Origin of the sequence: Acinetobacter sp. 1294243 (genome assembly GCF_000588015.1) — a bacterium.
Taxonomy (GTDB): domain Bacteria; phylum Pseudomonadota; class Gammaproteobacteria; order Pseudomonadales; family Moraxellaceae; genus Acinetobacter; species Acinetobacter pittii.
On record NZ_JFXG01000001.1, the window covers coordinates 57,672 to 288,357 of the forward strand.

A 230,686-nucleotide genomic window follows, 5' to 3' on the forward strand; every position below is an offset into this window, starting at 1 on the left:
TGACCATGCACGATTTACATCGACACGTACACTAATATCTGCACCGAGTGCTTTTTTAATTGCAATCACATGATCAACATCGTGTTGCAAAGGGCGTGAGCCGATTTTGAGTTTGAACGTGTTATGACGTTTTAACTCAATCATTTTTAGAGCTTCAGCAATATCTTTTTCTGTGTCACCAGACGCGAGCGTCCAAAGTACAGGTAAACTATTACGCAGACGGCCACCTAAAACTTCACTTAACGGCACGCCTAAACGTTTTGCCTGAATATCAAGTAGAGCGGTCTGAATGGCACATTTCGCAAAACGGTTACCATTAATATTCTTACGAATCAGTTTTAGTGTTTGAGCCACATTTAAATCTTTAACTGATGCGAGTAATGGTGCAAAGTAAGTATCAATATTGGCTTTGACACTTTCAGGACTTTCTTCACCATAGTTCAGTCCACCAATGGTGGTCGCTTCACCCCAACCGACAATACCATCCGTGGTGGTAATTTTAACGAGCACCAAAGTCTGAGTACGCATGGTAGTCACAGACAACTGGTGAGGACGGATAGTTGGAATATCCACAAGTATGGTTTCTATGGTTCTATACATGAAGTTTCAACTATTTCAAACTTGTTTACATACCATAGAAGAATGTAATAGCCTAAAATAGATATAGAACGGTATTTTAAGATACTAAAAAGGTATATTAATGGAATTAAGGCATCTACGTTATTTTGTTACCGTTGTTGAAGAACAAAGTCTGACTAAAGCGGCTGAGAAGCTTTTTATTGCTCAGCCACCACTCACGCGCCAAATCAAAAAACTAGAGGAAGAGTTAGGCATTGATCTATTTGTGAAAGGGTCACGTCCATTAAAAGTGACTGAAGCAGGGCTGTTTTTTTACCAACATGCGGTACAGATTTTGACCCATACAGCTCAAGCTGCTTCTATGGCAAAGAAACTGAAGCTAGTCGAGAATGTTGTTAAAGTTGGCTATGTGAGTTCGCTTCTGTATGGGCGATTACCGCAGGTCATTTATCTATTTAGACAAAAAAATCCTGACATTCATGTCGAGCTTATTGAATGTGGTACACGAGATCAGGTCGAAGCCTTAAAGTTAGGAAAAATTGATTTAGGTTTCGGACGGCTACCTATTAGCGATCCTGCCATTAAGCGACTTCTACTTCGAAAAGAAAAATTAAAACTCGCGATTCATAAAAAACATCCTTTAAGTGAGTTTCAAGAATCAGGAATTTATTTATCTCAAATTATCAATGAGACAATTTTTTCTTATCCCACAACACCTAAGCCGAATTTTTCGACCACTATTCAAGCTTTATTTACCAAATTAGGTCTTGTTCCTGCCAAACTGACTGAAGTCCGCGAAATTCATATGGCACTTGGCTTGGTGGCATCTGGAGAGGGTATTTGTATTATTCCAGAAAGCGCCTGTGACATTGGAATGAAGAATCTAACTTATTTAAATATCTTAGACTTAGAAGCCTATAGTCCCATTTCTCTATCAATGCGAAATATGGACCAAAGTTCGTATATTCCTAAAATCTTAGATTGTATTGAAGAGATCTATAGCGAAGAAGAAGTATCCAGAAATTTGAATTTATAACTTTTTAATACGTTTTAAATTGAATTATCATGTTATTTTAAAACTTTAAACCTATAGGTAATATTTAAAAGGATTATTAGATGAGAAAAATTTTAGGGATAGCTTCTCTTGTTATGTCTAGTGGTTTTGTACATGCTGAGCAAGTAAATGAACAAGAACAAATTTCTCCATACAGTGCTAATGTAACCTTCGCAAGTCAATATATCTCACGTGGTTTCCAACAAACTTGGGGCAAGCCTGCATTACAAATTGGTCTAGATTATGCAAATCCGAATGGATTATTTGTAGGGACTTGGGCTTCAAATGTAAGTTCTAACTATCTTCGTGATGCTTCAGTTGAGTGGGATTTTTATACAGGTTATATAAAAACTTTTGATAAGTTTTCGGCTGGAATGACGGTTTTTTATTACTATTATCCAGGAGCTAAAAGTACGCCTGAAACGGGAAGTACCAGTTATAACTATGGCGAAATTGTGCCTCAAATTGGTTATGGGCCTTTGACTCTTAAATATTTCATTACCTACACTCCAGATTATGCAGGCTATAACTCAGATACGATGGGTGGCCCAGCAGGTAAACGTTCACGAGGAACAACTTATCTAGATCTAACTTTTACTCAGCCTATCAATGAGTCTTGGACTTTTGGTGCTCACTATGGCTATGAAAGAATTAAAAATTTCTCGGAAGCTAACTTTCAAGATATGAAAGTCGAATTGATTAAAGATTTAGGGGATGGCTGGACTACTGGTTTAGCGTATGCCAAAGCTTGGGACAAAGATGGTTTCTATAAAAAGTATAGTAATGGTGAACCTGATGCGCCAATTTCAAATCCGATTGATTCGACATTTACTGTCTTAGTTAAAAAGGTATTCTAATTTATAAATAAAAAAGCCTGATTACTTTATTTTGAGTGATCAGGCTTTAAATAGTGAATATATCAAATTATTTTTTAATTAAATCGTAAGCCATTTTGGTGTCGTCTAGCTGAACAAGTGAAGCATGGCGAGCCGAGAGCGGATCTTTATTTTCAATTGCGGTTAAAATCGCTTTATGTCTAGGTAGTGAATGGCCTTGTAAATTTGGGCGTAGACTGGTGACTTGAATAGATTGCTGTAAAGGTAAAACCAGCATTTTTGACATATAAGCCAATAAGTCATTATGCGTTGCTTTGGCAATTGCTAAGTGAAATTGAATATCTGGCTCTATAAATTCTTCAACTGTTGTTGCTTTTTCCATCCCATCATAGGCATGTTTAATGCGTTCAATATCTTCTTCGTTTGCTGTACTTGCTGCAATATAAGCAAGCTCAGGTTCTAAAACGCGTCGTACGGTAGAAAGTGTTTTAAAAAATTCGTGTTCAGGCGTGGTTTGAATTAGCCAAAACAATACATCTGGATCGAGTAAATGCCATTCTTCTTTAGGCCTTACCACAGTTCCAATTTTGGGTCTTGAGTAAGTTAAGCCTTTAGCGTTTAAAACACGGATTGCTTCGCGAAAGACAGGGCGGCTGACTTTATATTCCTCACATAAATCAACTTCACTTGGGAGTTTCTCATTTTCTGAAATTTCTCCAGAAACAATTTTTAATCCCAATTGTTGAACAATTAATGCATGTTGGCTTTTGCTTGGAATAGGATTTTTATAGTCAGCTTTACTCATATTTCACTATTACGACATGTTGAATATCCTATGGTATAGATGACCTTGTGTTTTAACAAGATCATCTTTTTCAAGAATAAATATTAATGGGAATGACGTGGAACTTCTGAGCCACGGCAACCGACCAAGAAATCAAAATCACAGCCCTCATCGGCTTGTAAAACATGTTCTACATAGAGCTTACGGTAACCGCCAATAAAACTTGGTGGAGCTGGTGGTGCTAAATTTTCAAGACGTTGCTTAAGTTCTTCATCACTCACTTCTAGGTGAAGTTTTCCAGCATAGGCATCAAGTTCGATAAAGTCACCATTTTGAACTACGGCCAAAGGCCCCCCTGCCATAGCTTCAGGGGCAACATGTAAAACGACCGTGCCATACGCTGTTCCACTCATTCGTGCGTCGGAAATACGAACCATGTCGGTAATGCCTTTGGCTAAAACCTTTGGCGGTAGTCCCATATTTCCAACCTCTGCCATGCCGGGATAGCCTTTAGGGCCGGCATTTTTCATCACAAGAATACAAGTTTCATCAACATCAAGGTCTGGATCATTAATGCGGGTTTTATAATCATCAAAGTTTTCAAATACGACTGCACGACCACGGTGTTTCATCAGTTCAGGTGTGGCAGCAGATGGTTTAAGCACCGCACCTTTAGGGGCTAAATTACCGCGTAATATACACATGCCACCATCTTGGCGAATTGGGTTATCTATTTTCCGAATTACTTCATCGTTATAAATAGGTGATTGCTGGCAATTTTCCCAAATGGCTTGACCATTTACGGTTAAAGCGTGTGGATGTGGTAAGAGATTGGCTTCACCCATGCGACGAATCACGGCTGGCAAGCCGCCGCTATAATAAAATTCTTCCATTAAAAAACGGCCTGAAGGCTGTAAGTCAACAATGGTTGGCATGCCACGGCCAACACGGTTCCAGTCATCGAGTTGTAAATCAACCCCAATGCGTCCAGCAATTGCTTTTAAGTGAATTACGGCATTGGTTGAACCACCAATAGCTGCATTGACTTTAATCGCATTTTCAAAGGCTTCTTTGGTTAAGATTTTGGAAAGACGTAAATCTTCATGAACCATGTCAACAATGCGCATACCTGAAAGATGAGCCAACACATAACGGCGAGAATCTACCGCTGGAATGGCCGCATTGTGGGGTAAAGAAGTGCCTAGGGCTTCAGCCATACACGCCATTGTAGAAGCTGTACCCATGGTGTTACATGTACCAGCCGAGCGTGACATACCAGATTCAGCAGATAAAAATTCATTTAAATCAATTTTGCCTGCTTTGAGTTCTTCATGCATTTGCCAAACGATGGTACCTGCACCAATGTCTTTACCTTTGTGCTTACCATTTAGCATGGGACCGCCAGTCACTACAATAGCTGGAATATCACAGCTTGCAGCTCCCATTAATAATGCAGGGGTGGTTTTGTCACAACCTGTCAGTAACACCACACCGTCAATAGGGTTACCACGAATCGCTTCTTCGACATCCATACTGGCTAAGTTGCGTGTAAACATGGCGGTAGGACGTAAATTCGACTCACCATTTGAAAACACAGGAAACTCAACAGGGTAGCCGCCCGCTTCTAAAATCCCTTTTTTTACATGTTCGGCAATTTTTCGAAAATGCGCATTACATGGGGTGAGTTCAGACCACGTATTACAAATTCCAATAATCGGTTTACCTTGAAACTCATGATCTGGAATTCCTTGGTTCTTCATCCAGCTGCGATACATAAAGCCATTTTTATCCGTTGTACCAAACCAGGCAGCCGAACGAAGAACTTGTTTGTTATTCATACAAATTTCCTTATATAGTATTACTATTAGAATTAATTAAATTAAAAATACACCATAAATTTTATTTTTAAAAGGTTTGAAATTTAAATAGTATTACTATATTTTAAATTGAAAGGATAATTTACGAGCAAGATGCTCTATAAGTAAATAATAGGAAATGGAGTCGAACATGGATTTCGAAAAGGATGTAATACGGACGGTCACGTTTAAGCTGATACCTGCATTAGTCATACTATATCTGGTGGCATACATTGATCGGGCCGCTGTCGGATTTGCCCATTTGCATATGGGGGCCGATGTAGGAATTGGTGATGCTGCCTATGGCCTAGGAGCTGGCTTATTTTTTATTGGATATTTTCTTTTTGAAGTTCCAAGTAATTTGCTTTTAGACAAATTTGGTGCTCGTAAATGGTTTACCCGCATTTTATTAACATGGGGCCTCATCACCATGGCCATGGCGCTCATTCAAGGCCCTAAAAGTTTTTATCTATTACGGTTTTTACTTGGTGTAGCAGAAGCAGGCTTTTTCCCGGGTGTTTTATATTTAATTACACAGTGGTATCCGGTGCGGCATCGCGGAAAAATCATGGGAATGTTTGTGCTTTCACAACCGATTGCCATGATGATTGCAGGGCCTTTAGCTGGTCTATTACTTGGAATGGATGGCATTGCAAATTTGCACGGCTGGCAATGGTTGTTTGTTGCAGTTGGCTTGCCCGCGGTTTTATTGGCTTTACCGACATTCCTGTGGTTGCCAGATAATATTGATAAAGTGAAATGGTTGAGTATTGAACAAAAACAATGGCTTACAAATGAACTTGTTAAAGATGAAGCCGAATATGACCAAACCCGACATGCCAATCCACTGCATGCCTTAAAAGACAAACGCGTACTTTTATTAGCATTGTATTACTTACCAGTGACTTTAAGTATTTACGGTTTAAATCTGTGGTTGCCTTCTATTATCAAGCAATTTGGAGGCGGTACTGATCTTCAAATTGGCTTCCTATCTAGCATTCCCTACGTTTTTGGAATTATTGGTTTGTTAATTATTCCACGTAGTACCGATCGTCTAAATGACCGCTACGGACATTTAAGTTTTCTCTACGCACTAGGCGCTTGTGCAATGTTTTTAAGTGGTTGGCTAAATTCTCCAGTCATGCAATTGGCTGCTTTGGCTGTGGTTGCGTTCTGTCTATTTTCATCTACTGCCGTGTTTTGGACATTACCGGGCCGATTCTTAACAGGCGCAAGTGCAGCGGCTGGTATTGCCTTAATCAATTCTGTCGGAAATTTAGGTGGCTATGTCGGGCCATTTGGTATCGGACTTTTAAAAGAATACACGGGAAATATGGCTGCTGGTTTGTATTTCTTATCTATCGTCATGCTTTTTGGTCTGATTTTGACTTACATCGTCTATGCCAAGCTCGAACGTCAAAAAACACAAACAGTGAATATTCAAAAGCCTTTGTAAGGAATAAAACATGCAAATTATTCAATTTGAAAATCGTGCAAATCAACGTGCTGTCGCTAAAGTAGAAGGCAACATGGCATATCCGGTTAAAGATATTCAATCGGTTCGTGATTTAGCACTTTTAGCAATCCGCAATCAAGTTTCACTGGAACAGCAAGTTGAGGCGTTAGGCTTTGAAGTGGAAACCTATGATTATTCATCTTTATTAGCAGATTTAAAGGTATTGCCGCCTTTAGATCATCCAGACCCAACGCACTGTCTGGTGTCCGGTACAGGCTTAACCCATTTAGGTTCTGCATCTGCACGCGACAAAATGCATCAACAAAATTTAAGCGATGACAGCTCGGTGACCGACACCATGCGGATATTTCAATGGGGGCTACAAAAGGGCCGTCCAGCACAAGGTCAGATCGGAGCACAACCAGAGTGGTTTTATAAAGGCGACGGTTCAATTGTGGTAAGGCCGGGAGCAGAGCTGCCTTTACCTCCATTTGCCGAAGACGGCGGCGAAGAACCTGAAATTGCAGGCCTCTATGTTATTGGCGAAGACTTAAAGCCTTACCGAATCGGGTTTGCGCTGGGCAATGAATATTCTGACCATGTGATGGAGCGTCGTAATTATTTATATCTGGCGCATTCAAAATTACGTTTTTGTAGTTTTGGTCCAGCTTTACGGACAGGCGAATTACCAAAACATTTAGTCGGAACTAGCCGTTTACGCCGTAATGGACAAATCATTTGGGAAAAAGAGTTTTTGTCGGGTGAAGACAATATGTGCCATAGCTTGGCAAATCTGGAATATCACCACTTTAAGTATCAACAATTCTTAAAAGCAGGCGATGTACATATCCATTATTTCGGTACAGCGACTCTATCTTTCGCTGATGGTATTCAAGCGCAAGTCAACGATGAGTTTGAAATAGAGATGAAAGAGTTCGGACTTCCACTCAAAAATAAGCTTGCCCATACACAACCAGAGCTACCGATCGGTTCAGTTATTACTCTCTAAGGAATATAAAAATGGTCATTGGACACAACTTTATTGGCGGTTCACGCAGCGCACAAAGTTCCACTTTACTAAAAAGTGTCAATGCAACGACTGGCGAAACTTTGCCTTATGAGTTTCACCATGCAACCGAACAAGAGGTGAATCAAGCCTGTGAAGCAGCAAGTCAAGCGTTTAAAACTTACCGCCATACGTCTCCTGAACAGCGTGCTACTTTTTTAGAAAATATTGCCGATGAGCTCGATGCTTTGGGTACAGATTTCCTTGAAATCGTCTCACAGGAAACTGCTTTGCCACTTGCACGTTTGCAAGGCGAACGTGGTCGTACCAGTGGGCAAATGCGTTTGTTTGCCAAAGTGCTGCGCCGTGGTGACTTTTTAGGTGCCCGTATTGATACCGCTTTACCTGAGCGTCAGCCTTTACCTCGCCCAGACCTGCGTCAGATTAAAATCGGTGTCGGCCCTGTGGCAGTCTTTGGGGCAAGTAACTTTCCGCTCGCCTTTTCAACCGCAGGTGGTGACACTGCTTCGGCACTAGCGGCAGGCTGTTCTGTAGTGGTAAAAGCGCATAGTGGGCATATGGCCACAGCGGATTTTGTGGCTCAGGCAATCGAACGTGCCGTAGAAAAATCAAATATGCCTAAAGGTGTATTTAACATGATCTATGGTAATGGCGTGGGTGAACCTTTAGTGAAGCATCCTTTAATACAGGCTGTAGGTTTTACGGGGTCACTACGTGGTGGACGAGCTTTATGTGATATGGCCGCAGCCCGTCCACAACCGATTCCGGTCTTTGCTGAAATGAGCAGCATTAACCCAATGTTGATGTTACCAGAAGCCTTAAAAACCCGTGGTGAAAAGATTGCACAGGACTTAGCCGACTCAGTTGTTTTAGGCTGTGGTCAGTTCTGTACCAATCCGGGTTTAATTTTAGGTTTTAAATCAGCCGAGTTTACTCAGCTCATTAGCAACCTAACCGAAATTATAGGTGGCAAACCTGCACAGACTATGCTGAATGCCGGCACCTTAAAAAGTTATACCGCAGGTCTTGAGCATTTAACTGAGCATCAAGGTATTGAACATTTGGCAGGTCAAACCCAGCAAGGCAATCAGGCGCAACCGCAACTGTTTAAAGCTGATGTTGAATTATTGCTAGCAGGTGACCAGCTTTTACAAGAAGAAATCTTTGGGCCAACCACAGTCATCATTGAAGTTGAAGATAAAGCCCAACTCATTCAGGCCTTACAAAGCATGAATGGGCAACTGACCGCGACTTTAATTGCTGATGAAGCTGACTTAACCGAGTTTGCAGATGTAGTTCCAGTTTTAGAGGAAAAAGCCGGTCGATTACTTATAAATGGCTACCCAACAGGTGTTGAGGTGTGTGATGCAATGGTGCACGGCGGGCCATACCCAGCCACTTCAGATGCACGAGGCACCTCAGTTGGAACCTTGGCCATTGACCGTTACTTAAGACCTGTGTGTTACCAAAACTATCCGCAGAGTTTATTGCCAGAAGCTTTAAAAGATAGCAATCCATTGCAGATTTTAAGATTGGTGAATGGTGAGATGACCAGAGAGGCTATCTAAGCAATTTAAAAAAGAGACCACTCGCTGGTCTCTTTTTACTATTTCGAATAATAAATCTAAAGCAAAATGTATTGATTAATAGCCCTTCAATATCTAGTTTTTTTTGATAATCATTTTGTCCGATATGCGGACATTAAAATCATTAATCGGTTTTTACTGAAATTTATCTATATCAAAAGCGCTCTAAAAAAAATAATTTATGGATCAGGATATGGAGAAAATGTGATGGAAAACTTCACTTGATATTACCTATTTATTGAGTGCTTTAATTGAGTTCTATCAAAGAAATTCGACATAAGATGAGTATTCTGAAAAATGTTTGAAACGTGTTTGGAAAGTAGAGCGCTTTTCATGGCGGATGACAAATTTACTGCATCGTTTTGAAACGGAATTCGATCATAAAATTAAGCAGGCTGAACTGAACTATATTTTAGATTCTAATGCTGGGTTTACGACATTGGCCGAAAATTATGTAGGTTTACCTTATCAGGATAAAGTTATACCTAAATATGAAGAAATCATTGTAATACAATAGCATAGTCGATCTTATTTCTTCCTGAAAAATAAGATTAGACGATATTAAACAATGAAGCAGATGGATTGCTTCTTTAAAAAGGGATATACCATGAGTTTAGCGCAGAGTTTTAACCAACAATTTATCAATGGACAATGGATTAACGGTTCATCGAATAAAATTGTAACGAATACAAATCCTTATACTCGTCAGCATATTGATGATATTCAAGGAGCCAGCCAACAAGATGTTGATGCAGCATATCAAGCTGCGCAATCAGCGTTTAAATCATGGCAAAAAACCACTGTGAGTGAACGTCAATCTCTGATTGAACGTATTATTGCGGTGATTACACAACATCGTGAATCTCTTGTAGATTGGTTAATAAATGAAGCTGGAAGTTCAAGACTTAAAGCGAATATTGAAGTAGATGCGGCACTTAAAATTTCTCAAGCATCTTTAAAATATGCGAATGCTGTAAATGAGGTAATTGATTTAAAACCTGCCCATGAGGGACAAGTTAGTCAAGTATTCCATAAAGCTTTAGGTGTAATTACAGTCATAAGTCCTTGGAATTTCCCTTTCCATTTGAGCATGCGCTCGGTGATTCCTGCAATTGCTTTGGGTAATACTATTGTTCTTAAACCAGCAAGTGATACGCCTGTGACAGGTGGGTTGATTATTGCCAAAATTTTTGAATTGGCAAATGCCCCTGCGGGTGTGTTGAATGTAATTGTCGGGGCAGGCAGTGAAATTGGCGACTATGTGGTTGAGCATGATACAAGCAAGTTTATTTCATTTACTGGTTCAACACAGATCGGCAAGCGAGTAGCTGAAAAAGCTATGTCTGCCAGACGGATTAAACGTGTTGGCTTAGAACTTGGAGGCAATGCGCCATTAGTAATTTTGGACGATGCTGATTTAGACCTTGCAGTGAATTTAACGGTAATGGGACGCTTTTTGCATCAAGGGCAAATTTGTATGAGTACCAACCGCGTCATCATTGATGAAAAGATTTATGATCAATACCTAGAAAAATTACGTCCTGCTTTGGCAAACATTAAAGTTGGTGATCCAGCCAATGAAGAGACTCTAGTTGGGCCAATTATTAATAATCAGCAAACTGACAATATCCGCCGTATTATTCAGCAAGCACAAAATGAAGGTGCTTCGTTATTCTTTGACGGTGGAATTGAGGGCAATTTGGTTGGACCTCATGTGTTCATCAATGTTGAGCCAGATTTTGCTGTGGCGAAAGAAGAAAGTTTTGGTCCAGTTCTACCAATTTTAAAAGCACGTGATGAAGCTCATGCACTTGAACTTGCCAATGACACTGAATTTGGTTTATCGAGTGCGGTGTGTACTTCAAATCATGAACGTGGAGTGAAATTTGCGTTGGGGATTGAGGCAGGTATGTCTCATATTAATGAGATTTCGGTTGCCGATCATCCTAATGCCCCATTCGGCGGCGAAAAGAACTCAGGTTTAGGCCGTTTCAATGATCAATGGATCGTTGAGGAATATACGACCACCCATTGGGTTACGGCGCAAAAATAAAACTTGGTATCTGATTAAGCTTAGATACATTTTGTTTTAGATGTTATTTCACTTGGAATCTATAGCATTCTATTTTTAGGGGGCTGTTGGTCCAGACGAAAGGAACTGTGAATAAGACGCTTGTTTTTATAAAAATATAATCTGATACAGGATGTTGAGATATGAAAAATTTTACAGAGATTACTGCAGCTGTGACCCAAAGCAAAGGTGCAGATTTTGAACTCAGGCAACTTCAGATTCGTGAACCCCAAGATGATGAGGTTTTGGTAAAAATCGTAGCAACAGGTATGTGTCATACCGATTTAATTGTTAGAGATCAATATTATCCTGTTCCTTTACCAGCGGTATTAGGACATGAAGGGTCGGGAATTGTAGAAGCGATTGGTCCAAATGTGAAAGATTTAGCAATCGGTGATCATGTAGTTCTTAGTTATGGATATTGTGGGATTTGTGAGCAATGTGGCAGTGGGAATCCTGCATATTGTCAGGACTTTTTTGGTCGTAACTTTGGTGGCACTGATCCCGAAGGGAATTCTGCAATTTGTACACACGATCATCATAAAGTACATGACCATTTTTTTGGACAATCTTCATTTGCAACCTATGCGATCAGCCGTGAAAATAATGCAGTAAAAGTCACTCAAGATGTGCCTTTAGAATTATTGGGTCCATTGGGCTGTGGAATACAGACAGGCGCAGGTGCAGTCATAAATGCATTAGGTGTTAGACCTGCCAGCAGCTTTGTGACATGGGGCGCAGGTGCCGTTGGATTAAGTGCATTGCTTGCTGCAAAAGTATGTGGAGCAACTACGATCATTGCTGTCGATATTGTGGAGTCCCGTTTAACTCTTGCAAAAGAACTAGGGGCAACACATGTTATTAATAGTAAAGTCCAAGACCCCATTGAAGCAATTAAGGAAATTACGCAAGGTGGTGTTCAATTTGCACTAGAGTCTACAGGCCGTCCTGAAATTGTAAAACAGGGCATTGATGCACTTGGTATTCTCGGCAAAATTGCAATTGTTGGTGCACCACCATTAGGGGTAACTGCCGCTTTTGATGTAAATGATTTACTGATTGGAGGTAAATCAATCATAGGTGTGGTAGAAGGAAATAGTGTTGCTAAACGCTTTATTCCAGAACTGGTTGCATTATATCAACAGGGTAAATTTCCATTTGATAAACTGATCAGGTTCTATGATTTTAAAGATATTAATCAAGCAGCAATCGATAGCCAAGAAGGTATAACACTCAAACCAATTTTAAAGATTGGTTAAATTTAAAAGGTCATGGCATTTATTTGATATGACCTTTTAAAATTCTTATAAACCATAATTAATTTAAATTTCTTACAATTGAATACTTCAAACTAATACGTATATCTAGCTTAACTAAATTAAATCAACCAAGTAACTGATTGTTAAACTTTAACTGGCAAATTAAGCACCACCTGAGCATCCTCAATAATATCTAAGCGGAGAATAGTTGAAGCACTAAGCTCATTTAGCAATGTACTTAACGGTCCCTCATTTTTCTCAAGTTGAACATTCTTTGGAAAAAGTTTTTGTGCAAAAGAAAGAATGTTGGACTCAACTTCAGTTTGATGCCATTTACCATCAACAACATGTAGCATGGTGGCTCTGTTGATATGTGTTTCAGAATCAACATATTTTAAAGTCGGTACAGCGGTCTTTAAGCTTAAATCCAATTTGCCATTAACATCAAAAATATCGGCTTGCACTTCTTTTGAGTTAATGTTGACGTCAATTTTAGTTAACCATTTTGGTAGCTGGTAACCATATACACCACGCACTCTGGCGATTTCAGTATCAACAGGCAAAGCTAAAACATGAGCATAAAAATGACGTTGACGCATCGATTTCATTAACTCTGCAATATGTGAACCACGAGCATTAGGCTTACGGACAACAATCGCAATCGACACTTCGTTATAAGGGTCATTGTCACAAACAGAATAGGTAAAAAACGTAACAGCAACCAACCCGTAACCCGGAAATGGTTGTAATGGCGTTAAGTCAGCAGGAAGTTTTGCTTTAATTTGCTTAATAGGTGCAAGCATGAGCAGTTGTACATTTGCACTACGATAATAAAAATTGGGTGCCCAAACAGGACCTACTCGGGATTCCACAATTTTTTTAGGAATATGACGGAAAAAATCGATGTTGCCAACAGCAGGATCTTGCGCGACTTCATCTAAATCGGGGTTCATTCTGAAACGGTCATAATAACCACCTTTGGGTACTTTGACTTTTTGTTGCCCAAATTCAACTTCAGTAAACTGTTGTTTTGTATTCATGAAAGTTCACCTTTATATTAATTGACCGAGTAGCTAATGCTGTATATTTCAAGACGTGTTAATTTAGAATCAATACAGAAACTATAAGATTAAAGCTAACTTTAAGGTCAAGTCTTTAATTTTGAGGTGTAAAGTCTTTGACATTTAAGGGAAATAAAATAAAAACAATTAAAGATTAAAAAGATACAATGTCGCCTAGCGTCTTCATATAAATTTTATTTTTAAAAGACGATTAAGATAGTTGACCTTAAAGTTAACTTTAAACTTAGTATAAATATTCAATCCTTTATAACGAATCAACAAGCAGTTTTTCACCAGGAGAACAAAGATGGGATATGTAACCACAAAAGACGGCGTAGAAATTTTCTATAAAGATTGGGGACCACGGGATGCCCAAGTTTTATTTTTTCATCATGGATGGCCTTTAAGTTCAGATGATTGGGACACACAGTTGCTTTTTTTCCTTAAAGAAGGTTTTCGTGTAGTTGCCCATGATAGACGGGGACATGGACGTTCAAGTCAGGTGTGGGATGGTCACGATATGGACCACTACGCAGATGACGTTGCAGAAGTGGTTAAACATCTGAATATTAAAAATGCAATTCACATTGGCCACTCAACGGGCGGTGGTGAAGTAGCTCATTATATTGCACGTCATGGCCAAGACAATGTTAAAAAAGCTGTTCTTGTCAGTGCAGTTCCGCCACTGATGGTTAAAACTGAAAATAATCCTGAAGGTTTACCAAAAGAAGTTTTTGATGATCTGCAAAATCAGGTTCTCACCAACCGTGCGCAATTTTTCCGAGATCTTCCATCTGGTCCGTTCTATGGTTTTAACCGACCAGATGCGAAACCATCTGAAGGTATTATTGCTAACTGGTGGCGTCAGGGTATGACGGGTAGTGCAAAAGCGCATTACGATGGTATTGTGGCGTTCTCACAAACTGACTTTACCGAAGATTTAAAGAAAATCACCATTCCTGTTTTGGTGTTACATGGTGATGACGATCAGATCGTGCCTTATAAAACGTCTGGCGTAAAATCTGCTGAGTTACTTCAAAATAGCCAACTCAAGATCTATCCGGGTTTTTCTCACGGTATGTTAACTGTAAACCATGAAGTGATTAATGCTGACTTGTTGACGTTTATTCGCGAATAATTTAAAGCTTTAAACTTTAAAAAAGAGGCCTATTAAGTGCCTCTTTTTTATTTATAAGTAAATGAAATTGAAAGTAATAAATATAGAAATGCTAAAAGGTATTGACATTAAAGTTAGCTTTAATCTTAAAGTAAAGCCATACTGAATGAGGTCATTCCAATGAAAGTGTTCGAAAAATTAGTATTCCCAAATGGCTCATATGTTCCTAACCGTATTGCTAAAGCGGCAATGGAAGAAAACATGGCTGATTTAAACCATGCACCATCAGAAGAATCAATGCGTTTATATCAAGCTTGGGCAAATGGTGGCGTAGGTCTAATTATTACTGGAAATGTGATGGTAGACCGCCGAGCGATGACTGGACCGGGCGGTGTAGTATTAGAAGATGAAAAGCATCTAGATACTTTTAAAAAATGGGCACAAATTGGTCGCTCAAAAGGCGCTCAGGTGTGGCTTCAAATTAACCATCCGGGGCGTCAAATGCAAGCAAACCTTGGTCAGCAGACTTGGGCGCCATCGGCTATTTCACTTGATCTTGGCAAAATGTCAAATCGTTTTAATACACCAATTGAAATGACTGAATCTATGATTGCAGAGGTGATTCAGCGTTTTGCAAACACAGCGCGTCTAAGTGAAAAAGCTGGGTTTACTGGTGTAGAAATTCATGCAGCACATGGTTACTTATTAAGCCAGTTTCTTTCACCACTCAGCAATAAACGCCAAGATCAGTGGGGTGGTTCTTTAGAAAATCGCGCTCGTATTTTAATTGAGATTGTGGAAGCAGTTCGTAAAGTCGTTTCGCCTACGTTCACTGTTGCAGTAAAACTGAACTCAGCTGATTTCCAACGCGGTGGATTTAGCGTTGAAGATGCTCAACAAGTAGTTAAAATGCTAAATGAACACGCTGTAGATTTGGTTGAACTTTCAGGCGGTAGCTATGAAGCACCTGCCATGCAAGGTCAAGCACGTGATGGCCGTACTCTTGCTCGTGAAGCTTATTTTTTAGAATTTGCACAAGAAATTCGTAAAGTTGCCAAAATGCCTGTTATGGTGACAGGTGGCATACGCCGTAAACAAGTGGCAGAGAAAGTGATTGAAAGCGGTGTAGATATGGTCGGTATTGCCACAGCTCTAGCGATTGAACCTAATTTGCCAAATGCTTGGAAACAAGGCCAGAATCTTAGCCCTGAATTAAAACCGATTACTTGGAAGAACAAAACACTTGCTTCACTTGCCAATATGGCGGTGGTCAAATTCCAGTTACGTAATTTAAGCTCTGGTAAAAAAACAAAACCAAATGTTTCACCAGCTTGGGCTTTAATTTTGCAACAATCAGCGATTTCATGCCGTACCCGCCAATACAAAAAAGGCATGCGTGACTATTCATTTGCTTCTTAATAAGTGAGTTGTGTTATGACAAATCCTAACGATTCAAACTGGATAATTTATGGAGCAAATGGCTACACGGGCGAGTTAATCGCTCGTGAAGCTGTACGCCAAGGTCTAAAACCAACTCTGGCTGGTCGTAACAAAGCTAAGGTTGAAACATTAGCTCAAGAGTTGGGACTTGACTATAAAGCTTTTGGGCTGGATAACATAGATGCGGTAAGTGAACAACTCCAAGGCTTTAAATTGGTGATGCACTGTGCAGGGCCATTTTCAGCAACATCAAAACCCATGATGGAAGCTTGTATAAAGGCTGGTGCTCACTATCTAGATATTACTGGTGAAATCGCTGTATTTGAATTGGTACAGTCACTTAATAGTCAAGCTGAAGAAGCCGATGTTGTGCTTTGTCCGGGTGTCGGTTTTGATGTGATTCCAACAGATTGTGTTGCCGCTGCACTGAAAGAAGCACTACCAGATACGACCCATTTAGCGCTTGGTTTTGACTCTAGAACAGGGTTTTCACCAGGTACAGCTAAAACAAGTACAGAAGGCATGGCCGAAGGTGGAAAAATTCGTAAAAACGGCAAAATTACCACCGTTCCATTAGCCCATTATGTGCGTACCATTGATTTTGGTGATGGTAAAAAAAGTGCCATGAGTGTTCCGTGGGGAGACGTATCTACAGCTTTCTATACAACAGGTATTCCAAACATTGAAGTGTTTGTACCCGCATTTCCCAAAATGATTTTTGGTGCGAAAATGATGAACTATTTACGCCCAGTATTAAAACTAAATGCTGTACAGAAGTTTATTAAATCGCGTATAGAAAAAACGGTTGTTGGGCCAAATGAGGAACTCCGCGCAAAAGTACCCACCTATGTTTGGGGTGAAGCAAGAAATTCACGTGGGGAAATCAAAACCGCCCGCATCCAAACGGAAAACGCTTATAGCCTTACCGTAAATGGTTCACTGACTGTAGTGAATTATTTGCTCAAAAATACCGTTAAGGGTGGTACATACACACCTGCAAAATTGATGGGTTATAAGCTAGTGACCGAACTACCGGGTTCTGGTCCACTGGTCATTAATTAATAAAGCCTTTATTAAAACAGCACATTTATTGATGGTCCCGAATAAGGTTTTCGCTATCAAAAGATTGGCTGATTTTTTTCTATAGTATTTGCATGAAAAAACGAATTACAGCGTTGGTCCGTAATTCGTTTTTTTAGATTTATAGATTGATACTTAAACGCTTTGGTTACTTAGTTGATACCAGTACCCATCTATACAACGCGAGAGCGATTAACTCTAATTGAAATTATGGTGTTTTTGCGTTGTCAAAATAGAGATTCATCAGACGTTCTGCATTTTGCTCACATGTAATTTCATCTGGTTTGTTATTAATAGCTTCAATCATGGTATGTAAGTTTTGCTTACTGACTTTTAGCTTTTGTTCTAAAATTTCTATTTCCTGAATTTTGGTTTCAATCGTTTGAATGAGAGCATCATGGTCCCAAGCGACAACTTTCGATGGCAAAAATGCTTTAATTTCTGCTAAAGAAAACCCGACTTGTTGAGCTTGCTGGATTAAAGAAAGTTGTTTCAAATCGTTATCAGTATATTCACGATAGCCATTCGATTTTCTTTTTGCTTTAGGCAAGAGTTTAATTTGCTCGTAATAACGAATAGTAGGGGTACTTAAACCACTTAATTTCGATAACTCGCTAATATTCATAGCCACATACTCTCTTGACATTCAAGCTAACTTTAGACTTATAGTAACACAAAAGCAAGGTTCATAACTTTACCAAGCACACACTTTCAGTAACAACTTTCTATGCTTTGATAGACGAAAGAATAGAATTATAAATATGAAAATGAGGTGAGAAAATGTCTAAACGCATATTACACGTCGTGACCAATGTTTCACGCTATAAGGATGTAGATCAACAAACAGGACTGTGGTTAGGTGAACTTACCCATGCCTATGATGAGTTTGAAAAACAAGGTTATGTGCAAGATATTGTGAGTCCAAATGGTGGAAAAACTCCAATTGAACCAAAATCGCTTGTGCCTTTAGTGGCAGATAAATCTGTTAAAGACCGAGAAAAAGATCAGGCTTTTATTACGCTGCTGGCAAATACCTTTAAGCCTTCCGATATTAATTGGCAAGACTATGACGTGATCTATTACACAGGTGGCCATGGGGTGATGTGGGATTTTTTAGATAACCCTGAATTGCAAGAAATCACCAAAAACATTTATGAAAAAGGCGGCATTGTTTCGAGTGTTTGTCATGGCTATTGTGGCTTTCTCAATGTCAGACTTTCAAATGGTGAACGACTTATAAAAGGTAAAAAATTAACAGGCTTTGCATGGAGTGAAGAGGTTTTGGCAGGGGTGGCAAAAAAAGTGCCGTACAATGCCGAAGAGTTAGCGAAAGAATATGGCGCTCGTTATGAAAAAGCTTTTATTCCTTTTGCACCATACGTCGTTCAAGACGGCAAATTAATTACAGGTCAAAACCCTTTTTCAGCTAAAAAGACGGCTTTAGCGATAATAGAAGAGCTAGAAAAGTCATAATTTAATAATTCAAATATAAACCCTAAAAGTAGGACCAGCGATGGGCTTACTTTTAGGGTTTTTAAATAAATGGATTGATCCTACGAGGTTAAATTTAAGGAACAATCACAAAATCAGGGTTTGCTATTGCAAAAACTGCTTCACGGTCTGCAACTGGTGGATAAATCCAGACAGTATTAATTTCCTGTTTAATTTTTTTCGCTTCTTCACGCACAAATTGAACTTGTCGATCCCAACCTTCGGTATAAAGTGCACCCCAAGGACCTAAGTCAACACAAGTTACATATTTTGGTTGGCTGTATGGATGAAGGGGTAAATCAACCAATTCTGCCGCAGCGTTATAACCCGCCACACGGCCTAAGCTCATAGCATGCTGACACGACATCACGTTAAAATTACCCAAATCATCGGTTGGAACTTTTACAGTGTCGCCAGTCACAAAAATGTTTTTTGCTTCAGGTGCATGTAAATAAGCATCCCCAATCAAACGGCCCAAATTATCTTTTTCACCAGCAATTTGAGAGGCAAGTGGGTTGGCCCGCATACCGGCAGTCCAGATCACGGTTTCTGTTTCAATTTTTTCTCCGTTAGAAAGCGTTACACCTGATGCATCTAACGCCGTAACTCGTAGCCCAGCTTTACCTTCAACACCTAGCTCGTTAAGGGCTTCTCGAATGACAGCCGCAGCTTGGTCACCCATCGCCGCGCCAATTTCTGTTGAGGAATCCACTAAAACTACACGGGCATCAGTTTCACCTAAAATGCTACGCAGACGTTCAGGCATTTCGGTAACAGTTTCTAACCCGGTAAGACCACCACCTGCAACGACCACCGTATTACGCGCTGCATTTGCAGGTTTATTTGCTAAGTTTTTAAGGTGCTGATCTAGTTTTTCAGCATCTTCTAGAGTGCTTACGCTAAATCCATATTCTTTTAGACCCGGTATAGGGGGCATAAAAGTGGTACTTCCCGTTCCCAGAATAAAACGGTCATAGCTTAAAGTTTGTTTGCTGCCATCGGTGGTTGAAACTTCAATTGCCTGTTGGTCGACATCAATTTTATTTACCCAACCTGCCAGAAATTTAACCCCAACCACACTTAATAACTCTGAAATTTCAGGGTTCATGTTTTCAAGCACAGCTTCATAAAGACGAGGACGAATCCCAACATTCGGGCTAGGGGAAACCATCAGCACCTCAATGTTTTGTTCTTGCGACGCTAAGTGAATTGCTCTTTGGGCAGCGAGTGCAGCCCATAAGCCAGCAAAGCCAGAACCTGCAATAATAATACGCTTACTCATTTGATTATCCTTTTGATAGATTTCCGGACAACACGTTCCAGCTCATCACAAAATTTTGGGTGAGTGAATCCTTTCTCTGATTGTCCGAAAAATCTGAGAAGGCGTTTAAAAAGAATTAAGGGAATTTTATGTTAGGGTACGAACCCTATCAGTTCATTAGTCGGGGGTATCCCGCGATATTTTACTTTTACGCATTTTTGCTGTTCTTCCTTCGATGCGTTCATTGATCCAGCCATTTACATCACTAAAAAACACGTCAGGTGCATAACGGCCAAAACGGTCTGCAATATTGCCAAGTGTATGACCACCTAAAGCATCTCGCATGGCTTTTTCGGCTTGTAGCATGACTGCATGTACTGCGCACACACCACTGGTTGCCCAATCGGGTGGGGCATTGTTAAAAACTGCACATTTTCCACGAACTTCTTGGCACTCAAAAAGCGGTTTTTCACCCTCAATTGCATTCACGATATCTAAAAAACTGATTTCGTGAGCGGGTTTAGCCAGTAAATAACCACCTCGAACACCTTCTTGTGCAACTACAAGACCAGCCTTTTCAAGTTTAGGAAAAATCTTGGCCATAAAACTCGGAGAGACTCCTTGTAATTCAGCAAGGTCCTTACTACTCAAAGGTTTATCTTCATTGTTCACAAGAAAAAGAAGACAGTGAATCGCATATTCGACGCTACTAGTGATATAAGCCATTTAATTTCATAATTGATCAATTACAAACACAGACTAATGTAGTCTGTGTTTTAAGTCAATAATGAAACTAGGACAAAGTTAGTCCTAGTTTAAAGAAGGCTATTTAAAAGTGTTAACTATGAATGTATCTGATTGAATAATTTAAATTTTATTAAATAAACAGATTTTAATAATTTATAAAAAATATTTTATTAAGTTCTCTTAATCGTAAGAATGTCTAACAGGTGTTTAATCAAATAGTTCACCACTTATAAGTAAGATAGATGAAACGGGATAGGCATTTATCATTTATTTATAGAGCTATTTAAATTATATTTACATAGATTGTTTTACTTAAAATATTAAATAGCTTTATCTGAATAAAAATATTTTTTATATAGCATGATGAATGAATAAGAGAGTTGTTTTGAAAACTGAATTTATTATTAGATGTATTTATGCACTTTGCCTTATCGGTGCAGGGTTCAACCATTTACAAACAGTTTTGATGCATGGTTTGTTTTGGGACTATAACAATGCGCCTTTATTTACTTGTATTTATTGGACATCTTTAACGTTTATTGATCCACTTGCTGCAATTCTTCTATTTTATAGACCTCGTATCGGCTTAATTCTAACTTTTCTTATTATATTTAGTGATGTCATTCACAACACTTGGATTACATTAAAGGTAGGGCGAGACTTGCTCAACTATATGTATATTTCCCAATTTTTATTTCTGGTTTTTGTTGTGTGCACAATTAAGTTTCCTTGGAAGGCACATAAGAAAAGTTAAAATTTAAATATTGGAGAGAAAAAGCATTCTTTTACTCTCCAAATAATTTCTTCAAACTTACGAACGCCACCAATAATTCTCAACATTCGGCTCATTTAAGTTTAAGAGTTCACCCATTTGCGGTGTGCTAATGGCTAACTCATTTTGTTGAGCCAAAGCCACGATACGTTCAAAAGGGTCGTCCCAAGCATGAAGCGCCAAGTCGAAAGTACCGTTATGGATAGGCAACAAATGACGTCCTTTTAAGTCGATATGTGCTTGTAAAGTTTGCTCTGGTTGCATATGAACATCGGGCCATTCGGGGTCGTAAGCACCAGTTTCTAACATGGTCAGATCGAAAGGACCGTAACGATGTCCAATCTCTTTAAAACCGTCAAAATATCCCGTGTCACCGCTAAAAAATACACGTAAGTCATTATCAATAATCACCCACGACGCCCAAAGTGTTGCATTGCTATCGCCCATCCCACGGCCTGAAAAATGATGAGCAGGGGCAGCCACCAATTTTAGCCCATCCACATGGGTAGTATCCCACCAATCAAGTTGTTGAACCTTTTCTGCTGGAATTCCCCATTTAATGAGCGTATCACCCACACCGAGCGGTGTTAAGAAATGCTCAACTTTATCGTTAAGTTGCATGACTGCATGGTAGTCGAGGTGGTCGTAGTGATTATGCGACAAAATCACGCCTTTGATGGGTGGTAAGTCCGCAATGCTGATCGGTGGCTGGTGGAAACGTTTTGGTCCAAGCCATTGAAAAGGTGATGCACGCTCTGAAAAAACAGGGTCGGTTAACCAAAATTCATTTTGAAGTTTTAACAAGATAGTTGAGTGGCCCAAACGAAATAGAGAACGTTCAGGCGCACTTAATAACTGTTCTTTTGACAAACTTAAAACAGGAATTTCTCTGTTTGGAACAGTGTCTTTAGGTTTGTTAAATAGAAACTTCCACATGAGTTGAAGCGTTTTGCCAAAAGAAGGCTTGTGTTGGTTCGGACGTGTATTTCTAAATTTGCCATTGTGTTGCTGTGATGGCATTAAGGGAGTAGGCAAGTCTGTTGTGTTTGAAATAGTCATTTTGTTTTTCCTTATTGGAACAAACCTATATGTACAAATAAGAACTTGGGCTAAGTGCTTATTATGATTTATTTAAATGAGTATTTACTCACTCATTAATTCATTCAAAAATAAGGACGCCGAGCATCCTTACTTTTATCTATATTGAAACTGCATGCCAAAAGGCTTCAAAACCAGATTTGCGATAACGCTCGGCTTGAGAAGGGTCTTGGGCAATAAAATTGAGTGTAACTTCGGCAAGCGCACCTAAAATTGAAGCAATAAATAACGGCGGATAGTCTCTTAACTTGCCATCGTTAATACGTTCTTGAATGTTTTGGGTGAGGTCATAAAAGGTTTGCATACCAATTTGCTTACTTTGCTCAGTAATTTGTTCCGAGGTCGAAAGCTGCGCCATTACTTTACGTTTAAGGGGAGCTTCTAAACTCCAGTCCAAATAGCTTTGCCAGATATGCGACATTTGTGTTTGCAGGTCAGCGTTAGTCGGGTAACTAAGCATCATCACCTGACGCAGTTCGGCCTTTAGCGAAAGATATAACTGGTTCAGCAGTTCTTCTTTATTACTAAAATAGGTAAATAAAGTACCTTCTGCCACGCCAGCAACTTTGGCAATTTTTGAGGTAGACGCACGCTCGCCAAGTTCTGCCAATGTTTCGATAGCAGCACTTAAAATTGCATTACGTTTATCTTCACTACGAGGACGAGCCATATACAAAAATATTAATTGAGTGATTACTCAATCATACATAAAAATATGAGCAGCGCAAGCAAAATAGAATTTTATTGTCATAAATTTACTATTTTATAAACTATTCATAAGCTGTAATATTTGGCTCTTACACCATACGATTTGGTGTTCATGGGACTTTTGCTGATCCCAATATAAATTCATCTGATATCCAACAATATCTATCGGTAGCGGATGCACCTTAATTTGAGGGTAAGTATCTTTAAAATGAGCAATTTGACACTGAGGAATCGTGAGTAAATGGTCCATTTGTGTAATTAATCGGATTGCCGTTTCATATTGTTGGCAGCGGAAACTAATCGTTCTTTTGATACCTTGTTTAGATAAGAAAAAATCTTCAAAAACACGACCTGTAGGACGAGAGGACACTGTAATGTGCTTAGCTTCTAAATAAATTTCTTTGGTTAGGTTCGTTTTGGATAATAAGGGATGCTGCTTACGACTTATTACTACAAATTGATCTTTAGTAAGGCATTCATAACCAATGCTATCTTCAACCGAATGTTGCACATCAATCGCAAAATCGATTTTCCCTGTAGAAAGCTCATGTCTTAAGTTTTTACGATCAATGCGTACGCTATTTAACTGCAAATTAGGATTAAATTGAGTTAAGTGCTGAATAATAGAGGGTAAAAAAATTCCTTCATACTCATCATTCATAGCAATTGTAAGATGCTTTAAATCTCGTGCTGGCACAAAGTCATGCGTGCTTTGAATTGCTTGATGCATAAGTTGTAATGACTGTTCAATTTTAGGCCATAAACGTTTGGCTAAAGGTGATGGAACAACACCGTGTCCATCTCGAATAAATAATGGGTCATTAAAATGATCACGTAAACGAGCTAATGCATGGCTAACAGCAGGTTGACTTAGAAAAAGTTGTTCACTGGCCCGTGTTAGATTTTTTTCTCTATAAATTGCCACAAATACACGAAATAAATTCAGGTCAATACGAGCAAGAGAGGCAATATTATTATTCATTTCATTCATAGTTTGTTATTCAAACAATTCATTTTATTCATTGTAACAAGTTAGATATGGTCAGGAAATAGCATAAGAAATAGAGTGATTAATACTGTGAATTTTGAACGTAGCGCTTGTGGTAACAGCATTTAGAAAGCGTTGATTACAACAAATTTTTATAAAACCTATGAACATAAGGAAATGATATGGCAACACATTTATTTGATTTGACTGGAAAAATAGCCTTAGTTACAGGTGCAAGCCGTGGTATTGGTGAGGAAATTGCCAAACTTTTAGCAGAACAAGGCGCACATGTAATTGTATCTAGTCGCAAGATTGAAGATTGCCAACGCGTTGCTAATGAAATTATTGCAGCAAATGGTAAAGCGGAGGCAGCCGCCTGTCATGTGGGTAAACTCGAAGATATTGCAGCAATTTTTGAATATATTCGTAAAGAACACGGTCGTTTAGATATTTTAGTCAATAATGCAGCTGCCAACCCTTATTTTGGTCATATTCTCGATACAGATATTGCTGCATATAACAAAACGGTTGAAGTCAACATTCGTGGATATTTCTTCATGTCTGTCGAGGCAGGTAAATTAATGAAAGAACAGGGTGGCGGTGCAATTGTTAATACCGCATCTGTAAATGCCCTACAACCCGGAGACCGACAAGGTATTTATTCTATTACCAAAGCTGCGGTAGTGAATATGACCAAAGCCTTTGCAAAAGAATGTGGACCATTGGGCATTCGAGTGAATGCTTTATTGCCGGGTCTTACCAAGACCAAATTTGCTTCGGCACTATTTGAAAATGAAGATATTTATAAAAGCTGGATGGACACAATTCCATTACGCCGTCACGCAGAACCACGTGAAATGGCTGGAACTGTACTTTATTTAGTGTCAGATGCTGCGAGTTACACCAATGGTGAATGTATTGTAGTTGATGGCGGTTTAACTATTTAGGGAGGAATAGCAATGTACGAACATTATTCAGGTCAAGTGGTCTTAATCACAGGTGCGGCGAGTGGATTTGGTGCATTGCTGGCAGAGCAACTGGCAAAGTATGGTGCAAAATTAGTGTTGGGTGACTTGAATATTGAAGGGTTAAATACTGTAGTTGAACCGCTACGCCAAGCAGGAGTGGAGGTGGTTGCGCAAGTGTGTGATGTCAGCTCTGAAGCAGATGTACAGGCTTTGGTGCAAAGTGCAGTTACTCAGTTTGGTAGAATCGATGTCGGGATCAATAATGCAGGTATGAGTCCGCCTATGAAAAGTTTTATTGATACCGATGAAGCAGATCTGGATTTGAGTTTTGCCGTCAATGCCAAAGGCGTGTTCTTTGGAATGAAGCATCAAATTCGTCAGATGTTGCAACAAGGTGGTGGCATTATTCTGAATGTTGCTTCTGTTGCAGGTTTAGGTGCGGCTCCTAAATTGGCTGCCTATGCTGCGGCAAAGCATGCTGTGGTGGGATTAACCAAAACAGCAGCGATTGAATATGCAAATAAAGGCATTCGAGTTAATGCAATTTGTCCATTTTATACAACCACCCCGATGGTGGTCGACAGTGAACTCAAAGAGAAACAAGACTTTTTAGCGCAGGCCTCGCCAATGAAGCGTCTTGGCCATCCAAGTGAAGTGGTGGCAATGATGCTGATGATGTGTGCCAAAGAAAACTCATATCTCACAGGTCAAGCCATTGCAATTGATGGCGGCGTGACAGCTTATTAAAACATTTATTAAATAATATCTTATTCATTTATTTAGGAAAAAATCATGACAATTAATTTAAACAATCGAGTGGCTATTGTTACAGGTGCTGGCGCTGGTCTAGGGCGAGAACATGCGCTGTTACTGGCTCGTTTGGGGGCAAAAGGGGTTGTGAATGATCTGGGGAGTGATGTAAACGGAAAGGGCGGCTCAACCATGGCGGCCCAAAAAGTCGTGGATGAAATTATTGCAGCGGGTGGCGAGGCGATGGCAAATGGCGCTTCAGTCACTGATATTGAACAAGTTCAACAGATGGTAGATGAAACAATTGCCCGTTGGGGACGTGTAGATATTTTAATTAATAACGCTGGAATTCTCCGAGATAAAACCTTTAGTAAAATGTCATTAGAAGATTTCCGTACAGTAATTGATGTGCATCTCATGGGGGCCGTAAATTGCACTAAAGCTGTATGGGATATTATGCGTGAGCAAAAATATGGTCGTATTGTCATGACTACGTCATCCTCAGGTTTGTACGGCAATTTTGGGCAGTCCAATTACAGTGCTGCAAAAATGGCATTGGTTGGACTCATGCAGACACTGGCTTTAGAGGGTGAAAAATCTAATGTTCGGGTGAACTGTCTAGCACCAACAGCTGCAACTCGTATGCTTGAAGGATTATTACCCGAAGAAGCCCTTAAAGCTCTTGCTCCAAGTGCGGTCAGTCCGGCAATCGCGACTTTGGTTAGCGAAGATGCACCTACCCGTATGATTCTTTGTGCTGGCGCAGGTAGTTTTGAAGCTGCCCACATTACTCTTACGCAAGGAATTTATTTAGGTACGGATGAACAGGTTCCGCATGTTTTAGCACAACGTTTAGCTGATGTTTCAGACCGAACAGATGAGTTTGTGCCTGTCAGAGGAGGCGCTCAGGGTGAGCTTGAGCTGAAAAAAGCTTCATTAATGGCAGGAGAATAATTTTGACAAAAAATACATTAAGCATCGACCAGCTTGTTGAGTTGCAAGGCCAAGCATTAGGTAGCTCGCAATGGATGACCATTGATCAAAGCATGATTAATACCTTTGCGGATGTCACACAAGATCATCAATTTATTCATGTGGATGAAGAAGCTGCTCGTCAGTCACCTTTTGGTGGCACGATTGCCCATGGTTTTTTAACACTCTCTTTACTTTCAGCGATGGCAGCTCAGGTCTTACCAACTGTACAGGGGCAGAAATCTGGCGTGAATTATGGCATCAATAATTTGCGTTTTATTAGTCCTGTACATAGCGGTAAGCGGGTGCGTGGAAATTTTCACTTAAAAAATGTTTCCCAAAAAAATAAGGGAAGTTATCAGTTGATCATGGAAGTCACGATTGAAATCGAAGATCAGGCAAAACCAGCACTTGTGACAGAGTGGCTTACACTTGTAAATGTATAGGAATACCCCATGAGCAATGAATTAATTCTATCTCGCCGTGATGTCGATTTTTTGCTATTCGATTGGCTAAAAGTCGAAGAACTCAGCCAACGCAATTCTTTTGCAGGACAGGACCGTTTTGAATATACGTCTGTTTTAAACGTTTACGAGGCTTTGGCAACCGATTTATTTGCTCCACATAATAAAAAAAATGACAGTAACGAACCTGTTTTTGATGGTGAGCGTGTAAGTGTCAATCCTGAAGTCGGGGAAGCGCTAAAGGCTTTTGCGGATGCAGGTTTGATGAGTGCAGCGTTTCCGTCAGATTGGAATGGGATGAACTTACCCAATACCATTGAGCGTGCAGGTATGGCATATCTACTCGGTGCCAATTCAGGAACTGCGGGCTACGCCTTTTTAACTATTGGTAATGCAAATTTATTAATGGCTCATGGTGAACCTGAAAAAGTTAAACCCTATGTCAACTCCATGATAGAAGGCAAATGTTTCGGAACGATGTGTTTATCTGAACCTCAAGCAGGTTCAAGTCTGGCTGATATTCGTACACGTGCGATTAAAACAAAAGATGGTCGTTATCGTTTGTTTGGAAACAAAATGTGGATTTCAGGCGGCGAGCACGATATCTCTGACAATATTGTTCATTTGGTTTTGGCAAAAATTCCAGATGAAAATGGACAATTACCAGCAGGTGTGCAAGGCATTTCTCTGTTTACCGTACCGCGCAAATTACTCGATGAAAATGGACAGCCAAGTGAACGTAATGATGTGGTATTAGCTGGAATTAACCACAAAATGGGCTATCGGGGAACAGTGAATTGTGTGCTGAATTTTGGGGAAGGTCGTTTCACACCCGAAGGAGAAGCAGGCGCAATTGGTGAGCTAGTCGGCGAAGCTGGTAAAGGACTGGCCTATATGTTCCATATGATGAATGAAGCCCGAATTTCGGTTGGACTTGGGGCAGCAGCATTAGGATATACAGGTTATCTTCATGCTTTAGATTATGCAAAAACTCGCGTACAAGGTCGTTCTCGTATTGAACGCAATCCAAGTTCTCCACAAATCCCGCTCATTCAACATGCGGATGTTCGCCGTATGCTATTGGCGCAAAAAGCATATGTCTCAGGTGCGTTGGCACTGTGCCTATATGCAGCTCGATTAACCGATGATATTCACTCGCTTGAAGATGCCGAGCAACGCGATCAAGCCCATCAATTACTTGATCTATTAACACCAGTGGTGAAAAGCTGGTCTTCTGAATGGGGGCTGGTGGCAAATGATTTAGCCATTCAAGTTCATGGCGGCTACGGTTATACCCGTGAATATAATGTTGAACAGTTTTATCGGGACAATCGACTCAACCCGATTCATGAAGGAACATTTGGCATTCAGGCGCTCGATTTATTAGGAAGAAAAACTCGTCTTAATCAGGGACTGTCGATGAAGCTATTACATGAAAAAATCATGAATACGATCGCGCAAGCTAAAGCAGAGCCTTCTTTAAAAGAACATGCGGATCAATTAGACCAAAAGTGGCAACTCATCCGAAATGTAACAGAGAAATTGCATGCATTAACCGATGTAGAACTTCAACTGGCAAATGCCGCCAATTATCTGGAAGCTTTTGGACATCTTGTGGTGGGATGGTTATGGCTTGATCAAGCGGTAGTCATTCATAAACTCATGCCGAACTCAACAGATCCTGATTTTCTGCGTGGGAAGCTTGCCGCGTGTGATTATTTCTTTGGCTGGGAAATGCCGAAAATTATGAGTTGGTTAGCGGTACTTGATCCAGTAGAGACAACTCCACTCAATATGTCAGAAGAATGGTTCTAATAAGAACCATTCCTTAACCGCGCTGTTTGAAAGGAAAGGAGAACAACCCGAATTTTATAAAAAATGCCTAATAAGAATCACTATGTAAAACAAACATCAGGCGTTCAGTAAAGAGCGCCCTAATAAGTAAAAATAAAAATCTAGGACGGATTAAAAGATGAAAAAGAAAACATTAGTCATGGTCATGGCTTCATTTTGTACGAGCCCACTCTATGCAGCAGCATTTGATCGAACAGGACAATCAATTTCTGCATTTCTACAACCCGGTAATTATTTTGAGGCAAGTTTATCTGTTTCAGACACTTCGTTAGAAGGACAAGAAGCGGGTACAAACCCAACACGTAATAGTATTTCTGATATTGCAAACTCTGATTATCGTCCCAGTGCAGCTTTGAAATTACAGTTAGCACCTCAGTTCTCATTTGGTTTTCTTTACGATCAGCCATTTACTTCCGACTCTGAATATTATGGAAATAACAGTTTTGTTGCTAAGCCGAGTGATACGATTTTAGTACCAGGCATTGATTCAGCAACACTTGCCCAAAAGACCGGTAGAGAAGTCGTAACAGGGAACACCAAATCGAATTTTGTTATGCAAAATTTTAGTCTCATATTTGGTTATCAACCGGATAAAAACTGGAATTTTTATGCAGGTCCTGTTTATCAGACATTTAAAAGTAACGTCAATTTAAGAGGTCAAGTTTTCAGTTTATATAATGGCTATGACTTTAATGCCAAAGAAGTTGGAGATTGGGGATGGTTGGCAGGATTTGGTTATCAAATTCCCGAAAAAGCCATTAAAGCCTCATTGACTTATCGTTCAGAAATTATGCATGAAGTGACTGCTAATGAAAATGCACCACTGGTTGATATGTTAAGTACGCAGCAAGGCCGTGATTTTCTTGATCAGCATTTGGCGTATATGGTTTCTATAGGACAACTCACAGAATCGCGGAAGGAGGCACTCAATCATATTGTTGCGGGGTTACCCGAAGCAGGCACATCAGGCTCAACTAAGTTTAGAGCGCCAGAGTCAGTAAATTTGGAGTTTCAGACCGGATTACGCAAAGGTACTTTATTGTTCGGTAACGTGCGTTGGGTTCACTGGAACGATTTTGAGTTTAAACCCTATCGTTTTGGCGAAATCTCAGAAGTTGTTGGGGTTCTATCAACGCCAAGTCGTCCAAATGGTTTTAATCTGGTTCGTTATTATGATGATCAATGGTCTGCCAATCTTGGAATTGGACAACGCCTAAGCGATAAATGGTCGGGTTCAGTTTCTATAGGCTGGGACTCGGGAGCAGGTGAGCGCGTGTCCACAGGCGGACCAGCTAAAGGTTATTACAGTGTTGGTCTTGGTGCGCAATATAGTCCAACTTCAAAATACTTTATCTCAGGTGGAATGAAGTATCTATGGCTTGGTGACGCCAAAGGTCAGCTTGGTGCTCAGGCAGGCAGTGAATATTATGTGGGTGAATATAAAAATAACTATTCAATCGGTTACGGTTTGAAAATTGGTTATAAATTTTAATTCAACTATTTGATGGATCGCTTAGTTATATAAACAGTTTATTTCTGCACGAGAGTAAGCAGATTAAGAGATTAAAGAAAATATAAAAAGTGGAGTAGGAACAGTTCCATTTCTCCCTCTCATAAAAGGACAATAAGATGACAAATCAGATCTGGTTAGATGAATATAAGCAATGGAATATAGAAAGTACGATTACATTGCCGGATGAACAAACTTCACTTCTCGATTTTTGGGACAACAGTTTTAAAAAGTTCCAGCAAAGAAAGGCTTTTATATTTGCAGATCAATCTTTTTCTTATGCTGAAATCGATTTATATAGTCGACAAATAGCAACATTCTTGCAAAGTTTAGGGCTAGAAAAAGGTACACGTGTTGCCGTGATGATGCCCAATATTATTCAGTACCCAATTATTTCACTTGCCGTCATTCGTGCAGGTTACATTCTGGTCAATATTAACCCCCTCTATACAGCCCGCGAGTTAAAGCATCAATTAAATGATGCAGGCGCAAAAGTCTTATTTATATTAGAACAACTTTTACCTGTTTATGATGCTGTCAAAGAGCAAGTGGCGGTTGAACAAATTATTACCACCACCATGACTGAAATGTTGGTCGAGCAACCTACTGAATTAGACACCTTAGATTCTAAAAAATACGCTTTTAAGCAAATCTTATTGAAGGCAAATGCCCAAGACTATATACGTCCTAAGCTTATTCTTGAAGATACTGTGCTTTTACAATATACGGGCGGAACAACAGGTGTCTCCAAGGGCGCAGAATTAACCCATAAAAATATTGTCGCCAACTTATTACAAAATAATGTGGTTTTTAAAAGCTACTTTGGTGACCGAGATGCTTTCGAAGATGAAATAGCAATCTGTGCCTTACCGCTTTATCATATTTTTGGTTTTACTGTCTGTTTATTGCACAGTGCAATGAATAAAGGTTATGCCACTGTTTTAGTTCCAAATCCGCGTGATTTAGATGCTCTTGTACATTGTTTTGAAAAATATCGTCCTACGGTTTTTCCTGCTGTAAATACTTTATTTAATGCGCTGCTTCATCATGAAGGCTTTAATAAGCTGGACCATAGCCGTTTAGAAATTACCACTGGCGGCGGTATGGCAATTTTGAAATCCACGGCCGATGGATGGGAAAAACTGACAGGACGTATTATCCGTGAAGGGTATGGCTTATCAGAAACTTCTCCTGTGGCGACCTTTAACCCACCAATCTCTAATACTTTTAGTGGCACGATCGGTATTCCTGTACCGAGCACGGATATTACTATTTTGGATGATGAAGGTCATCAATTAGCACCCGGTGAAACTGGAGAAATTGCAATTCGTGGCCCGCAGGTCATGAAAGGTTATTGGAATTTACCTGAAGAAACGAAAGCGGTCATGACTGCTGATGGTTTCTTTAGAACGGGTGATATTGGCTTTATGAATGAAAAAGGCTATACCAAAATTATTGACCGTAAAAAAGACATGATTTTAGTTTCAGGCTTTAATGTTTTTCCGAACGAAATTGAAGAAGTTTTAGCCCAACATCCAAAAATTTTAGAAGTCGCCGTGGTTGGGATTGCAGATGAAAAATCGGGTGAGGTGCCGAAAGCCTTTATTGTCAAAAAGGATGACTCTTTATCGGTTGAAGAAATCCAAATCTATGCAAAAGAGAACCTGACTGGCTACAAACAACCACGCTATATTCAATTTATTAATGAATTACCCAAGTCAAATGTGGGTAAAATTTTAAGAAAAGAACTAAAGGTTTAATAAGAATTTTTAATTGTTTAATTAAAAACATAAGCGTATGGGACTAGAAGGTCCATCAATAAATGGAAAAAAAGGAATGAGATTATGGGTTCAGGATTAATTACCGTATTTTTACCAATTGCACTTGCAATTATTATGGCTGGGTTAGGTCTAGAGCTGACCATAAATGACTTCAAACGCGTACGACAACACCCAAAAGCGGTCTTTATCGCATTATTTTGCCAACTGGTTATTTTAGTCGGTATTGCATTTATTATTTGTAAGGTTCTTGCTTTACCACCCATGCTTGCTGTTGGATTAATGCTCCTTTCTGCGTCACCGGGCGGGCCAACAGCTAATTTATTTAGTTATCTCTATAAAGGGGATATCGCTTTAAATATTACTTTAACGGCTATAAATTCGGTCATTGCTGCTTTTACACTTCCGTTAATCGTGAATTTTGCAATACAGCACTTTATGGAAAATGGGCAAAATGTAGGTTTGCAATTCTCTAAAATCATACAGGTTTTTCTCATTATTTTAGTGCCCGTTGGGATCGGGATGTTAGTCCGTCATTTTGCGCCGCATACGGCTGAAAAGCTCAATAAACCTGTGCGTATCTTTGCTATCGTTTTTCTCGTATCGATCATCATATTAGCAGTTGCACGAGATTATCAAAATCTGATGACGTATATTGGACAAATTGGATTGGCAACTTTGCTGTTTTGCGTATGTAGTTTAATGGTTGGCTATTTTGTTCCAAGATTATTGGGTGTAAATAGCTTTCAGGCAAAAGCTTGCGCGTTTGAAATTGGAATTCATAACAGTACCTTAGCCATGACCATTGCTTTTACAGTAATGGCAAGCAGTATGGCCGCTATGCCAGCAGCAGTTTATTCATTATTTATGTACATTGTTGCTGCAATCTTTGGCACTTTGCTAAATCGTCTAGAAAAGAAAGAGATCACACAAATATCACCTAAAACATACTCAAAGAATCTTCAGTAATATCTGGCAGATAAAGGTATTTAATTACCACCAGATGTTTTAGTTTGAAATAAAAGAGGAGGCTAATACCTCCTTTTTTAGTCTCAAAATTTAAAATATTTATGGCCGAGTAAGCGCAGTCATAATAAAAAGAAAGCGTTAGAGTGCTGTTATAAAAGCAAATTGTTAAGCCAATATTTAAGGTTTTTCTTAATTATGTAATTAAATGAAAAACAATAATTTAATTAAATAATTTCTAGCCAATTTCACATTGACACCTTAATTTTTGAAGATTACCATTTGCGGGCTGGCCTACATTGCCAGTCGGTTTTGACGGACCGTTTATTCGACCACATCAGGATTATTTCTTCTGAGGAGTAGTCTTGTGTGCGCACCTCGTTCCCTCCCGTAGCGGTAGGACGGGAGTGGGACACTTTCGAGTGTGCTGGATGTCGAAACCAGTCCGTCAACCCGCTTCCGTTCTGCCACCATAATTTATAATGCTTTGGCAGAACTCCCAAAAGAAGGAGTTGGCTATGCACATTCATAAATTATTGGCAGTCACTGTCAAAATCTATCTCGACACAACTTAAATCAATTTAAAGCAGTTTGATGAGCCATAGGCTTTTCAGGCTTTAAATCATTACGACCAAAACTTAGCAACAATAAAACTTGAGATGTGCCAAGCACAGTCTTTACGGCTTTGCTGTGCCTTTTTTTCTCCCAGAAAAGGCACAGGCTTTTTAATCTCTTTTAGCAACAACAAGAATTTATAACGGTAAAACGATGCCAACTTTAGAAAGATCTTCCAAAAAATTACAGGTTCTTCATACAGCAATTGAGCTGTTTAATATCTATGGATTTCACAATACGGGCGTGGACTTAATCGTCAAAAAATCCAAAATTCCTAAAGCCACTTTTTATAATTACTTTCACTCAAAACAGCGGCTTATTGAAATGTGCGTATCCTTTCAAAAAAGCAAACTCAAAGAAGAAGTGCTGGCAATTATCTACTAAAGCCGTTACCGAACCTCAAGCGATAAACTTAAAGAGATTATTGTTTTACATGTCAGTTTTAATAGCCTGTACTATCTATTACTTAAAGCCATTTTTGAAACTAAACAGATTTACCCGCAGGCCTACCGTATAGCGCTTGAATATAGAAAATGGCTGCTTAAAGAACTTTTTGATTTGGTTTTTAGTTTGGACACCCATCATGCGTTAAAACCAAGTGCGGATATGGTTTTAAACTTAATTGATGGCTTGATGTTCCAGATTTTAAGCTCAAAAAGTTTGGAAGAGAGGGATGTGGTGGGGGAGAGGTTTTTTACAAATAAGCAAATACATTTATAAATAGATGGCTCTATTGAAAGAGCCATAATCTTATAAACTTAGTCAGAGATTATTTCATACATTTTTTTAAATAACAGACTATCTTTGTCGGCAAGGGTATTCACAATATCAAAATGATTATGTCCTTCATCTTTAATTAATGAAACGTTTAATCCTTTTTCTTTGCATATTGAGTAGAAAAAATTGGTTTGATTTTTGAAACCTTCTGTCTCTAGCTCTCCTACACTGAGTATGAGTGGTGCAGCATTTTCTGGCAATGGTAAATTTTCATAAGGGCTGAGGTTAGTTGCTTGTTCTGGACTGAGTTTAAGCCATTCATTAATGTTGGTATCACATAAGGGTAATAAATTATAAAGGCCACTTAACCCAAGAACACCTTTAATGACATTTTTTGGCAAATTAAATTCTTCTTGCCAACAATCATTCCACAGCATTGCAACCAAATGTCCTCCAGCTGAACTCCCGCCTATATATATTTGCTCAGGGTCTATGCCATAATTTTTAGCATTATGGTAAATCCAAGCAATCGATGTTCTTACTTCTCTCACAATTTCAAAAAGTGATGCTTGAGGACAGAGGCTATATTCAATTGTAGACACCGCTATTCCATGTGCTACAAAATTTTCAGCCATAGAGCAAGCATCATCTTTACTTTGTGCCCGCCAATAGCCTCCATGGATATAGATAAAAATTGGTGAAGGCTGTTTCTTTGCTGGAAAAATATCTAATGTTTCTCTTCTAGCTAAGCCGTAATGTAGATTATATAAGCCTGTAATCGCATCTTTGGATTTCTGCGCAAGTCGTGCATATTCCTTCATACAAGCATCAAAATCAGCCACTGAATTTCTTGCATTGTATTGAATTTCTCTTTCTTGAAGATTTGAGAAGAATAGGTCTGTCATATAAGCCTCGATAACAATTTATTTAATAAAAGGATAGTAATTAATTAGTTCAGACAACTTTAAATTTTTGTTTAGCTATATTTAGCTCCCGATACCACTTAAGTGCTAAACAAATAAAAGCAATAAAACTAGGTACGGCTAAACTTAAGAAAATTGAACTCATATCTAGCTTTAAAGTAAAAATGAAAGAACCTAAAAATGATCCTAAAATTGCCCCAATACGGCTTATTCCATGCATCCATGAAACGCCAGAGCCCCTACAGTTCGCTGGATAAAAAAGAGTAGCTAACGGAAATAATGCTGTTTGGGCACCTGCTAATAGGCCTCCAATCATAAAGATCAGTATTGAAAAGAGGCTAATGTTTGTATGCGTAAAGCTAAGAAGAATGAATAATAAGAATGCCGAGAAATATGAAGAAGTAATCACTTTGGTTGGATTTAATCTATCCATAAATCTACACATGATCATAGCTCCAATCACACCCCCGAATGGGAATAAAGTAGACATAAGACTTAATTGTTGTAGATCAAAACCAACAGTTTTTAAAATTGTAGGCATCCAGCTTGTAAAAAGATAAAACACTAATAAACTCATAAAAGAGCAAAGCCATAACATTAATGAACCAAATAAGTATTTGCTAAAGATATCTTTAAGTGGATTATTTTGTTCAACAACTTCCTTTTCCGCTAAAGATAAGACAAACTCTTTCTCAATTTTTTTTCCATGTATTTTTTCTAAAATTAAAAGTGCTTTATTCTGTTGGTTATTGATAATAAGGAATTGTGTGGATTCAGGCAGGGAGAAAATGAGTACAAGGGTAAGTAATGCAGGTATCAAGCCAATAATAATTAATAATTCAGACCAACTAAAAATTTTTAATAGATAAGCTGAAAGGAACCCTCCAGAAGATACTCCCATTAGAAATCCACAACCAGCTAAACCCGTGAGAAATGCTCGATGCTTTTTAGGCATATATTCTGAAACGATTGTACTAACATTAGGCATTGTTGCACCTAACCCAAGTCCAGTAATAAATCTATAGATAATGAGTTCTGCTGTATTGGTCGAGTAAGCAGAGATTATTGTAAATATAGATAAGATTAGCATGCTGATAATCATTATTTTCTTTCGGCCAAACTTATCTGCAAAAATACCTGATATTAAGGCGCCAATACTCATACCGATTAAAGCAGCACCAAATACAGGAGCTAATTCGGCCTTTGAAATTTGCCATTCATCTAACAAAGGTGGTGCTATAAAACCTATGATTCCAGTATCAAGTCCATCACAGAAAAATACTAAGAAACCTAAAACAAAGACTACCCACTGGAGGGGGGCTAGTTTTTCTCTATCTACAATATCGTTCACATCTATTTTAATCATATACATTCCTGAAATTTATTTAAATATTCATAAAAATGTAGAATAGGTTTTATGAATTTAGGTTAAAGATGAAGATGCTTTTAAGCTTTATTATTGTTTTTTATAGGATATAAGATATCCAATTTATCCAGATTTATATCCGATAATTCCAAATTTTAATTAAGTTATATTTTTCAATTAATTGTTTCATTTTAAAAATTAATATTTTTTTAAAGTTGTTGTATGAAGTAAATTTTCTTTTTTAACAAAATCAAACATATATTAAAATAAAATTATTTAGAATTATTTCATCATAATTTGGGAATTTGCTTATGAAATTGTTAGGAATATTATCTATCCCTTTTATTATCTCTGCCTGTGTTACTAATCAGAATGTGCAAAAGGAAGAGACCCCAGAATGTATGAATTATCATGCAATGATGACAGCACCTATGCCAGCAGAGGCAATGGAAAACTTAAAAAAAGCCTGTTACGAATCTAGAAAATAGCGTTGAGCATTTATATTTAAAAAAAATTTATTAATACGAGAATATTAAGTTAAAAAATAACTGCTGACTGTTCTTATTTTTGCAACTTAAGTTCTTATTTTAGTAGCTTGTTTTAATCTTTCGAAATCAGAAATATAAGAATGTTTTTATCAAGTATAGAACATTTAATTTAATTGTATATCTGAGGTTTCGAATGAAAAAGATCTTTTTAAATACCACACTACTAGGCTTAATGTATTTGAACATAAGTCATGGAGCCAATGCTCAAAGTACGATAGATATTCCAGAAGCTCCCTCTACTGTAAATGCGATTTATGTTTCCCAATCGAGTAAAAAAGCTTTAAATCCATCGGAAAAAATTGACCGGCTATATAACCGAAATCTTCAGCAAGAGTATGTACTGCAACGTATGACAGAACATACTTATTTTTTTCAATCTCAATTTTATGGAACGATGTTTTATGTAGGTGAAAAAGGAGTACTGTTATTTGACCCAGTTGAAAATGCTGGAGAAAAGATTTTAAAAGCGATCTCAGAAGTAACAAAACTACCTGTTACAACAATTGTCTATTCGCATGCGCACGCTGACCATATCAGCTCAGCTCCAGTAATTGTTGAAGCTTCTAAAAAGGCAGGGGTCAAAGTACGTATTATTTCATCTGATGCTACAGCAGAGCTTTTAAACCGAATTAAAAGTAAATTACCAAAACCTACGGAAACAATTCCTTTTAAAAATGGTAGTTTTAATTTTGAAGGGGTGAATGTTCAGGTACATGGTTTCAAATATGCAGCACATACTGCCGATACAGGTGTTTGGTTAATTCCAAGTGAGAAAGTTGCACATATTCCCGATCTAATAAATGCCGATCAATTACCTTATTGGGGTTTCGCTGGTGCTGAAGTTCCTCTTTATTTTGAAGAAAATTTAAAAGAATTAAAAAGTTTAAATTGGGTATTTCTGAGTGGTGGCCATGGAAATGTTGGATCTAAAGCTGATGTAGATTTCTATTTAGAGTTCCTAAAAGATATGAAACAAGCAGTGGGCCAATCATATGGCGTAGTGCAGTGGGGAGTAGGAGCTCCTGATCCTCAGAAAACAAATTCACATATGGCCCAGCTACCAGCATATCTTGATGCAATAGGTAATCAGGCAACTGAATATTTACGACCAAAATATGGACAATATTATGGGTTTGAAACTTCAGTTCCAAAGAATGGTGAAATCACAGCTTTATTAATGTATGCCTATCAATAGTAAAAAATGTCTATACCTAAAATCGGGTATAGACTTTTTATATATTGATTTTAATTAGATATCCTGCATTTCTTTAAGTAGAGGAGGAATTTTTTCGATTAAGAAATCAAGAAAAACCTTTGATGCTGGTAAAGCACCGCTCCGAGATGGAAAGATTAAATGAAAATTTCCAGTTGGAAGTTCCCATTCAGGTAAAACGACGATAAGTTTCTTTTCTAATATCAGGCTTTTGCATTTTAACAAAGGCAGCAAAGCGATACCTTTTCCATCGGTAGCTAAACAATTAAGCAAAGTTAAACTTGCAGCTTTGATAAATGGTTTTATAGGCAAACTTACGTTTTCATTAATAGTTTGATTGCTAAAGAACCAAGTTTGATTTTCATTTTCGATATTACTTAATAATTTATGCTTACTTAGATCGCTAGGATGCGTAGGTGTACCGTATTGGTTGAGATATTGTGGACTGGCGACTAATACTGATTGTGTATAACCAAGATGTCTCATCACTAAATTGTGATCGCTATCTAAGTTCTGTCGAATACGGATCCCGATATCGACAGATTCTTTAAGAATATCAACTCTCTTGTTGGTAACAATAAATTTGATTTCTACTTTGGGGTATCTATCCATAAATTCAGGAAGAATGAGAGGCATAATTCTTTCTGCAACATCTATAGGAATGCTTACAGTAATTGATCCAATCGGCTCCCCGCGCAACTGATCTATTAAGTCATAAACAGTTTGCGCTTCTAAAAGCATTGATTGTACATATTGATAAATCTGCTCGCCGATTGCCGTAAGCTTAATTTGTCTCGAGTCTCGTTGTAATAATTTAACGTTTAAATTTTTCTCTAAATTTGAGAGTCTTCGGCTTAATTTTGATTTAGATATACCTGTTTTTTGTTCTACTTTACTTAGACCACCATGTTCGACAATTAAAGCAAAAATATATAAATCATTTAAATCTTTCATCGGTGTTTTAACCTTAATGAACCAATAATTTATCTTACTTCGAACTTTATCTTTGTTGGTTGCATTTTTTGCAACATATGTTCCCGATTATAGGGCTTAAGTGGCAAATATAAAACGAATAAACTCATTTCACGACTTAAAACCCTTATAGGTATGAAATGAAACTTTTACATTTAGACTCAAGTGCTCTCGGTGAATTCTCGGCTACTCGGGAGATTGGGCAAGCAGTTGTTCAAGAGTTAAAAAAACATGGGCCTTTAGAGGTAACCTATCGTGACTTGCATGTAGAGCCACTTCCACATTTTTCAAAACACTTTGATAGTTTGAGTGAAGAAGCACAAGTTGATGAACGTATTCTTCAACAATTTGAAGAAACAGATATTTTTGTACTAGGGGCACCGATGTACAACTTGAGTATTCCCACTACATTGAAAGCATGGATAGACCGAATTTTAATTGCAGGTCGGACTTTCAGATATACAGAGAATGGGCCACAAGGCTTAGTTTCAGGTAAGAAAGTGATTATTGTGAGTGCTCGCGGTAGTGCTTATGGTGATCAATTTCCTATGGATCATCAAGAATCTTATTTAAAAGATATTTTTAATTTCTTAGGTATACAAGACGTATTTGTAGTACGTGCTGAAGGAATGGCTTTTCCAACTCGTTCTCAATCAATTAGCAAAGCAATTAATAGTATTCCACAAATGTTTGCTATTCCTGCTCCAAACTGAGAGAGAATAATCATGACTAGAATAAATAACGCAATCGAAAAAATTATCCAACATCCAAAAGTATTTGGATTTGCATCACTTCTAATGCGGGTAATGATAGCTGTAATTTTTGTCTTATCCGGATTAGGAAAGATATTTCAATATTCGAGTAATGCTGGATATATGGAGTCTATGGGAGTGTCGTCTGCATTATTGCCATTAGCAATTCTGGTTGAGTTTGGAGGTGGTTTCCTTGTATTGATTGGTCTTCAAACGCGACTTGCAGCATTTCTATTGTTTGGTTTCTCGTTAGTGGCAGCAGTGCTATTTCACAGTGGTTCTGATATGAACAGCCAAATTATGTTTATGAAAAACATTTCAATGGCTGGAGGTCTACTGGCTCTTGTTATCTTTGGCGCAGGCGGCCTGAGTGTAGATAAGAAACTTAAATAATTTCAAAAGGTAAAGGTACATATTTGTATTTTTACCTTTATTTTTCTATTTAAATAATGGTTGTTATCAATGAGATTATTTTTTTATCCTCATGCCTGTTCAATGGCGATTCATATTGCTTTAAAAGAAACAGGGCAAGTATTTGATACAGAGTTTGTAGACTTATCAACAAAAGTCACTGGATCCGGATTGGATTATTTAAAGATTAATCCTAAAGGGGCAGTTCCAGCACTTGGACTTGAAAATGGTAAAGTCATAACTGAAGTTACAACAATACTGACTTATTTAGCTGACTTGGTTCCAGAGAAAAATCTAATACCCAAATCTAGTTCTTTTGAACGTTATGAAATGATGAGTCTATTGTCATTTATTAGTATGGATATACATAAAAATTTCTCTGCTTTTTTCTACAAAGAAAAGATTGATCCTTGGATTGAAGTATCCAAACACAAGTTATCAAGAAATTTTGATTTTATTGAAAATAAACTTCAGTCAAATCAGTATTTAAACGGCAATGAAATCTCAATCGCAGATTTCTATTTCTTTGTAATGCTTCATTGGTGTGACTATTTTTCTATAGACTTAGAGAAATGGCCTAAGATTCTCAATTTGAAATATAACTTGGAAAAAAGAAGTTCTATACAAGAAGTTCTAAAGTTTGAATCAAGTTTTTCTCAATAAATTTTATGTAGAAAGAGGAACATACGAGTGTTCCTCTTTTATATTTTATAGTCATAAAATAGATTATAGAAATAACGTATTTTGTAGAATGAAATTTAAATAAATTAAAGATAAATTATGTTATAGCTTGCATTTTATTGATTAAATTTGGCATTTTTTCAATTAAAAAATCGAGAAAAACTTTAGATGCGGGAAGTGCTCCACTTCTAGGTGGAAATATTATATGAAAATTTCCTTTAGGAAGTTTCCATTCAGGTAAAATAACTATAAGTTTCTTTTCAATTATTAAATCTCGGCATCTGATAAGAGGGAGTAAAGCAATACCTTGGTTATCTTGTGCTAATGACATGAGTAATGTTAGGCTTGAAGCTTTAATAAATGGCTTTATACTTGTATTTAACTTTTGTTCTAAATTTTCAAAAAACCAAATCTGATTTTCATTATCCAGGTTGTTGCTTAATAATTTGTGATTATTTAATTCATTTGGATGTTTAGGTATTCCATACCGTTGAATATATTCAGGGCTAGCGACTAAAACGGATTCAAGATAGCCTAAATGTCTCATTACTAAATTGTTATCAACTTCTTTGCTAGAGCCGACCCTAATACAAATATCTATTGATTCTTTTAATATATCAATTTTTTTATTAGTCACTATAAAGTTTATTGCAACTTTAGGGTATTTCTCCATAAATTCTGGAACAATCAAAGGTAATTGTCTTTCTGCAACTCCAATTGGAACACTCACATTAATAGTACCTATTGGCTCCTCTTGACATTGATCAATTAAATCATAAACATTTTGAGCCTCTTTAAGCATAGATTGAACATATTGATAAATTTGTTCGCCAATAGCAGTCATTTTGACTTGTCGAGAGTCCCTTTGTAGTAGTTTAATATTTAGATTTTTTTCTAATGTAGATAATCTACGGCTTAATTTGGATTTGCTTATACCAGTTTTTTCTTCAACTTTGCTTAATCCACCATGCTCTACAATTAGGGAAAAAATGTATAAATCGTTCAGGTCTTTCATAGGGGCTGCATCAAAAATTAAGATTTTTATTTTTCTATAATATGCTTATTTTTTGTAATTTTACTGAAAATAAGTAATAGCTTGAAAAATAAATGTATATTTTAGTAGAGTATTTTTTAAGAAATTTTTGTGTATCTATTTGTTTTTTATATATGATTTTTACCATGTATTTTGAGAGAGTGAAAGATATTTTTTAAATACATTTTTATAAAAATATTAATATAAACTATTGTTATTTTTTATTTATTTTTTTATGTTGCAAAAAATGCAACATATAATTTCATTTTTAGCGATAGTTTAGCTTTTTAAAAAAATTATAATTAATAGTGTCTTTGTAAAAGTATTTGTCTGTAGAAAAATCTATCTTCTACTGTTTTTAAGCATTATTCACACTCTCTATTCCTTTAAAATTCACCTAACCTTTCGCAAAATTTTTAAATCTAGATACTGTGACTGTGAATAGAAATTATATACGGTGATTTTAAAGATATGGCTTGGAATTATGTTTAAAAATAATTTAAAAAGAGGGAATAATGGGCTCTAAATCTATAGGGAGTGCAAGCTTTTTTATAAAAGCTTATGCAGTGATACAGTTATTGTTTGCTCTGACTTTGTTTGGTGGTGGAGCATATTTAATAATATTAAATGGATCTTGGTATTACTGCATTACTGGATTATTACTCGTAATATCAAGTATATATCTGTATCTAAACAAGATTATAGGCGCTAAAATCTTTGGCATAGTTTTTGTGTACACACTCATTTGGACAATTTGGGAGTCTGGTACAAGATTTTGGGGCTGGATACCTCGTATAGCGACCATAGCTGTATTCGCATTTTTTTATCTTTACTCCTGCCATATATTGCGCATGGTATACGAAAAAGAGTTGCTTATAGTTTTACCGGCTTAATTGTTACATGTTTTGTTATAGCAGGTGCATTAGCATGGTATCCCTATTTCACTTCTCTCGATACAAGCCAAATTCCTCAAAATACTTCAAATGTATACCATGCGGATAGTACTCAACCAGATAGTGATTGGCGGTATTATGGAAGAGATGTGCAGGCAACCCGTTTTTCACCCACTAATCAAATTAACCCTGAAAATATTAATCAATTAAAACAAGTCTGGGTAACGCGTACAGGAGATATGCCTCCTGTAGATAAAAAAAATAAGTGGGCTGCCCAAACAACACCAATTAAAGTCAATGATGCTCTTTACTTGTGTACTGCTACTAATAACATGCTGAAATTAGATGCGCGTACTGGTAAGAAAATTTGGGAATATAAACACAATTTAGCTTACGAGAAATTACCGTCGACTGCAGTGTGTCGCGGTGTCACGTTCTATACTTCAAAAGTAATTCCTGAGAATGAAATATGTCATGAAAAGGTGATTGAAGGCACGCTAGATATGCAACTTATAGCGGTAGATGCAAAAACAGGAAAGGCATGTCCCCAATTTGGTACAAACGGACATGTGAACTTGCTAGAAGGAATTGGTCATACAGTTCCAGGATTCATGGCTGTTACATCGCCACCCCCTGTCGTAAATGGAGTAATTGTAGTCAACCATAAAGTTCAAGATAACCAACGCCGTACAGCACCATCCGGGGTAATACGTGCATATGATGTTGATACTGGTTCTCTTAAATGGGCTTGGGATGTAAGACAACCAAATCGACATGGATTACCTCCAAAAGGTGAAACCTATAGCCGTGGTACGCCTAACTCTTGGACAGTTATGACTGTTGATGAAAAATTAAATACAGTCTATGTTCCAACTGGAAGTTCGGCGCCCGACTACTATAGCGCTTTACGTACAGAAGAAGAAAATCAAGTTTCTACCGCAGTTGTTGCATTGGATGCTCAAACAGGGGTAAAAAAATGGAGCTTTCAAACTGTTCATAAGGACGCATGGGATTATGATTTAGGATCACAAGCAACTCTACTTGATTATAAAGATCAATCAGGAAAGATTGTTCCAGCGCTCATTATGCCAACAAAAAGAGGACAAACATTTGTATTAAACCGAATTACAGGCAAACCCATTTCAAAAGTTGTCGAGCGCCAAGCTCCTGAATCTGTTATTCCAGATGATGTGCGTTCGCCTACACAACCATGGTCTGTAGATATTCCTCGATTAGGGTTTTCAGATTTAACAGAATCAAAAATGTGGGGCATATCACCAATTGATCAAATGCTTTGTCGTATTAAATATAGACAAGCATATTATGTTGGTGAATTTACTCCTCCTACGGTTAATAAACCATGGATTCAATATCCTGGATTTAATGGTGGTAGTGATTGGGGAAGCATAGCCTATAACCCTAAAAATGGTATTTTGATCGCTAACTGGAGTAATACCCCAATGTACAATCAGTTGGTTGCAAGAGCTAAAGCAGATCAAGAAGGTATTTTACCGATGGATGATCCGAAATTTAGTGCTAAGAAAAATGGCTCAATTGCAGCAATGGCTGAATCTCCTTATGCAGTAAATGTTCAACCATTCTATGCTCCAATTACCAATGTGCTTTGTAATGAACCACCATATGGAATGGTTACTGCTATTAATATGAACACCAAGAAAGTGATTTGGCAAAAACCTTTGGGAACAGCAGAGCACAATGGTCCATTTGGATTGCCAACATATTTACCTATTAATATTGGTACACCTAATAATGGTGGGCCTATTATTACAGATGGTGGAGTTGTATTCGTTGCTGCTGCAACTGATAACCGTTTGCATGCCTTTGACAGTAAAACTGGTAAGTCGATCTGGAGTGCCAAATTACCTGCGGGTGGACAAGCAACACCTATGACTTATTCTATTGATGGAGAGCAGTATGTTGTTATTGTTGCAGGTGGCCATTACTTTATGCAAACACCGCCCGGTGACTATGTAGTTGCTTTTAAACTAATGAAAAAATAAATTTAAAATCTTTTACCAAGTTCTATTTTTTAGAAAAAGAGGCCATAAAAGGTCTCTTTTTTCTTAGTTTTACTGCTTGAGGTGTGGTGGCATAATTGGGCGGCACAGCATACTTAAAGCCATTTTTGAAACTAAACAGATTTACTCGCAGGCCTACCACATGGCAATTGAGTATAGAAAATAGCTGCTTAAAGAACTTTTTGATTTGGTTTTTAGTTTGGACACTCATTCATTAAAGCCCGATGCCAATTTTTTTTTAAACTTAATTGATGGCTTGATGTTCCAGATTTTAAGCTCAAAAAGTTTGGAAGAGAGGGATGTGGTGGTGAGGTTTTTTTGTTCGGGTACATTAATCAGTTATTTTTAGCTGAGAATAAGCTGTAAATTGATCATTGGCTTAATACACCGCTAGAGAATTTTATAAAAAATAATCAGAAAATTGTAAACAAAAAAAGCGCTAACTGGGAAAAGTTGGCGCTTTGGATTTAAAAAGAATTAGACCATAATTAATGTAAAAAATCAGTTGTAAAAAAGTATATAATTTGTTGAATAACAATTATTAAGTATCTTGCTGAAGATTAAAAATACAATTATCTTTACTCACATGTTTGCAAACATAATAACTTTAACTTTATGAAAATTAATATTTTTAGGAATTTTCTATGTATATTTTAAGTGAGAACGGGCAAGAAGCCTTTTCTAAATTTATGTCAAATCTAGTTACTCAATCAGTATTAGGTTCGATTTGCTTATTATTACTTTATCGAGCTGTTCATTTACCTATCTGGACTTATCAGTGGTTAGTTTTTTGGATATTTACTTTAGCAATTATCAGTTTTTTATTTTTCTGGTGTTTCTCTAGCTTTATGCAATTTATTAAACCATTAAATAATGAATTGGATGAGCGAATTAAAAGTTTGGGCATTCCAATGAATAAGAAAGATACTTTAAAACAGAATTTTATTAATTTTTTTAAGAGAATTTATCTATCATGAAAACATGATAAAGTAATTTTTTGGCAAGTAATGCGACTTTTTGTCGCTATAGAAGTGCCTGCAATCTTTTTGTTCCTAGCTTCTGCAATAGGAGCAGTTCAAATTGCCGCAGCTCTTGGATGGTAATAGTAAATAATTTCCATTAAAGAAAAGATGGCCTTCAAATGAACCAGATTCGAAACTACCTTCGATAATAGTATTGTTATGTGTCCCTTTAAAAGATTTAGCTGGTAAATAAATACTAAAGCTCATATTATTTAGGTTATTCAATGATTTATTTAATCCTAGCATTTATAAAAATATGAGTAAACGTAACTATAGGTAAAATATGATAAAAAGATATTTAGTAAAAGGACTATTTGTTTTAACTCTTGGCATGTCTGTCTATGGAAATGATAAAGTTCCAAGTACTCATATTTCTAAATCAGCGCCAAAAGATCTAACAGCAGAGGCACGTATAAAACTTTATAAAAATGGTTCATTTGAGGTAGTTCTTACTAAGAGTAGTGGTGATCTAGAGCAAGATGAAAAAATTTTAAAAATGATAAGAGCTGCAAACTTTATGAAATTTCAGGAAAAGCTGAATCTTAGATATAAGAATCTGGATTATCCAGTTTACTTCACTCAACCATTTATAATTACTCCAGCTACAGACGAAGTTAAAACCGAAGAATAAATCTTTTTTGCGTTATAATGGATGTGATGTAAGTAAATTGCACTACTGACCTTAAAGAAAGCTCACAAAGATATGGGCTTTATTTATTACATAGTGCTTAAAAAATATACAGAAACCACCCTAAAACGAGTTGGAACGCTACAAACACGAATGATACTTTAAGTTTCACTCTTCCCAATAAGTGAGGTGAGCAATGAAATTGTTAGCTTTGATTAGTATGGGAGTTGCAGCGAGTTATTGGTATAAAACTATAAAAGATAGCAAGCCAACTCTTCTGAAACCTAATTTTGATGAAATAGTAAAAAACTTTGTATTAGCAGAATTTAAAGCCTAATGCATTTAATAATCTTAATTAACTAAAAAGCTCATCGGAAGATGGGCTTTTTTATTGTGATGGATCTTAAAATTACTTTACTGAAGAAGTCATTTAATTAGATGATCGATTTTTTAGTCATGAAAAAAATAATACAGCTCAAAGAACGGCGTGTTATGGTATGTAAACACCTCCAAAATATGGATTAGATATGTCAGACAATACAACGAAATGGCTTTGTGTAGGTGGTGTACTAAGTGGAGAATGGAGAGAGCAGCAATTAGAAGCTTTTGATGTTGATCCTAATGATTTAAATACTCATAGTTATGAACCCATGAAACTTATTAATCCTGTTACCAAAGCAGAACAGCACTTTTATGTATATACGGAGTTACAGGAACAGGCATATGAAAGGGCAATAAATTTTGCCTTATACAAAAATCAATAAGGATGAGAGAGCACTGAGGTGCTCTTTTTAATGAGTGGGTAAGTACTGGTTAACTAGAAATACAATTAAAAAAGCCCCTCATATCTGAGAGACTAGTCATATCAATTTTCTGGAATGAATGGCTGCAATTTCTTAAAATAACTAAACAAATCAAATTGATAAAAGTAGTTAATAGTATAATAAATCAGTGCACTAATTTATTCTTAATAGTAGCAAGACCTCAAAATAACTTCCAAGGCACTGTTAATAAGAAATTATTTGTTATTTGGATCAGGTTGATCATTATTCTCAGGCAGATCTTTTACGGTGCCAGGAACTTCTGATGGTTGAGTTTCAGTAGATGGTTGTGTTGCAGAATGCTTATTCATTTGGGCTTTAACGACATTAGCGTTGTTAGTTGTATTTTGAGAAAAACTTTTAAAACCTGACATTTTTATCTTCTTATCTTCACTAAGGAAAGTTCATACTACGCTTTAAATCACTTTACATTACGGTTGTTTTAAGACTGATATGTGTTGATATGTCATAGAAATGGACTTTATTTCGACTGTATATTTCGTAAATAAAATCAATTATATGTAACCTGTTGAGTCTTATCCTTTAAAACTAGAAATTATCCTATCTCAATTTCAAGTAGGGGTACATAAAGCACACATATATAAATTTTCTCAATGTACAGATGATTAAATTTTAAAAATTAATTTAAATTAGTTGCCTACAAAATATTGATAGTATAAAAATTTTGTTAAGCATAATATGTCTAATTAAATTGGAGCATATAAATGCTAAAAGACATTACAATTATTGATTACCAAGGAAAAGAAACAAGGGCACAGGCAAACTATACAGAGGAAAATACTAATAGAATCAATCATTCATCTAGAGTTCAGAGAACTAAAGTTGAATATATTTTATTAAGAGGTGAATTTATTTACCCTACTTTAAATATGGTTTTCAACAGTTCTGATGGCAACAGCTATTATATAGAATATAAATGACCTACTTCGGTGGGTTTTTTATGAGTGATCTATATATAAAAAGACCAGTTAATTGGTCTCTATTAGTCGAACATGTTTAGCTATAGGAAGTCCTGCTAAAGATTTATTATTAGCAGAACTTTTATTTACATATAATTTTTAAATAACAAATGATCAAGAGTTAAAGGATCAGGCTTTTTGGAAAGAATAAAAGTTAGAATAAATATATAAAGCAGATCATGAATATAAAAAAACCAACTTGTCCAAGTTATTAAATCTAGTCCTGATGGAATTGTATAGATGCCTACTGTGATGAATGCAATAAAACAAATAAAGATTAAGATCAAACAAGAAAGTTGAGTAAACAGCCCGATGGTAAGCAATAGCCCTAGTACAAACTCACAAAGAGACACAAAGACAGCCATGAATTCAGGAAATGGTATTCCTGCATGAATTATAGTATCCAACATAATTTGCTGATTCTTTTCTACAAATAGCTTGTTATAACCAGTTGTTAAAAAGAATAGCCCAACTGATATTCTTATTAAGGCTACGGAAAAATTACTAAATTGTGGTGAGTAGAGGGGATTTTGGTAAAATATTTTCAACATAGAGCGGGAAAAAAGTGGAGAAATATTCTAGAAATATGGATGAAGTGTTCACGCTTAAGCAAGTTTTGTGATGTATGATATTTGTCTTTCAATTCTTTACGCTAAAAAGAAATTGACTGATTTTATTTTAAAAATTAATAGATTATAACAATACAGTAAGCCCTATGCTATATGGGCTGTGGGCGGGGGGTTACCTTTCTAATTTATGATATATTGATTCTAAATAGATAATTAGTATTTAGAAATATGAAAAAGTATATTCTTTGGGGGCTTGTGATAAGCCTACTTTCAGCTTGCTCAAATAATGTATTAAATGCTGAAGCTCCTAAACAAGCTCAAGAACAGCAACAAAAGATAGAATCTAAGCCTCTAGTACCTAGCAAAAGTAAAGAATGGGATGCGTCTTTTGATTGTGATCCAGTTAAAGCTAAGAATCTCATAGGTAAAACTGATTTAACAGAAAAGCAGATCCTATCGATGACTAATGCAAGAGTCTATCGAAGTGCTTACATTGGGGAGCCAGTTACAGAAGAATTTCGCCCCGACAGAGTCACTATAGTAATCAACCCAGAAACTAAAAGAATAGTTGCTAGTATGTGTGGTTAACTTAGAAAATAAACAAAAAATAACGGATTATAATTTTTTGTTTTAGAAACTGTAATTTCCAAGCTTTTCCTTAAAAATATTATATTTACTTATAAAATATTAAGGGAAATCTTTAGGGGATTTGGCTTTCGCCTCAATTTTGGTTGGTTTTTATATAAACAATATATCGCTATATTTAAGTCTTATTTTTGACCAGAAGGTAAAAATGAAAAAAATATTAGCGCTAACAATTTTAATTTCATCATCTTGTACATTTGCTGCATCAAATGAAGGAATTGAGCAGGACATCCATAGTTATTCTTTATTGCATGGCGTTAGCACAGCAGAAGCAAATAAAGCATTATTTTTAGAAGCTAACCGAAACTCTGCCTTAGATGCTATTGAAGAAGAATTTAAAGGACGTATCGCTGGCATTTATATTGAAAACTTGCCTACATATAAAATTGTGGTCAGAGTCAAAGGTTATGGCCAGAATGAAAAGAGAAATATAGTAGTAGGAAACGCAATTTCTAAAGGTGAGCTGCCTATTGATATTCAATACGGGGCTAAAGAAAGTAAAGAAGAGGCTAGAAGTCAGATAAATAAAGTACTAAAGCTTGTAAAAAATTATTTTTATACCATTCAAACAGTTAGCTACAATGAAAAAATGGGAATATTGTTGCAGAAGTTGAAGGAAAAATTACTATTGAAAATTTAAAGAAGGTTGAACAGATACAATCCCTTTGGAAAAATCCAAATCTACCAATTGAAATTAAATTTGTTAATTGGTCTATTAAGCCATTATAGTTTGTATAATTAATTCTTCTAAGTAACGTTAAAATAACATGTTTATAGAATTTAAAGATTTGAAGAAAAAACGAAACATAGCTTTATTAATTGTAATTTTTCTTATTTTTAGTGGTGGGTATTTAGTTGTTAACAATAAGGGAAATATTCAAAGAGTTGAATCAGCGATATATACCGATAAAACTATAAGTGAGAAATTTGGAGAAATTAAAAGTTATAGTATTCGTAGTTTTGGATCGGACCATTATTCTAGTCCTAAGCGACCAGCTTACTCTTATAAGGTTGATATAACTGGTGAGAAAGCTGATGGGATAGTTGAAATTGATATGAGAAAAGATCAAGAACAGCTTAAATATCTATATACGATTAAAATTACGGATGTAAGTCCTCATAGTTTTCGTATACGAATAGGAAAACATTGATACATCTTAGTCTTTAAGATTTGTTATAAATCAAAAATTAATTCTGCCAATACGGTGTGTCTCCATAGATTTCTGAAAAATAATCTATCACTGCTCTAATATTGAGTGGCGGATGGCGGACATTTGGATAAATGGCTGCAATATGCTGGGGCTGTGATTTAATCGCGACTTCATATTCAGGTAAAAGCTTGATTAAGTCGCCTTGTTTTAAAGCCTCGCCAATCAACCAGTCCGGAAATAAAACAATCCCCATACCATGAAGCGCAGCTGTCATTAAACTCTCGGCATTGTTTGAAGAAAGTAAGGGGGTAATTGGATAATGTATCCATTCTTCATTGGGCTTTCTCACTAACCAACGGTTAGGACCTTCAAAACCTTTATAGACTAAGCATTTGTGTTGATTAAGTTCTGTTGGCTGATCAAGAACACCATATTCGGCAACATACTGAGGAGAGGCGGCCAAATGATACTTTTGTGTACCAAAAATACGTGCATGAAATGATGAGTCGGTCAGCGTTCCAATGCGAAATATTAAATCGGTGCTTTCGCGTAACGGATCTATAAATTCATCGGTTTGTATTAGTTCTATTAAGAGTCTTGGATAACGTTCTGATAAACCTGCCAACCACGGCGCAATATGCCGTTGACCAAAAAACATAGGGGCATTAATTCGGACGAGTCCGGATGGCTCTATAGTTTTATCTTGTAATGCCTTTTGTGCTTCATCAAATTGTTCGGTAATTCTTTTTGCATATTCAAAAAATAATTTGCCCGATTCGGTCGGTGTGATTGCTCGCGTATTACGGTAGAAAAGTTGCTGTCCCAATGCATCTTCAAGCTGTTGGATGGTTCGAGAAATCATAGATGCAGACACATCTTCTTTACGCGCTACATTCGAGAAGTTTTGTGCGTTATAAACACTAATAAAGAAGCGAAGCGTGCGGATATCAATCGAATTTGTTAAATCCATTTGTGCAATTTCTGCAAAAGTGATTCATGAATTATGCTGTTTTTCTGATGAATTGGCTACTTTAGTATTCGTTGCCTAGATACAGAAGAGGCAATGTAGATGCAAATTCTATTACTACTCCTAACGATTTTAGGGGGAATGGGGCTATCGGTCGAAGCAGGGCTTTTAGGGCCGTTAGGAAAGGAGGTGGGTGAGTTGTGGGCCACGTTTAGTATTTTTGGCGTGGGTGCAGCACTTACCTTTTTACTCATGCTGTTTTTTAGTCCACGTAATAGTCCTTCATTTTTTACGCTTCCTTCTTGGCAATTACTCGGTGGTGTTCTTGGCCCTGCTTACGTCATTATTTTGACCATTACCACTCCAATTATCGGTATTGCCATGACGATGATAGGCATTTTAGCGGGGCAGGTGTCTAAAAGTCTGATCATCGACCACTATGGTTTGTTGGGGACTCCACACCGAAAGGTAGACCGTAAACGAATTTTGGCACTCATCTTTATTGTTGTTGCACTTGTACTTGTCGCAAAAGCATAGGAGACGCGCATGACAATTTTAATGATTCTTCTCGCCGTCATTGGTGGTGCTTTACTGAGTGTGCAAGCTGCAATTAATGGTCAACTTGGAGCTAAGGTTGGTGTATTTCGTAGTGCTTTTTTGACTTTCTCGGTCGGTGCTTTAATTACAGCACTCCTTATTTTTTACTTTGAACCTAAACAAACCTTAACCTTGTTAGATGTTCCCAAATGGCAGTTGTTGGGTGCTATGTGTGGAGTGCCGTATATTGTCATTATGGTAATGGCCATGCAAAGAATTGGAGCTGCCGTAGCTACGGTAGCTGTAATTTTTGGACAACTTTTGATGAGTATCTTGATTGATAACTTTGGCTGGTTTGGTAATGAAATGCTCTCTTTTTCACCGTATCGATTAGGAGCGCTAATCTGCCTAGGGATTGCTTTATATTTTATCTATTCAAGTCAAGTAGTAAAAACAAAAAGATAGAGGCGTAATACACGCTTAAAATTGAAATTAATATAGCTCTCATTGTTAGTCGTAAAGCATACTAATAATGAGGCTATACTTCATATTTTAAGTACTTTGATAAATGAAAGAAGTTGCTGTCTAGAGATAGAATTAAAATATAAGAAATATGGTAAAGTTAAAAACCTAATTCAATACATTAAAATTGATATCAAGCTATTGTAGGAAAAACATGGTTAAAATTAAACCTCACCCAGCAACAAGCGGAAATGCATCGGCTGATCGCCTTTTAACTTTGTTAACTGCTTTTAGAATAGGTGATAAATCTTTAACCCTAGCAGAACTCGCAGAACGAACAGAATTAAATAAAGCAACCATCATGCGCTTAATCGTTTCGCTAGAAGATTTTGGTTTTGTTAACCGTCTTTCGGATGGCAGATATACGCTTGCCAGCGAAGTTATGCGTTTAAATACAATTTATCAAGATGCTTTAGATCTAGAAAGACATGTGGTGCCGTGTTTACAGCAACTTGTTGATGAAACTGGTGAAACTGCTTCATTTTACGTTAAACATGGGGCATATCGTCTTTGCCAATATAGAGTGAACTCTACCCATCGACTGCGTGTTCATATTCAGCCGGGCGAAGTTCGACCAATGGATGGGGCGGCAGGCGCTCAAGCATTGCGATCAACACACGAACAAGTTTTAGCGAGAACTGAACCTTTTTATTCAACGGGTGTAACGGAACCACATGCTGCTTCAATGGCATTGCCAGTATTTGACGCTCAAAATGATGTGGTTGGAGCATTAGTCGTTTCGGGGCCATCAAGTCGTTTTACTGCGGAAATTGCAAAATCTGTGGGGGATTTTTTCTTCAAAATTGCAGATGATTTGACCAAAAGTTTAGGTGGTAAGAGTATTCGTAATTAATTCTAATATTGTAGATATAAAAAAGGGGCTAATGATTTAGCCCCTTTTTTATGTATGCTATTTACGAAGTACTTTGTGGTTGGCTAAACAAAACAGCTTTCTTTCTAGACATAACGAAAACCATGATAGCCGACACGAGATTTAAGGCTGCAAGTGGAAGTAAGGCAATAGCGTGGCTTCCTGTTGCATCATGAATTGCGCCATAGATATTCACCATCATGCCGCCACCAATTAAATTAGCACATGCACCAATGGCTGCTAGACCTGCCGCCGTTGTAGTCGGTGACATCCATGAGGATGCTAAAGCCCAGAAAGGACCTTTCATAGAATAAGCACCAATTAATACGATACTGAGTAAAAAGATTGTGCCAATAAGTGAAGACGTGAACAAAGCAATTAATAAACCAAATGAGATCATCAATAGTGTGATTGCTGTATGCCAACGGCGTTCATTTTTACGATCAGAACTACGACCCCAAAAAATCATTGCAATAGAAGCTAAGCCATAAGGAATCGCATTTACTAAACCGATTTCTAAATTACTCAAACCAAATGATTTAATTAATTGTGGTGCCCAAACACTCATTGTACTTCCAGCAGCAGAAGCACCAGAATAAATAATGATCATAGACCAAATATATTTATTCTTTAAAAGTTGCCATAGTGAAATATGGCCAATTGGGGTTTTTTGTTGGCGTTCAAACTGTAATCTTTCAACTAACCAAGCTTTTTGTTCGCTATTGAGCCATTTTGCTTGTTCTGGTCGATCTGTGAGTGCAAATAGGCAGGCAATACCTAATAAAATGGCAGGGATACCTTCTAAAATAAATAGCCAATGCCACCCACGCATGCCCATCCAGCCATCTAGCGATAATAAAAGTCCAGATAGTGGTGAACCGATAAAGTTTGCACCTGGAATTGCCACCATAAATATTGCAACCATTCTGGCTCTATAGTTTGCAGGCAACCAATAGGTTAAATATAAAATTACACCAGGGAAAAAGCCTGCTTCGGCAGCACCGAGTAAGAATCGCATAATATATAATGATGTAGAGCTTTCAACGAATGCTGTTGCGGCTGTAATCACTCCCCACGTCACCATAATTCGAGCAATCCATACTTTTGCTCCAAATTTTTGCATGGCGAGGTTGCTGGGTACTTCAAATAGAAAATATGCAAAGAAAAATAAGCTACTGGCAAAACCAAAAGCAGTAGCTGTTAATCCAAGGTCTTCATTCATTTGTAATGAAGCCATACCAATATTGCCACGATCAATAATAGCGATGACATAACAAAGTGTTAAAAAAGGCAGTAATCGCCACGCCACCTTGCGCATCGTTTCGCGTTCAATCGCACTTACTTGAGAATATTCTGTAGACATAAAAAAATCCTTTTTTATATTCAGTATTTTAATTGTTCTCGCATCTAAAAGCTTAGAAACAATTGAGTTCCATGATTAGCTATTGAGTAACTTCCAGTTAGCGATAGCTCGTGGGTTTAGTAATTGGCCATCCCAAATACTCACAATCTGTTCAAGTGCTAAAAGACCGACGCGATTACGTGAATCTGTTGTGTTTGCTCCTATGTGGGGAGTCACAACCAAGTTAGGTAATTCCCATAGTGGATTATCTTTTTCTGGTGGTTCTGAAGAAAAGGTATCTAAACCTGCACCAGCAATTTTATTATTTTTTAATGCATCAACTAATGCAGCTTGATCAATTAATTCACCACGTGCGGTATTGATTAAGATGCTTGAGCGTTTCATCTTTTCAAATTGGGCATGAGAAAATAAGTGTCTATTCTCTGCTGTAAGTGGGCAATGTAGGCTAATAATGTCACTGGTTTCTAAAAGTTTTTCAAAGTCGTGTTCCTGTTCTACATAATCGAGCTCTGGCAAATTTTGTAAAAACGGATCATATACTTTTACTTTCATGTTTAAGGGAGCCACTAACTTCATGAGTATGCTACCGATTGCCCCTAAACCAATTAAGCCCAGTGTTTTACCATATAACTCCACGCCATTTGCACTTGCTTTGTCCCAATGACCTTCTCGAATACGTTGGTCTAACCATGTGACTTGTCGCGCAACATTAAACATGAGTGCAAAAGCGTGTTCGGCAACAGATTGTGCATTTGCGCCTACTGCAATAGTGACAGGAATTTTTCGTTCAGCAGCAGCTTGAGTGTCAATTGTGTCAAACCCAACACCATGTTTTGCAATCACTTTTAAATTATCAGAAGCAAAAATCATATCTCTAGAAAGTTTGCCTGTTCGAACAATGATTGCATCAGGTTGTTCATCATGGATGAGTTTTTCCATTTCATCTTTTGCCATGTAGGGTTCAGTTGGAATCAACTGAATATCATGGGACTGAGCATACAGTAACGCATCTGAAGTTAATGTTGGCCCCGTGATAAGAACTTTACGTTTCATTTTGACTTGCACTCCATTTAAGTATTTTGAGCAAAATACGTCCTTAATAATCCACATTATTAAAACGTCATTTCAAAAAAATAGTCAATAGTAAAAACTAAATTTAAAAATTGAGTGAAATTCAGCTCAAATTTAGTTTAAATTTAATTAAAAATGAAATGACATTTCAAAAAAATACTGTCATATTAATTTGCACAAGAAAACTGATGTAAGGGAAAAGTTATGGCAATTGGTTTTAGAGTGCTAAAAAACGACAGAAAAGTTGAGCAAAAATGGATTGAGCAATATCGAGATCTACCAGTCGCTAATGTAAGTGATTCAATGAACCGGATGACTTCAGGTGGGGCTCAATTAAGACCAATGCATAAAAAGGGATATCTTTGTGGGCCTGCCATTACAGTTAAGGCTCGTCCGGGTGACAACTTGATGTTGCACTATGCTATTGATATCGCCCAACCGGGAGACGTCATTGTGGTTGATGCTGGTGGCGATCTAACCAATGCATTAATTGGAGAGATGATGGTTGCGTATGCTATTAAGAAAGGTATAGCTGGCATCGTTATTAATGGCGCTATTCGTGATTCAGTTGTCATTGGAGAGGGAGATTTTCCACTTTTTGCAGCAGGAGTATCACATCGAGGACCTTATAAAGACGGACCGGGGGAAATTAATGTCCCTATCGCAATCAATGGAATGGTAATTGAACCGGGAGACTTAATTTTAGGTGATGAAGATGGGCTTTTAAGCGTGCCTTATGCAGAAGTTGAAGAAGTTTATCTGAAAGCAAGCGCCAAACATGCCGCTGAACAAAAGCAATTAGAGCAAATCGCCGTAGGTGAAAATGATCGTAGTTGGGTGATTAACAGCTTAAAACAAAAAGGATGTGAATTACCGGAATAAGGTTATTCAAAACCATTCAAACACAAAGGGAACTAGCGAAGTCAATGATTGAGCTTCGTTAGCCTATCTAAAGTTAATTCAATAATCATTATTTTACTGATTGAAAAATAGGAAATTTCAATTCGGTCTATGTGATTTCGTCTAAAGGAAAAGGACATGAAATATAAAGGGATAATTTCTTTATCATTATTAATGAGTATTACTTTGCAGCAAGCCAAAGCTGAAAGCGAAGATAACTCAGCGCTAAATGAAAAAATAATTAAACTACAACAGCAAATAGATTATCTCATGGAGAGGCAGAATTTAAATCAAAATAGCGGATTGAATAAAGCACCTGAATTGAGTCAAAACAAAACATCAAACACTGACAAGCCTGTTTCGGCTGAACAGACTAAAATTAAATTTTATGGAAATATACGTGTTGATGCTGCATATGATTTTGAAGGTTCAACGCGTTCAATTGCGAATAAGACAGGATCAATACCATTAGATAATTCAAACTCAACAAGCAAATCATTAAATGTTTCTGCCGCGACTTCACGTGTAGGGGTGGATATTGTTAAGCCCACCTCGAAAGGAGATTTGGTTGGAAAGCTAGAAGCCGACTTCATGGGAAGTGGTGGAGATAACGGTAATGGTTCGGTTCGGGTTAGACACGCTTATATTTCACTAGGAAATTGGTTAATTGGTCAGACGACTTCACCTTTTGTGAATAGTGATACAGCTCCAAGTTTGGTTGATTTTACAGGTGCGATGGGCACAGGAACTCAGCGTAATATTCAAATCCGTTATCAGCACATCGTTGATGCCAAACAAAAATTATTATTCGCTTTGGAAGGCGGTGATGTTGAAAATAAAAATGTAGAAGGTGGAAGCCGTTTTCCTGCATTAACCATGCGATATGAATTTAAAAATCCAGATTTTTTGGTTCAATTGCATGGCATGCTTCATGAAAATCGAGCAGTTTCTGACACGAATGAAGAGCAAACTAAACTTGCTTGGGGTGCTGGATTAGGCACAAAGTATAAGCTTTCCGAAAATGACTCAGTTGTGTTTAATTACTATCACATCGCTGGCGATAACCGTTACATGCTTTATTCAAAAGATAATGATGCCTTCTACTTTGATCAAAATCGGATGTATTTAAGTGAATTTGATTCTATTGAGTTAGGGTATCTACGCAAATGGAATGAAAATTTACGCTCTTCTTTGTCTGCTGGTAGTCTTATCTATAAAGATTCAAATTTTTCAGAAAATAATCCTGATCAAAATAAAAGGCTAATCAATGCAAGCGTCAATTTATTTTGGACGCCTGTTGAGAAAGTCGATCTCGGTGTTGAATACACCTATGGGAAGAGAGAAACATTTTCAGATTTAGAAGGGAAACTATCTCGAATCAACTTATTAGGTCGATACAATTTTTAATGTAATCACAGCCACTTTAATATCAGAAGTGGCTTTCTTTTATTTGAGAAGGACTAATATTGTGGAACAAATTAATTATGCTAATGCAAGATCACAATTTTCAAAGGTCATGGAAAGAGTGCTGTTAGGTTACGCCGTAAAAATTACACGAAAAGAGAAAGATGCTGTGGTTCTAATTAGTGAAAAAGCATACCTTGAATATAAAAATGCAATGTTTGAGCTCAATAAATTAAAAAACAAAGATTTTTAACCCGCAACAATCCGCTTCTCAAGCATCTCCATAAAAGTTTTTAAAATAATATTATGGTTTTTGCCTTTGTGAGTAATTAAACAAATGGGGGTGCTGTAATGCATTTTTTCTTTTGAAACAGCTTGCATAAAACCATCTTCAACCCATTTTTTTGCATAGTGGTCGGGTAAAAAACCCAAGAATTTTCCAGTTAAAATCAGAAATGCAATTCCTTCACGGTCACTTGCCGTCGCTTTACAGTCTAAAAGTTGGTGCAACTTTGCTGCTTCTGGTGTGATGGCATAATTAGGAAGGACTGCTTGCCATGTTTTTAACTCATCTAGATTTATGTTGCTGCACTGGCTGAACAACGGATGATTTTTGCCGCAATATAAAAATGAACTCTCGCTATATAAATCGAAATAGTCTAGACCAGACAATGGCGTCACAAGGGGGATAACGCCTGCGTGCAAACGGTTATCGAGCACACGGCATTCAATATCTGAAAGGGTGCTCATACTAATGTTAATAATCACTTCGGCATGTTCCTCTGCAAGTTGGGTCAACGTATTGGTGATATAGCCTCTAGGCATAGTCACAAGATTGTTAATAATACCGATATTAAACTCACCCTTAAGGCGGTTATGCATTTGGTTGACTTTAGAGCGGAAGTCTTCAATGGCTGCCGTAAGCACTTCTATATATTCTAAAATTTTCCGTCCTTCATCGGTCAGGGCAAATCCGGCACGGCCTCGCTGACATAGCCGAATACCTAAACGATTTTCTAAATCACTCATATGCAAACTAATTGCAGAACGGCTAATGCCAAGAATGCTTTCTGCAGATGTAAAACTATGACAGTCGCAAACCGTTTTAAATATTTTAAGTAATTTAATATCAAAATCAGTAACTTGATTTAATTTTTTAGGTTTCATTTAGTTTTGTTTTTTTAAATCTAAACTCAAGATAATTTGAATTTATCAAACTTATCACGCTATGTACACTCAAAACCATAATTTGAAAATAAACAGGAATGGTTATGTTTGATACGGATAAATTCAGCGACTCAGAGCATACATTGGATGCGGTTCAAACTAATAATAATATGCACATAAATTATCAGGCACACTGGATGCCTTTCTCTGCAAATCGGAACTTTGCTAAAGATCCGCGCATGATTGTGGGCGCAAAAGGATCATACCTAATTGATGATTCTGGTCGTGAAATTTATGACTCACTCTCAGGTCTATGGACCTGTGGTGCAGGTCATACGCTTCCTGAAATTCAACAAGCGGTAAGTGCACAATTAGGTCAGCTCGATTACTCACCAGCTTTTCAGTTTGGTCATCCATTGTCTTTTAAGCTGGCAGATAAAATTGTTCAACACATGCCTGAAAAATTACAACATGTTTTCTTTACCAACTCGGGCTCAGAGTCGGCAGATACGGCGATCAAAATGGCACGTGCGTATTGGCGTATTAAAGGTAAACCAAGTAAAACCAAATTGATTGGTCGTGCACGTGGCTATCATGGTGTAAACGTTGCGGGAACAAGCTTAGGCGGTATTGGTGGCAACCGTAAAATGTTTGGTCAGCTTATGGATGTAGACCATTTACCGCATACCTTGCAGCCGAATTTAACTTTTACCAAAGGTTGTGCAGAAACAGGTGGGATAGAACTTGCCAATGAAATGCTTAAGTTAATTGAGCTACACGATGCTTCAAATATTGCAGCCGTAATTGTTGAACCTATTTCTGGTTCGGCGGGCTGTATTGTACCGCCAACGGGCTATTTACAACGTTTAAGAGAGATCTGTGATCAGCATGACATCTTGTTAATTTTTGATGAGGTGATTACTGGTTTTGGCCGTCTAGGAACATGGACTGCCGCAGAATATTTTGGGGTAACACCAGATATTTTGAACTTTGCGAAACAAGTAACCAATGGTGCCATTCCTTTAGGTGGTGTGGGGGGGAGCCATGAAATTTACTCAGCCTTTATGCAGCAAGACTTACCTGAACATGCCATTGAATTTACCCACGGCTATACCTATTCGGCGCATCCAGTCGCTTGTGCGGCTGCTTTAGCTACGCTTGAAGTTTTAGAGAAGAAAAACTTATTAGCTCAATCTGCGGCATTAGCGCCAACTTTTGAAAAAATGCTGCATGGTTTAAAAGGCGCGCCGCACATTTTAGATATTCGTAATTGTGGTTTGATAGGTGCTTTGCAGTTAGCACCACGTGATGGCGATGCCACAATCCGAGGCTTCGAGCTTGGTATGAAACTTTGGAAAGAAGGGTTCTATGTTCGCTTTGGAGGCGACACGCTTCAGTTCGGCCCAATGTTTAACAGTACAGAAGCAGATATTGACCGCTTATTGAATGCTGTTGGCGATGCACTTTATCAAGTGAATTAAGGTTTATTAGGCATTTTACCGAGGTCTGTAATGCCAACAGACCCATCTTCAAAATCTAAATGAAAAATACAGTTTGATCTGAAAATTAATTGTAGTAAGGAGTAACAACAATGACAAATGGCCTAGAAGATTTTAGCTATGAAGAAGTTTCAACTGAAAATAGTACGCATAGTGAACAAGCCAAAAAAGTGCTAGGGCATTTCATTCAAGGAAGAATTGTATCTAAAACGGCAAGAAAACAGCCAGTTTACAATCCTGCGACGGGTGAAATTAGTAAAGAAGTCGAAATTGCAGATGCTCAAACGGTAAATGAAGCAGTTCAGGTAGCCGAACAAGCATTTCCTGCATGGCGAGATACACCAGTCATTAAACGTGCGCGTGTCATGTTTAAGTTCAAACAATTATTAGAACAAAATGCTGAAAAGATTTGCGCTTTGATTGGACAAGAGCACGGTAAAATTTCTCATGATGCTCAAGGCGAATTACAACGTGGTATTGAAAATGTTGAATACGCTTGCGGTGCACCAGAGCTTTTAAAAGGGGAATATTCAAAAAATGTCGGTCCAGATATCGACTCATGGAGCGAGTTCCAACCTTTAGGTGTTGTGGCTGGGGTCACACCGTTTAACTTCCCGGCCATGGTGGCTTTGTGGATGTTCCCAATGGCACTGGTTTGCGGTAACTGCTTTATTTTAAAACCTTCTGAAAAAGCGCCTTCTGTGGTTTTATACCTTGCAGAATTATTAAAGCAGGCGGGTTTACCTGACGGCGTGTTTAACGTGGTGAATGGTGATAAAGAAGCGGTAGATGCCTTATTGCATCATCCTCGTATTCAGGCGGTTAGCTTTGTGGGTTCAACACCAATTGCTGAATATATTTACCGTACTGCAACATCCACGGGCAAACGTTGCCAAGCATTAGGTGGGGCAAAAAACCACGCGATTATTATGCCTGATGCCGATATTGATAACGTAGTCACTTCATTGTTAGGTGCAGCTTTTGGTTCTTCAGGTGAACGTTGTATGGCATTGTCAGTAGCAGTTGCGATTGGTGATGAAGTTGCCGATGTCGTGATTGATAAGCTGACTCAAGAAATGAAAAAATTGAAGTTCGGCAACTATGCAGATGCAAGCAACGACTTTGGGCCACTTATTACCCAAGCACATAAAGACAAGGTACAAGCCTATATTCAAAGTGCAGAACAGCAAGGCGCTAAAATTGTGGTAGATGGTCGTGATGCAAAACCGGCAGGCTATGAAAAAGGTTTCTTCGTTGGACCGACTTTAATTGACCAAGTCACGCCGAACATGACCAGCTACCAACAAGAAATTTTTGGTCCTGTACTGCAAGTTATGCGTGTGAATACTATGCAAGAAGCCATGCAACTCATTAATGACCACGAATATGGCAACGGTACTTGTATCTATACCCGTGATGGGGAAGCAGCACGCTATTTTAGTAGCCATATTCAAGTTGGTATGGTGGGTATTAATGTGCCTTTACCGGTACCTGTTGCTTATCATAGTTTTGGTGGTTGGAAGCGTTCATTGTTTGGTGATTTACATGCTTATGGTCCAGATGGTGTCCGTTTTTACACACGCCGTAAAACCATTACGCAACGTTGGCCGTCTGCTCAGGTCCGTGAAGCAAAACAATTTTCAATGCCAACTTTAAATTAATTATTGCAACAAGGGGGAAAACAATAAGTTTTCCCTTTTTCATTACCGTAGGATTTTAAACATGTAATAGATTGTTTTTATAGATATATTTTTAAGGATTGAAATATGAATAATGATACAACAAAAAAATTAGGCGAAGGACTTTCAAATCGCCATATCACAATGATTAGTATTGGCGGTGTTATTGGTGCAGGTTTATTTGTAGGCTCATCTTCTGCAATTGCCAAGGCCGGACCAGCAGTGATTCTTGCATACCTGATTACCAGCATTATGGTATTTCTGGTCATGCGAATGTTAGGTGAGATGGCCGTTTTAGAACCAGACACTGGTTCATTTTCTACATATGCTCGTAAAGCGATTGGCCCTTGGGCAGGCTTTACCATTGGTTGGTTATATTGGTGGTTTTGGGTGCTTGCGATTCCTGTAGAAGCCATTGCAGGTGCTGAAATTTTACATTCGTGGTTTCCGAACGTTTCAGTTTCTATCTATGCGTTCTGTTTTATTGTGTTCCTAAGCTTAGCCAACTTTTTTAGTACCAAAAGTTTTGGTGAGTTTGAGTTCTGGTTTTCCTTAGTTAAAGTGGTTGCCATTATCGGTTTCATTATTATTGGTATTTTGGCAATTTCAGGTATTTGGCCTTTAGCTAAAAATGTTAGCGGTGTTGCCAATTTATACAATAATGCTGGTTTTATGCCGCACGGTATGGGAGGCATTTTATCGGCAATTTTAATTACGGCATTTTCATTCTTTGGCGTAGAAATTGTCTCAATTGCCGCAGCAGAATCATCAAACCCTAAACAGAAAATTAGACGTGCAACGAACCTCGTGTTGTACCGCATTATTCTTTTCTTCGTGGTCTCAATGTTTATTGCCGTTTCACTTGTCGATTGGCGTTCACCGGACTTACAGAAATACGGGACATTCCAATACGTTTTAATGAGCTTGAACGTACCGGGCACTAAACTCATCATTGATACGGTCGTGTTTATCGCCGTTGCGAGTTGTATGAATGCTGCGATTTATACGTCCTCTCGTATGCTATTTCGTTTGGGCACTCGTAGTGAAGCGCCACAAGCCGTAACTAAAATCAATTATACGGGTGTACCTGCAATAGCTGTGTTTTCTTCAACTTTTATTGGTTTAGTATGTTGTGTTATTAACTATGTATTCCCTGGAAAAGTATTTGGCTTATTGCTTTCAAGCACAGGGTCAATTGCTTTACTGGTGTACTTAGTTATTGCGTTCTCACAACTACGTTTAAGACATAAGTTAGAAGCAGCTGGAGCCGAAATACCATTTAAAATGTGGTTATTCCCATGGCTTACTTGGTTTGTGATTATTATTATTTTAAGTGTGTTAGCTTATATGTTCTTATCGCCAGCATATAGTTATGAAACCACTTTATCTTTAGGTGTAACTTCGCTTGTGGTTGTTTGTGGGTTGTTCGTCACGCGAAAGCGTAAAGCAACCAGAGCGGTTGCCATGAATTTGGATTAATTAAAAAAGATTTTATAAAGACTTTGTGTGGAGCAATTTATCCCTCTACTCAAAGTCTTTTTATTTTTATTAGATTTTAATAGTGTCTGATTAAATATTCTATTCAGAAAAAAGTTCAAAACATACTCTCCTTAACCATTGGTTGCTTGGTGTTTGATGAACTCGTGCATGCCAATGCTGCTTTACGCTATAAGTCGGAAAATGATAAGGCGGTTCTAAAACTTTTAGACCACCTCTGACTAAAAGCACCTGACTTAAATAATGAGGAATAGTCGCAATCGCGTCTGTGTCTTGAACAACCAAGCCAACCCCTAAATAGCTTGGCAAGCGAACTAGAATATTTCGGTTTACTCCCAGTTTTTGTAACTCATGCTCCAGCACGTAGTGCCCACCCGTTGCGAAAATATCAACATGTAGTTCTTGGCGAAATTCTTGGTCTGAAAGCGTTGTGCTTATAAGCCTCGGGTGTTCTTTACTGGCAATGCAAATATAACGTTGCTGGAAAAGTGTTTGCTGATAAAAACCTGCTTCAAGCTGAGGCAAAAAACCAATGGCTAAATCAATATCACCATTTGACATCATGATTGGTGTATTGGCATCAATGGGAACAATTTCTAGGCGAATGTTAGGCGCATGGGCACGTAAATAATTGATCAGTTTAGGTAATAAAACCAGATGGCTAATATCTGTCATGCTGATTTTAAACTGATAATTTGAGGTCTGTGGATCAAATTCAATATTGTAGTTTTGAACCAGTTTTAGTCGGTTCAGAATTTCTACAACCAGCGGATATATTTGTTTAGATAACTCAGTAGGTTGCATCTTATTTTCAATACGGACAAAAAGTGGGTCTTGAAAGTGCTCACGTAATTTATTTAAAGCAATACTTAAAGTTGGTTGTCCAATTTCAAGCTGTTCGGCAGCTTTAGACACACTATTATGTTTATAAATTTCAAAGAAAATTTGTAAAAGCCGAGTATCAAGATCAAACACTTTTTAATATCCTTGTATTGATTTTATCAATACAGACTATTGTTTTTTGTGCATGGATTCAACAATTTTCGATTGTTACATTGATGATCAAGGAAGAATAGGCCGTAAAAGTACAAAGCATTCTTGTGCAAATTGGCCTTAAATAGAGGATCTGAAATGGAACAGTTAGCAACGCTAGATGACTTACCGAAACGTTATCTTGGTCAACTTGAAGGATCAAATTTAGTCCCTTTATGGCCAAGTTTACGCAATGTATTACCTCCGCATAAACCGATGCCGCAGACCGTAGCAACCGCTTGGTATTTTCAGAATATTAAACCTTTATTGCTCGAAGCAGGTGAGTTAACACCAATTGAAAAAGCTGAACGCCGTGTATTGGTTTTAGCTAATCCCGGACATGGTCTGGAAAATATGAAAGCCAGTTCGGTCATGTATCTTGGCATGCAACTTTTATTGCCAAAAGAGTGGGCACCATCACATCGACATACCCCAAATGCAGTACGTCTGATTGTTGAGGGTAAAGGTGCGTATACGACTGTTGAAGGTCAAAAATGCATGATGGAGCATGGGGATTTAATCCTTACACCATCAGGGCTTTGGCATGAACATGGACATGATGGCGATGAGCCTGTGATCTGGTTAGATGTACTGGATTTACCTTTGGTTTATTACATGGAAGCTTCTTATGTACAACCGGGTGAAATTCAAAAAGTGACCAGTGCTGGAAATGCTCATCATTATGGAACGGGCATTGTACCAACAGCACATTTTACCCGTGAAAATGCCTCGTATCCGATCATGCGCTACTCTTGGAAAGAAACCAAAAAAGTTTTGCATGCGCTTGCCGATGATAAAAACCATCAAGCCCCAATTCAGGTGACTTACATCAATCCTGAAACTGGTAATGACTGCCAAAATATTATTGGTTACTCCGCTTTAATGCTCAGATCAAATGAAACTTTACAGCTCCAACCACGCTCTACTGCCCAAATTTTTCATGTGATTGACGGTCAGCTCCAAGTCAAAATTGATCAGAAAGATTTCAATTTAAATAAAGCTGATACGGCATGTGCACCATGTTTTTCACATATTGATTTAATCAATACCTCAGATCAACCATGCTATTTGTTTATTGCAGATGAAGCGCCCTTACAACGGAAATTGGGTCTGTACTCTGTGCGTGAGCGCCAGTAAATAGAATATTTTATAAGGATATAAATCATGTCAAATACTCAACAACCGATATTAATTGCTGGTGGCGGCATTGGCGGGGTTGCAGCTGCACTCGCTTTAGCAAAACAAGGGTTTAAGGTACAGGTTTTTGAACAAGCCCCTGAAATTGGTGAAATTGGTGCTGGAATTCAATTAGGTCCGAACGCATTTCATGCCTTTGATGCGCTGGGAATTGGTGAAATTGCTCGCAGTAAAGCGGTCTATACCGACTATATGGTCATGCATGATGCGATTGATGAATATCAGGTCGGCAAAATTCCAACCGATGAAAAATTCCGTGAACGTTTTGGTAACCCATATGCGGTGATTCACCGTGCCGATATTCATGGTTCATTAGTGGAAGGTGCTAAAAAATACGGCAACTTGGAAATTATCACTAATTGTCATATTCAAAAAGTTGACCAAGGTGATGCTGGCGTAACGATTACTGATCAAAACGGTACGCAATATCATGGTCAGGCACTTATCGGTGCTGACGGTGTTAAATCCGTTGTGCGTGATACCTATGTGGGTGACCCAGCATTGGTTACAGGTCATGTGGTTTACCGTGCTGTAGTACCTGAAAGCGAGTTTCCTGAAGATTTGAAATGGAATGCAGCAAGTATTTGGGTCGGGCCAAATTGCCACCTTGTGCATTATCCACTGCGCGGTGGAAAGGAATATAACGTTGTAGTGACGTTCCATAGCCGTGAGCAAGAACAGTGGGGGGTAACCGATGGTTCTAAAGAAGAAGTGCTGTCTTATTTTCAAGGAATTTGCCCGAAAGCTCGCCAATTGATTGAGTTACCTAAAAGCTGGCGCCGCTGGGCAACTGCAGACCGTGAACCGATTGAAACATGGACTTTTGGCCGTGTGACATTACTTGGTGATGCAGCACATCCAACCACGCAATATATGGCGCAGGGTGCATGTATGGCGATGGAAGACGCCGTCACTTTAGGTGAAGCGTTACGTGTTACCGACCATGACATTTTAAAAGCTTTTGATATTTATCAAAAAGCACGTGTGGCACGTACAGCACGTATTGTTTTGTCTTCACGTGAAATGGGCAAAATTTACCATGCCAAAGGTGTGCAACGCTTGGTTCGCAATGATTTGTGGCGTGGGCGTCCTACTGAACGTTTTTATGATGCAATGGAATGGTTATATGGCTGGAATGTCAATAACTGCCTTGATGCAGTGAAAAACTATCAAGGGAATGTGGCATGAAACTTTATAGCTTTTTCCGTAGCGGTACATCGCATCGAACCCGCATTGTGTTGAACCTTAAAGGTTTGGTTTATGAAGCAGCTTATATCTCACTCGCTAAAAATGAACACCATCAAGCTGCTTTTAAAGCTTTAAATCCGCAAGGATTTGTACCGATACTTGAAACTGAATCTGGAAACTTATTGCAAAGTCCAGCCATTATCGAATGGCTAGAAGAACAATATCCCGAACCCGCTTTATTGCCTACAGATGCATTGGGTCGTGAAAAAGTTCGTGCCATTGCTGCTTTAGTTGGATGTGATGTTCACCCCTTAAACAACAAGCGTGTTCTTGAATATTTACGCCAGTATTTAGGGCTGGATGATGCACAAATCAATGCATGGTGTGCCAAGTGGATTCAAGATGGATTTGCTGCTTTAGAACATATTTTGGAACAAGACCAGAATCGCGAAAAGTTCTGCTATGGCAAGCAACCGACCATTGCAGATGCCTATTTAGTTCCACAAGTAGTTTCTGCCGAGCGTTTTAAAGTCGATTTGTCGGCTTATCCAAACATTAATGAAATTTACCAACATTGCATGACCTTAGAAGCATTTCAAAAAGCAGCACCTGAACAGCAGGCCGATGCATTTTGAGTCGTGATTAACTTAATAGAAGGAATTCATATATGTCATTTATTTTTGAACCAATGACCACTGCGGGTCTATTTATTCACGGCTCAGCGCATAAATTTCCAGTACGCCGTGTGTATTGTGTTGGCCGTAACTATGCTGCTCATGCCCGTGAAATGGGGTTTGATCCAGACCGTGAACCCCCATTTTTCTTTTGTAAACCAAATGACCTTGAATCGATTGTTCCGGTAAATACAGCTGCGGTTGATATTCCATATCCATCTGAAACTTCAAATTTTCATTATGAAATCGAGTTGGTTGTTGCAATTGGTAAAGATGCCAAAAATGTCTCGGTTGAGGAGGCAGTGAACTATATCTATGGCTATGCAGTTGGTTTAGATATGACACGCCGTGATTTACAGATGGCAATGCGTGAAAAAGGTCGACCATGGGAAATCGGTAAGGCTTTTGATTTTTCTGCACCAGTTGGCCCAATTCATCCGATTACTCAAACGGGTGAAATCAATAGTGCCGATATTCATTTAACGGTAAATGGTAAAACCGAACAGCACAGCGATGTCAGTCATCTGATTTGGTCTGTGGCCGAAACGATTGCCAATTTGTCTACGCTATTTGAACTAAAAGCAGGTGATTTGATTTTTACAGGAACTCCAGAAGGCGTGGGTGCGGTAGTGAAAGGTGACGTTATGCGTGCAGACATTACTGGACTGACTGGAATTACGGTGAATGTGAAATAAATCAAATTGATCTGATTTATTGAAATAGGTGCTCAACCTAAATAAAAAATACAGTTGGGCACCTTTGCTAAGGATTGCATATACGCCAATGTATTGGCGAAAGGAGCTCTCATGTCTCAAAACTCTATAGACGTACAAAGTTTCATTGATGAAATACCGCTATCGTCTTTGCAAAAATTAATCATGTAGTTGTGTTTTTTAATTGTTGCGATTGATGGTTTTGATACCGCAGCAGTTGGATTTATTGCACCTGCTTTAAAGGCAGAATGGGGGTTGCAAGCAACCGATTTGGCACCTTTATTTGGTGCTGGCTTGTTTGGACTGATGGCAGGCGCACTCATTTTCGGACCGTTATCCGATAAATTAGGCCGTAAACCGATTTTGATTGGGTCGGTCATTATGTTTGGAATTGCCAGTGTTTTTGCCTCTTTTTCAGCAGATTTACAAACCCTAATTATTTGGAGATTTCTCACTGGTTTGGGTCTAGGTGGGGCTTTACCCAATGCAATTACTTTGACCTCTGAATATGCGCCTACATCTCGCCGTTCTAATTTAGTGACTATGATGTTCTGTGGTTTTACCATTGGTTCTGCTCTTGGTGGCATTTTTTCAGCTCAGCTACTTCCTCATATTGGTTGGCACGGTATTTTGCTCATTGGGGGAGTGTTGCCTTTAGCGACCGTACCTTTCTTATATTTTTTATTACCTGAATCTATTCGATTTTTAGTGCTTAAAAAGAAGAGCACCGAGAAAATTGAAAAGATTATTCATCGTATCGCACCGCATTTAAATAGCACACCAACTTTGGTTCCAACAGTCAATGAAGTTGAAAAATCAAGTTTGAAAGATTTGTTTAATAAAGGCTTTGCTCTAGGCACTTTTTTGATTTGGTTTACCTTTTTTATGAGCCTTCTCATTATTTATATGATTTCAAGTTGGATGCCTACTTTATTAACCAATGAGGGCTTTAATTTATCCAACGCATCATGGCTGACTTCAATTTTCCAAATAGGTGGAACCATTGGTGCGATTGTCTTAGGCCTACTAATGGATAAGATGGATGCAACCAAAATTTTAAGTACGGCTTATGTTTTTGGCGGATTCTTCCTGATTTGTTTAGGGTTTGGAATTGAACAGGCAAACACGGCTTTATTGATGTTTGCCATGTTTGGGGTAGGTGCAGGAATTAGTGGTTCGCAAGTGGGAGCAAACGCTTTTGCATCTAGTTTTTATCCAACACATTGCCGTGCAACAGGGGTAAGTTGGGCCAACGCAGTAGGGCGCTCAGGGTCGATTGTGGGGTCAATTATGGGCGGCTGGTTAATGTCATTAAATCTCTCCAGTTTTGAAATTTTAAGTATTTTAGCGATACCTGCATTTTGTGCCGCGGTTTCGTTGTTACTCATTAAACGTTTAAAGAAAAATCGGTCTCAAGTTTTAGTCGCTTCGAATTGAGTCAACACGATTCCACTGAACAAATATATGTCTGTGCCAAAGGATGGCGCAGACAATAATTAAAGGATGATTTATTTCATGAAATATTTAAAAATCGAATATTTAAAGTTTTCTACTCTTTTATTTATCTGTAGTGGTCATTCCTTGTTGTGGGCAGCAGATACCTCTCAACAAAGCGAAGATGAATGGAAGTTCACGCTAAAGAATGCCTATATCAACCGTAATTTTGATAATGATGCACTTAAAGACACGGGTAGTTGGTCTCAGGCAGCATCACTATTTTATAAATCGAAAATGCATGACACCCCTCTGCAAATTGCAGATAAGCCCATTACGATTGGGGCCGATGCTTCTGTTCAATATGCCATTCGCTTGAGCTCAGATAAACACGTTGCGGACACAGTTTTGCCTTTTAATAAAGAAACTCAGTCACAAGCCTCTGACTTCTTAAAATACGGCGCAACTTTAAAACTAGGATATGACAAAACCCTCTTAAGTGTCGGTGAACTCTGGTTAGACCTGCCTGTAACGGCTGTGGATGCCAGCCGACAATTGCTTGCTTCTTATTGGGGAACCAATCTTAAGTCGCAACTTTCAGATCAACTCTATGCCGAAATTGGACGGGTTGAAAAAGTCTCTCCACGAAATGAAGACGATTTTAAAAAGTTTTCTTTTACAGCGAACGGCATTACCAAAGAATCTGATGGTTTAAATTACATAGATCTGCGCTATCAATTTACGCCGTCACTCAAGGGTGAATACTATTTTGGTAATTTGGAAGACCTCTACAACAAACACTATGTAGGGCTTGAGCATAATTGGAAACAACCTAATTTCGCTCTTACTTCTAAGTTTAAGTACTTCAATGCAAAAGATGATGGCAACACTTTTGATATTGATGCGCAAAACATCGGGGTGCTAGAGACTCTTAAAGTAAAAAACCATACCTTTGGTTTGGGTTATCAACAGATTATCGGTGAGTCGGCTTATCCATTACCGGATGGCTTCTTACCAGAGACATATTTCATTAACTGGAACGCTACTGGATTCTTTAAAGAAGATGAAAAGTCTTATCATGTGATGTATGGCTACGACTTTAAAGATTATGTACCAGGTTTAAATGCGATGGTGAAATATGTTTACGGCCATGACTTTAAAGCAGCCAATGGTGAAAAAAACCATGAAACCGAATCGAATGTGATTTTAAACTATGCATTTCAACAGCCGTTCTTAAAAGGCGTTGCTCTGCAATATATTCGTATTGATTACAACGTTAAACATGGCAATGACTTTGGTGAAGATCGTCTATTTGTCAACTACACCAAAAAGTTTTAAAGACTTTTTAACACTCATCATTAAAAAAGAGACCGTAAAAGGTCTCTTTTTTCTCTCATATTCCAAGGTTTAGACTAATTATTTAGTCGTATCAATAGAGACTAAAACAGATAAACCTGGGCGTAATAATTTAACGTCTTTTTGATTTTCAATAAGCTTGATTCGTAAAGGTAGACGCTGAACAATCTTGGTAAAGTTACCTGTTGCATTGGTCGCCGAGATCGGAGAGAAAAATGCGCCAGTAGATGGAGAGAAGCTGTCTACCACACCTTTTAGCTCAACGTTATAAGCATCTACATAGACATTAACTGGTTGTCCGATCTTGATCTTTTTTAACTCAATTTCACGGAAGTTAGCTTCTACATAAACCTGATCTAAAGGAACAACCACCATGAGTGGATTACCTGCGCCAACAAAGTTACCTACGTTAGCTGACTTTTGACCAATCATGCCATCAATAGGTGCACGTACTTCTGTATAGCTCAAATTCAGTTTTGCTTTATCAAGCGCCGCTTGTGCTTGTTTAAGAGCCGCTTGTTTGGCTTGTACCTGAATCTTGTATTGGTTGAGCTGATACTGTGCATCAATCACTTTTTCTTTACTGCTGTCTAAGTCAGCATATTGTTCAGTCAATGTAGTCTTAGATTGCTGTGTAATTAATCTAGACTCGGCCCCAAGTGCCTGTAGTTGCTCATAACGCGCCGTATTATCTTTTGTGAGTTTAATTCCGGCTTCTACTTTTCTCAGCTGTGCTTCAGTTTCTCGAATAACAGTGGGTTGTCTATCCACTGCGAGCATTGCTTCACTCAGGTCAGCTTGCGCTTTGGCATAATTAGATTCAGCCTCAGCCAAAGCAGCTTGATAATCACGTGCATCAATCCGCGCTAAAAGTTGGCCTTTTTTTACGGTCTGGTGATCTTTAATGTAAATTTCCTCAATATTGCCCGACACTTTAGGGGCAATGGTTGAGTACTCTACATCTACACGTGCATCGTCTGTTTCAACAACTGAAGACGGTAAAAATATAAGTTTTAAAACCCAAAAAATAGATGCTAAGACAATAATAAACGCAATAGCCATAACCCAATGCTTTTTGAGAAATTGCACCTTGGTTAACTTGGGCGGTTCGGTATGGGTGGTGTCTTGGGCTTCGAGAGTACTCATAAAGATTTTCCTGAGTTATGACTATTCATTAACTTAATGAGAGCAATACGTGGCGGATAAGTTCGAACTGGCAAAATCAACATCACAATAAACAAAATAGCGGTAAGGCCAGCTAAGATGAGATATTGATCGCTAATAACTAAAACAGATTGTTGTGCTTGAATCGCAGAATTTAGGGCAGACAAACCACCTGAAACACGATCTGCACCATTTGCGTTCAGAACAGGGGGAGTAAGTGGATTAATGACAGGGCCTTGAATATTTTGGAAAACATGTTGGGCGGTATTTTCAATCAGCCGTGTTGAATGGTATTCACCGCGCACTCGATTGATCCAATCCAAAATACAAACACCCAGTACACCGCTAATAGCACGCGGGGTATTAATCATAGGGGATGCATAAATTGCCATAGTTGGGTGAACACTGTTTGTCCCCATCATTAAGAGCGAGAGCACGACACAGGTTTGCCCCAGACATGAGATTGCATGCCAAAAATAAAATTGATCTTGATTCCATGTGGTATCAAGTTGACTTGCACCTAGGCAACCCGCAATGACCAGAAGTAAACCAAACCCGTGTACATATCGGCTATCCACCCAAGCTTGATTTAAAAGCTTCACAACAATAGGAATATAGATAAATTGCAATGCTGCGATTTGTAAGCCAATCCACATGGTCTGAGTGGGTTTATAGCCATGTACAGCACTAAGGTAATTTAGTGGTAATGTGCTGGTGGACATACCAATAATGACAAAGCAAAAGAGTGCGAAAACAGCATAAGCAAAATTTCGGATTTCGAGCATTTGCGGTTTAATTAATGGTGACGGATAACGCCATTCATGTATGAAAAACCAAGGTAAAGTTATTGCACTAATTAAGGCTAATACACAAATTAATTGAGAATGGAACCAGTCTAAATGGTTGCCATGCAATAACATGGTGCTCAGGCTCGCTAAGCTAATAATCGCTAAAATGGCACCCATCCAATCGTAAGTTTTTATTCTTGAGTAATTCAATGGATCTTGGGGAATACCAAAATACACCAGTGCAGCGCTTAGCGCACAAAAAGGAATGGTTTGGAAAAATATCATTTTCCATCCAATTACATCTAAGTAAAAAGCTGAGAGTGCAGCACTTAAGTTGGGAAAGAACGTCGCAGTTAATGCGTAGCAGGCGAGACCCCATAGTCGAATATCAGGTCCTAAAAATCTAAGCGCACAGGCCATGAGCAAAGGAATGGTTAAACCATTGGCGAGCCCTTGTAAGCCACGTAATAGATAAAAGATTTCGATATTTGGGCTAAAAGGGATTAAAACGCTAGAAAAAAGGCAAAGTCCTATGGCAAAAAGAAGAACTCTGCGCATAGAGAAAATGACTGCCCAACTCGTAGACAGGATCATTCCAATAATCATTGCACTTGCGTAAATACTGTTAACCCAATAACCCGAGTCGACACTAATGCCCATCGCACCTCGAATGTCGACTAAAGTAATGCTGGTAATTCGGTTATTAAATTCAACAGTCATTGCAGCAAATATTGCACCTGCTAAACCGATGAGTGGCTTTGTATTCATCTTTTACCTTAAATCTTAAACATCAATTCATTGCACGGAGTAGATATTTACTGTACTGTACCGATCGGTACTCTACTCTTTAATTAAATTTCCGTCAATTCTCGATTTTGAACTTTTCGATGAGTTACACTTAGAACGAAATCGCTAAAATTTTTATAAGGTCAATATGTCTGGTTTAACGAAAGCTCATGAAAAAGATCAAAAAATTCTGGATGCAGCAACAAAGTTTTTTTTGATCCACGGTTTTAGTGGCACAACGACAGACATGATTCAAAAGGAAGCAGGGGTTTCAAAAGCAACGATGTATGGTTGCTATAAGAATAAAGAAGCGATGTTTGCAGCGGTGATTGAACGTCAATGTACCAACATGCAAAAACAAATTATTTTAGTTGAGACAAAAGCCGATAATTTACGATCAGCACTAACTGAAATTGGGAAGACCTATCTGTGTTTTATATTATCGCATTCAGGCTTGGCTTTTTTTAGAGTTTGTATTGCAGAAGCGGTAAGGTTCCCAGAGTTATCTGAAAAATTCTTTGAATTGGGTCCACAGCGTCTAGCAAATATCATTGCAGGATATCTAGAAAAATCCGTTAAACAGGGCGAAATTGAATTAAGCTCTTCTTCAGAAGTTGCTGCGAATATATTTTTATCGTTATTAAGAAGTGATGCTCATCTAAAATGTTTGACGCATCCTGATTATTTAATATCAGAGAATGAAATTAGTACTTGGGTTGAGTATGCGGTTGATTTGTTTTTAAAAAATATCAATTACAAACCAAATTAATTTAGGAAATTTTATTCTATCTATAAGCTCTGGATGTAGAAATTAAAAAGAGACCAGTTTGTGGTCTCTTTTTAATTTATTAGATCGCTTCTCTGGTCATCTCACCATTCACGAGTCTTAAAATCTGCAACGGGTTGCTGTCTTTTAAAGCCTCTGGCAATAAGCTTTGCGGATAGTTTTGATAACACACAGGTCTTAAGTAACGGTCAATTGCTAAGGTTCCAACTGAGGTGCCTCGTGCATCTGAAGTGGCTGGATATGGCCCGCCGTGCACCATCGCATCACACACTTCCACACCCGTTGGGTAACCGTTTAAAAGTAATCGACCAGCTTTTTCTTCTAACACAGGAACCACATCTGCAAACTCGGTTAAGTCTGCTTCGTCGGCAATTAAAGTCGCAGTCAGCTGACCATTCATGCTTTGTAAGGCCTGAATGAGTTGGGCTTTACCTTCAACTTCAATGATGACAGTAGTTGGTCCAAAGATTTCTTCTTGGAGAAGTTGGTCACTCGCCAGTAACAACTCAACATCCGCTTTAAACAGTTGCGGCTGTGCCTGATTGCCTTGTTGAGTATTGCCAGCCAAGTGTTCAATACCTTGATGCTCGCTTAAATGCTCAAGACCAGCGGTATAACTTTTTAAGGTTCCGGCATTCAGCATAGTCTGTGCAGGTTTTCCACCCATAATTTCGGTTAGGTTACTAATGAGCTGACTAAACTCGGCTGATTTAATTCCCAAAATTAAACCCGGATTGGTACAGAACTGACCACAGCCTAAAACAACTGAATCTGCCAAGTCCTGTGCAATTTTTTCACCACGGTTTTTTAATGCTTCTGGCAACATCAGCATCGGGTTAATGCTGCTCATTTCAGCAAACACCGGAATCGGCTGTGGACGGGCTGCGGCCATGTCACATAAAGCGCGACCACCACGAAGTGAACCTGTAAAACCTACAGCCTGTATTAAAGGATGTTTCACTAGTGGTTCACCCACGCCATTACCGTAGATCATGTTAAATACGCCTTTAGGCATATTTGATTTTTCTACAGCACGTTCGATTGCCTGAGCCACGAAGTCTGCTGTCGCCATATGTCCGCTATGGGCTTTGACTACAACCGAACAACCAGCAGCGAGTGCAGAAGCAGTGTCGCCACCCGCAGTTGAGAAAGCTAAAGGAAAGTTACTTGCCCCAAAGACTGCAACAGGGCCAACACCGATTTTAATCTGGCGTAGATCTGGACGAGGTAAAGGCTGACGCTCCGGTAAAGCGGTATCAATACGGGCACCTAAAAAGTCGCCACGGCGCAACACTTTGGCAAACAAACGCATTTGCCCACTGGTACGGCCACGCTCGCCTTGTAAACGTGCAAGTGGCAAAGCGGTTTCCTGTGAGACAATTTCAAGAAAATCTGTACCTAATGCATCGAGTTCATCGGCAATATTTTCTAAAAAAACAGCACGCTGTTCAGGTGAAGTATGGCGATAAGTTTTAAAAGCTTGACTGGCTGCTTCACAGGCCTGATTAACTTCTTGCTCGGTTGCATGGTGAAACTCATAAGGCAGGGCTTCACCAGTCGTAGCATGAATACTTTTTAGTAAAGTGGAACTTTGTGCACTACGTGAACCGCCAATAAAGTTGTGTCCGATAATGGTCATAACAAATATCCTGAAATTAATGAGAGTGTCTTGGAAGGTTGTCTTGATTTACGACTCGCATATATAAAGTTGCAGGCTCTAAACAGCCACCTGTTGATAATTGCCCCACCATGTTGCGATACATTTCTTGCCAAGGTGTTTGAGAGGCAGAGACCGTCGGTTTCCATTCACGGCGGCGTTGTTCTAACTCTTCTTCAGAAATAAGCACGTTGACAGAACGTTTATTTAGATCAATGCGCAAACGGTCATTGGTTTTTAATAAAGCAATTCCACCTCCTACCGCCGCTTCGGGTGACATATTTAAAATTGAAGGGCTGGCAGACGTACCGCTTTGACGGCCATCTCCTAAGCAAGGCAGTGAATCGATGCCTTTTTTAATTAACTCTGCGGGTGGAGCCATATTGACGACTTCAGCACTGCCCGGATAACCTACCGTACCTGCGCCACGAATGACCAAAATACAATGTTCATCAATATCTAAGGCTGGATCATTAATTCGGGCGTGGTAATCCTCTGGTCCTTCAAAAACGATCGCCCTAGCTTCAAAGCTATTTTCACTACTTGGGTCAGATAAATAGGTTTTCTTAAATGCTTCACCCACTACAGACATTTTCATAATGGCGCTGTCAAAGAAATTACCACTCAGCACGATAAAACCTGCGCCATGTTTCAATGGTTGTTCATAAGGGAAGATGACATCTGCATTTGAGGTTTTTGCATTTTTAGCAATTTCCCCAATTGTTTTACCGCTGACTGATGCACAGTCTTCATGTAAAACGCCCGCTTTTTGTAATTCATGCAAAACAGCAGGAACACCACCGGCACGGTGGAAACCTTCACCCAAATATTTGCCCGCCGGCATGCAGTTCACAATAAGCGGAATGTTTTCACCCACACGTTGCCAGTCTTCTAAACTCAGCTCAATCCCCATATGTCGGGCAATCGCAATGAGGTGAGGAGGGCAGTTACTTGATGCACCTAATGCTGAGGCTACAGCAATGGCGTTTTCAAATGATTTTTTATTCATGATTTTAGATGGTCGTAAATCTTCTAGAACCATTTCACATATTCTTTTGCCGGTCATATAGGCCATTTGCCCGCGTTCGCGATAAGGCGCTGGAATACTTGCACATGTCGGTAAAGACATACCTAAAGCTTCTGATAATGCATTCATTGAAAGTGCAGTACCCATGGTGTTGCAATGCCCAACTGAAGGTGAGGCGGAAGTCGTCATTTCCATGAAGCCTTCATAGTCGATTTCACCTGTGGCAAGTAAATTTCTTGCATGCCAAAGTACTGTACCCGAGCCAATTAACTCACCTTTAAAGTGACCATCTAACATTGGACCGCCAGATAAAACAATAGCTGGTAAATCTGTTGTTGCTGCCGCCATTAAACAAGCAGGAGTAGTTTTATCGCAGCCAGTTGTTAGCACTACACCATCGAGTGGATAACCATGTAAGATTTCAACTAAACCTAAGTAGGCTAAATTTCTATCGAGTGCAGCTGTAGGGCGTCGAGACTGTTCAGCAATTGGATGAACGGGAAATTCCATAGGAATACCGCCAGCATCACGAATGCCTGCTTTCACACGTTCAGCAAGCTCTTTGTGGTGACGGTTACATGGGGTCAAATCACTACCAGTTTGTGCGATACCAATAATAGGCCGGCCTGATTGTAGCTCGGCACGGGTCAGGCCATAATTCATGTAACGCTCGACATAGAGTGCAGTCATGTCAGCATGTGTAGGATCATCAAACCATTCTTGGCTGCGTAAAAAAATCCGTTTATCTTGATCATTCATTTTTAGATCCTTCTACTGATCTCGCTCAGCAATTTAATTTTTCAAGTGATGAATATTACGATTGAACCGGTCGATAATACGTGAAATTTATAGTAATTCGCGTTGTTTTAAATTGTGCATCAAAGCATTTATGCCAAAATTCCACGGCATCGCTTTATCACTGGTCATGACTGTGTTGTATAAAGTGCCGAGCTTTGGTGAATGGATACGAACGACATCACCGACTTTATGGGTAAAGCCTGCACCAGCTTGTTCACGGTCTTGGGTAGGCGCAAATAAAGTACCCAAAAACAAAACAAAACCATCTGGATATTGGTGGTTTTCATTGAGGGTTTGTTGAATTAAATCTTCGGGATCACGACTAATTTGAGACATAGAACTAATGCCATTGAGCACAAAGTTATCTGTACCCTGAATTTGCAGTTCAACATCACAAGCGCGGATATCATTTAAACTAAAGGTAGAGTCAAAAAGACGAATAAATGGACCAATTGCACAAGATGCATTGTTATCTTTGGCTTTACTCAACAGTAGGGCGCTACGACCTTCAAAGTCCCGTAAATTAACGTCATTACCTAAAGTCGCGCCTAAAACTTTTCCGTGGCTATTTGCAACCAATACAACTTCTGGTTCTGGGTTATTCCACTCAGACTTTGGGTGAATACCAATATTTTGTCCAGTTCCCACAGCTGCTAAAACAGGTGCTTTGGTAAAAATTTCAGCGTCGGTACCAATACCCACCTCCAGATATTGAGACCACATTTTTTGTTCAATTAAATATTCTTTGAGTTGCAGCGCTTTTTCAGAACCGGGTTCAATTGTTTTTAAATTATCGCCGATTACCCCTTGTACCACTTCACGGATTGATTGAGCTTTTTGTGCATCGCCGCCCGCTTGTTCTTCAATCACGCGCTCTAACATACTTGCTGCAAAGGTAACACCAGCTGCTTTAATCACTTGTAGATCAATAGGGGCTAAAAAATATGCCTTGTTTGTATCTGGCTCGGCGACTGTATTGGCAAACAACTCATCAATTGAGCCAACTAATTTTCCTTCAATTTCAGCTAAAGCTTTTAAAGGATCTGAACTCTCAAGTAACTTGGAAATAGTGTGGAACTTTTCAGAAATATCAAAAACCTGATCACCTTTTAAAAGAATCGGAGATGGACCGGAAATTTGATTTGGAATCCACGCGCGACCAATTAAACATCCTTGGGTAGCGTCGTCTGGTAATGAGTTCTGGGAATTTAACGTAAAGTTCATTTAAAGCATCCTTCTTTTATTTGAAATCATGATATGTTTCTTATTTAATAAACACCAATCGTAATAATTTAATTATTAATAACGAAAAGTTATCGAAAGGGATTTTTGAAAATGGCTGATTTGACTTACACAAGCTTAAATAATTGGTTGAAATTTAAACATTTAGTGCTATTAGAAACTTTGGCTAGAACCAATAACATGCATTTGGCCGCCGAGCAGATGAACCTAAGTCAGCCTGCGGTGAGTAAAATGCTAAAGGAAATAGAAGGATTACTGGGCTTTCCTGTTTTTGAACGGTTACCCCGAAATATGCCAGTAACAGCCTTGGGTGAACATGTAATTCGATATGCGCAGCGTGTGTTAAATGATGCAAAGCATTTTGTCGAAGACATTGAAATTTTACGATTAGGTGGTCACGGTTTTTTAAAAGTTGGTGGTATCTTTGCCGCAACCGCAGTGGTGATTCCAAACTCAATTATTGAGATTAAAAAACAATGGCCCTTACTTTCTATCGATGTTGTTGAGCAAACCAGTGACCATTTAATGGAAATGCTAAGTGAGCATACTTTAGATTTAGCCATAGGTCGTTTTACCGATGTGACGCAAAGCCAGTTTTTTGATTTCCAACCTTTAGGCCCAGAGCCGTTTTGTATTGTTGTTAATAATGCTCATCCATGTGCTAAGAAGAGGTTTTGTACATTAGAAGAATTATTAAATTGGCCGTGGGTACTCTATCCTAAAGGCACGCCAATTCGACAACGGATGGAAGGCGCATTTGCCCGAGCAAAAGTCAAAATCCCCTTAAATACGGTAAATACCATGTCGATGCAGACCTTTTTGCAGATCTTAAAAGGTGCGCCTATGGTAGGAATGTTGCCCGAAGCTATGGTGATCGATCAGGTAAAAGAAGGGCAACTACAGATTTTAGAAACAGATCTAATTTTAGATGCACAGGATTATGGAATTTTGACGCGTAAAGATGAACCAGTGTCTGATATTGCATCAGCATTTATTAATATCTTACTTAAAAATGCAAAACGTAAATAAACAATTCAGCCTCAAACTATGACTACGTCTGAGGCTTTAAAATAAAAAGAAAAAACCTGTTTTGTTTTATAAATTTATAAATATAAAACTGATATTAAAAAGTTATCAATATTTAGAAATTATTCATTGGAAATTATTGAAAGGAGTCCTTATCGTTTAATTCACGACAATTACAAAAGTTTTTAAGTGAATAAAAACTAGGAAAGGACCTCTGTATGAATGTACTAATCACCGGTGGAACTGGTTTTATTGGAAAACAAATTGCTAAAGAGATCTTAAAGGCTGGCAGTTTGACTTTAGATGACAATAAACCGCAGTCCATCGATAAAATTATTCTGTTTGATGCATTTGCTGGCGATGATGTGCCACAAGATCCAAGAGTTGAAGTGATTGTCGGTGATATTACCGATAAAACTACAGTTGCTCATATTACAGAAAATATTGATGTCGTTTGGCACTTGGCTGCTGTGGTGAGCTCAGCAGCGGAGGCTGATTTTGATTTAGGTATGGATGTTAATCTGTATGGGCTCTTAAATTTATTAGAAGAATTAAGAAAGAAACAAACCACGCCTCGAGTCATTTTTGCCAGCGGCTGTGCTGTATTTGGTGGTCAATTACCAGAGGTTGTGACAGATGAGACAGTTGTTACACCAAAGTCTTCTTACGGTATGCAAAAAGCAGTAGGAGAATTGCTGGTCTCGGATTACTCAAGAAAAGGTTTTATTGATGGCCGTATTTTAAGACTACCGACTATTGTGGTTCGTCCCGGTAAACCTAATAAAGCGGCATCGACATTTTTTAGTTCAATCATTCGCGAACCGTTAAAAGGTGAAACGGCCGTTTGCCCAGTCCAGTCAGATACTCCAGTTTTTATTACTTCACCGCGACGTTGTGTTGAATCAATGATTAAAGCTGCGTCAATTTCTTCAGATGTACTTCAAGATAACCGAATTATTCCTCTACCGGGATTAACAGTCACCGTTAACGAAATGCTTGAGGCTCTTGAAAAAGTTGCGGGCAAACAAGCAACTGAATTGGTGCAATGGCAAGAAGATAAAACCATTCAACGTATTGTCCAAAGTTGGCCTGTTCAGGTGAAAGCTGAATATGCCGAATCTTTAGGTTTCCAAGCAGACGAAAATTTTGAAAGCGTGATTCAGGCACATATAGAAGATACCCAAAATTAATGGCAGTGATCGCCAGTTGATGTGAGATTTATTATGGAAGATATCAAGAATGTAACTGCTCTCGAAGAGCAGACAATTAAACGTATTTCAAACAGAATTATCCCGTTTCTCATTATTTTATTCATTATGGCATTCCTAGACAGGACCAATATTGGTTTTGCTGCGTTACATATGAATGATGCACTTGGAATTACTCAAACCATTTTTGGTTTAGGTGCAGGTGTATTTTTTCTAGGTTATTTTATTGCAGAAGTGCCGAGTAATATCTTGCTTCATCGGTTTGGAGCGCGAATCTGGATTGCCCGAATCATGATTACTTGGGGAATCATTGCAGCACTCATGGGTTTTATTCATAGCGGTACGCAGTTTATTGTTTTACGTTTTTTACTGGGTATTGCTGAAGCAGGTTTCTTTCCCGGTGTGATCTTTTATTTAACCTTATGGTTTCCTGCAAAATATCGTGCCCGTGTTTTTGCCACGTTTTATCTTGGATTGCCAATTGCTCAAATTATTGGAGCACCAATTTCAGTCGGACTCATGCAATGGGGCAATACCATTGGCTATGAAGGCTGGCGTTTGATGTATGTGCTGGAAGGGATCCCATCCATTATTTTAGGACTAATTTGCCTTAAATATTTAACCAATAACCCAAAAGAAGCAGAGTGGTTAACAGCTGAGCAGCGTCAATGGTTAATGACCACATTAGAGCGTGAAGAAAGAGAAAAAGAGCAATCTGCCGATGCTGCTTTAACTAAAGGTGAACTCATTAAACAAGTGTTTAAAAATCCTTTGGTTTGGATTATGGCGGTTGTTTATTTTGGAATTACCTCTGGTTCAAATGCGATGTTCTTCTTCTTACCAAGTGTTTTAGAGTCATTCCGTAACACATTTGGTATGCAAATTAGCCTTATTCAAAATGGCTTACTCCCCGCAATTCCATATGCATTTGCAGCTGTTGGGATGGTTTTATGGAGCCGCCGTTCTGACCGTAAACAAGAACGTTATAAACACGGTGCTTGTGCTGCACTTATGGCGGCGTTAGCTATTGCGATTGCACTGCTTGTGAATCAGCCTTGGGCAATTATTGTGGGCTTTATTCTTCTTGCGATTGGTGTATTTAGCGCAATTAACATTTTCTGGACCATTCCTGGGCAAACTCTAACGGGTGTGGGTGCCGCAGCTGGAATTGGGTTAATTAACTCGGTAGGTAATTTAAGTGGTTTTACTGGTCCATATTTAACAGGCTATTTATATACCACCACAGGCACCTATACAGTGGCATTCCTTGCTATTGCTGGCTTTGTAGCAATGGGTGGTTTGGGCTTGTTGTTATTAGCAAAGTTAAAATCGAATAGCTTAAAAGTAGAACAGCAGCAACTTAAAGTTCGGACTGCTACGGAGATGAAATAATGGCGACCATCGGATTTGTGGGGACAGGCATTATGGGACTGCCGATGGCTATGCATTTACTCAAAGAAGGCCATCAAATTAAGGTTTGGAATAGAACTTTATCTAAAGCAGATAGTTTAAAAGAAGCTGGTGCCCAAGTTTGCTCTGAACTTAAACAAGTCGGAAAAGATGTAGAATTTCTGATCTGTATGCTTAGCGATGGAAAAACCTGCGATGAAATCCTGTTTAAAGAACACGGCGCGATTTCACAGCTAAAACCTGAAAGTACGGTTATTGTCATGAGTTCGATACCCGTTGATGTTGCAAAAGCACAAAGTGAAAAATGCAGAGAAAGAGGATTTAAATATTTAGATGCTCCAGTCTCTGGAGGCGAAAAAGGTGCCCAAAATGCAAGTCTTGCTATTATGGTAGGTGGTGAAGCTAAAACATTTTCACAAGCTGAAACTATTTTAAGTGCAATGGGCCGACCAATTTTAGTAGGTGGGGTTGGCTGCGGAATGCTCGCAAAACTTGTGAATCAAATGATTGTAGCAACTACCATTGCAACTGTAAGCGAGGGCTTATTACTGGCCAGTAAAGCTGGAGCTGATCCTATTAAGCTCAAACAAGCGCTCACAGGCGGTTTTGCAGATTCTCCAATTTTACAGCAACATGGCGAGCGTATGCTAAGTCGAAATTTTAAACCGGGAGGTACAGCTCGAAACCAGCATAAAGACATTCATACAGCCGTTAGCTATGCTAAATCCTTAGAGTTAAATTTACCTGTTGCCCAACAAGTGAGTCAGTTATTTGAAAATATGCTTGCTGCTGGAGACGGTGAACTTGACCATTCTGGTTTAATTCGTGAACTTGAGCGAATGAATCCAGTGTAATATTGCTTTAAATTTAGCGGTACTTGATGAATAGACATAATCAAGTACCGCTTTTTTTATGGTTGATGCTTAGATATTGTAATAAGAAAAATAATTAGTGGTTATTGAAATTTTATTTACGATTTAGACGAAATATATTTACGCATAGCAAAGATAAACAGCGTAAATAAAATACTAAAACCAAAAACAGGTAAGCTGAGACCTAACACGAGTCCCCCCAATATTAACCATGTTTTTTGTGAGCCAGTTGCGCGGTTCCAAATTAATAGACTTTGACCAATGAAGTGAGTTGTCATGAGTTTTAAATTCGAGTTTTTAAACGCAGCCCTATATGCATAAATAATCATAATACACAGTAGAAAGGCATAAAGTGCCAGTACCAATTGATTTATCCAGCCAAATAAAACTCCAATATGGGCATCTACTCCCCAACGGGTGAGCTTTGCCACTAAAGAGTAGTCTTTAAACGCAAGTTGATCTATAACTTTGTGTTGTTCCATATCAATGGCGATACTGTCTGCTTGAGTTGGCCATTTGCGCTGAATTTCGGCCACTGTCCAGGCTTGATTTCCACTGGTTGGTGGTTTGATTTGTATTTGTGCTGCATCAATACCATGTGCTCTGGCGATTGAAAGAGCAGTATCGTACTCAGTCGAAACAATATTTAAATTAAGATTTTCACTATGAGGCATCTCGTGATGTTCATGATGCATCACTGTAGGTAAATTATCTGTTTGAAGGGAAGTTGCTAATGTTGGGGTTTGCCAGTTAAGCCACTGACGAGCAACTCGAATATTATCGCCAGCCCACTCGGACCACGTAAGACCCGTAATAGCAATTAATAATAAAAGTGGAAATAAACTTAAGCCCAGCGAGCTATGCCATCTTAATAATCTATTTTTTTGTGTTTGCCTGATTTTAAGATTTTGACGGCGCTTCCACCAATTATAAAGTCCAGTTAAAGTCAAAATGGCTAACCAGCTTGCCGCCAGTTCACTATAAAAGCGCCCCCATTTTCCTAGTAATAAATTGCTATGTAACTGGTCGAGCGTAGTTCGAAATGGCAGAACTCCACTGGTACCATAAACCGCTAGATGGCCTTTGGCTTTAAGTGTAAAAGGATCAATAAAAACGGCTTCACTTGTAAAATCGTGGATAGGGTCTGAAAAAATTACACGTGTTGTCTGATCAGTGCTTGGGGCTGGTCTAACTTCAATCACCTGTGCAGACTTAGGCATTACTTGCTTTGCAGCTTCAATTTGCTGGCTCAGCTTATGTGGTGTTTGATTCAGTTGCTCAACGTATAGAACATCTTTATAAATAGATTGTTCGAGTTGTGGCGTAATGGCATAGAGTAAACCAGTGATTGCTGCGAACAAGATAAATGGTGCAATAAAAATACCGGCATAAATATGAATTAAGCGGTAAAGACTACGCCAGAAAGATGATTGGGTCAGCATCGGAAGATAATATGTATCAGATTTTGGGCTGGATTATAACGAGTTATTTATTTTAATGTTGATCGAGTGGTAACCACTATTAAATTATTTGATTAGCCACCTTGTAAACTTTTTGGCCTAATAATTAAATAGTTTTTATTACTTGGTAAATTTGGCGTTTTTTTTGCTTACTCTTTAATATCTTAGCTATCTCATTTAATTTGACCGCTGTATTACCCATGATTCAAACCGTCTTGCTCACTTATGGTGTTTTTTCATATGAAAAATGCACCAAATAGGCACATCTTCTTATTATGCACTGTATTTGTGCAAGGCATGCCGTAATGAAGTTATTCACTTCATTACTCACTTTACTCATTCTATGTGGATGTTCTTCATCTGAACAAAGTGGTAAAGCGCAAGAAAAGTTAGCAGCCCATTCGATATGTGTCTTTGATAGTACAAATACAAAAGTCTGTGTAGCCAAACCCGCCCAAAGAATTGTTTCTTTGTTTGAGTCGGGTTTAGATGGCTTATATATGCTAGGGCAAGGTCATAAAGTGATTGGCATACCAGCCGAAGTATACATCCAGCCTTTATTATTTAATGCCTATTCAAAAATAGATAAGCGTATCGCCAATAAACAACTTGCAACACCTTCACAAGGGGCAAATGCAACCAATATTGAAAGTCTTGTGTTGTTAAAACCTGATCTGGTGATTGTAGGGAGCGGGCAGACTCAAACAATTGAACTGTTACGGCAGTTCGGCATTGCTGTATATGTGATGGAGTCCAGTACCTACCAGCAAGTAAAAGAAGAACTTTCTGAAATTGCTACTCTGAGCGGTGCCCAAAAGCGAGCTCAAGAAATTTTAAATTTCTCTGATGAAATTGTGGCGGAGGTCGCAGCCAAAACCGCACGTCAGCCAAATAAACAATCGATTTACTATGCTTGGTCTGGTGGACGAATTTTTTCTACCTCGGGACGTCAGTCGATTACCAATGACTTTATTGAGCTGGCGGGGGCTTACAACATTGTTCAGACCAATACGAATCAACCCAATGTAAATCCCGAGACTTTAATTGAATGGAACCCTGACAATATTGTGCTTTGGAATACCAACCCCCAACTGATTTATGAACGAAAAGAATTACAGGGTTTAAGCGCCGTACAAAACCGAAAGGTATTTAATTTGAGTCCTGCATTTATATATAACCCCCATACCATCAAAATCATTATTACGGCGATTTATTTGAATCACAGTATTTATCCTGAACAGTCCGATTTACCAGTAAGTGCTTTACAACAGCGTATTTTAACCAAGTTGTATGGTGAGCACCTTGCCAAAACGTTGGTGCAATAAATATGGAAAAACTGAAATATTATTGGTTTTACCCTTTACCTTTCCTCATGATTTTTATCTCGCTGCTTATTGGGCCAACTCAAACATTGAGTGCATGGGATTATTTGCGGTGGGGTGTGCAAGCGGTGTTTGGTACGCCATATTTTGATGCTGAGCAATTTAGACTGATGCAGAACATTCTCGTAAATGTGAGATTACCCAGAATTTTACTGACCTTTATGGTGGGAGCTGCGTTAGCAACTGCGGGAAATGGTTTACAGGCCTTGTTTCGTAATCCCTTGGTTGATTCTTATGTACTTGGTATTTCATCTGGCGCTGCGTTCGGTGCAGCCTTGGCACTTTCTTTAAGTTGGCTTTCACCAAACCTATCAGCCTTTATTTTTGGTGTTTGTGCTGTTGGCTTAACATATTTGTTTGCGCATCAAAAACATGAAAGCCAGACGTCTTTAGTCATGGTAATTTTATCGGGCATGATTGTTTCGGGGCTGTTTTTAGCAGGTCTCACGATTATTCAATATTTAAGTGATCCATTTAAATTACAAGCGATCGTGCAATGGACGATGGGCAACTTACATCAGGCGTCTTGGCAAAAGGTTCAATATGCCGTGCTGCCTATTTGTATTGGCCTTGCCGGATTATTTGCGATGCGTTGGCGCTTAAACTTAATGGCACTTGGTGCTGAAGAAGCGCAGGCAGTGGGTGTTAACCCAAGGTGGGAACAGCTTCTTTTAATTGTACTAGTGACTGTATGTACCTCAACTTCTGTGGCTGCTGCAGGCATTATTAGTCTATATGGACTCTTTATGCCGCATATTGTGCGAATGTTGGTTGGGCCAGATCATCGCTACAGCATTCCTGCCAATATGGTGTTGGGCGGTAGTTTTCTACTCATGATTGATAACTTTTCTCGGGTTTTACTGACGTTTGAAATACCGATTGGTATTTTTACCATGCTACTTGGCGCACCATTTTTCTTATTATTAATGAAAACACAGAGGACTCATTGGGCATGATTCAAATTGATCAGTTAAATTATGCCTATGGGCACAAACAGGTTCTCAAAAACATTCATCTGGAGTTTCCTGAAAATCAGTTTTCCGTCATTTTAGGGCGTAATGGTTGCGGAAAATCGACACTTTTTAAATTGATGGCTGGCCTAGAACCTGTAAAAGATGGATTGATTCGTTACTCTGGAAAACCATTATCGGACTTTAAAGGAAAAGATCGGGCTGCATTGCTCGGCTTTTTACCGCAGTTTCATAAAACCGTATTTCCATTTTTGGTTAAAGATGTGGTGATTACGGGACGTGCCGCTTTTAGTCGATATCGTCCTTCAAAATCAGACTGCGAACGTGTAGACCAAGCTTTGCTTGATTTAGATATTGAGCATTTACGCGATCGTCCTTATACCGAGTTATCGGGGGGCGAAAGACAATTGGTCATGATTGCGCGTATTTTAGTGCAAGCCCCAAAAGTCATTTTGCTCGATGAGCCAACCAATCATCTCGATGTTTATTATCAGTCTTATTTAATGAAAAAGTTGCGTCAGTTGTCGCGGCAAAATTTTACGGTGATTGCGATTATGCATGATCCCAATTTAGCTTTTTTATTTGCAGATCATTTGTTTTTTATGCGCCAACATGAGGTGGTTAAGCCTGAGTCAAAAACACGAATAACCGATCCGAAGTTTTTAAAAAGTGTCTATGATGTTGAGTTCCATGAAGCCATGATTCAAGACAAAACCATTGTTATCCCTGATCATTCTTGGCTATAAATATGACTTTTCACTATCATCTAGCAGACAAATCAGACTATGCATCTGCGGTAGAGTTTGCACTTTATACAAGACAGTTGTTATTCCCAGAGATCTATCATGGGCAAATTCCCAAAGATTTAAAAAATTTTGGGCAATATTATGTCCATGATCCATTGGGTTGTTTCATTACGGTAAGACACCAAAACCGCATTATTGGCACCATTGCATATCGAGCTTATGACCATCGTTTTGATTTAAATTTGCCGTCTAATACGGTAGAAGTCGTTAAGTTGTTTGTATTGCCTGAATACCGCCGTAAGGGCATCGCAACTCAACTATGCAACATGTTGTTTAGCCATGCCAAAAACCATGCTATTACTAGTTTATATTTGCATACTCATCCATTTTTGCCTGCGGCTGAAGAGTTTTGGACACTACAAGGCTTTAAGATTATTAAATGGGAATGGATCGATACCTATGACACCATTCACATGAGTAAATCTTTATAGTTTGTTAGAAAATTTATTTCAAAACTACCTGATTTATGGCGGGCAAAGTTGTATCCGCTACTTTTAATAATAGTTCTACTCATCATGCTTTTTGTAAATTAATTTTTTATTTCAATTAACTGAAGAATAATTTCTCTGAAATATCGAATCTCTAAATACTCTAAAACTGTAAATTTTATGTCTTAAATGGCTTTGAAAAAAGTTTGAAAAATAGACTTGAAATATATAGTGGCTTTATGCCACTATATATTCATCGAAGGTCATCAGACAAAAAGAGGATGATATGGCTATCCAGCTTTTAGATGCGGCAAGAAATGAAATTCCAGTGAAGTTCACGCAGTTTTCTGGTGGCGAGCGTCATGTTCAAATTGATGAGAAAACATTGAATTCACTATCTGGCAACGTATTGGTCCGCGCACAAATGACCTCAAGTCATGATGTGATGGACTATTTGTTACTTGAAAATATATTGCTGACTCAGGGCTTAATCGTTGACCTAGAAATTCCGTATTTTCCATATGCACGTCAGGACCGTATTTGTGCAGTAGGCCAAGCATTTTCACTCGATGTGATGACTAAATTACTTAACATCAATGCTGACAAAAAAGCGGGCAAACAAGGCAAGGTGACTGTTTGGGACTGCCATAGTGAAGTAACAACAGCCTTGCTCGCTGCAAATACTTCTTTTAGTGAAGTTGTAAACATCAGTTCAGTCGACATCATCGAAAAGAGTGCAGCGCTAAGCACATTGTTAAAAGATGAAAAAACAGTACTGATTTGCCCAGACAAAGGGGCGAAAGCACGTACACAAATGGTTGCAGACGCTTTTAATCTTGAGCGTAAACAACCAATCACTATTGTTCAGTGTGATAAAAAACGTGATCCAGTAACTGGCAAAATTTTAGGGACACATGTGCATGCGAATGACTTATCAGGTTTAACAGCGGTCATTACCGATGACATTTGCGACGGCGGTGCAACCTTTATTGGTATTGCCAAAGAACTGCGTCGTCTCAATTGCCATAAGGTCGTTCTATATGTGACCCACGGTATTTTTAGTAAAGGAATAGAGGTTTTTGATGGACTGCTTGACCAACTGTTTACCTCAGACAGCTTTCCACAACAACCATCAGACAAAATTTCAGTAATTGCTTTTGCAGCAAAATAAAGAGAACAAAGATGACGATTAAACTTAATCCATTAAATGCTATCGATTTTTATAAAGCTGATCACAGACGTCAGTATCCAGCAGGCACAGAGTACGTGTACGCAAACTTTACGCCGCGTTCATCTCGACTCGCAAAAATGTTGCCTGACTTCGACGATAAAGTTGTGTTCTTTGGGCTACAAGGTTTTATCAAACACTTTTTAATCGATACGTGGAATGAAGGCTTTTTCAAGCAACCTAAAGACAAAGTGGTGGCTGCTTATAAACGCCGTATGGATAGTTCATTAGGTGAAGGTGCTGTGCCGGTTGATCACATTGAAGCATTACACGACTTGGGCTATTTACCATTACGCATTAAAGCATTGCCAGAAGGTAGCCGTGTCAATATGCGTGTACCCGTGCTTACTGTAATTAATACCGATTCACGTTTCTTTTGGCTAACGAATTATATTGAAACTGTGTTAAGTGCTGAACTTTGGAAAAGCTGTACTACGGCCACAATTGCCTATGAGTACAAACGTTTATTAACGCAATATGCTGTAAAAACTGGCGCACCGCTTGATTTTGTACCTGTGCAAGGACACGATTTTAGTAGCCGTGGCATGAGCGGAATTTATGATGCTGCTCAGTCTGGTGTGGGTCACTTAACTAGTTTTATTGGAACAGACTCGGTTGCTTCAATTGACTATGCAGAAGAATATTACAATGCAACAGGTGTGATTGGTGTATCTGTACCAGCAACCGAACACAGTGTGATGTGTATGGGCACAGAAAACAGCGAGCTAGAAACATTTAAGCGTTTAATTTGTGAGCTTTATCCGTCGGGTGTTGTCAGCATCGTGTCTGATACTTGGGACTTTTGGCGAGTGATTACCGAGTTTACAGTGGCTTTAAAACCTGAAATTCTGGCAAGACAACTGAATGCTTTAGGCTTGGCTAAATTGGTTTTCCGTCCTGACTCTGGTGATCCTGTCAAAATTATTTGCGGCGACCCAGACGCCGAAGTCGGCAGCCCAGCATATAAAGGTGCAGTTGAATGTTTATGGGAAGTATTTGGCGGTACAACAACTGACCAAGGCTATAAAGTTCTGAATGAACGTGTTGGTTTAATTTACGGTGACTCGATTACCCTAGACCGTGCACAGCGTATTTTAGAGGGCCTTGAAGCTAAAAGCTTTGCTTCAAACAACTTGGTGTTTGGGATTGGCAGCTTTACCTATAACTACTTAACTCGCGATACCTTTGGGTTTGCTGTGAAAGCAACTTGGGGACAAGTGAATGGTGTAGGCCGTGAGTTGTTTAAAGACCCAATTACTGACTCAGGTGTAAAAAAATCGGCGAAAGGCCTATTACGCATTGAAGAAAGTGAAAATGGCTTTACCTTGTTTGATGAGCAAACAGCCGAACAAGAACAAGGCGGAGCACTTAAAACTGTCTTTGAAAATGGTAAACTTCAATATGAGTGTACTTTGGATCAAATTCGTGAGCGTTTATCCATCGCATAACTGAGTTTAGATGAGCCGTTGCATGAGTATCGGCTCATCATTTTCATTGAGAGACTGAACGTGACTATTCAAACTGAACAAGAATTCCTTGCCAGTTATGATCGCCGAGATTATGACGCACCTTTACTCACTGTAGATATGGCTATTTTCTCGGTTTTTAATGGTCAGTTGCAGGTATTACTCATTAAGCGACCCAACTTTCCAGCCAAAGACCAATGGGCTTTACCGGGTGGTTTTGCCGATTTAAAGCACGATCAAGATTTGATGGCAACGGCTTATCGTAAGCTGGTCGAAAAAACAGGAATTAGTTCACCTTATTTGGAACAAGTTGCCTCTGTAGGTAATGCTAAACGTGACCCGCGTGGCTGGGCAGTAACTATTTTGTATTTTGCTTTAATTGATTTTAATGCCTATCAACACCAAGCTTTGGCTGAATACAGCGAATGGGTGCCTGTAGCAAAAGCACAAGATTTAGCATTGGCGTTTGATCATAATGAATTGCTCAGCTTAGCTTTGGAGCGTTTAACCAGTAAAACTCGCTATACCGCATTGCCAGCCAGTCTCATGCCTGAGTTGTTTACTTTGACTGAGCTGCAAACCATTTATGAAATTATTCTTGGGCAATCTTTAGATAAAAAAGCGTTTAGACGCCGTATGATAGAAGCGGGTGCAGTTGAAGAAACCAACCACAGTAAAATCGTGGGCAAACGACCAGCTCAGCTTTACCGCTATGCACTCGATTCTTTTGATTTTATATTTCCTCGCTCACTGGAATTACCTAGAAATAAAGAGGGTGAAGACAAGCAAAACAATGAGCTTTCTGACTAGCGCATCTTGATGCACTTTGATTTATAATGCCGCGCTTATGATTGATGTCATGTTTTGATAAGCGCTTTGCCTATGTCACACGTTTCTCCCTGCTTCCAGCAAAACCAGTTTTTTGTGTTGATGGAGTACCTCACTTCACTACATGAAATTTATCCTGTAAGACATGAGTTTGCAGGGTATCCGGCTGCAATGACATTGGCAGATCGTGTACATTCAGATCATGATATTGCGCCGCTTGAGGCCAGCAAAAGTTATCCTGACACAATTGATAAAGTCTTACACTTTTCAGGTAAGGCCAGAGACATACAAGACTTTGAGCATTTTTTAGAGCAAGCTCAAACAGCCAATATTCAAAACTTGTTATTGCTTACAGGCGATAAACTCAAAGAACACCATAATGGTCGAGATGGGCAGCCTCGTAGCCGTTACCTAGAGTCAGTAAACGCCGTAATGGCTGCCAAGCAACACGGCGGGTTTCGTATTGGCGTTGCCTTTAATCCGTTTAAATATGTAGAAGCTGAGCGTGATGCACAGTATTTAAAACTGCATAAGAAGATTAAAGCAGGTGCAGACTTTATCATTACCCAATTGGGCTATGACATTGAAGCCTTAAAACAAGCCAAATCCTTTTTAACCAAGCATGATTATTCGCAGCAAATACTGGCTTGTGTGATGCCTCTGACTTTAGGCCGAGCCAATTTTATGGTGAAGCATAAAGTCGCAGGTATTGTGATTACCCCGCATATGCTAAAAGTTTTGGCAGATGAAAAACAGGCAGGGCATACAGACCGTGTTTATTTACGCTGTGCTTTACAAATTTTAATATGTAAACATTTAGGATTTGCTGGAATTCACTTATCTGCTTGTCATAAGCCAGAAGAGCAAATGTTGCTTGAGAGCTACATTGAGCAATACAGACATTTGGAGCTTAAAGCCTTAGAAGAGCTTTGGAATTCACTTTGGCACGTCACGTCAGGCAACGAGTTTACCCCTGAGATTGCTCGTTTTTCATGTCAGCCAACGTCTAAACAATTAATTAAATATCGTCAGCTACATGTTATGCATGAAGCAATGTTTGGATCAAAAATCGCTAAAGGCGTCGGACGTTTTATTTTCAAAGCATCTTTTTGGGAAAACGCTTTAGTCGCTAAGGTATTAATTAAAACAGAAGTATTAAGTAAACATAGCCTAGTGGGTTGTGAAAGCTGTGGTCAGTGTCGCTTAAGCGATACTTTATATATTTGCCCTGAAACGTGTCCAAAAGGTTTAGCCAATGGGCCCTGTGGCGGAACAACTTTAGACCGCTGTGAATTTGGTGACCGTGAATGTATTCACTCAGTAAAAGCAAGACTTGCAAAAGCAGTTGCACAAACTGAAATACTAAAAGAGAAATTGATTCCTACAGTAGCAATTGAAACCAGAGGAACCAGTTCTTGGAAAAACTGGTATTTAGCGACTGAGGCTTAAGTTTTGTATTAACCGCTGATTTGATCTTGCTAAAAAAATCAAATGATATGCTAAAGCACGGCGATAATTTAAAAATAACAATTGTTTGCCTTAATTATGTCCAATCAAAATGGCTATCAAGGAGTATACTTAAAGCAAATCTTTTGCGTTAAAGGAAAGGCTGTCTCAATGAAAAAGTTGGTTGCTGTACTTACTGTAATTGTTGTTTTAACTGGATGCGTTTACGACCCTGTTAATTACGACAAAATACACGACCAAGAGTTCCAAGACCACCTCAGGCAAAACGGCTAGTAATAAAAAACCCACTCAATGAGTGGGTTTTCATTTGGAATAACTTTAGAAGAAATTTTTAAGGGTTTATATAAGTAAAAGATCACTTAAATCACTATTTTTAAAGGTTTAAATAAAGAGTTTGAAATTATTTTATCTGGAAAATATAGGTCATTTTAGTCATCAGGATGGCTTATTTATCAAAAATATCGTTTATTTGTTTTATGGATATTGTTATTTTTGAAAAATATAATATTTATAACTTATATATATTTTATATTTATAAGTATAATAACTTTGATTGTTAACTCATTTTTAAATTAAATATTATTTTAATTAATAATACTTAATGATTACACAATAAAACTTATTCTTAATATTAGTGAAATAAATCACTCTATTCAAACATATATCTCTATTTATTGCTATTATTATAAATTATTTATTAACAAATACTTATCTTTGTTTTTTGTGATTTTTTTAACCAAAAATCTCCAAAAATTAGAATTACATAATTTTTTAATATAGTTTATATAATATGTTTTATTGACATAAATAGAAAAAATATCTGGTAAATAGGTCAATGATATTTAATTAACTTAAGAACCATAATTTGCACCAAATTTTACGCTGTCACGATTCATTGAATAAAACCAAGTGAAAAGTTACGTAAAAAAGAAACCAATAATTTTATTGGCTTAAATAAAAAATCGAATATTACAAATAAGCGGAATGAATATGGATAACGTAGCTCAGCTAGAAACTGATACTAATTTCCAAAGCCGAAAGAAAATAACTTGGGGTGTTTTTAGTGTCCTGATGTTATTTTTATTTGCTGGCATATTATATTATTTTTTTGTATATCGTTTCTATCAATCTACTGATAATGCTTATGTGCAAGCCGATGTTACTTGGGTGATGCCAAAGATTTCGGGCGAAGTGATGGAGTTATTAATTAACGATAATCAGGTAGTAAAAAAAGGGGAAACTTTAGCAGTATTAGATCACCGTGATTATCAAGCTCGTTATGACCAAGCCCGCTCAGTAGTCAGCTTAAAAGAGGCAGCGCTGGGTGTACAACAACAAAATGAAAAGTCTGCACGCTCTTCAATTACTGAAGCTCATAGTGGCGTAGTGGCAGCACAAGCTGATTTAACTCGTTTAAGAAAAGAGTTCGAGCGTTATCAAGATTTATTAAAAGATGGGGTGATTACCCGACAAAACTTTGAAGGCGTTCAGTCTCAATATTTAACGGCCCAAGCTCAACTCAGCAAAGCGCAAGCTGCCGTAAATGCGGCAGAAGCTCAGTTGGGGAGTTTACAAGCGAGTCGAGCGCAGCTTCTAGCAGATATTCAAAGTGCCAATGCAAACTTAAATCTGTATCAGGTCGATTTGGCTTCATCAAAAGTGGTCAGTCCTGTAAACGGTAAGATCGGTAGCCTTGCAATCCAGAAAGGTTCACGTGTTTCTCCGCAAACCCGCTTAATGGCGATCATTCCTGAAAATAGTTTGTATGTACAAGCCAACTTCAAAGAAACCCAAATTGAAAAAATGCATATTGGTCAGAAAGTTAAATTAAAACTTGATGCCTACCCAAGCCTGACCTATAGCGGAAAAATTGAGAGCTTTTCACCAGCTTCAGGCGCGACTTTCTCACTTATGCCACCAGACAATGCCACAGGCAACTTTAACAAGGTTGTTCAGCGTATTCCTGTGCGTATTGCCATAGATTCAAGCCCACATATTGATTTGATAAAACCTGGAATGTCGGTGAGTGCCACCGTTGACCTAAGAACTTAATAATAAAATTTTAGGTAATAACCAATGAATAAGCACCTTGAGGCCGAGTGGAGATTTCCAGCAAAAACTGCATGGGCAATTTTTGCTGCCATGATTTTTGGCAACTTCATGGCGATTCTTGATATTCAGATTGTGGCGAGTTCTCTAAACGAAGTTCAAGCTGGTATGAGTGCAAGTCGTTATGAAGTCACTTGGGTGCAAACGGTTTATTTAATTGCCGAGATTATTGCAATTCCCATGTCGAGTATTGTCTCGCGGGTGCTTTCAACACGGGTGTATTACACCATCTGTGCAATTGGGTTTACGATCAGTTCTTTACTTTGTGCCTTGGCATGGAACTTAGAAAGTTTATTAGTGTTCCGTGGCATTCAAGGTTTTATGGGCGGCGGTATGATTCCGACTTCCATGACTGCCTTGTACTTACTTTTTCCAGAACCAAAACGTTCATTGCCTTTGGTGATGTTTGGAATGATCAGTACTTTGGGTCCGGCCATTGGCCCCACCATTGGCGGCTGGCTCACCAATAACTTTTCGTGGCACTGGATGTTCCTGATCAATATTATTCCGGGCATTATCATTGCTACGGTCATTTACTCAGGTCCAAATATCGACCGCGCGAACTACTCACTCATCAAAAGTATGGACTGGTTCAGTCTAGTCGGTATGGCGATGTTTTTGGGTGGGCTTGAATATTTCCTTGATGAAGGTGCACGGCATGACTGGCTTGCAGACACAGGGGTTCGGATTGCGTTTATGATCTGCGTTGTGGGTGGCATGATTTTCTTCTCTAGAAGCTTTACCCAGCCTAAGCCTTTGCTCGATTTATCCGTATTTAAAAACAAAAATTTTACCTTAAGTGCTATCACAACTTTTGTGATTGGCATGGCGCTGTATGGCTTGGGTTATATGATTCCCGTGTTTCTTGGGCAAGTCCGTGAAATGAACAGTAGCCAAATTGGTCACGTCATGATGGTGACAGGTATTGTCATGTTCTGCTTTGCGCCGTTTCTTGCCTGGCTGATTCCCAATTTTGATACCCGAAAAACCGTATTTGTTGGAATGATTTTGGCTGGCTTTGGTGTTTGGCTCAATTCGCACCTCAGCATTCATAGCGATTACGACTTTATGTTTTGGCCGCAAATTTACCGTGGTATTGGTCTCATGATCTGCCTGATTGTGGTTTCGCATTTAGCCATGAGCACCTTGCCTCTCAGCAAAGTAGCCGATGCCAGCGGTATTTATAACCTGATGCGTAATATTGGCGGCGCGGTTGGACTAGCTCTCATTAACTCATCTTTAGATTGGCTGACTGCGCTTCATGTTACCCAGATTAATCAGGGGATGACACCGCAAAACTGGATTTTTACAGAAAGACTCGACCAACTCACGGCGCAATATCAGGAAGTCGGTGCAAATGCTCAGCAAATCGCGCTGAGTGTGTTTTATCGCGACATTCATTTTCAGGCACTGACCTCTAGCTTTAATGATCTATTACGCATGCTCGCAATCATTATGTTTGTGACCGCATTTTTAACCATCTTTATGGATCGGGGGAAGAAAATGAATATGTAGATATTTAAAAATAAAGGCAGCTTTCAAAGAATGAAAAACAACAGGGCATATCAAAACGTATCCCTTCATAGAAAAAGAACATTGATCTGAGTTTTCTAAAATCGGTTGATGAGATCGGGGAACTCACAAATTAGAGGTGGAAGGTTAAAGGATTATGATTAATACAACGTATAAACTAATTTCAAAATTGAACCTGAAAAACACGACTTATGGTCAATATTTTGAAAAAGAGCAAATCGATACTGAGCGATTAAAAGTGATGTATTCCATTTACGAACAGTATTATGAAAATACGAGATTTTCTATTTTCGTAGATGATTTCCAAAATAAAAGCGGTGCGATCTTAATTTTTGATTCGGAAACAAATGAGATTGTCGGTTTCTCGACTGTGGTGGTGCAGCATTTCTATTTAAACGGTAAAGACTACACCGTGTTATTTAGCGGAGACACGGTTATTTTGAAGAAGTTTTGGGGTACGCGTAGTCTGCAAAGTACCATGCTAAAACTGATGATTAAGCTTCGAATCAAATATCCTTTTAACGAACTCTATTGGCTCCTCATTTCTAAGGGCTATAAAACTTATCTGTTACTTGCCAATAACTACTATGTGTATTACCCAAATATTAAAGATGAAAACCAACACCTTTCGGAAGTGGTTGAGCACTACTGTGAAAAATTCTTTGGCGAATACTATGACCGTGAAGCGGGCCTTTTAAATTTTGGCGATGACTATCAGCCATTAAAAGGTGAAGTTGCACCAATTACTGCCGAAATGAGAGAGAAAAACCCAAATATTCATTTCTTTGAACAAAAAAATCCGACATGGAAAGCTGGCACAGAACTACCGTGTATTGGTCGTCTTGGCTGGAAAGACATAGCCCGTTTCCCTGTAAAGCTGATGACTAAACCGACCAGTAAAGGAAAGTTTGAAGCTTGCGTAACACATAAAACAAAACGTAGAGAGGCCATCCAATGAAATCTAATGAATGGCTAACTTTGGGTTCGCATCTTATTTTAAAAAAATGGTGTGATGCATCTGACCGTAATTTTCAAAAACAATTTAATGCCTTAGAGACCACGCAACGTCAAATTTTGCATTCGATATTACAGACCTCGACCTTTGCCAAAGATAAAAAGGTCCAAAATTATGAGCAGTTTGTAAAAGCATTTCCTGCGACACGTTACGGCGCATGGAGAGAGGACATTCAGCGTTACCGTGAACAAAAGCTTTCACTTTCGAGCAGTAAACTGGTTCGTTTTCAGCCGACTAGTGGTTCGAGCGAACAAATTAAGTTTATTCCATATACCAAGCTGTTTTTAGATGAACTTGACCATGCAATTGCGCCGTGGATGGCAAGTTTATACCGTAAATGTCAGCAGCTCAGCTCGGGCACACATTATTGGTCGGTGTCATGGTTGCCTGAAAGCCAACGTGAAGTTTTAAAAGATAAAAACCTAAATGACGATAGTGCGCTACTTGGTGTAGGTAAGCGAATTTTGTCTAAGTTTACTCAAGCGGTTCCAAGTAATGTTGCCTTTGCCGCCAATGCTGACGATGCACTGTTTGCAACCATTTGTTATTTGGTCGCAAACCGTAACTTAGCCATGATTTCGGTATGGAGTCCAACTTTTGCGCTGCAATTGCTGGAACGTTTGGAGTTGCTGCAACAAGATGTGATTGAGGTTTTACAAAGTGGTTCATGGGGCAACCGTCAGGCTTCATTAAAAGAAGTGACTGCACCGCATAGCCCTGAAAGTGCTCAAGCCTTAAGTGATGCTTCAAACGGCGCACAGATCGACTTTAAAAAACTTTGGCCAAAGTTAAGTCTAGTTTCGAGTTGGGACACCGCAGGTTCAAAAGCTTGGGCCGAAAAATTAAAAGAGAAGTTACCCAGTGTGCAGTTTGAAGGAAAAGGTCTATGGGCGACTGAAGGTGTAGTGACTATTCCCTACAACGACCAATACCCACTCGCATACCAAAGTCACTTCTATGAATTTGAGTATTTAGAAGGCGATAAACAAGGTCAAATTATTCCTTCATGGCAGCTTAAACAAGGTGATGTAGTAAGTCCGCTCATTACTTCGGGTAATGGCTTGCTGCGTTACTGTTTGGATGATTGCTTAAGAGGGACTGGCTTTTTAGAGCAAATTCCGTGTTTTGAGTTCCAAGGCCGCCGTTTTGGGGTCGATCTGGTTGGTGAGAAACTTGCACCTGAAACAGCTCAACAGTTGTTGTCTCAGTTGAATGAAACCGAGTCAAAAGCGATTTCTTTACTGGCGATTGATACCCAACAACAGGTTAAACCATTTTATTGCGTGCTTTTTGAAGGCGACATTCATCACAGCATTAGCAATGAATATATCGATAGTATTTTGCGTCAAAACTTCCATTATGAACTTGCACGAAACTTGGGGCAGCTCGACCAGCCTCAAATTCGTCAGGCCAATAATGGCTGGAATGCCTATAAAAAACTGGTCATGTTTGATGGCATTATCGAAGGCAATATCAAACCTGAGCCACTTAAAAAAGTCACCCTGAATAGTTTGGAACAACTATGAAAGGGATGAAGCCATTTAATACTCGGTTTTTAACACTTCGACACGCCTTGTACCTAGGCGTGTTGTTGGTGTCGCATACGCATGCCATGACTTTAGATGAGGCTTTGTCTGCAAGTTTAAGGCATGAAAGTCAGCTTGAAGTGAGCCGTTTAAGTGTGAATCAGTCCACCGCAGTGCTTGAACAGGCTAAACAGCGTGATGGACTTAAAGTCAATTTAGTCGGCCAACTGGACTATGAAAGAATAGATACGCCTTCACACGTCCTGTTTCCAACAGAAGGAAACCGTAAAGGGCGAAGTTTGCAGTTGCAGGCAGATTATCCGATCTATACCTCTGGACGACACCGTTTAGGAATAGATGTTGCCGAAAGTCAGCTTTCTGCCCAAAACCAAGGTTTGTCAGATCAACGGTCGGAAACCATTTTAAATACCGTGATGGTATATACCGATGTATTAAAGAAGAAAGCCATTTTAGAGCTTAGACAAAAGACTATGGCAAACCTGCAACGGTCTTTATATGAGTCAAAGCGCCGTTTCGACGTGGGTATGATTACCCGTGCAGACTTGGCTCAAGTTTTGGCGCAAGTCGCACAAGGTAAAGCCGATATTACACAGGCCCAATCTAACTTAACTGTAAGTGAAGCGCAGTTTTATCAAGTAACGGGTGTAACGCCTGAAAATCTTGTTGCCATTAAACAGCTACCCGCTATTCCCGCGAGCTTGGATGAAATTTTGGCGCAAACCAAAAACCATCCAGCTTTAATGCGTAGTAAATACGAAAAGCAAGCTGCCGAAAAACAATATGCTTTAACTAAGCGGGAACTGTGGCCAACAGTCATGCTGACGAGTCGTGCCGGAAAGCAAGATGAAGCGAGTTATATTGGTTCTGAAAGTAATAACTATATGGTTGGGGTACAACTTAATGTACCACTTTATGATGATGGCTTAAATCGCGCCAATGTCAAAAAAGCACAGGCCGATATCGATTTGGCTAACCAAAAAACGCGAAGTCTTGAACTAGACTTAAATAAGCGTACACGCACGACTTATGCACAGCTTCAAACCATTCGACAAAATAAAGAAGCACTGGCAAATGCCATTGAGGCTGCGTCTATTGCCTTTGTCTACACACGTAAAGAGTTCGATGTTGGCACCAAAACCACATTTGATTTGCTCAATACAGAGCAAAAGCTACTCGATGTACAAACCCAAAAAACCGTAAATGATCAAGACGAAGTGGTGTTTGTCTATCAGCTACTCGACCAAATGGGGCGTTTAAATAACTTGGTTCCTATGCAGACCGCACAACAGGTGAATAATGAATAAAATAAATCCACCACTTGCTGACAGCACTCTCATTACCCGAGAAGCAACTCTGGCAGATGACGAGGCTTTAAGAGACTTAATCGCCGTACCGATGACCACCAAAGGCATACAAATTAGCTTTCAGCGCGAACCGAGTTATTTTAGAGCGTCTGACATTGTCTATCGGCATAAATTACATGTGGTGATTGAAGACACCGAGAGTCAGAAAAATGTCGCTTGTTATAGCAACGGTTACCGCCCATGTTATGTCGATCGGAATGTTCAAAACTTACGCTACGCGGGTGATTTACGGGTAGATCACAACTATCGGGGTAAATCCCTGGTTAAGGTTTTGGCGAAGCATGTAAAACAAACCATGTATGAACCGAACTATAGCCAAATGATTATTTTTGATGATAACCATGCCGCGCGCGCTGCCATCCAAACGGGCAAAACGGGAATGCCCGATTATTATGATGAAGGGCTTATCGAGACACTCAGTCTGACGAGTACTGGCGCAAAACGAAAAATCACGGCTTTTTTAAAGCAGACTTCTCCGCAGAGTGACATTGAAGAAATCCGTACATGTGTTGCTGAAGCTCAGCATGTGGAAGCCATGAATCAGTTTATTAGCGACATGGCAGAGTTTTATAACTTTATTCCCGCCTATAACTTTGAAGAACTTGCCCAAGGTCATCAGTATTTTTCAGGAATAAAACTCGCAGACTTTTCACTTTACTTTAAGGGTGAAAAACTAGTGGGTATGTTTGGTTTGTGGGATCAGCACAGTATTAAGCAAACTAAGATTCTAAATTATAGCTCGGCCATAGCTGTGCTTAGACCTATTTATAACTTGTTGACTCCAATTACTAAAGGCATGCGTTTGCCTAAACTGGGTGACTCGATTCAGTATCATGTGCTACATACGCTTATGTGCCATCCCGAAGATTTGGCTTTGCATCATAAAATGCTTGAAGATGCCTATAACAAGTCAAAACAGCAGGGCGTTGGTGTGGTGAGCTTTACGCTTTCACATAAAGACCCGCGTTATCAGTTAAACCAGTTTTATAAAGGCGAACGCTTAACAGGAATGCATGGTTTTATTAGTTATGAAGGTGACCCACGACCACATTTTGATAAAAACTTGATTCCATACTTAGAGGTTGGACGTATTTAATTTAAAGCTTGAAGTGATACTTTGAATGAAGCCCACGGAAGTGGGTTTTGTCATTTTGAATATGAGCGAGGAAGTTGAAGATCAGTTTATAAAAGAAAATATAGCAATAATTGATAATATAATTATTTAATTTTTAATGGAAAATTATTTTAATTTTTATTAATGCATAGTCACTAAACGTACATATAGCACAACTACTATACAAAACGAAATTTAAGAACATGGTAGTTAAGTGATGAAAAAAAGTTTATTGGGCGGCCTTATTCTGTCGTTGTGTACAACTCCAGCTTTTGCGTTAAATATTCTATTGGTTAACGATGACGGTTTAACCAGCAATGTCAAAGCACTCTATGATGAATTAAAAGCAAATGGTCATAACGTGCTTGTGTCTGTGCCTTGTTCACCACAAAGTGGTCGCGGTGGCGCAATCGTGATGTATAGCTCAACGACGATTACCGCAGATAACGATAAGCAAATTGCGGCTGAAAACGGTTGTCACAACGGCGCTGCACCTAATGGCGCACCTGCGGCTGGAATCTTTACCAAAGCGGGTTATACCAATGGCGACTGGAACTACACGCATGGCACACCAGTCATGGCAACAGTTTATGGACTGGATGTGGTTGCACCAAAACGTTGGGGTAAGGCGCCAGACTTAGTTTTATCTGGCCCGAATGAAGGACAAAATGTCGGAAAAGTCGTTGTGCACTCTGGCACGATTGGTAATGTACAGTTTTCAGCAGGACGCGGCATTCCATCTATTGCCTTAAGCGCAGATACAAACACGGTAGATGACAAAACTTTAAACAACCCTAACTCTGCAATTGTGGCAAAACAAACCGTAGTGTTATTAAAAGAATTACAAGCTAAGGCAGGTAAGGGCCAATTGTTGCCAAAAGGCATCACGCTAAATGTTAATTTCCCTAAAAATTTAACAACCAGCACACCTTTTGCTTTTTCAAAAATTGGGACGTATGACTTATATAAATTGAAGTTCCAAGTAACCAAAGACAATAAAGGCAATAACCAATTTGGTTTAGGAATAGATGCGGCTCCTTCGGCGCCAACAGCCGCGCAAATGTCGGATGAAAGCGCCGTAATGCAAAGCAAAATTGCTGTGACTGCAATGCAAGTTGCTTACGATCAGCGACCAGCAGCTCAAGAATGGCTCAAAATTCGTTTAAAAAGCCTATTTAACAAGTAAGGGAGAAAGACCATGAAACGTTGTTTGTTGGTTTTACTTCTTGGGCTTGGCTTGGCGGCTTGTAATGACAATGATCATGATGACCAAGTCTCGACTGAAAAACCTGCCTTAGCTCCGAGCTTAGATGCCGGTACTTATATTATTAGTACCGAAACTGATCAAGAGTTGCCTATGGCGGGCAAATACTATTCTGGCGCAGATGGGTTTTAAATTATTGGTTTTAGATGATGACGAAAACCGTGCCAAAATTGTGATGAGTTATGACGCAAAAACCAAAGCTTGGCAGAGCAACCAGTCTAATCAATCAATGACTGTTGAATTTGCACATTATGAAAAAATTGATGATCAGAAAATTTCTCTGAATCAATTGGTGGGTAATTACGATTTATCTTTCCCAGATGGAACAACGGTAAATGCCGAGGTCAATGCACAAGGCAAAATTGTCTCGAAAGACCCAAGTTGTGTGTTTACAGGCGTTATTACTGAAAGTGCATTAGCCAATACTGCAAATTATCAACTGACCGATAACAAGTGTGATGCGCTAAAAAATAACTCGAAAGGTTATGTTGTGGTAGATGATGACTTAGAACCTATGAGTTTTAGACTCGTATCTGACACAGTTGCATCAAAAGACATTTGGGCATTTGCACAATCTTAAAAATAAAAAGACAACGGATTCATTTCGTTGTCTTTTCATTCCAACCTATCTTGCGCCGTTGAAACAATTAGCATGGTTTGAAGATAATAATCTACACGTGAGTGATTATTGTCCTTATGTGAGTTATGCGCATTAAAGGCTGCATCATGAAGTTTTACAACTCGAGCGATCGGATTCGAACTACAACGAATTAAATATTCTTCGCGTGTTTCACTTTCCCGTTTAGTTAATCCATCAACGGCATCACGGACTTCTTTTCCAAATAAACTTTCGATTTTGGCTAGGGTAAGAGGCGTGTCTTCAACGCTATCGTGTAGAAGGGCTGTAATAATGTAGATTTCTGAAAATTGGTGCTCAATTAATGAATTGACGACACCTTTAATATGGTAATCAAAGTAATCATGAGGACCATACTTTTGACCTTGATGAGATTCTTTTGACAATTTCTCGGCTAATTCAACTTTATTTTGAGTCATTTTTTGCTCTTATCACTTTAAGTATATGACACGGCCTAATGTGTGAGATTGGTCGCTTAAGTCATAATTTTATACTGGATAGCGACTCTTAAAAACATCCCTTAATAACAGTAGTGTCTCTTTTTATTTATTCATTCTTGTTTGATAAGAACAAGACCCAACCTTAAATTTTTTTCAACTTTAAAATTTAACTTAATGATATAAAAGCAGATTGTAAATATTACTTAAGAATATCCTTAATTATGTAATTGAATGAAAAATAATAATTATTTAAATATTTTCTAGCCAATTTCACATTGACACTTCAAATATTGGAGATTACCATTTGCGGGCTGGCCTACATTGCCAGTCGGTTGTCGCAGACCGTTCTTCAAGAGCATTAAAAGATTATTCTTTTAGTGTGTATACCCTCGTGCCCCCTCTATGGCGGAACGGAGGGGGACACCCTCGGGTGTGCTGGGTCTTGAAGCCAGTCTGCGAACCCCTTTCGTTCTGCCACCATAATTTAAAATGTCTGGCAGAACTCCATATATAAGGAGTTGGCTTTGCACATCCATTATTTCTTGGCAGCCATTGCCAAAAGCTATAACAACACAGCTTAAAACATTTAACGCAGCTTGATCGCCGTAAGGCTTTTCAGGCTTTAGCTCGTTATTACTTAAAACTTAGACAATTAAACCTTGAGATGTGCTGTGCACAGTCTTTACGGCTTTGCTATGCCTTTTTTCTCCCAAAAGGCAGCGGTTTTTTATATCTCATTTATATACAACAATAATTTTATAACGGTAAACATATGCCAAAAATAGTTCTCCCAACACGTGCAGTACAAGTCGTAAATAAGTCAATTGAGTTATTTCACTACAACGGGTTTCATCTGGTCGGCATCGATAGACTTGTGAAAGAGTGTGAAGTTACCAAAGCAACTTTTTATAACTACTTTCACTCTAAAGAGCGGCTGATAGAAATCTGCCTGATTGTGCAAAAAGAGCGCCTAAAAGAAAAAGTTGTTTCAGTGGTTGAATATGACCGCGGCACAAACGCAGCCGATAAACTCAAAAAGCTCTATTTTTTACATGCAGACCTAGACGGGCTGTACTACTTATTATTTAAAGCCATTTTTGAAACAAAACTGACCCATCCAAAAGCGTACATAACCGCCGTGCGATATAGAACATGGCTCACCAATGAAATATATAGCCTGCTTGGAGCACTTAACACCGATGTTTCTTTTACCGATGCCAAACTATTTTTATATCTAATCGAAGGCGCCATTATTCAGCGTTTAAGTTTGGGTGAAGTTGATGAGAGAGTGGTTGAGGTGTTTTTGAGGGGGATATTATAAAAACTCTATTCTGTGATTTTATAATATTAACTATTGATCAAATTTAATTTTTATCAATAGTTAATATAAGTTATAAATAATATTAGTATTATTTATTAAGTTTCTGAAATAATCTAATGAAATATCTAAAATTAAATAATTTAATTAAAAATATAAGCTTAGTGTTAATCTTGGATTTTTCAATTTTGGTATTTTTATCCCTAATATCAAAAATATCTTTCAATGATAAGGCTGTACTTGCTTTACCACCAAAGTATGATGCTCCTAAGACCAGAACGACATATATTACGCCTGAAAGAATTTTATAAAATGCATAGGTGTCCTTATTTATACTTTTACTTGAAATTAATTCTTTAAGGAAAAATACTTCAAATATTATTAACCCCAAATAAATAAATGCAGCACAAATAAGAATAGTTATTGAGATTGATCTGATTTTCTTGATCGTTTTTTCTTTAAAGATATACTCTAAATGTGCTTGATTATTTTCTACTACTTGTTTTAGAAAAAAATAGCCATGATTTAAATTTGAAAAAACCTTATTGAAGTTCCATAAATTATTAATTCGCTCATTGAACAAGCTATAGTGATACCTAGTAGTTCCTAAAAAATGATTAGTCGCATATTGGAACTGTATAGGTTGCAATAGCTTTTGGCTGAATTTTTTACATAAATCTAAATAATTATCTAACTCTATCTTATCTTTTTCGAAATTTTTCTTCCTCAAGTCAATACGAAATCTTGGTAAAAAAAACCATTTAATAACTGTGCCTAAAAAGCCAAGCCCTACTAAAGCTTCTACTATTATTTTAAACCACTCCATATGTAACCTCCAATTTATTAATGAGTCTTTATCTAAACAAAAAAATTAAAATTTATATAGATAGAAAGGTCAGTATTGCGTCATAAATTGACGTGTGTACTTTATAATTAAGAGTTAGGGGCCTACTATGTTATTTTTACTGATGCCAAACTATTTTTATATATGATCGAAGGCGCCGTCATTCAGGGCTTAAGTGTGGGTGAAGTTGATGGGAGAGTGGTTGAGGTGTTTTTGAGGGGGATGGGGTGAGGTGGCATTTTGATTGAAGTGCCGTACCAATAATTAAATTTAATATGTGGTACGGTATTTAAATATATTCTTTTTATAGAAAGAATTATATGATTTGAGAATTAATCATTATTGTTTTTGAGTTTAGGTGAAAAACCTATTCTTGATATAATATGAAATACTGCTTCTTGTGCTTTAATGATATCTTTAATATTAAAATCCTTTTCTTTCCCATACCTTAAATTTGGATTGTTTATAAGTCCATTAATAATATTTATTTCTAATTGCTCCACATGTCTATCATTAAATGCTTGAGCTAACTTATCTATTTTGTGACCATATTTTTCTTTTAAATCTTTTAATGTTAATTCAGACTTTAATAACCATGACTTAATAATTTTTTCACCGACTTGTAAATATGAAAATAAAGCTTGTCCATAATGAGGAAAAGTGTTATCTAATTGTATAGATATATTGTTCATGTCTGCATAAATTGCTTCTAACATAGCGACATCTTCCTCTCTCCAACCATTGAATATTTGAAAGATATTTATTGCTTTTTTATATTCATTAAATATATAAATTAGTTCATTGTCGTCAAGAGTATTGACATAAAACTGGGTCATATCTTTACACATTCTTAAAATATTTGTTTCATGATTTTCTCCTTTATCAGATAAATCTGTTTCTATAAAAAAGTTACAAGTTCCAAAGAAACGAGGTACGCGATATTTCCATAATTCTTGTTTAATTATTATATAAAAAGCTCCTAAATCCATATTTAATTTTCGCTTATCGCCATATTTAGCTGTATACCAATTATCTAAACATGAACTTAAATAATATTCTAAAGAACCGTCATCTATTTTACCCTTGGGATAAAGTAATATTGGTACATTGAATATATTACTAATTTCTGTAGTTGCTTCCAAAAATCTATGGGCAATAGGAACTCTTCTTTCAATTAATTCATTATCAATCTTTTGAAAAAGCTCATTTAAATTTAATTTTTTATTCATATTATCAACTCTAATTTTCAAATTTTCTAAACTATTTATGCTAGAAGTCCGAAATCAAGCTTATCTGTCATATTCCTTGTAAATGAATGATTACTAGCTAATAATTCGTCCAACATATCTAAGCAATAATCTAGTGTTTCATCATCTTTATCATTTTCTGCTTGATCATATAATCGTTGAATGACTCTCGTGATAGTATCTACATCCATGCGGCTTACTAATTCTTGAGTGTTTAACTTAAGAATATTTTGAATCATGATAATAATAAGGTCACTAAATTGAGCCATATTCATTGAACTTTCTTCTATTGAGTGTAAAACATTATAAATATTATGATTTAAGGCTTTTGAGTGAATATATATATAGAAAAACTCTCGAGCATATCTTTTCGACCAAAACTTTTGATTAAAAAAACGCCCTATATTTTTAAGAATTTCCTCATTTTCTGAATTAACTAAGATGTTAAAGATCCGTTTCATTTTTTGGTGATCATATCCTTTTGTATCATTACCAAGAAGTTGGCTAATTACTGAAGCATAACCCAAAAGACTTTCATGATTTTTGGACTCGAGTCCTTGCTTCAACTCTTCTTCAAATAAACCATTGAATAACCATCGAGCAATAACTTGTTTATGACCTTCTTTTCTAACATCTTGATATGGAGAACTCACCATCATTTGTACAAGAGCTATAAATGACTCTTTAAATTCAATATCAAAAGCTTTATTAAAATAATAGTAATAGCCATTGCTTAGAGTATTTCTTAAGTCCTTTTTACACAACTCTACAAACTTTTGAAAAGCATAATTACGATCATAATTATACATAGGTAGTAGTAGATCAGCAGTTGCCATTCTTACGGCTGCATGTTCATCGTTTAAAGCATTTTCAATAATATGTTTGTGTGAAAGAGCATATTCTTTATCATCCCAAAATTTTTTAGCCAATCCTTTATATGCGCTTCCTCTTGTACAGTTAAGGGTATTTCCATATAAATCATGGCTTGAAATTTCATCTATTTGATTAGGTTGACCTCCTTTGCGAATATTTAATTTATCTAGTAGTGGGTCATCCGCTGATAAAGCAATATCTTCTAATAGCTTTAGATATTTAGTAGATAATAATTTAACTCTTCCAGAAAGTAATTGTTGAAGTGCTCTAGAGTAGTTTTTGGCAGGAAAATGGTCGATAACTTGCTCAATCCACTCAATAGGGCATGGTGACCATTGTTCTTTAAGATGATCTGGGACTTGATCAAGATTATTTTCGCTTAAACCTGAATACAAAGCATCAATATAATCCTGATGTATATGTTTAGGTAATTTTAAAGCGAATTCTGCAAAACGTTTAGGTTCAGCATTCACAGCACTTCTAAAATTACTTGAAAACTGCTGAATACTACATTCAGTACTTTCCTGATCAAATTTAAAGCCTTTAAACTCTTTTGGATCTGTCAGTATTAGTTTTTTCCAAGCCTTACTGGATAATTTTCCAGCATCTTTAATTGGCGATTTAATAGTATTGACTAGACTATTACTTCGATGGCAAAAATCATCATCTGTATATTTTGCAAATTTACGATTGAGTACACTAATTAATTGTGTAGATTTATTGGAAATACGTGAGGTATCCAATTTAGGCAGTAAATAGAATTGAGTTTTTCCCCAATAAGGAGCGTAGTAATTTTTACGAGTAGCTTCTAAACGCCATTTAATCTGATCTAAATTATACTCAGAGTGAATATAGTAGATAGTGTTTTGAATAAGTTCAAAGTTCTCTAGTGTACAATGAGGTGAAAATTTTTCAATTAGTTTCCCAGCCAATTTCCAAACAGGTTCTTCGTTATCATTTCCTAATTTGAACTTATGATTTGGGTTGTCTAACAGCCATTCAATTACAAAATCAGTATGATCTATCTCAAGATCTAAAAGAGCATTAGCATATATACGATTAAATATTAGATTGGAATTATTTTTTAATGGAATTAATAATTGAAAAAGTTCAGTAGATTGTAAGGCCATATTCTGAGAAGCTTTAATAAGGAGAGTGAACAAGGCTTTGTATATAAAAGTTTCAAACGATGTTCTTACAGCATATTCTTCAGACCATTTAAAAGCATCAAAATCCTCAATTAGAGGTTCAGAAAAATACTGATCTAAAAAAGGTAAAAAAATCCTTAGCACATCTTGTGAATGGCTTTCAGCAAGTTTCTCAATAGACTCTGTGTCGTAATCAGACCATTCTTCTCTTGAGCTTAATCTTGTATATAATTCTTCATTACACATGAGCTTTAATAGATGCAAAGCTCTCAATGGATATTCTTTGGTTAAGTCATCCCAAAAAATATAGCGACTGCTGACTCCATTTTGAATTAGCTCAATGCGAAGATTAAATAATTCCTCTGAATCATCACTCATTTTCCAACATAAACAGTTGTATATCTTTTGATTCCACTCAGGTGATCGATTCACAAACTTAGAAAATTCATTAATTAACAAATTTGGAGCTTTATCAGAAACTGAGCTTAAAAGCTCTAGAGCTTTAGATTGCATCTCATCATCTTCATCTAACCAATCACTTAGATATTGATTTTCAGAAAGATATTGAACGAGTGTAGGGCAACCGCTACAACTTAATCTTATAAAATGAGGTGCTAGATCAGAATCTGAAATGATCTTATTTATAAGCTTTTTAAGGGGAGCTTTAAAGTTCTCTATATGCCGTAATGTACTAAATACCAATGATTTTAAGTGGAAACGAATCTCAGAATGAAAAAGAACTGCTTCAATACAATTACAGAAAGCTCTTTCATCTGCTTCATATAACATCGCGAGTGCATATCTGAGATGCTCTCGTTTTAAAAGGGTTTGTTGATTTTTTGAACCTAATTCATGTAAGAAATCTTCAGGTGAACTAAGACCTTGCGAATATAACTTTTTTCCTATTGCATAATCATGGATTGCTTGATGTCTAAAACTAATTTCTCTATTTTGCTCAGTGAGTAATCCGACAGAAATCATAGCTTTCTTAATTTCTGATGAACCAATTGATAATTGAGTTGATGAAACACTTAATTTGTTAGCTTGATTCATTAAATTTATAACTTCATTGAAGAAGTTTTCACTATTTGCTGTGGAAATACCATGACTATCAGTGAGTTGTTCAAATCTATCATCGATGAAAGATTTGATTAAATCTAATTTGGTTGTAAATTTAGGAGCGCACCCTAAATCATTGGCTAGATCCATATAAATACCTAGCCATAAAGGAATTTTTAAAATATTCTGTTGCTCATTACTCAACTGATCATAGTCTTCAAATTGGCTAACATATGGCTTAATCTGATCTGGCTCAAACAGTTTTAATTCCATCTGTTTGACATCACTATTGATTTCACTGATCCAATTTCTTAGACGCACATCATCTTCGAGCTCAAAATTTCGTGTTGCCATAATAATTTTTATATTGGTATGGGCATATTGACGTAGTAAAAGAATCTCTTTAACCATTTTAATGCATATATCTAATGCATTTGATGAGTGAAGAGCAGTCCAACGAAGAGCGTCTAATTGATCAAGCAAGATGATAATTTCTTGACCCTGTCCATATTTTTCTAAGCATGCAATGGGCGAATATGGAAATCCTAAATCTTTTCCAAATTGATCGAGATTTTTTTCAGGAACTCGTCTATCTAGTCGAATAGGAAGAACGATAGTCCCAGATTGAACAAAATGTTTTTTCAAATTTAATAAGAAAGCACTCTTGCCAACCCCTGCATCAGCTTTAATTATTATGATTGGGTTATTATTAACAGTATCTAATGTAGTACTGAACTCGGCACGTTGAATGTTTTGTTGTGATATTAAATAAGGCTCGATTGAGCGATCAAACTCATCATTTAGCGTTGCTATTACATCGGATATATGAGGATGACCCGGATAGGTTTTAAAGGAAAAGTGGTGGACTTCTAAATCTGCTTTAAGAGTATGAGATGTAATACGTGTTCTTAACTTACCACATTTAACAGGGTAAGTTTGAAGGAAATGAACAAGATGACTAGGAGGCTGATAAACTAATTTTTCAGCTAATAATATACATAGTTCATTATCTATATCATCTTCATTATATTTCTTTATTTCAAAACTCTTTAGAAACTGAATAGCTTTGTCCAAATCATCTAAATTTGATGAATCCAAATTTAAACGGCTACATAATTCATTAAATAATTTTAGCCTATCTGGGCTTATATTTTTAATTTGATATTCAAAAAATTCAGAGCTAGAGTTTGTACTGTTTCTAGCACTTTCACAAATATCTTCCAGTAGCCTAAATCCAATTCTAGATACAACTTTGTAAGATTTAGAGCCAGATAAGATGTGTTGTAAACCTTTTGTTAAAAGTTGTTTGGATTGGAGTGTGGCAAGTGTCCAAGCATTATCAGAAAGATTTCCAATTTTGCATTGATGATGTTCTTTAGATCCATCCAAATTACCAATAATAACATCTACAGCATCTTCATCTGGACCAATAGGCTCTACTTGTACATAAGAAATTTTTTCATCTAATAATCTTAAGAGTTGATATGCCACCCAAGAGGATTCATAACGATTTCCAATTTTTTCTGTAAAGCCACCTGGTTCTAAAGACACAAACATTCCTCAATTTTTTTAAAATATTTTTATCATTATAATTTATATATTTTTTTCTAATTTTCCAATAACTAACGTTGATAATATATTGGAAATTCAATATTTTTAAATTTAATAAGTAAAGATTCTAAATTAGTAAATTTTAGTTAAATAACTTCGAGAAAAAATATGAAAGACATCGAAATTTTAGAAATAAATGAAATTGGCGATTATGAAGAAGGCCTATCGTTATTGTTAGAAGACTCTGTAAATAACGGAGCTTCAATAGGTTTCTTAACTCCCATAGAAAAGAACGAAGTCTTAAATTATTGGTGTGAGGTCAACTATAAATTAGCACAAGGTAATAGCCGTCTATGGATTGCCATTCAAGAAAGAAAAATAGTAGGTAGTGTTCAATTGTCTTTGGTGAGTAAAAAGAACGGTGTTCATAGAGCTGAAGTTGAAAAACTCATGGTTCTGACATCTGCAAGAAAACAAGGAATAGCAACGTTATTACTTAATGAGTTAGAAACATTTTCAAGAGAAAAGGGTCTGCGCTTACTTGTCTTAGATACACGTGAAGGCGATGTGTCCGAACTTTTATATAGCAAAATTGGATTTGTTCGTGTGGGTGTCATTCCAAGTTTCGCATTAAGTTCAAATGGGGACTACGACGGCACAGCAATTTATTATAAAAGGCTTGGTTGAATTGATTTTTTTAGAAACAAGAGATTATTTAGTTTCTAATATGTTGTGCTGCAAGCAACTAAAATAAAAAAGGAATTTTAATGATTTTAAAGAAATTTATATTACTAGTCTTTTTATTAATGCTTGTAAAAAATGAAGTGTTGGCCGATTCATCTATTGATGTACTTCTAGATGAAGGTAAAGATTATTTTGAAGGCACTAATGGTAAAGAGCGAGATTATGCTAAAGCTTTAGAACTATTTTTAGTGGCTGCAAAACAAGGAAGTCCATTAGCAGATGCTCGAATTGCATATATGTATCAAACCGGAACTGGTGCAAATCAAGACTATACCGAAGCTTTTAAGTGGAATCTTAAAGCTGCAAATAATGGAGAGTTACAAGCACAATATAATTTGGCATTGATGTATAAAGATGGTTTAGGCACAGAAAAAAGTGATACAAATGCTTTTAAGTGGTTTAAACAAGCGGCACTTCAAGGTGATGTATCAGCTCAAGTAAACTTAGGATTAATGTATCAAAATGGAGAAGGTGTTGATAAGAATGTAGACAAGGCATTCTTTTGGTACAAGAGCGCTGCTGCACAAAATGATTTCATGGCTTTTTATTACATGGGAACTTTTTATGAAGAAGGAATTAGTGTTAAAAAAGATGAAAAACTTGCATTTGAATATTATCGGAAGGCTGCATTGTTAGAGTATGGAATTGGTCAATATGAATTAGCTAGATGCTATGAATATGGAATTGGAACACATAAGAACATGAGCAAGGCAATAAAGTGGTATGGTAAGGCAGCTAAGAGAGGCAGTGACGAAGCTATCGAAAAATTGAAAGAACTAGAAATTAAATAATTCTAAAATAGCTTATCTCATTTAACCTCTAGTTAGGAGCTTTTATATATAATCAGATATTTAAGAAGAAAATTATTTATCCTCTAAAGCAAGTTTAATACCGAGTATAAAAAGTACGGTCCCAGAGACTTTATACATATACGTTAAAAAGTAAGGATTTTTTTGGATTTTATTAGCTAACACTCCAGAAACTAAAGCGATGGGGCCTTTAACTAAAAAGGTTAGGCCAGCGAAGGTTGCACCTAATATAAATAGAGATAACATAGGATTGGTTGAGTTTGGATGAATGAATTGAGGAAGGAAGGCAAAGTAAAAAAGCATAATTTTAGGATTTGAAATATTAGAAAAAGCACCTTGTAAAAAGATTTTAAACGATGAGTCTGGGGCACGATGATTGTTAACTAATATTAGGTCATCTGTAGATCGGAAAAGTTTAAAACCCAAGTATATTAAGTAAATAGCCCCAATAAGTTTTAAAATGAAAAAAAGCCATTCAGAGGCTTGTAGGAGAGTACCAACTCCTAACATTGCTAATATGGTGTGCAGTAATAATCCTGAACTGATACCCGCAGCTGTTGTTATTCCAACACGAGTGCCACTAGATAAAGAGCGTGACATAACGAGAACCATATCTTGACCAGGGGTAAGAATGATCAAAAGAGATGTTGCAATAAAAGGTAAAAGAGAGAGCTCAAGCATGTAGTAACTCCTAAAAAGGATCTGGTGGAAGGCAGGTGAAACTATAATTTCAAATTATAGTAACTAGACTGTAGATGTTGGATGCTAATTTAACTTTAATTTCTTTTGATATTGGTTATATTATCTAATATTGTTTTATAAATTAGTTTTTTGGTTTAATTATGGTTGATTCAGTAGATAAAAAAATTCTGAGAGTGATTCAGAAGAATTCAAATCAAACAAATAGTGAGGTTGCGCAGCAAGTGGGGCTTTCTGCAACTCCTTGTTTACGTCGAGTTCATCTTTTAGAAGAACAATCTGTCATTACAGGTTATGTTGCATTAGTAAACCCATCAGCTGTAGATTTGAAATTTACAGCATTTGTGCGGATTACGCTTGAACGTCAAGATAAAGTGACTATTGAAAATTTTGCAAAAGAAATGGAGCAAGCACCAGAAGTGCTGGAGTGCCATTTAATGGCAGGGACATATGACTATCTTTTTAGAGTTATTGCTAAAGATTTAGAGGACTATCAAAGGTTCCAAATGGAAACACTTACAAAAATCAAAGGGATACAAAATGTTGTTACAGAGATTCCATTGAGGAGTATTAAGCAAACCACATGTCTTCCAATTTAGCATTATTGTGTGAATAAAATTGAAAATTTGTGAAACTACTTATATTGTTATTTGTAGTGTATAAAACTAAATTTTTTTAAATTATTAGTTTTTTAATCTAATGTTATTTTACATGTTGGTTAAATTAGCATCCATTATCTAATCTATTGCAATTATACTTTTAATTAGAAAAGTCAATGTGAATTTTTTTAAAATGCGTATATTTGCTTATATTAGGATAAACCCTGATGAAACAATAGATCTTCATAAATATATTTCTACGTTTGGTGGAAGTGGCTATCATATTCAAAAAAGCAGATTGATTGTTGAGGAAGTACTGGTTGAAAAATCTATTTCATATCGAGATAAGTTTTCAAATTTAGTTAATTATGCATTAGAGGAAGACGATAGTTTAATTGTTAAGGGCATAGATTGTTTAGGTAATTCTTTTGAAGAGATTCTGAACATAATTAATAAAATTGAACAGAAGAAAGTTCGGTTGGTTTGTATGGATTATTCAAAAAATGAAATTAACGGTGATTTGAAAACTGTTTTTATACACTTTTTGAAGCTTTGTACTGATTTTGAAAAAAAATTAGGTGTTCACCATAATGTATGTGAAATAAATAGAAGCACGAAGAGAGTGGGTCGTCCTGAAAAGCTTTCCGAGGCCCAAAAGAACCAAGTTCTTGAAAGTTATAAAAAGGGAAAAAGTATCTATTGTTTAGCTAAAGATTTCTCTGTTACTCGTACTGTAATCAGAAGAATTTTAGATAAAAATAAATGTAATATTTAATCCCTCTATTTATAATGGTAGCAAATTTTTGCTACTTTATATTATTAATGAGTTTTATAAGGGGGCTAATTTCTCCTCCTAAATACTTTGACACCTGAATACTACATTCAAGTAAAAGCGAAATATTTTCGGCAATTTTCTCTTGGGTTAAACGTTCAGAAGGACCTGAAATAGTAAGTGCCCCTTGTAACTGTCTACCATTGCTAAATACAGGTACAGACAAAGAAGACGTTTCTGGGTCACGTTCTCCAAATGAACTTGCCCAAAACTGATTTTGGATTTGTTGTAGATTTTCATCTACTTCAGTTTGAGAAAATGCACGAAGAATTTTACCCGAAGCCCCAACATTCACTGGAAAAGTATCTCCTTCAGAGATAGAAACCTTTACAGATCGAGCTGGTTCAATGCGAAACAGAACCACGCGCTTATCGTTATCTAAAATATAAAATGAAGAAGTTTCACCTGTTTCTTTGGTGATTCTTTCCAAAATAGGATAAAGCACATCTTTAAGCTTAAAAGAATTTTGATAAATTCTTGATAATTTTAACGGTGTAATGCCTAAAGAAAATTGACCATCTTCATTTCTAACAACATAACCATGACGTTCTAATGAACTTAGTAATCTAAGAATAGTACTTTTATATAGCTTTGTACGGCGTGAAATTTCTGCGAGAGATAAGACGGGGCTATCGATATCAAAAGCATCTAAAATAAGTAATGCTCTATCTACGGCAGCTACACCTGAATTTTGCTTATCCATTTGGCTATCAGGATCTTGGGTTGATTTCGTCATACAAAAATATAAAAACTCAATTAAATTTAAGTGTTTTAGGAATAAATAAGTATAGCTGTAATTTAAAAGATGAAATAGATTTTTTAGTGAATGTAAGCGTGTGGCAAGATAAAACATAGAAGGATATAAAAAGTGCCTTCAAATTTTGAAAGCACTTTTATTAATTTATATAAGATCGATAACTAGAGCCGCAACATACATCACTAGGCAAGTTCCCGTACACCAGAGTATGGATGCCTTTTGATTTTCACCATAATCTACATTGGTTAAAGAGCATAATAGATAGGTAGAGGCAACCATTGGGCTTAACAAATGAATAGGTTGACCAATTAAACTTGCGATAGCCATTTCATTTGCACTGATCCCATAATGTGAGGCAGTTTCAGCAAGAATAGGTAAAATTCCAAAATAAAAGGCGTCATTCGTCAAAATGTAAGTAAATGGCATGCTAATAAAAGCAGTAATCGATGACAGATAAGATCCAGACGATGCAGGAATAATTGAGATGAGATGCTGAGCAATAGCTTCAATCATGCCTGTACCTGTCATGATTCCTACAAAAATGCCAGCAGCAAAAATCAGAGAAGAAACTGCTAAAACGCTATCTGCATATTTCGCGACTAATTTTTTCTGTTCAGAAAGTTCTGGGAAGTTAACCACTAAACCGATACAGAATGCTAAAATGAACAGAGGCGCTAAAGGCAAATAACCTTTAATCATTGAAAAAACCAGAAGAATAGTAAGTATCAGGTTAAACCATGATTTCCAGCTTTTCGTATTTTGCTCATGATGGATAAGATCGTCATCAGGTTTAATTTCATGAATACCTAAGCGCTTTCTTTCTTTTAAACCCAAGTAACAAGCGACAAATATGACCCAAATAAGACCCGCACACATCACGGGCAACATTTGTAAGAAAAGTCCAGTTGGGTCGACTTTAAGTGCGCTCGCAGCTCTAGAAAATGGACCAGCCCAAGGTAAAATATTCATTACCCCAATTGACAGTAATAGAACAGTTGCCATGACTTGTGGTCGGATTCCAATTTTTTTGTACAAAGGCAACAAGGCTGTTGCGACAATAATATAAGTCGTTGCGCCATCACCATCTAGCCCGACACAAATTCCAAGAATAGCTGTACCTACAACAATTTTTAACGGGTCGCCTTTAACAATTTTAATGATGAATTGAATCAGCGGATTAAAGAGGCCAGCATCTGTCATCATGCAAAAATACAAAATTGCAAAGGTAATCATGATGCCAGTGGGAGCAAGTAGCTTAATTCCATCAATCATCATGCTACTCATGTCTGTGACATGACCAGTCAAAAGCGCAAAAATTACTGGAATAAGTACCAAAGCTGTAAGGGCGGATAAGCGTTTCGACATTACCGCATACATAAATACAGCGATCATGCTGTAACTTAAAAAAACTAACATAAATCAATCCTTGATTTACTTAAGAAATAAATTTTAAGTAGAAATTAATGATGAGAAAACATTGGCTTACCCGAATGTTCTAAATAGGTAGTTAAGATAGAACCGGTAGATGAATCGATCATAAATAATTGCTTATTTTCATGACCACCAAAGGCTAGATTGGTAATCGTTCTACCAGCACACGATTTAATGCGATAAAGGGGTTCTGCATATTGGTTAAATACCCATACACATGCTTGGCCAGCATCACAAACATATAGATTTTTATCAGCATCTAAAGCAAGTCCGTCAGCACCGCTTAAACCTCCAGCGAGTGTAGTAAAAATGCCCACTTTTGTAGTAGAGCCATCTTTTTGGATTGGTAAACGCCATACAGAATTTCCACGGGTCATTGCGACAAATAAAGCTTTTTCTTCATAGTCCATGACCAAACCATTTGGACTTGGAGCATTATTAATAAGACATTCAAGATGTTCTGTATTCATGTCATAGCTGAATACACGTCCTGTAGGGTCATGCATTCCTGTCTGGCCTTGATCTGTAAAATAAAGTTTTCCATCTTGAGAAAAAAATAAATCATTTACCCCTTTAAAACTTTCACTTTTGCGATGCGTTAAAAACGGGCTAACCACACCTGTATTGGGGTCTAATTGCATGATTCCATTTTTATAATCAGCAATAAAAATTCGACCATCATTATGTATTTTTAGACCATTTGGCCAGCCGTCATATTCCGCTAAAAGGTCCCATTGACCTTCTGGAGATATTTTAAAAATTCGTCCAAACGGAATGTCGGTAACAAATAAATTTCCATTTTTATCGAAAGAGGGTCCTTCTAAAAAGCTCGTTACTTTTTGACCCGGTTTATTAGCACGAACCCAGTCTGATTCATCATGCTTTAAAAAAACTTCAGGAATTTGACTAAAAACCTGAGTTTGTAACTCTTTCGGTGGTACGAAAAGACTCATACAAGCATCCTTACTGTTCTATTCTACAGAACAATGTTCTATTTATATTTATTTTTTAGCTTATTTTTAGTCCTGTCAAGTATTTTTAAATTTTTCGAATTTTGTGGTTGAGCTATAAAAATTTTAATTTGCATTAAAAATAGAACTGTGTTCTATTGGATAGAACGCTACTGGCGTTATACGTGAAAAATATTCTTGTGCAATAGGAAATGTCAGCTTATGAGCCATTCAAAGGACATCGATATATTGGTGAGTGAGGTTGGACCTCGCGATGGTTTGCAAAGTATTAAACAAACCATGCCAACCGATATGAAGAAAAAATGGATTTCAGCTTTAGCTCAAGCGGGATTAACTGAAATAGAAGTTGGATCTTTTGTATCTCCAAAATTGCTGCCACAAATGGCGGATTGTGGAGAGCTGGTTAAACATACTTTGACTTTAAAAGACGTATTCGTGACCGCTTTAGTCCCAAACCTAAAAGGTGCCGAAAATGCATTTCAAGCAGGAGTTCAAAAAATTACGATTCCTGTTTCAGTGAGTGAACCTCATTCACTATCAAATATTCGTAAAACTCATGCTGAAGTTTATGAAGAAGTGAATTCAATTGTTCAGCTGAGAAATGAAAAATATCCAGAAATATTAATAGAAGCAGGTCTATCAACAGTTTTTGGCTGCACGATTCAAGGTGTAGTTACGGAAAATGAAGTCCTAACGATGGCTCAACGAATGGCCCAATTAGGTGTAGATGAGATTGGCCTAGCAGATACGGTTGGATATGCAAATCCTGTCCAAGTCCGCAGTCTATTTAAAAAATTAAAACAGGAAGTCGGAAATTTAGCAGGTAGTGCACATTTCCATAATACGCGTGGGCAAGGTCTAGCGAATGTTTTAGCCGCAATTGAAGTGGGTGTGACTACATTTGATGCTTCGCAAGGCGGAATTGGTGGTTGTCCATATGCTCCCGGTGCATCAGGCAATATTGTCACTGAAGATTTAGTTTACCTGTTAGAAAGCATGGGATTACGTACTGGTATTGATATCGATCGACTTGTTGAAGCTCGCGAATGGTTAAAGCAAGGGATACCAGGAGAGCCACTCTACGGATTTATTCCAGATGCAGGCGTAGGTAAAAATTTTAAATATGCAAAGGACCAATAACATGAAAGATGAAAAAAAACTCCCACTGGCTGGAATCCGAGTTCTAGAATTCGTACATATGGTTATGGGACCTGCATGTGGTTTACTTCTCGCAGATTTAGGTGCTGAAGTTATCAAGATTGAACCATTGCCTCAAGGTGACAACACTCGCAGACTTATGGGGTCGGGTGCTGGTTATTGGATGACTTATAATCGCAATAAAAAAAGTTTGTCAGTTGATATTAAAAGTGAAAAAGGAATGTCACTTGTTAAGGACTTAATCAAAACTGCGGATGTTGTGATTGAAAACTTTAGACCCGGAGCGATGAAAAAACTAGGACTTGATTATGAAGGGGTTAAATCAATTAAGCCCGATATTATTTATGGTTCAATGAAAGGTTTTTTACCGGGTCCTTATGAACATCGGACAGCCTTAGATGAAGTCGTACAAATGATGACTGGGCTTGCGTATATGACTGGTCCTGTGGGACGTCCATTACGTGCTGGAGCATCTGTTAATGATGTGATGGGCGGAATGTTCTGCGCTTACTCAATTGTTGCAGCTTTATACCAACGTCAATTAACTGGCCAAGGTCAACTTGTCGAAACTGGTTTATTCGAAAACTCTGCATTTTTGGTTGCACAGCACATGATGCAAAGAGCAGTTACAGATAAGCCTGTAGCTCCAATGCCAAATCGTGTTTCAGCTTGGGCAGTATATGATGTTTTCAACACTAAAAATAATGAACAAGTCTTTATTGGTGTAGTTACGGACTCGCAGTGGCTCGCTTTCTGTGATGCTTTCGGCTTAGAAGCCCTAAAAAATAATCCAGATTTCGCTCAAAATAACCAACGTGTAAAAGCACGTGAGCAAATCCATCCCATTATTCGTGAGACGCTTAGCCAATTAGACAAAACAAAAGTAATGGAGCTATGTGAACAAGCTGGTTTACCTTTTTCTCCGATCCAACGACCAGAAGATTTATTTGAAGATATTCACTTAAATGAGTCAGGAGGTATGGGGAAAGTAGTTCTAGAAAATGGTAAGCAAGTAAAGGTTCCTTTATTACCATTTACGATGGATGGTCAACGCTTTGGTGTACGTGAAAACGTGCCGGAAGTTGGTGAAGATACTATAGAGGTTCTTACTTCTTTAGGTTATGACCAAGCAAAAATTAAAGAGCTTACTGATTCGCAAATTATTAAATCTAACTAATGCTTTTAAGCATTAGTTTTTTTATTCGTGTTTTATGCAAGGACTGCATATATGAACTCTTCAAATAATGCTTTCAATCTGCAACAAGCAGCATGTGATAGTGCAATCAAAAAGGCAACTTGGCGTTTCATTCCATTACTCGCTTTGGCATATTTTTTTAATTATTTAGATCGCACGAGTGTTGGATATGCTGCATTACAAATGACAGACTCGCTTGGTTTAACCGCAGCCCAATTTGGGTTAGGAGCGGGAATCATGTTTGTAGGTTACTGTTTATGTGAAGTTCCAAGTAACCTAGCAATGTATAAGTTTGGTGCCCGAGTCTGGATGGCCCGAATCATGATTACATGGGGAATTGCTGCCGCTGCCACAGCATTTGTGATCGGCCCATATAGTTTTTACTTTATTCGTTTCTTATTAGGTATAGCGGAAGCTGGTTTTTTCCCTGGTGTTATTTTCTTTTTAACTATCTGGTTTCCAACACAATATAGAACCCATATTCTGGCTTTATTTACTATTGCTACTCCCATTTCATTTTTAGTGGGTGGCCCTTTATCAATATGGCTCCTAGGTTTACATGGTCATATGGGTTTAGAGGGGTGGCAATGGATGTTCTTAATTGAAGGATTACCTGCGTGTATTTTGGGTATTATCACGTATAAAGTATTGAAAAATAATCCTAAAGATGCGCATTGGCTAACTAATGAAGAGCGTAATGCTTTAACTGATGCATTAGCAAATGAAAAGAAAAAAGCAGCAGGTAACCATCATTTCAAAGATGCATTGAAAGACGTTAGAGTTTGGATATTAGGATCAATTACTTTTAGCTTCACGTTAGGAACTTATGGAATTGGGATTTGGCTACCACAGATGTTAAAGGCCCAAGGCGTTGAATTAAGTTTAATTGGTTGGGTTGCCGCAATTCCTTATTTCTTCTCAACAGTTGGTTTATTAATTTGGGCTAAACATGTAGATCGAACAGGTAAACCTATTCGTAATCTTGTTATTGCACTAGTGTTAGCTGGGATCGCACTGATTATTGCCTTAAACTTATCTGGCTTAATTCCTGCGTTGATAGGAATCACTTTTGCTTTAGTTGGTACAATTTCAGCAAAAACAATTTTCTATTCACTACCGGGTAAATTTTTATCGGGAGAGGCAGCTGCAGGTGGTATTGCTTTAATCAATTCGATTGGCGCCTTTGGTGGATTTGTTGGTCCATATTTAATGGGTTATTTAAAAACAGCAACGGGTTCCTTCACAAGTGGATTTATGATTATGGGTTGTATCCTTTTCTTAGCGGCCTTTATGACAGCTCTTCTTCATATTGCTATGAAAAAAAGGGAATTACCTCAGTAAGTTCTTTATTTATTGTTTTACTAAACTAGAGTCAATTTAAAAAGCCTTATAAAGATATAAGGCTTTGCTGACTAAAAGTTATCGCTTTGTTTGCTTGATATAAATATAAGGAAGAATAAATACACGGAAAAAGGCAAAGAAGCCAATAACTAAAATCAAAGGAAGAATGTAGGAAAGGACTATATTCTTTTTCTTCTTAAGAAGTATATAGAACTCTATTGTAGTTATTTATAAGTATGCGTGATTCTCTAACTATTGAAATTTAAAATCAATATATAAGTTTATTAATTGTTTTTGCGAAATTGAATACTCATGACAAGGTTTGGAAAGTTCCCCGATTGAGAAACTTTCCAATATTTTGTTTAAAGATACTTTTGAAAGAACGGAATAATTCTTTCTAAAGCGTGAGCAACAGGTTCAGGTTGATCATATAAGTCATAATGGCTCGCACCTTTAACCACAAAAAGGTTCTTATCTTTAGAAGCCGCTTTGCTATATAGCTCATAACCATCGCGATAAGAACCGAATCCACCCGCTATATCACCAATCACAATTTGCAAGGGTTGAGTGAGTAAGTGTTCTGCCAAATGAAATGCATCAAACCCAACAGCAGCCGCTAAACTTGAAAAGCGAAGTTTATTTGGTGAACCTTCTGCCTGACCGCGCGGGGTTTTGTAGTAATCAATCGCTTCTTTGATATCAATATCATTGATTCCAGCTTGCTCACGCTCTTGTTGTGAGTTTGGAATGTACTGGGTAATAAATGGTTCCGCACCACGCGCTTCGGCTGTTCGCTGCGCAGCAATTGCTTCTAAAGTTTTAATAGCTGCTTCAGGCGTTTGGTCACCTTCACGCATTAAACGGCCATAGTTTGCTGCTACAACAGTTGCGACTGCTTTAAAACGGCGTTCAGTCATAGCTGCATTGACAGCATAACCACCGCCACCACATACACCTAATACACCAATACGGTTTTCATCAACATAACTAAGCGTTGTTAAATAGTCGGCTGCACAGCGGAAATCTTCTACACGTGTTGCAGGGTCTTCAATAAAGCGAGGTTCGCCACCGCTAGCACCTTGATACGATGCATCAAACGCTAAAGTAATAAAACCAGCTTCAGTCAGTTTTTCACCATAGATTGCGCCTGCAGTTTGCTCTTTACAACTACTAATTGGATGCGCACATACAATTGCTGCATATGTTTTGTTTTCATCGAAATCTTTTGGAAAACGAATAGTTGCAGAAACATCGATATTTTTATTTTTGAAAGTTACAGTTTTCATCATCTTCTCTCCGAAAGAAGAACTAGGTCGATGAAATTAATATAACCCTAGTGATTTATTATGATAATCCACTATAATCAGATAGCACTTATATTGAATACTTATAAATAATGAAAGAAAATTTAAATGATTTGCATACTTTTATGGTCGTTGCTCAAGAGCGAAGCTTTACCCGTGCAGCCGCAAAACTCAGAACGTCACAGTCAGCCATTAGCCAAACACTCCGTAATTTAGAAGACCGAATTGGCATAAAACTATTATCAAGAACTACCAGGAGTGTCGCACCGACAGAAGCAGGTGAATATCTACTGAATTTGCTTCAACCTGCAATAGAAGAAATAGAAAATGGCATAAATCAAATTAGTGCTTTAAAAAATGATCCAGCAGGAACATTACGTATTAGTGCAGATGAATATGGAATACAAAGTGTTTTATGGCCAGCAGTTGAAAAAGTCATACAACAATTTCCAAAAATTTCAGTAGAGATCATATCTGATTATGGTCTTGTTGATATTGTAGAAGGGCGTTTTGATGCAGGACTTAGAAGAGGTGGTTTGGTTTCTAAAGATATGATCGCTTTACAGGTGAGTGAGCCAATACAAATGCTTACTGTTGCAACCAAAGAGTTTTTAGCTCGTTATGGTCACCCAAAGCATCCAAAAGATTTAGTGGAATACCACTGTATTAATTTAAGATTACCAACACATGGTGAACTCTATCGTTGGCAATTTACCAAACAAGGTAAAACACAAATAATTACTGTTAATGCTAAAATCGTTTTTACAACCCTATCTCCAGTGCTTCAAGCAGTAAGGAGCGGTGTAGGAATCGCTTATTTACCTATTGACATGGTTCAGCCTTATATTGAAAGTGGTGAACTGGAAGAAACGCTAAAGGACTGGCGACATAGCTATGAACCTTATCATCTGTATTATCCCCACAGACGTGAGCAAGCACCTTTATTAAATATCTTAATCGATGCGTTAAAAGAAAATTTTAATAGAAAGTAGCTGCGCATAAGACTTATAGTTTGAGTCAATGATTAGAATTTTGCTGCTAATTAAATAAACACGGATATCCCAATAACATCCGTGTACGAAAAGACCTAAAATGAACTATGCTTTTTTCTCTGCCAAGAGCATGGTCTGTTTAAGTTGTTTACGGTTGAAACCTAAAAACTCAATCACATTTCTAAACAATGCTGGTGCTTTAGCAATCGGGGTATTTATTTTAGGTACAACCGTCATATCTTTACGCTGTTCTATGCTCTCAACTACGCCTGAAACAACTTCTTCAATAGACACATATTTCCAAATACCCGAGTTACCTTTCCACACAGCTTTACCTGCTGGGTCATTTTGAATACTGTCCATCATTGGGGTCTTAAAGAAGGTCGGATGAAGGCTACCAACATCTATATTTGAATATTTTAATTCTAGACGAAGGCTATCACATAAAGCCCAGACGCCTGCTTTACTCGAAGTATAGTGAGTATTTAACGGGGAGTGGACGAAAGCTGCCATTGAGGACACAGCCAGTAAATATCCCTGAGTTTGTTTTACATACGGTATAGCTGCGCGAAAAGTACGAAATACCCCTGTAAGGTTAATATCGATGGTTCGCTCAAAGGTTTCAGGGGCCATATGTTCTAGTGCTTCGGTTGTAGCTATGCCTGCATTTGCAATCACCACGTCAATTTTACCGAAGTGTTGAGCTGCATTTGCCATAGCTGTTTCTAGGCTTTCTAAAGAGCGCACATCGGCTACCCAACCTGCGGCAATGCTTTGCCCACCTAGCTGTTTTACCTGACTTTCGACTTTGCTAAGCTCTAAATCTAGTAGTGCTAGTTTTGCGCCTTTCGCTTGTAATGCCTGAGCAATCGCAAGTCCTAGACCACCTGTTGAACCTGTGATGACCACAACTTTATCTTTTAATTTGTACTTAGACATATCAGATTTCCAGACATTTTTATAAATGAGTTTTAAGGAAATGGATTATTTCTGGATAGGTTTAGATTCATTTTCAAGTTGTTGAAGTAATCCCTGTAATTTCTTATGGTGTACAACCATTGCATCACTACCTGCACTAAAGATTCCGCGTAATATCGAGAACGGAACCCAACGCACTGGAGCAAAAATGCGTGGCTGGCGACGCTGCACACCTTTTACAATTGCTTGCGCCATATATTCCGGAGAAATAGGCTTGCGTAACCATGCTGGAAATGCTGCTTCAATCATCTTCGTTACAGTTGGGTTCCCCCCAAAGGCAACATTAGCGATCGGTGTTGCTGTCCAGCCTGGATAGACAACACTAGCGGTTGCACCAGTATATGCAATCTCTGTACGGAGACAGCGTCCGAGCATTTCTACTGCCGCCTTTGAAGCCGCATATGGAGCGTTTGCCATTCCATTGACAAAGCAATAAACAGAAGAGGTTATGAGGATTTGTCCTTTGTTACGGGTCACTTCTGGTAAGGCAGCACGGACTATGCGCCAGACACCCAGTAAATCAACCTCAACAATTTTATCGAACTCAGCTTCATCACAGCTAGCAATTGTCGAAGCACCATCACGCCATGAGATACCTGCATTGGCAAAAGCTATATCAAGGTGTCCAAAGTGTTTTATTGTTTTCTGGACTACATCTTTTGTGGCTACTGCATCAGTAACGTCTAGCGCTAATGGTAAAACCCGAGACGCATCAAATTCAGATGCAAGTTTATCTACAGCTTCCTGTTGCATATCGGTGAGTACCAAGTTTGCACCTAATGCATAAAATTCACGGGCTGTTGCTGCACCAATTCCTCCAGCGGCTCCTGTAATTAAAACAACTTTTTTGTTAAGGTCATATTTCATGGTCTTTCTCCAAATATTTTAAATTTACTGTTACTTGACTGGAACGATGCGTTTAAGAAAGTCAATCTGATCACGAACAACACGCTCAAAAGCTTCTCCAACGTAAATTTCAAAATGACCATCGGCATAGTGCTTAATTTCATGATTGGGTGTATGGCTCGCATGACGCAATGTTGTTTTTGAGGGTGCAACAGAGTCGGTATCGCAGACACAAAAAAACACGGGGGCTTGAATACGTGATGTCTTACGGCCCGGGTAATAGCGTATGATGTCGAGTACAAAACGTGCAGCGACATAGTTTGGAATATTTGATCCTGAAGGCATGAGTGCGAGATAGCCTGAATAAGCATCAGGTGCATTCATTAATGCTGTATGTCCTGTTGGAGCTGCAAGAGGCACCATGACTGGCTTGGCGCCGAGCATTGATCCAATCTTGTCTTTTAATGCGAGTCCCGTGAGCTTAAGGGTCGTTATTGGGTTCATTGCCATGCTAGATGAGAACCCATCAGTGAAGGGGCATTGTGATATAACAGCAGCAAGCCGATTATCATCAGCAGCTGTTGCCAGCACATGGCCTCCACCGAAAGAAGTCCCCCATATAACCACGCGGTTTGGGTCAATTTTTTCTAGGCTACGTGCATAGGCAATAGCGGCTTTCCAGTCTTCAAGCTGACTTTTTATGTCTAGTAATTGTCGAGGTTGTCCTTCGCTATCACCAAAATAGCGATAATCAAACACTAAACAAGCATAACCTTCTGCCACAAAGCGCTCTGCAAAAGCGGTTAAACGCATTCGACGAGTACCACCCAGACCGTGCGCCATCACAATAATTGGTGTAGTGGCCTCGGTCGCTGGACGATATAAATAGGCACTGCATTTCATGCCATTTGAATCAAACTGAACATCAAGTGGTGCTTGGGGCACATTATTTAGACTTTTACCCATCGTATTTTTCTCAATATTGGCTATAACACTATCTTCTGAAAAATAATGAGATTGGGCTTGATGAAAGCTGCCATATTGCTTGACACTTTGCGCCAAAATTTGGATTGAGCAGGTGTGTTTAGTCATTTGCTTTTGCTTAAAAGCTTTAAGTACACTAGTTGATATTTAGCGCCAAATTAGAACTATACGGAATGAATGGATTGAATAAGCCGTTGTATAGAAGAAGGATTTCTGAAATCTATGTCCAGTTATTATTTGAATATCTGGAAAAACTAGGACATGACCCAGAAAAGGTACTGGGTGAACCATGGCCTAAAGCAGATTCAAATCATTTAGAAGGCGTAGATATCGATCATTGGGAAAGTCTTCTCATTATTGCCAAAGATTATTTAAATGACCCTTTCATTGGTTTACATGTAGGTCAAACCATTACAGCTCAGCATCTAGGTGTTTTAGGGTCAGTATTTCTTGCCTGCGAAAATCTGGGGGCAGTTTTAGAAAGGTTTGAACGATATCAGCGGCTTGTCTATGACGTTTATCCTGCCACTGTTCGTATTTATACTGAATATGTAGAACTTTCATGGGATACAAAAGGTGAGCAAGTCGGCCCTTTATCGGATGAAACTGGCCGTACCGTTATAGTTCAGTTTTGCCGTAGTCTCATTAGAGGAAAAGTAAAACTAAAAGAAATACATTTTATTCATGAACAGCCTGAAAATGTTAAGCCTTATGAAGAATATTTCGGCTGTCCTGTACTTTTTGAGCAACCCGTGGCACTTATGCGTTTTGATAAGGAAGTCTTAAGTCTGCCGCTTAAAAACTCCGACGCCGTCTTAGTTGCCATACTAGAAAAACATGCTGACAAGTTACTGGCAAGCCTGCCACATATTGATGAAATTACAGACCAAGTCCGTAAACAGATTGCTTACTTACTTCATCAAGGCGAACCCACTATTGAACAGCTTGCAGAGCGATTAAATTATTCACGTAGAACCTTGCAACGCCGTTTAACCGAGGCAGGTACGAATTTTCGTAAAGAATTAAATATTGTTCGTTACGAATTGGCAAAATCGTATTTAAAAGATCTAAGGCTACAAATTGTAGAAATAGCCTTACTGTTAGGTTATGCCGAGCACAGTCCATTTACACGGGCTTATAAAGAGTGGTCGGGTAAAACGCCACAACAAGCCCGTGAGGAAATGAATAACTGAGGGTAGAACCTCTTAAAATGAGATGTGCGTATGTTTTGAGTGTTTATTCATCATTTAACGCACATTCAAAATTACTTGGGTTTTCTTTACATCTTACTTTTTTCAAAAAATTCATCATTTTAGGGTCGTAAATACCTGCCTTGGTTAGCTGTATACGTGCCTCGCGCATCATTTTCATATAGTTTAATTGCTCATTTTTAGGAATATCCATCCAATATTTTGAAGGAATATCACTTTCATATTTAGCAATAATGCCAAAGGTTCTATTTAATTGGCTGGCTACCCAAGTTCGCGACTTTTGCCCAAAACCTGCTGGAAACTGATCTTTACGAATAATGAAGTTTGCTGAAATTTGAGTTAAAGGAAAACGAACAATTGCTCCTTTCTCACCTAAACCTTTGTGTAGTTCAAAAGGTTTAAATGCCACAATAGGAGCGGGCACAATATCAATTTCATGGTTATTAAACTTCGCACCAGCATTGGTGACGTCTACCGATACAGCCTGACCTCCAACATGTTGGACAAGCTTTGGTTGCGCCTCATCATATTTAAATACCCCAATTTTTTTACCGGCAGCTTTAGCGAGTGTATTGATACTTCTATCATTTACAAATAAGTATGCAGGGCCAATTGTGCCTAAACCTGCAATTTCATAAGAACCGACCACCATGTTTTTTGCGGCCATTGGTGAAGACAACAGTTTATAGGCATTAATTGCCGTTTTCATATTTGTTAATGCGCCAACTGCATCTAAAGATCCTGTATATTTATTAAACTGACGACCACGTAAACCGCTAATAATAGCGCCATCACACTTACCGACTTTTAAATCTTCAGCCGCAATGCGTTCATCTACATATGCTTTTAAAGATAGATCAGCTCCCCAGTTTTTAGCTTCAAGTGCATAGTCTTTGGCTAAAGCGAAAGCATCTCCCGATTTACCAATGGGGTCATACACACAAACGACTTGTTGTTTTGCATAAATAGTTGTTGTTAAACATGTGCTTGCAATGAGTAAAATAGTTTTAAAACGATCCATATTTAATTATCCATTATTTAAATTATAAAAATTATTTTATGAATCTTGCTTAGATTAGATATGACACTTCAATAAAAATTTTAAGTGAAAAAGTCAAAAGAGAGCTTGGGATTAGCATCTTATTTTTTTAATTGTATGGCTATGTTGTTATGAATTGAGATCTACCATTGAGCTAAATTTAAAGAACAGCTGTATACACGTACTATATCTTTTTTTTAAGCATGTAAAGAGGTTTTTAATATATTCATACATAATAATTTGAGTTTCAGTTTTTAATTTTAACAGGCTAAAAGTTTTGAGGCTTAAAAGGAGATTTAGAAAAAGAAATCTGTATAGCAGCCAGTAGTCGCAAATACATCTTGTAAGTAGCTCAGCTCACTAGGGTAAATATAAAAGTGTAATGACAACTTACAGGAAGTTGTCTAGAAAATTATTCTGGTTAAGATTAGAAATAGGGTTTAATACATAAGCATCCAATAGAACCAGCTTAGGCGTTTAGTAATTTGCTAGAACAACACATACAGTTAACCAAGCTAAGTATTCATCACAGTTAAGAATTAGTAGTGAAGCAACAACATAGAGAAGCGAAGCCTTATATATGGTAGGTTTCCAAATCTTTTATTTAACATAATATATATTATACGAACAGTTGTATAATTCAATATTGTCCCATAGCTTGGTAGCTATCCTTCATTTGTTTGTAGTGCTTATTTCTTTCTAGCTATTGCGGTACGTTTTAGCTATGTGGAATGAATTTTTATTCTAATTAAATTCAGCACTAGCATCTTCTGACGTTGCTATTGATGGATAATAAATAGGATTCATAAAATCTAATTAAATAGAAATTATGATTAGGTTTGGCTAATAATCGCTTGTTTGATTTTTATTGAGCTTTTTCTCTACCTAGAGTTCCTAGAAATTAAAACTATATTTCGCTAGACTATTTTCCTAAAATTTTTAAAGTCTATGCTAAATCTAATTCATTAGGTCTTATATGCTCAGATCCGCAATATAAAGCAAATCTAATTACAGATTGGTTGAATAATGTATATTTAGTCACATTTTTATTAAAATCTATATTTTATTTCTCGGTAATTATTTTGAAATATAAATCAAAAAATGAATTATATTTTTATTAAATATTTTAATGTATATCATTCTGTTTTAATTTGCAGTCTGTTTTTTTATTAATCATTATTTTCTAAATTTTTACAAATAACAATAACTTAATATTGTTTTGGTGGTTTTATTATTAATAAATTTTTAGAAATTATAACTATTACATTATTTAAAGTATTTAATGTGATTTATATCACGTATAAATTAATAATTTTTTATTATTTAAAGCTTAATGATTGTTTTTAAATTAAAAATAAGGTATCAAATATATATAAACTATTTTATAAATAGGTATATAAAATGAAAAATAATATATTTAAACTTCTTGTTTTGATGGTGCTTTCCTCTTCCCCACTATTTTGTTATGCAAGTAACACAATAATGATAAGAGGAAATATTGTTGAAGATACATGTTCAAGAGAACATAGCGAGATAGAATGTGTTGAGGTAAATAATTTAAATATTAAACTTGATAGTGAATATTTAAATAAAGATAGTCTTTTTAAATTAGCTCAACATACTGAGAAAATGGACACAAGCATTGAGAGCATAAGTTCTAACCACAAAGTCGTGCTTATTAATTACCATTAATATCCAAACTTATTTTTGCAGTAAGTTTGATGAAAGAGTGATTTGTCGAATTGATCGCATGTTTTGATGAATTGATTGATGAGTCACTCTTTTTTCATAAAAAATGACTATTTGTATATTTTTTCTGTATACATATGCATAATTTATTCTATATAATTGTATTCTATGAATTTAAGCTTATTTTTCACATAATTTGTTTAATTCTTTTTTATTTACATCGTGTTCTTATGTAATTTTCTTCTCTTCATAGCTTCTCTTTTTCATAAAATAAAAAAACTTTCATAAACAATGATATAGCTCATTGATGGTCGGCCTGAACTTCAAATACAAAAGGTGATTTAATTAAAATTATGAAAAAATAATGTGATCTAGTTTGCATTTTGTTTAAGAAGTGTTAAGATCGCCGCATTAATTTTCAAGATGTCAAACACTGGAAAAGTAAGGAAATAAACTTTTATCCAGACTTTTGAGAAAACACTATGAAAAAACTTGCTTTGATCGCTGCTCTTTCGGTTGTAGGGATTGCTAATGCTCAAGCTGCTGATGGTACAATTACAATTAATGGTTTAGTTACAGACAAAACTTGTGACATCGTTACCCCTGCTGGTAAAGACTTCACAGTTACTCTTCCAACTGTTTCTAAACAAACTTTAGCTGTTGCTGGGGATGTTGCTGGTCGTACTCCTTTCCAAATCAACTTAGCTAACTGTTCACAAGGTAAAGTAGCTACTTACTTCGAACCAGGCGCAACTGTTGACTTTAATACTGGTCGTTTACTTAACCAAGACGCTACTGGTGCTAAAAACGTTAACGTTCAACTTTTAGGTAGTAACAACAACTTCATCCCAGTACTTGCTGCGGGTGCAAACGGTGCTCAAGCTAACTCTCAATGGGTTGACGTAGCTGATGGCGCAGGTGCTGACCTTAACTACTACGCTGAATACTATGCAACTGGCGCTTCTACTGCTGGTAAAGTAACTACTTCTGTTCAATACACAATTATCTATCAATAATTAATTGATAGCGGGGTTTCTATGTCCGCATGGAAACCCTGTTTTGTGTAACGCTTTCCTGAATCTTTCTTGGTTGAGAACTCGAAAATGAAATTGAACAGTTATAATTTTTTGTTAGGTTTAGCTTTTGCTTCAGCAGTTATTGCACCTGCTACTCAAGCAGAAATTGTAATTCATGGCACTCGTGTAATTTACCCGTCAGATGCTAGAGAAGTTACGCTACAAGTTAGCAATAACGGTTCAAAGCCAGCACTTGTCCAAGCTTGGATTGACGAAGGTGACCCAAAAAGTACACCGGACCAATCAAAAGTTCCTTTTATGATTGCTCCTCCTATTTCTCGTGTTGAAGCAACGAAAAGTCAGACTCTTCGTATTACAGCTTTACCAAATGCTTCTCAGTTAAATCAGAAGCAAGAAACAGTTCTGTGGTTGAATATTTTAGATATTCCACCAAGACCTACTTCAAAAAGTGAAGATACGACGCCTGATAATTTCTTACAACTTGCAATTCGTTCACGTATTAAATTCTTCTATCGTCCTTCATCGATTAAAGAAGATGCGAATTTAGCATCAGATAAGCTTCAATGGATTAAATCTGGTCAAAGCTTAACGGTAAAGAATCCTACCCCTTTTCATATCACAATGACTTCTGTTTACCAAAAGGCAGGTGATAAAAAAGTTGATTTATTACCTCAGGGCCTAATGATTAAGCCTTTTTCTGAAGCGTCAGTTCAGCTTAAGAATGGCAACCTTCAAGATATGAGTTTTATTAACGTCAATGACTACGGTGGTCGCGTTGAACACCCGATAAAACTTCAGTAATCAGATTTATCTTTTTAATAAATTTAAGCACCTATATGTGTAGGCGGACTTAGCTATGCCAAAAAAAAGGCAAGAATCTTATAAATTATTAAAACGCCATATTTGTTACTACTTGGCTTCTGGTGTTGTCACAATGACAATGCCTGTATTCGTGCATGCTGAAGAAACAACTACGAGTGCTCCAGTAGAGGCTGAATTTGATTCTGCTTTTTTAATTGGGGATGCTCAAAAAGTTGATATTTCTCGTTTTAAATATGGAAACCCTGTTTTACCAGGCGAATATAACGTTGACGTATATGTAAATGGTCAATGGTTTGGTAAACGTCGTATGGTCTTTAAAGCATTAGACCCTAATAAAAATGCAGTAACCTGTTTTACAGGAACAAACCTGCTTGAGTACGGCGTTAAACAAGACGTTTTGTCTAAACACACTACCCTTCAAAAAGAAAATAATAGTTGTTATAAAATTGAAGAGTGGGTTGAAAATGCATTCTATGAGTTTGATACCTCTCGTTTACGTGTAGATATTTCTATTCCGCAAGTTGCTTTGCAAAAAAATGCGCAAGGTTATGTCGACCCAAGCGTATGGGATCGTGGTATCAATGCTGGTTTTCTATCTTATAGTGGTAGTGCTTATAAAACATTTAATCAGTCGAATGATCAAAGTGAAACAACAAACGCATTTATGGGCGTTACAGCCGGTTTAAATATTGCTGGTTGGCAATTACGTCATAATGGCCAGTGGCAGTGGCAAGATACCCCTGCTGAAAATCAATCTAAATCAGATTATCAAGAAACAAGTACATACTTACAAAGAGCTTTCCCTAAATACCGTGGTGTTTTAACGCTTGGTGATAGTTTTACCAACGGCGAAGTATTTGACTCTATTGGTTATCGTGGTATCGATTTCTCAAGTGATGACCGAATGCTACCAAATAGTATGTTAGGTTACGCCCCGCGTATTCGTGGTAACGCAAAAACCAATGCAAAAGTTGAAGTTCGTCAACAAGGCCAACTTATCTATCAAACAACTGTTGCACCAGGTAATTTTGAGATTAATGACCTTTACCCTACTGGTTTTGGTGGGGAAATTGAAGTTTCTATTATTGAAGCAAATGGTCAAGTACAAAAATTTTCGGTTCCATATGCTTCAGTTGTACAAATGTTGCGTCCAGGTGTAAACCGTTATTCTTTAACTGTAGGTCAGTTCCGAGATCAAGATATTGACCTTAATCCTTGGGTAGTTCAGGGTAAATACCAACAAGGTATTAACAACTACCTAACAGGTTATACAGGCATACAAGCTACAGAAAATTATGCTGCTGTATTGTTAGGTGCTGCTTTTGCTACACCAATTGGTGCTGTTGCGTTAGATGTGACCCACTCTGAAGCCGACTTTGAAAAACAGTCATCACAATCAGGGCAAAGTTTCCGTTTAAGCTATAGTAAGTTAATTTCTCCGACTAACACAAACTTAACCCTTGCTGCATATCGTTACTCGACAGAAAATTTCTATAAATTACGTGATGCTCTACTTATTCGCGATTTAGAAGAAAAAGGAGTAAACACTTATGCGGCTTCGGGCCACCAGCGTAGTGAATTCCAAATTACTTTAAACCAAGGACTTCCTGAAGGTTGGGGTAACTTCTATGTCGTGGGTTCGTGGGTTGACTATTGGAACCGTAGCGAAAGTACTAAACAGTACCAAATTGGTTATAGCAATAACTACCATGGTTTAACTTATGGTTTATCTGCGATTAACCGTAAGGTTGAGTACGGTTCAAATGATGCGACGCATGATACTGAATATTTAATGACGCTTTCATTCCCGATTAACTTTAAGAAGAATTCAGTCAACGTCAACGTTACTGCTTCTGAAGACAGCCGTACTGTTGGTGCAAGTGGGATGGTTGGCGATCGCTTTAGTTATGGTGCCTCTGTTTCACATCAAGACTATGCAAACCCAACGTTTAATGCTAATGGTCGTTATCGTACTAACTATGCAACTGTTGGTGGTTCTTATAGTATTGCTGACTCTTACCAACAAGCAATGGTTAGCTTAAGTGGTAGTGTGGTTGCACATTCAGATGGTATTTTATTTGGACCTGAGCAAGGCCAAACGATGGTACTTGTACATGCACCTGATGCAGCTGGAGCAAAAGTTAATAATACTGTTGGTTTAAGTGTGAATAAGGCTGGTTATGCAGTTATCCCGTATGTAACACCTTATCGCCTAAACGATATTACGCTTGACCCACAAGAGATGTCGAGCCAAGTAGAGCTTGAAGAAACAAGTCAACGTATCGCACCTTTTGCTGGTGCAATTGCGAAAGTAGATTTTACGACCAAGACGGGTTATGCAGTCTACATTAATAGTAAAACAGCTGATGGCAACAGTTTACCTTTTGGCGCTCAAGTCTTTAATCAAAAAGATGAAGCTGTAGGTATTGTTGCACAAGGTAGTATGATTTACTTACGTACCCCACTTGCTCAAGATCGTCTATATGTGAAATGGGGCGATGAAAGTAATGAGCGTTGTTCGGTTGAGTACAACATCAGTAATCAGTTGCAAAATAAGCAACAAAGCATGGTAATGACTGAGGCTGTCTGCAAATGAAAAGAATATTATTAACAGGTTTTTTATTTACGGCTGGCCTCGGCGTATATGGTGAAGCTAATGCTGCTTGTACTCCTGAAGCTGGATTTAAGACTCTAGACGTTCCTATGGCAGTGGGACGTGTTGTAGTTCGCCCAACTGATGAAGTTGGAAAGGTGTTAAGGAAAGCTACTTTCCCTATTTCTTCCAATGGCTCAACTTACTGGTGTGATTCATATGGAGGATATTTAGAAGCTAATCTTACACAAAATTATCCTATTAGCTCTATCGGAAATAATGTCTATTCAACAAATATTCCTGGGATTGGTATTCGTTTATACCGTGAAGCAGAAAATGCTACAAATTTCTCTGGTTATTATCCTTATAGAGCGGCCACTCAAAGAAGTAGAAGGTATACGCTAGCAACAGGGTATTTTGTAGTGGAGATTGTTAAAACTGCAACACAGACTGGCTCAGGTACCTTAGTACCTGGTCGTTATAGTGCTTATAATGCCTCTGGCTATTCAGCTGTTCCTTGGTTAACAAGTACTGTGTATGGTAATGCAATTACCATCGCCTCTTCTTCATGTGAAATCCAAGGTAACATCAATAAAGTTGTACAGCTCCCGACCGTTACAAAGGCTGGTTTCAAAGGCGTTGGCTCAACTCAAGGCGAACAAACCTTTGATATGAACATTTTATGTAATGGGGGTATCAACCCAACGGGTTACGAAGAGAAAAACCTCATTAGTTTAACTTACGACTTTACCCAAGATGGAACAAACAATCAGGTACTTGCAAATACTGCACCGACATCTGAAAAAGCAAACGGCGTAGGTGTGCAGTTACTCTGGAACTATCAAAATAAAAATCAGGTCATTAAAAAAGGTGACAAATTAGCATTAGGTACATTGTCTTCTAATCAGACAATTCAATATAACGTACCGATGACTGCCCGCTACTATCAAACAGCAGCAAATGTGACTGCTGGTAAGGTCCGTGCAATGGCTACTGTAACTATTGAATATGATTAATCATATTCAATAGTTTTTAAACCTAATAATTTCAAATATTTAAATATTAATAATAAATTTTACTTTAACACTACTTTCTAAGAATTTCATACTTAACTTAATAGGAATATTTATGAAAAAAATAGGTATAGTTGCTGTTAGTGCAATTACATTATGTTGGGCAATGTATGAGGTATCTTCTGATAATACCAATACAGTAACACCTAATCAGGCTAGCCAAAAAGTAGCATCTAAAAGCATTTCATCAACTACAAAGAATGAAAAATTAGCGCCTCAAATGCTCTTGTCCCAGACTAACTCACTTAATTCTGCCCCAGTCTGCCAATATAATTTTGATGCGACTCAAGAAGATTTTGATATATGGAATACTCAAGACCCAGATCGACCACCTATGAAAATATTTCCATTGATAAATGGTCAAAAATTTGGTTTTAAAGTAGAGCCTGTAACTGAAGATAATTACGGTTATCTTGATTATAATGCAAAAAGTAAGGCAAAAATGAATTCACCGAGTTATGAAGGTGATTTTTTATTACCGAATAAAGGTATTGTTGCTTTTGAGATGGAGCTTAAAGTACCCATCCTTTCTTCGAGCAGTTCCTCTTACTCAACCGACATTAGTTTTAATGGTGTAACTGATAATAATTATACAATTAGATCAAATTATCATTTTGATATTGGTGTTCATGATTTTGAATTTGGTGAGAACCCACCTCGTTTATATCATAGCGTATCATCGGAGGTGGGAGATTATGAACTTATCGGTAGTTACTTTAAAAACAAGAAAATGACAGATAATACAAATGAATATCAACGCTTAGGTATTTACATTAATCAGGATACGAACCAAGTCGGGTTTATTTCCAATGGCGTTGATGAAGGATATCAATTTAAATTACCTGGTGCACTACATAAAATAGCTTTCTCAATGAATGGAAATATAAATATTCTTTCAACCAATTTATTTGGACAAGAATTGTCTAATGAACTCATTACTGACCGTAATGCATTGCAGTTTAACTACCCTCAAGGTACAACAGACATGTGTGGTAATACCATTTAAGATATAAAACTATAAGTGGTAAAAAAGGGCTGAATCACAGCCCTTTTTTATTTCATTTAGAAATGAATGACTGTGCGAATTGATTTGCCTTCGTGCATTAAATCAAAAGCGGTATTAATGTCTTGTAAAGGCATGGTATGTGTTACAAAAGGTTCAAGTTGAATCTCACCTTTCATAGCATCTTCGACCATTTTAGGAAGTTGTGAGCGGCCTTTTACCCCACCAAAAGCAGTACCTAACCATTTACGGCCTGTCACTAGCTGGAATGGACGAGTCGAAATTTCTTGACCTGCACCAGCAACACCAATAATAACGGATTGTCCCCAACCACGATGTGCACACTCTAGAGCCGAACGCATAACATTGACGTTACCAATACATTCAAATGAATGATCTACGCCCCAACCTGTCATTTCTACAATCACTTGCTGAATAGGTTGGTCATAATCTTTTGGATTTAAGAAATCGGTAGCACCAAACTGTTTAGCAAGTTCAAATTTATCTGGGTTTGTATCTACGACAATAATGCGTCCTGCTTTTGCTTGACGTGCACCTTGTACAACCGCCAAACCAATACCGCCTAGACCAAATACAGCAACAGAATCACCTTCTTGTACTTTTGCTGTGTTATGCACGGCGCCAATACCAGTTGTCACACCACATCCAAGTAAACAAACTTGTTCGTGATTCGCTTCAGGATTGATTTTTGCTAATGATACCTCTGCAACTACCGTATATTCACTAAAGGTTGAACAACCCATATAGTGATAAATTGGTTCGCCGTTATATGAAAAACGTGTGGTTCCATCCGGCATTACACCTTTACCTTGAGTAGCACGTACCGCAACACATAAGTTAGTTTTTCCAGATTTACAGAATAAGCATTCTTTACATTCAGCTGTATAAAGTGGAATCACATGGTCACCAGGTTGAACGCTTGTTACGCCCTCACCCACTTCAACCACAACACCTGCGCCTTCATGACCTAAGATGGCAGGAAAAACACCTTCTGGGTCATCGCCAGATAATGTAAAAGCATCAGTATGACATACGCCTGTATGGGTAATTTTTATTAAAACTTCACCCGCTTGAGGTGGTGCAACATCAACTTCAACAATTTCTAAAGGTTTTCCTGGGGCAAAGGCGACAGCTGCACGAGATTTCATCTTTGGGTTTCCTTTAAATCATTCGGTATTTATAGTCGAGCAAAATAGATTATATATCTCTAATACAAGAGCTTAATTTTGCTTAAATTAAAATTGGCTTTCATGACAATCCATCACAGCATAGCCAGTCAGATACATCTAAGCAAGCCTACATTTAAAAAAGAAGAAAACCTCTTACTTGAAGAGGTTTCTTATCAAATCATTATCTTATAAGCAGCTTTTTTTACTTATAGGTAAATATCTGGTGGATATGGTGTGTTATCACTAATTGGAGAATAAAGCGTATTTTCAACAAAGAAGCCATTTGGAGCTTGAGTGGTATCAATCGTAATTGAATCATACATAACTTGTGGATATGCCCAGATAAATTGCTTCATTAACCCTAAAGAAACATTGTTTTTCATGTCACCAAAAATTCGTTGCCAAATGGGTGTTCGATATGGCTTGGTTTTTTCAAAACCATAGATATAAGCAATAGAGGCATCGGGAACAAAACCAGATAAATAAATGACTTTATTGGCAGGATAGCCTAACCCTTGTATAGGGATTTGGGAAACTGCCTGATGTGCCAAGTCTAAGCGAGCTTCTAGCAACCAGTCATAAGCTTCTGTCATCATGTAATCAAAATTAGGATATGAATAATGTTGGCTTGGATAGTTAATATAAGTGGCTAAAGTCTGAATTGGGGACTGAATGGAAGGAAAGAAAATGAGCGGACTAACTTTGGCACTGGAATATTTTGCTTTGATCACGCTACGAATATTTTGACAGGTTTGTCCTAATTTATTTCTAAGCCATGTTTTAAACTCATCATAAGGCGTTCCTGTTTTATTCATTGCTTCATAAATTGTACCCAAATCTGGTGCATATAATCCTGTATCTGCATTAAAAGCCAATTTTGTTGGGTAGTCATATACACAAGGTAGATTGGTGTCAGTGTTATACCACCACCAAGGTTCACCAATCTGCATATTTACATCGCATCCACCCACTACCATTGCATCTGCAAACTCAATAAAGACTTTATGTAGATATGCCAAAGCATTCTGATGACTTAAACTAAAAAAATAGCTCGGTGGTTGGTAGCCTGTTTTACCTAAATTACTGTTCCAGTCACGCTGTGCCCAATATTCATTGGCGCCCAAGGAATACATTTCAAAGCTGACCCCAAAAATGGGTTGCAAACTGGCGCTATGTAAAGCCTGGGCATATTTCTCATGCCATTTACGAGTGCATGAGTTAACGACCACCTCGCCTGTCACCAACGTATCAGGTATTTGCCATTTATTAATATCACTTTTCCATGTCATTTCTGGATAATGCGACATTCCACAATAGTGGTTAACGAAACCCTGGTATCCCAAAGCGACCATATTGTTGACTAGGCGTTGCGGGTTTAAGTCATAGTGATCATCATAGCTGGTGCAGATGCCATAATTGTGCTGTGGCACAACTACACGGCTCAAATTTAACTTTGCATTTGTTCCAGTTACAACGGAGTTAGTGAGGCGAATGTAGCCATCTTTTGGTTGACTTAAAGGTATAGCGGTTTGACCATTATAGTCACTGGTAAACCCAGAAAATGAGATTCGCTGAATATTGGTTACCGGAAAGCTATCTGTAGCAGAGAAGCCTGCTTTTACTGTATCCCAATTAATACGAATATGCGCCGTTCGCGATGAAGGATTATTTGCGTAATTAAATAGAACAATATATGCAATTTTATTTACGCCATTTTCATTGTAGTACACCGTTAAAGTGGGCGTTAAACTTGGATTGTTCAGCACTGGCATCGTGGCAGATAGTTCAATATCGAAGTCCCAAACCACCCCTGCATAGCTATATTTGGTTTGATACGCTAAAAATTTATGATCTTTAGTGTCATAAGAATCCCAAGTAATTCCTACCAAATCATTTGTCATACGTGATCTAAAAGATGCTTCAAAACCATTTCCATAGTTCGTAATTGCGAAAGACATCGTTTGCGGGCCGTCTATTCTCCAATAAATAGGGCTAAACCGATCAATAAGTGTATTCTGAGTGATTGGGCGAGGTGATGTATTAGTATTATTTTGTACATTTTGTGAGTTAGTTATCATGTCTACATTCTCTTAATGTATTAAGAAGTTTTATATTAAATAATAATTCCTATTTTATTGTTCAGATAAGTAACAATGACGTTTAAATTATTTACAGTTTATATTTATCATCAAGTTCAAAATAAAATTAAACCTGAAATCTTATTATTCTTCTAAAATATTTTTACACTGAGGAGTTAATAAATGGAAACTTTTATACAGCCTATAAATTTTAAGAGTTTGTTTTTATTTACTCCTCTTGTATTTGCATTATTAGGTTGTACTGAAACTTTATATTCCAACACAACGTCGACCACAAAGATCTCTTCGGAAAGTAACGCTTATCCAGAGATCGACACAGTATTAGGAGAAAAGTTACAGCCTAACGAAGAGTTGCTCGCTCAAAACATAGCTCAAGTCATTGAAAAGTCAATTCGGGAACAGTATACGGCTGGAAATGCTTTACGTGATGCACATCCTAAGGCGCATGGTTGTGTTCGTGCCGATTTTCATGTCTCAAAAAATATACCTAACCAGTTTGCTAAAGGAATGTTTATTCCAGATCGAAGTTATCAAGCATGGATTCGATTTTCTAATGCTTCAAATGATGCCTCTAATGCGGACATTAAAAAAGATGCACGTGGCATAGCAATAAAAATTTTAGGTGTGTCTGGACAGAAAATTTTAGAAAGTGAAAAACAAGCAACCACGCAAGATTTTATTATGATTAATCATCCGGTCTTTTTTGCGAATGATGCTAAACGATATCTTTCTTTTATGAATGATGTGAATAGCCATAATATGATCAGAAAACTTTATATTCCATTTGCATTAGGTGTTAAAGGAACTGTGAATGCACTCGGAGCACGTAACTCACAAATCACAAACCCACTCTATACGCGTTACTGGTCTATGGTTCCCTATCAATTAGGGCTAGGTAATGACCGAAAAGCGGTTAAATATTCAGTTCGTTCTTGTTCAATGCAGCCAAATAATCTACCTAAAAATCCTAGTCATGATTTCTTAAGAGAAGCTTTAAAGAATACTTTGCAAAGTACAGATGCTTGTATGGAATTTCTTATTCAACCACGAACTTCAAATCAAATGTTGGTAGAAGACTCAATGACAGAATGGGATGAAAAAGCAGCTCCTTTTTATCAAGTAGCAACTATTCATATTCCCAAGCAGAACTTTGATACACCAGAACAAAATAAGTTTTGTGAGAATCTGTCTTTTACACCGTGGCATGCCCTACCTGAGCATAAACCATTAGGTGCAGTAAACCGAATGCGTAAAGTCATTTATGAAAACATCAGCAGAGTTCGACATGATATGAATTCAGCTCCTAGACAAGAACCTTAAATACTTTATCCATTGTGGTTTGGTATAAAATTTTTTTACAGATGAGTGTTTGCAATTGTTTCTTTTTAAGGAAGATTTTTGCTTGTATCGATAGTAATTCGATCAATGAAATCTGCCAACCATAAAATAAAATCATCTTCGCTTTTATGCTTTGGAATCAAACTCATATCTAGCTTAATAGGAAGTTCATTTTTTACACTAATAACAACACCTTCGAAGTTCACAAAGTTATATAAAAACTTTAGTTCAGTGCCTGCAATAGCTTTTTTTATTTCTACAATAAGATTGTTTAAATTTCTAAAATGATTGTTTGAATAAGAACTTTTAATATTTTTATTAATTTTTTCTGCTAATAGTAAATATTTTGGCATTTCTATCTCCTTATTAATTATTTGTAAAATATAAGTATAAGTTGAAAGCTATAAAAATAAGTTTTTAATTTTTATTAAATTGTTTCTGTATTTTTAATTTTAATTGATAAGTTATGTGCAATATAACTGTTTTATTGATTTAAAATATGATTTATTTGGGATTTTATTCTGATTAAATTGGTGGGTATTCTTTAATCTCAGTTAAGGATAATTAATTAAGTTTTATATTAAATAGACTCAATATTTAAAATGTTGAGCCTATTTAATTTTTAATATTCACTTAAGACTAAAAGTAAAAATTTACATCTTAAGTCAATTTTGGGAAACTCTTGATTTTATGAATTTTCCCACATTTTCTGCATTCTTTAACTTCGTCATGAGTAATATCAAAGTCATATTCCCAGACATGAATACAGAAAAGCTGTCTAAGGTTGTGGAGCATAGACACCTCCTTATAAAAAACCAACTAATTAGTAAGTTCTTTATGAATGTAGTTCGCTTATTTTGATGAGTTCTCCTCTTTAGCTTTATCCTCCTTGTGTTTACAGCAGTAACCGAAAACAGCCCCAACACCAAAGAAAAACATAACTTTGAACATACTTATCTCCAAACGATAGTTAAGTAAATTTAAAATTAACATTGAAGGTTGTATCTGTTTTTAGGCCAATGAGACAGATTCTGTGCGTTATGCAAACTTTTGTGAAAAGTTATAACAATATATTTTTTATGAATAAGGTGGGTAAAATTAAAAAACCGCCCCAGTAGGCGGTTGCTGAATTTACAGCGAGATATAGAAGTGTAGTGGACGATCACTTCTATATTTTTTATGTACTTATTTTTCTTGGCTTATAATTTTATTAAAGGCATCAGATTTGAAATAATTAATGATCATCTCTCCATCATCTTGTGTAGAAGATGATACTTTGGGTGGTTCCTCATAATTAAACTTAAAGTCTGGAGGAATAAATTTTGAGATCGGAGGAAGCTTTGCCTCCCCTCCTGTCGTAATTCTTTCAATAAAACCCGCAAGCCAAAGTATATATTCGTCTTTATTTTTATATTTAGGCATAAGGCTCATGTCTAACTTAATGGCACACTCCTCTAAGGGCTTGGTTAGGCATTCCTCAAAATCTATAAAATTGTATTTAAGTTTAAATTTGGTGCCTTTAATTTCATTACGAATTACACCAACTAATTGATTTAAGTTTTCTGCCGAGCTTTCTGAAAATAAATTTTTGTCCTCAATCTTTTTATATACATTCTCAGCGATGATTAAATATTGTGGCATCTCTATTTTCTCCCTTTTATTATTAAGCTACTCACTCAGCCCTTTAAGGAAGTATGATAGATATCATGTTTTCTAATGTAATTGTTGTACTGCCAATTGTAATTAGTGTGTTTTTGTGAAACCTGCAAGCATAACCATCCGAAAAAATTAAATTTAATGCAAACTCAGTCTCATTTTCAAAAAATTCTTTAGTCAAACAATATGTTTAGTTCATTCAGAGTTGGAAGTTCATCGTAAGATTCATCTGCATCTACTGTGTTTACCCAATTCGTCTTTGAAACGATACAAAAATTAAGCTTTTTTAGCACAACAATATCTTTGTCTAATAAACCTAATGGAATCCATATAAAATCAGTAGTGCCTACTAAGTTAGGTACAGGTGATCCACATTGACTGCAAAATGAAGATGTGAAGCCTGTTTCTTTTTTATAGGTGCGGACAAGTTCTAAACCTGATAACCATTCAAATTTATCCTTATTTACTAATGTTGCTGCATTTGCCCCCGTTCCAGTTTGTTTGCGGCAGAGACTACAGTGGCAATGATAGACCGTGTTTATTTCGTTAGTAACTGAAAATTTGACTTCATTGCATAGACAAGAACCCATGTGACTCATCTCAAGCATCCTTAAAAAATAATATTGAATATAGCATTAGGCATAAAAGGGTTAAATTTTACTTTATATTTTTTAATGGATATGTTTTCTAAGAAGTGCCAATAAATATAAGGAATTGCTAGCGTTGAGGCTTGGCAGAATGTATTTATAACGTTTAATATGAATTTTGACATATAAATTGAATATAAAAATGCTGAGATGTGATTATCTTGGATGCGACTTTAAAAGCTTACATGATTAATCAAATCTATCAGCAGTATAGTAGTATGGCATTAAATGCTTGGGGCTTTACACATACACCTTCGTATAACGGTACATACGACCCTGATGAGAATGATATAGTGACGAATAGCTTTAATTGGTTGAATGATGAGCAAGCTACAAAAAAAACAGAACAAGGACTGACTGCTTTTGTGGCATTAGATGATGCCTTTATCAGTATCGCTTCTCGTATGTATCTGATTAGAAATGCAAAAGAAAAAATCGATTTACAATATTATATTTGGACAAATGATTTTGTTGGAAACTTAATGCTGCACGAGTTACTAACGGCGGCAGATCGTGGTGTAAAAATCCGCTTACTTATTGATGATCAAAATGGAGTAAAGCTGGATGGAGTTCTTAGAAGCCTTCTCCACCATCCCAATTTTGAAATTCGACTATTCAGTCCCTACAAGTTTAGATATTTGAGAATTTTAGACTATATTTTTCGGTTCAAGAAAGTAAACCATCGCATGCATAATAAGTTAATTATTGCGGATGGTGTGATTGCGGTAACAGGCGGTCGAAATATTAGTAGTGAATATTTTGACGCAAGTAGTAAGTTTCAGTTTACAGATCTAGATATTTTATTTTATGGACATACCGTACAACATGCACAGTCTGTCTTTAATGATTTTTGGCAAAGTGATTTAAGTCAAAATGCTACTGAGCTGGTGGGAACATGTGCTGTCCACCATTTGCAAACACTAAGGCAGCACTACCATGATTTAATTCATGAAAGTGAAAATCATACTCAAACTGAAGATAAGCTTTACGATGCTCAAAGCTATTTAAAAGAACTTTTAGAGCACTATCCAATCCAGTGGTCAAAAGCATATTTTGTTGCCGATTCACCTAAAAAAATCTTAGGACTAGCTTCTAAAGAAGAGATGCTTTATGGGCAAGTCCTAAAGATTATGGGTGAACCAAAGCAGCATATTGAATTAGCTTCTGCTTATTTTGTTCCTACCCAACAAGGCACTTACTATTTAAAACAACTCAAGGTACAAGGTGTTAAAGTCAGGGTTTTAACCAACTCTTTTGCTGCAAATGACGTAGCAATTGTGCATGCCTTTTATAGTCAATATCGAGTTGAAATGCTTAAAAGTGGTGTAGAACTATTTGAGTTTAAGCCCTTTTTAGAACGCAGACGCAGAACTTGGTATGAAGTGGTGACTGGAAGTGTGATCCCTGCTAAAGGTAAAAATAAATCGAGCTTACATGCCAAGTTTTTTGATGTAGACGGTAAAGTATTTATTGGTTCGTTTAACTTTGATCCTCGTTCGACTTACTTAAATACTGAGGTCGGTCTGGTTATTGAGTCGAGTCAATTACAAGCGCAAATTTCAGTCATGCTCGATCAGCACTTACCTCAAGTTGCTTACCAGCTTAAGTTAAATAGTGAAGGCAAAATTGTTTGGTTAGATTATCAGTCGGATGGAAAGATTGTTGAATATGAAAAAGACCCAGATACGAGCCTTTTCCAACGTACCATGATTAAAGCTGTTTCATATCTACCAGTTGAATGGATGATGTAACAGCATTTCAAGTTTATTTATAAAATGCCAATCTCTTTAAAGAATTTTTGATAAGCCTCTGCTTTCTTCTCTAGCGCTAATGGATATGCTCTAGAAGAAGATGGTAGACGATATAAATTAATATTTCGTCCAGCAAAGTAAGTCGAGGTAGACATTCCTATAAGCGGTTTTTCGGTGTGCTCTGGTAAAACTGAAATTAAAGTATCAGTCGCTTTATCGCCTGTGGTCATAATGGTCTGACATAGAGGAATCTGCTGAAGTAAAACTGCAAGATCTGTTGGTGTTACTATTTCAAGAAATTTATCTGCGGCATTCCCCTTCAACCGCTTAATTTGATAAGCGGTATCAAAGATTGCAATACCAGTTTCAATCAAGAAGTTTCGAATACGTTCTTCATTAAAATTTTTTTGGCTTTCACTTAAAAAGTAAGTTTTGTCTTGAAAAAAAATCAAACCGAAAATACGCCACATATCATTTTGGAAATTGGGATAGTAAAAATCCATCTTCCATTTATTACGTGGCGGTGGAAAACTGCCCAACATTAATAAACGGGCATTTTCAGGTAAAAATGGCTCAAGTGGATGAGTTTCTATCTCAATTATCATAAAAAATCAGTATTTACTTAAAAATTTTATAAACAAATTAACCTATTTTTTAGTTAATCACGAGTCATGAAATGCAATTTCTCTTAATTAAAGCGTTAAAGGTTGTACAAAAGCGATCATTATTGAGGAATGCTTATTCTAAAAATGCTATGTGAGTGTTGATTTAAATAATCGACTTGACCTTTATGGGCAATGACAAGGGCTTGTACAACCGAAAGACCTAACCCAGTGCCGCCTAACTCTTTATTTCTTGATTGTTCTAACCTGAAAAAAGGGTTAAATAAATCTTTACGATGCTCAGCTGAAATGCCTGGTCCTTCATCTTCTATTTCAAGAATCCAGTTAGTTTGTTCTTGTCTCGTTGAAACAATTAACTTTCCCGGATTTGCATAACGTGTAGCATTATCCAGTAAAGCAATTAAAATCTGTTCAATTCGCCGTTGATCACACTCAACTTTTGGCGCTTCAATATCGAAAATGACTTTAAGCTGAGCTTTTTCTAATTTTTCTTCAAACATGTGCACGACTTTGTGAGCAGTTTCATTAAAACAAATCGTTTCGAAGTTAAGTCTAAGCTGTTGGTTTTCAAAAAGACTCAATGTACGTAAATCTTCGACTAGGTTTGAAAGACCTTCTACTTGATTTAGTAAATTTTTAAATAAAATAGGGTCAGCTTCAAAAACACCATCAATAATCCCCTGCAACCTACCTTGCAAAATGGTGACTGGCGTTCTTAACTCATGTGCAATTGCGGCATTCCAGACATGAGCATTTTCAACTGAGGCTTCCAGTTTTTGAGCCATATCATTAAAATTATCCATGAGCTCACCAATTTCAGAAGAATGATGCGTCGGTTTTTCAACTCGTGCGCTTAAATCCCCATGACTAATTTTCTTAGCTGCATCGGCTAATAGATTAATAGGCACGATAAAGCGTTGAGCAAGCTTGATGCCTAAAATAATTGATAATGCTGTGCCAAATAGAAGCACGGCGAATAACCATATACCATCTAGATAGTGAAAAAACTCATCACTTTCTTTCAGCTTTTCGAGAGAAATAAGCCCTACTTCAATTGCAACATAGTAGGTGCCATAACCTAAAATTAGCGAACTCAGCGTAACACTTAGACTGGTAAAGCTCAGTGCAATAATCAGTTGTTTACTAATGCCCGTTTTATTTTTCATGTGGATGATCCAACCTGTAGCCTACACCGCGAACATTGATTAGCATATTTCGTAAACCTAGATCTTCTATTTTCTTTCGTAGCTTACTGACATGACTATCGACCGTACGTTCTAATGCATCTCGATCTGGTAGACACTGATTCATGAGTTCTGAACGGGTAAAGACTTTATGAGGATGAGGCAACATCAGTAATAAAATTTTGTACTCAGTTAGAGTTAAATTGAGTGTTTGTTTTTGATCGCCCGAATGGATATAAGCAGTATGAATTTCGGTATTCACCTCAATATTTTTATAAATCAGATTTCGGTTAGGAGCTTGCTGATTTTGTTGAGTACGTCTTAGTACTGCTTGTACACGTGCGACCACTTCATTTGGATTAAACGGTTTTACGACAAAGTCGTCTGCTCCAATTCTTAAAGCCATGACTTTATCAATTTCTTGATCTAAAGCCGTAAGCATAATGACTGGTGTTGCTGCTTTCTGCCGAATTTTATTCAGTACTTCCCACCCGCTCAGTTCCGGCATTTTTATATCGAGAATCACCAGATCAATAGGCTGCGCTGCGTGTATTTCAATTGCCTGCTTACCATTCATGGCCCGTACAACACGCATACCTTCACGCTTAAGATAATGTTCAATAATATCGCCAATATCATATTCATCTTCTACAACAAGAATAAGCTTATCCTGACAATTAAACGTAAAGGTTGACTCGAACATAGCAATAAGACGCGGGAAAAATTTGATTTATCATACGCGTATTTTTTGATAGATCTCCACACTTTTTCCACATATTCGTGATTTTGGTTACACACACATCAAAAATAATGCCAGCATCTAGAAGTCCATTAGGTGTTATAAAAGTGCAAAAGCATTTTTTAGTTCCATTCGTTTTATCTTTCGGTCTTGTATTACATGGCTGTGGCAATGAACAAGTAAGTGATCAAACACAAGTACCTACCGCTAAGGTTACAGTTATTTCAATTCAACCGCAGTCTATTAACTTTAGTGAAAATCTACCAGCGCGTGTTCAAGCTTTCAGAACTGCTGAAATTCGTCCTCAAGTTGGCGGTATTATCGAAAAAGTTTTATTCGCTCAAGGTAGTGAAGTTAAAGCTGGACAACCTCTATATAAAATAAACTCAGAAACATTTGAGGCTGATGTAAATAGTAATAGAGCGGGTTTAAATAAAGCTGAAGCAGAAGTAAACCGCTTAAAAATACAACTTGAGCGCTACCAGCAACTTTTACCAAGTAATGCGATTAGCAAGCAAGAAGTAAGTAATGCCGAAGCGCAATATCGACAAGCGATTGCAGATGTTGCTCAAATGAAAGCGTTATTGGCTCGTCAAAAACTTAATTTACAGTATGCGACAGTGCGAGCACCGATTTCCGGACGTATTGGTAAATCATTCGTAACGGAAGGCGCTTTGGTTAGTCAGGCTGATAGCAACACTATGGCGACTGTTCAACAAATTGACCGCGTTTATGTCGATGTAAAGCAGTCTATTGGAGAATATGAGCGCCTACAGGCGGCTCTACAAAGTGGTGAGTTATCAGCCAACAATCAAAAAGCTGTACAGATTTTGAATAGTTTGGGACAGCCCTATAACGTTACAGCAAAAATGCTGTTTGAAGATATAAATGTGGACCCTGAAACTGGGGATGTCACAATTCGTATTGAAGTCAATAATCCTGAAAGAAAATTACTGCCGGGTATGTATGTCCGCGTTAATATTGAGCGTGCTTCGGTTCCTCAGGCCTTACTCGTGCCAGAACAAGCTATTCAGCGCAATATGAATGGCGATCCTCAAGTATATGTAGTGAATGCCAAAGGTGGCGCAGATGTTCGCTCAATAGAGTTAGGGCAACAATATGAGCAGTTTTATCTCATCAATAAAGGGCTGAAAGCAGGCGAAAAAGTTGTCGTTGAAGGTATAGAGCGTATCCAGCCCAACCAAAAACTAGCAATTTCAGCATGGAAAGCGGCCTCAACAGAAAATACGGTGAAGCAAGGAGATGCTAAATGATGTCTCAATTCTTTATTCGCCGTCCTGTTTTTGCATGGGTAATTGCAATTTTTATCATTCTATTTGGTGTGCTGAGTATTCCAAAGTTACCCATTGCACGCTTTCCGAGTGTCGCTCCACCCGAAGTGAACATTACAGCAAGTTATCCTGGCGCTACTCCCAAAACGATTAATGATAGTGTGATTACCCTCATTGAACGGGAAATGTCAGGAGTAAAAAACTTACTCTACTATAGTGCTACAACGGATTCGTCAGGAACCGCTGAAATTACCGCGACATTTAAACCTGGTACTGATGTGGATATGGCGCAAGTCGACGTACAAAACAAAATTAAAGCGGTTGAAGCACGCTTGCCCCAAGTCGTCCGCCAACAAGGCTTAGCTGTAGAGGCATCGTCCTCAGGCTTTTTAATGCTTGTTGGTTTAAACTCACCTAACCATCGCTATTCAGAAGTCGATTTGAGTGATTATCTGGTACGTAATGTGGTCGAAGAGCTTAAACGTGTTGAAGGTGTCGGAAAAATTCAGTCATTTGGTGCTGAAAAAGCGATGCGAATTTGGGTAGATCCAAATAAATTAGTTTCTTATGGTCTATCGATTAGTGATGTAAATAATGCGATTCGTAACAATAATATCGATATTGCACCAGGACGACTTGGTGACCGTCCTCTAGTTAATGGTCAATTAATTACCATACCTTTATCCGCTCAAGGACAGCTTGAAAATGTAGAGCAGTTCAAAAATATTAGTCTAAAGAGCAATATTAGTGGTGCCACTATTAAGTTGTCGGATGTAGCCGATGTAGAAATGGGTGCTCAGTCATATAATTTTGCGATTTTGGAAAATGGTAAACCTGCAACAGCTGCAGCTATTCAGTTGAGCCCTGGCGCAAATGCAGTAAAAACAGCAGATGCGGTAAAACAGAAACTCGAAGAACTAAAAGTAAATTTACCTGAAGGCATGCAATTTAGCGTTCCTTACGATACTGCACCTTTTGTTAAAATTTCGATAGAAAAGGTAGTTCATACATTAATTGAAGCCATGGTTTTGGTCTTCATTGTGATGTATCTATTTCTTCATAATGTTCGCTATACCTTAATTCCTGCCATTGTCGCTCCAATTGCCCTGCTTGGCACCTTTACCATCATGCTTTTAACTGGTTACTCAATTAATGTGTTAACCATGTTCGGCATGGTGCTTGCGATCGGGATTATTGTCGATGACGCGATTGTAGTTGTTGAGAATGTAGAACGAATTATGGCAACCGAAGGTCTATCTCCTAAAGAAGCGACTTCCAAAGCCATGACAGAGATTACCAGCCCGATTATTGGTATTACTTTGGTACTGGCAGCCGTATTTTTACCAATGGCTTTAGCAAGTGGTTCAGTCGGTATTATTTACCGCCAATTTACCATTACGATGTCAGTCTCAATTTTATTCTCGGCATTTTTAGCTTTAACGCTCACCCCTGCACTTTGTGCAACCTTATTAAAATCAGTTGATGCAAATCATCAAAAGAAAGGTTTTTATGCATGGTTTGACCGTAGCTTTGATAAAGTCACAAAAAAATATGAAGCGATTTTAGTTAAAGTCGTTAAACATACTATTCCGACTTTAATTATTTTTGTGGTGATTACAGGTTTAACTTTTGCAGGCATGAAATATTGGCCAACTGCTTTTATGCCAGAGGAAGATCAAGGCTGGTTTTTAACTTCGTTCCAACTACCTTCAGATGCGACTGCTGAACGTACAACAAAAATTGTGAAAGATTTTGAAGGCCATTTAAATGAGCAGTCGGATGTTAAAAGCAATATTTCAATTATGGGTTGGGGATTTAGTGGCGCTGGCCAAAACGTTGCACTCGCTTTTACAACCTTAAAAGATTTTGGTGAGCGTGATAAATCTACTACTGACTATACCAACTTAATAAATACAGAAATGGCAAACAGTAAAGAAGGTACAACTATGTCTGTACTTCCTCCTGCTATTGATGAATTGGGTACATCTTCAGGCTTTAGTTTACGTTTACAAGATAAAGCAAATTTAGGAATGCCTGCTTTAATTTCAGCGCAAGAGAAGCTTGTGGAAATGGCGGCTCAAAACAAAAAGTTTTATATGGTTTACCCAGAAGGTTTACCTCAAGGTGACAATATTAGCTTGAAGATCGACCGCGAAAAACTAAACACTCTAGGAGTAAGCTTTGCTTCTGTTTCAGATATTATTTCTACCTCAATGGGATCGATGTATATCAATGATTTTCCAAATCAAGGCAGAATGCAGCAAGTTATTGTTAAAGCCAATGCAAAATCACGAATGCATTTAAAAGATATCTTGAGTTTAAAGGTTGCAGGCGCAAACGGACAACTGGTGTCTTTATCTGAGGTCGTGATTCCTCAGTGGAATAAGTTGCCGCAGCAATATAATCGCTACAATGGCCGACCATCATTAAGTATCGCTGGAGTGCCTAACATAGGGGTATCTTCAGGTGATGCGATGCGAGAAATGGAAAAGCTGATTGCCAAACTTCCTCAAGGTATTGGTTATGAGTGGACAGGTATTTCACTGCAAGAAAAGCAATCTGAATCTCAAATGGTATTCCTTATTGCTTTATCAATGTTAGTCGTGTTTTTAGTTTTAGCTGCACTTTATGAAAGTTGGTCAATTCCGTTATCTGTCATGCTTGTTGTTCCTTTAGGCATCTTTGGTGCAGTAATGGCCATTATGTTAAGAGGAATACCAAACGATATTTTCTTCAAAATTGGTCTTATCACTATTATTGGTTTATCCGCCAAAAATGCGATCTTAATTGTTGAGTTCGCAAAGATGCTCAAAGAAGAAGGCATGACTTTAATTGAAGCAGCCGTTGCAGCAGCAAAGTTACGCCTACGCCCAATTTTGATGACTTCCCTTGCCTTTACTTGTGGTGTTATCCCATTGGTCATTGCAACTGGAGCAAGTTCGGAAACTCAGCATGCATTAGGTACAGGGGTATTTGGAGGTATGATATCTGCCACCATCTTGGCCATCTTTTTTGTTCCCGTGTTCTTTATTTTTGTGTTAGGAGCCGCAGAGAAACTATTTTCCAAAAAGAAAATTAATTCTTAGTTAAATACATTGAGGCGAAACGTATCTATGTTTCGCCTCAATGACTTAGAAATATGAAAAATGTACTGACAGGAAAACGATTAAGAATTAAGGACTTTAAAGACTTTACCTGTTCTAGGATGAGCAAAGCTATTATCTGGATCTAAATTGATGACTTTATCCGAAATCACAATTTTAGAAAGTGGTAACCAGCTCTGTTCCAGTTCAATGTCTACAAAGTTTTTTTCATTGATATTTTCATAAATTTGTTCGACAACGATTTCCATACCACACATACTTTTAGCATTCACTTCTTTTAAGATATGGCGTTTTGACATACTAGTCTCCATTTTTTTATTATCCGCATCGACAATAATAAAGATTGCACTGATACAATATGTAAATTTTAATAATGAAAGTGTTTTCTTTGTTCTAATCATATTTTTGTAATAATTAAATGAATAGTTGAGTGATTATTTAATTTAAATATTATTTTTAAGTTAATCTATTCAATGTAAATATTACTTATTAAAAAATTTACTTTTAATCAAAATTAAAGGGTTCATTAACTGAACCCTTTTTATTTAATTCTAAACTTGTACTGCGTTATCCAGCGAACCATCATCTTTATTTTTAGCAGTGTCTTTACTAATCAATGAGTCTGTATCACTATCTGTGGTAAAGCTTTTGCTATTTTTTTGCTTTTTCTTGTACATACACATCCCAATCGCGATACCTGTTCCCAATACTATAATTGACTTTAACATTTTGCACCTCTTCGATTAACGGAGTAACTTTTGAGAAATTAGCTTAAATTAATAGCATAAAATTTGTTATTTAACGGCTTTGATTTGCTCCGCTTTTGTAAGGTGTTTATTTTTTATGTTAATTGAAGAGAAAAATAATCCCGAAAAATAAATTTTGATACAAAGCAAAAAGCCTATTCTTTTTTAGAATAGGCTTTTCACTGTATTTCAGGATTAAGCAGTATTATGAATCGCTTTAGGCAATCTTATTATCTTTAAAAATACATTACAAATGTATTTAATGCTGAACTTTTAGTCAAGATGGGATTGAGGGTTTTTACCAATAATTGGCGATTATTGTGATGACTGTCACGTTTATATAATTAGGATAAGAAAAAACCCATTTCTACTTCTCATAAAGAAATGGGTGATGTGAAAACCACAAAAGACCTGAAATACCAAATGTTCTTACATTCAGTAAGGTTGAGTGTAGTGAATATACCGAATGGTTGACAATTAAACTATTTGTATTTTTTTTAGTCATTTCGGCCAATAAAAAAATAGTTATGATTCTGTAGATTAACTCTGTTTAGTCATTCATTATTGACCAACAATTCTATAAAGCACCCTCACCCAATTATTAAGATATATATTTTCAATCAGTGTTTTTGAATAACCACGCTGTTGCATACGTTCAATTAAGCGATGTATGCCTGTCACATCTTCAAGTTCAGTACCTATAAGTGCACCGTCAAAGTCCGAACCAAAGCCCACATGTTCTTCGCCCAAATGATCCATTAAATATTCTAAATGTTCCAAAATTACATCAATCGATGTATCTGCATTGCGTTGTCCATCCGACCGTAAAAAAGCGACATCGAAATTTACGCCTACCATCCCTTTACTTTCCCTTATTGCTTTGAGTTGTGGGTCAGTTAAGTTGCGAGCTTGAGGACATAAAGCATGTGAATTAGAGTGTGTTGCTACAATTGGCTGCTGCAATATATCTACAGTATTCCAAAAAGCTTTCTCATTCATATGTGAAACATCAATCACCATCTTTTTATTGACACAGCGTTTTATAAAGTCTTTACCATCACTCGTAAGACCTGCTCCCGTGTCAGGTGAGTGCGGAAACTTAGCATTTAAACCATGTCCAAAACGACTAGGTCTATTCCAGAGGGGGCCAATACTACGTAAGCCTCTTTCATAAAATATATCGAGTAAATCAGGATTTTGTTGTAAAGCTTCTGCACCTTCCATATGCAATACAATCGCTAGCTTTTTCTCTGCTCTGCAATCTTGAATATCTTGAACCGAGGTGCAAATTTTAATATTTTTAGAATACTGAGCAAGTTGGTGAGCTAAATCGAGTTGTTCCAAGCAAATTTGTTCAATTTGCTGTTGCGTAAAATCAGAAGCATTTTGATCAAATAGCTTATTAGGATGGTTCTGTTGAACATAGCCATACGGAGGTAAAAAAATCGCAAACATTCCTCCTATAAAACCAGCTTCTTGACAGCGTTTTAGGTCAAGATGGCCTGCTAAGCGTTCATGAACAAAAGCATGTACAGGATCTGGATGGTCACTTAGCCATAAGCGTGTTAATGCGTCATTATGTCCATCAAAAACTGGAATATGGCGAGGCTTCATGAGTATTCCTACTTGCTATATATCTGTAATCGTGTGGACTGGAATATTTTGGGTGGCGCTTAAAGATTTAGAGTTTCTACTATTACGAAATACTAAATTTTGCAAAGGTGCAGCCAACTGACTTTCTGCCCGTGCTTGTTCAATCATTTGATGATACGGCGATTTCCCACATACAGGATCGGCATTAGCCGCATCTCCAGTCAACATATAGGCCTGACAACGACATCCGCCAAAGTCACGATCTTTATCGGGACAGCTACGGCACCCTTCTGGCATCCATGCATCGCCACGGAAATGATTGAATCCGGTTGATTTGTACCAAATATTTGACAATTTATGTTCGCGGACGTTTGGAAACAAAATGGGCAGTTGTCGTGCTGCATGGCAAGGTAGCGCCATACCATCTGGAGCAACCGTAAAGAAGATTTTCCCCCAGCCATTCATACAGGCTTTTGGTCGTTCTTCATAATAATCGGGCACTACAAAAATGAGTTTGCAAGGGTGATTTTGCGCTTTTAATTTTTCTCGATATTCATTGGTAATCCGTTCAGCTCGTGTCAGTTGCTCTTGTGTGGGTAATAAACCTTGGCGGTTTAAAAAAGCCCAACCATAAAACTGACAAATTGCTAGCTCGACTGTATCTGCATTCAGCTCAAGGCAAAGTTCAATGATTTGTTCAATCTGGTCAATGTTATGCCGATGAATAACAAAGTTAAGCACCATTGGGTAATCGTATTTCTTAACCAATCGGCACATTTCATACTTTTGTTCAAAAGCATGCTTTGAACCTGCCAAGGCATCGTTTACCACAGGGTCGCTCGCTTGGAAGCTCACTTGAATGTGGTCTAAACCCGCTTGTTTTAGATCAGCAATACGTTGTTCGGTAAGCCCCATACCAGAGGTAATTAAGTTGGTATAAAACCCTTGTTGATGAGCATGTGCAACGAGTTGTTCTAAATCTTGACGTACCAGAGGTTCACCGCCAGAGAATCCGAGTTGAACAGCACCCATCTGACGTGCTTGATCAAAAACATCAAACCACTCTTGAGTGGTCAGCTCATTTTTATGTTGAGCATAGTCCAAGGGGTTTGAGCAATATGGGCATTGTAGCGGACAACGATAAGTAAGTTCCGCTAATAACCATAAAGGTAGGCCAACACCTTCTGTCATACTAAATCAATCCAGTGCTGCTGCTTTGCGACTAGCATGTAATCCACTACATCTTGATCAATCTCAGCAATATCACCAAATTTTTGCTTTAACTGGGCAATAATAGCGGACACATTTTGCTGCCCATCAATATATTGTCCGATTGCTCCTGCACTTTCATTTAACTTGATCATGCCTTCAGGGTATAAAATCACAAAACCATTTTGAGCTGGCTCGAACTGAAAACGGTAACCTTGTCGCCATGTCGGAACAAGGTTTAAATCAAACTGCTCTTTATTCATTTAAATAGTCCTTTGTGCCAAACTCGTTTGCTCGTCACAGTGTGATATGGTGCTTCATTGTGAACATGTGCAAGTGTTAAAGCATCTAAAATGCTCCATAAAATATCTAGTTTAAACTGCAATATTTCAAGCATTCGTTCTTGTTGTTCATGAGTCGTAAATGAATCAAGCGTAATCGTTAAACCATGTTCAACGTCACGGCGTGCCTGACTTAAACGAGAACGAAAATACTCATAGCCTTTATCATCAATCCATGGATAGTGTTGTGGCCATGAATCAAGTCTTGATTGATGAATTTGTGGAGCAAAAAGTTCAGTTAAAGAGCTGCTTGCTGCTTCACGCCATGAAGCACGGCGTGCAAAGTTTACATAGGCATCTACCGCGAAGCGAACGCCTGGTAATACCAGCTCTTCAGAAATAACTTGTTCACGACTCAAGCCCACAGCTTCGGCTAACCGTAGCCATGCTTCTCGACCACCGCCATCTGGATATTCACCATCTTGATCGATCATGCGTTGAATCCATTCTTGACGAACTCGTTGATCAGGGCAATTTGCCATAATCGCCGCATCTTTAAGCGGAATATTAATTTGATAGTAATATCGGTTTGCAACCCAAGCCTGAATTTGTTGCTGGGTGGCTTTACCTTCATACATCATCACGTGAAAAGGGTGATAAATATGATAATACTGGCCTTTATCGATAATGGCTTGTTTGAATTGTTCAGTCGTTAAAGCTTCAGGGGTTTGAGTCATGTTTCACCTTAGAGTTCAATCTGCATGCCATCATAGGCAACTTCTACACCATTTACTTTAAGCTCAGCAAACTGGCTAGAGTTTTCATTTAAAATTGGATTGGTATTGTTAATATGAATCAGCACTTTTTTAGGTGTATTCAATTGGTTTAAATAAGACAGTGAACCACCTTCGCCACTAATATATAAATGCCCCATTTCTCGGCCAGTTTTAGTTCCAACCCCAGTTTGCTGCATTTCATCGTCTGTCCAAAGCGTACCATCAATCATGACACAGTCTGAACTCTGCATAATCTGCATGATTTGATCGTCAATTTTTCCAAGACCCGGTGCATAAAACAACTGCTTTTGTGTTTTATGATCTTTGATAATTAAAGCAATATTGTCGCCGTCATGTGGGTCATTTCGATGCGGTGAATATGGTGGAGCTGCACTTTTAATAATTAAGGGTAAAAATTCTAAATTTTCGAAACCATCAATTTTAAAAGCTTGTTTAGGGTTAATCTCATGATATTGAAGACCACCATTCCAGTGTTTGAGCATATTAAATACTGGAAAACCGCTCGTTAAATCTTGATGGACCATTTTTGTACACCATACCTTCATTGGACAACCTTCACGTAAGGTTAAAAGCCCAGTGGTATGGTCTAACTGACTGTCCATTAAAATAACGCTTGTTATTCCTGTATCACGCAATTTACGCGCTGGTTGAGCTGCTTTAAATTCGAAGAGTTGCTGACGGATGTCAGGTGACGCGTTTAATAAAACCCAGTCTGTCCCATTTTCAGAAATAGCAATTGATGATTGAGTACGGGCTTTGGCTTGGATTGTACCTGTGCGCACACCATGACAATTCGGGCAATTACAATTCCACTGCGGAAACCCGCCTCCGGCAGCTGAACCTAAAACATAAATATACATAAAATTAATATCTTATTAGAAAGAGATAAGCCCTAGAACAAGACTAGGGCTTATGACATATTTGATGAAACTGATTAACGTGCTTCAAAGTACATTGTAACTTCAAAACCAATGCGTAAATCAGTAAAAGCTGGTTTAGTCCATTGCATAAATTATCTCCGGTTCATATTAATCTTATGAAATGAATCACTTGATTAAGATTTATAAGGCAATTAAAAATTTATTCTAAATAAAAAAATTGGGTTTGTAGACCACCCCTAGCTAAGATATTGTTCGATAATTGTGTTTATTGTCCAAATTTTAATATTTCGAACATATTTACTTATTGGGTCTTTCATCAAACATTCATACTAAAAGCGTATTTTTTATCCGTCTTAATTGATCAAATGATAAAAAAATGAAAAATTTAACAATACTTTTTAAAGTAACAACACTTTCTCTGGCTGTAGCATTATTGGCGGGATGTAATGACGATGATGATAATGACACAGCACCACCTGCCCAAAGAAGCAATCAAACCGTAAATATTTTAGCTTTTAATGACTTTCACGGAAATCTTGAGCCACCTAAGCGTTATGTCGAGGCACCAAATCCAAATGATGCTGCTCAATCTGTTCGTATTCCTGTAGGAGGAGTGAGTTACTTCGCCGATGCGATTAAAAAACTTAAAGCAGAAAATCCAAATAATGCTGTGGTTTCGGCAGGTGATTTAATTAGCGCCTCCCCTCTCACCTCTTCTTTATTTTTAGATGAACCAACCATTGAAGTCATGAATGATATTCAAATTGACTTTAATGCTGTAGGTAACCATGAATTTGATCGGGGTACAGACGAATTACGCCGTTTAAAAAATGGTGGATGTCAGCAATATACCAGCACTGCACCTTGTCAAATTAATAAAAATTTTAGTGGTGCAAAGTTTGATTTCCTTGCTGCTAACGTAGCAATGAAAAATGACGCTAGTAAAACAATCTTCCCAGCCTATAAAGTCAAAAGTTATGGTGGAATTCCAGTTGCATTTATTGGTTTAACTCTTAAAGCGACGCCAAGTATTGTTTCTGCGGCAGGTATTAAAGACGTTGAGTTCCGTGATGAAGCAGATACGGTAAATGCTTTGATTCCTGAATTAAAAAAACAAGGAATTGAAGCGATTGTAGTCGTTGTCCATGAAGGTGCAGCGCCAAGTACGAAGCTCAATCAAAAAACATGTGATGGTTTAAGTGGTCCGATTTTAGGAATTTTGGATAAGCTTAATCCAGCAGTTGATATTGTTGTGTCAGGTCATACACATCAATCTTATATTTGTGACTATGCAACGAAAAATCCGGCTAAACCATTCTTACTTACTTCAGCTGGACAATATGGCACGCTCATTACTGACATCAAGATTGAATTAGATGGTAAAACTGGTGATGTCATTAAAAAAGATGCTAAACAAGTTCCTGTACAAAGTGAAGCATATACGTCTGGTACAACCACAGTGAGTCTTACAGATCTCTATCAAAAATTTAGTAAAACCCCAAGCATTGAAGCGATTTTAGATAAATACCGTCAAGCTGTGACCACCATTTCAAGTCGTGTGGTTGGAACTGCAACAGCAGTAATAAGTCGTACTCAAGTCGAAAGTGGTGAAAGTCCGCTAGGTATTATGATTGCCGATGCTCAGCAAGCGGCTGCTTTAAAAGCAAGTAATCAAGGCTCAGACTTTACGCTAATGAACCCAGGTGGTGTGCGCGCTGATCTACTCATTAATAGTAGTAACCAGATTACCTTTGGCGATGTTTTTGCAGTTCAACCATTTGGTAACTCTATTGTGACGTTGAGCTTAACCGGTAAACAGATTAGAGATGTGCTTGAACAGCAATGGTCTGGTGCAAATTCAAATTCACCTAGAATTTTACAGCCATCTAAAGAGTTGAGTTACCAATATGCGGCAAATACATCTGTTTCACCACGAGCAAGTAACATCATGGTTGCTGGTTCTCCGTTAGTTGACACTAAAGTGTATCGCGTGACAGTAAATAGCTTCTTGGCAGATGGTGGTGACAACTTTACGGTATTAAAAGAAGGCCAAAACCGTGTCGGTGGTGGTCAAGATATTGATGCTCTTGAAACTTATGTTGCTAACAATTCACCCTTAACTATTCCAGCTACGACTCGAATTAAAGTTATCAAGTAACTGATTTAATGAGAATAAAGGACAGTATGATGCTGTCCTTTATTTTTTATGGCACTTTAAAAGATTTTTATTCAGTATATAGATTGAGTTCAACACTACTGATATCGACTCCAGTATTTGCAAAAATAATATCAGTAACCTCATGAAGTAATTCTTTAACTTTATCATTTTCAAAGTTCAAGGCTTCAGAGGTTTTGAGCGAAATGAGGTTACAACTCATCTTGTCTTTTCTAAGCTTATAAATACTTTTGCTTTTTCCTAAAAACACCCTTTTGATGAGTTTACGGTTTTCAAATTCCGACAAGATTCGATAAATCGTTCCTAGCGTTATTTTATGTTCATTTTTAATTTGCGTATAAATACTCACAGCACTTAAGCCTTGTGGATTTTGATTTAAAATTTCAAAAACCTGTATTCTCGATTTTTTTATTGGTAGTCCATTTAATAATGATTTTGAAGTTGCTGTCATGATTAACTAACCTTAATGTTGAAAAAATATAGAAATTTTTAAAATTATTTTGTCTATACTTACTTGAAAATTATGGAAATGATTTGATGTATAAATCAGAGCTTATTACCCTATAAATAAGCTTTGAGTTGATTATAAGTTTCTGAATAATTTAATATTATTCCTACCTCACTATCTACATGTACGCGTTTGGAGAATAAAAGCATTCTTGAGCTGAACCATATTGCGACCCTCTTCATTAAGTCATTTTCCGACCTTATTCTATATAATGATTAACATATGATAAATATTATCATTTGTGTTTAGCGGTGTATCATATACATATAAGTTTTAATATTCAATATTAAGTAATTATCAAATACATAATGATAACCATTATATATTAATGATTAAATGATGATGAGTTGCCTTCATTCTCTATTATAAGTATTCATTTCCACCCATATAAAAAGCAGATAGATGATCTGCTTTTTATATTTTAAGTAGAATAAGTTAAATCACTATTATGCTAAGGATAGTGCATCTTGTTCTTGCATCCATGCATGAATCACTTGTTGTGTTGTCATGACTTGAGCGCATCGTGTACTAGCATATTTTAATGCCATATCGTGCTCTTCGCGGCTAAAGTCAGCTAGTGCATCACCACATAAGAATGGTTGGATGTTTAGCATAAAAGCTTCAGCAGCACTCATAAGACAACCAATATGTGCATATACCCCGCAGATAATCAGTTGATCGCGACCAGACTCCCGCATGAGCTGTTCGAGCGGAGAAAATTTAAAAACACTATATCTCCACTTGGTAAGAACCGTATCATTTTTTTGAGGTGAAATTTTTGGCAAAATCTGAGTAAAGCTCGGCTCGTTCTTTAAACCAGGTCCCCAAAAATCAGTTAATAACTGCCGATGTTCAGGTGATTGATTGCCCGGTTGTGCTGTATAAACAACGGGAATATTAGATTGATGAGCGGCGTCAATTAATGCTTTGGTGTTTTTAATGAGTTCTGGAATAGGTTCTTGAGTTAAGTCATAGAAATCTAAAAAATATTGCTGCATATCATGAACCAATAAAACAGCTCGATTGGTATGCAATGGCCAATTTGTTTTGTTGGGAGTAAATTCATGGGCTTGGGGCATACTGTAACTTGCAATCTTTGGAATACTCATTAGTATTTTCCTTTTCTATCTTTCAAAATATTTTTAATTTCAGATGGTTGTTGTGCTGAAGTAATCTTTAGACCCCAAGTGTCGCTCCCCCATCTACCACTATTTCTTGCATCGTAATTTGGGCCGCTCGGTCCGAAAGTAAAAAGCTCACGGTATTGGCAATATCATCTGGTTGCGCGAGTTTTCTTAAGGGAATACCTGTTCGGTACTGACTCAAATCACCATCAATTACTGCAGGTGGAGGTGCATTATCAGTCCAGAGTTGTTGCTGCATTTGAGTGAGAGTAGATCCTGGTGAAACGATATTCAGCCTGACTTGATAAGGTGCGATTTCAAGTGCCAGATTGCGACAAAAATGGCTCAGTGCAGCCTTAGTGGTGGCGTACATACCAAGTTGCATACGCGGCATGCGTGCACTATTTGAACTAATAGTGACAATGCTACCCCGCCTTTTTGCACAAAAATGTTTAGCAACTTGTTGGCTGATCGCGATAGGTGCCATGACATTGACCGCAAAAAGTGTTTCCCAATCTTCCGTTTTGGCTTCAAGCATGGAGCGCATAATTAATACTCCTGCTGCATTTACTAAACCCGTAATTTCGTATCTTTCTAAAAGCTCTGAAATTAAAGTTTGTGTTTCTTGTTGATGGGTAATGTCTTGTGAGATGCCTTGCCATTGTGAAGTTTGATCTGGCGTTATTGTTTTGCTGATATCCCATTGTTTAGGATTTTCTTGTCGGTCAATACCAATAACGTGATAGCCCTGATCTAGTAGTTGCTTGGCAATAGCCGCTCCTATTCCTCTTGCAGCACCTGTGACCACGATGGTAGAGCGCATGTGGATACTCCAATTTATATTATAAAGAAATCTATAAACATAATTGCAAATAATTATCATTCTTATCAATAGCAAATTAAGATAAAAGATTAATTTATGATCTTATACAAATGAGTTACAGCTTAGAATTATAAAATAAAATATTGTTTTATATGTATTTTATTAAATTAGAAGGTTGGAAATATTTTATTATTAATAATCATTTTCAATAAGGTGGCTTTTGATTTATTCGGCTAAAATCAGATTTATGGTTTATCAAACCTAGTAACTTTTTAGGGTTCAATCTCCCGCAGGCTCAGAATGAGTTCTCTATAACTCCGACTCTCGTAAGTTTGGAAATGCGTATAAAAAATGAAAAATTATAAAATCCACATAGTTTCGGTCAGTTGTTTAATCTCTTGAATATCATGACTTACATAAATCATCGGGATTTTTAGTTCCTCTTTTACCTTTTGAAAAAAAGGAATAATTTCAGCTTTATGGTTCGCATCTAATGCTGATAATGGCTCATCAAGCAGTAACAGCTTAGGCGAATATAATAATGCTCGACCTAGTGCCACGCGCTGCTTTTCCCCACCCGAGAGTTTGATAGGCATACGTTGTAATAAATGCCCTAACTTTAATAACTCAATAATGTAATCTGCTTCAAAGTGACGTTCTTGTTGGGAAAGATGCTTAAAACTAAACAATAAATTTTGCTTGACTGTTTTATGCGGAAAAAGCTGAGCATCTTGAAAAACCAATCCAACATGCCGCTTTTGCGTGCTGACATTAATTTTTTGATTTGAATCAAACCACGTTTGATCCTGTATTTTAATGAGCCCACTACGCGGAGTGTTCAGCCCTGCAATGGCATGTAAAATGGACGTTTTACCTGACCCAGAGGCACCAAATAAGCCAATAACAGAAGCATCTGACTGGAAACTAGGCTCAATATGAAATTGGCCCATGTGTAGCTCAAAACGGCAATCAATCAACATAATTTTACCGCCCTAAACGCTTCTTTTGATAACGATGAAACCACTGCGCAAACCATAATGCCAGAAAAGCTACACTTAACGATAAAACAATAAGCCTTTGAATAGCTGCTTCTGTATCGGGCTGTTGCATTAAGCTATACATGGCTAGAGGCAAAGTCCGTGTTTCATTTGAAATATTACCCACAAAGGTAATGGTGGCCCCAAACTCCCCTAAACTGCGGCAAAAACATAAAATAGCACCAATTAAAATGCCACTGCTGGCAAGAGGCAAAGTGACATGAAAAAATGCCCCTAAAGATGAAGCTCCTAATGTCTTTGCTGCCATTTCTAAACGCTGATCGACCAGTTCAATCGCTAATCGAATAGATTGCACCAACAGTGGAAAACCCATCACTGCCGAAGCAAGAACGGCGCCTTTCCAGTTAAATGCAAAATCAATTCCGAGTGGGGCCAAATATTGCCCAATAATGCCGCGGCTCCCAAAAACTTGTAAAAGCAAATAACCAGGAACTACTGGCGGTAGTACTAAAGGTAAAAACACCAATGTTTCAATGAATGACTTCCCCCAAAACTCTTTACGTGCCAAAAACCATCCCACACAAATTGCAGGAATAATACTGACCACAAGACAACTTGCTGCCACCTTACAAGAAAGTTGCAGCACACTGAGCTCTTCTGGGGTTAAAGAAAACATCATGGCTTGACTGGAGCCAACACGCTAAAGCCATATTTTTTAAAGACAGCTTTGGCTTGGTTGCTTTGTAAAAATTGATAGAACTTTGCTGAGTTTGAGTTCTTTTTAATCATCCCTACAGGATAAATAATTGGTGAATGGGTATTTTCCGGAAATATGCCAGCTACCTTCACGTCTTTACTAATCGTAGCATCGGTTGCATAGACAATACCGACCTGACATTCACCTCGCGCAACAAAGTTTAATGCAGCTCGAACATCTTCTGTTTCAACTAACTTTGGCTCAATACGACTCCACCAACCTAAGTTAGTAAAAGCTTGTTTAGCATATTTGCCTACAGGCACACTTTTGGTATCTCCTGTACAAATCTTGCCTGTAAACACTTTATTAGGATCTGTGGCTTTATCTAATTTTATGTTTAATGATTGCCCTTTTGGGGTAATTAGCACCAAACGGTTACCTAATAAATTTATACGGTCATTTGCTGCAACTCGTTTTTTGTTTTGCAGATATTCCATCCACTGGGTATCTGCTGAAATAAAAATATCAGTTGGTGCTCCAGCTTCAATTTGTTTAGCTAAGGTCGATGAACCTGCATACGAAGTTTTAACTTCTACTTTATTTTGTTTTTCATAAATTTTTTCTAAATCGTTAATCGCATTGGTTAAGCTCGCTGCTGCATAAACGGTAACCGATTCAGCCTTGGCTGGAACATTAAAGACCAATCCTATGCTGAAGACTGAATAGGCTAAAGCTAACTTTTTTATCTTCGTATCACTTACCATTATTTTTACCTTTTTGTCGTTTTTGCAGCGATATATACCCAAGAATATAGCGCTACATGAAGATTATGAAAAGCATAATTCATTAACTATAGATGTCTGGAATGCAGCAGTGCTTTTTCAGCACGTAATTTGAATTAAGCAAAAGCTATACCAAATTAAAAGATTTCATGCCTAAACAATCTTTTATCTTAACCTTTTAAATAGCTACTCATGATTTGATAATCATGTTCTAAGGCTTGTCGAGCATTGATTTCCATTTGGCGGTAATGCTGTAAGATTTTCTGGCCCAAAGCTGTAACGGCTGCCCCACCACCATGTGTTCCACCTGTTTGTGTTTCCACTAACGCTGTTTCAAAGCACTGATTCATGGTGTCGACTAACTGCCATGCACGGCGGTAGCTCATATTCATAGATTTTGCAGCTTGTGAGATCGATCCCGTTCTCTCAATTGCTTCAAGTAAGTCTGCCTTACCCGGACCAAATGCGATGTTTTGCTCTAAAAGAATTCTAATTTGTAATTTTAAGTTTTGTTCTTTCATAGACTTAGTTCACAAAGTTTCATTTTTATGCTGCTTAACATTATAGGAAACTTTAATAGCTTAAAACACATACAAATTTAAATCTCTACTCTTTCTTAAAAAGAGTTCATTTAAAAAATCAAAACTGCACAAAGTGGATAAAGATCTGGAAAAAACGGATAGAGGCTCAGGCTTAATCGCGGTTCAATCAGTTAAAAGCTGATTGATTGGAGGATTGAGCAATGACCTCATCTAATTTAAAACAATGGAATGATTTTGTAGATGGATGTATCGACTTCCGTCCTAACGATGGCGTGTTTCGTATTGCACGTAATATGTTTACCGAGCCTGAACTATTTGACTTGGAAATGGAACTTATTTTTGAAAAGGTTTGGATTTATGCATGTCACGAAAGTGAGATTCCAAATAATCATGATTTCTTAACAGTTCAAATTGGCCGCCAACCGATTATTGTGAGCCGTGATGGTAAAGGCGAACTACATGCCATGGTTAATGCTTGTGAACACCGCGGTGCGACCTTAACACGCGTTGCTAAAGGCAATCAGTCAACATTTACATGTCCGTTCCACGCATGGTGCTACAAGTCAGATGGCCGTTTGGTGAAAGTCAAAGCACCTGGTGAATATTGTGAAGATTTTGATAAATCAAGCCGAGGCTTAAAACAAGGCCGTATTGCCAGCTATCGTGGATTTGTATTTGTAAGCCTTGATACTCAAGCAACAGATTCTCTAGAAGACTTTTTGGGCGATGCAAAACTGTTCCTTGATTTAATGGTTAACCAGTCACCAACAGGTGAACTAGAAGTACTTCAAGGTAAGTCATCTTATACCTTTGCAGGTAACTGGAAGCTACAAAATGAAAATGGCCTAGATGGTTACCATGTAAGTACTGTCCACTATAACTATGTCTCTACAGTTCAACATCGTCAGCAAGTCAATGCATCAAAAGGTGAAGAACTCGACACGCTTGACTACAGCAAGTTAGGTGCCGGTGATTCAGAAACTGACGATGGCTGGTTTAGTTTTAAAAATGGTCATAGTGTTTTATTTAGTGATATGCCAAACCCAACAGTTCGTCCGGGTTACAGTACAGTTATGCCGTATATGGTCGAAAAATATGGCGACAAATATGCTGAGTGGGCAATGCATCGTTTAAGAAACTTAAACTTGTACCCTAGCCTATTCTTTATGGACCAAATTAGTTCACAGCTTCGTATTGTTCGTCCAGTGGCATGGAACAAAACCGAAGTCATTAGTCAATGTATTGGGGTTAAAGGTGAATCTGCTGAAGCACGCCGTAACCGTATTCGCCAGTTTGAAGATTTCTTTAACGTATCAGGCCTTGGTACACCAGACGATTTAGTTGAATTCCGTGAACAGCAAAAAGGTTTTCAGGCACGTCTTGAACGTTGGAGCGATATTTCTCGTGGCTGTCAGTCTTGGGAATATGGCGCGACCAAAAATTCACAAGATTTAGGCATTCAACCCGTCATTACTGGCCGTGAGTTTACCCATGAAGGACTTTATGTAAACCAGCATGGACATTGGCAACGTCTCATGCTCGATGGCTTAAATAAAAAAGCATTGAAAATGCAGGATATTACTTTTGAAAACAATGCCGTAATGGATGAGGTGTAACCATGTCACAAGAACTACATTTTGCTGTATCTCAGTTTTTGTACAAAAAAGCAGAACTTTGTGATGCTTATGACTGGGATGCCTATCTAGAGCTTTACGATGAAGATAGTGAATATCATATTCCACAGTGGATTGATGACCATAACTATGTTCAAGATCCAAATCAGGGCTTGTCTTATATTTATTATGCGGACCGTACAGGTCTTGAAGACCGTGTATTCCGTATTCGTACAGGTAAAGCAGCATCTGCAACGCCGTTACCCCGTACGTTACACAGCATAAACAACATCCGAGTTAAAACATTGGATGATGGATTAATTGAAGCAAAAGTTGCATGGCAAACGCTTTATAACCGTCAAGGTTTAGAAGGCTGTTTTTACGGACACGCTACTTATCTTTTACGCCAAACCGCAGATGGTTTCCGTATTCGTCGCCAGCACAGCATTTTGCTGAATGACAAAATTGATTCCGTTTTAGACTTCTATCACGTTTAAGGGGAATGAAAATGGGACATTCAGTTGCACTTAACTTTGCCGATGGCAAAACCTTTTTCATTTCGGTAAATAACGATGAATTGCTGCTTGATGCAGCAGTTCGTCAAGGAATTAACCTCCCGCTAGACTGCCGTGAAGGTGTTTGTGGTACCTGTCAGGGACAGTGTGAAACCGGCATTTATGAACAAGAATATGTTGATGAAGATGCATTAAGTGAACGTGATTTGGCTGAGCGTAAAATGTTAGCTTGCCAGACGCGTGTAAAATCCGATGCAGCTTTTTATTTCGATCATGATTCTGCTATCTGTAACGCTGGTGATACCTTAAAAATTGAAACCAAAGTGACTGCTGTTGAGCTGGTTTCTGAAACGACAGCAATTTTGCATCTTGATGCGAGCAGTCATGCTGAACAACTTCAGTTTTTACCGGGTCAATATGCTCGTTTGCAAATTCCAGATACTGAAGATTGGCGTTCTTATTCTTTTGCAAATAGACCAAATGCAACCAATCAATTGCAATTTCTAATTCGTCTTTTGCCAGACGGTGTGATGAGTAATTATTTGCGTGATCGTTGTCAGGTTGGACAAAGCCTACTTATTGAAGCGCCACTTGGTAGTTTCTACTTACGTGAAGTAGAGCGACCACTGGTTTTTGTGGCAGGGGGAACAGGATTATCAGCTTTTTTGGGGAAGCTAGATAACTTGGGGGATCAACCAAACTCACCTGCAGTTCAGTTGTATTACGGCGTAAATAATGAAACCGATTTATGTGAACAACAACGTTTACATGCTTATGCTGAACAGCTACCCAACTTTAGTTATCACCCGATTGTGACTAAGGCAACGGAAGCTTGGCAAGGTAAAGCAGGCTATATTCACGAGCACTTAAATAAAGATCAACTGGCTGAGCAGGCTTTTGATATGTATTTATGTGGCCCACCACCAATGATTGAAGCCGTTAAAAATTGGTTGGATGAGCAAGCTTTGCAAAACTATCGTATTTATAGCGAGAAGTTTTTACAAAGCAATACCTCACGTTAAAAGTATAAATAGCTTAAAAACTACTAGACCTGAAATGATTCAATATACTCTGCAAGGGGTATATTGAATTTTTGCATTTAAATTAAAAGTTTTTATATATCAATAATATAAAATAATTAATTCCGATAAAATAAATTGACCAGCTCACTCGGATTTGCTATAAATTTTGGTAGATCTTAAGGAATAAGATCATGATGAGATTAACTTATAGCACCTTTTATATCTTCTTATTCTATTTCTCGAATGTATTAAGAAGGATAAAATCCGACTTAAAAATTTGAGAAAATCACATTAATTAACGGATAAATTGGTCTGTATTTTGCTTATATCTCATTGTAATTTGCGAGTAACTTAATTTTTTAAGTGCCGTATTTACTTGCTGTGCATCGAATTTTTAAAGTTTTTATAACGCAAGTAAATACAGGAGTGAGCCGAAAGGGATAAATATGAACCAAGCCAACTCCCCAGGACTCAGTGGACGTCATTTTCAAAATGAGTCTATCTTTACTGATCATAATTTGGTGTTTGATCACCACGATTTAAGCGAAACCTGCCGAAATGTAGGTCAAATTTTTAAACCGCATGATCTTAAAATCTCTCATCAGAAGCGAGATTTCAGTGCAACCATGCACCATGTTAAAACAGGCGCATTGTCTATTAGTCGCTTGGAATATGGCGCAGATGTCATTATTGAACCAGATCATCTAGATAACTTTTACTTAATTCAAATTCCAACTCAAGGCTACGCAGAAATCGAGTTTGGTTCACAAAAGTTTATTTCTTATTCTCAAGTTGCATCTCTTATTTCACCTCAGCAATCTTTACGTATGCGCTGGCATGCGAACTCACCGCAGCTCGTTCTAAAAGTGTCAAAGAATGATCTTACTTACCATTGCCGTCAGCACATTGCCGATTCAGAGAACAACTTACTCGTTTTTGATCCAAAATTGGACTTTTCTACACAAAGTGGAGCCTACTTTTTACAGCTCGTTAGAACATTAATGGATGCTTTAGCATGTGAGCAACATCCACTCCATCATGCTTTAGCTTTTAAACAGTTTGAGTCAAATTTATTTAATGCGCTCATTTATGGCCAACCCAATAACGCATTACATAAGTTTGATCATTATAAAGAAAAAACAATCTCTCCTTATTTCGTGAAGCGTACAGAAGCCTATATTAAAGAACATTTACATGAGCCGCTTAATGTCGAAATTTTGGCTGAACATGCAGGCGTGAGCGTAAGAACCCTATTTACTGGTTTTAAAAACTATTTGGGTACTACCCCAATGTCTTATTTAAAAGAATTACGCTTTGAACAAGCTCATTTAGAGCTGATGCATAATGAAAATCTATCGGTCACAGACGTTGCATTTAAATGGGGATTTACTCACTTAGGTCGTTTTTCTCAAGAATATAAACGCCGTTATGGTGAGTTACCTTCTTCGACTCGCCGTTCTGGTCACAGTGAAGGTTCAGGCTTAATTACTTCAATTTTTTCTTAAGTTTAAAATAGACGAAAGCCTTTTATATTGATTGATATAAAAGGCTTTTTTTATGATTTAAAAATGATGGACATAACGAACTTGTAGTCGTGTTCCCTCTGGCCGGTTTTCAGCATCTTGCTCAAAATATGCATTTGCAACCAAGTGATCATTTTTAGAAAAACTGTACATCGCACCAGGACCAATTGCCCAAACTTGTTCACGTCGACCTTTGACTTTTTCACCATCGACTTCGGTATCAGTGACTTGTTTTAGCCAATAACCATTCAGTCCTAAGCGAAACTGTTCAGTAATAGCATAGTCCGTTGCAAAGTTTGCATGAATTGCTTGCCCTGCCTGCATATCATTTGCTCCAACAAAAGCATAGCTTGGGTCATTATTCTTAAAGTTATAGAGATAATGGATACGTGTGGATGCAGTCCATTTAGGATTAAACCAATATGTGGCAGCCCAATAAGGGTCAAATGAAACAGCGTTATTACTGGGGTTAATATCTTTTTGCCGATCGTATTCGCCAGTAGGTAAATTCACCTGAAACTCAAAACGATGTACAAACTTCGGCCCTTGCGCGCCCATGACTGGATCGAACTGAATAAAAGGTCCGATCATAATGTCTCCAAAGCCGCTTTGGGCTTTAATAGCAGCATTATTCAAGCCATCATCCATGTCCATTTTACTGACAAAAGGAATTAAAAAATTCATGCCTAGACTGGCTTGATCTTTTACTCGGACATTCGATAAATAACTAATCTGTTCAACCAGTACCTGATAATTTAAATCTGTTTTAGGTAAACCTAATTTTTGTCCATTGGCATCGACCAGTTTATTACTATCGTAATTTTGAAAGTAAGTTTGAGCATACCAGCCAGGCCCTGCGGGTAATCCGCCATCGAGAAAGCTGGTCATGCCTAAATTTACGGTCGGTAAATCATAGGCATGTGTAACCAATGGCAACCCCAACAATGTCCCTGCTAAAAATCCATGTTTAATTAAAGTGCTTTTCATCTTCTTATTTCCTATAAAAAATCACGACCGGATTGATCGTGATTATGGTGAATTAACCTGCTAATTCTGGATGCTCAGCGGCAATCCGATACTTTCCTGCGTGGAATACCAATGGTTCACCTTGGCGCTGTTGGTATTGTTCAATTTGACCAATAAAAATCAGGTGATCTCCGCCTTCATATTGATTTACATTGCGGCAAACCAAGGTTGCGAGTGCATCGGATAAAATTGGAACGCCAGCATTGCATTGTTGATGGGCAATGCCTGCAAATTTGTCTTCGGCACCTCGAGCAAAATGCCCCGAAAGCTGATGATGCTCTTGCGCCAACATGTGGATGGCAAAATATTCAGCTTCTACAAAATCAGACAAACTTGGCGCTGTTTTTGATAGACTCCACAAAATTAATGGCGGATCTAAAGACAGAGATGAAAACGAATTGGCTGTCATACCTATTTTCCGGCCATCTTTACCACGAGTGGTAATCACGGTAACGCCAGTTGCAAACTGACCAAGCAAATTACGAATTTCTCTTGGGTTTTCAGCATTAATCGCTTGTAAAGCTAAAGTTTCAATTGTGTCCATTTTTAATTCTCCCTTTGCTGTTTTGCCCTTAAGCCACTTTTGCTGTGGTTTTTGAGGCCAAGAATGCTTGAGCTTGATCTGCATCAAACCACCAAGGAGCAAATGCGCGTGGGTCATCAAAGTTATTGGCCATAATTGAAGCAATGCTCTGGTTTTGACTTGCAGCTGCTAGGAGTTCAACGACATGAGGCTCAGGTGGTAATAACAAGCTATTGGTCCAAGCCACGACTTTTTCTGCATAAGCCCAATAACGCTCAAAAGTTTGAACCATCCATTGTTCGCTAAAGCTTTGATTATCATTGGCTAAAATGGCATCGAAATAGATCTTGCTACACTTAGCCGCATTGTTTGAGCCTTGACCAGTAATTGGATCATTGACCACTAAGGCATCTGCCATGCCAAAAATCTTTTTGCCAGAGGGTAAGGTTAAAACGGGTTTGCGTACGGTCGGCGGGAAGCGCCCTGCCAAATATCCGCCTGCATCAGTCAACTCAACATTTGTGCAGCGTTCATATTCCCAAGGCACAAATTTCTTGAGTAAGTCCAAACTGCACTGCAAATGCTGTTCTGGTGTTTTGACGTCTTGCCAGCAGTCCATTGGTCCATTTGGAATTCCTTCAAACACCATGATGTCGCAGGGTCCATTCACGGTAAGTGCTGGAAATGAAAAGTACTCACCGACTTCAGGAATAATGTTAAAAGTCACTCGTGAATAAGGTGAAATTGGCTTCATGTTCTTGACATAGGTCAATGCCAAAGCGCGCTGTGGTTTATCAAAAACACTACGTGCATCATCACGCTCAAATTGTTTAACGACTTCACCTTTACCAGCGGCGAGTAATACAAGCTCGTAGTCGTTTGCGAGTTGTTCTAACTCTTCTATTCCCACATCCTGAATCACCAATCGACCGCCACGGCGTTCGAACTCTTCCATCCAATATGGCATTTTGACGCGTTGATCGACCGATTGAGCGTAGCGCTCAAGACGAGCACTCCATTCAAATGCTTTACCACCATTTTCAGGATTGACTAAAGCCAGCCCAATACCTTCTACCGCTGGACATTGTTCTTCCCAAAAATTTAGTCCCAAGTCACGTTCAGTTTGTAAAGCGGTATGAAACATACACTGGCTTGACATGACTTTACCTTGACGGATTTCATCGGCAGTTCGGTTGGTGATCATGGTCACGTCGTAACCTGTATCTAATAAGCCCAAACCAAGCTGTAAACCAGACTGTCCTGCTCCAACAATTGCAATACGGCGCATAATCTTCTCCATAATTTTCTAAATGTGCTTTTAAAACGCTGTGCTATTCGGCTAAACGTGGAATAGCGGGCTGTGATCCTTCAGGGCCCATCACTGAATATCCGCCATCGACCGCATAATCTGCTCCGGTGACAAAACTCGCAGCGGGTGACAATAAAAACAAAACAACATTGGCGACTTCTTCGGGGTGACCCAATCGGCCTAGCAAGTGATAATCGGCTGCCACGCTATAGGCCTTTTCACGGTTATTACCACTGACTTCTGCAATGACACGAGACCATGTCCAACCCGGAGAAACTGAATTGACGCGGATACCATCGGTAGCAAAATCCATTGCCATGCTTTGTGTGAGTTGACGTATTGCGGCTTTAGAAACTGGGTATAACCAGCGTCCTGTTTGTGCTACTTTGGCCGAGATTGAAGTAAAGTTAACGATTGAACCTTGCTGCTTTTTTAGGTCATGGTATAAAGCACGGCTCAGCTCAACTGTTGAGACCAAATTAATATCGAGTGCTTGTAACCAGTCCTGACGTGAAGATTTAAAACCGTCATCTAAATAGGTACATGCCAAATTCACCAAGTAACTTACTTCACCTAAATGTTGATGAATATCTGCCACAGCTTGTTGAATAGCCGCATCGCTGGTTAAATCGGTTTGAATAAACATCACATCATGGTTAAAGCTTTCTGCAATCGCCTTGCCTTTAGCATCAATATCTAAAATAGCAACATGAGCACCTGCATTTACCAACGCTTGTACGACAGCTTTACCAATCAGGGTTGCACCGCCACTTACCACAGCGACTTTTCCTTTTAAATCTATATTCATTGCAGATACTCCTTAATTGACTGGCTTGCCTTCACTACTTGACCAAGTTGACATCAACGTATTGGAAGGAAGATCTTCATCAAGAAGTTTTCGAGCTGTCTCGACACCTGCAACTGGTAAGCCTGTTGGGTCTAATAAACCAATTTGAACAAGTACAGACGCTTGGTCCCAGTAAATATGCTCATGGCACAACTTTGACCCTCTAAACTGGATCACACCTAACATTGGAATTTCGACATATTTACCAGTCGGTTTTACACCTGGTAATAACCAGTCAATTTCAGCGTCGTGGGTAAAGCTCATAATGAATTCGTCAACCACTTGCGTTGAGCCAACCGTACGAGAGATCGAAGTGATCTTCATATCTTTCGGGTTTTGATGCACAAAGTGATATTGATAAAAACGGGCAAGCTGGCTTTGGCCTACACCGCCAGTTAAGGTTGGAATATGGTTGACATAAGGTTCAGCAACCATCGTTGCCATGGTAGCTGGTACGTCACGCGTATCGAACTCATGCCGAATATGCTCTTCCCATAAGGCAACTAAGTCATATTTCGGCCCAATGGTTTCATGTAGAGCGGTTACTGTACGCTCGTGAGCAAAGCGTGCTGAAGGTTTGTGGTAATGATTGCTTTTTGGTCGTGCAAAAGCATGATCAACACCTTCGTAAACATAGGCTTGTACATTTGAATATTGGTTAGCTGCATCGACAATCGCTTGTCTCGCATCTGGCGGTGTAAATTGGTCTAGTTCTGCAATATGTAAAACCAAACGTCCTTTTACGTTAGCTAACTCATCTAATGCTTTTTCGATGCCTACACCGTAATAACCTACGGCACATGCCACGTCAGAAAGTCGGCAGCCTGCTAGATAAGCAAGCTTTCCACCTAAACAATAGCCCACCACGCCGAGGCCTGTAGAAGTGTCACATTCTGGTCGAGTCTTTAAAAAAGATAAGCTGTCTTGAATATCTTCAACACCGAGGTTTTCATCATATTGCTGATAAAGTTCAAAAGCTTTTTGAAAATCTTCTGGTGTATAACTCAGTTCAATATTAGGTGCTACACGCCAAAATAAATCAGGAACTAAAACGGTATAGCCTTCTTCCGCAAGAAAATCCGCTTTTTCTCGCATGGCGGCATTCACTCCAAAGATTTCCTGACAAAGCACCACTCCAGGTCCTTTTCCTGTTTCTGGTGTCGCTAGATATGCACTGAACTGCTTTCCAGATGCTGTTTTAATTTGAACGGTTTGCCCAGCCATAGTGTCAACTCCTGACATTGTTATGGCTTTATCTTCTATCCGAATATTTTTTTAGGCTGTCCAAAAGCTGCAAGCACTATCCAATCTCTGCGCAATTATCAAAATCAATAAAAATGGATAAATCACAAAAAATAGGAAAACTAATAAATTTCATAATTTTAAATTAAAAAATTAAATTAATACTTTTTATCTCATTTGGAAAAAATGGATTAAGATTAGGACTTATTGGATAGTGACGATTGGCTAAAAATAGTTCAATCAAGTCATGTAATTAATTTGATTACATAAAAAAGCCCAGTCATTTTCTAAATTAAGGCGTTTATTTATGCATCGACCATGGCCAATTTATGGACAACAAAAAACGTTAATGCTCATCAATATTTTATGTTGTAGTGCATTTTCTACTCAGGCTTATTCAGCGGATGAAGAATGGAAATTTACATCAAAAAATGCATATATAGACAGAAACTATGACAATCCAGATGTAAAAGACACAGGTAGCTGGTCACAATCAGTTTCTCTATTTTACAACTCAAATATGCATGATACGCCGTTAGAAATTGGTGGAACCCCAATTCAAATTGGCGCAAATGCTTCAGCACAATATGCGGTTCGTTTAAGCCAAGATAAACATGTTGCAGATACGGTATTGCCTTTTGATAAAACCACGCAGTCCCAAGCACCTGATTATCTAAAATATGCAGCGACCTTAAAGTTAGGCTATAACAAAACGCTACTAAGCATTGGTGAACTATGGCTGGATTTACCCGTAACCACTGTAGATGCAAGCCGACAACTCCTGACGTCTTATTGGGGAACTAATCTTAAGAGCCAGATAAACGATAAGCTTTTTGCTGAAATTGGCCGTATTGAAAAAGTATCACCACGAAATGAAGAAGATTTTCATCGATTTTCTTTTACTTCAAAAGGTGTGACTGGCTACTCCGACGGCCTTAACTATATAGATCTTCGCTATCAATTTACGCCTACGTTGAAGGGTGAATATTACTTTGGGAATATGGAGGATTTATATAACAAACATTATGTCGGCGTTGACCATATATGGAAATATTCTAATTTTTCAGTTAATTCAAAATTCAAATATTTCAATGCTAAAGATAATGGAAATCTATTTGACATTGACGCACAAAACGTAGGGTTACTAGAAACGGTTAAAGTAAAAAATCACAGCTTTGGTGTGGGTTATCAGCAAATTATTGGTGAGTCTGCTTACCCGTTACCAGATGGTTTCTTGCCTGAAACTTATTTCATTAACTGGAACACGACTGGTTTCTTCAAACAAGATGAAAAGTCTTATCACTTTATCTATGGCTATGACTTTAAAGATCATGTGCCGGGTCTAAATACCACTTTCAAATATGTATATGGCGATCACTTCAAAACAGCAGATGGCTTAAAAAATAAAGAAAGTGAAGCAAACGTTATTGTCAATTATGCCCTTCAACAGCCTTTTCTCAAAGGTTTAGCTCTTCAGTACATCTTCATCAATTACGACGTTAAGCATGGAAACGATTTCTCTGAAAACCGTTTCTTCGTCAATTACAGCAAAAAATTTTAATGAATAAGGAATACATATGAAAACGATAGATGCAAACACGATTATCAATCGCGAAAAACTGTCTCCATTACAATGGATGGTTTTTATCCTAGGCTTTTTTGTCTTCTTCTGTGATGGTCTAGATACAGGGATTATCGGTTTTATTGCTCCAGCATTGCTCGATGATTGGGGAATTACCAAGCCTCAGCTTGCTCCAGTTTTAAGTGCTGCTTTAGTGGGCATGTCGATCGGTGCAATCATTTCTGGGCCTTTGTCCGATAAGTTTGGACGTAAAGGTGTCATTATTTTTACAAGCCTTTTATTTTCAATATTTACGATTTTGTGCGGCTTTGCCGACTCAACCCAAGATTTAATGATTTATCGCTTTATTACAGGTGTTGGTTTAGGCGCAGCCATGCCAAACATCAGTACTATTGTCTCTGAATATATGCCTGTAAAACGTAAAGCATTCCTTACAGGTCTTGCTGGTTGTGGTTTCATGCTCGGTATTTCTTGTGGCGGTGTGTTGTCAGCTTATCTATTAGAAAGCTATGGCTGGGCCAAAGTGATTATTATTGGCGGAAGCATTCCCCTCATTTTAGTGGTTGCTTTATTGCTTAAATTACCTGAATCAACGCAATACTTAATTACACGTCATCAACAAGACAAAGCTCAGCGTATATTAGAAAATATTCAAGGACATTCCTTCCAAGAGCCAGTAAAACTTGTTTTAACTCAAGCAGAAACTGTATCAGATGAAAATCCAGTTAAAGTGGTTTTAGGAAAATATCTGTGGGGTTCAAGTATGCTTTGGCTCTGCTGCTTTACGAGTCTTTTGGTGTTCTATCTTTTAACAAGCTGGATGCCAACGATTTTAAAAACAGCAGGTTTTAGTACTCAACAGTTTAGTTTAATTGCCGCGATTTTCCCTTTTGGTGGTGTGATTGGTGCAACCATTATGGGATGGTACATGGATAAACTGAACCCAACTACAGTCATTAAATATTCATATCTCATCGCTTTTGGACTATTCATTGTTGCAGGTCTAGTGAGCTCAAATATTTTCTTATTAGGCCTTACTATCTTCTTAATTGGTGCATTACTGGCTGGTGCACAGTCTTCATTACTGCCACTTGCAGCTATGTTCTATCCAGCAGTGTGCCGTGCAGTTGGCGTTTCATGGATGCATGGTATTGGTCGTATCGGTGCAATTTTAGGCGCTTTCTTTGGCTCGCTCATTTTCACTTTCAACCTAAGCTTAAGCGGTATTTTCTTTATTCTTGCACTACCAACCTTCATCTCATTTATTGCACTTAGTCTCAAAGTGATTTATGAGAAATCTAAAAACAAACAAGTGTTAAAGCTCGAAGAAAGTTTATAAATATTAGGCTATAAATAAAAAACTGATTTAGTTGCCTAAATCAGTTTTTTATTGCGAAAAATTAAATATTAGAAAATTTTCCCTTTAGTCTCACTTGGATTTTCGCCAAATTCTTCACGATACTCTTGAGAAAAACGACTTAAATGGTTAAAGCCCCAGTCATAGGCAAGCTTTGAAATAGAAACCTTTCTATCTGCTCCGGTAGTGCTCAAAATCTTATAAATTTGTTGGAGACGATATTTTTTTAAATACGACATTGGGCTGGTGCCATAGTATTGTTGAAATTCATCATACAATTTTGATTTTGAAACCCCAGCCAGACGCTGCAAGTCTTCTGCACAGATTTCTTCATGCGCATGTTCAATAATAAAATTACGAACCTTACGAATATAAGCTGGCTCATCCTGATGTGAGAGTGACTTTAAAGCTTCAGAGTAGTTGTTTTCTTGAGATAACAATAACGCTTTAATTACAAAATTTTCATAGTCTTCAGACAACATCTGCAAACCATAAAAATTGCTATATTGTGATTTTAACTGTACAAAATTTTGAATGTTCTTCCACCATGCACCAATCAGTTGCTCCGAGTCCAGATGCATTTCAGGGTTAAAAATAATGGGGGCTTCTATGGGTTTGTTGAGTAGATCCGCAAGGACAATCTGCATACTTCGCTCAGGAATAACCACCTGAAATTTTCTGCAATCTTTATCGATAATCAAATCTTGCTGATCATTATTTGAAACAATAAGGCCCCTGTTTTCATCAGATTGATAATGAGCGCCACGAATGTTGAGAGCTTGTCGACCTTGTATTGGCAAACTAATGCTATACGCTTTTAAATTTGAGATGTTAATCGCAACGTTTGCACCATAACTGATTGTACCGATTGCCATTTTTTTATTAGGCAAACGCATTCCGTCATAGTGAAAATCGAGAGTGTCTTTGTAAATTGTGTCTAGACGGTGTTCACCACAAATCGTGGACATCAAACTCTGCGCAAATTCAGCCTTGCGTGAATAATGATTGAGTTCCGTCTGTTGGCTGAGTGATATCATATCCTTTTCACCTAGCTAAATAACTTATTGCTTAAAAAGCAACTTGTATGCCAATTAATATCCTTTAATTGACAAATTTTCCTGAAAATACCGAATCAAGAAAGAGAGTAAAGATTACTTTCTCATACTCTATTAGATTTTAAAAATGGAAATAAGTTAAATACCTTTAAAGTATAATTTCATACTTTAATAAACTTATTTTATTAGATTTTTTATAAGCAAATAGAGTAGAGATAAATCATTATTTTGAACAGCAGACTATCATAAATTTTTAACGAATAAAAAAACCGCCTATTTTAAATAAGCGGCTTTTATAAAATACTTAAATTATTGAGCGGTGTAACCACCATCCATAACAACAGCTTGGCCTGTTACCCCACCTGCTTTGCTACTCGCAAGGAAAATCGCATAGTCAGCAATTTCTTCAACAGAGAGCAAACGCTTTTGAGGAACCATTGCCAAAATCACATCTTCAAGTGCGCTGTCTAAACTTACATTACGGGTTTTAGCCAAATCTGCAATTTGCCCACGAACCAACGGTGTATCTACATAACCCGGGCATAGAGCATTTACCGTAACACCATCGCGTGCACATTCTAATGCCGCAACTTTTGTTAGGCCAATTACGCCGTGTTTAGCACTGTTATACCCTGCCTTTCCAGCGAAACCAATCAAGCCATTAATTGAGGCCATATTAATAATACGACCATATTTTTGAGCTTTCATAATTGGAAAAACATGTTTAATACCAATAAACGCCCCAGTTAACATGACTTGAACTAACTTTTGAAAAACAGCCGTTGGAAATTCTTCAATAGGTGCAACATGTTGGAAACCAGCATTATTAATTAAGATATCAACCGTACCAAAGGTCTTTTGAGTAAGCTCAATGGCTTGTTTATAAGCGTCTTCATCGGTCACATCGCATGGTGCAGATAATGCGTCAAAACCTTGCTCTTTAAGTGAGTGCGCCGTTTCTTGACACTTTTCTGCATTCATATCAGAAATGACAACTTTGGCACCTTCTTGAGCAAATTTCTTAGCAATTTCTAGACCTATACCACTTGCAGAACCTGTAATAAAAGCGACCTTACCGTCTAAAAGTTTTGTCATTTATTTACTCCTTAATACTTATAACGCACTGACTTAAACAATACCTGTTATGGTAAAGACCGTAATCACCACAAATACCGCTAATGTTTTAATTACCGTAACTGCAAAAATATCTTTATACGATTGTTTATGGGTTAATCCAGTAACAGCGAGTAAAGTAATAACAGCACCATTATGCGGAAGTGTATCCATACCACCCGATGCCATTGCAACCACACGGTGCATGACTTCTGGTGGAATACCCGCAGCTAAAATCGCGGCGTTATATTGTTCAGCCATCGCACTTAAAGCGATACTCATACCACCTGAAGCTGAACCGGTAATACCTGCTAAAACGGTTGTCGTCACAGCCCCATTTACTAGTGGATTTGTAAAAGTACTGCTCATTGCATGGCTAATCAGAGCAAAGCCCGGTAATGACGCAATAATTGCACCGAAACCATACTCAGAAGCCGTATTCATCACTGCTAAAAGTGAGCCGCCAATACTGGCATTAATGCCCTCTTTGAAGTTCATCACTACACGCTGATAATCAAACAAAATTGCAGAAATAATCCCGACAATCAGCGCAAGACCCACTGCCCAGATCGCACCAGTTTTTGCAACATCTACGGTGTAATCAGCTAATCCAACTGCGGCAAAATCAAAACCATTTGGATACCACTCTTTAATTGCTTTAGATAAATATTTGTTCATTACGGCAACAAGAATAAGAGGTACAAATGCTAAAAACTGACGAGCCGTACTTCCATTACTGTGCAAGTTCATATCAGCTTCAATTTCTTGAGGCCGTGTATTGTCTGTGCCAAAACCAGAGTACCCCTCACCAGCTTTTGCAGCTGCACGGCGACGCCATTCTAAGTAAGCCAAACCCATGCATAGAACAAAAATAGCACCGATAATTCCTAGAAATGGTGCAGCATAAATATTGGTGCCAAAGAATGTAGTTGGAATTACGTTCTGGATTTGTGGCGTACCCGGTAATGCATCCATGGTAAATGTAAATGCACCAAGCGCGATGGTCCCCGGAATTAAACGTTTTGGAATATTGGCTTGTCTAAATAGCTGGTTTGCAAAAGGATAAATGGCAAATACAGCAACAAATAAACTTACACCGCTATAGGTTAAAATTGCACCTAACAATACAACGGTTAAAATTGCTTTTTTTGCTCCAATCCATCTCACAATAGTTCGTGCAATAGACTCAGCAATTCCTGACATTTCAACGACTTTACCGAAAATTGCCCCGAGTAAAAATACAAGAAAGTAATCTTTAATAAAGTTCACCATTTTGGGCATAAATACACCCGAATAAAACGGTAAGACATTGGCTGGGTTAATGAGTAAAACAGCGAGTAAGGCACAAATTGGTGCCATGAGAATGACTGAAAAGCCCTTGTAAGCTGTATACATCAACAGCCCAAGCGAAAGTAGAATTACAAATAATTCCCACATATATTCTTTCTCCCTAAAGAATAGATATTAGGTTCAATAAAATTACCAAAAGATATTTAGGTTATCCCAAACCTAAAATGATAAAAATCACAGTATCTATGCGTGGTAATAGGTAAATGAGCTTAAAAATAAAATATCACTAAAATATTTAAAAACAATGTAATTTATTTAAATTTTAAAATATATATGCAATACAAATATTTAAGTTGTTTTATTGGTAAAATTTAATTAATTAAAAAATATTATTATTTTATAAAACTTATTAATTATTGAGTAAATTAAATTAATATTTCTACATTATTTAATAAAGACAATTAAATAATATATTTTTTAAATTAATTTAATAAATATAATTCATCTTATTCTTTTGAAATATTGCGCAGATAATTTTTTATCTTTATTTGAATAAAGCAATTTGAAGCTTAATCATCAAAAGATTAGAACAGAAATATAGAGTCGTGTTTTTTAATATTCTCATCTTTACTCGAAAACGGCGCTTGTTTATTAAAGATAACTTCTACTTCTGTCACTAGAGTTAGACAATGTAATGAATACTATTACATGTCTACTGATAGAATTTATAATTTAGACTTTTCACTAGTATATAAGTTATGAATAAAAGAAATATTTTGTTCACTCTTCAAACTGGATTGATCATCCTACTTAATGGATGTACCGATACTTCTCTGGCTCAAAATAAGGTTATTGTTCCAAAAATTGGTTACTCTGGTAATGCTGATAATGCAAGCTATAGTGAGGCAAAAATCAAGATTGAAGGCTCTTGTGTTTATTTAATGAATACAAATGATCGAGTGATTCCTATTTTTGCAACTAAAGATGCTCATTGGGATAGCAATAAGTATCTTTTAATTGTTGACTCAAAAGAATATAAAGATGGGGATACGATTGCTTACGGCAGCGGAGAAGCTTATCCCATTAATTTGAACAACTACAAATGGATAATTAAACCTGATACTACATGTGATCTAAGTAAAGGCGTTATTATCAATCAATTTATAGAACCTCTTACTAAAAAGTAAATAAAAAAAGCCCTATATGAAAATTCAACTCTTAGCTTCTTTAACTGCTTTTAGCCTAACATCTTGCATGGTAAAGCCTACTATAACTAACCATGAAGAGGTTTCTATTCAACCGATACTTATTACAAGCAATATGAAAAGTAATATTTCAATGATGGCTTCAGCACATGGAAAGCTTATAGCAGATAAAAATGGATGTATCAGACTGGGCGATGAAAAAGGTCCGTTGATTATTTGGCCTTATGGCAGCAAATTTATAAAGTGGTATCTATATTTCTTTAACACATTTTAGTGAAGCTGCCTTTAAGTCGTTATCAGCTTTATAAATCATATTCGAATTAGAGGCACTTAAAATTGTTCTAGCTTCGAGTATATCTTTGTTAAGAAACTTAACTTCTAAAACCATACCATTTTGAAGATAAATTATATTATTAAAATACTTAACTTTATTGAATACTACATGTCCACTAGTATCGTCGCAAAGTATTCCATTACCATCTGCGTCAAGTTTTATGGTTGATATGCTTGGGCCGATTGAAATCGTCCATACCCCTGACACTAAAGGTATAGAAGGCTGTATATCGCTAAATTTATTATTAGTCATTTGGGTAGTTGGGCTTACACATCCACTTAATGAAAAAATTAAGCTTAATGAAATTATCTTTTTCATGAAATTACTCCTTTTAATTATGACTAAAACTTAACAGTTCAGAAAATAAAAAACTATCAGTTCATATAGCACCCTACCCCATACACACTAGACCTGATTGAACCAATATGAGATGTTTGATATGCATCAATACCTACAATAGAGACCACAAAAGATTGCACAACCTCCATAGTGATTTTCTTTACCTTATCTTCTACTTATTTTGCCACACCAAGACTAGAACTAATCGGCTTATCCTTTTCAAGCCCATATACATCTCTGCAAACTTTAATATTTAATTGATATCCATATTCCGGAAACAAAACTAAAAATTAGATAAATAAATGCAGCAATAATTATGGAAAAAAGGACTATGATGACTCCGTTAGTGATATGGTCTCCATTGGTACCATTCTCAGTGTTTTCCTTGGGATTAATTATCATTGGGGTATTTAAAGATTTTTTTGCCTCATAGAATCCCCAGCCTATACCCAGCAAAACAATTAGTACCGCAAAACCAACTCCAATATCATAAATAACTTCCTCAGCAGCATATTTATCATTTGAAGCTGAAACACACTTTTCAAAGTATTTTTTTTCAATTTCAGACAGTGTGGAGATTGATTTTTGATCTTTAAACATATCTTTAAAACGGATATTGCATGTCTCAATAAATTCTTCTTTATCGTCAGTTCCATCTCCCTCGTAATTACTTGGACGTGAAATATATATTGAACTATGTGTAGTTGTAGCCATCTAATTACAGTAATTTATATACAAAATGATAGTTTAATTGATAGTAAAAAATATTCAATTTAGGCCTTACTCAAATGAATCAAAAACCAATGGCAATGACATGTTCAAACCTTTCATATGATTTTTATAAAGCCTTATCTCAAAATAGTAAAAATTAATATATTCTTTTGGATACTTACTAACTAAATTATAAAAGTGCCGTTCACTCATTAAGGATGCACATTTAATTTTTTGACGTCTAATTTTTAGCTTTATTCATCTTTTTATCTTTATGGGGGTGGACAAATTTATACTCTTTATTTTTAAAAATAGCATTTATTTAATTTAGATTATTCAATAGAATAACAATATAAAATCTTGATAAGAAAACAAAATATGATATGGATTAAATTTATAATATACCCTTTGGGGATGTTTGTACTGTGGCAAATTATTTTCATAATTACGCAACTCTCTTTAACATACCTAAATACGCCACAAGTCATTGTAGCTATACTTTCATTGATCATAAATTGCGGTATGCAAATTTTGATTGGTTATAAAATCCCTCAATTAGCACCAAAATATAAATTTGTAGCGAGTGCTACATACATTATTCTCTTCACCTTTTTGTTAGCAATCTATTCAACAACTATTTTATTAGAAGGCTTAAAAGTTGCTCCTCAAGCAATTTGGCTAGGTTATTTGTTTTTCCATGTAGTTGGAATGGCTCTATTCTTTGCTAATAACACAGATGAGTTTTGTTGGGAAAATTTACTGAAGTAGCTCAGCCTATTGTCCCCTGCTTTATTTTTATTTTTTTGTCAAAAAAACATCATATTAGACAAATTTTCGTATAAATTACCCTTCTAGATGAGTTGGGCAATCTAAAGGATAGAAATGACGCTTAAACAATTAAAAGCTTTTTTAGCCCTTGCGCGTACACTCAACTATGCTAATGCATCATTAGAGCTACATCTCAGCCAGTCTGCTTTAAGTCTTACTATCAAAAGCTTAGAAGAAGAATTAGGCGGAAAACTATTTAACCGTAATACTCGCCGTGTTGAGCTTACCCAAGAAGGTAAATCCCTTATTCCCTACGCTAAAAAATTACTCGCCAATTGGGATGAAATGGAAAACGATGTTAAACAACGTTTTAAGCTCAATCGTGGAACCTTAAGTATCGCTTCAATGCCCTTCGTGACTCATGCGATTCTGCCTGAAGTAATTCATCAATTTTTAGAACTTCATCCCAACTTGAACTTTTCAATTCAAGATATTCCAAATGAAACTATTATAGAAAAAGTACAAGACGGTATTTTTGAACTTGGTATCTGCTTTGAACCTGATCTCACCGAAGGCCTAGAGTTCAAACCACTATTTGAAGAAGATTTCTTAGCTCTATTACCAAAGACTCACCCACTTGCTCAATCATCTTCTATTACATGGCAAGAGCTTTGTTCAAATCCATTCGTGACATTGCAAAAACCTTCAATTGTTCGATATTTGGTTGAGCAGAATTGTTTGCGAAATAATATAACGCTCGATTTGAAAGTTGAATGTCATCAAATCTCATCACTCTCAAGCTTTGTGGCTTATGGAATTGGGGTGAGTGCAATTCCAAGGCATTTTGCTAAACACATTGATAAAGAACATAACGTACTCATTGAGTTAAAGGATGAATCTATTCATAAGACTGTAGGAATTGTTTATAAAAAGAACTTTGAAATTTCAAATATTTCGACTCAATTTATTGAAGCTTTGATTCAATATAAATTTTAAAAAATTAAAGACTGCTTTTTAGGATGAGCTAAGCATACGCTTAAGCTAAAATTATTAATTATTATAATTTTCAATGATATGAGGTGATTTTTTTAAAGTATTTTTCTTTATGTTCGTCTGATCTTTTGTAGACGATTTGAAACCATTCATTGATTATACTTATTAATCATTTAAAAAAATTAACTTCTGTAACGCAAAATGTGATGCTAAAACTAAGATTACTAAGGGATATAGGATAACAATAGAATGAATAAAGTTTATGCCAATGCAGAGGCAGCACTAAAAGACGTTATTGCAGATAATCAAACACTTGCCGTAGGTGGTTTTGGTTTATGTGGAATTCCGGAAAAACTGATTGTTGCAGTTAAGCAAAGTGGTGTGACTGGTCTCACATGTATTTCAAATAACGCAGGTGTAGATGATTTCGGCTTAGGTATATTGCTTCAAACCAAACAGATCAAAAAAATGATCTCTTCTTATGTTGGTGAAAACAAAGAATTCGAGCGTCAATATTTAAATGGTGAATTAGAAGTTGAACTAACCCCACAAGGCACCTTAGCTGAAAAGTTACGTGCGGGAGGTGCGGGAATTCCAGCATTTTACACACAAACTGGTGTAGGTACACTCATTGCTGAAGGTAAAGAAGAACGTATTTTTAACGGCAAAAATTACATTTTAGAAGAATCTTTAACAGCCGATGTAGCTCTTGTTAAAGCATATAAGGCAGACAAGGCAGGTAATTTAGTATTTCGTAAAACTGCTCAGAATTTTAATCCCGAATGCGCAATGGCTGGAAAAATTACAATTGCAGAAGTTGAACAGGTGGTTGAAATTGGTGAATTGGATCCGGATGAAATCCATTTACCAGGTATATATGTGAACCGCATTGTATTAAACGCATCACCTGAAAAACGTATTGAGCATAAAACTTTAAGCACGGAGGCAGTATAAAATGGCTTGGTCACGCAATGAAATGGCACAACGTGCTGCGAAAGAACTTGAAGACGGTTTTTATGTGAATTTAGGTATTGGCTTACCTACTCTAGTTGCCAACTATATTCCTGAAAATATTAATGTTTGGCTTCAATCTGAAAATGGTTTGTTAGGTATTGGCGAGTTTCCAACTGAAGAAACTGTTGATGCTGATTTAATTAACGCTGGTAAACAAACAGTCACTGCTCGCCCTGGTGCTGCTTTCTTCTCAAGCTCAGAATCTTTTGCCATGATCCGTGGTGGTCACGTCAACATTGCCATTTTAGGTGCAATGGAAGTCTCTGAAAATGGTGACTTGGCTAACTGGATGATTCCAGGTAAGAAAGTCAAAGGTATGGGCGGTGCAATGGACTTGGTTGTTGGTGTCCAAAAAGTTGTAGTACTTATGGAACACTGTGCCAAAGATGGTACACCAAAAATTGTAAAAAACTGTAGTTTACCTTTAACAGGTAAAGGCGTGGTTCATCGCGTCATTACTGACCTAGGTGTAATGGATATTACCCCACAAGGTGTAGAGCTGATTGAACTTGCTAAAGATGTCACGCTTGAACAGATTCAAGGTGTTACAGGCGTCGATTTTTACAAAACCTTAGTCGCATAAAATTAAATTTTTAGTAAGCCAGATAAGACTTAAGTTAGAAAGTGAGCTTAAGTCTTAGCCCTTTTAAGCACCGGATGTGCTGTCTATAAATAAGAACGAGAAGGATTTTTTCAGCTATGGAAAAACAGCAAGGAATTTTTGAAAGATTTGCTCTTCGGATTAGTGACTGGTCTGAAAAATGGTTTCCTGATTCATATATTTTTGCATTACTTGGCGTCATTATCGTGTCAGTTGCCGCTTTAGGTATTGGTGCACCTATTCATGATGTTGCGACTTCCTTCGGTAACGGTTTCTGGAGTCTTATTCCCTTTACCCTGCAAATGACGATGCTCATTATTGTAGGTTATGTCGTTTCTGTATCTAAGCCCGTAAAGTTCCTAATCCAAAAAATGGCACGTATTCCAAATTCTGGACGTGGTGCTATTGTTCTAGTTGCAACCGTCAGCTTGTTAATTTCACTGGTCAATTGGGCAGTAAGCACGATTCTTACTGCACTTTTAGTGATTGCATTAGCAAAACGTAAAGAGCTGAATATGGATTACCGTGCAGCGGCAGCGGCAGCAATTATTGGTATGGGGGCAACTTGGGCACTTGGAATCAGCTCTTCGGCAGCACAGCTTCAAGCGAATAAAACCAGTTTACCTGAGTCAATTTACAACCTAACTGGTGTTATTCCATTTACTGAAACGATTTTCCTTTGGCAATCAATTGCGATGACCATTATTTTGGTCATTGTTTCAATCGCAATCGCGTATTGGTCAGCTCCAAAAGGTAATAATGTTAAAACGATTGATAGTTTTGATGTTCAGTTTGAAGAAGATAAACCACATGATGAGAAATCTAATCGTCCAGGTGACTGGTTAGAAAACTCGCCTATCTTAACGATTATTGTGGTCGCATTAGGCTTAATCTGGATGTTTTTTGAGTTTTCAAAAAGTAATCCAATTATTGCTATTTCAAGTTTAAACACCTACAACTTTGTGTTTTTAATGCTTGGTTTAGCGTTACATGGAACACCACGAAACTTCTTAAATGCTGTTTCAAAGGCAGTTCCGGCTGTCTCAGGAATCTTAATTCAGTTTCCACTTTACGGAAGCATCGCCTTTATTATGACGCAAGCTTTAAACAGTCAAGATTTATCGCTGTCGCATTATATAGCTGAGTTTTTCGTTTCAATCGCCTCAAAAGAAACCTTCGCAATTGTGATGGGAATTTACTCTGCCATCCTTGGGTTCTTTGTGCCATCTGGAGGTGGAAAATGGATTATTGAAGCCCCATATGTCATGCAGGCAGCAAATGATTTGAAAGTTCATTTAGGCTGGTCTGTACAAATTTATAATGCAGCCGAAGCTTTACCGAACTTAATCAATCCATTCTTTATGCTTCCAATGTTAGGCATTCTAAAACTAAAAGCAAAAGATGTGATTGGTTTTACAGTCACTCAGCTGGTTGTGCATTTTCCGTTAGTTTTATTTTTATTATGGTTCTTTGGAAGAACACTTAGCTACACCCCACCTACTTTTTAATTTACTGGCGCCTTTAGTTTCGGCTAAAGGCAAACTTAGCAAATACATCAATAAGAGATATTAAGATGAGTTCAATTGTTATAATTTCAGGTAGCCGTACTGCAATGGGCGGCTTTCAAGGCAGCCTATCGGCTTTAACTGCACCAGAACTTGGCGCTGCTGTTATCCGTGAATCGATTCAACGCGCAGGTGTTTCCCCTGAACAAGTAGATGAAGTTATTTTTGGTTGCGTATTGAGTGCAGGCATAGGTCAAGGCCCTGCTCGTCAGGCGATGCGTAAAGCTGGTGTACCTGATCATGTCGGAGCAGTCACCATTAATAAATTATGTGGCTCTGCAATGAAAGCAGTGTTAATGGCATCAGATACTCTAAAAGCAGGCAGTGCCAATATTATTGTAGCTGGCGGTATGGAATCTATGACCAATGCGCCTTATATTTTACCTAAAGCTCGCGGTGGTTACCGTATGGGTCACGGTGAGATTAAGGACCATATGTTTTTAGATGGTCTTGAAGATGCTGAAACAGGCCGCTTAATGGGTTCGTTTGCGCAAGACATGGCAAACACTAAAGGCTTTACACGTGAGCAAATGGATAACTTTGCAATTTCTTCACTTAAAAAAGCGCAAACTGCGATTACGGAAGGTTACTTCAAAGAAGAGATTATTCCTGTTGAAGTAAAAACACGTAAAGGTGTCGAAGTTATCGATCAAGATGAGCAACCATTAAAAGCGAATCTTGAGAAGATCCCAACATTGCGTCCAGCTTTTAGTAAAGATGGGACAATTACAGCTGCGAACTCAAGCTCAATTTCTGATGGTGCTGCGGCGTTAGTACTCACCACTGAAGAATATGCTCAAAGTCATGGTTTAAATACTTTAGCAAAAATTGTTGCAACTTCTACGCACTCCCAGCATCCAAGTGAATTTACCATCGCTCCAATTAGTGCTATTCAAAAAGTGCTTGAGCGCGCTGGTTGGTCAGTTGACGAGGTAGATGCTTGGGAAATTAATGAAGCTTTTGCAATGGTCGCAATGGCGCCAATTCATGAACTCGGCATTGATGAGGCAAAAGTAAACGTCCATGGTGGTGCTTGTGCTTTAGGCCATCCAATTGGCGCAACTGGTTCAAGAATTATTCTTTCTCTTATCTATGCTTTAAAACGCCTTGGTAAGAAGAAAGGTGTTGCTGCATTATGTATTGGTGGTGGTGAAGCTACAGCTGTCGCAATTGAAATCTAAAAATTAAAGTGCACGGAAGATGTAAGAATTTTTCTTACATCTTCTTTTTTTAGACTTTAAAAAGTTCATAACAGGTTTGACGGAACCATTTATGGCTACTTTTATGATGGCAAGACATATGCCAATGTTGTTTAACATCATAAGTTGGGAAGTCTAGAGGTGCTGGTAAAATCTGTAAATTTTCTCTCACCAATAAGACTTGGCTTAAATAATACGGTACCGTTGCGATCGCATCTGTTTCTTGAACGACTAATCCCACTCCAAGATAGCTTGGTAATCGAATTAAGATATTTCGATCCAATCCTTTGTTCTGCAATTCATTTTTAATATGGTAGTGCCCGATTCCCGCATCAATGTCGATATGATACTCGCGCATATAATCATCTAAAGTAAAATTATTTGGGTCTAAACGAGGATGACTCTTAGAGCTAATCACCACATAATGCTGTTTAAAAAACTTTTGTTGATAAAAGCCTTCTTCTAATTGGGGTAAAAAGCCAATTGCAAGATCAATCTCACCATTTGCCATTTGATAGCTGGTTTCCGGCGTAATCGGCCTAATATTCAAGCGAATTAAAGGGGCTTTCTCTTTTAAATAGTTTGTTAATTGCGGTAATAAAACCAGATGAGATACATCTGTCATCGCAATTGTAAAAAGCTGATCTGAAGTTAGCGGATCAAAATTCACACTAAAATTATTAATGCTTTCCACTTTATCAATCACTTCACTAATGAGTGGAAAGATTTCTTTAGCTAATTCGGTTGGAATCATTTCATTCCCAACACGAATAAAAAGTGGATCATTAAAATGCTGACGGATTTTGTTCAGTCCATTACTAACGCTCGGTTGTGTAAGCCCAATAGCATCAGCAGCCATTGAAACACTTTTAAACCGATAAATATGATAAAAAATATTTAGTAATCTACTATCTAGATCAAACAAAATTGTCTCCGTCTGGATCAAATAATCCATTCAAAAGGAATAAAATCAGACACAGCATATATAAAATGCTCACTAGATTTCTGAATTATTGATATATGGTCTAAATTAACAAAGAATCTAGACCATGAGCAATGCTTTATAAAGCCTTTCATCATAAAGACAAAGGTATGAGCTCTTTAATTGATTACTTTGTATGTAAATATCTTGAGGACATCACATATCATTATAAATTTTAATCATGCTGAGTTTGGAAGCCCTTCCAAATTTGCTGAACAGATTTGTTATCACTCAAGTTATTTTTAAAAATATAAATATCCTGTGGCAGGCAGTATTCGTTATGGTCCAACATGACCAATTTTCCGGTAGCGAGATCTTCCTCTACATTAATTTTTGGAATCCATGCTACACCTAAACCTTGTAATACAAGCTCTTTCAAGTTGGTGGCATTGTCAGTTTCATATAAGGTTTTATAGATCAGTTTACCTTCAATCAATTGATCGACCAATTTGCGCAAATAAGCATGTTTACTATAAGCAAGTAATGAAAAATTACTCTGAATTGTATGCTTAGGCGTATGATCTGCTTCGGTAGCTGACACTGGGACAATCTCTGTTTCAGCGATCTTGATGCCACTTAAAATATCATCACCAACTCGATTAATATTAGATCGATCTGCATAACAAATCATAAAATCGCAGGCACCTTCTTTTAAAAGAGATAAGCCTTCACCACTATTCGTTGCGACAATTTCAATTTTTAAATCACGCATAAACGTTGGGAATTTTTTTAAAAAAGTGGTTAAAAAACCTGATGCTAATGAGTGGACAACACAGAAACGAATCGTAGATTCGGTTTCATTTTTGATGTTTTTAATCAGCTTTGCTGTTTCTTCTACCTGCTTCTCAATATTTTTAGACATCACCAGCATAATCCGTCCAATGTCTGTAAATTCAATATTATTTTTATTATTTCGGATAATAACTTCAGCTCCGATCATCTCTTCTATTTGCTGAATTCTACGCGTAAACGCAGATTGACTAATAAATCGTTTTTCGGCTGCTTTTGAAATAGAACGCTCACGCTCAAGTGTCAAAAGGTCTTCTACCCAACGTACTTCTAAGTTCATTTTATGCATTCCCTTTTTATAGTTATGTCCTTAATCTGTCTGGTTGGGAAGCTGAATAAATAGCTGAATAGATGAATAAAAACTATAAAACATGGGAGTACCTGCAAAAATGCGATGGAGGGTTGGCAAAGCCAAACAATAAAAGTAAGTATTTAAATAATTCTGACATAGAAAAGAGCGTAAGAGAATAAAAGACTTTGATTTAACTCAACAACTCATACAAATATAAAATTATCACTCTAAAAATTATTTTAAATCAAAAAGTAAGGAGCATATAACGCAAGTAAATAACAAGTTTTAAGTTGATAAAAAATAGAAATAATCCTATGCTTTACTCATGTTTTATTTTATAAAAAAAGTCCGCACCTTGGGGAAGAATACGGACTGTAAAACTGAAAATGACTATCTTGCTTATTTCAGGAGTTAAGCTCTCTGACTCAATAAATTCATTTAGATCAGAAGATATGCTTGTAGTATAGCTCAGTCCATAAAACCTGACTATTCTACTAAAGTATTTAACTTAAGATTGAATTAAAACGAATTCTTAATATTCACCAATGAGGTAATATAACTTTCTTGAAATTTCAACCATCATATTAGAAGTATATTGAGTAATTTCAAAAACTTGCTTTTTCTGGGGATTGAACACCATATTGTCATTTTCATCACTAAAAAAGATATAAGTGGTGTATTTATCCATATGGTGGATATGCTCTTTTAAGCTTAATTTTTCCCCAGAATTGGGATCATAGGCGATAAACTTCATTCTCATGAATTTTGTCTCTATACATACAGTCTTTTACCCAAATTTTAAAAAAATCTAGATAAAACAATATTTTGATGGATAATATGAAATAGTTAACCTAAGAACTGAGGCTACTTGTAAGATATGGGCACAATACTATTAGCTTTGTTTACCGAGGTTTCAGCAGAAGCGATTGATTGCTCTGCTTCTTTAAGCAGACGAGAAGTTTTAGACTCACTTTTCTCTTCACCGTGGAAAAGCACATAGTATGTAAAACTTCCCAAAATAATTAATGCGGCTGTGACTTTTAACATAAACTTAAAACTAAGATTTTTTCGTATTATAGTGTTTTTTATGTGAAATGCATCACATTTTTATATGAATTTGTTAGATAAGCTTCACTTTAAAAGCTAATAATAAAGATAATTAAGTTGATATTTCATTTAAATTAATCAGTCTTAATTTTTACAATGGGTTTCTTTCAAAAATTAGATGACCATTCATTGTATCAAGCAAATTTTGAAATTAACTTCATCTCAATATTAAGTTATTAATTTATATAGTTAAATTAATAGTTGAAAATGAACCCTCCAAGTTAGTTCACTATAAAATTAAAAAAATGATATGCAAAAAATGCATAATCAACTTGATAAATGCATTAGAAGTGAAGCATTTCGAAATCTAATATGAATTATCTTCTTTACTAATTCGAAGTTTAATGATGAACGCTGAAATTACCACCCGTATTGAGAAGGATCTTATTGGTTATAGAGAGATCAATAATAACGACTACTACGGAGTTCAAACATTACGTGCTCTAGAAAACTTTAATTTAACTCAAAGTAAGGTCGGAAATTTTCCTCACCTTATTAAAGCTTTAGCAATGGTAAAGCTTGCTTGTGCTGAAGCGAACTATAATCTTAAAAGCTTAGATCAAACTAAATTTGAAGCGATTGAATACAGCTGTAATCAACTTATTCGTGGTAATTTTCACGACCAGTTCCCGATTGATATGATGCAAGGCGGTGCTGGTACTTCAACCAATATGAATGCAAATGAAGTATTAGCAAACGTCGCTTTAGAATATATGGGACATGCAAAAGGCCAATATCAATATTTGCACCCTAATAACGACATTAACATGTCACAGTCAACAAATGACGTGTACCCTACTGCGATTCGCTTAGGTTTGTTATTAAGCTTAGATGAACTAAATCTTCCTTTTAACAACTTAATCTTAAGTTTCCGCAATAAATCTCAAGAGTTTGCTCATATCCTAAAAATGGGCCGTACACAGTTACAAGACGCTGTGCCAATGACATTAGGTCAAGAGTTTGGTGCTTTTGCAGTAACTTTACAAAAAGACCTTGAACAAATTAATACGCTTATTCCAAATGTTTTAGCGTATATGAACCTTGGTGGTACGGCGATTGGTACCGGAATTACTACTGAATATAGTTACCGTGAGCTTGCTATTCAAGCGCTTGCAAAAATTTCTGGTAAGAAAATTAAATCTGCTCCTGATCTAATCGAAGCAACTTCAGATATGGGTGACTTTGTTCTTTTATCTGGTTTATTAAAGCGTACCGCAACTAAACTTTCGAAAATTGCCAATGACTTACGTTTACTTTCAAGTGGTCCACGTACTGGCATTAATGAAATTAATTTAGAAGCTCGCCAACCGGGTAGCTCGATCATGCCGGGTAAGGTAAACCCAGTTATACCTGAAGCAATGAACCTTGCTTGTTTCCAGATCATTGCAAATGACTTGGCTGTAACTTTAGCTGCTGAAGCGGGCCAATTACAGTTAAATGCAATGGAACCACTTATTGCATTCAAACTGTTTGAATCTATGGATTTGCTTGGTAAGGCAATGGCAATGTTCCAAAGTAAGTGTATTGATACAATTACGGCGAACCCTGAGCATTGTAAAGCTTTGGTTGAAAACTCAATTGGTATCGTGACTGCACTTAACCCATATCTAGGTTATGAAACTACAACTCGTATTGCTAAAACTGCAAACGAAACTGGACAAAGCGTATTGGCACTCGTTCAGAACGAAGGCTTATTATCAGCACAAGTGCTTGATGATATCTTGTCGATTAATAATATGGTTAAACCAAAAATGTCGGCTTAATTCCTGAAATAAAAAAGGAGCTTTTATAAGCTCCTTTTTTATTTGTTCTATAACTTTTAAAAACTAAAAGTTGTAGAGAACTGAGCTGTACGTGGGTTACCTAAGAATAGATAGTCATCACCCATAAATGCACCTACATCACGCCAATATTTCTTATTAAACAAGTTATCAATATTGAATCTAAAAGTTGTGTCATGCCCAGCAAAATTTGTTTTATAGGCCGCACCAATATTAAAAACGCTGTAACCGCCTACTTTTGCAGTTCCCTCTTTGTTTGCATATTTACTGCTACTGTATTGCATACCACTAAGTAATCTTAACCCTTCAACTGACGGAACTTTATAAGATAACTGTGCAGTTGCGCGTACTTTCGGTACATTTTGAGTTTGATGACCTTTGTAGCTGTCATTATCAATATCAACTAGACGAGATTTGGTATAGGTAATACCTGAACTTACATCGAGTGTATCAGTTAAAGCACCTGTTAAACCTAATTCAATACCTTGATTGTGTTGTTCACCTTGTGAAACAAAATCGAAAGTTCCTTCTGCATTCACTTTGCTATATTGATTGTCTTGTTTTAAGTCAAAAATAGCTGCTGTTACTAAGAAGTTCCGAATTTGTTGCTTAATACCAACTTCATATTGTTCAGAGTTTTTAGGAGATAGAACTTCTAGAGCATTATTAGCGAACCACGGTGCTTCACCACCATCCGATAATCCTTTGGCATATGAAGCATAAAGATTAGTCTTAGCAGTTGGGCTATACATAAGCGCTAATTGCGGTAAGAACTTATTTAAATCGGTGTCTCGGCTTTGCTGTCCATCTGACGTATAGGCTTGCTCATCAAGATGAATAAGCTTCCCACCCAATAAAGTTGACCACTGATCGTTAAATTGAACTCGGTCAGATAGAGTAAATGCAGTCTGATCACTTTCTAGCGCTTTGTAACGATCACCTAAGCTTTCCGATGACGGACTATAGTCAATTGTATCTTGATAAATATTGCCTGTTCCTACCGCTACATTAAGTGGTGTGTGGTGCTTTAAAGTTTTATATGTACGTTGTAATTCGAAAGCGATTTGATGCTGGATATTAGCAGTGTTGAATTGACCATTTAATCCAGCAGCGAACTGGTTAGTAATACGTGTATCATCTGGGCTGCGGAAGTCATAAATGTCATAATTTCCGTGTTTATCAAAAGTATTGCCTAAACCAGTAACTTCACAATTATCGTTATAACATCCCCATGGGAAAGCACTATTATCATCAATCACAACACGGCTTTGTGATGCACTTAAGCTACCATTCCATTGATCATTAAATGTATATTGATATTTCAAACTTGCATTTACACTGTTATTTACAACAGGTTTACTCCAAGACTGATAACCCAATAAACGGTCTTGATCTACATTTGTTGGCACTTCTTGCCCATCAAGCAGTTGATAACCCGGTACTGAACGTTGACTTTGATGCTGGGCTTCAATATCAAATAATAATTTAGAACGCTCATTAATTTTCCAGTCTAAAGCAACTGAACCAAACTCACGCTTACCATTTGCGTGATCAACATTTGGATGGATGCTTTCATGGGCTAAATTGATTCGATAACCAAAACTATCATTAACAAAGCCGCCAACATCTGTTGCCAGTGTATAGCCGCCTTCTGAATTTACATCTACAGTAATGTTTTTAACATCGGCTGGTCTTTTGGTTACATAGTTAACCACTCCACCCGGCGTCGACATTCCAGATTGAATTGCAGAAATACCTTTTAAGATTTCAACTTGTTCTTTATTTTCTAAAGCCACATTTTGTTCGCCACGTATGGTATGGCCATTAATGAGATAACTTGAGCCTAAATCAAGCGCAAAACCACGTGCTACAAAATTTGGATAGTAGCCAATTGCAGCGTAGCCATCCCCTAAAGAAGAATCGTTTTTAATAACATCAGTTAAAGTTTTTGCGTGTTGGTCTGCTATACGCTCAGAGGTAATGGTTGTAATAGATGCAGGAACTTTCTTTAAATCATCAGTTTGAAAACCAGATAAAATAACTTTTTTAGACGTATATAGTGCATCATTATTTTGTGTAGCATTCACAGTAATGGTTGGGAGCTGCGAAACCTCCGCTTCATTTGCATAGACGACAGATGTTATGAGTGCAATAGATGAAGCCAATGCTGTTTTAGAGCATGTCATGAAGTGAAGATTTATCGAACGTCTTTCCATTGAATAACTACCTGCCATACCGTGCATAATTCTAAAGCGCTAGAAATGAGTGCGGAGTCTATTTTTAGCCACGCAAGAATACAGCTACATATATTGAGAAACAATACATTCTGTACTTTTTCGATTAAGTGTATTTGATACAAATTTTATGAACTTATCATTATATAAATTTCATTTATTTTATTAGGAATTGACGCTATAACTTTTTAAGTATTACCAAATATTCGAAATAAACTTAAGCTCGAAATGAAACTTAAAAGGAGAAATAAAATAGAAAAGTACCGTTGTAAATTAGCTCACTGATTTTAAATAGAATTAATTATTAAGTTAAATGAAAGGAAGTGTTCGATCATTGGTAAAATTATCTTTAAATCGAACAAAAGGACGTAATTTTACTAGAAACGAATTTTAAAATTAGAAAAAATGAATGGTTAGGAATTTAAGGAAGTGCTCAGGATTGAGTGATATTTAAAGTTTCATTCTATTTTCTATCCAGCATATCTAAAAATTCCTCATTTTTGTCTGCAAAATGATGGAAGAAATATGACATACACTCAGGAAGAAAAACGTAGCAGAATACGTGGGATTGTAGGCGCAGCCTCTGGTAATTTAGTTGAATGGTTCGACTTTTATATCTATGCAGTATTTGCTGCCTACTTTACTCAAGCATTAACAGCACCTGATATGGATAGTACGACTAAATCTATCTATGTTTGGGGCGTATTCGCTGCAAGCTTTTTTATGCGTCCTATTGGTAGTTGGGTATTTGGACGAATTGCAGACCGGCATGGTCGAAAAAAGTCGATGGTCATCTCAATTTGTCTGATGGCTTTGAGTTCTTTTCTATTTGCAGCCCTACCTACTTATGACCAAGTTGGCTTATTTGCCCCTTTTCTTTTACTGGTAGTGCGCTTACTTCAAGGCTTATCGGTTGGTGGTGAATATGGTGCAGTAGCAACATATATGAGTGAATTAGGATTAAAAGGCCAACGTGGTTTTTACTCATCTTTCCAATATGTCACTCTCTCTGGTGGTCAGTTACTCGCAAGCTTACTTGGTGTAATTTTATTAACGTTCTTAAGTGAACAACAATTACATGATGGTGGATGGCGTATTCCGTTTGTTATTGGTGGTATTGCAGCAATTTTATCTTTGCTTGCACGTAGTCGTTTAGAAGAAACGCTTTCTCATCAAGACAGCGAACGAAAAGAGTCTGGTAGCTTAAGAGAACTCTTTAAAAAGCACTGGAAAACCTTTTTATTAGTGGTTGGATACACTTCTGCTGGTTCATTAACGTTTTATGTAGAGACCGTTTATTCAAAAACCTATTTAACCAATTTAGGGATGGATGGAAAAACCGTTGGTTATATCATGACCTTCGCCCTATTTGTCTATATGTGTGCTCAACCTGTATTTGGTGCTATTTCCGACCGTATTGGGCGACGCTCTTCAATGCTGGCCTTTAGCTTATTGTCTGCGATTTTTATCTACCCAGTCATGGTGATCGGGATGCGTGCCTATATTGATTCGCCGATCATTATTGCCTTGCTACTTATTTTTATGATGATGTTACTCAGTTTCTATACATCTATCAGTGGCTTGGTAAAAGCTGAAATGTTCCCACCTCATGTGCGAGCTTTAGGTGTAGGATTTTCTTATGCGGTAGGTAATGCGCTGTTTGGTGGTTCTGCACCTTCAGTTGCCTTACAGTTTAAAGCTGCCGGAATTGAAAATACCTTCTTTATATATGTCATTGTCATGCTGATTATCTGTTTCTTATGTAGCCTTGCGCTTCCGAAAAAACCAGATTATTTAGAACATGATCATTAAAAAGTAAAAGATAGATATTCTTCTAGAGATTTTTTAGAAGAATATCTTTTTAAAATAATAAGAAAGTCATTTTTGTTCTGTATGCTATAGCTGCCTAGCACATCTAACTTATTCAATTAACTAAAAGTTACTAGTTTTTGATGTTCTTGATCCGTATGAATCAATTTTTTGATGGGATAAAAAATGGAAAACGAAAAATTCCCTTTACCTGAAAGTATTATTCAAGTCACCTTCTGGCAAGCCTTCTTATTTTGGCTCAAGCTCGGCTTTATTAGCTTTGGGGGGCCCGCTGGACAAATCGCTGTGATGCATCAGGAACTTGTTGAGCAAAAGCGCTGGATATCCGAAAAAAGATTTTTACATGCCCTGAACTACTGCATGTTGTTACCCGGTCCTGAAGCGCAGCAGTTAGCAACCTACATTGGTTGGCTTATGCATAGAACTGCTGGAGGATTGGTTGCAGGTATTCTATTTGTATTACCCTCCTTATTTATTGTAATTGGGCTGTCTTGGGTTTATATAAAATTTGGAGATGTCCCTGTTATTGCAGGTTTTTTCTACGGAATCAAGCCTGCCGTTACCGCAATTGTTTTCCATGCAACGTACCGTATAGGTAGTCGTTCGCTTAAAAATAAGTTTTTATGGATCGTCGCGATTGCGGCGTTCTTCGCCATCTTTGTCTTAAAGCTTCCTTTCCCGCTTATCGTTTTATCCGCTGGTATTGCTGGCTATTTAGCGAGTAAAAAGTACCCAGAACTATTTTCCTCCGCGGCTGGACATAAAGCCAGTCAAAAAGATTATGGTCCGGCATTTATTGATGATGAGACTCCAACACCAGAGCACGCTAAATTCCATTGGTTGCGTTTAGCTAAACTTATTTTTGTAGCAATCGCTTTATGGCTATTGCCAATTTTAGCTTTAGGCGCATATTTTGGCTGGCATCATTCTTATACTCAAATGGCGTGGTTCTTTACCAAAGCTGCTTTACTTACGTTTGGGGGGGCCTATGCAGTTTTACCTTATGTCTATCAAGGAGCTGTAAATCATTTTGGATGGCTTTCACCTACACAAATGATTGATGGTTTAGCTTTAGGTGAAACTACACCGGGTCCACTGATTATGGTAGTGGCTTTTGTTGGCTTTTTAGGAGGCGTCAATCATTTATTACTTGGCTCTGAGCATCTATTTTTTGCTGGAGCACTTGGTGCAGTCATTGTGACTTGGTTTACCTTTCTCTTTTCATTTGTATTTATTTTTGCGGGTGCGCCCATTATTGAATCTACCCATAATGAAATTAAATTTACTGCGCCACTCACTGCAATTACCGCGGCTGTGGTCGGTGTAATTTTAAATCTCGCACTATTTTTTAGTTATCACGTGCTATGGCCACAAGGTTTTTCAGAGCATTTTGATATAGTTGCAGCCCTCATTACTGTGGCTGCATTTATTGCTTTATTCCGCTTTAACGTGAACGTGTTATATGTGATTTTTGCATCAGCGCTGGTTGGGCTAGCTGTCACTTTTTTTAGTTAACTATTGATTTAAATATTTTTTAAATTCAGAAAATCTTATCAATAAGGCCGAACAGTTTCTTTTCTGTTCGGCTGTTTATATTTTTAACCTGCTAATTGTGCGATTTGTGCTGCTGCATTATCTAAGGCAGCTTGACGTGCTTCTGGGCCGAAAGCGATCCCTTCCGCGCGCACAAAAGTAATATCAGTCACACCAATAAAATTGAAAAACGCTTTGATATAAGTTTCTTGATAATCTAAAGCTTCAGCTGGTGAACCTTCTGAATACACACCACCACGCGAAGAAGCAATAATGACACGTTTCCCCTCTACTAAACCTTGAGGACCGTTTTCCGTATAACGGAATGTTTTACCAGCAACAGATAGACGGTCAAGCCACGCTTTTAACTGTGATGGAAAGCTAAAGTTGTACATAGGTGCACCAATTACAACGATATCTGACGATAAGAACTCGTCCAAATATTGGGTGTTTCGTGCAACACGTTGCTGCGCTGTTTCATTATTAGGTTCAACACCTTGCCATGCTAAAAATTCAGCATCAGACAAATGAGGAATTGGCTCTACAGCAAAATCGTGATGAATAATTTCTGCATCTGGATAAGCTGTGCTGAGCTGACGAATAACAGATGAGGTGAGTTGGCGGCTAACAGACTGCTCACCTAAAATACTTGTGTCAATTTGAAGTAGTTTCATCGTTTATACTCACAGTATAAAATTGTTACTTGAACTAATTATGTTACTACTATTATTCTGATGCACAAGAAGGCACATTTAGGGAACCAAGTAATATGACTGTAACTATACCTCACGATATCCAAAGTTCAGATTGCCAAAGAGTCAGCCAAGTATTGGCTAGAGTTGGCGAGAAATGGAGTATACTCATTGTAATGACACTTGCATCACGTTCTCATCGCTTTTCTGAAATTAAAAGAAGTATCAATGGAATATCACAGCGTATGCTTACCTTATGTTTGCGTGGTTTAGAAAGAGATGGATTGGTTAAACGTACGGTTTATCCTGTAGTTCCACCTCATGTTGAATATGAATTAACTCCATTGGGCCATTCACTTACAGAACCTGTAATTGCTTTAGGCCAATGGGCTCAGCAGCATATTGCGGATATTGATGCGGCAAGAGCTGCGTTTGATGCAGCTCAAGATAAACCAATTACATTAGACACTTAACGTAACTGCGAAGGACTTATGCCATAAAATTGTTTAAAGCGATGACTTAAATGGCTTGCTGAACTAAACCCACATACTAGGGCAATATCTTGCAAAGAAAGCTGAGATGACTGAATTAGCCCTTTGGCCTTGGTTAAGCGTCTTTGCATGACATATTGGTGAGGTGCCATATTCATGGACTGTTTAAACATATGAGCAAAATGGTATTCGCTTAAATTCACAACATTCGCCAAATCAGACAAGGTAAGTGCTTGATCTAGATGCCCTTCAATCCAGTCCTGAATATATTTGAGTTTATGAGGAGCGAGCCCACCCTTGATAGTAGGTTGTTGCCATTGAACACTGCTATATCTTCGAATTAAATGGTTCAGCAATAAACTGGCAGTTGTACTCATTTGTAAATGGTTTGCTGAATCTTTCCAATCACAATCTAGCAAGAAAAACTGATAAAGCGCTCGAATCTTTTCGTCATCGTTAAAAACAACTTCGTTTAGTTCAATTTGATTAGGTTCTTTGTCCCATATTTTTTCGGCAACATCACGCAAATGTTGGTCGGTATAATACAAGTGAACGAATTTAAGCCCACCACGTATGTCCCAAGTCGACTCCTGATGCTCAGGCAATAAGCAAAAACGCCCCGGCCCACCGCCGTTTTTCCAGCCTGCAGGGGTTTTTTGATAGCTTTCATAGCCATCTTGAATATAGAGACTTAAAGTGTGGTGATCGCTACAGACACTTACACGATCTTGCTGATTAGACCAAAATGCAAGTTGCATATTCTCATCAAGCACCACAGTTTCGTGAAGCTTGGCTTTAGATTGCTGTAGCTGTTCTAAAGTTTGATAGGCCATGCAAAATTAAAACGAATATCATTGAGCTTAAGTTAACCATATTCCGCAAAATTCAGCTAGTTTAGATCTATAAAAAACGCAAGATCTTGCATGTACAACACAAGAATATATACGTGAAAAATGAAGCAATCCTAGATACTTAAGTTTGGTAATCGAGGATGAAGTTATGAATATTTTACTCTATGTTGCGGTGGTGTTAATTTGGGGAACAACATGGATTGGAATTGCCGTTCAAAGCCATTATGCAACACCAGTTGTCGCAATTTTATGGCGTTTTGCTATTTCAGCCTTATTACTGTGGGTTGTTTTACTATTTTCAGGAAAATTACAGCGAATTGCTTTAAAAGATCACTTGTTTTGTATGCTGCAAGGCCTTTGTGTTTTCGGCCTAAACTTTATTTGTTTTTATACTGCAGTTAAATATGTAAACAGTGGTTTAGAGTCTGTCATTTTTTCGATGGCTGTTTTCTTTAATGCTATTAATGCACTTATCTTTTTTAAGCAAAAACCATCGCCAAACTTTGCCCCAGCCGCAATTTTAGGGCTCATAGGTATTGTTTTACTGTTCTGGCATGACCTGATTAATAGCCAGTTTAATGCGCAGTTATTAATGGGTATCGGTCTGTGTGCAGTAGGCACTTACGGTTTTTCTTTAGGGAACATGATTAGTGTTAGACACCAAAAACGTGGCCTAAATATTTTTTCAACAAATTGTTATGCCATGACTTATGGCGCATTGGTGATGTTAAGTCTAGCTTTATTTACTGGCCAAGATTTAATGCCTCCAATGAATTTCCCATTTTTAAGCTCGGTACTTTACCTAGCAGTATTTGGTACGGTTATTGGGTTCTCTGCTTACTTTTCTCTTGTTGGACGAATTGGCGCAGCCAAAGCAGCCTATAGCACGTTGCTCTTTCCTTTAGTTGCTCTAACAGTTTCTACTTTCTTTGAAGGATATGTATGGACTTTAAATGCGGTATTTGGAATTTTATTAATCTTACTTGGTAACTACTTAATGTTTAGTAAGTTAGAAATTGGAAAAAAGTTATTTAATAGTCAAAAAAATTGTGAGAAGCAGGCCTAAAAGCCTGCTTTTTTTATAAGTAATAATTCATCTCTAGCAGCCCGTTTTAAGCATCAACTCAAAATCTTTTAAAGCCGCGGCTGCTGTGGCTAAAGGTGCAGAAGCCCCTCCACTGACAACAAATTCCCCCATTTCTTGCGTTAACGCCCGAATGCATTTATTGGAACCTTGCAGATGAGCAAAAGGATGATTTGGTGAAACTAAACGTAATTCAACACCTGTTTGAATTTGCTGATTCTTAATATGAATAAAACCAACCAGACGAGGAATTACATTTTCTTTTTTCCAACCACGAATATGTTCAGCCGTAACGTGACTAATTCCTTGTCTTGGAATATCTTGAATTTTTACATCATCCCCCAAAACAGTATTGGCTAGTATCGTAATTTTGGCAGCAGTATCCCATCCATCTACATCGAAAGAGCTGTCAGGTTCTGCAATACCTTTTGCTTGAGCTTTTTCAAGAGATTCTGCAAACGCACATTCATGTTGCAACATATCATTCAAAATAAAATTCGTGGTGCCTGTAAACACACCTTCTATTTCTAAAATTTGGCAGCCAGCTAAGTTATATTCAAACAAATCAACAGTTGGTAAGGCAGCAGCTGTCGCACCGCTAAAAAATAGTTTTTTATTGTGCTGATGTCCCAAGTTAACTAATTTTTTACCATCTACGACTAAAGCACCTTTAGATACCGCAATCGCATTCATGCTATGTGTTAAAGCATAATCTAAATAAAATAGGCCTTTTCCACCTGTCACATAGTCACTTGGCCCTGTCTCAATAATGACATCTGCTTGAACCTGTTCTAAAAACTTTTGCTCTGTTAGGCCTACTTGATATTTTGTTTTATCTAGCCACTTTGAAGCGTGTAAACCTTCTTGATCAATTAAACCTGATAATGAGTTGCAGACGCCCACTAAACGGGCATCAATTTGATATTTTTGTTTATAGTATGTCGATCTATTTAAAAGGAGCTCTGCAATTTGTTGCCCAATTCGTCCAAAACCACAAATTGCTACGTTAACTCGCTTCATATCGCTTTCTCAAAAATTTATATCGTTTAAATTAAATTTTCCAAGAGAATTTTAACATCTCGTCTTTGGAAAATTGCTAACTACAGAGATAGTTAAAATACTATATTACTTAGATATTTGTTAGATTAACTATCTTAATGACCATATAAATTGCGACAGCAAAAACCATTAAAGCAAAGACTTTTTGCACAATTGCAGACGGAATAAAACGAATAGCTCTGCGCCCTAATAACATACCAACTGCACATGCAAGCGCAAACGCACTAGTAATGCCTACTGGATAGTGAAAACCCTCTGCAATATGCATCACAATACTCATTCCACTAATGAGAAAAATAATCATAAGTGACGTTGCCACAATGCTATGCATATCCAAATTTGTGACTTTTCTAAGCGCTGGTACAATTACAAAGCCGCCACCAACCCCTAGCATGCCTGTTAAAAGCCCAGCAATAATTCCAATGCCCGCAAGTACACCACCAGTTTTAAAATTCCAGATAAAGCGTCCCGTACTTGGATTGACCTGACACGGCGGGGTATGAAAGTCTGATACTCGGTTACTAATAAGTCGATAACCCACTGTAAACATGACCAAGCTAAACATTAACATGAGCCAAATAGGTGAAATCGTGTTAGCTATTAAAATGCCGATATGTGCCATAGGAGCACCAATTAAGGCAATCCAGATCGCAGCACGATAACGAACAATCTTTTTAAATAAGCCTTCAATGGTTCCTATAAGAGTAGATAGCGCAACCGCCAATAACCCAATCGGCGCAGCTTGAGCCACGCTCCAGCCTTGACTGGTCATGAGCGCGGGTACAGCAAGAATACCCCCACCTGCACCAGTAAGACCCAGTAAAAAGCCAATCACGATGCCTTCAACGACAAGTAATAACATATTAAAAGCCTAAAATTGCATATACATCATTTGCAGTAGACTGCTGGTTAATGAGTGAGTAGATCTGGCCTTCTTGCGAAGGTTTAGTCGCTTCTCAGGACAAAGCGTTGCTTTGTTTATCCTCGCTCAGGTTTGACCATCCACTCACGGCCTTTAAGCATGCCTTGCCAGTAAATCGGCGGTAAAATCTGCTCCTTAAGCAGCCAAGCCAAACGAGATGGCTTTTGCCCATCAATCCCCCATTTCGGAAAGCTTGGGAGTAATTTGCCGCCGTAACCAAACTCAGCTAGAACGATTTTTCCTCGCTCGACAGTGAGTGGACATGAACCATAGCCGTTGTATTCACAAAAGTTTTGCTCACCGTTCAGTTGTGCGAGAACATTTACTGCAACGATCGGAGCTTGTGCTCGTGCCGCAGCAGCAGTTTTGGCATTAGGTGCATTCATCACATCGCCTAAAGCAAAAATATTGGCATGTTGTGTATGTTGTAGGGTTTGAGGATTCACGCTCACCCAGCCTGCTTCATCAGTGAGTGTACTGGCACGAATAAAGTCTGGGGCTTGTTGCGGTGGAACAACATGCAACATATCGAAATCAGTCTCGACCAATGCTGCATTTTCATTGTTCACTACCTTAAACCATGCTTTTTTTGCAGGCCCATCTACTTTGACAAGTTGATGGTTAAAATGAAGTTCAGAGCCATATTTTTCGACATATTGCATTAGTGCAGGTACATATTCCTTCACACCAAATAAAACAGCGCCAGTGTTATAAAAATGAATAGAGATATCTTTAAGTTTGCCTTCCTTTAACCAGTAATCGGCTGAAAGGTACATCGCTTTTTGAGGAGCACCTGCACATTTAATCGGCATAGGCGGTTGGGTAAAGATTGCCTTTCCACCGTTTAATTGTTGCACCAGTTCCCATGTATACGGCGCTAAATCATAACGATAGTTAGACGTCACCCCATTTTTACCTAAGGTTTCGACTAAACCTTCAATTCCATGCCAATTCAGTTTTAAACCAGGACAGACGACCAAAGCTTTATATTGAATGGGTTCGCATCCTTCCAAAATAACCTGATTATGCTCAGGGTCGAATCCGGCAACAGCTGCTTTCATCCATTTCACTTTTGAAGGGATCACACTTGCCATTGACCGTGCGGTTACTTGTGGTTTGAAAATACCGCCACCAACCATGGTCCAGCCCGGTTGATAATAATGGGTATCTGCCGGATCAATAATGACAATATCTAAAGGAGGTTCCCGAGACAGTAAGCTTGATGCAACAGAAACTCCAGCTGCACCAGCGCCCACAATCACAACGCTATAACAAGGAATTGTGGCTGGTTCATGATCACGTTTTAAAATACGTGGCACCAATTCTTTTAAGTTAAAACCAAGTTTGTTACCTGCTTCTACTAATAAAACCGCATCTTTCGGGGCAACTTCTGCTAAAGCCCACAAACTGATTGCACGCATACCAGAACGGCAATACGCTAAAACAGGTTTCTGAGCATTCTGATAAAGCTGCTTAAACTCGGTAACTTGTTGGTCGGTAATTTTGCCACTGGTAACAGGCTGATAAATTACGTTTAGGCTATGTCGCTGAGCTGCTTCTTCAATTTCAATCACATTGGGTTGATCTGCACCTTCTCCATCTGGTCGGTTACATATCAGTGTTTTTATTCCTTGGTCTGCAATTTTTGCAATATCGTTGGCAGTAATCTGGCCAGCAACATAAAAATCTTGATTAACTCGTTTAAATTCCATATTGCCACCTTATAATTGTGAAATTGAGCCGCAAGCCTGATTGGCTGGTAGCGCTTTATCGATTTGTTTTGGATATGGCAGATTTAAGTTATTCATTAATTCAATAAAATCTTCACGCGAGCGATTCTGACCTAGACGTGAATTATTTAAGCGTTCATAACCAATCGTTGAAGACAAACGACCCTTATAGTCATGTCCCGGATATACAATAGTCTCGTCAGGTAGGCTGAAAAGTTGTCTATGAATACTGTCATAAAGTGTCCCCGCATTACCTTGTTGGAAGTCAGTTCGACCGCAACCGTCAATTAATAATGCATCACCAGTGAAAACCATGTTTTCAACCAAATAACTCGTACAAGCATTGGTATGACCTGGTGTATAACGTGCTTCAATACTGAGGTTGCCGACTTTAAGCATGCAACCATCTGTAATTAAAATATCTCCGCAATTTACATCTGAATTACGGTGTAAAACCGATTTGCAATGGAAAAGTTCACGAAGCAAATTTGCAGCGGTAATATGATCTGCATGAACATGGGTATCTAAGGTATAGATGAGCGTAAATTGATGCTGCTCTAATTTTTTTGTATAAATCTCTATATCTGATGCGACTGGGTCAATTAAAACAGCCTCTCGTGTTTCTTCACACCCAAGCATATATGTATAAGTCGAACTTTCTTTTTCAAAAAACTGATTAAAGAACATGATTTATACCCCAATAATTTATTTCTTTCCTATATTTTGCAAATAAGATGCCAATTATTTAAAATTAAATAATAAATATAAAAATCAAATATTTAAAATAACAAGTAAAATTAAAGTTAGAAAACAAACTCAGCTTGATGTTCCTTTGAAACTCAAGTATGTTTCAATGAAACGATTGTGAAACAAAGATAATGGCAAAGTTAAATTTTGAGTTAGAACAGGATTTTTATATTTTATTTGAGCAATTAAAAGCTTTATTCCCAAATGCGAGTCTGTTTTTAGCAGACACAACGACTCAAGCAATTCACTATAAATTTAATACAGATAACATTTCTGTTGAGAGCATGGCAGCGCTTACTCAAGACCATCATAATCAGTATCTCGAAGTTAATACTCCTAAAATGAGAAAGCGATTCATCTATCAAGAACATGATATTTACATCGCAGAGCATCGCATTATCGGGAAATTGCATATTCTACAGCCCGTTAGCATAGAGAATGATATTGCTGATCAAGGAGAGCTAACAGAACAATTGCAAGACTTGGCTAAAGTTTTCAATAGTTGTTCACCAGAAATGACTCGTATGTTTTCAATTATTCAAAGAGTGGCAATTACTGAGTTTCCAGTGCTCGTCCGCGGCGAATCTGGTAGTGGTAAAGAACTTGTGGCAAAAGCAATTCATGATTATAGCCAACGTAAAAATAAGATTTTTGTTGCGATTAACTGTGCAGCTCTTAATGCCAATATTCTAGAGAGTGAACTTTTTGGACATGTGAAAGGTGCTTTTACGGGAGCAATTCGTGACCATAAAGGCGTTTTTGAACGTGCCGCAGGTGGAACACTGTTTCTAGATGAAATTGCCGAGATTCCTTTAGAGCTTCAAGCTAAATTATTACGGGTGTTAGAAACAGGTGAATTTACTCCTGTAGGTGGTGAAAAACCAATTCAAGCCAATGTCCGTATTATCACTGCAACGCATAAGGCGCTACGGGAGGAAGCTAAAGCTGGTCGTTTCCGTCACGATCTACTCTACCGTTTACGTGTAATTCCAATTTTTATACCACCACTCAGAGAGCGTAAAGTCGATATTCCTCTCATTGTCGATCAGATTTTAAAAGAAAGCTCCACTCAACTCTACACAATGCCTCGCCATGTTAATCAAAAAGCCATGCAAATTTTATTGAACTATGACTGGCCAGGAAATGTTCGTGAGCTTAAAAACACCCTTCTTTATGCGTTAACCATGGCAAATGGTAAGGTTGAAATTGAAGTCGAAGACTTACCCAATGAGCTCTTAAATGCAGAGGATTACGTTAAATTACCTGAGACAAATACAGAGCTTAGTCCAGAAAATGTGCAAGCTGCTTTAGAAAAATATGACCATAACTTGAATATGGTTGCTAATATTTTTGGTATTAGCCGCACTACTCTTTGGCGATATAGACAAAAGCATAAGCTTTAGCTAGGTATTTAGCCCATCTAAGGCGTATCATATTGCACTTGGTTGGGTTCGTTAGTTCAAAGGCTTTATATGATTGTCCGTGATAAAAGCAATGTATTTAAATTATTATTTGCTTGGAAAGGAACAATTTTACCGAAGGTCTTGCCAGCACTGAGTTTTGTTGTCTTTATTTCAGCATGTGTGGTCTGGCTCTCTTATTATCATTGGATTCAAATTCCTACCGTACCCGCGATCGGATTTACAATCTTTGGTGTGATTCTCTCGATTTGTACGGGTTTTAGAAATAACGCGTGTTATGACCGATGGTGGGAAGGTCGCAAGCTCTGGGGTGCACTAATTGCCAATGCTAGACATATTGTTAGAGATAGCCATGTTTTATCTAATGAACAACGTGAACATTTAATTCATCAGGTCTTAATTTTTAGTAATTTATTGCGTGATCGTTTACGTCAACAAACAGTCGAACCCACAAAATTTCTTGAACATGCCTATTTAAATAATTCTTCACTTAATTATTTAAATGAGCATATTAATGCACCGCAGTTTGTACTCGAAAATATTCAAAAAGATTTAGTTAAAATACTAAAAGACGGCGAAATTAGTGACATTATCTATAGCACCTTAAATCGACATATTGTTGAGCTAGGCAATATTCAAGCAGGTTGTGACCGTATTGCTGGGACACCTTTGCCCTATTCATATTCAGTACTTTTACATCGCGCTGTTTACTGTTTCTGTTTCATCTTACCTTTTAGCCTTGAAGCAGCTTTAGGCATCTGGACACCACTTATTGTCGGCTTAATCGCTTATATGTTTTTAGGACTAGATGCATTAAGCGCTCAAATTGAAGAACCTTTCGGTTTGCAAGAAAATGATTTACCGCTCGACTCTATTGTGCGTTTGATTGAACGTGAGTCTCTAAGTTCTTTAGGACAGCCATTACCCCCTATTATTGAAGCTCAAAACAACAATTTACTTTAATAAAAAAGAGCGAATCATCGCTCTTTTTTATAGGCTTGAGTGTCTATTTATGGATGTACGATAATCTTAACGGCTGACTCATTGTTATGAATTAAGGTTTCAAAACCTTGTGAAATCAAATCATCAAGTTGAATACGCTGCGTAATAAAAGGTTCCAGATTTATTTTACCTTCTTCAACCAGTTTAATAGTTTCTTGATGGTCATTTACGTAGGCAATAGTGCCTCTTACATCAAGCTCTTTCATTACTACACTATGCACATTAATTGATGCTGGATGGCTCCAAACCGAAACAATAACAATCACACCTGTTGGTTTGACTGCCGCGACCAAAGTATCTAACACCTTGTTAACGCTACTACATTCAAACGCGACATCAACACCATCGCCATTAGTGATTTTCATGACCTCAGAAACAACATCAACTTCTGACGGGTCTAAAATATAATCTGCAACACCCGACTTTTTGGCTTTTTCTTTACGTTTTGCACTTAGCTCGGTAATGATGACCTTAAGCCCTTTCGCTTTTAAAATTGCCGAAAGTAATAAACCAATTGGACCTGCACCGCCAACCAGTGCAATATCACCAGCCTTTGCACCACTGCGCACATAGGCATGATGACCTACCGATAACGGTTCAATTAAGGCCGCCTGATCCAGTGGAATTTTATTGGAAATTGGATGCACCCAACGGCGTTTAACCGCAATTTTCTCCGATAAGCCACCGCCACGACCGCCTAAACCAATAAAGTTCATATTTTTGGAAAGATGATAATTATCGTCCGGCCCAGTCGGCACATCATCGGCCACAATATAAGGCTCTACGACGACATGTTGACCAATTTCAATATCATCAACACCTTCTCCTACGGCATAGACCACACCTGAAAATTCATGTCCCATGGTAATCGGTGCAGATTCACCTGAAATAGGATGCGGATGCCCACACGGTGGAATAAAAATTGGCCCTTCCATAAATTCGTGCAAATCTGTACCACAGATTCCACACCAAGCCACCTTGATACCTACAGTGCCGGGAGTGACTTCTGGTTCAGGGATATCTTCAATACGAATATCGCCTCTGTCATAAAAACGTGCTGCTTTCATTATTATCTCCCTCAAATCAGGATGTTGTTTTAGCGATAGACGATTCCGCCGTCTGTTAAAATGGATTGACCCGTAATATAGTCCGAATCTTCACTTGCCAGAAAAGCAACTAATGCGGCTACATCGTCTGGTGTTTGGGCTCTACCTAAAGCAATACCTTCCACATACTTTTTATAAGTTTCACCAATTGCGGCACCGGTAATTTCAGCAAAACGTTTATCGATTTCAACCCACATATCAGTTCCGACAATTCCGGGGCAATATCCATTTACCGTAATACCGTGACTGGCATATTCTTTTGCCGCAGCTTGGGTAAGTGCTCGTACCGCAAATTTGGTTGCCGAGTAAATACCGAGTAAAGCAAACCCATCGTGGCCTGCAATTGAGCAAGCATTAATGATTTTTCCTTTATGTTGACGTTGCTTAAATTTTGCAGCAGCAGCCTGTATTCCCCACAGCACGCCGCCAATATTAATATCAACAATTTTTTGGAATTCATCAGGTGTGATATCCGCAATCTCTTGTACTTGTGCAATTCCAGCGTTATTAATCATGACATCAAACCCACCAAGTGTCTGCTCAGCATGATTTATAGCGGCATACACTTGCTCGCGGTCACTTACATTAGCAATAAATGTGCTCGCATTTACACCTAAAGCTTGAATTTCCTGCTGCACATCGTTCAGTTGATCTTGTTTCATATCAACTAATGCAATATGTGCCCCTTCTTGCGCCAAGCGCAGGGCAATCCCACGGCCAATGCCTTGAGCTGCCCCAGTCACTAAAACGACTTTATTTTTTAATCCCTTAACCATGTTCAACTCCTGTAAATTTAGAATTTCTACATATGAATCGCTCGTTGCATTGAAGCCAAAATGGATTCATGCATGGCTTCTGATAATGTTGGATGTGGGAAAATCACTTGAGCTAAACTTTCATCAGTTGCTTCTAGATATTTCGCAATGGCAAATCCTTGGATATGTTCGGTCACTTCATGACCCACCATATGTGCACCAAGTAATTCACCCGTTTCTGCATGTACCACCGTTTTAACGAAACCTGACGCATCTCCAATTGCCAAAGCTTTACCATTTGCAGTTAAAGAAAACTTACCAATACGTATAGGTAGATTCTTAGCTTTTGCTGCATTTTCTGTTAAACCAATACTCGCCACTTGTGGATGTGTAAAAATACAACCGGGTATCTGGCTACGATCGAGTGAATGGACGTTTGCCACACCAGCGATTTTCTCGACACATATCATGGCTTCATGGCTTGCTTTATGGGCAAGACACGGTGCCCCAGCCACATCACCAATTGCATAAAGCCCCGCTACGTTGGTTTTACAATAGTCATCAATTGCCACAAAACCTTGTGGGTTGAGTTCTACACCTAAACGTTCTAGTCCTAGCCCCGTGGTATTCGGCTGTACACCAATTGCCGAAAGCACGCGGTCAAAAACAAACGTTTGAATATCATTTGCCGTTTCAACCACACAGTGAACTTGACCATTTTCAATTTGAATACTTTGAACCACAGCATCGGTTAAGACTTTCATTCCTTTTTGTTCAAACTGTTTTCTGACAAATTGAGCAACTTCCACATCTTCGGTTGGTAAAATCTGCTTGGCTAAATCAATAAGCGTGACCTGACACCCCAAGTCTTGATAAAGACTAGCAAACTCACTACCAATTGCACCTGAGCCTACAACCAGTAAACTTTTTGGTAATTGCTCTGGAACAAGCGCTTCTTTATAGCTCCAGACATATGTTCCATCTACGGGAAGCTGAGGAACATGTCGAGCCTTGGCACCCGTTGCCAAAATAATATGTGGCGCACTCAAAGCCTGACTGTTACCTTGAGCATCGGTCACTTCAAGTTTTTCTTTAGCCGTAAGTTGAGCACGGCCATTAAACACTGTTACTTGATTCTTTTTAAGTAAGTAATCGATGCCTTGTACCAGCTGTGCTGAAACTTGTCGGCTATGCTGCACAAGCTTTTGAATATCAAAATCGAGTTGGGATACCTGAAAACCAAACTGTCCGGCATGTTTAAACTGGGTTGCGAGCTCTGCCCCTGCAAGCAAAGCTTTGGTTGGAATACAGCCCCAATTTAGACAAATTCCGCCTAAATGTCGCTCTTCTACAATTGCGGTTTTTAACCCGAGCTGGGCTGCACGAATTGCAGCCACATACCCACCCGGTCCCGCGCCAATCACAATTAAATCAAATTGAGCTTCTGACATGCGGGTTCTCCTACACCAAAATTAAAGCAGGGTTTTCAACAAACTGCTTAAAGCTGGCCAAGAATTTCGCCCCAACTGCGCCATCAATGACTCGGTGATCGCATGACAACGTCGCTGTGACAATCTCACGAACCACTACATTGCCATTTTCAACAACAGCACGTGATTCAGAAGCACCTAATGCCATAATTGCACCTTGCGGTGGGTTGATAATGGCATCGAACTGTTTAATGCCTAACATTCCTAAATTTGAAATGCTAAAGCTGCCTCCCTGAAACTCATCAGGTTGTAACTTGCCAGTCTTGGCACGCGTTGCCAAATCACGCATGTCATCGGAAATTTGTGCTAAAGACTTCTGATTTGCTGCTTTTACAATGGGTGTAATTAAACCGTTTGGAATCGCTACGGCCACCGAAATATCCGCTTGAGAGAACTGTAAAATTGATTGAGTCGCCTCATCAAATTGAACATTCACCTCAGGCACTTTAATCAGAGCCGCAGCAGCAGCTTTAATTAGCATGTCATTAATAGAAAGTTTCACTTGTGGAACAGTCTCATTAATCTGCTTACGTAATTTTTGCAAAGCCTCTACGTTGAGATCGACCACCAAGCGGAAATGCGGTGCATTACGTTTTGCAGCCTGTAACCGTGAAGCAATCGCTTTACGCATCCCATTCATCGCCACAGTCGTAATTGTCGATTGTGGTTGAGCTGCACATTGCACAGGTTGTTCATTTACCGATGTTGGGTTATTACGATAGTAAACTGCCTCAACATCTTCTTTACAGACACGGCCACGAGTACCTGAAACACGGCAGTCATTTAGGTTAATGCCCCACTGCTTTGCTAAACGACGTGCTACAGGCGTCGCTAAAACTTGGCTATCATCGGCTGTAGATTTAACCACTTTAACTTGAGTTTGCTGCTTAATATCAGGCCATTGACCACCAGCAGCCTGTACAGCCTTCTGGATGTCTTGAACACTAATACGTCCTTCACGACCAGAACCCGTGATTTTTGCCAAGTTTACATTGTGCTTTTCTGCAAGCTTTAACGCATGTGGTGTTGCAAACAACTCATTAGATGTTTGATAGCCTTGTAATGGCTCTGGTACAGCGTAGTCACCTTTAGCAGTCTTTACTGGAACTGGAGCACTTGCAGCTACAGACTGTGGTTGTTCTGCTTTTTCAGCAACAGGTGCAGATGTTTCTGCTTTACTTTGCTCCGAAGGTGCTTCAGGGGCTTTAGCTGCTGAACCACCTAGTGATGCAATAAACTGCTCAATTTCTGCATCAGAAACTTGGCTTTCAGCACATACGGCAATAAGACCACCAACAGGTAAAGTATCACCATCTTTCGCTAAAATTTTACGGAGAGTTCCCGCAAAAGGCGCTTCTAATACATTGACGATTTTTGTGGTTTCAATTTCACAAATTTCATCGCCCTTATTAAAGCTATCACCCTCTTTAATCAACCATTGGGCGATCGTGCCTTCTTCCATGGATAATCCCCATTTTGGGATCTCCAGCGTTTTAATTTCGCTCATCCTAAGCCTCCAATGTTTTTCGCACAGCTTGCTCAATACGCTCTACACTTGGAATCCATTCTTTTTCTAAAACTGGAGAGAATGGAACAGGCGTATGTGGTGGCGTTACAAGTTCAACAGGTGCTTTCAAATAGTGAAAACCTTTCTGTGCAACTAGTGCAGCAACATCATGTCCAAAACCACAACGTGCAGCTGATTCATCCACAATAACCACACGTCCAGTCGACGCAACAGACTCTAAAATTCCTTCTTCATCCAGAGGTGAAATTGTACGAGGGTCTACCACTTCAACCGAAATACCATCTTTTGCTAGTTTATCCGCTACTTCATTGGCACGGTGTACCATCAAGCCTAAAGCAATAATGGTCACGTCTGTCCCTTCACGGGTGTAATTTGCTACACCAAAAGGAATGGTATAGGCATCATCTGGAACTTCACCTTTAATGTCATAAAGCATTTTATGCTCACAGAACACTACAGGGTCATCATCACGAATAGCCTGAATTAACAGTCCTTTCACATCATATGGGCTAGATGGAACCACAACTTTTAAGCCCGGAACCGCGGCAAATACGTTATATGGTGACTGAGAATGCTGAGCTGCCGCAGAAAAACCTGCGCCAATCATGCCACGTACAACCATTGGCGCTTTTGCTTTTCCGCCAAACATATAACGGAATTTAGCGGCTTGGTTATAAAGCATGTCATGACACACGCCATAGAAATCCATAAACATTAAATCAGCAACAGGACGTAAACCTGTTGCAGCCGCACCGGCGGCCATACCGATAATTGCAGACTCGGTAATTGGTGTATCAATCACACGTTCTGAACCAAACTCCGTCCATAAACCTTTGGTTACACCAAGTACCCCACCGAAGCCTTCAAGCTCGTTCTCTTCGGTATTTTTACCGCCGTGCCCACCACGAACATCTTCACCAACAACAAATACGGTTGGATCACGACGCATTTCTGATTCAATGGCTTCTTTAATTGCATTACGAAAACTTTTATTTGGCATCTTTACTATTCCTTTAGTAAGAGACATAGACGTCAGTAAGGAGTTGTTCTGGTTTTGGATAAGCCGCAGCACGAGCTTTAGCAACGGCATCATCAACATTTGCCTTAGAAGCTGCATCAATCTCGTCTAGTTTGGCTTCATCAATTTTGCCTTTGACTTTTTCGCGGAAAATTTTCAAAGGATCTTTGTTCTCTTTAATAAACTCGACTTCTTCTTTAGAACGAATCAAGCCAGGGTCACCTTCGAAGTGGCCATAAAAACGGTTTGTAATGGTTTCAATTACACTTGGACCTTCACCACGACGTGCACGTTCAATGGCAGTTTGAGCGGCTTCATAGACGGCAAAGAAATCGGTACCATCAACTTTAACTGCAGGTAAACCAAAACCTGCTGCACGACCAGCAATGTCCTTACTTCCTACAGCGTAATCATGCCCTGTTCCTTCACCAAAGCCGTTATTTTCGAAAACGAAAATGACTGGAAGTTTAAGTACAACAGCCATATTCATCGCTTCAAAAGTAAGGCCTTGGTTTGAGCCACCGTCACCTGTAAAAGACAGTCCGACCCCACCAGTCTTTAAGGTTTTCGCTGTCAACGCCGCACCAATTGCTAAAGGAGGTCCACCACCCACAATCCCGTTGGCACCGAGCATACCTTTATCTAAATCGGCAATATGCATAGAACCGCCTTTTCCACGGCATAGCCCGTCATCTTTACCGAAAATTTCCAGCATCATGGCGTGAATGTCACAACCTTTTGCAATACAGTGTCCATGTCCACGGTGTGTTGAAGTGATATAGTCTTTGTCGGTTAAATTTTCGCAAATCCCGACTGCTACAGCTTCTTCACCACTGTATAAGTGAATAAAGCCAGGAATATCACCATTGGTATTTTCTTCGTGAAGTCGATCCTCAAATTCACGAATATCGCGCATGCGTTTATATGCTGCGAGTAATTGCTCTTCCGTTAATTGCATATCCTTTTCCTTTATTATCTTGATTATTAAAAATCAACCAAGTTTCAGCGAGAGCTATATATTTCGCTATAAATAATAAAGCTCAATTTAATTTAATATGCTATTAGACTAAAAAGTTTTAAATGGTTTTTATGGATATTATTTTTTATTTTTCAAAAACTTGTACAGCAAAAATAAAATTAAAAAATTTTAATACATTTCATTAGCTTGTGAAACAAACCTTTAACCAACCTTTTTTAATTTATAATATTAGCTGTGTACTACGCTCATTAATAAACTCTATGTCCTTTATTTAAATTATAAGGATTTTTATTATATAGAGCCTAGTTAAATATTATTTAATATAAAATGGAATTTTATATATGGACTTAAAAAGGCAAATAGAAACTGGTATTAAATTAAGAGGAGCGGATAAAGTTGCTCGCATTCCGATTAAAATTTTACCTACAGAAGAGTTACCGACTAAACCTGACTGGATTAGAGCCAAAATAACCGATTTTGAAGAAATTAACCGCATAAAAAATTTGCTACGCCAACAGAAGTTACACAGTGTTTGCGAAGAAGCGGCGTGTCCAAATTTACCGGAATGTTTTGGTGGAGGTACGGCAACATTTATGATTATGGGCGATATTTGTACTCGTCGCTGCCCATTTTGTGATGTCGCTCATGGTCGTCCAAAACCGCTAGATGAAGATGAACCTAAGCATCTTGCAGAAACAGTCAAAAATCTAAATTTAAAGTATGTCGTGATTACCTCTGTAGACCGTGATGATCTGCATGATGGCGGCGCTGCACATTTTGTAAAGTGTATTGAAGAAATTAGGAAACGTTGTCCAGAAACATTGATTGAGATTTTAGTACCAGATTTTCGTGGTCGTTTAGAGACGGCGCTTTCGACTTTGAGCTTATCGCCTCCCGATGTGTTTAATCATAATATTGAGACCGTTCCTCGTTTATATAAAGCGATGCGCCCCGGTTCAGATTATCAACATTCACTAGAGTTACTTAAACGCTTTAAAGCATATTGTCCCGATATCAAAACCAAGTCTGGCCTGATGGTTGGATTAGGAGAAATAGAGGCTGAAGTGCTTGCCCTACTCAACGATTTAAAAGACTATCAAGTCGATCTTGTCACGATTGGTCAATATCTTCAGCCTTCAAAATCACATGCGCCTATTCATCGGTTTGTAAATTTACAAGAATTTGAACGATATACCCGACACGGTAAGCGATTAGGTTTTAAAAATATTTGGAGTGGACCTATGGTTCGTTCTAGCTATTTTGCTGATCGACAATATTTCGGAGAAGAAGTGCCAAAGCCTTTTAGCCGACAAGATGTCTTATCTTAATGATTAGGCAATTAACAAAACTTATCCAATAGGATAATGGTCAAGCCTTATGAAATTATTTAAGGTAAGGAGATAACTAGGAAATAGTCACAATAAGAAAGTTATAACTATTGAGCGGCTACGGATACGCCATTTCAATGATAAAGGAATTTCGATATGGATATGTCAGAACAATTATCATCGCCTTTAATAGATACTACCCCGTCCTTATTTCGGCCGGGATCCTCATCTCATTCTAAACAATTAGGGAAAAAACCATCACTTGACCTTGAGGCAGCGCCTTTGTTTGATCTGGGTGAGGAATGGGAACATTCATTATTTGGTCGTTCGATTCACGAGTGCCATCGCAACTTAATGCATATTGCCGAAGATGCCGATATGGCCATTGGTGTGACTGATCCTCATGGTACTCTACTTTGGACATGGAGTAGTCACCCTATGCGCTCATCGGCAGAGCAAGTACACTTTGTCGAAGGTGGCCAGTGGTCTACTCAGGCAGTAGGTCAAAATGCCATTGGTTTAGCATTAAATACACATTCTGCAAGCTGTGTTTACTCACATGAAAACCAAATGAATAGTGTCAGAGACTGGGTCTGTTATGCAGCACCGATTACCGATGCGAATACAGGTCAGTTTTATGGAATTATGAATTTATCGACCAAATATCAAAAACATAATTCACTTGGAGTTTTAGCAGTAGAGCGTTGTGCTGACATTGTTAAACAAGCAATTCAGCTTCATCAGAAAAATATCTTATATATTAAAGCCTTCGGCACTCCTAAAGTTCAATATAACCAACACAGCCTTACATTGACTCAACGTCAAATTGAGATTCTGTGCATTCTAACCCTTTGTCCCGAAGGGATTAATCTTGAAGAACTTCATTATGCTTTATATGGTGATCGGCCTGTAAGTACTACCACTTTAAAAGCAGAACTTTCTCAACTCAGAAACTTAATACCCGACGTTATCGAGTCACGACCATATAGACTTAACTGCGAAATTCAATGTGATTTTTTAATGGCCGAGCAAGCCTTAAACCTTGGCTTCACATCAACTACGCTTACACTCTATAGAGGAAGTTTCTTAGCTAAATCAGAAAGTCCTTTTTTATGCGCATGGAGAGATTGTTTTGATGCTCGTTTGAGCCATGTAATTTATCAAATTGAAGATATTGATCAATTATTACGCGTAGTCAGTCGTGTACCAGACCGTGTAGATGCTGTTGAACGTTTACTTGAATTATTACCCGAAGAAACACCTTATCGAACTAAACTCGTAAAGTTGCTCGAATAAAATAAAAGGGAGAATATCCATACGATATTCTCCCTTTTCAAGGCTAGATCAAGCAGAGGCTTGAAGCTGTACTCTATAGCAGTCGTCCAAAGCTAATTCATAATACCGCAGCCCTTCTTCTGCAGCATGAAATGCTTTTTGCTGCCAGTCAGGACGGTCATTACATAAGCGTTTAATCAACTCCATAGCTTCATATGGATGAAGATCATCGTAATGTGCATGCGCGCGCAACCAAGCTAAAGAACGTTTATCAATCGTGACTTCAGGATGATTAGTATAGGTATGAATACCTTTATACACCTGAATAGACCAATCTCCAGTTGCCCATTCAATCGCCAAATTTGTTGCAGCCAGACATTCTGCCAAATTGCCTCGATGACTCATATTCCATAGAAAATGGTTTACAGCATTCATAGCAGCGGGTGGTCGTACATGATCAAGTTCTTCAACTGTTAAGCCAAAACCTCCAGCCCAATCGCGATACCATTTTAAGTGTCGCTCTTCTACCTTAATATTTTGAATTAACCAATCTCGCGCTTCAGTAACTCCCGGTTCAGAAAACCCAGTCGCTTTCCCCAATGCTCCAGCCATATATGACGGGAAATGGGCGACTAATGGATAGAAATTAAGTAGAGCATAACGGAAACTATCTAGGCTCAATCCCCCATTGGCCATTTCCGTAAAAAACGGATGTTTACTCACCCGTTCTTTAGCTGGTAACAGGTCGTCCCAGAACCGTTGTGACCATCCATTATGCGGCGTAATTTCTAAATTCATTCCATATTGATTTAGAGCAGTCATTGCTAATTTTCCTATTTATATGACAGCAATCATCTGTATTTCACGCTATAAGTCTATCCGAAAATGATAAAGATACAATCGTTAATCGACCATTTGTAACTTTTTTCGATGAATTGGAGAACTTTAGATAATTATTAGGCTAATCATTGAAATGTCGTGATTTTTATCACATTTAACATAGATAAAAATCATTACTTTTTTAAAAAATCTGTATTATTATTTTGAATAAACCACACATTATATAATCAATATTTTTAGATGGAACTTTACTTAAAATAAGTCTCATTTTATGACAACTTCCAATATAGAGAGCATTAATTATGAAGTTGCAGGGTTCCAATATATTGGGACAGGAACAAATAGATTTATTAACCACACGAGGACTAAACTTTGTATGGTTTCCAAAGCAGCTTGAAACGATTTATCGTTTTCAATACCAAAACGGTGCTGCCTATGAGTTCCGCTATAGAGCGCCTATTATTTTAATATTATATATATTTTTAAGCTTTGGTATATATCAAGTTTTACCAAGTGAACAAGTTTTATCCTGGTTTAGCTATTATTCTTGGGTTGGTGTAATTGTTCTTATCGCTTGGATTTTATCATTTATTAAAAAATTAAATCAGTATTTTGATTATTATGTAGGAGTTGGCTCGGCTTTAGCGGTAGCAATTACTTTTATTTTAATTAACGTTATTGAGAATGGACAAGATAATGTTCTTTTTCATGCTGCGATGATGTATGCAATCGTTATTATTTATGGTGCTGTTGGTATGCGCTTCTATACAGCCATATTTGCTGGATGGATGGGAGGACTAGTTGGAATTTTAGTAAGTAACTACTTAAATGGTGTGATCGACTGGACGTTCTTAAACCGAACTTACACTTTTAGTAGTTTTTTGGGAATGACCCTCGCCTATGCAACGGACCGTCAACATCGAGAAAACTATTTACAAAACTGTATGATTGAGCTGAACCGCATTGAGCTCATGCAACAAGCGCAGCAGTTATCCTTACTTTCTCAGCAAGATGCACTTACTGGTTTAGCCAATCGACGTTATCTAGATGAAACCTTGGATAATGAATGGCGCCGTGCATTACGACATGAAACCCCACTCACTATTATGATGGTCGATATCGATTATTTTAAAACCTACAATGATACGCTAGGACATCTCAAAGGTGATGAATGTTTAAAAGAAATCGCTATTGCTATTTCTTCTATTGCTGCTCGTAGTGGAGATTTAGTTGCTCGTTATGGTGGTGAAGAGTTTTTACTACTATTTCCAATGACAAATTCTCAGCAAGCTTTGATACAAGTCGAACGTTTAATGAATGCGATTAATAAAATTGCGATTAAACACCCATGTAGTGATGTTTCACCACATGTCACTATTAGTGTAGGCGTTGCGACCACAATTCCACGTCTAAACGATTCTATTTCTGCTTTTGTTGCACGAGCAGATCATGCATTATATAAAGCAAAAACCAATGGACGTAATCAATATAAGATTGCTGTAAATGAAGAACAAATTGTAGATTTGACTTAAAATGGAAAATAACTATTGAGGATAACTTTTGGCTAGTGATTACATTATTTGCTTTTAATATTATTTTTTTGAATTAAAATAATGAAAGAATTCTCTATTTAGCTTTTCCATCCGTGGTAAAGCTAAAATGTAATCTAGATTTAATATGTACTAGATATTGTTGTTTAGTTCTTAATATTAAATTAAGAATGGTTTAGTTAAGATTAAAACATACCTACTCTAATCTAAAAAATTCCAGTTCATCAGAATTCTCCTTTTAACTTCTTCCAAAGTTTATTTATAAAATAGAGCAATAAGTTTTGCTCCATCCTTGGAGGTGTTGTCTGAACAACTTCATTTGAAAACGGCAATATCGAGACAATATTCTCATGTATCGTTTCATAGTTCGGATAAGCCTCTTTTTTAATAATCTCTATAATTTTTTGTATTTCATCTACAGATAAGTTCAAGAATTTTTTAATTTCTTGGACTGTCTTTGATTCAATAGATAATAAAGCACAAACTCTAGTTACATTAACAATTTGCTCTGCATGAATATTTTTAAAGTTTGGATAACAAACAAGTTTATATAGAATTTTTGTCTCAAACGGATTTGTAGCGGTTATATTTTCTATACGTTCTCGATAAGATTTTTTAAAATATTCATTATTTTCAATTTCTAATAAAATTTTTAAAAGCTCCTGATACCTTAAGGGCCTCTTTAATCCATATTGATAACCTTTTAAAAGCTCAGGATTATTACTTAATACAATTTTAATTTTTTTAGGAAGAAGAATATTTGTATAGCCGCTATCTAAATCAATAATATATATATCTGGATTATCATCACTATATATCCAATTTTCAGATAGCTGAGAAGATAAAGATAAGTCATGAATAACTTTTATCATTGCCTCTAAGTTTTTAGGCAATAGTTTATCCTTTGACATACAGCCAATTCTATATGTACATTGATTCATTGATATTTCCCCAATTTCAATGATGACTTTGAAAATTATTTGTTTAAAGTAATAAAATTTAAATATGTAATAAACTTATATAAAACTAATTTGAATAAAATTAGCTTTAAGATATAAATATCATGAGCAAGTATAAAATTAATAAGACTTTAATTTCTTACTTAAGCAGATAAATATATTCAGAAATAAATCGCGCGTATTATATTTATATAGAGATTATAAGACAAGGAAATAATTTAAAATTTAATAGAGCCCAATGTGATAAAAAATTAAAGCCCCCAAGTTTAAGTTAAATATGGGGGCTTAATTTACTACAGTCAGAATTATGACTATGGTTCAATTGGTGCAAACGGTGGAACAACATCTGCATTTTGTGCACGATGGCGTAGGAAGTGATCCATTAGGACAATAGCCAACATTGCTTCTGCAATTGGAGTTGCTCGTACACCTACACATGGGTCATGACGGCCTTTAGTCAATACATCAGTATCTTCACGGCTTAAATTAATCGTTTTACCTGGTGTTGTAATACTTGCAGTTGGTTTTAATGCAATGGCAACTCGAATGGTCTGACCACTCGAAATACCGCCTAAAATACCGCCTGCATGGTTCGCTAAGAAGCCATTACTCGTCAACTCATCACGTGTTTCATGACCAAATTGCCCAGCAACTGCGAAACCATCCCCGATTTCGACACCTTTAACCGCATTAATGCTCATCATGGCATGAGCAATGTCAGCATCTAGGCGATCAAAAACAGGTTCCCCCCAGCCTACAGGAACTTTTTCAGCTAAAATTTCTAGCTTAGCCCCGCAGCTTGTACCTTGTTCACGTAAAGACGTAACCAATGCTTCAAAACGAGGAACAGCATCTACATCACCACAGAAAAATGGATTATTTGGAACTTCATTCCAATCCAGTTTTTCAGCAACTTCATTACCAATTTGTGTGACATGACCGCGAATCAATACACCAAATTTTTCTGCTAAATATTTTTTAGCAATAGCACCCGCTGCAACACGCATAGCAGTTTCACGTGCACTCGAACGACCGCCACCACGGTAATCACGGAAACCATACTTTTGTGTATAGGTGTAGTCCGCATGACCCGGTCTAAAAGTCTGAGCAATATTGCCGTAATCTTTCGATTTTTGGTCAGTATTACGAATGAGTAAACCAATTGGCGTACCAGTAGTTTTGCCCTCAAACACACCAGAAATAATTTCAACCTGATCAGGTTCTTTACGCTGAGTCGCAAATTTCGAAGTTCCCGGCTTACGGCGGTCCAGATCTTTTTGTAGATCGTCTTCAGTTAACTCAAGACCAGGTGGCACGCCATCAACAATTGCCATTAAGCCAACGCCATGAGACTCGCCACATGTCGTTACACGAAAGAGTTGTCCAATACTGTTCCCTGCCATATGTACAACTCCTTATGCTTGTTGCTGTTCAAATAGTTTTCTATAACGACGACATTGTTCTGCGGTTAAAGCAAAAATGCCAGAACCACCTTTTTGGAAAGTAAGCCAGTTGAAATCAATCGTATTGAAGTTCTGACGCATAGCCCATTCAGAGTTACCCACTTCAATAACAATTAAACCATCTTCAGTTAAATAATCTGCCGCTTGAGCAAGCATTTTACGCACGAGGTCTAAACCATCTTGGCCTGCTGCCAATGCAAGCTCAGGTTCGTGTAAAAACTCTTCCGGTAAGTCAGCCATATCTTCGGCATCAACATATGGAGGGTTACTTACAATTAAATCGTACTGGTTTTCAGCTGGAATCTTGGCAAATAAATCAGATTCAAGTAAAGCAACTTGATATTGTTTATTATGGTGTTCAACATTAATCGATGCTACTTCCAAGGCTTCTTTAGAGATATCCGTTGCATCTACTTCAGCATCTGGATATGCATAAGCCAAAGCTACAGCAATACAACCAGAACCTGTACACATATCTAAAATACGTTGTGGAGTTTTAGGTTTTGCATTTTCTGGCAGGTTGTTAAGTGCTTCACGCATTTGACCATTTTCATCTAAACAATATGGCGCAAAACGTTGCTCAATTAACTCTGCAATTGGTGAGCGAGGAATAAGTACGCGCTCATCCACATAAAATGGCTTATTAAAGAAATAGGCTAAATTTAATAAATAAGAAGTCGGAATACGCTCATTAATACGGCGTTCCAACAAGCTTAAGAATTCTGCTTTTTCACTTGGTAAAAGCTTCGCATCTAAAATCTCTGAATCTGCTGACCATTCAAGAGATAAGGTTTGTAAAACTAATGCAGAGCTTTCTGCGAAATAATCTTCAGTACCTTGTCCTAAATGTGCATCATATTGACGTAATGCTGACACCCCAAAACGAATAAAATCTCGAATTGTTGATAAATTTTCAGCAGCTTCCTGTAAATGTTCAGGGCTAATCGTCGGTCGCTCCACTTAGGCGTCTCCAAAGGCAAATTTTGCAAAGTGACTATTCTACTGAGTGAGGTAATGCAAAGCAACGCTTTGCCTTGTGAACCAGTGTTTTACATATCTATCTCGAACAGTCATGGCTCAAAAACAAAATACTTTGTTTTAATTAAGAAATAATGAACTTTTAAGTAGGGTGAAATTTAGTCTATAAAATAAAAAAGCGGCCTTTCAAAATGGGCCGCTCTTTAAGTATATTTAGTTTAAAGCTTAAGTTTTTCTGCCACATAATCAGAATCTTTATCGCCACGACCCGACAGATTCACCACGATCATGGTTTCTTTCGGCAGTTTTGGCGCTTCACGTATTGCCCATGCGACAGCATGTGAGCTTTCAAGCGCAGGAACAATACCTTCAACTCGTGATAAGGTCATAAACGCATCTAAACATTCTTGGTCAGTTGCAGTGCTATATTCCACACGGCCTAAATCTTTTAAGAAACTATGTTGTGGCCCAACACCAGGATAGTCCAATCCTGAAGCGATAGAATGCACAGGTAAAGGTTCACCAGCCTCATTTTCAAGAACATAACATGCCATACCATGAATTTGGCTGGGTTTACCTAATGTTAGGGTTGCCGAATGCATATTTGTATCTAGCCCATGCCCAGCAGGTTCAACTCCTACAAGTTTCACATCTGAATCATTTAAAAAAGCTGTAAACGCACCGATTGCATTTGAACCGCCACCGACACATGCGACAACATAATTCGGATTTTTTCCAAATCGTTGATGCGTCTGCTCTTTAATTTCCTTACCAATAATTGATTGAAAAT

Annotated in this window: 209 protein-coding genes and 11 pseudogenes (2 of these 220 only partly in view); 122 read left to right on the forward strand and 98 right to left on the reverse strand. The window is 37.7% G+C overall.

Annotation, left to right across the window (positions count from 1 at the left end; translation table 11 throughout):
* Window positions 1-600, reverse strand: partial view of a muconate/chloromuconate family cycloisomerase gene (locus J655_RS05270; protein WP_032052059.1) — the 5' portion only. The gene continues 507 nt to the left of window position 1, outside the view; the window shows 600 of its 1,107 coding nt (coding positions 1-600); the start codon lies at window positions 598-600; its stop codon lies beyond the left edge, outside the window.
* Between the two features lie 100 nt (window positions 601-700).
* On the opposite strand from J655_RS05270, the gene J655_RS05275 reads away from it, so the two are divergent.
* Both J655_RS05275 and J655_RS05280 read left to right on the forward strand, forming a co-directional pair.
* Window positions 701-1,615 carry a LysR family transcriptional regulator gene (locus J655_RS05275; RefSeq protein WP_005074181.1) on the forward strand — a complete coding sequence of 305 codons (915 nt, stop codon included), beginning with the start codon at window positions 701-703 and terminating at the stop codon, window positions 1,613-1,615.
* Between the two features lie 80 nt (window positions 1,616-1,695).
* A complete protein-coding gene (locus tag J655_RS05280; RefSeq protein ID WP_032052060.1) occupies window positions 1,696-2,490 on the forward strand; it encodes a TorF family putative porin in 795 nt (264 codons plus the stop codon).
* A 67-nt stretch (window positions 2,491-2,557) separates the two neighbouring features.
* Here J655_RS05280 and J655_RS05285 read toward each other — a convergent pair whose 3' ends face one another.
* Together J655_RS05285 and J655_RS05290 are read right to left on the reverse strand one after the other, a co-directional pair.
* Complete coding sequence (locus J655_RS05285) at window positions 2,558-3,274, reverse strand: FadR/GntR family transcriptional regulator (RefSeq protein ID WP_002113901.1); 717 nt, start codon at window positions 3,272-3,274, stop codon at window positions 2,558-2,560.
* A gap of 83 nt (window positions 3,275-3,357) precedes the next feature.
* Window positions 3,358-5,091 carry an IlvD/Edd family dehydratase gene (locus J655_RS05290; protein ID WP_032006276.1) on the reverse strand — a complete coding sequence of 578 codons (1,734 nt, stop codon included), beginning with the start codon at window positions 5,089-5,091 and terminating at the stop codon, window positions 3,358-3,360.
* A gap of 169 nt (window positions 5,092-5,260) precedes the next feature.
* Here J655_RS05290 and abaQ point away from each other — a divergent pair, with 169 nt between their 5' ends.
* The 7 genes and pseudogenes from abaQ (at window position 5,261) to J655_RS05315 (ending at window position 12,508) form a co-directional block, all read left to right on the forward strand.
* Complete coding sequence (gene abaQ / locus J655_RS05295; RefSeq protein ID WP_032042327.1) at window positions 5,261-6,565, forward strand: multidrug efflux MFS transporter AbaQ; 1,305 nt, start codon at window positions 5,261-5,263, stop codon at window positions 6,563-6,565.
* 10 nt (window positions 6,566-6,575) lie between these two features.
* Window positions 6,576-7,574 (forward strand): AraD1 family protein, encoded by a 999-nt coding sequence (araD1, locus tag J655_RS05300; RefSeq protein WP_032006274.1) that lies wholly within the window; start codon window positions 6,576-6,578, stop codon window positions 7,572-7,574.
* An 11-nt stretch (window positions 7,575-7,585) separates the two neighbouring features.
* Entirely contained in the window at window positions 7,586-9,160 is a 1,575-nt protein-coding gene (locus J655_RS05305; protein ID WP_032052061.1) for an aldehyde dehydrogenase (NADP(+)), read from the forward strand.
* Between the two features lie 241 nt (window positions 9,161-9,401).
* Window positions 9,402-9,695, forward strand: a pseudogene (locus tag J655_RS24240) (4-hydroxybenzoate 3-monooxygenase); the annotation flags it as partial.
* Window positions 9,696-9,746: 51 nt separating this feature from the next.
* Window positions 9,747-11,231 (forward strand): aldehyde dehydrogenase family protein, encoded by a 1,485-nt coding sequence (locus tag J655_RS05310; protein WP_080973475.1) that lies wholly within the window; start codon window positions 9,747-9,749, stop codon window positions 11,229-11,231.
* 45 nt (window positions 11,232-11,276) lie between these two features.
* Window positions 11,277-11,342 (forward strand): GlyGly-CTERM sorting domain-containing protein, encoded by a 66-nt coding sequence (locus tag J655_RS25715; protein WP_227063886.1) that lies wholly within the window; start codon window positions 11,277-11,279, stop codon window positions 11,340-11,342.
* A 50-nt stretch (window positions 11,343-11,392) separates the two neighbouring features.
* Window positions 11,393-12,508: an NAD(P)-dependent alcohol dehydrogenase gene (locus J655_RS05315; RefSeq protein ID WP_032042328.1), complete on the forward strand. Its 1,116-nt coding sequence runs from the start codon at window positions 11,393-11,395 to the stop codon at window positions 12,506-12,508.
* A gap of 143 nt (window positions 12,509-12,651) precedes the next feature.
* Here the strand turns inward: J655_RS05315 and J655_RS05320 are convergent, their stop codons facing one another.
* The gene (locus J655_RS05320; protein WP_032052063.1) at window positions 12,652-13,548 is read right to left on the reverse strand and encodes a hypothetical protein; all 897 of its coding nucleotides are present in this window, start codon (window positions 13,546-13,548) and stop codon (window positions 12,652-12,654) included.
* Between the two features lie 328 nt (window positions 13,549-13,876).
* Here J655_RS05320 and J655_RS05325 point away from each other — a divergent pair, with 328 nt between their 5' ends.
* The 3 genes from J655_RS05325 to J655_RS05335 all read left to right on the forward strand — a co-directional run bounded on the left by J655_RS05325 (window position 13,877) and on the right by J655_RS05335 (window position 17,188).
* Window positions 13,877-14,707, forward strand: coding sequence for an alpha/beta fold hydrolase (locus tag J655_RS05325; RefSeq protein ID WP_002113902.1), 831 nt, complete (start codon window positions 13,877-13,879; stop codon window positions 14,705-14,707).
* A gap of 159 nt (window positions 14,708-14,866) precedes the next feature.
* Window positions 14,867-16,105, forward strand: coding sequence for an NADH:flavin oxidoreductase/NADH oxidase family protein (locus J655_RS05330; RefSeq protein ID WP_032052065.1), 1,239 nt, complete (start codon window positions 14,867-14,869; stop codon window positions 16,103-16,105).
* Between the two features lie 15 nt (window positions 16,106-16,120).
* On the forward strand, window positions 16,121-17,188 hold the full coding sequence (locus J655_RS05335) for a saccharopine dehydrogenase family protein (protein WP_032052066.1): 1,068 nt from the start codon (window positions 16,121-16,123) through the stop codon (window positions 17,186-17,188).
* A gap of 226 nt (window positions 17,189-17,414) precedes the next feature.
* Here J655_RS05335 and J655_RS05340 read toward each other — a convergent pair whose 3' ends face one another.
* Entirely contained in the window at window positions 17,415-17,831 is a 417-nt protein-coding gene (locus J655_RS05340) for a MerR family transcriptional regulator (protein ID WP_002113932.1), read from the reverse strand.
* Window positions 17,832-17,986: 155 nt separating this feature from the next.
* Here J655_RS05340 and J655_RS05345 point away from each other — a divergent pair, with 155 nt between their 5' ends.
* Window positions 17,987-18,679, forward strand: a complete 693-nt coding sequence (locus J655_RS05345; protein ID WP_032052067.1) for a type 1 glutamine amidotransferase domain-containing protein — start codon at window positions 17,987-17,989, stop codon at window positions 18,677-18,679.
* Between the two features lie 94 nt (window positions 18,680-18,773).
* On the opposite strand, the gene J655_RS05350 is transcribed toward J655_RS05345, so the two are convergent.
* Together J655_RS05350 and J655_RS05355 are read right to left on the reverse strand one after the other, a co-directional pair.
* The gene (locus J655_RS05350; RefSeq protein ID WP_032052068.1) at window positions 18,774-19,979 is read right to left on the reverse strand and encodes an NAD(P)/FAD-dependent oxidoreductase; all 1,206 of its coding nucleotides are present in this window, start codon (window positions 19,977-19,979) and stop codon (window positions 18,774-18,776) included.
* Between the two features lie 156 nt (window positions 19,980-20,135).
* On the reverse strand, window positions 20,136-20,684 hold the full coding sequence (locus J655_RS05355; protein ID WP_032052069.1) for an RrF2 family transcriptional regulator: 549 nt from the start codon (window positions 20,682-20,684) through the stop codon (window positions 20,136-20,138).
* A gap of 406 nt (window positions 20,685-21,090) precedes the next feature.
* On the opposite strand from J655_RS05355, the gene J655_RS05360 reads away from it, so the two are divergent.
* Window positions 21,091-21,459 (forward strand): hypothetical protein, encoded by a 369-nt coding sequence (locus J655_RS05360; protein ID WP_002061057.1) that lies wholly within the window; start codon window positions 21,091-21,093, stop codon window positions 21,457-21,459.
* 57 nt (window positions 21,460-21,516) lie between these two features.
* Here the strand turns inward: J655_RS05360 and J655_RS05365 are convergent, their stop codons facing one another.
* The 3 genes from J655_RS05365 to J655_RS05375 all read right to left on the reverse strand — a co-directional run bounded on the left by J655_RS05365 (window position 21,517) and on the right by J655_RS05375 (window position 24,274).
* On the reverse strand, window positions 21,517-22,536 hold the full coding sequence (locus tag J655_RS05365; RefSeq protein ID WP_032052070.1) for an MBL fold metallo-hydrolase: 1,020 nt from the start codon (window positions 22,534-22,536) through the stop codon (window positions 21,517-21,519).
* A 139-nt stretch (window positions 22,537-22,675) separates the two neighbouring features.
* Complete coding sequence (locus J655_RS05370; RefSeq protein ID WP_032052071.1) at window positions 22,676-23,245, reverse strand: TetR/AcrR family transcriptional regulator; 570 nt, start codon at window positions 23,243-23,245, stop codon at window positions 22,676-22,678.
* A gap of 93 nt (window positions 23,246-23,338) precedes the next feature.
* Window positions 23,339-24,274 (reverse strand): LysR family transcriptional regulator, encoded by a 936-nt coding sequence (locus tag J655_RS05375; protein WP_032052072.1) that lies wholly within the window; start codon window positions 24,272-24,274, stop codon window positions 23,339-23,341.
* Between the two features lie 179 nt (window positions 24,275-24,453).
* On the opposite strand from J655_RS05375, the gene J655_RS05380 reads away from it, so the two are divergent.
* The 9 genes and pseudogenes from J655_RS05380 to J655_RS25080 all read left to right on the forward strand — a co-directional run bounded on the left by J655_RS05380 (window position 24,454) and on the right by J655_RS25080 (window position 34,868).
* The gene (locus J655_RS05380) at window positions 24,454-25,218 is read left to right on the forward strand and encodes an SDR family oxidoreductase (protein ID WP_032052073.1); all 765 of its coding nucleotides are present in this window, start codon (window positions 24,454-24,456) and stop codon (window positions 25,216-25,218) included.
* Between the two features lie 12 nt (window positions 25,219-25,230).
* Window positions 25,231-25,986, forward strand: coding sequence for an SDR family NAD(P)-dependent oxidoreductase (locus tag J655_RS05385; protein WP_032052074.1), 756 nt, complete (start codon window positions 25,231-25,233; stop codon window positions 25,984-25,986).
* 45 nt (window positions 25,987-26,031) lie between these two features.
* Window positions 26,032-26,943 (forward strand): SDR family NAD(P)-dependent oxidoreductase, encoded by a 912-nt coding sequence (locus J655_RS05390; protein ID WP_032052075.1) that lies wholly within the window; start codon window positions 26,032-26,034, stop codon window positions 26,941-26,943.
* Between the two features lie 2 nt (window positions 26,944-26,945).
* Window positions 26,946-27,407: a MaoC family dehydratase gene (locus tag J655_RS05395; RefSeq protein WP_032052076.1), complete on the forward strand. Its 462-nt coding sequence runs from the start codon at window positions 26,946-26,948 to the stop codon at window positions 27,405-27,407.
* 9 nt (window positions 27,408-27,416) lie between these two features.
* Window positions 27,417-29,240, forward strand: a complete 1,824-nt coding sequence (locus J655_RS05400) for an acyl-CoA dehydrogenase (protein ID WP_032052077.1) — start codon at window positions 27,417-27,419, stop codon at window positions 29,238-29,240.
* Between the two features lie 157 nt (window positions 29,241-29,397).
* Window positions 29,398-30,771, forward strand: a complete 1,374-nt coding sequence (locus J655_RS05405) for a long-chain fatty acid transporter (protein ID WP_032052078.1) — start codon at window positions 29,398-29,400, stop codon at window positions 30,769-30,771.
* Window positions 30,772-30,908: 137 nt separating this feature from the next.
* The gene (locus J655_RS05410; protein WP_032052079.1) at window positions 30,909-32,549 is read left to right on the forward strand and encodes an AMP-binding protein; all 1,641 of its coding nucleotides are present in this window, start codon (window positions 30,909-30,911) and stop codon (window positions 32,547-32,549) included.
* A gap of 84 nt (window positions 32,550-32,633) precedes the next feature.
* Window positions 32,634-33,536, forward strand: a complete 903-nt coding sequence (locus tag J655_RS05415; protein WP_014206870.1) for a bile acid:sodium symporter family protein — start codon at window positions 32,634-32,636, stop codon at window positions 33,534-33,536.
* Window positions 33,537-34,301: 765 nt separating this feature from the next.
* Window positions 34,302-34,868, forward strand: a pseudogene (locus J655_RS25080) (TetR/AcrR family transcriptional regulator).
* A 38-nt stretch (window positions 34,869-34,906) separates the two neighbouring features.
* Here J655_RS25080 and J655_RS05420 read toward each other — a convergent pair.
* Window positions 34,907-35,770: an alpha/beta hydrolase gene (locus J655_RS05420; protein WP_032052080.1), complete on the reverse strand. Its 864-nt coding sequence runs from the start codon at window positions 35,768-35,770 to the stop codon at window positions 34,907-34,909.
* A 49-nt stretch (window positions 35,771-35,819) separates the two neighbouring features.
* Window positions 35,820-37,154: an MFS transporter gene (locus J655_RS05425; protein WP_032052081.1), complete on the reverse strand. Its 1,335-nt coding sequence runs from the start codon at window positions 37,152-37,154 to the stop codon at window positions 35,820-35,822.
* A gap of 311 nt (window positions 37,155-37,465) precedes the next feature.
* Here J655_RS05425 and J655_RS25280 point away from each other — a divergent pair, with 311 nt between their 5' ends.
* On the forward strand, window positions 37,466-37,642 hold the full coding sequence (locus J655_RS25280) for a hypothetical protein (RefSeq protein WP_017481060.1): 177 nt from the start codon (window positions 37,466-37,468) through the stop codon (window positions 37,640-37,642).
* 193 nt (window positions 37,643-37,835) lie between these two features.
* Window positions 37,836-38,897 carry an MBL fold metallo-hydrolase gene (locus J655_RS05430; RefSeq protein ID WP_032052082.1) on the forward strand — a complete coding sequence of 354 codons (1,062 nt, stop codon included), beginning with the start codon at window positions 37,836-37,838 and terminating at the stop codon, window positions 38,895-38,897.
* A 54-nt stretch (window positions 38,898-38,951) separates the two neighbouring features.
* Here the strand turns inward: J655_RS05430 and J655_RS05435 are convergent, their stop codons facing one another.
* On the reverse strand, window positions 38,952-39,869 hold the full coding sequence (locus tag J655_RS05435) for a LysR substrate-binding domain-containing protein (protein ID WP_000654049.1): 918 nt from the start codon (window positions 39,867-39,869) through the stop codon (window positions 38,952-38,954).
* 158 nt (window positions 39,870-40,027) lie between these two features.
* Here J655_RS05435 and J655_RS05440 point away from each other — a divergent pair, with 158 nt between their 5' ends.
* The 3 genes from J655_RS05440 (at window position 40,028) to J655_RS05445 (ending at window position 41,713) form a co-directional block, all read left to right on the forward strand.
* The gene (locus tag J655_RS05440) at window positions 40,028-40,600 is read left to right on the forward strand and encodes an FMN-dependent NADH-azoreductase (RefSeq protein ID WP_017403365.1); all 573 of its coding nucleotides are present in this window, start codon (window positions 40,028-40,030) and stop codon (window positions 40,598-40,600) included.
* A gap of 12 nt (window positions 40,601-40,612) precedes the next feature.
* Window positions 40,613-41,032 carry a DoxX family protein gene (locus tag J655_RS0104120; RefSeq protein ID WP_032052083.1) on the forward strand — a complete coding sequence of 140 codons (420 nt, stop codon included), beginning with the start codon at window positions 40,613-40,615 and terminating at the stop codon, window positions 41,030-41,032.
* A 69-nt stretch (window positions 41,033-41,101) separates the two neighbouring features.
* A complete protein-coding gene (locus J655_RS05445) occupies window positions 41,102-41,713 on the forward strand; it encodes a glutathione S-transferase family protein (protein ID WP_032052084.1) in 612 nt (203 codons plus the stop codon).
* Window positions 41,714-41,828: 115 nt separating this feature from the next.
* Here J655_RS05445 and J655_RS05450 read toward each other — a convergent pair whose 3' ends face one another.
* Window positions 41,829-42,746, reverse strand: coding sequence for a LysR family transcriptional regulator (locus J655_RS05450; protein WP_032006253.1), 918 nt, complete (start codon window positions 42,744-42,746; stop codon window positions 41,829-41,831).
* 533 nt (window positions 42,747-43,279) lie between these two features.
* Here J655_RS05450 and J655_RS0104125 point away from each other — a divergent pair.
* The 6 genes and pseudogenes from J655_RS0104125 (at window position 43,280) to J655_RS05470 (ending at window position 48,110) form a co-directional block, all read left to right on the forward strand.
* Window positions 43,280-45,678, forward strand: a pseudogene (locus J655_RS0104125) (membrane-bound PQQ-dependent dehydrogenase, glucose/quinate/shikimate family).
* Window positions 45,679-45,787: 109 nt separating this feature from the next.
* Window positions 45,788-46,045, forward strand: a pseudogene (locus tag J655_RS25475) (TetR family transcriptional regulator); the annotation flags it as partial.
* 295 nt (window positions 46,046-46,340) lie between these two features.
* The gene (locus J655_RS0104130; RefSeq protein ID WP_228132269.1) at window positions 46,341-46,673 is read left to right on the forward strand and encodes a hypothetical protein; all 333 of its coding nucleotides are present in this window, start codon (window positions 46,341-46,343) and stop codon (window positions 46,671-46,673) included.
* A gap of 328 nt (window positions 46,674-47,001) precedes the next feature.
* Complete coding sequence (locus J655_RS05460; protein ID WP_017403358.1) at window positions 47,002-47,349, forward strand: TonB C-terminal domain-containing protein; 348 nt, start codon at window positions 47,002-47,004, stop codon at window positions 47,347-47,349.
* Between the two features lie 193 nt (window positions 47,350-47,542).
* A complete protein-coding gene (locus J655_RS24260; protein WP_000770264.1) occupies window positions 47,543-47,683 on the forward strand; it encodes a hypothetical protein in 141 nt (46 codons plus the stop codon).
* A gap of 190 nt (window positions 47,684-47,873) precedes the next feature.
* Window positions 47,874-48,110, forward strand: a complete 237-nt coding sequence (locus J655_RS05470) for a hypothetical protein (RefSeq protein WP_017481067.1) — start codon at window positions 47,874-47,876, stop codon at window positions 48,108-48,110.
* Between the two features lie 254 nt (window positions 48,111-48,364).
* Here J655_RS05470 and J655_RS25285 read toward each other — a convergent pair whose 3' ends face one another.
* Window positions 48,365-48,541, reverse strand: coding sequence for a hypothetical protein (locus J655_RS25285; protein ID WP_162900695.1), 177 nt, complete (start codon window positions 48,539-48,541; stop codon window positions 48,365-48,367).
* A 351-nt stretch (window positions 48,542-48,892) separates the two neighbouring features.
* Between J655_RS25285 and J655_RS0104135 the strand changes: the two genes are divergently transcribed.
* Window positions 48,893-49,108 carry a hypothetical protein gene (locus J655_RS0104135; protein WP_017481069.1) on the forward strand — a complete coding sequence of 72 codons (216 nt, stop codon included), beginning with the start codon at window positions 48,893-48,895 and terminating at the stop codon, window positions 49,106-49,108.
* Between the two features lie 125 nt (window positions 49,109-49,233).
* On the opposite strand, the gene J655_RS0104140 is transcribed toward J655_RS0104135, so the two are convergent.
* A complete protein-coding gene (locus tag J655_RS0104140; protein ID WP_025468395.1) occupies window positions 49,234-49,698 on the reverse strand; it encodes a DoxX family protein in 465 nt (154 codons plus the stop codon).
* A gap of 246 nt (window positions 49,699-49,944) precedes the next feature.
* Here J655_RS0104140 and J655_RS05475 point away from each other — a divergent pair, with 246 nt between their 5' ends.
* The 3 genes from J655_RS05475 (at window position 49,945) to J655_RS05485 (ending at window position 51,512) form a co-directional block, all read left to right on the forward strand.
* A complete protein-coding gene (locus J655_RS05475; RefSeq protein ID WP_017481071.1) occupies window positions 49,945-50,304 on the forward strand; it encodes a hypothetical protein in 360 nt (119 codons plus the stop codon).
* A 205-nt stretch (window positions 50,305-50,509) separates the two neighbouring features.
* Window positions 50,510-51,001, forward strand: a complete 492-nt coding sequence (locus J655_RS05480) for a hypothetical protein (protein ID WP_050675379.1) — start codon at window positions 50,510-50,512, stop codon at window positions 50,999-51,001.
* Between the two features lie 127 nt (window positions 51,002-51,128).
* Window positions 51,129-51,512 (forward strand): hypothetical protein, encoded by a 384-nt coding sequence (locus tag J655_RS05485; RefSeq protein WP_005074246.1) that lies wholly within the window; start codon window positions 51,129-51,131, stop codon window positions 51,510-51,512.
* Between the two features lie 37 nt (window positions 51,513-51,549).
* Here the strand turns inward: J655_RS05485 and J655_RS05490 are convergent, their stop codons facing one another.
* Window positions 51,550-52,482 carry a LysR family transcriptional regulator gene (locus tag J655_RS05490; RefSeq protein ID WP_032006244.1) on the reverse strand — a complete coding sequence of 311 codons (933 nt, stop codon included), beginning with the start codon at window positions 52,480-52,482 and terminating at the stop codon, window positions 51,550-51,552.
* Between the two features lie 99 nt (window positions 52,483-52,581).
* Here J655_RS05490 and J655_RS05495 point away from each other — a divergent pair, with 99 nt between their 5' ends.
* The 3 genes from J655_RS05495 to J655_RS05505 all read left to right on the forward strand — a co-directional run bounded on the left by J655_RS05495 (window position 52,582) and on the right by J655_RS05505 (window position 54,391).
* Window positions 52,582-53,016: a DMT family transporter gene (locus tag J655_RS05495; RefSeq protein ID WP_002113861.1), complete on the forward strand. Its 435-nt coding sequence runs from the start codon at window positions 52,582-52,584 to the stop codon at window positions 53,014-53,016.
* Window positions 53,017-53,025: 9 nt separating this feature from the next.
* Window positions 53,026-53,481 (forward strand): DMT family transporter, encoded by a 456-nt coding sequence (locus J655_RS05500; protein ID WP_119026717.1) that lies wholly within the window; start codon window positions 53,026-53,028, stop codon window positions 53,479-53,481.
* 211 nt (window positions 53,482-53,692) lie between these two features.
* Window positions 53,693-54,391 carry an IclR family transcriptional regulator gene (locus J655_RS05505; RefSeq protein WP_002113797.1) on the forward strand — a complete coding sequence of 233 codons (699 nt, stop codon included), beginning with the start codon at window positions 53,693-53,695 and terminating at the stop codon, window positions 54,389-54,391.
* A 61-nt stretch (window positions 54,392-54,452) separates the two neighbouring features.
* Here J655_RS05505 and J655_RS05510 read toward each other — a convergent pair whose 3' ends face one another.
* Window positions 54,453-55,772 carry an MFS transporter gene (locus J655_RS05510; RefSeq protein WP_032006243.1) on the reverse strand — a complete coding sequence of 440 codons (1,320 nt, stop codon included), beginning with the start codon at window positions 55,770-55,772 and terminating at the stop codon, window positions 54,453-54,455.
* A gap of 75 nt (window positions 55,773-55,847) precedes the next feature.
* Entirely contained in the window at window positions 55,848-56,837 is a 990-nt protein-coding gene (locus tag J655_RS05515; protein ID WP_080973570.1) for a hydroxyacid dehydrogenase, read from the reverse strand.
* 210 nt (window positions 56,838-57,047) lie between these two features.
* Between J655_RS05515 and J655_RS05520 the strand changes: the two genes are divergently transcribed.
* The 3 genes from J655_RS05520 (at window position 57,048) to J655_RS0104145 (ending at window position 59,400) form a co-directional block, all read left to right on the forward strand.
* Window positions 57,048-57,725, forward strand: a complete 678-nt coding sequence (locus tag J655_RS05520; protein WP_005074259.1) for an RraA family protein — start codon at window positions 57,048-57,050, stop codon at window positions 57,723-57,725.
* Between the two features lie 156 nt (window positions 57,726-57,881).
* Complete coding sequence (locus tag J655_RS05525) at window positions 57,882-59,150, forward strand: DcaP family trimeric outer membrane transporter (protein ID WP_032006242.1); 1,269 nt, start codon at window positions 57,882-57,884, stop codon at window positions 59,148-59,150.
* Between the two features lie 61 nt (window positions 59,151-59,211).
* The gene (locus J655_RS0104145) at window positions 59,212-59,400 is read left to right on the forward strand and encodes a type II toxin-antitoxin system Phd/YefM family antitoxin (protein WP_000435195.1); all 189 of its coding nucleotides are present in this window, start codon (window positions 59,212-59,214) and stop codon (window positions 59,398-59,400) included.
* Here J655_RS0104145 and J655_RS05530 read toward each other — a convergent pair.
* Window positions 59,397-60,314: a LysR family transcriptional regulator gene (locus tag J655_RS05530; protein ID WP_032006240.1), complete on the reverse strand. Its 918-nt coding sequence runs from the start codon at window positions 60,312-60,314 to the stop codon at window positions 59,397-59,399. The two genes, J655_RS0104145 and J655_RS05530, sit on opposite strands and share 4 nt — an antisense overlap.
* A gap of 98 nt (window positions 60,315-60,412) precedes the next feature.
* Here J655_RS05530 and J655_RS05535 point away from each other — a divergent pair, with 98 nt between their 5' ends.
* From J655_RS05535 to J655_RS05545, 3 genes are all read left to right on the forward strand, one after another.
* On the forward strand, window positions 60,413-61,795 hold the full coding sequence (locus tag J655_RS05535; RefSeq protein ID WP_081403769.1) for an aspartate aminotransferase family protein: 1,383 nt from the start codon (window positions 60,413-60,415) through the stop codon (window positions 61,793-61,795).
* A gap of 110 nt (window positions 61,796-61,905) precedes the next feature.
* Entirely contained in the window at window positions 61,906-63,474 is a 1,569-nt protein-coding gene (locus J655_RS05540) for a CoA-acylating methylmalonate-semialdehyde dehydrogenase (RefSeq protein WP_032052087.1), read from the forward strand.
* A 105-nt stretch (window positions 63,475-63,579) separates the two neighbouring features.
* Window positions 63,580-64,971, forward strand: a complete 1,392-nt coding sequence (locus tag J655_RS05545) for an amino acid permease (protein ID WP_032052088.1) — start codon at window positions 63,580-63,582, stop codon at window positions 64,969-64,971.
* 99 nt (window positions 64,972-65,070) lie between these two features.
* On the opposite strand, the gene J655_RS05550 is transcribed toward J655_RS05545, so the two are convergent.
* The gene (locus J655_RS05550; RefSeq protein ID WP_017481082.1) at window positions 65,071-65,964 is read right to left on the reverse strand and encodes a LysR family transcriptional regulator; all 894 of its coding nucleotides are present in this window, start codon (window positions 65,962-65,964) and stop codon (window positions 65,071-65,073) included.
* A 156-nt stretch (window positions 65,965-66,120) separates the two neighbouring features.
* Between J655_RS05550 and J655_RS05555 the strand changes: the two genes are divergently transcribed.
* The 6 genes and pseudogenes from J655_RS05555 to J655_RS05580 all read left to right on the forward strand — a co-directional run bounded on the left by J655_RS05555 (window position 66,121) and on the right by J655_RS05580 (window position 72,565).
* Window positions 66,121-67,158, forward strand: coding sequence for a cupin domain-containing protein (locus tag J655_RS05555; protein ID WP_032052089.1), 1,038 nt, complete (start codon window positions 66,121-66,123; stop codon window positions 67,156-67,158).
* A 27-nt stretch (window positions 67,159-67,185) separates the two neighbouring features.
* A complete protein-coding gene (locus J655_RS05560) occupies window positions 67,186-68,406 on the forward strand; it encodes a 3-hydroxybenzoate 6-monooxygenase (protein ID WP_032052090.1) in 1,221 nt (406 codons plus the stop codon).
* Window positions 68,403-69,041, forward strand: coding sequence for a maleylacetoacetate isomerase (gene maiA / locus J655_RS05565; RefSeq protein WP_032006235.1), 639 nt, complete (start codon window positions 68,403-68,405; stop codon window positions 69,039-69,041). The genes J655_RS05560 and maiA overlap by 4 nt, the downstream gene beginning before the upstream one ends.
* A gap of 32 nt (window positions 69,042-69,073) precedes the next feature.
* Window positions 69,074-69,775, forward strand: a complete 702-nt coding sequence (locus J655_RS05570) for a fumarylacetoacetate hydrolase family protein (protein WP_032006234.1) — start codon at window positions 69,074-69,076, stop codon at window positions 69,773-69,775.
* 111 nt (window positions 69,776-69,886) lie between these two features.
* Window positions 69,887-71,230 (forward strand): annotated as a pseudogene (locus tag J655_RS05575) (MFS transporter).
* Between the two features lie 78 nt (window positions 71,231-71,308).
* Window positions 71,309-72,565 carry an OprD family outer membrane porin gene (locus J655_RS05580; protein ID WP_032006232.1) on the forward strand — a complete coding sequence of 419 codons (1,257 nt, stop codon included), beginning with the start codon at window positions 71,309-71,311 and terminating at the stop codon, window positions 72,563-72,565.
* Between the two features lie 78 nt (window positions 72,566-72,643).
* On the opposite strand, the gene J655_RS05585 is transcribed toward J655_RS05580, so the two are convergent.
* Together J655_RS05585 and J655_RS05590 are read right to left on the reverse strand one after the other, a co-directional pair.
* Window positions 72,644-73,729, reverse strand: a complete 1,086-nt coding sequence (locus tag J655_RS05585; RefSeq protein WP_017481088.1) for an HlyD family secretion protein — start codon at window positions 73,727-73,729, stop codon at window positions 72,644-72,646.
* Window positions 73,726-75,303 carry an MFS transporter gene (locus J655_RS05590; protein ID WP_032006231.1) on the reverse strand — a complete coding sequence of 526 codons (1,578 nt, stop codon included), beginning with the start codon at window positions 75,301-75,303 and terminating at the stop codon, window positions 73,726-73,728. The genes J655_RS05585 and J655_RS05590 overlap by 4 nt, the downstream gene beginning before the upstream one ends.
* 166 nt (window positions 75,304-75,469) lie before the next feature.
* Here J655_RS05590 and J655_RS05595 point away from each other — a divergent pair, with 166 nt between their 5' ends.
* A complete protein-coding gene (locus J655_RS05595; protein ID WP_014206840.1) occupies window positions 75,470-76,090 on the forward strand; it encodes a TetR/AcrR family transcriptional regulator in 621 nt (206 codons plus the stop codon).
* Window positions 76,091-76,169: 79 nt separating this feature from the next.
* Here J655_RS05595 and J655_RS05600 read toward each other — a convergent pair whose 3' ends face one another.
* The 3 genes from J655_RS05600 to J655_RS05610 all read right to left on the reverse strand — a co-directional run bounded on the left by J655_RS05600 (window position 76,170) and on the right by J655_RS05610 (window position 80,814).
* Entirely contained in the window at window positions 76,170-77,747 is a 1,578-nt protein-coding gene (locus J655_RS05600; protein WP_017481090.1) for an aldehyde dehydrogenase (NADP(+)), read from the reverse strand.
* A gap of 16 nt (window positions 77,748-77,763) precedes the next feature.
* Window positions 77,764-79,551 carry an IlvD/Edd family dehydratase gene (locus tag J655_RS05605; protein WP_032052091.1) on the reverse strand — a complete coding sequence of 596 codons (1,788 nt, stop codon included), beginning with the start codon at window positions 79,549-79,551 and terminating at the stop codon, window positions 77,764-77,766.
* A gap of 87 nt (window positions 79,552-79,638) precedes the next feature.
* On the reverse strand, window positions 79,639-80,814 hold the full coding sequence (locus J655_RS05610; RefSeq protein WP_032006224.1) for a fumarylacetoacetate hydrolase family protein: 1,176 nt from the start codon (window positions 80,812-80,814) through the stop codon (window positions 79,639-79,641).
* A 111-nt stretch (window positions 80,815-80,925) separates the two neighbouring features.
* Between J655_RS05610 and J655_RS25085 the strand changes: the two genes are divergently transcribed.
* The 4 genes from J655_RS25085 to J655_RS05630 all read left to right on the forward strand — a co-directional run bounded on the left by J655_RS25085 (window position 80,926) and on the right by J655_RS05630 (window position 85,330).
* Window positions 80,926-81,861, forward strand: a complete 936-nt coding sequence (locus J655_RS25085) for a LysR family transcriptional regulator (RefSeq protein ID WP_032006223.1) — start codon at window positions 80,926-80,928, stop codon at window positions 81,859-81,861.
* Between the two features lie 215 nt (window positions 81,862-82,076).
* Window positions 82,077-83,048, forward strand: a complete 972-nt coding sequence (gene denD / locus J655_RS05620) for a D-erythronate dehydrogenase (protein ID WP_032006222.1) — start codon at window positions 82,077-82,079, stop codon at window positions 83,046-83,048.
* Between the two features lie 33 nt (window positions 83,049-83,081).
* Window positions 83,082-84,458, forward strand: coding sequence for an MFS transporter (locus tag J655_RS05625; RefSeq protein ID WP_032052092.1), 1,377 nt, complete (start codon window positions 83,082-83,084; stop codon window positions 84,456-84,458).
* On the forward strand, window positions 84,458-85,330 hold the full coding sequence (locus J655_RS05630) for an NAD(P)-dependent oxidoreductase (protein ID WP_032006220.1): 873 nt from the start codon (window positions 84,458-84,460) through the stop codon (window positions 85,328-85,330). Before J655_RS05625 ends, J655_RS05630 begins: the two co-directional genes overlap by 1 nt.
* A 116-nt stretch (window positions 85,331-85,446) precedes the next feature.
* Here the strand turns inward: J655_RS05630 and J655_RS05635 are convergent, their stop codons facing one another.
* Window positions 85,447-86,790 carry a PepSY-associated TM helix domain-containing protein gene (locus J655_RS05635; protein ID WP_032006218.1) on the reverse strand — a complete coding sequence of 448 codons (1,344 nt, stop codon included), beginning with the start codon at window positions 86,788-86,790 and terminating at the stop codon, window positions 85,447-85,449.
* 323 nt (window positions 86,791-87,113) lie between these two features.
* On the opposite strand from J655_RS05635, the gene J655_RS05640 reads away from it, so the two are divergent.
* The 18 genes and pseudogenes from J655_RS05640 (at window position 87,114) to J655_RS0104155 (ending at window position 105,910) form a co-directional block, all read left to right on the forward strand.
* Window positions 87,114-88,133 (forward strand): ABC transporter substrate-binding protein, encoded by a 1,020-nt coding sequence (locus J655_RS05640; protein WP_032006216.1) that lies wholly within the window; start codon window positions 87,114-87,116, stop codon window positions 88,131-88,133.
* Window positions 88,134-88,135: 2 nt separating this feature from the next.
* Window positions 88,136-89,146 (forward strand): FecCD family ABC transporter permease, encoded by a 1,011-nt coding sequence (locus tag J655_RS05645; RefSeq protein ID WP_080973424.1) that lies wholly within the window; start codon window positions 88,136-88,138, stop codon window positions 89,144-89,146.
* Window positions 89,143-89,907 carry an ABC transporter ATP-binding protein gene (locus J655_RS05650; protein WP_032006213.1) on the forward strand — a complete coding sequence of 255 codons (765 nt, stop codon included), beginning with the start codon at window positions 89,143-89,145 and terminating at the stop codon, window positions 89,905-89,907. The genes J655_RS05645 and J655_RS05650 overlap by 4 nt, the downstream gene beginning before the upstream one ends.
* A gap of 2 nt (window positions 89,908-89,909) precedes the next feature.
* On the forward strand, window positions 89,910-90,398 hold the full coding sequence (locus tag J655_RS05655; protein ID WP_032052093.1) for a GNAT family N-acetyltransferase: 489 nt from the start codon (window positions 89,910-89,912) through the stop codon (window positions 90,396-90,398).
* Window positions 90,399-90,500, forward strand: a pseudogene (locus J655_RS25090) (sulfite exporter TauE/SafE family protein); the annotation flags it as partial.
* A 181-nt stretch (window positions 90,501-90,681) separates the two neighbouring features.
* Window positions 90,682-91,566 carry a phosphoribosyltransferase family protein gene (locus tag J655_RS05660; RefSeq protein WP_032006210.1) on the forward strand — a complete coding sequence of 295 codons (885 nt, stop codon included), beginning with the start codon at window positions 90,682-90,684 and terminating at the stop codon, window positions 91,564-91,566.
* Between the two features lie 11 nt (window positions 91,567-91,577).
* Window positions 91,578-93,071, forward strand: a complete 1,494-nt coding sequence (locus J655_RS05665) for a nicotinate phosphoribosyltransferase (protein WP_032052094.1) — start codon at window positions 91,578-91,580, stop codon at window positions 93,069-93,071.
* Between the two features lie 60 nt (window positions 93,072-93,131).
* On the forward strand, window positions 93,132-93,899 hold the full coding sequence (locus tag J655_RS05670) for an NUDIX hydrolase (protein ID WP_000155298.1): 768 nt from the start codon (window positions 93,132-93,134) through the stop codon (window positions 93,897-93,899).
* A 72-nt stretch (window positions 93,900-93,971) separates the two neighbouring features.
* Entirely contained in the window at window positions 93,972-95,366 is a 1,395-nt protein-coding gene (locus tag J655_RS05675; protein ID WP_032052095.1) for a methylenetetrahydrofolate reductase C-terminal domain-containing protein, read from the forward strand.
* 168 nt (window positions 95,367-95,534) lie between these two features.
* Window positions 95,535-95,657, forward strand: a complete 123-nt coding sequence (locus J655_RS25645) for a hypothetical protein (RefSeq protein ID WP_000737386.1) — start codon at window positions 95,535-95,537, stop codon at window positions 95,655-95,657.
* Between the two features lie 717 nt (window positions 95,658-96,374).
* Window positions 96,375-97,436 carry an HlyD family secretion protein gene (locus tag J655_RS05685; RefSeq protein ID WP_032052096.1) on the forward strand — a complete coding sequence of 354 codons (1,062 nt, stop codon included), beginning with the start codon at window positions 96,375-96,377 and terminating at the stop codon, window positions 97,434-97,436.
* Between the two features lie 24 nt (window positions 97,437-97,460).
* Complete coding sequence (locus tag J655_RS05690) at window positions 97,461-99,008, forward strand: DHA2 family efflux MFS transporter permease subunit (RefSeq protein WP_032052098.1); 1,548 nt, start codon at window positions 97,461-97,463, stop codon at window positions 99,006-99,008.
* A gap of 187 nt (window positions 99,009-99,195) precedes the next feature.
* Window positions 99,196-99,984 (forward strand): hypothetical protein, encoded by a 789-nt coding sequence (locus J655_RS05695; protein ID WP_171071499.1) that lies wholly within the window; start codon window positions 99,196-99,198, stop codon window positions 99,982-99,984.
* The gene (locus J655_RS05700) at window positions 99,981-101,567 is read left to right on the forward strand and encodes a GH3 family domain-containing protein (protein ID WP_032052100.1); all 1,587 of its coding nucleotides are present in this window, start codon (window positions 99,981-99,983) and stop codon (window positions 101,565-101,567) included. Before J655_RS05695 ends, J655_RS05700 begins: the two co-directional genes overlap by 4 nt.
* The gene (locus J655_RS05705; RefSeq protein ID WP_032052101.1) at window positions 101,564-102,892 is read left to right on the forward strand and encodes a TolC family protein; all 1,329 of its coding nucleotides are present in this window, start codon (window positions 101,564-101,566) and stop codon (window positions 102,890-102,892) included. The genes J655_RS05700 and J655_RS05705 overlap by 4 nt, the downstream gene beginning before the upstream one ends.
* Window positions 102,885-104,048 carry a hypothetical protein gene (locus J655_RS05710; protein WP_032052102.1) on the forward strand — a complete coding sequence of 388 codons (1,164 nt, stop codon included), beginning with the start codon at window positions 102,885-102,887 and terminating at the stop codon, window positions 104,046-104,048. The genes J655_RS05705 and J655_RS05710 overlap by 8 nt, the downstream gene beginning before the upstream one ends.
* A 232-nt stretch (window positions 104,049-104,280) precedes the next feature.
* Window positions 104,281-105,252 (forward strand): 5'/3'-nucleotidase SurE, encoded by a 972-nt coding sequence (gene surE / locus J655_RS05715; protein WP_081312003.1) that lies wholly within the window; start codon window positions 104,281-104,283, stop codon window positions 105,250-105,252.
* Window positions 105,253-105,264: 12 nt separating this feature from the next.
* Window positions 105,265-105,910 (forward strand): annotated as a pseudogene (locus J655_RS0104155) (hypothetical protein).
* 35 nt (window positions 105,911-105,945) lie between these two features.
* Here J655_RS0104155 and J655_RS05720 read toward each other — a convergent pair.
* Window positions 105,946-106,386, reverse strand: a complete 441-nt coding sequence (locus J655_RS05720; protein ID WP_032052104.1) for an HD domain-containing protein — start codon at window positions 106,384-106,386, stop codon at window positions 105,946-105,948.
* A gap of 793 nt (window positions 106,387-107,179) precedes the next feature.
* On the opposite strand from J655_RS05720, the gene J655_RS05725 reads away from it, so the two are divergent.
* On the forward strand, window positions 107,180-107,728 hold the full coding sequence (locus J655_RS05725) for a TetR/AcrR family transcriptional regulator (RefSeq protein ID WP_032052105.1): 549 nt from the start codon (window positions 107,180-107,182) through the stop codon (window positions 107,726-107,728).
* 88 nt (window positions 107,729-107,816) lie between these two features.
* Here the strand turns inward: J655_RS05725 and J655_RS05730 are convergent, their stop codons facing one another.
* A complete protein-coding gene (locus J655_RS05730; RefSeq protein ID WP_002064743.1) occupies window positions 107,817-108,551 on the reverse strand; it encodes a hypothetical protein in 735 nt (244 codons plus the stop codon).
* Between the two features lie 129 nt (window positions 108,552-108,680).
* Here J655_RS05730 and J655_RS25480 point away from each other — a divergent pair.
* Window positions 108,681-108,800: pseudogene (locus J655_RS25480) on the forward strand (TetR family transcriptional regulator); the annotation flags it as partial.
* Window positions 108,801-108,901: 101 nt separating this feature from the next.
* On the opposite strand, the gene J655_RS05735 reads toward J655_RS25480, so the two are convergent.
* A complete protein-coding gene (locus J655_RS05735) occupies window positions 108,902-109,798 on the reverse strand; it encodes a hypothetical protein (RefSeq protein ID WP_032052106.1) in 897 nt (298 codons plus the stop codon).
* A gap of 35 nt (window positions 109,799-109,833) precedes the next feature.
* Window positions 109,834-114,447, reverse strand: a complete 4,614-nt coding sequence (locus J655_RS05740) for a hypothetical protein (RefSeq protein WP_032052107.1) — start codon at window positions 114,445-114,447, stop codon at window positions 109,834-109,836.
* A 168-nt stretch (window positions 114,448-114,615) separates the two neighbouring features.
* On the opposite strand from J655_RS05740, the gene J655_RS05745 reads away from it, so the two are divergent.
* The gene (locus J655_RS05745; RefSeq protein WP_032052109.1) at window positions 114,616-115,134 is read left to right on the forward strand and encodes a GNAT family N-acetyltransferase; all 519 of its coding nucleotides are present in this window, start codon (window positions 114,616-114,618) and stop codon (window positions 115,132-115,134) included.
* Between the two features lie 80 nt (window positions 115,135-115,214).
* Window positions 115,215-115,982 (forward strand): tetratricopeptide repeat protein, encoded by a 768-nt coding sequence (locus J655_RS0104160; protein WP_050675381.1) that lies wholly within the window; start codon window positions 115,215-115,217, stop codon window positions 115,980-115,982.
* 72 nt (window positions 115,983-116,054) lie between these two features.
* Here the strand turns inward: J655_RS0104160 and J655_RS05750 are convergent, their stop codons facing one another.
* The gene (locus tag J655_RS05750) at window positions 116,055-116,681 is read right to left on the reverse strand and encodes a LysE family translocator (RefSeq protein ID WP_014206803.1); all 627 of its coding nucleotides are present in this window, start codon (window positions 116,679-116,681) and stop codon (window positions 116,055-116,057) included.
* A 161-nt stretch (window positions 116,682-116,842) separates the two neighbouring features.
* On the opposite strand from J655_RS05750, the gene J655_RS05755 reads away from it, so the two are divergent.
* Both J655_RS05755 and J655_RS05760 read left to right on the forward strand, forming a co-directional pair.
* Window positions 116,843-117,298, forward strand: coding sequence for an Lrp/AsnC family transcriptional regulator (locus J655_RS05755; protein ID WP_032052112.1), 456 nt, complete (start codon window positions 116,843-116,845; stop codon window positions 117,296-117,298).
* 193 nt (window positions 117,299-117,491) lie between these two features.
* The gene (locus tag J655_RS05760; protein WP_014206801.1) at window positions 117,492-118,073 is read left to right on the forward strand and encodes a recombinase family protein; all 582 of its coding nucleotides are present in this window, start codon (window positions 117,492-117,494) and stop codon (window positions 118,071-118,073) included.
* A 31-nt stretch (window positions 118,074-118,104) separates the two neighbouring features.
* On the opposite strand, the gene J655_RS05765 is transcribed toward J655_RS05760, so the two are convergent.
* The 3 genes from J655_RS05765 to J655_RS05775 all read right to left on the reverse strand — a co-directional run bounded on the left by J655_RS05765 (window position 118,105) and on the right by J655_RS05775 (window position 121,271).
* Window positions 118,105-118,866, reverse strand: coding sequence for an IclR family transcriptional regulator (locus J655_RS05765; RefSeq protein WP_032052113.1), 762 nt, complete (start codon window positions 118,864-118,866; stop codon window positions 118,105-118,107).
* 165 nt (window positions 118,867-119,031) lie between these two features.
* Window positions 119,032-120,303: a CitMHS family transporter gene (locus tag J655_RS05770; protein WP_032052114.1), complete on the reverse strand. Its 1,272-nt coding sequence runs from the start codon at window positions 120,301-120,303 to the stop codon at window positions 119,032-119,034.
* Between the two features lie 44 nt (window positions 120,304-120,347).
* A complete protein-coding gene (locus J655_RS05775; protein ID WP_032052115.1) occupies window positions 120,348-121,271 on the reverse strand; it encodes an SMP-30/gluconolactonase/LRE family protein in 924 nt (307 codons plus the stop codon).
* A 219-nt stretch (window positions 121,272-121,490) separates the two neighbouring features.
* Between J655_RS05775 and J655_RS05780 the strand changes: the two genes are divergently transcribed.
* Genes J655_RS05780 through J655_RS05790 form a run of 3 tightly spaced genes read left to right on the forward strand, consistent with a single transcriptional unit; the run spans window position 121,491 to window position 124,983 of the window.
* Complete coding sequence (locus J655_RS05780; protein WP_032052116.1) at window positions 121,491-122,429, forward strand: hydroxymethylglutaryl-CoA lyase; 939 nt, start codon at window positions 121,491-121,493, stop codon at window positions 122,427-122,429.
* Between the two features lies 1 nt (window position 122,430).
* On the forward strand, window positions 122,431-123,624 hold the full coding sequence (locus J655_RS05785) for a CaiB/BaiF CoA transferase family protein (RefSeq protein WP_171073760.1): 1,194 nt from the start codon (window positions 122,431-122,433) through the stop codon (window positions 123,622-123,624).
* 51 nt (window positions 123,625-123,675) lie between these two features.
* The gene (locus J655_RS05790; protein ID WP_081311988.1) at window positions 123,676-124,983 is read left to right on the forward strand and encodes an MFS transporter; all 1,308 of its coding nucleotides are present in this window, start codon (window positions 123,676-123,678) and stop codon (window positions 124,981-124,983) included.
* 84 nt (window positions 124,984-125,067) lie between these two features.
* On the opposite strand, the pseudogene J655_RS25690 reads toward J655_RS05790, so the two are convergent.
* Together J655_RS25690 and J655_RS05795 are read right to left on the reverse strand one after the other, a co-directional pair.
* A pseudogene (locus J655_RS25690) lies at window positions 125,068-125,190 on the reverse strand (alpha/beta hydrolase); the annotation flags it as partial.
* Between the two features lie 155 nt (window positions 125,191-125,345).
* Window positions 125,346-126,269, reverse strand: coding sequence for an alpha/beta hydrolase (locus J655_RS05795; protein ID WP_171073761.1), 924 nt, complete (start codon window positions 126,267-126,269; stop codon window positions 125,346-125,348).
* A gap of 110 nt (window positions 126,270-126,379) precedes the next feature.
* Between J655_RS05795 and J655_RS05800 the strand changes: the two genes are divergently transcribed.
* On the forward strand, window positions 126,380-127,279 hold the full coding sequence (locus J655_RS05800) for a LysR family transcriptional regulator (RefSeq protein ID WP_032052120.1): 900 nt from the start codon (window positions 126,380-126,382) through the stop codon (window positions 127,277-127,279).
* A gap of 95 nt (window positions 127,280-127,374) precedes the next feature.
* Here J655_RS05800 and J655_RS05805 read toward each other — a convergent pair.
* From J655_RS05805 to J655_RS05815, 3 genes and pseudogenes are all read right to left on the reverse strand, one after another.
* Window positions 127,375-128,218 (reverse strand): annotated as a pseudogene (locus J655_RS05805) (SDR family NAD(P)-dependent oxidoreductase).
* 45 nt (window positions 128,219-128,263) lie between these two features.
* Window positions 128,264-129,124, reverse strand: a complete 861-nt coding sequence (locus J655_RS05810) for an SDR family NAD(P)-dependent oxidoreductase (RefSeq protein ID WP_032006201.1) — start codon at window positions 129,122-129,124, stop codon at window positions 128,264-128,266.
* A 30-nt stretch (window positions 129,125-129,154) separates the two neighbouring features.
* Window positions 129,155-130,069, reverse strand: coding sequence for an alpha/beta hydrolase (locus tag J655_RS05815; protein ID WP_032052122.1), 915 nt, complete (start codon window positions 130,067-130,069; stop codon window positions 129,155-129,157).
* 191 nt (window positions 130,070-130,260) lie between these two features.
* Here J655_RS05815 and J655_RS05820 point away from each other — a divergent pair, with 191 nt between their 5' ends.
* Window positions 130,261-131,280 (forward strand): AraC family transcriptional regulator, encoded by a 1,020-nt coding sequence (locus J655_RS05820; RefSeq protein ID WP_032006199.1) that lies wholly within the window; start codon window positions 130,261-130,263, stop codon window positions 131,278-131,280.
* A 43-nt stretch (window positions 131,281-131,323) separates the two neighbouring features.
* Here the strand turns inward: J655_RS05820 and adeT1 are convergent, their stop codons facing one another.
* Complete coding sequence (adeT1, locus tag J655_RS05825) at window positions 131,324-132,319, reverse strand: putative multidrug efflux protein AdeT1 (RefSeq protein ID WP_032006198.1); 996 nt, start codon at window positions 132,317-132,319, stop codon at window positions 131,324-131,326.
* 1,419 nt (window positions 132,320-133,738) lie between these two features.
* Between adeT1 and J655_RS0104165 the strand changes: the two genes are divergently transcribed.
* From J655_RS0104165 to J655_RS05850, 6 genes are all read left to right on the forward strand, one after another.
* A complete protein-coding gene (locus J655_RS0104165; protein ID WP_005069200.1) occupies window positions 133,739-134,029 on the forward strand; it encodes a hypothetical protein in 291 nt (96 codons plus the stop codon).
* 479 nt (window positions 134,030-134,508) lie between these two features.
* The gene (locus tag J655_RS05830; RefSeq protein WP_002113678.1) at window positions 134,509-135,042 is read left to right on the forward strand and encodes a fimbrial protein; all 534 of its coding nucleotides are present in this window, start codon (window positions 134,509-134,511) and stop codon (window positions 135,040-135,042) included.
* A gap of 87 nt (window positions 135,043-135,129) precedes the next feature.
* Window positions 135,130-135,864, forward strand: a complete 735-nt coding sequence (locus J655_RS05835) for a molecular chaperone (protein WP_002113601.1) — start codon at window positions 135,130-135,132, stop codon at window positions 135,862-135,864.
* 55 nt (window positions 135,865-135,919) lie between these two features.
* Window positions 135,920-138,481 (forward strand): fimbria/pilus outer membrane usher protein, encoded by a 2,562-nt coding sequence (locus tag J655_RS05840; protein WP_032042617.1) that lies wholly within the window; start codon window positions 135,920-135,922, stop codon window positions 138,479-138,481.
* A complete protein-coding gene (locus tag J655_RS05845) occupies window positions 138,478-139,494 on the forward strand; it encodes a fimbrial protein (protein WP_032007687.1) in 1,017 nt (338 codons plus the stop codon). Before J655_RS05840 ends, J655_RS05845 begins: the two co-directional genes overlap by 4 nt.
* Window positions 139,495-139,606: 112 nt before the next feature.
* A complete protein-coding gene (locus tag J655_RS05850) occupies window positions 139,607-140,557 on the forward strand; it encodes a DUF4882 family protein (protein WP_032052123.1) in 951 nt (316 codons plus the stop codon).
* Window positions 140,558-140,613: 56 nt separating this feature from the next.
* Here J655_RS05850 and J655_RS05855 read toward each other — a convergent pair whose 3' ends face one another.
* Both J655_RS05855 and J655_RS05860 read right to left on the reverse strand, forming a co-directional pair.
* On the reverse strand, window positions 140,614-141,723 hold the full coding sequence (locus tag J655_RS05855) for an S-(hydroxymethyl)glutathione dehydrogenase/class III alcohol dehydrogenase (protein ID WP_004792384.1): 1,110 nt from the start codon (window positions 141,721-141,723) through the stop codon (window positions 140,614-140,616).
* 227 nt (window positions 141,724-141,950) lie between these two features.
* Window positions 141,951-143,822 carry a hypothetical protein gene (locus J655_RS05860; protein ID WP_032052124.1) on the reverse strand — a complete coding sequence of 624 codons (1,872 nt, stop codon included), beginning with the start codon at window positions 143,820-143,822 and terminating at the stop codon, window positions 141,951-141,953.
* Between the two features lie 183 nt (window positions 143,823-144,005).
* Between J655_RS05860 and J655_RS05865 the strand changes: the two genes are divergently transcribed.
* Window positions 144,006-145,163: a catalase family protein gene (locus tag J655_RS05865; protein ID WP_032052125.1), complete on the forward strand. Its 1,158-nt coding sequence runs from the start codon at window positions 144,006-144,008 to the stop codon at window positions 145,161-145,163.
* A gap of 65 nt (window positions 145,164-145,228) precedes the next feature.
* On the opposite strand, the gene J655_RS05870 is transcribed toward J655_RS05865, so the two are convergent.
* From J655_RS05870 to J655_RS05880, 3 genes are all read right to left on the reverse strand, one after another.
* Window positions 145,229-145,534: a hypothetical protein gene (locus J655_RS05870; RefSeq protein ID WP_002113703.1), complete on the reverse strand. Its 306-nt coding sequence runs from the start codon at window positions 145,532-145,534 to the stop codon at window positions 145,229-145,231.
* An 832-nt stretch (window positions 145,535-146,366) separates the two neighbouring features.
* Window positions 146,367-146,822: a hypothetical protein gene (locus J655_RS05875; protein WP_002113876.1), complete on the reverse strand. Its 456-nt coding sequence runs from the start codon at window positions 146,820-146,822 to the stop codon at window positions 146,367-146,369.
* Window positions 146,823-147,010: 188 nt separating this feature from the next.
* On the reverse strand, window positions 147,011-147,445 hold the full coding sequence (locus J655_RS05880) for a GFA family protein (protein WP_081311937.1): 435 nt from the start codon (window positions 147,443-147,445) through the stop codon (window positions 147,011-147,013).
* Window positions 147,446-147,645: 200 nt separating this feature from the next.
* On the opposite strand from J655_RS05880, the gene J655_RS05885 reads away from it, so the two are divergent.
* Complete coding sequence (locus J655_RS05885; protein WP_081403772.1) at window positions 147,646-149,235, forward strand: phospholipase D family protein; 1,590 nt, start codon at window positions 147,646-147,648, stop codon at window positions 149,233-149,235.
* 17 nt (window positions 149,236-149,252) lie between these two features.
* On the opposite strand, the gene J655_RS05890 is transcribed toward J655_RS05885, so the two are convergent.
* The 3 genes from J655_RS05890 to adeR form a co-directional block, all read right to left on the reverse strand.
* The gene (locus J655_RS05890; RefSeq protein WP_017386949.1) at window positions 149,253-149,840 is read right to left on the reverse strand and encodes a DNA glycosylase; all 588 of its coding nucleotides are present in this window, start codon (window positions 149,838-149,840) and stop codon (window positions 149,253-149,255) included.
* Between the two features lie 119 nt (window positions 149,841-149,959).
* Window positions 149,960-151,024, reverse strand: coding sequence for a two-component sensor histidine kinase AdeS (gene adeS / locus J655_RS05895; RefSeq protein ID WP_032052128.1), 1,065 nt, complete (start codon window positions 151,022-151,024; stop codon window positions 149,960-149,962).
* On the reverse strand, window positions 151,014-151,745 hold the full coding sequence (adeR, locus tag J655_RS05900; protein ID WP_032052129.1) for an efflux system response regulator transcription factor AdeR: 732 nt from the start codon (window positions 151,743-151,745) through the stop codon (window positions 151,014-151,016). Before adeR ends, adeS begins: the two co-directional genes overlap by 11 nt.
* A 143-nt stretch (window positions 151,746-151,888) precedes the next feature.
* Between adeR and J655_RS05905 the strand changes: the two genes are divergently transcribed.
* Window positions 151,889-153,055: an efflux RND transporter periplasmic adaptor subunit gene (locus tag J655_RS05905; protein WP_032052130.1), complete on the forward strand. Its 1,167-nt coding sequence runs from the start codon at window positions 151,889-151,891 to the stop codon at window positions 153,053-153,055.
* Window positions 153,052-156,159, forward strand: coding sequence for an efflux RND transporter permease subunit (locus J655_RS05910; RefSeq protein ID WP_032052131.1), 3,108 nt, complete (start codon window positions 153,052-153,054; stop codon window positions 156,157-156,159). The genes J655_RS05905 and J655_RS05910 overlap by 4 nt, the downstream gene beginning before the upstream one ends.
* A gap of 80 nt (window positions 156,160-156,239) precedes the next feature.
* On the opposite strand, the gene J655_RS05915 is transcribed toward J655_RS05910, so the two are convergent.
* The 8 genes from J655_RS05915 to pqqA all read right to left on the reverse strand — a co-directional run bounded on the left by J655_RS05915 (window position 156,240) and on the right by pqqA (window position 161,812).
* Entirely contained in the window at window positions 156,240-156,476 is a 237-nt protein-coding gene (locus tag J655_RS05915; RefSeq protein ID WP_014206727.1) for a hypothetical protein, read from the reverse strand.
* A gap of 252 nt (window positions 156,477-156,728) precedes the next feature.
* Window positions 156,729-156,905, reverse strand: a complete 177-nt coding sequence (locus tag J655_RS24285; RefSeq protein WP_002113575.1) for a hypothetical protein — start codon at window positions 156,903-156,905, stop codon at window positions 156,729-156,731.
* A 579-nt stretch (window positions 156,906-157,484) separates the two neighbouring features.
* Window positions 157,485-158,537, reverse strand: a complete 1,053-nt coding sequence (locus J655_RS05925) for a dipeptidase (protein WP_032006188.1) — start codon at window positions 158,535-158,537, stop codon at window positions 157,485-157,487.
* A gap of 15 nt (window positions 158,538-158,552) precedes the next feature.
* Entirely contained in the window at window positions 158,553-159,707 is a 1,155-nt protein-coding gene (pqqE, locus tag J655_RS05930; protein WP_032006187.1) for a pyrroloquinoline quinone biosynthesis protein PqqE, read from the reverse strand.
* Window positions 159,704-159,988 carry a pyrroloquinoline quinone biosynthesis peptide chaperone PqqD gene (pqqD, locus tag J655_RS05935; protein WP_004792407.1) on the reverse strand — a complete coding sequence of 95 codons (285 nt, stop codon included), beginning with the start codon at window positions 159,986-159,988 and terminating at the stop codon, window positions 159,704-159,706. Before pqqD ends, pqqE begins: the two co-directional genes overlap by 4 nt.
* Entirely contained in the window at window positions 159,985-160,743 is a 759-nt protein-coding gene (gene pqqC, locus J655_RS05940; RefSeq protein ID WP_032006186.1) for a pyrroloquinoline-quinone synthase PqqC, read from the reverse strand. Before pqqC ends, pqqD begins: the two co-directional genes overlap by 4 nt.
* An 8-nt stretch (window positions 160,744-160,751) precedes the next feature.
* On the reverse strand, window positions 160,752-161,663 hold the full coding sequence (gene pqqB / locus J655_RS05945) for a pyrroloquinoline quinone biosynthesis protein PqqB (protein ID WP_032042610.1): 912 nt from the start codon (window positions 161,661-161,663) through the stop codon (window positions 160,752-160,754).
* A gap of 74 nt (window positions 161,664-161,737) precedes the next feature.
* Entirely contained in the window at window positions 161,738-161,812 is a 75-nt protein-coding gene (gene pqqA / locus J655_RS24290) for a pyrroloquinoline quinone precursor peptide PqqA (protein WP_001982218.1), read from the reverse strand.
* Between the two features lie 248 nt (window positions 161,813-162,060).
* Between pqqA and J655_RS05950 the strand changes: the two genes are divergently transcribed.
* Entirely contained in the window at window positions 162,061-163,842 is a 1,782-nt protein-coding gene (locus J655_RS05950; protein ID WP_032052132.1) for a bifunctional metallophosphatase/5'-nucleotidase, read from the forward strand.
* Between the two features lie 67 nt (window positions 163,843-163,909).
* Here the strand turns inward: J655_RS05950 and J655_RS05955 are convergent, their stop codons facing one another.
* The 7 genes from J655_RS05955 to J655_RS05985 all read right to left on the reverse strand — a co-directional run bounded on the left by J655_RS05955 (window position 163,910) and on the right by J655_RS05985 (window position 169,313).
* Complete coding sequence (locus tag J655_RS05955; protein ID WP_005076029.1) at window positions 163,910-164,311, reverse strand: transcriptional repressor; 402 nt, start codon at window positions 164,309-164,311, stop codon at window positions 163,910-163,912.
* 503 nt (window positions 164,312-164,814) lie between these two features.
* On the reverse strand, window positions 164,815-165,477 hold the full coding sequence (locus J655_RS05960) for an isochorismatase family protein (RefSeq protein ID WP_032006183.1): 663 nt from the start codon (window positions 165,475-165,477) through the stop codon (window positions 164,815-164,817).
* Window positions 165,478-165,544: 67 nt separating this feature from the next.
* Complete coding sequence (locus tag J655_RS05965; protein WP_001257961.1) at window positions 165,545-166,315, reverse strand: SDR family oxidoreductase; 771 nt, start codon at window positions 166,313-166,315, stop codon at window positions 165,545-165,547.
* Between the two features lie 359 nt (window positions 166,316-166,674).
* Entirely contained in the window at window positions 166,675-167,295 is a 621-nt protein-coding gene (locus J655_RS05970; protein ID WP_032006182.1) for an ATP-binding cassette domain-containing protein, read from the reverse strand.
* A gap of 4 nt (window positions 167,296-167,299) precedes the next feature.
* Entirely contained in the window at window positions 167,300-167,992 is a 693-nt protein-coding gene (gene modB, locus J655_RS05975; RefSeq protein WP_000971585.1) for a molybdate ABC transporter permease subunit, read from the reverse strand.
* Window positions 167,989-168,774 carry a molybdate ABC transporter substrate-binding protein gene (gene modA / locus J655_RS05980; RefSeq protein ID WP_032006181.1) on the reverse strand — a complete coding sequence of 262 codons (786 nt, stop codon included), beginning with the start codon at window positions 168,772-168,774 and terminating at the stop codon, window positions 167,989-167,991. Before modA ends, modB begins: the two co-directional genes overlap by 4 nt.
* Before the next feature lie 188 nt (window positions 168,775-168,962).
* A complete protein-coding gene (locus J655_RS05985; protein ID WP_032052133.1) occupies window positions 168,963-169,313 on the reverse strand; it encodes a winged helix-turn-helix domain-containing protein in 351 nt (116 codons plus the stop codon).
* 221 nt (window positions 169,314-169,534) lie between these two features.
* Here J655_RS05985 and antA point away from each other — a divergent pair, with 221 nt between their 5' ends.
* The 4 genes from antA (at window position 169,535) to J655_RS06005 (ending at window position 173,989) form a co-directional block, all read left to right on the forward strand.
* The gene (gene antA, locus J655_RS05990) at window positions 169,535-170,950 is read left to right on the forward strand and encodes an anthranilate 1,2-dioxygenase large subunit (protein WP_019459119.1); all 1,416 of its coding nucleotides are present in this window, start codon (window positions 169,535-169,537) and stop codon (window positions 170,948-170,950) included.
* A gap of 2 nt (window positions 170,951-170,952) precedes the next feature.
* Window positions 170,953-171,444, forward strand: a complete 492-nt coding sequence (gene antB, locus J655_RS05995) for an anthranilate 1,2-dioxygenase small subunit (RefSeq protein ID WP_000076809.1) — start codon at window positions 170,953-170,955, stop codon at window positions 171,442-171,444.
* A 5-nt stretch (window positions 171,445-171,449) separates the two neighbouring features.
* Window positions 171,450-172,484, forward strand: a complete 1,035-nt coding sequence (gene antC, locus J655_RS06000) for an anthranilate 1,2-dioxygenase electron transfer component AntC (RefSeq protein ID WP_081403773.1) — start codon at window positions 171,450-171,452, stop codon at window positions 172,482-172,484.
* A 446-nt stretch (window positions 172,485-172,930) separates the two neighbouring features.
* Entirely contained in the window at window positions 172,931-173,989 is a 1,059-nt protein-coding gene (locus tag J655_RS06005; RefSeq protein WP_032006179.1) for an AraC family transcriptional regulator, read from the forward strand.
* Between the two features lie 57 nt (window positions 173,990-174,046).
* On the opposite strand, the gene J655_RS06010 is transcribed toward J655_RS06005, so the two are convergent.
* Genes J655_RS06010 through J655_RS06030 form a run of 5 tightly spaced genes read right to left on the reverse strand, consistent with a single transcriptional unit; the run spans window position 174,047 to window position 178,936 of the window.
* A complete protein-coding gene (locus J655_RS06010; RefSeq protein ID WP_032042609.1) occupies window positions 174,047-174,994 on the reverse strand; it encodes a SphA family protein in 948 nt (315 codons plus the stop codon).
* Between the two features lie 52 nt (window positions 174,995-175,046).
* Window positions 175,047-175,577, reverse strand: a complete 531-nt coding sequence (locus tag J655_RS06015; protein ID WP_032003622.1) for a flavin reductase family protein — start codon at window positions 175,575-175,577, stop codon at window positions 175,047-175,049.
* A 28-nt stretch (window positions 175,578-175,605) separates the two neighbouring features.
* Entirely contained in the window at window positions 175,606-176,844 is a 1,239-nt protein-coding gene (locus J655_RS06020) for a styrene monooxygenase/indole monooxygenase family protein (protein ID WP_032006177.1), read from the reverse strand.
* Between the two features lie 43 nt (window positions 176,845-176,887).
* Window positions 176,888-177,673: an SDR family oxidoreductase gene (locus J655_RS06025; protein WP_032052135.1), complete on the reverse strand. Its 786-nt coding sequence runs from the start codon at window positions 177,671-177,673 to the stop codon at window positions 176,888-176,890.
* A 12-nt stretch (window positions 177,674-177,685) separates the two neighbouring features.
* Window positions 177,686-178,936, reverse strand: coding sequence for a dienelactone hydrolase family protein (locus J655_RS06030; RefSeq protein ID WP_032052136.1), 1,251 nt, complete (start codon window positions 178,934-178,936; stop codon window positions 177,686-177,688).
* A 367-nt stretch (window positions 178,937-179,303) separates the two neighbouring features.
* Here J655_RS06030 and J655_RS06035 point away from each other — a divergent pair, with 367 nt between their 5' ends.
* Complete coding sequence (locus tag J655_RS06035) at window positions 179,304-180,515, forward strand: OprD family outer membrane porin (RefSeq protein WP_372552438.1); 1,212 nt, start codon at window positions 179,304-179,306, stop codon at window positions 180,513-180,515.
* Window positions 180,516-180,531: 16 nt separating this feature from the next.
* Complete coding sequence (locus tag J655_RS06040) at window positions 180,532-181,875, forward strand: MFS transporter (protein ID WP_032052139.1); 1,344 nt, start codon at window positions 180,532-180,534, stop codon at window positions 181,873-181,875.
* A 68-nt stretch (window positions 181,876-181,943) separates the two neighbouring features.
* On the opposite strand, the gene J655_RS06045 is transcribed toward J655_RS06040, so the two are convergent.
* The 4 genes and pseudogenes from J655_RS06045 to J655_RS24295 all read right to left on the reverse strand — a co-directional run bounded on the left by J655_RS06045 (window position 181,944) and on the right by J655_RS24295 (window position 186,028).
* Window positions 181,944-182,930 carry an AraC family transcriptional regulator gene (locus J655_RS06045; RefSeq protein WP_032052140.1) on the reverse strand — a complete coding sequence of 329 codons (987 nt, stop codon included), beginning with the start codon at window positions 182,928-182,930 and terminating at the stop codon, window positions 181,944-181,946.
* Between the two features lie 327 nt (window positions 182,931-183,257).
* Entirely contained in the window at window positions 183,258-184,043 is a 786-nt protein-coding gene (locus J655_RS06050; protein ID WP_032003616.1) for a 3-hydroxybutyrate dehydrogenase, read from the reverse strand.
* Between the two features lie 33 nt (window positions 184,044-184,076).
* Window positions 184,077-185,498, reverse strand: a complete 1,422-nt coding sequence (locus tag J655_RS06055; RefSeq protein WP_032052141.1) for a GntP family permease — start codon at window positions 185,496-185,498, stop codon at window positions 184,077-184,079.
* Window positions 185,499-185,895: 397 nt separating this feature from the next.
* Window positions 185,896-186,028 (reverse strand): annotated as a pseudogene (locus tag J655_RS24295) (hypothetical protein).
* An 81-nt stretch (window positions 186,029-186,109) separates the two neighbouring features.
* Between J655_RS24295 and J655_RS06060 the strand changes: the two are divergent.
* Both J655_RS06060 and J655_RS06065 read left to right on the forward strand, forming a co-directional pair.
* Window positions 186,110-186,538, forward strand: a complete 429-nt coding sequence (locus J655_RS06060; RefSeq protein WP_017481173.1) for a hypothetical protein — start codon at window positions 186,110-186,112, stop codon at window positions 186,536-186,538.
* Window positions 186,539-186,554: 16 nt separating this feature from the next.
* Complete coding sequence (locus J655_RS06065) at window positions 186,555-186,830, forward strand: hypothetical protein (RefSeq protein WP_017386926.1); 276 nt, start codon at window positions 186,555-186,557, stop codon at window positions 186,828-186,830.
* Here J655_RS06065 and J655_RS25720 read toward each other — a convergent pair.
* From J655_RS25720 to J655_RS06070, 3 genes are all read right to left on the reverse strand, one after another.
* Window positions 186,807-187,208 carry a J517_1871 family lipoprotein gene (locus tag J655_RS25720; RefSeq protein ID WP_032052142.1) on the reverse strand — a complete coding sequence of 134 codons (402 nt, stop codon included), beginning with the start codon at window positions 187,206-187,208 and terminating at the stop codon, window positions 186,807-186,809. The genes J655_RS06065 and J655_RS25720 overlap by 24 nt on opposite strands.
* Window positions 187,209-187,264: 56 nt before the next feature.
* Window positions 187,265-187,378 carry a hypothetical protein gene (locus J655_RS25095; protein ID WP_107908721.1) on the reverse strand — a complete coding sequence of 38 codons (114 nt, stop codon included), beginning with the start codon at window positions 187,376-187,378 and terminating at the stop codon, window positions 187,265-187,267.
* A gap of 97 nt (window positions 187,379-187,475) precedes the next feature.
* The gene (locus J655_RS06070) at window positions 187,476-187,829 is read right to left on the reverse strand and encodes a hypothetical protein (RefSeq protein ID WP_078225433.1); all 354 of its coding nucleotides are present in this window, start codon (window positions 187,827-187,829) and stop codon (window positions 187,476-187,478) included.
* 489 nt (window positions 187,830-188,318) lie between these two features.
* Between J655_RS06070 and J655_RS25375 the strand changes: the two genes are divergently transcribed.
* The 6 genes from J655_RS25375 (at window position 188,319) to J655_RS06095 (ending at window position 194,062) form a co-directional block, all read left to right on the forward strand.
* Complete coding sequence (locus tag J655_RS25375; protein WP_025468408.1) at window positions 188,319-188,708, forward strand: hypothetical protein; 390 nt, start codon at window positions 188,319-188,321, stop codon at window positions 188,706-188,708.
* Between the two features lie 114 nt (window positions 188,709-188,822).
* Complete coding sequence (locus J655_RS06075) at window positions 188,823-189,704, forward strand: LysR family transcriptional regulator (RefSeq protein WP_002113536.1); 882 nt, start codon at window positions 188,823-188,825, stop codon at window positions 189,702-189,704.
* 246 nt (window positions 189,705-189,950) lie between these two features.
* On the forward strand, window positions 189,951-190,655 hold the full coding sequence (locus J655_RS06080) for a CoA transferase subunit A (RefSeq protein WP_001045563.1): 705 nt from the start codon (window positions 189,951-189,953) through the stop codon (window positions 190,653-190,655).
* Window position 190,656: 1 nt separating this feature from the next.
* Window positions 190,657-191,298, forward strand: coding sequence for a 3-oxoacid CoA-transferase subunit B (locus tag J655_RS06085; RefSeq protein ID WP_032052143.1), 642 nt, complete (start codon window positions 190,657-190,659; stop codon window positions 191,296-191,298).
* 116 nt (window positions 191,299-191,414) lie between these two features.
* Window positions 191,415-192,824, forward strand: a complete 1,410-nt coding sequence (locus tag J655_RS06090; RefSeq protein ID WP_032052144.1) for a short-chain fatty acid transporter — start codon at window positions 191,415-191,417, stop codon at window positions 192,822-192,824.
* A gap of 65 nt (window positions 192,825-192,889) precedes the next feature.
* The gene (locus J655_RS06095; protein ID WP_032052145.1) at window positions 192,890-194,062 is read left to right on the forward strand and encodes a thiolase family protein; all 1,173 of its coding nucleotides are present in this window, start codon (window positions 192,890-192,892) and stop codon (window positions 194,060-194,062) included.
* A 49-nt stretch (window positions 194,063-194,111) separates the two neighbouring features.
* Here the strand turns inward: J655_RS06095 and J655_RS06100 are convergent, their stop codons facing one another.
* From J655_RS06100 to J655_RS06110, 4 genes are all read right to left on the reverse strand, one after another.
* Entirely contained in the window at window positions 194,112-195,005 is an 894-nt protein-coding gene (locus J655_RS06100; protein WP_003651675.1) for a LysR family transcriptional regulator, read from the reverse strand.
* A 232-nt stretch (window positions 195,006-195,237) separates the two neighbouring features.
* The gene (locus J655_RS06105; protein ID WP_002113716.1) at window positions 195,238-196,131 is read right to left on the reverse strand and encodes a LysR substrate-binding domain-containing protein; all 894 of its coding nucleotides are present in this window, start codon (window positions 196,129-196,131) and stop codon (window positions 195,238-195,240) included.
* 544 nt (window positions 196,132-196,675) lie between these two features.
* Window positions 196,676-196,897 carry a hypothetical protein gene (locus J655_RS0104195; protein ID WP_014206692.1) on the reverse strand — a complete coding sequence of 74 codons (222 nt, stop codon included), beginning with the start codon at window positions 196,895-196,897 and terminating at the stop codon, window positions 196,676-196,678.
* Between the two features lie 110 nt (window positions 196,898-197,007).
* Window positions 197,008-197,190, reverse strand: coding sequence for a hypothetical protein (locus J655_RS06110; RefSeq protein WP_002113649.1), 183 nt, complete (start codon window positions 197,188-197,190; stop codon window positions 197,008-197,010).
* Between the two features lie 404 nt (window positions 197,191-197,594).
* On the opposite strand from J655_RS06110, the gene J655_RS06115 reads away from it, so the two are divergent.
* The gene (locus tag J655_RS06115) at window positions 197,595-199,013 is read left to right on the forward strand and encodes an aspartate ammonia-lyase (RefSeq protein WP_017399577.1); all 1,419 of its coding nucleotides are present in this window, start codon (window positions 197,595-197,597) and stop codon (window positions 199,011-199,013) included.
* A gap of 56 nt (window positions 199,014-199,069) precedes the next feature.
* Here J655_RS06115 and J655_RS06120 read toward each other — a convergent pair whose 3' ends face one another.
* The gene (locus J655_RS06120; protein WP_032052146.1) at window positions 199,070-201,274 is read right to left on the reverse strand and encodes a TonB-dependent siderophore receptor; all 2,205 of its coding nucleotides are present in this window, start codon (window positions 201,272-201,274) and stop codon (window positions 199,070-199,072) included.
* A gap of 516 nt (window positions 201,275-201,790) precedes the next feature.
* On the opposite strand from J655_RS06120, the gene J655_RS06125 reads away from it, so the two are divergent.
* Window positions 201,791-203,077, forward strand: a complete 1,287-nt coding sequence (locus J655_RS06125) for an MFS transporter (protein ID WP_002113740.1) — start codon at window positions 201,791-201,793, stop codon at window positions 203,075-203,077.
* Between the two features lie 183 nt (window positions 203,078-203,260).
* Entirely contained in the window at window positions 203,261-204,610 is a 1,350-nt protein-coding gene (gene chrA, locus J655_RS06130) for a chromate efflux transporter (RefSeq protein WP_032052147.1), read from the forward strand.
* 83 nt (window positions 204,611-204,693) lie between these two features.
* Here the strand turns inward: chrA and J655_RS06135 are convergent, their stop codons facing one another.
* Window positions 204,694-205,302, reverse strand: coding sequence for an FMN-dependent NADH-azoreductase (locus J655_RS06135; protein WP_016685828.1), 609 nt, complete (start codon window positions 205,300-205,302; stop codon window positions 204,694-204,696).
* Window positions 205,303-205,397: 95 nt separating this feature from the next.
* Between J655_RS06135 and J655_RS24310 the strand changes: the two genes are divergently transcribed.
* Window positions 205,398-205,793, forward strand: coding sequence for a winged helix-turn-helix transcriptional regulator (locus J655_RS24310; RefSeq protein ID WP_005069321.1), 396 nt, complete (start codon window positions 205,398-205,400; stop codon window positions 205,791-205,793).
* Here J655_RS24310 and J655_RS06140 read toward each other — a convergent pair.
* Window positions 205,790-206,644 (reverse strand): helix-turn-helix domain-containing protein, encoded by an 855-nt coding sequence (locus J655_RS06140; RefSeq protein ID WP_005076113.1) that lies wholly within the window; start codon window positions 206,642-206,644, stop codon window positions 205,790-205,792. The two genes, J655_RS24310 and J655_RS06140, sit on opposite strands and share 4 nt — an antisense overlap.
* Window positions 206,645-206,810: 166 nt before the next feature.
* Between J655_RS06140 and J655_RS06145 the strand changes: the two genes are divergently transcribed.
* Window positions 206,811-207,728, forward strand: coding sequence for a DMT family transporter (locus tag J655_RS06145; protein WP_032052148.1), 918 nt, complete (start codon window positions 206,811-206,813; stop codon window positions 207,726-207,728).
* Window positions 207,729-207,761: 33 nt separating this feature from the next.
* Here J655_RS06145 and J655_RS06150 read toward each other — a convergent pair whose 3' ends face one another.
* The 4 genes from J655_RS06150 to J655_RS06165 all read right to left on the reverse strand — a co-directional run bounded on the left by J655_RS06150 (window position 207,762) and on the right by J655_RS06165 (window position 212,144).
* On the reverse strand, window positions 207,762-208,766 hold the full coding sequence (locus J655_RS06150; protein WP_032052149.1) for a homoserine dehydrogenase: 1,005 nt from the start codon (window positions 208,764-208,766) through the stop codon (window positions 207,762-207,764).
* 109 nt (window positions 208,767-208,875) lie between these two features.
* Window positions 208,876-209,667: a sulfite exporter TauE/SafE family protein gene (locus J655_RS06155; RefSeq protein WP_032035014.1), complete on the reverse strand. Its 792-nt coding sequence runs from the start codon at window positions 209,665-209,667 to the stop codon at window positions 208,876-208,878.
* A gap of 116 nt (window positions 209,668-209,783) precedes the next feature.
* A complete protein-coding gene (locus J655_RS06160) occupies window positions 209,784-211,439 on the reverse strand; it encodes a bifunctional protein tyrosine phosphatase family protein/NAD(P)/FAD-dependent oxidoreductase (protein WP_032052150.1) in 1,656 nt (551 codons plus the stop codon).
* A 9-nt stretch (window positions 211,440-211,448) separates the two neighbouring features.
* Window positions 211,449-212,144 carry an MBL fold metallo-hydrolase gene (locus J655_RS06165; RefSeq protein WP_032052151.1) on the reverse strand — a complete coding sequence of 232 codons (696 nt, stop codon included), beginning with the start codon at window positions 212,142-212,144 and terminating at the stop codon, window positions 211,449-211,451.
* A gap of 191 nt (window positions 212,145-212,335) precedes the next feature.
* Here J655_RS06165 and J655_RS06170 point away from each other — a divergent pair, with 191 nt between their 5' ends.
* On the forward strand, window positions 212,336-213,607 hold the full coding sequence (locus J655_RS06170; RefSeq protein ID WP_032052152.1) for a sigma-54 interaction domain-containing protein: 1,272 nt from the start codon (window positions 212,336-212,338) through the stop codon (window positions 213,605-213,607).
* Between the two features lie 69 nt (window positions 213,608-213,676).
* Window positions 213,677-214,588, forward strand: a complete 912-nt coding sequence (locus tag J655_RS06175; RefSeq protein ID WP_032052153.1) for a bestrophin family protein — start codon at window positions 213,677-213,679, stop codon at window positions 214,586-214,588.
* 47 nt (window positions 214,589-214,635) lie between these two features.
* On the opposite strand, the gene J655_RS06180 is transcribed toward J655_RS06175, so the two are convergent.
* The 6 genes from J655_RS06180 to J655_RS06205 are packed head-to-tail and all read right to left on the reverse strand — an operon-like array spanning window position 214,636 to window position 221,482.
* Window positions 214,636-215,694 (reverse strand): 2,3-butanediol dehydrogenase, encoded by a 1,059-nt coding sequence (locus tag J655_RS06180; protein ID WP_032052154.1) that lies wholly within the window; start codon window positions 215,692-215,694, stop codon window positions 214,636-214,638.
* A gap of 29 nt (window positions 215,695-215,723) precedes the next feature.
* Window positions 215,724-216,509, reverse strand: a complete 786-nt coding sequence (locus tag J655_RS06185; protein ID WP_032052155.1) for an acetoin reductase — start codon at window positions 216,507-216,509, stop codon at window positions 215,724-215,726.
* 26 nt (window positions 216,510-216,535) lie between these two features.
* The gene (lpdA, locus tag J655_RS06190) at window positions 216,536-217,939 is read right to left on the reverse strand and encodes a dihydrolipoyl dehydrogenase (RefSeq protein WP_032052156.1); all 1,404 of its coding nucleotides are present in this window, start codon (window positions 217,937-217,939) and stop codon (window positions 216,536-216,538) included.
* Between the two features lie 10 nt (window positions 217,940-217,949).
* Window positions 217,950-219,485, reverse strand: a complete 1,536-nt coding sequence (locus tag J655_RS06195; protein WP_032052157.1) for a 2-oxo acid dehydrogenase subunit E2 — start codon at window positions 219,483-219,485, stop codon at window positions 217,950-217,952.
* Between the two features lies 1 nt (window position 219,486).
* Entirely contained in the window at window positions 219,487-220,506 is a 1,020-nt protein-coding gene (locus tag J655_RS06200) for an alpha-ketoacid dehydrogenase subunit beta (RefSeq protein ID WP_004792520.1), read from the reverse strand.
* A 13-nt stretch (window positions 220,507-220,519) separates the two neighbouring features.
* A complete protein-coding gene (locus tag J655_RS06205) occupies window positions 220,520-221,482 on the reverse strand; it encodes a thiamine pyrophosphate-dependent dehydrogenase E1 component subunit alpha (protein ID WP_001177517.1) in 963 nt (320 codons plus the stop codon).
* Window positions 221,483-221,844: 362 nt separating this feature from the next.
* On the opposite strand from J655_RS06205, the gene lipA reads away from it, so the two are divergent.
* Both lipA and J655_RS06215 read left to right on the forward strand, forming a co-directional pair.
* Window positions 221,845-222,831, forward strand: coding sequence for a lipoyl synthase (gene lipA / locus J655_RS06210; protein WP_002113898.1), 987 nt, complete (start codon window positions 221,845-221,847; stop codon window positions 222,829-222,831).
* Between the two features lie 156 nt (window positions 222,832-222,987).
* On the forward strand, window positions 222,988-224,127 hold the full coding sequence (locus J655_RS06215; RefSeq protein WP_032052158.1) for a hypothetical protein: 1,140 nt from the start codon (window positions 222,988-222,990) through the stop codon (window positions 224,125-224,127).
* 48 nt (window positions 224,128-224,175) lie between these two features.
* On the opposite strand, the gene J655_RS06220 is transcribed toward J655_RS06215, so the two are convergent.
* Window positions 224,176-224,928, reverse strand: a complete 753-nt coding sequence (locus tag J655_RS06220; protein WP_002113940.1) for a TenA family transcriptional regulator — start codon at window positions 224,926-224,928, stop codon at window positions 224,176-224,178.
* A gap of 320 nt (window positions 224,929-225,248) precedes the next feature.
* Here J655_RS06220 and J655_RS06225 point away from each other — a divergent pair, with 320 nt between their 5' ends.
* On the forward strand, window positions 225,249-226,478 hold the full coding sequence (locus J655_RS06225) for a GGDEF domain-containing protein (protein ID WP_032006145.1): 1,230 nt from the start codon (window positions 225,249-225,251) through the stop codon (window positions 226,476-226,478).
* 242 nt (window positions 226,479-226,720) lie between these two features.
* On the opposite strand, the gene J655_RS06230 is transcribed toward J655_RS06225, so the two are convergent.
* The 4 genes from J655_RS06230 to trpB form a co-directional block, all read right to left on the reverse strand.
* A complete protein-coding gene (locus J655_RS06230) occupies window positions 226,721-227,437 on the reverse strand; it encodes a hypothetical protein (RefSeq protein ID WP_032006144.1) in 717 nt (238 codons plus the stop codon).
* A gap of 329 nt (window positions 227,438-227,766) precedes the next feature.
* Complete coding sequence (gene aroC / locus J655_RS06235) at window positions 227,767-228,858, reverse strand: chorismate synthase (RefSeq protein WP_032006143.1); 1,092 nt, start codon at window positions 228,856-228,858, stop codon at window positions 227,767-227,769.
* Between the two features lie 12 nt (window positions 228,859-228,870).
* Window positions 228,871-229,878, reverse strand: coding sequence for a 50S ribosomal protein L3 N(5)-glutamine methyltransferase (gene prmB / locus J655_RS06240; RefSeq protein ID WP_032006142.1), 1,008 nt, complete (start codon window positions 229,876-229,878; stop codon window positions 228,871-228,873).
* Window positions 229,879-230,114: 236 nt separating this feature from the next.
* A protein-coding gene (gene trpB, locus J655_RS06245) for a tryptophan synthase subunit beta (protein WP_001164640.1) crosses the window boundary here: on the reverse strand, window positions 230,115-230,686 show its end. It continues 634 nt past the right edge of the window; only the last 572 of its 1,206 coding nucleotides appear in the window; its start codon lies off the right edge, out of view; the stop codon is at window positions 230,115-230,117.

Coding starts and splice junctions, on each gene's coding strand:
- J655_RS05275 (WP_005074181.1), top strand. CDS start 701: ATGGAATTAAGGCATCTACGTTATTTTGTTACCGTTGTTGAAGAACAA.
- J655_RS05280 (WP_032052060.1), top strand. CDS start 1,696: ATGAGAAAAATTTTAGGGATAGCTTCTCTTGTTATGTCTAGTGGTTTT.
- J655_RS05285 (WP_002113901.1), bottom strand. CDS start 3,274: ATGAGTAAAGCTGACTATAAAAATCCTATTCCAAGCAAAAGCCAACAT.
- J655_RS05290 (WP_032006276.1), bottom strand. CDS start 5,091: ATGAATAACAAACAAGTTCTTCGTTCGGCTGCCTGGTTTGGTACAACG.
- abaQ (WP_032042327.1), top strand. CDS start 5,261: ATGGATTTCGAAAAGGATGTAATACGGACGGTCACGTTTAAGCTGATA.
- araD1 (WP_032006274.1), top strand. CDS start 6,576: ATGCAAATTATTCAATTTGAAAATCGTGCAAATCAACGTGCTGTCGCT.
- J655_RS05305 (WP_032052061.1), top strand. CDS start 7,586: ATGGTCATTGGACACAACTTTATTGGCGGTTCACGCAGCGCACAAAGT.
- J655_RS05310 (WP_080973475.1), top strand. CDS start 9,747: ATGAAGCAGATGGATTGCTTCTTTAAAAAGGGATATACCATGAGTTTA.
- J655_RS05315 (WP_032042328.1), top strand. CDS start 11,393: ATGAAAAATTTTACAGAGATTACTGCAGCTGTGACCCAAAGCAAAGGT.
- J655_RS05320 (WP_032052063.1), bottom strand. CDS start 13,548: ATGAATACAAAACAACAGTTTACTGAAGTTGAATTTGGGCAACAAAAA.
- J655_RS05325 (WP_002113902.1), top strand. CDS start 13,877: ATGGGATATGTAACCACAAAAGACGGCGTAGAAATTTTCTATAAAGAT.
- J655_RS05330 (WP_032052065.1), top strand. CDS start 14,867: ATGAAAGTGTTCGAAAAATTAGTATTCCCAAATGGCTCATATGTTCCT.
- J655_RS05335 (WP_032052066.1), top strand. CDS start 16,121: ATGACAAATCCTAACGATTCAAACTGGATAATTTATGGAGCAAATGGC.
- J655_RS05340 (WP_002113932.1), bottom strand. CDS start 17,831: ATGAATATTAGCGAGTTATCGAAATTAAGTGGTTTAAGTACCCCTACT.
- J655_RS05345 (WP_032052067.1), top strand. CDS start 17,987: ATGTCTAAACGCATATTACACGTCGTGACCAATGTTTCACGCTATAAG.
- J655_RS05350 (WP_032052068.1), bottom strand. CDS start 19,979: ATGAGTAAGCGTATTATTATTGCAGGTTCTGGCTTTGCTGGCTTATGG.
- J655_RS05355 (WP_032052069.1), bottom strand. CDS start 20,684: ATGGCTTATATCACTAGTAGCGTCGAATATGCGATTCACTGTCTTCTT.
- J655_RS05365 (WP_032052070.1), bottom strand. CDS start 22,536: ATGACTATTTCAAACACAACAGACTTGCCTACTCCCTTAATGCCATCA.
- J655_RS05370 (WP_032052071.1), bottom strand. CDS start 23,245: ATGGCTCGTCCTCGTAGTGAAGATAAACGTAATGCAATTTTAAGTGCT.
- J655_RS05375 (WP_032052072.1), bottom strand. CDS start 24,274: ATGAATGAAATGAATAATAATATTGCCTCTCTTGCTCGTATTGACCTG.
- J655_RS05380 (WP_032052073.1), top strand. CDS start 24,454: ATGGCAACACATTTATTTGATTTGACTGGAAAAATAGCCTTAGTTACA.
- J655_RS05385 (WP_032052074.1), top strand. CDS start 25,231: ATGTACGAACATTATTCAGGTCAAGTGGTCTTAATCACAGGTGCGGCG.
- J655_RS05390 (WP_032052075.1), top strand. CDS start 26,032: ATGACAATTAATTTAAACAATCGAGTGGCTATTGTTACAGGTGCTGGC.
- J655_RS05400 (WP_032052077.1), top strand. CDS start 27,417: ATGAGCAATGAATTAATTCTATCTCGCCGTGATGTCGATTTTTTGCTA.
- J655_RS05405 (WP_032052078.1), top strand. CDS start 29,398: ATGAAAAAGAAAACATTAGTCATGGTCATGGCTTCATTTTGTACGAGC.
- J655_RS05410 (WP_032052079.1), top strand. CDS start 30,909: ATGACAAATCAGATCTGGTTAGATGAATATAAGCAATGGAATATAGAA.
- J655_RS05415 (WP_014206870.1), top strand. CDS start 32,634: ATGGGTTCAGGATTAATTACCGTATTTTTACCAATTGCACTTGCAATT.
- J655_RS05420 (WP_032052080.1), bottom strand. CDS start 35,770: ATGACAGACCTATTCTTCTCAAATCTTCAAGAAAGAGAAATTCAATAC.
- J655_RS05425 (WP_032052081.1), bottom strand. CDS start 37,154: ATGATTAAAATAGATGTGAACGATATTGTAGATAGAGAAAAACTAGCC.
- J655_RS25280 (WP_017481060.1), top strand. CDS start 37,466: ATGAAATTGTTAGGAATATTATCTATCCCTTTTATTATCTCTGCCTGT.
- J655_RS05430 (WP_032052082.1), top strand. CDS start 37,836: ATGAAAAAGATCTTTTTAAATACCACACTACTAGGCTTAATGTATTTG.
- J655_RS05435 (WP_000654049.1), bottom strand. CDS start 39,869: ATGAAAGATTTAAATGATTTATATATTTTTGCTTTAATTGTCGAACAT.
- J655_RS05440 (WP_017403365.1), top strand. CDS start 40,028: ATGAAACTTTTACATTTAGACTCAAGTGCTCTCGGTGAATTCTCGGCT.
- J655_RS0104120 (WP_032052083.1), top strand. CDS start 40,613: ATGACTAGAATAAATAACGCAATCGAAAAAATTATCCAACATCCAAAA.
- J655_RS05445 (WP_032052084.1), top strand. CDS start 41,102: ATGAGATTATTTTTTTATCCTCATGCCTGTTCAATGGCGATTCATATT.
- J655_RS05450 (WP_032006253.1), bottom strand. CDS start 42,746: ATGAAAGACCTGAACGATTTATACATTTTTTCCCTAATTGTAGAGCAT.
- J655_RS0104130 (WP_228132269.1), top strand. CDS start 46,341: ATGTATATTTTAAGTGAGAACGGGCAAGAAGCCTTTTCTAAATTTATG.
- J655_RS05460 (WP_017403358.1), top strand. CDS start 47,002: ATGATAAAAAGATATTTAGTAAAAGGACTATTTGTTTTAACTCTTGGC.
- J655_RS24260 (WP_000770264.1), top strand. CDS start 47,543: ATGAAATTGTTAGCTTTGATTAGTATGGGAGTTGCAGCGAGTTATTGG.
- J655_RS05470 (WP_017481067.1), top strand. CDS start 47,874: ATGTCAGACAATACAACGAAATGGCTTTGTGTAGGTGGTGTACTAAGT.
- J655_RS25285 (WP_162900695.1), bottom strand. CDS start 48,541: ATGTCAGGTTTTAAAAGTTTTTCTCAAAATACAACTAACAACGCTAAT.
- J655_RS0104135 (WP_017481069.1), top strand. CDS start 48,893: ATGCTAAAAGACATTACAATTATTGATTACCAAGGAAAAGAAACAAGG.
- J655_RS0104140 (WP_025468395.1), bottom strand. CDS start 49,698: ATGTTGAAAATATTTTACCAAAATCCCCTCTACTCACCACAATTTAGT.
- J655_RS05475 (WP_017481071.1), top strand. CDS start 49,945: ATGAAAAAGTATATTCTTTGGGGGCTTGTGATAAGCCTACTTTCAGCT.
- J655_RS05480 (WP_050675379.1), top strand. CDS start 50,510: ATGAAAAAAATATTAGCGCTAACAATTTTAATTTCATCATCTTGTACA.
- J655_RS05485 (WP_005074246.1), top strand. CDS start 51,129: ATGTTTATAGAATTTAAAGATTTGAAGAAAAAACGAAACATAGCTTTA.
- J655_RS05490 (WP_032006244.1), bottom strand. CDS start 52,482: ATGGATTTAACAAATTCGATTGATATCCGCACGCTTCGCTTCTTTATT.
- J655_RS05495 (WP_002113861.1), top strand. CDS start 52,582: ATGCAAATTCTATTACTACTCCTAACGATTTTAGGGGGAATGGGGCTA.
- J655_RS05500 (WP_119026717.1), top strand. CDS start 53,026: ATGACAATTTTAATGATTCTTCTCGCCGTCATTGGTGGTGCTTTACTG.
- J655_RS05505 (WP_002113797.1), top strand. CDS start 53,693: ATGGTTAAAATTAAACCTCACCCAGCAACAAGCGGAAATGCATCGGCT.
- J655_RS05510 (WP_032006243.1), bottom strand. CDS start 55,772: ATGTCTACAGAATATTCTCAAGTAAGTGCGATTGAACGCGAAACGATG.
- J655_RS05520 (WP_005074259.1), top strand. CDS start 57,048: ATGGCAATTGGTTTTAGAGTGCTAAAAAACGACAGAAAAGTTGAGCAA.
- J655_RS05525 (WP_032006242.1), top strand. CDS start 57,882: ATGAAATATAAAGGGATAATTTCTTTATCATTATTAATGAGTATTACT.
- J655_RS05530 (WP_032006240.1), bottom strand. CDS start 60,314: ATGAAACCTAAAAAATTAAATCAAGTTACTGATTTTGATATTAAATTA.
- J655_RS05535 (WP_081403769.1), top strand. CDS start 60,413: ATGGTTATGTTTGATACGGATAAATTCAGCGACTCAGAGCATACATTG.
- J655_RS05540 (WP_032052087.1), top strand. CDS start 61,906: ATGACAAATGGCCTAGAAGATTTTAGCTATGAAGAAGTTTCAACTGAA.
- J655_RS05545 (WP_032052088.1), top strand. CDS start 63,580: ATGAATAATGATACAACAAAAAAATTAGGCGAAGGACTTTCAAATCGC.
- J655_RS05555 (WP_032052089.1), top strand. CDS start 66,121: ATGGAACAGTTAGCAACGCTAGATGACTTACCGAAACGTTATCTTGGT.
- J655_RS05560 (WP_032052090.1), top strand. CDS start 67,186: ATGTCAAATACTCAACAACCGATATTAATTGCTGGTGGCGGCATTGGC.
- maiA (WP_032006235.1), top strand. CDS start 68,403: ATGAAACTTTATAGCTTTTTCCGTAGCGGTACATCGCATCGAACCCGC.
- J655_RS05570 (WP_032006234.1), top strand. CDS start 69,074: ATGTCATTTATTTTTGAACCAATGACCACTGCGGGTCTATTTATTCAC.
- J655_RS05580 (WP_032006232.1), top strand. CDS start 71,309: ATGAAATATTTAAAAATCGAATATTTAAAGTTTTCTACTCTTTTATTT.
- J655_RS05585 (WP_017481088.1), bottom strand. CDS start 73,729: ATGAGTACTCTCGAAGCCCAAGACACCACCCATACCGAACCGCCCAAG.
- J655_RS05590 (WP_032006231.1), bottom strand. CDS start 75,303: ATGAATACAAAGCCACTCATCGGTTTAGCAGGTGCAATATTTGCTGCA.
- J655_RS05595 (WP_014206840.1), top strand. CDS start 75,470: ATGTCTGGTTTAACGAAAGCTCATGAAAAAGATCAAAAAATTCTGGAT.
- J655_RS05600 (WP_017481090.1), bottom strand. CDS start 77,747: ATGACCATTATCGGACACAACTTTATTGGCGGTTCACGTAGTGCACAA.
- J655_RS05605 (WP_032052091.1), bottom strand. CDS start 79,551: ATGAATGATCAAGATAAACGGATTTTTTTACGCAGCCAAGAATGGTTT.
- J655_RS05610 (WP_032006224.1), bottom strand. CDS start 80,814: ATGAACTTTACGTTAAATTCCCAGAACTCATTACCAGACGACGCTACC.
- J655_RS25085 (WP_032006223.1), top strand. CDS start 80,926: ATGGCTGATTTGACTTACACAAGCTTAAATAATTGGTTGAAATTTAAA.
- denD (WP_032006222.1), top strand. CDS start 82,077: ATGAATGTACTAATCACCGGTGGAACTGGTTTTATTGGAAAACAAATT.
- J655_RS05625 (WP_032052092.1), top strand. CDS start 83,082: ATGGAAGATATCAAGAATGTAACTGCTCTCGAAGAGCAGACAATTAAA.
- J655_RS05630 (WP_032006220.1), top strand. CDS start 84,458: ATGGCGACCATCGGATTTGTGGGGACAGGCATTATGGGACTGCCGATG.
- J655_RS05635 (WP_032006218.1), bottom strand. CDS start 86,790: ATGCTGACCCAATCATCTTTCTGGCGTAGTCTTTACCGCTTAATTCAT.
- J655_RS05640 (WP_032006216.1), top strand. CDS start 87,114: ATGAAGTTATTCACTTCATTACTCACTTTACTCATTCTATGTGGATGT.
- J655_RS05645 (WP_080973424.1), top strand. CDS start 88,136: ATGGAAAAACTGAAATATTATTGGTTTTACCCTTTACCTTTCCTCATG.
- J655_RS05650 (WP_032006213.1), top strand. CDS start 89,143: ATGATTCAAATTGATCAGTTAAATTATGCCTATGGGCACAAACAGGTT.
- J655_RS05655 (WP_032052093.1), top strand. CDS start 89,910: ATGACTTTTCACTATCATCTAGCAGACAAATCAGACTATGCATCTGCG.
- J655_RS05660 (WP_032006210.1), top strand. CDS start 90,682: ATGGCTATCCAGCTTTTAGATGCGGCAAGAAATGAAATTCCAGTGAAG.
- J655_RS05665 (WP_032052094.1), top strand. CDS start 91,578: ATGACGATTAAACTTAATCCATTAAATGCTATCGATTTTTATAAAGCT.
- J655_RS05675 (WP_032052095.1), top strand. CDS start 93,972: ATGTCACACGTTTCTCCCTGCTTCCAGCAAAACCAGTTTTTTGTGTTG.
- J655_RS25645 (WP_000737386.1), top strand. CDS start 95,535: ATGAAAAAGTTGGTTGCTGTACTTACTGTAATTGTTGTTTTAACTGGA.
- J655_RS05685 (WP_032052096.1), top strand. CDS start 96,375: ATGGATAACGTAGCTCAGCTAGAAACTGATACTAATTTCCAAAGCCGA.
- J655_RS05690 (WP_032052098.1), top strand. CDS start 97,461: ATGAATAAGCACCTTGAGGCCGAGTGGAGATTTCCAGCAAAAACTGCA.
- J655_RS05700 (WP_032052100.1), top strand. CDS start 99,981: ATGAAATCTAATGAATGGCTAACTTTGGGTTCGCATCTTATTTTAAAA.
- J655_RS05705 (WP_032052101.1), top strand. CDS start 101,564: ATGAAAGGGATGAAGCCATTTAATACTCGGTTTTTAACACTTCGACAC.
- J655_RS05710 (WP_032052102.1), top strand. CDS start 102,885: ATGAATAAAATAAATCCACCACTTGCTGACAGCACTCTCATTACCCGA.
- J655_RS05720 (WP_032052104.1), bottom strand. CDS start 106,386: ATGACTCAAAATAAAGTTGAATTAGCCGAGAAATTGTCAAAAGAATCT.
- J655_RS05725 (WP_032052105.1), top strand. CDS start 107,180: ATGCCAAAAATAGTTCTCCCAACACGTGCAGTACAAGTCGTAAATAAG.
- J655_RS05730 (WP_002064743.1), bottom strand. CDS start 108,551: ATGGAGTGGTTTAAAATAATAGTAGAAGCTTTAGTAGGGCTTGGCTTT.
- J655_RS05735 (WP_032052106.1), bottom strand. CDS start 109,798: ATGAATAAAAAATTAAATTTAAATGAGCTTTTTCAAAAGATTGATAAT.
- J655_RS05745 (WP_032052109.1), top strand. CDS start 114,616: ATGAAAGACATCGAAATTTTAGAAATAAATGAAATTGGCGATTATGAA.
- J655_RS0104160 (WP_050675381.1), top strand. CDS start 115,215: ATGATTTTAAAGAAATTTATATTACTAGTCTTTTTATTAATGCTTGTA.
- J655_RS05750 (WP_014206803.1), bottom strand. CDS start 116,681: ATGCTTGAGCTCTCTCTTTTACCTTTTATTGCAACATCTCTTTTGATC.
- J655_RS05755 (WP_032052112.1), top strand. CDS start 116,843: ATGGTTGATTCAGTAGATAAAAAAATTCTGAGAGTGATTCAGAAGAAT.
- J655_RS05760 (WP_014206801.1), top strand. CDS start 117,492: ATGCGTATATTTGCTTATATTAGGATAAACCCTGATGAAACAATAGAT.
- J655_RS05765 (WP_032052113.1), bottom strand. CDS start 118,866: ATGACGAAATCAACCCAAGATCCTGATAGCCAAATGGATAAGCAAAAT.
- J655_RS05770 (WP_032052114.1), bottom strand. CDS start 120,303: ATGTTAGTTTTTTTAAGTTACAGCATGATCGCTGTATTTATGTATGCG.
- J655_RS05775 (WP_032052115.1), bottom strand. CDS start 121,271: ATGAGTCTTTTCGTACCACCGAAAGAGTTACAAACTCAGGTTTTTAGT.
- J655_RS05780 (WP_032052116.1), top strand. CDS start 121,491: ATGAGCCATTCAAAGGACATCGATATATTGGTGAGTGAGGTTGGACCT.
- J655_RS05785 (WP_171073760.1), top strand. CDS start 122,431: ATGAAAGATGAAAAAAAACTCCCACTGGCTGGAATCCGAGTTCTAGAA.
- J655_RS05790 (WP_081311988.1), top strand. CDS start 123,676: ATGAACTCTTCAAATAATGCTTTCAATCTGCAACAAGCAGCATGTGAT.
- J655_RS05795 (WP_171073761.1), bottom strand. CDS start 126,269: ATGAAAACTGTAACTTTCAAAAATAAAAATATCGATGTTTCTGCAACT.
- J655_RS05800 (WP_032052120.1), top strand. CDS start 126,380: ATGAAAGAAAATTTAAATGATTTGCATACTTTTATGGTCGTTGCTCAA.
- J655_RS05810 (WP_032006201.1), bottom strand. CDS start 129,124: ATGAAATATGACCTTAACAAAAAAGTTGTTTTAATTACAGGAGCCGCT.
- J655_RS05815 (WP_032052122.1), bottom strand. CDS start 130,069: ATGGGTAAAAGTCTAAATAATGTGCCCCAAGCACCACTTGATGTTCAG.
- J655_RS05820 (WP_032006199.1), top strand. CDS start 130,261: ATGAATGGATTGAATAAGCCGTTGTATAGAAGAAGGATTTCTGAAATC.
- adeT1 (WP_032006198.1), bottom strand. CDS start 132,319: ATGGATCGTTTTAAAACTATTTTACTCATTGCAAGCACATGTTTAACA.
- J655_RS0104165 (WP_005069200.1), top strand. CDS start 133,739: ATGAAAAATAATATATTTAAACTTCTTGTTTTGATGGTGCTTTCCTCT.
- J655_RS05830 (WP_002113678.1), top strand. CDS start 134,509: ATGAAAAAACTTGCTTTGATCGCTGCTCTTTCGGTTGTAGGGATTGCT.
- J655_RS05835 (WP_002113601.1), top strand. CDS start 135,130: ATGAAATTGAACAGTTATAATTTTTTGTTAGGTTTAGCTTTTGCTTCA.
- J655_RS05840 (WP_032042617.1), top strand. CDS start 135,920: ATGCCAAAAAAAAGGCAAGAATCTTATAAATTATTAAAACGCCATATT.
- J655_RS05845 (WP_032007687.1), top strand. CDS start 138,478: ATGAAAAGAATATTATTAACAGGTTTTTTATTTACGGCTGGCCTCGGC.
- J655_RS05850 (WP_032052123.1), top strand. CDS start 139,607: ATGAAAAAAATAGGTATAGTTGCTGTTAGTGCAATTACATTATGTTGG.
- J655_RS05855 (WP_004792384.1), bottom strand. CDS start 141,723: ATGAAATCTCGTGCAGCTGTCGCCTTTGCCCCAGGAAAACCTTTAGAA.
- J655_RS05860 (WP_032052124.1), bottom strand. CDS start 143,822: ATGATAACTAACTCACAAAATGTACAAAATAATACTAATACATCACCT.
- J655_RS05865 (WP_032052125.1), top strand. CDS start 144,006: ATGGAAACTTTTATACAGCCTATAAATTTTAAGAGTTTGTTTTTATTT.
- J655_RS05870 (WP_002113703.1), bottom strand. CDS start 145,534: ATGCCAAAATATTTACTATTAGCAGAAAAAATTAATAAAAATATTAAA.
- J655_RS05875 (WP_002113876.1), bottom strand. CDS start 146,822: ATGCCACAATATTTAATCATCGCTGAGAATGTATATAAAAAGATTGAG.
- J655_RS05880 (WP_081311937.1), bottom strand. CDS start 147,445: ATGCTTGAGATGAGTCACATGGGTTCTTGTCTATGCAATGAAGTCAAA.
- J655_RS05890 (WP_017386949.1), bottom strand. CDS start 149,840: ATGATAATTGAGATAGAAACTCATCCACTTGAGCCATTTTTACCTGAA.
- adeS (WP_032052128.1), bottom strand. CDS start 151,024: ATGAAAAATAAAACGGGCATTAGTAAACAACTGATTATTGCACTGAGC.
- adeR (WP_032052129.1), bottom strand. CDS start 151,745: ATGTTCGAGTCAACCTTTACGTTTAATTGTCAGGATAAGCTTATTCTT.
- J655_RS05910 (WP_032052131.1), top strand. CDS start 153,052: ATGATGTCTCAATTCTTTATTCGCCGTCCTGTTTTTGCATGGGTAATT.
- J655_RS05915 (WP_014206727.1), bottom strand. CDS start 156,476: ATGTCAAAACGCCATATCTTAAAAGAAGTGAATGCTAAAAGTATGTGT.
- J655_RS24285 (WP_002113575.1), bottom strand. CDS start 156,905: ATGTTAAAGTCAATTATAGTATTGGGAACAGGTATCGCGATTGGGATG.
- J655_RS05925 (WP_032006188.1), bottom strand. CDS start 158,537: ATGAAGCCTCGCCATATTCCAGTTTTTGATGGACATAATGACGCATTA.
- pqqE (WP_032006187.1), bottom strand. CDS start 159,707: ATGACAGAAGGTGTTGGCCTACCTTTATGGTTATTAGCGGAACTTACT.
- pqqD (WP_004792407.1), bottom strand. CDS start 159,988: ATGAATAAAGAGCAGTTTGATTTAAACCTTGTTCCGACATGGCGACAA.
- pqqC (WP_032006186.1), bottom strand. CDS start 160,743: ATGACTCAAACCCCTGAAGCTTTAACGACTGAACAATTCAAACAAGCC.
- pqqB (WP_032042610.1), bottom strand. CDS start 161,663: ATGTATATTTATGTTTTAGGTTCAGCTGCCGGAGGCGGGTTTCCGCAG.
- J655_RS05950 (WP_032052132.1), top strand. CDS start 162,061: ATGAAAAATTTAACAATACTTTTTAAAGTAACAACACTTTCTCTGGCT.
- J655_RS05955 (WP_005076029.1), bottom strand. CDS start 164,311: ATGACAGCAACTTCAAAATCATTATTAAATGGACTACCAATAAAAAAA.
- J655_RS05960 (WP_032006183.1), bottom strand. CDS start 165,477: ATGAGTATTCCAAAGATTGCAAGTTACAGTATGCCCCAAGCCCATGAA.
- J655_RS05965 (WP_001257961.1), bottom strand. CDS start 166,315: ATGCGCTCTACCATCGTGGTCACAGGTGCTGCAAGAGGAATAGGAGCG.
- J655_RS05970 (WP_032006182.1), bottom strand. CDS start 167,295: ATGTTGATTGATTGCCGTTTTGAGCTACACATGGGCCAATTTCATATT.
- modB (WP_000971585.1), bottom strand. CDS start 167,992: ATGATGTTTTCTTTAACCCCAGAAGAGCTCAGTGTGCTGCAACTTTCT.
- modA (WP_032006181.1), bottom strand. CDS start 168,774: ATGGTAAGTGATACGAAGATAAAAAAGTTAGCTTTAGCCTATTCAGTC.
- J655_RS05985 (WP_032052133.1), bottom strand. CDS start 169,313: ATGAAAGAACAAAACTTAAAATTACAAATTAGAATTCTTTTAGAGCAA.
- antA (WP_019459119.1), top strand. CDS start 169,535: ATGACCTCATCTAATTTAAAACAATGGAATGATTTTGTAGATGGATGT.
- antB (WP_000076809.1), top strand. CDS start 170,953: ATGTCACAAGAACTACATTTTGCTGTATCTCAGTTTTTGTACAAAAAA.
- antC (WP_081403773.1), top strand. CDS start 171,450: ATGAAAATGGGACATTCAGTTGCACTTAACTTTGCCGATGGCAAAACC.
- J655_RS06005 (WP_032006179.1), top strand. CDS start 172,931: ATGAACCAAGCCAACTCCCCAGGACTCAGTGGACGTCATTTTCAAAAT.
- J655_RS06010 (WP_032042609.1), bottom strand. CDS start 174,994: ATGAAAAGCACTTTAATTAAACATGGATTTTTAGCAGGGACATTGTTG.
- J655_RS06015 (WP_032003622.1), bottom strand. CDS start 175,577: ATGGACACAATTGAAACTTTAGCTTTACAAGCGATTAATGCTGAAAAC.
- J655_RS06020 (WP_032006177.1), bottom strand. CDS start 176,844: ATGCGCCGTATTGCAATTGTTGGAGCAGGACAGTCTGGTTTACAGCTT.
- J655_RS06025 (WP_032052135.1), bottom strand. CDS start 177,673: ATGAATATAGATTTAAAAGGAAAAGTCGCTGTGGTAAGTGGCGGTGCA.
- J655_RS06030 (WP_032052136.1), bottom strand. CDS start 178,936: ATGGCTGGGCAAACCGTTCAAATTAAAACAGCATCTGGAAAGCAGTTC.
- J655_RS06035 (WP_372552438.1), top strand. CDS start 179,304: ATGCTCATCAATATTTTATGTTGTAGTGCATTTTCTACTCAGGCTTAT.
- J655_RS06040 (WP_032052139.1), top strand. CDS start 180,532: ATGAAAACGATAGATGCAAACACGATTATCAATCGCGAAAAACTGTCT.
- J655_RS06045 (WP_032052140.1), bottom strand. CDS start 182,930: ATGATATCACTCAGCCAACAGACGGAACTCAATCATTATTCACGCAAG.
- J655_RS06050 (WP_032003616.1), bottom strand. CDS start 184,043: ATGACAAAACTTTTAGACGGTAAGGTCGCTTTTATTACAGGTTCTGCA.
- J655_RS06055 (WP_032052141.1), bottom strand. CDS start 185,498: ATGTGGGAATTATTTGTAATTCTACTTTCGCTTGGGCTGTTGATGTAT.
- J655_RS06060 (WP_017481173.1), top strand. CDS start 186,110: ATGAATAAAAGAAATATTTTGTTCACTCTTCAAACTGGATTGATCATC.
- J655_RS06065 (WP_017386926.1), top strand. CDS start 186,555: ATGAAAATTCAACTCTTAGCTTCTTTAACTGCTTTTAGCCTAACATCT.
- J655_RS25720 (WP_032052142.1), bottom strand. CDS start 187,208: ATGAAAAAGATAATTTCATTAAGCTTAATTTTTTCATTAAGTGGATGT.
- J655_RS25095 (WP_107908721.1), bottom strand. CDS start 187,378: ATGGAGGTTGTGCAATCTTTTGTGGTCTCTATTGTAGGTATTGATGCA.
- J655_RS06070 (WP_078225433.1), bottom strand. CDS start 187,829: ATGTTTAAAGATCAAAAATCAATCTCCACACTGTCTGAAATTGAAAAA.
- J655_RS25375 (WP_025468408.1), top strand. CDS start 188,319: ATGATATGGATTAAATTTATAATATACCCTTTGGGGATGTTTGTACTG.
- J655_RS06075 (WP_002113536.1), top strand. CDS start 188,823: ATGACGCTTAAACAATTAAAAGCTTTTTTAGCCCTTGCGCGTACACTC.
- J655_RS06080 (WP_001045563.1), top strand. CDS start 189,951: ATGAATAAAGTTTATGCCAATGCAGAGGCAGCACTAAAAGACGTTATT.
- J655_RS06085 (WP_032052143.1), top strand. CDS start 190,657: ATGGCTTGGTCACGCAATGAAATGGCACAACGTGCTGCGAAAGAACTT.
- J655_RS06090 (WP_032052144.1), top strand. CDS start 191,415: ATGGAAAAACAGCAAGGAATTTTTGAAAGATTTGCTCTTCGGATTAGT.
- J655_RS06095 (WP_032052145.1), top strand. CDS start 192,890: ATGAGTTCAATTGTTATAATTTCAGGTAGCCGTACTGCAATGGGCGGC.
- J655_RS06105 (WP_002113716.1), bottom strand. CDS start 196,131: ATGAACTTAGAAGTACGTTGGGTAGAAGACCTTTTGACACTTGAGCGT.
- J655_RS0104195 (WP_014206692.1), bottom strand. CDS start 196,897: ATGAAGTTTATCGCCTATGATCCCAATTCTGGGGAAAAATTAAGCTTA.
- J655_RS06110 (WP_002113649.1), bottom strand. CDS start 197,190: ATGTTAAAAGTCACAGCCGCATTAATTATTTTGGGAAGTTTTACATAC.
- J655_RS06115 (WP_017399577.1), top strand. CDS start 197,595: ATGATGAACGCTGAAATTACCACCCGTATTGAGAAGGATCTTATTGGT.
- J655_RS06120 (WP_032052146.1), bottom strand. CDS start 201,274: ATGCACGGTATGGCAGGTAGTTATTCAATGGAAAGACGTTCGATAAAT.
- J655_RS06125 (WP_002113740.1), top strand. CDS start 201,791: ATGACATACACTCAGGAAGAAAAACGTAGCAGAATACGTGGGATTGTA.
- chrA (WP_032052147.1), top strand. CDS start 203,261: ATGGAAAACGAAAAATTCCCTTTACCTGAAAGTATTATTCAAGTCACC.
- J655_RS06135 (WP_016685828.1), bottom strand. CDS start 205,302: ATGAAACTACTTCAAATTGACACAAGTATTTTAGGTGAGCAGTCTGTT.
- J655_RS24310 (WP_005069321.1), top strand. CDS start 205,398: ATGACTGTAACTATACCTCACGATATCCAAAGTTCAGATTGCCAAAGA.
- J655_RS06140 (WP_005076113.1), bottom strand. CDS start 206,644: ATGGCCTATCAAACTTTAGAACAGCTACAGCAATCTAAAGCCAAGCTT.
- J655_RS06145 (WP_032052148.1), top strand. CDS start 206,811: ATGAATATTTTACTCTATGTTGCGGTGGTGTTAATTTGGGGAACAACA.
- J655_RS06150 (WP_032052149.1), bottom strand. CDS start 208,766: ATGAAGCGAGTTAACGTAGCAATTTGTGGTTTTGGACGAATTGGGCAA.
- J655_RS06155 (WP_032035014.1), bottom strand. CDS start 209,667: ATGTTATTACTTGTCGTTGAAGGCATCGTGATTGGCTTTTTACTGGGT.
- J655_RS06160 (WP_032052150.1), bottom strand. CDS start 211,439: ATGGAATTTAAACGAGTTAATCAAGATTTTTATGTTGCTGGCCAGATT.
- J655_RS06165 (WP_032052151.1), bottom strand. CDS start 212,144: ATGTTCTTTAATCAGTTTTTTGAAAAAGAAAGTTCGACTTATACATAT.
- J655_RS06170 (WP_032052152.1), top strand. CDS start 212,336: ATGGCAAAGTTAAATTTTGAGTTAGAACAGGATTTTTATATTTTATTT.
- J655_RS06175 (WP_032052153.1), top strand. CDS start 213,677: ATGATTGTCCGTGATAAAAGCAATGTATTTAAATTATTATTTGCTTGG.
- J655_RS06180 (WP_032052154.1), bottom strand. CDS start 215,694: ATGAAAGCAGCACGTTTTTATGACAGAGGCGATATTCGTATTGAAGAT.
- J655_RS06185 (WP_032052155.1), bottom strand. CDS start 216,509: ATGGTTAAGGGATTAAAAAATAAAGTCGTTTTAGTGACTGGGGCAGCT.
- lpdA (WP_032052156.1), bottom strand. CDS start 217,939: ATGTCAGAAGCTCAATTTGATTTAATTGTGATTGGCGCGGGACCGGGT.
- J655_RS06195 (WP_032052157.1), bottom strand. CDS start 219,485: ATGAGCGAAATTAAAACGCTGGAGATCCCAAAATGGGGATTATCCATG.
- J655_RS06200 (WP_004792520.1), bottom strand. CDS start 220,506: ATGCCAAATAAAAGTTTTCGTAATGCAATTAAAGAAGCCATTGAATCA.
- J655_RS06205 (WP_001177517.1), bottom strand. CDS start 221,482: ATGCAATTAACGGAAGAGCAATTACTCGCAGCATATAAACGCATGCGC.
- lipA (WP_002113898.1), top strand. CDS start 221,845: ATGGACTTAAAAAGGCAAATAGAAACTGGTATTAAATTAAGAGGAGCG.
- J655_RS06215 (WP_032052158.1), top strand. CDS start 222,988: ATGGATATGTCAGAACAATTATCATCGCCTTTAATAGATACTACCCCG.
- J655_RS06220 (WP_002113940.1), bottom strand. CDS start 224,928: ATGACTGCTCTAAATCAATATGGAATGAATTTAGAAATTACGCCGCAT.
- J655_RS06225 (WP_032006145.1), top strand. CDS start 225,249: ATGAAGTTGCAGGGTTCCAATATATTGGGACAGGAACAAATAGATTTA.
- J655_RS06230 (WP_032006144.1), bottom strand. CDS start 227,437: ATGAATCAATGTACATATAGAATTGGCTGTATGTCAAAGGATAAACTA.
- aroC (WP_032006143.1), bottom strand. CDS start 228,858: ATGGCAGGGAACAGTATTGGACAACTCTTTCGTGTAACGACATGTGGC.